At 60.4% G+C, this 227,228-nt stretch carries 177 protein-coding genes, 3 tRNA genes, 1 rRNA gene, 1 other RNA gene and 4 pseudogenes; 110 read left to right on the top strand and 76 right to left on the bottom strand.

Going from position 1 to position 227,228, the window contains the following annotated elements:
• Positions 1 to 127 precede the first annotated feature (127 nt).
• The 7 genes from rrf to BT116_RS05450 all read left to right on the top strand — a co-directional run bounded on the left by rrf (position 128) and on the right by BT116_RS05450 (position 12,115).
• Positions 128 to 243: ribosomal RNA gene (gene rrf, locus BT116_RS05420) — 5S ribosomal RNA — on the top strand.
• Positions 244 to 399: 156 nt separating this feature from the next.
• Positions 400 to 3,852, top strand: coding sequence for an exodeoxyribonuclease V subunit gamma (gene recC, locus BT116_RS05425; RefSeq protein ID WP_072340842.1), 3,453 nt, complete (start codon positions 400 to 402; stop codon positions 3,850 to 3,852).
• On the top strand, positions 3,849 to 7,538 hold the full coding sequence (gene recB / locus BT116_RS05430; protein WP_072340844.1) for an exodeoxyribonuclease V subunit beta: 3,690 nt from the start codon (positions 3,849 to 3,851) through the stop codon (positions 7,536 to 7,538). Before recC (BT116_RS05425) ends, recB (BT116_RS05430) begins: the two co-directional genes overlap by 4 nt.
• Entirely contained in the window at positions 7,535 to 9,631 is a 2,097-nt protein-coding gene (gene recD / locus BT116_RS05435; RefSeq protein WP_072340846.1) for an exodeoxyribonuclease V subunit alpha, read from the top strand. The genes recB (BT116_RS05430) and recD (BT116_RS05435) overlap by 4 nt, the downstream gene beginning before the upstream one ends.
• Positions 9,632 to 9,770: 139 nt before the next feature.
• The gene (locus BT116_RS05440) at positions 9,771 to 10,346 is read left to right on the top strand and encodes a regulatory sequestration protein YfiR (RefSeq protein ID WP_072340849.1); all 576 of its coding nucleotides are present in this window, start codon (positions 9,771 to 9,773) and stop codon (positions 10,344 to 10,346) included.
• The gene (locus BT116_RS05445) at positions 10,343 to 11,611 is read left to right on the top strand and encodes a diguanylate cyclase DgcN/YfiN (protein WP_072340852.1); all 1,269 of its coding nucleotides are present in this window, start codon (positions 10,343 to 10,345) and stop codon (positions 11,609 to 11,611) included. Before BT116_RS05440 ends, BT116_RS05445 begins: the two co-directional genes overlap by 4 nt.
• 60 nt (positions 11,612 to 11,671) lie before the next feature.
• On the top strand, positions 11,672 to 12,115 hold the full coding sequence (locus BT116_RS05450) for an outer membrane lipoprotein YfiB (RefSeq protein ID WP_371856156.1): 444 nt from the start codon (positions 11,672 to 11,674) through the stop codon (positions 12,113 to 12,115).
• Here BT116_RS05450 and BT116_RS05455 read toward each other — a convergent pair.
• Positions 12,112 to 13,059, bottom strand: coding sequence for a LysR family transcriptional regulator (locus BT116_RS05455; RefSeq protein WP_072340857.1), 948 nt, complete (start codon positions 13,057 to 13,059; stop codon positions 12,112 to 12,114). The two genes, BT116_RS05450 and BT116_RS05455, sit on opposite strands and share 4 nt — an antisense overlap.
• 139 nt (positions 13,060 to 13,198) lie before the next feature.
• On the opposite strand from BT116_RS05455, the gene BT116_RS05460 reads away from it, so the two are divergent.
• Both BT116_RS05460 and mmsB read left to right on the top strand, forming a co-directional pair.
• Positions 13,199 to 14,725: a CoA-acylating methylmalonate-semialdehyde dehydrogenase gene (locus tag BT116_RS05460; protein ID WP_072340863.1), complete on the top strand. Its 1,527-nt coding sequence runs from the start codon at positions 13,199 to 13,201 to the stop codon at positions 14,723 to 14,725.
• 10 nt (positions 14,726 to 14,735) lie between these two features.
• Positions 14,736 to 15,623, top strand: coding sequence for a 3-hydroxyisobutyrate dehydrogenase (mmsB, locus tag BT116_RS05465; RefSeq protein WP_072340866.1), 888 nt, complete (start codon positions 14,736 to 14,738; stop codon positions 15,621 to 15,623).
• A gap of 219 nt (positions 15,624 to 15,842) precedes the next feature.
• Here mmsB and BT116_RS05470 read toward each other — a convergent pair whose 3' ends face one another.
• Positions 15,843 to 16,187 carry a cupin domain-containing protein gene (locus BT116_RS05470; RefSeq protein WP_024781087.1) on the bottom strand — a complete coding sequence of 115 codons (345 nt, stop codon included), beginning with the start codon at positions 16,185 to 16,187 and terminating at the stop codon, positions 15,843 to 15,845.
• A 97-nt stretch (positions 16,188 to 16,284) separates the two neighbouring features.
• A complete protein-coding gene (locus BT116_RS05475; protein ID WP_072340869.1) occupies positions 16,285 to 17,166 on the bottom strand; it encodes a LysR substrate-binding domain-containing protein in 882 nt (293 codons plus the stop codon).
• Between the two features lie 144 nt (positions 17,167 to 17,310).
• On the opposite strand from BT116_RS05475, the gene BT116_RS05480 reads away from it, so the two are divergent.
• Positions 17,311 to 18,075, top strand: a complete 765-nt coding sequence (locus BT116_RS05480) for a sulfite exporter TauE/SafE family protein (protein ID WP_072340872.1) — start codon at positions 17,311 to 17,313, stop codon at positions 18,073 to 18,075.
• Here BT116_RS05480 and BT116_RS05485 read toward each other — a convergent pair.
• On the bottom strand, positions 18,065 to 18,379 hold the full coding sequence (locus tag BT116_RS05485) for a putative quinol monooxygenase (protein ID WP_063323063.1): 315 nt from the start codon (positions 18,377 to 18,379) through the stop codon (positions 18,065 to 18,067). The genes BT116_RS05480 and BT116_RS05485 overlap by 11 nt on opposite strands.
• Positions 18,380 to 18,578: 199 nt before the next feature.
• Between BT116_RS05485 and BT116_RS05490 the strand changes: the two genes are divergently transcribed.
• From BT116_RS05490 to BT116_RS05500, 3 genes are all read left to right on the top strand, one after another.
• Positions 18,579 to 19,169 carry an NADPH:quinone oxidoreductase MdaB gene (locus BT116_RS05490; RefSeq protein WP_072340875.1) on the top strand — a complete coding sequence of 197 codons (591 nt, stop codon included), beginning with the start codon at positions 18,579 to 18,581 and terminating at the stop codon, positions 19,167 to 19,169.
• A gap of 207 nt (positions 19,170 to 19,376) precedes the next feature.
• Positions 19,377 to 20,288 carry a LysR family transcriptional regulator gene (locus BT116_RS05495; protein ID WP_072340878.1) on the top strand — a complete coding sequence of 304 codons (912 nt, stop codon included), beginning with the start codon at positions 19,377 to 19,379 and terminating at the stop codon, positions 20,286 to 20,288.
• A gap of 102 nt (positions 20,289 to 20,390) precedes the next feature.
• Positions 20,391 to 21,284 carry an NAD-dependent epimerase/dehydratase family protein gene (locus BT116_RS05500; protein WP_072340880.1) on the top strand — a complete coding sequence of 298 codons (894 nt, stop codon included), beginning with the start codon at positions 20,391 to 20,393 and terminating at the stop codon, positions 21,282 to 21,284.
• Positions 21,285 to 21,428: 144 nt separating this feature from the next.
• Here the strand turns inward: BT116_RS05500 and BT116_RS05505 are convergent, their stop codons facing one another.
• Positions 21,429 to 22,874, bottom strand: a complete 1,446-nt coding sequence (locus BT116_RS05505; protein WP_072340883.1) for a SulP family inorganic anion transporter — start codon at positions 22,872 to 22,874, stop codon at positions 21,429 to 21,431.
• A gap of 410 nt (positions 22,875 to 23,284) precedes the next feature.
• Between BT116_RS05505 and BT116_RS05510 the strand changes: the two genes are divergently transcribed.
• From BT116_RS05510 to BT116_RS05525, 4 genes are all read left to right on the top strand, one after another.
• On the top strand, positions 23,285 to 24,634 hold the full coding sequence (locus BT116_RS05510) for a GntT/GntP/DsdX family permease (RefSeq protein ID WP_072340886.1): 1,350 nt from the start codon (positions 23,285 to 23,287) through the stop codon (positions 24,632 to 24,634).
• A gap of 27 nt (positions 24,635 to 24,661) precedes the next feature.
• A complete protein-coding gene (locus BT116_RS05515) occupies positions 24,662 to 25,522 on the top strand; it encodes a MurR/RpiR family transcriptional regulator (RefSeq protein ID WP_072340889.1) in 861 nt (286 codons plus the stop codon).
• Position 25,523: 1 nt separating this feature from the next.
• The gene (locus BT116_RS05520; protein ID WP_072340892.1) at positions 25,524 to 26,996 is read left to right on the top strand and encodes an N-acyl-D-amino-acid deacylase family protein; all 1,473 of its coding nucleotides are present in this window, start codon (positions 25,524 to 25,526) and stop codon (positions 26,994 to 26,996) included.
• A 137-nt stretch (positions 26,997 to 27,133) separates the two neighbouring features.
• Positions 27,134 to 27,502 (top strand): glyoxalase superfamily protein, encoded by a 369-nt coding sequence (locus BT116_RS05525; RefSeq protein ID WP_072340895.1) that lies wholly within the window; start codon positions 27,134 to 27,136, stop codon positions 27,500 to 27,502.
• Positions 27,503 to 27,508: 6 nt separating this feature from the next.
• On the opposite strand, the gene BT116_RS05530 is transcribed toward BT116_RS05525, so the two are convergent.
• The 4 genes from BT116_RS05530 to BT116_RS05545 are packed head-to-tail and all read right to left on the bottom strand — an operon-like array spanning position 27,509 to position 41,943.
• Positions 27,509 to 30,298: an RHS repeat-associated core domain-containing protein gene (locus BT116_RS05530; protein WP_072340898.1), complete on the bottom strand. Its 2,790-nt coding sequence runs from the start codon at positions 30,296 to 30,298 to the stop codon at positions 27,509 to 27,511.
• Positions 30,295 to 34,782, bottom strand: a complete 4,488-nt coding sequence (locus BT116_RS05535) for a SpvB/TcaC N-terminal domain-containing protein (protein WP_072340900.1) — start codon at positions 34,780 to 34,782, stop codon at positions 30,295 to 30,297. Before BT116_RS05535 ends, BT116_RS05530 begins: the two co-directional genes overlap by 4 nt.
• The gene (locus BT116_RS05540) at positions 34,779 to 39,374 is read right to left on the bottom strand and encodes a Tc toxin subunit A-related protein (RefSeq protein WP_072340902.1); all 4,596 of its coding nucleotides are present in this window, start codon (positions 39,372 to 39,374) and stop codon (positions 34,779 to 34,781) included. Before BT116_RS05540 ends, BT116_RS05535 begins: the two co-directional genes overlap by 4 nt.
• Before the next feature lie 34 nt (positions 39,375 to 39,408).
• On the bottom strand, positions 39,409 to 41,943 hold the full coding sequence (locus BT116_RS05545) for a Tc toxin subunit A (protein ID WP_072340905.1): 2,535 nt from the start codon (positions 41,941 to 41,943) through the stop codon (positions 39,409 to 39,411).
• A gap of 240 nt (positions 41,944 to 42,183) precedes the next feature.
• On the opposite strand from BT116_RS05545, the gene BT116_RS31360 reads away from it, so the two are divergent.
• On the top strand, positions 42,184 to 42,411 hold the full coding sequence (locus BT116_RS31360; RefSeq protein ID WP_025211697.1) for a FitA-like ribbon-helix-helix domain-containing protein: 228 nt from the start codon (positions 42,184 to 42,186) through the stop codon (positions 42,409 to 42,411).
• A 123-nt stretch (positions 42,412 to 42,534) separates the two neighbouring features.
• Here BT116_RS31360 and BT116_RS31745 read toward each other — a convergent pair whose 3' ends face one another.
• Both BT116_RS31745 and BT116_RS31750 read right to left on the bottom strand, forming a co-directional pair.
• Positions 42,535 to 43,398, bottom strand: a complete 864-nt coding sequence (locus BT116_RS31745) for a methyl-accepting chemotaxis protein (RefSeq protein WP_371914351.1) — start codon at positions 43,396 to 43,398, stop codon at positions 42,535 to 42,537.
• 42 nt (positions 43,399 to 43,440) lie between these two features.
• A pseudogene (locus BT116_RS31750) lies at positions 43,441 to 44,454 on the bottom strand (methyl-accepting chemotaxis protein); the annotation flags it as partial.
• A gap of 238 nt (positions 44,455 to 44,692) precedes the next feature.
• Between BT116_RS31750 and BT116_RS05560 the strand changes: the two are divergent.
• A complete protein-coding gene (locus tag BT116_RS05560) occupies positions 44,693 to 45,400 on the top strand; it encodes a lipopolysaccharide core heptose(II)-phosphate phosphatase PmrG (RefSeq protein ID WP_072340911.1) in 708 nt (235 codons plus the stop codon).
• Between the two features lie 8 nt (positions 45,401 to 45,408).
• Positions 45,409 to 46,257 (top strand): phosphatase PAP2 family protein, encoded by an 849-nt coding sequence (locus tag BT116_RS05565; protein ID WP_072340914.1) that lies wholly within the window; start codon positions 45,409 to 45,411, stop codon positions 46,255 to 46,257.
• A 152-nt stretch (positions 46,258 to 46,409) separates the two neighbouring features.
• Here the strand turns inward: BT116_RS05565 and katG are convergent, their stop codons facing one another.
• Positions 46,410 to 48,674 carry a catalase/peroxidase HPI gene (katG, locus tag BT116_RS05570; protein ID WP_072340917.1) on the bottom strand — a complete coding sequence of 755 codons (2,265 nt, stop codon included), beginning with the start codon at positions 48,672 to 48,674 and terminating at the stop codon, positions 46,410 to 46,412.
• Between the two features lie 356 nt (positions 48,675 to 49,030).
• Here katG and BT116_RS05580 point away from each other — a divergent pair, with 356 nt between their 5' ends.
• Positions 49,031 to 49,621, top strand: a complete 591-nt coding sequence (locus BT116_RS05580) for a hypothetical protein (RefSeq protein ID WP_072340920.1) — start codon at positions 49,031 to 49,033, stop codon at positions 49,619 to 49,621.
• A gap of 50 nt (positions 49,622 to 49,671) precedes the next feature.
• Here BT116_RS05580 and BT116_RS05585 read toward each other — a convergent pair whose 3' ends face one another.
• Genes BT116_RS05585 through BT116_RS05610 form a run of 6 tightly spaced genes read right to left on the bottom strand, consistent with a single transcriptional unit; the run spans position 49,672 to position 55,858 of the window.
• The gene (locus BT116_RS05585; protein ID WP_072340923.1) at positions 49,672 to 51,186 is read right to left on the bottom strand and encodes an ABC transporter substrate-binding protein; all 1,515 of its coding nucleotides are present in this window, start codon (positions 51,184 to 51,186) and stop codon (positions 49,672 to 49,674) included.
• Between the two features lie 28 nt (positions 51,187 to 51,214).
• Positions 51,215 to 52,186 carry an ABC transporter ATP-binding protein gene (locus BT116_RS05590; RefSeq protein ID WP_072340926.1) on the bottom strand — a complete coding sequence of 324 codons (972 nt, stop codon included), beginning with the start codon at positions 52,184 to 52,186 and terminating at the stop codon, positions 51,215 to 51,217.
• A complete protein-coding gene (locus BT116_RS05595) occupies positions 52,183 to 53,169 on the bottom strand; it encodes an ABC transporter ATP-binding protein (protein WP_072340929.1) in 987 nt (328 codons plus the stop codon). The genes BT116_RS05590 and BT116_RS05595 overlap by 4 nt, the downstream gene beginning before the upstream one ends.
• Entirely contained in the window at positions 53,166 to 54,023 is an 858-nt protein-coding gene (locus BT116_RS05600) for an ABC transporter permease (protein ID WP_072340932.1), read from the bottom strand. Before BT116_RS05600 ends, BT116_RS05595 begins: the two co-directional genes overlap by 4 nt.
• Complete coding sequence (locus BT116_RS05605) at positions 54,020 to 54,967, bottom strand: ABC transporter permease (protein ID WP_072340935.1); 948 nt, start codon at positions 54,965 to 54,967, stop codon at positions 54,020 to 54,022. Before BT116_RS05605 ends, BT116_RS05600 begins: the two co-directional genes overlap by 4 nt.
• A 3-nt stretch (positions 54,968 to 54,970) precedes the next feature.
• Complete coding sequence (locus BT116_RS05610; RefSeq protein ID WP_072340938.1) at positions 54,971 to 55,858, bottom strand: proline iminopeptidase-family hydrolase; 888 nt, start codon at positions 55,856 to 55,858, stop codon at positions 54,971 to 54,973.
• Between the two features lie 162 nt (positions 55,859 to 56,020).
• Here BT116_RS05610 and BT116_RS05615 point away from each other — a divergent pair, with 162 nt between their 5' ends.
• The 4 genes and pseudogenes from BT116_RS05615 (at position 56,021) to BT116_RS05630 (ending at position 59,749) form a co-directional block, all read left to right on the top strand.
• Positions 56,021 to 56,782 carry a LuxR family transcriptional regulator gene (locus tag BT116_RS05615; RefSeq protein ID WP_072340940.1) on the top strand — a complete coding sequence of 254 codons (762 nt, stop codon included), beginning with the start codon at positions 56,021 to 56,023 and terminating at the stop codon, positions 56,780 to 56,782.
• Positions 56,783 to 56,872: 90 nt separating this feature from the next.
• A complete protein-coding gene (locus BT116_RS05620) occupies positions 56,873 to 57,772 on the top strand; it encodes a proline iminopeptidase-family hydrolase (RefSeq protein ID WP_072340943.1) in 900 nt (299 codons plus the stop codon).
• Positions 57,773 to 58,005: 233 nt separating this feature from the next.
• Positions 58,006 to 59,332 (top strand): annotated as a pseudogene (locus BT116_RS05625) (ShlB/FhaC/HecB family hemolysin secretion/activation protein).
• 24 nt (positions 59,333 to 59,356) lie between these two features.
• A complete protein-coding gene (locus tag BT116_RS05630) occupies positions 59,357 to 59,749 on the top strand; it encodes a hypothetical protein (protein ID WP_072340945.1) in 393 nt (130 codons plus the stop codon).
• 323 nt (positions 59,750 to 60,072) lie between these two features.
• Here BT116_RS05630 and BT116_RS05635 read toward each other — a convergent pair whose 3' ends face one another.
• The gene (locus BT116_RS05635) at positions 60,073 to 60,510 is read right to left on the bottom strand and encodes a hypothetical protein (RefSeq protein ID WP_072340947.1); all 438 of its coding nucleotides are present in this window, start codon (positions 60,508 to 60,510) and stop codon (positions 60,073 to 60,075) included.
• Between the two features lie 438 nt (positions 60,511 to 60,948).
• Here BT116_RS05635 and BT116_RS05640 point away from each other — a divergent pair, with 438 nt between their 5' ends.
• The gene (locus tag BT116_RS05640; protein WP_072340950.1) at positions 60,949 to 61,290 is read left to right on the top strand and encodes a DUF6124 family protein; all 342 of its coding nucleotides are present in this window, start codon (positions 60,949 to 60,951) and stop codon (positions 61,288 to 61,290) included.
• A gap of 173 nt (positions 61,291 to 61,463) precedes the next feature.
• Here the strand turns inward: BT116_RS05640 and BT116_RS05645 are convergent, their stop codons facing one another.
• Entirely contained in the window at positions 61,464 to 62,774 is a 1,311-nt protein-coding gene (locus BT116_RS05645) for a Fic family protein (protein WP_256572532.1), read from the bottom strand.
• 787 nt (positions 62,775 to 63,561) lie between these two features.
• On the opposite strand from BT116_RS05645, the gene BT116_RS05650 reads away from it, so the two are divergent.
• Positions 63,562 to 65,043: a leucine-rich repeat domain-containing protein gene (locus BT116_RS05650; RefSeq protein WP_072340956.1), complete on the top strand. Its 1,482-nt coding sequence runs from the start codon at positions 63,562 to 63,564 to the stop codon at positions 65,041 to 65,043.
• Between the two features lie 121 nt (positions 65,044 to 65,164).
• Here the strand turns inward: BT116_RS05650 and BT116_RS05655 are convergent, their stop codons facing one another.
• The 6 genes from BT116_RS05655 to BT116_RS31365 form a co-directional block, all read right to left on the bottom strand.
• A complete protein-coding gene (locus BT116_RS05655; RefSeq protein WP_025211727.1) occupies positions 65,165 to 65,470 on the bottom strand; it encodes a HigA family addiction module antitoxin in 306 nt (101 codons plus the stop codon).
• Between the two features lie 8 nt (positions 65,471 to 65,478).
• The gene (locus BT116_RS05660; protein WP_072340959.1) at positions 65,479 to 65,757 is read right to left on the bottom strand and encodes a type II toxin-antitoxin system RelE/ParE family toxin; all 279 of its coding nucleotides are present in this window, start codon (positions 65,755 to 65,757) and stop codon (positions 65,479 to 65,481) included.
• A 269-nt stretch (positions 65,758 to 66,026) separates the two neighbouring features.
• Positions 66,027 to 68,399 carry a TonB-dependent siderophore receptor gene (locus BT116_RS05665; RefSeq protein WP_072340962.1) on the bottom strand — a complete coding sequence of 791 codons (2,373 nt, stop codon included), beginning with the start codon at positions 68,397 to 68,399 and terminating at the stop codon, positions 66,027 to 66,029.
• Positions 68,400 to 68,522: 123 nt separating this feature from the next.
• Complete coding sequence (locus BT116_RS05670; protein WP_072340965.1) at positions 68,523 to 69,506, bottom strand: DUF4880 domain-containing protein; 984 nt, start codon at positions 69,504 to 69,506, stop codon at positions 68,523 to 68,525.
• Positions 69,493 to 70,008, bottom strand: a complete 516-nt coding sequence (locus BT116_RS05675) for a sigma-70 family RNA polymerase sigma factor (protein ID WP_072341262.1) — start codon at positions 70,006 to 70,008, stop codon at positions 69,493 to 69,495. Before BT116_RS05675 ends, BT116_RS05670 begins: the two co-directional genes overlap by 14 nt.
• A gap of 44 nt (positions 70,009 to 70,052) precedes the next feature.
• Positions 70,053 to 70,178 carry a hypothetical protein gene (locus BT116_RS31365; RefSeq protein WP_256572531.1) on the bottom strand — a complete coding sequence of 42 codons (126 nt, stop codon included), beginning with the start codon at positions 70,176 to 70,178 and terminating at the stop codon, positions 70,053 to 70,055.
• 28 nt (positions 70,179 to 70,206) lie between these two features.
• Between BT116_RS31365 and BT116_RS05680 the strand changes: the two genes are divergently transcribed.
• Entirely contained in the window at positions 70,207 to 71,040 is an 834-nt protein-coding gene (locus tag BT116_RS05680) for an oxidoreductase (protein ID WP_072341265.1), read from the top strand.
• A gap of 24 nt (positions 71,041 to 71,064) precedes the next feature.
• Positions 71,065 to 72,003 carry an AraC family transcriptional regulator gene (locus tag BT116_RS05685; RefSeq protein ID WP_072340967.1) on the top strand — a complete coding sequence of 313 codons (939 nt, stop codon included), beginning with the start codon at positions 71,065 to 71,067 and terminating at the stop codon, positions 72,001 to 72,003.
• A gap of 30 nt (positions 72,004 to 72,033) precedes the next feature.
• Here BT116_RS05685 and BT116_RS05690 read toward each other — a convergent pair whose 3' ends face one another.
• Positions 72,034 to 73,062, bottom strand: a complete 1,029-nt coding sequence (locus BT116_RS05690) for a GlxA family transcriptional regulator (RefSeq protein WP_256572530.1) — start codon at positions 73,060 to 73,062, stop codon at positions 72,034 to 72,036.
• 158 nt (positions 73,063 to 73,220) lie between these two features.
• Between BT116_RS05690 and BT116_RS05695 the strand changes: the two genes are divergently transcribed.
• From BT116_RS05695 to BT116_RS05755, 12 genes are all read left to right on the top strand, one after another.
• Complete coding sequence (locus BT116_RS05695; protein ID WP_072340973.1) at positions 73,221 to 74,090, top strand: substrate-binding periplasmic protein; 870 nt, start codon at positions 73,221 to 73,223, stop codon at positions 74,088 to 74,090.
• A 79-nt stretch (positions 74,091 to 74,169) separates the two neighbouring features.
• Positions 74,170 to 74,958: an amino acid ABC transporter ATP-binding protein gene (locus tag BT116_RS05700; protein WP_072340976.1), complete on the top strand. Its 789-nt coding sequence runs from the start codon at positions 74,170 to 74,172 to the stop codon at positions 74,956 to 74,958.
• Complete coding sequence (locus tag BT116_RS05705) at positions 74,958 to 75,614, top strand: amino acid ABC transporter permease (protein WP_072340979.1); 657 nt, start codon at positions 74,958 to 74,960, stop codon at positions 75,612 to 75,614. Before BT116_RS05700 ends, BT116_RS05705 begins: the two co-directional genes overlap by 1 nt.
• A complete protein-coding gene (locus tag BT116_RS05710; protein ID WP_072340983.1) occupies positions 75,611 to 76,294 on the top strand; it encodes an amino acid ABC transporter permease in 684 nt (227 codons plus the stop codon). The genes BT116_RS05705 and BT116_RS05710 overlap by 4 nt, the downstream gene beginning before the upstream one ends.
• A 4-nt stretch (positions 76,295 to 76,298) precedes the next feature.
• A complete protein-coding gene (locus BT116_RS05715; protein ID WP_072340986.1) occupies positions 76,299 to 77,726 on the top strand; it encodes an amidase in 1,428 nt (475 codons plus the stop codon).
• Complete coding sequence (locus BT116_RS05720; protein WP_072340988.1) at positions 77,726 to 78,958, top strand: D-amino acid dehydrogenase; 1,233 nt, start codon at positions 77,726 to 77,728, stop codon at positions 78,956 to 78,958. Before BT116_RS05715 ends, BT116_RS05720 begins: the two co-directional genes overlap by 1 nt.
• A gap of 26 nt (positions 78,959 to 78,984) precedes the next feature.
• Positions 78,985 to 79,353, top strand: coding sequence for a RidA family protein (locus BT116_RS05725; protein ID WP_072340991.1), 369 nt, complete (start codon positions 78,985 to 78,987; stop codon positions 79,351 to 79,353).
• Between the two features lie 200 nt (positions 79,354 to 79,553).
• A complete protein-coding gene (gene recC, locus BT116_RS05730; RefSeq protein WP_072340994.1) occupies positions 79,554 to 83,024 on the top strand; it encodes an exodeoxyribonuclease V subunit gamma in 3,471 nt (1,156 codons plus the stop codon).
• Positions 83,021 to 86,695 (top strand): exodeoxyribonuclease V subunit beta, encoded by a 3,675-nt coding sequence (gene recB, locus BT116_RS05735; protein WP_072340997.1) that lies wholly within the window; start codon positions 83,021 to 83,023, stop codon positions 86,693 to 86,695. The genes recC (BT116_RS05730) and recB (BT116_RS05735) overlap by 4 nt, the downstream gene beginning before the upstream one ends.
• Positions 86,692 to 88,785, top strand: a complete 2,094-nt coding sequence (recD, locus tag BT116_RS05740) for an exodeoxyribonuclease V subunit alpha (protein WP_072341000.1) — start codon at positions 86,692 to 86,694, stop codon at positions 88,783 to 88,785. The genes recB (BT116_RS05735) and recD (BT116_RS05740) overlap by 4 nt, the downstream gene beginning before the upstream one ends.
• 296 nt (positions 88,786 to 89,081) lie before the next feature.
• Positions 89,082 to 89,699: a tetratricopeptide repeat protein gene (locus BT116_RS05745; RefSeq protein WP_139209406.1), complete on the top strand. Its 618-nt coding sequence runs from the start codon at positions 89,082 to 89,084 to the stop codon at positions 89,697 to 89,699.
• A gap of 305 nt (positions 89,700 to 90,004) precedes the next feature.
• Positions 90,005 to 90,757, top strand: coding sequence for an SIR2 family NAD-dependent protein deacylase (locus BT116_RS05755; RefSeq protein ID WP_072341008.1), 753 nt, complete (start codon positions 90,005 to 90,007; stop codon positions 90,755 to 90,757).
• Positions 90,758 to 90,785: 28 nt separating this feature from the next.
• Here the strand turns inward: BT116_RS05755 and BT116_RS05760 are convergent, their stop codons facing one another.
• From BT116_RS05760 to BT116_RS05770, 3 genes are all read right to left on the bottom strand, one after another.
• Positions 90,786 to 91,322, bottom strand: coding sequence for a GIY-YIG nuclease family protein (locus tag BT116_RS05760; protein WP_072341011.1), 537 nt, complete (start codon positions 91,320 to 91,322; stop codon positions 90,786 to 90,788).
• Between the two features lie 56 nt (positions 91,323 to 91,378).
• Positions 91,379 to 92,392: a helix-turn-helix transcriptional regulator gene (locus tag BT116_RS05765; RefSeq protein WP_072341014.1), complete on the bottom strand. Its 1,014-nt coding sequence runs from the start codon at positions 92,390 to 92,392 to the stop codon at positions 91,379 to 91,381.
• A gap of 95 nt (positions 92,393 to 92,487) precedes the next feature.
• Positions 92,488 to 94,581: an AAA family ATPase gene (locus BT116_RS05770; protein ID WP_072341017.1), complete on the bottom strand. Its 2,094-nt coding sequence runs from the start codon at positions 94,579 to 94,581 to the stop codon at positions 92,488 to 92,490.
• Positions 94,582 to 94,717: 136 nt separating this feature from the next.
• Between BT116_RS05770 and BT116_RS31215 the strand changes: the two genes are divergently transcribed.
• Entirely contained in the window at positions 94,718 to 94,870 is a 153-nt protein-coding gene (locus BT116_RS31215; protein WP_170845902.1) for a hypothetical protein, read from the top strand.
• A gap of 170 nt (positions 94,871 to 95,040) precedes the next feature.
• On the opposite strand, the gene BT116_RS05775 is transcribed toward BT116_RS31215, so the two are convergent.
• The 11 genes from BT116_RS05775 to BT116_RS05825 form a co-directional block, all read right to left on the bottom strand.
• A complete protein-coding gene (locus BT116_RS05775) occupies positions 95,041 to 97,011 on the bottom strand; it encodes a dynamin family protein (RefSeq protein ID WP_072341020.1) in 1,971 nt (656 codons plus the stop codon).
• Positions 97,008 to 99,245: a dynamin family protein gene (locus BT116_RS05780; protein WP_072341023.1), complete on the bottom strand. Its 2,238-nt coding sequence runs from the start codon at positions 99,243 to 99,245 to the stop codon at positions 97,008 to 97,010. Before BT116_RS05780 ends, BT116_RS05775 begins: the two co-directional genes overlap by 4 nt.
• Complete coding sequence (locus BT116_RS05785; protein WP_072341026.1) at positions 99,242 to 100,999, bottom strand: dynamin family protein; 1,758 nt, start codon at positions 100,997 to 100,999, stop codon at positions 99,242 to 99,244. The genes BT116_RS05780 and BT116_RS05785 overlap by 4 nt, the downstream gene beginning before the upstream one ends.
• Positions 101,000 to 101,070: 71 nt before the next feature.
• Entirely contained in the window at positions 101,071 to 101,493 is a 423-nt protein-coding gene (locus tag BT116_RS05790; RefSeq protein ID WP_072341029.1) for a hypothetical protein, read from the bottom strand.
• Positions 101,494 to 102,566: 1,073 nt separating this feature from the next.
• Positions 102,567 to 102,963, bottom strand: a transfer-messenger RNA (tmRNA) gene (ssrA, locus tag BT116_RS05795).
• Between the two features lie 92 nt (positions 102,964 to 103,055).
• Positions 103,056 to 103,334 (bottom strand): hypothetical protein, encoded by a 279-nt coding sequence (locus tag BT116_RS05800; RefSeq protein ID WP_072341032.1) that lies wholly within the window; start codon positions 103,332 to 103,334, stop codon positions 103,056 to 103,058.
• A 127-nt stretch (positions 103,335 to 103,461) separates the two neighbouring features.
• Positions 103,462 to 106,272 carry an FAD-binding and (Fe-S)-binding domain-containing protein gene (locus BT116_RS05805; protein WP_072341035.1) on the bottom strand — a complete coding sequence of 937 codons (2,811 nt, stop codon included), beginning with the start codon at positions 106,270 to 106,272 and terminating at the stop codon, positions 103,462 to 103,464.
• Entirely contained in the window at positions 106,269 to 106,940 is a 672-nt protein-coding gene (locus tag BT116_RS05810) for a LutC/YkgG family protein (protein ID WP_072341038.1), read from the bottom strand. The genes BT116_RS05805 and BT116_RS05810 overlap by 4 nt, the downstream gene beginning before the upstream one ends.
• Positions 106,937 to 108,406, bottom strand: a complete 1,470-nt coding sequence (locus BT116_RS05815; RefSeq protein WP_072341041.1) for a LutB/LldF family L-lactate oxidation iron-sulfur protein — start codon at positions 108,404 to 108,406, stop codon at positions 106,937 to 106,939. The genes BT116_RS05810 and BT116_RS05815 overlap by 4 nt, the downstream gene beginning before the upstream one ends.
• Positions 108,403 to 109,227: a (Fe-S)-binding protein gene (locus BT116_RS05820; RefSeq protein WP_072341044.1), complete on the bottom strand. Its 825-nt coding sequence runs from the start codon at positions 109,225 to 109,227 to the stop codon at positions 108,403 to 108,405. Before BT116_RS05820 ends, BT116_RS05815 begins: the two co-directional genes overlap by 4 nt.
• 150 nt (positions 109,228 to 109,377) lie before the next feature.
• The gene (locus BT116_RS05825; protein ID WP_072341047.1) at positions 109,378 to 111,072 is read right to left on the bottom strand and encodes a lactate permease LctP family transporter; all 1,695 of its coding nucleotides are present in this window, start codon (positions 111,070 to 111,072) and stop codon (positions 109,378 to 109,380) included.
• A 263-nt stretch (positions 111,073 to 111,335) separates the two neighbouring features.
• Here BT116_RS05825 and BT116_RS05830 point away from each other — a divergent pair, with 263 nt between their 5' ends.
• Positions 111,336 to 112,103 (top strand): FCD domain-containing protein, encoded by a 768-nt coding sequence (locus BT116_RS05830; protein WP_072341049.1) that lies wholly within the window; start codon positions 111,336 to 111,338, stop codon positions 112,101 to 112,103.
• Positions 112,104 to 112,298: 195 nt separating this feature from the next.
• Here the strand turns inward: BT116_RS05830 and smpB are convergent, their stop codons facing one another.
• A complete protein-coding gene (smpB, locus tag BT116_RS05835; protein ID WP_042730880.1) occupies positions 112,299 to 112,781 on the bottom strand; it encodes an SsrA-binding protein SmpB in 483 nt (160 codons plus the stop codon).
• A 118-nt stretch (positions 112,782 to 112,899) separates the two neighbouring features.
• On the opposite strand from smpB, the gene BT116_RS05840 reads away from it, so the two are divergent.
• From BT116_RS05840 to BT116_RS05850, 3 genes are read left to right on the top strand one after another with little or no spacing between them, the layout of a single operon-like run.
• Positions 112,900 to 114,303, top strand: coding sequence for a sodium-dependent transporter (locus BT116_RS05840; protein ID WP_072341268.1), 1,404 nt, complete (start codon positions 112,900 to 112,902; stop codon positions 114,301 to 114,303).
• A 7-nt stretch (positions 114,304 to 114,310) separates the two neighbouring features.
• On the top strand, positions 114,311 to 114,754 hold the full coding sequence (locus BT116_RS05845; RefSeq protein WP_024617726.1) for a type II toxin-antitoxin system RatA family toxin: 444 nt from the start codon (positions 114,311 to 114,313) through the stop codon (positions 114,752 to 114,754).
• Positions 114,751 to 115,053 carry an RnfH family protein gene (locus BT116_RS05850; RefSeq protein ID WP_072341052.1) on the top strand — a complete coding sequence of 101 codons (303 nt, stop codon included), beginning with the start codon at positions 114,751 to 114,753 and terminating at the stop codon, positions 115,051 to 115,053. The genes BT116_RS05845 and BT116_RS05850 overlap by 4 nt, the downstream gene beginning before the upstream one ends.
• A 59-nt stretch (positions 115,054 to 115,112) precedes the next feature.
• On the opposite strand, the gene BT116_RS05855 is transcribed toward BT116_RS05850, so the two are convergent.
• A complete protein-coding gene (locus BT116_RS05855) occupies positions 115,113 to 115,640 on the bottom strand; it encodes an outer membrane protein assembly factor BamE (RefSeq protein WP_072341055.1) in 528 nt (175 codons plus the stop codon).
• Positions 115,641 to 115,737: 97 nt separating this feature from the next.
• On the opposite strand from BT116_RS05855, the gene fur reads away from it, so the two are divergent.
• Complete coding sequence (gene fur, locus BT116_RS05860; protein WP_003197684.1) at positions 115,738 to 116,142, top strand: ferric iron uptake transcriptional regulator; 405 nt, start codon at positions 115,738 to 115,740, stop codon at positions 116,140 to 116,142.
• A gap of 77 nt (positions 116,143 to 116,219) precedes the next feature.
• Here fur and recN read toward each other — a convergent pair whose 3' ends face one another.
• On the bottom strand, positions 116,220 to 117,893 hold the full coding sequence (gene recN / locus BT116_RS05865) for a DNA repair protein RecN (RefSeq protein ID WP_072341058.1): 1,674 nt from the start codon (positions 117,891 to 117,893) through the stop codon (positions 116,220 to 116,222).
• Positions 117,894 to 118,134: 241 nt separating this feature from the next.
• On the opposite strand from recN, the gene grpE reads away from it, so the two are divergent.
• From grpE to BT116_RS05905, 8 genes are all read left to right on the top strand, one after another.
• Positions 118,135 to 118,701, top strand: coding sequence for a nucleotide exchange factor GrpE (grpE, locus tag BT116_RS05870; protein ID WP_013692249.1), 567 nt, complete (start codon positions 118,135 to 118,137; stop codon positions 118,699 to 118,701).
• Positions 118,702 to 118,802: 101 nt separating this feature from the next.
• The gene (gene dnaK, locus BT116_RS05875; RefSeq protein ID WP_014336568.1) at positions 118,803 to 120,719 is read left to right on the top strand and encodes a molecular chaperone DnaK; all 1,917 of its coding nucleotides are present in this window, start codon (positions 118,803 to 118,805) and stop codon (positions 120,717 to 120,719) included.
• A 322-nt stretch (positions 120,720 to 121,041) separates the two neighbouring features.
• The gene (gene dnaJ, locus BT116_RS05880; protein WP_003197693.1) at positions 121,042 to 122,166 is read left to right on the top strand and encodes a molecular chaperone DnaJ; all 1,125 of its coding nucleotides are present in this window, start codon (positions 121,042 to 121,044) and stop codon (positions 122,164 to 122,166) included.
• Between the two features lie 9 nt (positions 122,167 to 122,175).
• A complete protein-coding gene (dapB, locus tag BT116_RS05885) occupies positions 122,176 to 122,982 on the top strand; it encodes a 4-hydroxy-tetrahydrodipicolinate reductase (protein ID WP_014336570.1) in 807 nt (268 codons plus the stop codon).
• A 255-nt stretch (positions 122,983 to 123,237) separates the two neighbouring features.
• The gene (gene carA / locus BT116_RS05890; protein ID WP_003197697.1) at positions 123,238 to 124,374 is read left to right on the top strand and encodes a glutamine-hydrolyzing carbamoyl-phosphate synthase small subunit; all 1,137 of its coding nucleotides are present in this window, start codon (positions 123,238 to 123,240) and stop codon (positions 124,372 to 124,374) included.
• A 105-nt stretch (positions 124,375 to 124,479) separates the two neighbouring features.
• A complete protein-coding gene (gene carB, locus BT116_RS05895) occupies positions 124,480 to 127,701 on the top strand; it encodes a carbamoyl-phosphate synthase large subunit (protein WP_072341061.1) in 3,222 nt (1,073 codons plus the stop codon).
• A gap of 2 nt (positions 127,702 to 127,703) precedes the next feature.
• Positions 127,704 to 128,180, top strand: a complete 477-nt coding sequence (gene greA, locus BT116_RS05900) for a transcription elongation factor GreA (RefSeq protein ID WP_030139783.1) — start codon at positions 127,704 to 127,706, stop codon at positions 128,178 to 128,180.
• Positions 128,181 to 128,208: 28 nt separating this feature from the next.
• The gene (locus tag BT116_RS05905; protein WP_072341064.1) at positions 128,209 to 128,613 is read left to right on the top strand and encodes an MFS transporter; all 405 of its coding nucleotides are present in this window, start codon (positions 128,209 to 128,211) and stop codon (positions 128,611 to 128,613) included.
• 10 nt (positions 128,614 to 128,623) lie between these two features.
• Here the strand turns inward: BT116_RS05905 and BT116_RS05910 are convergent, their stop codons facing one another.
• On the bottom strand, positions 128,624 to 128,932 hold the full coding sequence (locus BT116_RS05910; RefSeq protein ID WP_003197704.1) for a YhbY family RNA-binding protein: 309 nt from the start codon (positions 128,930 to 128,932) through the stop codon (positions 128,624 to 128,626).
• 106 nt (positions 128,933 to 129,038) lie between these two features.
• Here BT116_RS05910 and rlmE point away from each other — a divergent pair, with 106 nt between their 5' ends.
• From rlmE to BT116_RS06000, 18 genes are all read left to right on the top strand, one after another.
• A complete protein-coding gene (gene rlmE, locus BT116_RS05915; RefSeq protein ID WP_072341066.1) occupies positions 129,039 to 129,689 on the top strand; it encodes a 23S rRNA (uridine(2552)-2'-O)-methyltransferase RlmE in 651 nt (216 codons plus the stop codon).
• Positions 129,690 to 129,881: 192 nt separating this feature from the next.
• A complete protein-coding gene (gene ftsH / locus BT116_RS05920) occupies positions 129,882 to 131,792 on the top strand; it encodes an ATP-dependent zinc metalloprotease FtsH (protein ID WP_072341069.1) in 1,911 nt (636 codons plus the stop codon).
• An 8-nt stretch (positions 131,793 to 131,800) separates the two neighbouring features.
• The gene (gene folP, locus BT116_RS05925; RefSeq protein WP_072341072.1) at positions 131,801 to 132,652 is read left to right on the top strand and encodes a dihydropteroate synthase; all 852 of its coding nucleotides are present in this window, start codon (positions 131,801 to 131,803) and stop codon (positions 132,650 to 132,652) included.
• Positions 132,653 to 132,668: 16 nt separating this feature from the next.
• Positions 132,669 to 134,006: a phosphoglucosamine mutase gene (glmM, locus tag BT116_RS05930; RefSeq protein WP_072341075.1), complete on the top strand. Its 1,338-nt coding sequence runs from the start codon at positions 132,669 to 132,671 to the stop codon at positions 134,004 to 134,006.
• A 66-nt stretch (positions 134,007 to 134,072) separates the two neighbouring features.
• Complete coding sequence (gene tpiA, locus BT116_RS05935; RefSeq protein WP_072341078.1) at positions 134,073 to 134,828, top strand: triose-phosphate isomerase; 756 nt, start codon at positions 134,073 to 134,075, stop codon at positions 134,826 to 134,828.
• Positions 134,829 to 134,832: 4 nt separating this feature from the next.
• Positions 134,833 to 135,216 carry a preprotein translocase subunit SecG gene (gene secG, locus BT116_RS05940; RefSeq protein ID WP_003197714.1) on the top strand — a complete coding sequence of 128 codons (384 nt, stop codon included), beginning with the start codon at positions 134,833 to 134,835 and terminating at the stop codon, positions 135,214 to 135,216.
• Positions 135,217 to 135,237: 21 nt separating this feature from the next.
• Positions 135,238 to 135,323: transfer RNA gene (locus tag BT116_RS05945), tRNA-Leu, on the top strand.
• Positions 135,324 to 135,420: 97 nt separating this feature from the next.
• Positions 135,421 to 135,497, top strand: a tRNA-Met gene (locus BT116_RS05950).
• A gap of 140 nt (positions 135,498 to 135,637) precedes the next feature.
• Positions 135,638 to 136,096, top strand: coding sequence for a ribosome maturation factor RimP (gene rimP / locus BT116_RS05955; RefSeq protein ID WP_013692254.1), 459 nt, complete (start codon positions 135,638 to 135,640; stop codon positions 136,094 to 136,096).
• A gap of 59 nt (positions 136,097 to 136,155) precedes the next feature.
• Positions 136,156 to 137,637, top strand: a complete 1,482-nt coding sequence (gene nusA / locus BT116_RS05960) for a transcription termination factor NusA (protein WP_003177868.1) — start codon at positions 136,156 to 136,158, stop codon at positions 137,635 to 137,637.
• A 27-nt stretch (positions 137,638 to 137,664) separates the two neighbouring features.
• On the top strand, positions 137,665 to 140,184 hold the full coding sequence (gene infB / locus BT116_RS05965; protein WP_063322981.1) for a translation initiation factor IF-2: 2,520 nt from the start codon (positions 137,665 to 137,667) through the stop codon (positions 140,182 to 140,184).
• Positions 140,185 to 140,343: 159 nt separating this feature from the next.
• Entirely contained in the window at positions 140,344 to 140,745 is a 402-nt protein-coding gene (rbfA, locus tag BT116_RS05970; RefSeq protein ID WP_003177871.1) for a 30S ribosome-binding factor RbfA, read from the top strand.
• 4 nt (positions 140,746 to 140,749) lie between these two features.
• Positions 140,750 to 141,667, top strand: a complete 918-nt coding sequence (truB, locus tag BT116_RS05975) for a tRNA pseudouridine(55) synthase TruB (RefSeq protein WP_072341081.1) — start codon at positions 140,750 to 140,752, stop codon at positions 141,665 to 141,667.
• A gap of 143 nt (positions 141,668 to 141,810) precedes the next feature.
• Positions 141,811 to 142,080, top strand: a complete 270-nt coding sequence (gene rpsO / locus BT116_RS05980; protein ID WP_011332409.1) for a 30S ribosomal protein S15 — start codon at positions 141,811 to 141,813, stop codon at positions 142,078 to 142,080.
• A gap of 194 nt (positions 142,081 to 142,274) precedes the next feature.
• Complete coding sequence (pnp, locus tag BT116_RS05985) at positions 142,275 to 144,380, top strand: polyribonucleotide nucleotidyltransferase (protein ID WP_028237550.1); 2,106 nt, start codon at positions 142,275 to 142,277, stop codon at positions 144,378 to 144,380.
• Positions 144,381 to 144,505: 125 nt separating this feature from the next.
• Positions 144,506 to 144,581, top strand: a tRNA-Thr gene (locus tag BT116_RS05990).
• Between the two features lie 355 nt (positions 144,582 to 144,936).
• Positions 144,937 to 145,524 (top strand): DUF433 domain-containing protein, encoded by a 588-nt coding sequence (locus BT116_RS05995; protein ID WP_170845904.1) that lies wholly within the window; start codon positions 144,937 to 144,939, stop codon positions 145,522 to 145,524.
• Positions 145,521 to 145,928: a PIN-like domain-containing protein gene (locus BT116_RS06000; RefSeq protein WP_072341087.1), complete on the top strand. Its 408-nt coding sequence runs from the start codon at positions 145,521 to 145,523 to the stop codon at positions 145,926 to 145,928. The genes BT116_RS05995 and BT116_RS06000 overlap by 4 nt, the downstream gene beginning before the upstream one ends.
• A 2-nt stretch (positions 145,929 to 145,930) precedes the next feature.
• Here BT116_RS06000 and BT116_RS06005 read toward each other — a convergent pair.
• Positions 145,931 to 146,137, bottom strand: a pseudogene (locus tag BT116_RS06005) (type II toxin-antitoxin system HicB family antitoxin); the annotation flags it as partial.
• A gap of 308 nt (positions 146,138 to 146,445) precedes the next feature.
• On the opposite strand from BT116_RS06005, the gene BT116_RS06010 reads away from it, so the two are divergent.
• Positions 146,446 to 146,751, top strand: a complete 306-nt coding sequence (locus BT116_RS06010; protein ID WP_072341097.1) for a DUF6388 family protein — start codon at positions 146,446 to 146,448, stop codon at positions 146,749 to 146,751.
• Positions 146,752 to 146,842: 91 nt separating this feature from the next.
• Here BT116_RS06010 and nadC read toward each other — a convergent pair whose 3' ends face one another.
• Entirely contained in the window at positions 146,843 to 147,691 is an 849-nt protein-coding gene (gene nadC / locus BT116_RS06015) for a carboxylating nicotinate-nucleotide diphosphorylase (protein WP_063322978.1), read from the bottom strand.
• Positions 147,692 to 147,917: 226 nt separating this feature from the next.
• Here nadC and BT116_RS06020 point away from each other — a divergent pair, with 226 nt between their 5' ends.
• The 5 genes and pseudogenes from BT116_RS06020 to BT116_RS31760 all read left to right on the top strand — a co-directional run bounded on the left by BT116_RS06020 (position 147,918) and on the right by BT116_RS31760 (position 153,890).
• A complete protein-coding gene (locus BT116_RS06020) occupies positions 147,918 to 150,131 on the top strand; it encodes a DUF1631 domain-containing protein (RefSeq protein ID WP_072341099.1) in 2,214 nt (737 codons plus the stop codon).
• A 64-nt stretch (positions 150,132 to 150,195) separates the two neighbouring features.
• Positions 150,196 to 150,756: a 1,6-anhydro-N-acetylmuramyl-L-alanine amidase AmpD gene (gene ampD / locus BT116_RS06025; protein WP_072341102.1), complete on the top strand. Its 561-nt coding sequence runs from the start codon at positions 150,196 to 150,198 to the stop codon at positions 150,754 to 150,756.
• A complete protein-coding gene (ampE, locus tag BT116_RS06030; RefSeq protein WP_072341105.1) occupies positions 150,753 to 151,589 on the top strand; it encodes a regulatory signaling modulator protein AmpE in 837 nt (278 codons plus the stop codon). The genes ampD and ampE overlap by 4 nt, the downstream gene beginning before the upstream one ends.
• Positions 151,590 to 152,828: 1,239 nt before the next feature.
• Positions 152,829 to 153,032, top strand: a pseudogene (locus BT116_RS31755) (HAMP domain-containing protein); the annotation flags it as partial.
• Positions 153,033 to 153,185: 153 nt separating this feature from the next.
• Positions 153,186 to 153,890 (top strand): methyl-accepting chemotaxis protein, encoded by a 705-nt coding sequence (locus tag BT116_RS31760; RefSeq protein WP_371914352.1) that lies wholly within the window; start codon positions 153,186 to 153,188, stop codon positions 153,888 to 153,890.
• Positions 153,891 to 153,914: 24 nt separating this feature from the next.
• Here the strand turns inward: BT116_RS31760 and BT116_RS06040 are convergent, their stop codons facing one another.
• Together BT116_RS06040 and cra are read right to left on the bottom strand one after the other, a co-directional pair.
• A complete protein-coding gene (locus BT116_RS06040; RefSeq protein WP_072341110.1) occupies positions 153,915 to 154,691 on the bottom strand; it encodes a TatD family hydrolase in 777 nt (258 codons plus the stop codon).
• Between the two features lie 20 nt (positions 154,692 to 154,711).
• A complete protein-coding gene (cra, locus tag BT116_RS06045) occupies positions 154,712 to 155,707 on the bottom strand; it encodes a catabolite repressor/activator (RefSeq protein WP_072341113.1) in 996 nt (331 codons plus the stop codon).
• A 287-nt stretch (positions 155,708 to 155,994) separates the two neighbouring features.
• Here cra and ptsP point away from each other — a divergent pair, with 287 nt between their 5' ends.
• The 4 genes from ptsP (at position 155,995) to BT116_RS06065 (ending at position 163,406) form a co-directional block, all read left to right on the top strand.
• A complete protein-coding gene (ptsP, locus tag BT116_RS06050) occupies positions 155,995 to 158,859 on the top strand; it encodes a phosphoenolpyruvate--protein phosphotransferase (RefSeq protein WP_072341118.1) in 2,865 nt (954 codons plus the stop codon).
• Positions 158,859 to 159,800 (top strand): 1-phosphofructokinase, encoded by a 942-nt coding sequence (pfkB, locus tag BT116_RS06055; RefSeq protein ID WP_072341121.1) that lies wholly within the window; start codon positions 158,859 to 158,861, stop codon positions 159,798 to 159,800. Before ptsP ends, pfkB begins: the two co-directional genes overlap by 1 nt.
• Before the next feature lie 13 nt (positions 159,801 to 159,813).
• Positions 159,814 to 161,556, top strand: coding sequence for a PTS fructose-like transporter subunit IIB (locus tag BT116_RS06060; protein ID WP_072341124.1), 1,743 nt, complete (start codon positions 159,814 to 159,816; stop codon positions 161,554 to 161,556).
• 308 nt (positions 161,557 to 161,864) lie between these two features.
• Positions 161,865 to 163,406, top strand: a complete 1,542-nt coding sequence (locus tag BT116_RS06065; RefSeq protein ID WP_072341127.1) for an alkaline phosphatase D family protein — start codon at positions 161,865 to 161,867, stop codon at positions 163,404 to 163,406.
• 143 nt (positions 163,407 to 163,549) lie between these two features.
• Here BT116_RS06065 and BT116_RS06070 read toward each other — a convergent pair whose 3' ends face one another.
• The 6 genes from BT116_RS06070 to BT116_RS06095 form a co-directional block, all read right to left on the bottom strand.
• Positions 163,550 to 166,075: a PepSY domain-containing protein gene (locus BT116_RS06070; RefSeq protein WP_175497163.1), complete on the bottom strand. Its 2,526-nt coding sequence runs from the start codon at positions 166,073 to 166,075 to the stop codon at positions 163,550 to 163,552.
• 244 nt (positions 166,076 to 166,319) lie between these two features.
• Positions 166,320 to 167,483, bottom strand: coding sequence for a type III PLP-dependent enzyme (locus BT116_RS06075; RefSeq protein WP_072341133.1), 1,164 nt, complete (start codon positions 167,481 to 167,483; stop codon positions 166,320 to 166,322).
• Between the two features lie 477 nt (positions 167,484 to 167,960).
• The gene (locus tag BT116_RS06080) at positions 167,961 to 169,118 is read right to left on the bottom strand and encodes an osmoprotectant ABC transporter ATP-binding protein OsmV (RefSeq protein WP_072341136.1); all 1,158 of its coding nucleotides are present in this window, start codon (positions 169,116 to 169,118) and stop codon (positions 167,961 to 167,963) included.
• The gene (locus BT116_RS06085; RefSeq protein ID WP_072341139.1) at positions 169,115 to 169,768 is read right to left on the bottom strand and encodes an ABC transporter permease; all 654 of its coding nucleotides are present in this window, start codon (positions 169,766 to 169,768) and stop codon (positions 169,115 to 169,117) included. Before BT116_RS06085 ends, BT116_RS06080 begins: the two co-directional genes overlap by 4 nt.
• A 15-nt stretch (positions 169,769 to 169,783) precedes the next feature.
• Entirely contained in the window at positions 169,784 to 170,686 is a 903-nt protein-coding gene (locus BT116_RS06090; RefSeq protein ID WP_072341142.1) for a glycine betaine ABC transporter substrate-binding protein, read from the bottom strand.
• A gap of 25 nt (positions 170,687 to 170,711) precedes the next feature.
• On the bottom strand, positions 170,712 to 171,428 hold the full coding sequence (locus BT116_RS06095) for an ABC transporter permease (protein ID WP_072341146.1): 717 nt from the start codon (positions 171,426 to 171,428) through the stop codon (positions 170,712 to 170,714).
• 332 nt (positions 171,429 to 171,760) lie between these two features.
• Here BT116_RS06095 and BT116_RS06100 point away from each other — a divergent pair, with 332 nt between their 5' ends.
• Both BT116_RS06100 and BT116_RS06105 read left to right on the top strand, forming a co-directional pair.
• A complete protein-coding gene (locus BT116_RS06100; protein ID WP_072341149.1) occupies positions 171,761 to 173,344 on the top strand; it encodes a peptide chain release factor 3 in 1,584 nt (527 codons plus the stop codon).
• 279 nt (positions 173,345 to 173,623) lie between these two features.
• Positions 173,624 to 173,884 (top strand): hypothetical protein, encoded by a 261-nt coding sequence (locus BT116_RS06105; RefSeq protein ID WP_063322960.1) that lies wholly within the window; start codon positions 173,624 to 173,626, stop codon positions 173,882 to 173,884.
• 268 nt (positions 173,885 to 174,152) lie between these two features.
• On the opposite strand, the gene BT116_RS06110 is transcribed toward BT116_RS06105, so the two are convergent.
• The 12 genes from BT116_RS06110 to BT116_RS06165 form a co-directional block, all read right to left on the bottom strand.
• Complete coding sequence (locus tag BT116_RS06110; protein WP_072341153.1) at positions 174,153 to 175,133, bottom strand: peptide ABC transporter ATP-binding protein; 981 nt, start codon at positions 175,131 to 175,133, stop codon at positions 174,153 to 174,155.
• The gene (locus tag BT116_RS06115; protein ID WP_072341156.1) at positions 175,133 to 176,101 is read right to left on the bottom strand and encodes an ABC transporter ATP-binding protein; all 969 of its coding nucleotides are present in this window, start codon (positions 176,099 to 176,101) and stop codon (positions 175,133 to 175,135) included. Before BT116_RS06115 ends, BT116_RS06110 begins: the two co-directional genes overlap by 1 nt.
• Positions 176,102 to 176,111: 10 nt before the next feature.
• The gene (locus BT116_RS06120) at positions 176,112 to 177,023 is read right to left on the bottom strand and encodes an ABC transporter permease subunit (RefSeq protein ID WP_003197772.1); all 912 of its coding nucleotides are present in this window, start codon (positions 177,021 to 177,023) and stop codon (positions 176,112 to 176,114) included.
• 10 nt (positions 177,024 to 177,033) lie between these two features.
• Positions 177,034 to 178,044, bottom strand: a complete 1,011-nt coding sequence (locus BT116_RS06125) for an ABC transporter permease subunit (protein ID WP_072341159.1) — start codon at positions 178,042 to 178,044, stop codon at positions 177,034 to 177,036.
• A gap of 74 nt (positions 178,045 to 178,118) precedes the next feature.
• On the bottom strand, positions 178,119 to 179,714 hold the full coding sequence (locus BT116_RS06130) for an ABC transporter substrate-binding protein (RefSeq protein ID WP_072341162.1): 1,596 nt from the start codon (positions 179,712 to 179,714) through the stop codon (positions 178,119 to 178,121).
• 75 nt (positions 179,715 to 179,789) lie between these two features.
• Positions 179,790 to 181,163, bottom strand: a complete 1,374-nt coding sequence (locus tag BT116_RS06135) for an OprD family porin (protein WP_072341165.1) — start codon at positions 181,161 to 181,163, stop codon at positions 179,790 to 179,792.
• 170 nt (positions 181,164 to 181,333) lie between these two features.
• A complete protein-coding gene (locus BT116_RS06140) occupies positions 181,334 to 182,935 on the bottom strand; it encodes an ABC transporter substrate-binding protein (protein ID WP_072341168.1) in 1,602 nt (533 codons plus the stop codon).
• Positions 182,936 to 183,314: 379 nt separating this feature from the next.
• Positions 183,315 to 184,940, bottom strand: coding sequence for an ABC transporter substrate-binding protein (locus BT116_RS06145; RefSeq protein WP_072341171.1), 1,626 nt, complete (start codon positions 184,938 to 184,940; stop codon positions 183,315 to 183,317).
• A 255-nt stretch (positions 184,941 to 185,195) separates the two neighbouring features.
• On the bottom strand, positions 185,196 to 186,797 hold the full coding sequence (locus BT116_RS06150) for an ABC transporter substrate-binding protein (protein WP_072341173.1): 1,602 nt from the start codon (positions 186,795 to 186,797) through the stop codon (positions 185,196 to 185,198).
• Between the two features lie 176 nt (positions 186,798 to 186,973).
• Positions 186,974 to 187,669 carry a PP2C family protein-serine/threonine phosphatase gene (locus BT116_RS06155; protein ID WP_072341177.1) on the bottom strand — a complete coding sequence of 232 codons (696 nt, stop codon included), beginning with the start codon at positions 187,667 to 187,669 and terminating at the stop codon, positions 186,974 to 186,976.
• A complete protein-coding gene (locus BT116_RS06160) occupies positions 187,666 to 188,370 on the bottom strand; it encodes a hypothetical protein (RefSeq protein WP_072341180.1) in 705 nt (234 codons plus the stop codon). Before BT116_RS06160 ends, BT116_RS06155 begins: the two co-directional genes overlap by 4 nt.
• Positions 188,367 to 189,149, bottom strand: a complete 783-nt coding sequence (locus BT116_RS06165) for a MarR family transcriptional regulator (RefSeq protein ID WP_083569111.1) — start codon at positions 189,147 to 189,149, stop codon at positions 188,367 to 188,369. Before BT116_RS06165 ends, BT116_RS06160 begins: the two co-directional genes overlap by 4 nt.
• Positions 189,150 to 189,631: 482 nt before the next feature.
• Between BT116_RS06165 and BT116_RS06170 the strand changes: the two genes are divergently transcribed.
• Positions 189,632 to 190,018 (top strand): DUF6124 family protein, encoded by a 387-nt coding sequence (locus BT116_RS06170; RefSeq protein ID WP_072341186.1) that lies wholly within the window; start codon positions 189,632 to 189,634, stop codon positions 190,016 to 190,018.
• 210 nt (positions 190,019 to 190,228) lie between these two features.
• Here the strand turns inward: BT116_RS06170 and BT116_RS06175 are convergent, their stop codons facing one another.
• Positions 190,229 to 190,945, bottom strand: coding sequence for an SIMPL domain-containing protein (locus BT116_RS06175; protein WP_072341189.1), 717 nt, complete (start codon positions 190,943 to 190,945; stop codon positions 190,229 to 190,231).
• A 379-nt stretch (positions 190,946 to 191,324) separates the two neighbouring features.
• On the opposite strand from BT116_RS06175, the gene BT116_RS06180 reads away from it, so the two are divergent.
• The 4 genes from BT116_RS06180 (at position 191,325) to BT116_RS06195 (ending at position 195,945) form a co-directional block, all read left to right on the top strand.
• Entirely contained in the window at positions 191,325 to 192,587 is a 1,263-nt protein-coding gene (locus BT116_RS06180) for an ATP-binding protein (RefSeq protein WP_072341191.1), read from the top strand.
• Positions 192,580 to 193,140 (top strand): response regulator transcription factor, encoded by a 561-nt coding sequence (locus tag BT116_RS06185; protein WP_003177957.1) that lies wholly within the window; start codon positions 192,580 to 192,582, stop codon positions 193,138 to 193,140. The genes BT116_RS06180 and BT116_RS06185 overlap by 8 nt, the downstream gene beginning before the upstream one ends.
• 96 nt (positions 193,141 to 193,236) lie before the next feature.
• Positions 193,237 to 194,964: an ABC transporter ATP-binding protein/permease gene (locus tag BT116_RS06190; protein WP_072341195.1), complete on the top strand. Its 1,728-nt coding sequence runs from the start codon at positions 193,237 to 193,239 to the stop codon at positions 194,962 to 194,964.
• Positions 194,965 to 195,198: 234 nt separating this feature from the next.
• Positions 195,199 to 195,945: a FadR/GntR family transcriptional regulator gene (locus tag BT116_RS06195; RefSeq protein ID WP_003197797.1), complete on the top strand. Its 747-nt coding sequence runs from the start codon at positions 195,199 to 195,201 to the stop codon at positions 195,943 to 195,945.
• A gap of 204 nt (positions 195,946 to 196,149) precedes the next feature.
• On the opposite strand, the gene BT116_RS06200 is transcribed toward BT116_RS06195, so the two are convergent.
• On the bottom strand, positions 196,150 to 196,509 hold the full coding sequence (locus BT116_RS06200; protein ID WP_072341198.1) for a hypothetical protein: 360 nt from the start codon (positions 196,507 to 196,509) through the stop codon (positions 196,150 to 196,152).
• 373 nt (positions 196,510 to 196,882) lie between these two features.
• On the opposite strand from BT116_RS06200, the gene kdgD reads away from it, so the two are divergent.
• The 5 genes from kdgD (at position 196,883) to BT116_RS06225 (ending at position 203,653) form a co-directional block, all read left to right on the top strand.
• A complete protein-coding gene (gene kdgD / locus BT116_RS06205; protein WP_072341201.1) occupies positions 196,883 to 197,794 on the top strand; it encodes a 5-dehydro-4-deoxyglucarate dehydratase in 912 nt (303 codons plus the stop codon).
• A gap of 193 nt (positions 197,795 to 197,987) precedes the next feature.
• Positions 197,988 to 199,433 (top strand): aldehyde dehydrogenase family protein, encoded by a 1,446-nt coding sequence (locus BT116_RS06210; protein ID WP_003197801.1) that lies wholly within the window; start codon positions 197,988 to 197,990, stop codon positions 199,431 to 199,433.
• Between the two features lie 85 nt (positions 199,434 to 199,518).
• Positions 199,519 to 200,883 (top strand): MFS transporter, encoded by a 1,365-nt coding sequence (locus BT116_RS06215; protein WP_072341209.1) that lies wholly within the window; start codon positions 199,519 to 199,521, stop codon positions 200,881 to 200,883.
• 13 nt (positions 200,884 to 200,896) lie between these two features.
• Positions 200,897 to 202,450, top strand: coding sequence for a galactarate dehydratase (garD, locus tag BT116_RS06220; RefSeq protein ID WP_072341212.1), 1,554 nt, complete (start codon positions 200,897 to 200,899; stop codon positions 202,448 to 202,450).
• A 261-nt stretch (positions 202,451 to 202,711) separates the two neighbouring features.
• Entirely contained in the window at positions 202,712 to 203,653 is a 942-nt protein-coding gene (locus BT116_RS06225; RefSeq protein ID WP_072341215.1) for an AEC family transporter, read from the top strand.
• A 135-nt stretch (positions 203,654 to 203,788) separates the two neighbouring features.
• Here BT116_RS06225 and BT116_RS06230 read toward each other — a convergent pair whose 3' ends face one another.
• From BT116_RS06230 to gatC, 6 genes are all read right to left on the bottom strand, one after another.
• Positions 203,789 to 204,169 carry a carboxymuconolactone decarboxylase family protein gene (locus BT116_RS06230; RefSeq protein ID WP_025211835.1) on the bottom strand — a complete coding sequence of 127 codons (381 nt, stop codon included), beginning with the start codon at positions 204,167 to 204,169 and terminating at the stop codon, positions 203,789 to 203,791.
• Positions 204,166 to 205,227 carry a calcium/sodium antiporter gene (locus tag BT116_RS06235; protein ID WP_072341271.1) on the bottom strand — a complete coding sequence of 354 codons (1,062 nt, stop codon included), beginning with the start codon at positions 205,225 to 205,227 and terminating at the stop codon, positions 204,166 to 204,168. The genes BT116_RS06230 and BT116_RS06235 overlap by 4 nt, the downstream gene beginning before the upstream one ends.
• 49 nt (positions 205,228 to 205,276) lie before the next feature.
• Positions 205,277 to 205,654 carry a septal ring lytic transglycosylase RlpA family protein gene (locus BT116_RS06240; protein WP_072341218.1) on the bottom strand — a complete coding sequence of 126 codons (378 nt, stop codon included), beginning with the start codon at positions 205,652 to 205,654 and terminating at the stop codon, positions 205,277 to 205,279.
• 134 nt (positions 205,655 to 205,788) lie between these two features.
• A complete protein-coding gene (gene gatB, locus BT116_RS06245; RefSeq protein WP_072341221.1) occupies positions 205,789 to 207,234 on the bottom strand; it encodes an Asp-tRNA(Asn)/Glu-tRNA(Gln) amidotransferase subunit GatB in 1,446 nt (481 codons plus the stop codon).
• A 10-nt stretch (positions 207,235 to 207,244) separates the two neighbouring features.
• Entirely contained in the window at positions 207,245 to 208,696 is a 1,452-nt protein-coding gene (gatA, locus tag BT116_RS06250; protein ID WP_072341224.1) for an Asp-tRNA(Asn)/Glu-tRNA(Gln) amidotransferase subunit GatA, read from the bottom strand.
• Between the two features lie 16 nt (positions 208,697 to 208,712).
• Complete coding sequence (gatC, locus tag BT116_RS06255; protein WP_072341227.1) at positions 208,713 to 209,000, bottom strand: Asp-tRNA(Asn)/Glu-tRNA(Gln) amidotransferase subunit GatC; 288 nt, start codon at positions 208,998 to 209,000, stop codon at positions 208,713 to 208,715.
• 214 nt (positions 209,001 to 209,214) lie between these two features.
• Here gatC and mreB point away from each other — a divergent pair, with 214 nt between their 5' ends.
• The 8 genes from mreB (at position 209,215) to tldD (ending at position 220,639) form a co-directional block, all read left to right on the top strand.
• Positions 209,215 to 210,252 carry a rod shape-determining protein MreB gene (gene mreB, locus BT116_RS06260; protein ID WP_002555108.1) on the top strand — a complete coding sequence of 346 codons (1,038 nt, stop codon included), beginning with the start codon at positions 209,215 to 209,217 and terminating at the stop codon, positions 210,250 to 210,252.
• Positions 210,253 to 210,393: 141 nt separating this feature from the next.
• Positions 210,394 to 211,545, top strand: a complete 1,152-nt coding sequence (mreC, locus tag BT116_RS06265) for a rod shape-determining protein MreC (RefSeq protein WP_072341229.1) — start codon at positions 210,394 to 210,396, stop codon at positions 211,543 to 211,545.
• Positions 211,542 to 212,030, top strand: coding sequence for a rod shape-determining protein MreD (gene mreD / locus BT116_RS06270; RefSeq protein ID WP_003197820.1), 489 nt, complete (start codon positions 211,542 to 211,544; stop codon positions 212,028 to 212,030). Before mreC ends, mreD begins: the two co-directional genes overlap by 4 nt.
• A gap of 183 nt (positions 212,031 to 212,213) precedes the next feature.
• On the top strand, positions 212,214 to 212,810 hold the full coding sequence (locus BT116_RS06275) for a Maf family protein (protein WP_072341232.1): 597 nt from the start codon (positions 212,214 to 212,216) through the stop codon (positions 212,808 to 212,810).
• A 56-nt stretch (positions 212,811 to 212,866) separates the two neighbouring features.
• Complete coding sequence (gene rng, locus BT116_RS06280) at positions 212,867 to 214,324, top strand: ribonuclease G (RefSeq protein WP_018613976.1); 1,458 nt, start codon at positions 212,867 to 212,869, stop codon at positions 214,322 to 214,324.
• A gap of 60 nt (positions 214,325 to 214,384) precedes the next feature.
• On the top strand, positions 214,385 to 218,188 hold the full coding sequence (locus BT116_RS06285) for a YhdP family protein (RefSeq protein WP_072341235.1): 3,804 nt from the start codon (positions 214,385 to 214,387) through the stop codon (positions 218,186 to 218,188).
• 139 nt (positions 218,189 to 218,327) lie between these two features.
• Positions 218,328 to 219,191, top strand: a complete 864-nt coding sequence (locus tag BT116_RS06290; protein ID WP_072341238.1) for a carbon-nitrogen hydrolase family protein — start codon at positions 218,328 to 218,330, stop codon at positions 219,189 to 219,191.
• 5 nt (positions 219,192 to 219,196) lie between these two features.
• Positions 219,197 to 220,639: a metalloprotease TldD gene (tldD, locus tag BT116_RS06295; RefSeq protein WP_072341241.1), complete on the top strand. Its 1,443-nt coding sequence runs from the start codon at positions 219,197 to 219,199 to the stop codon at positions 220,637 to 220,639.
• A 45-nt stretch (positions 220,640 to 220,684) separates the two neighbouring features.
• Here tldD and yjgA read toward each other — a convergent pair whose 3' ends face one another.
• Positions 220,685 to 221,209, bottom strand: coding sequence for a ribosome biogenesis factor YjgA (yjgA, locus tag BT116_RS06300; RefSeq protein WP_014336624.1), 525 nt, complete (start codon positions 221,207 to 221,209; stop codon positions 220,685 to 220,687).
• A gap of 108 nt (positions 221,210 to 221,317) precedes the next feature.
• Between yjgA and pmbA the strand changes: the two genes are divergently transcribed.
• The 7 genes from pmbA to BT116_RS06335 form a co-directional block, all read left to right on the top strand.
• Entirely contained in the window at positions 221,318 to 222,664 is a 1,347-nt protein-coding gene (pmbA, locus tag BT116_RS06305; protein ID WP_072341244.1) for a metalloprotease PmbA, read from the top strand.
• A 296-nt stretch (positions 222,665 to 222,960) separates the two neighbouring features.
• The gene (locus tag BT116_RS06310; protein WP_072341246.1) at positions 222,961 to 223,356 is read left to right on the top strand and encodes a FagA protein; all 396 of its coding nucleotides are present in this window, start codon (positions 222,961 to 222,963) and stop codon (positions 223,354 to 223,356) included.
• On the top strand, positions 223,349 to 224,725 hold the full coding sequence (locus BT116_RS06315) for a class II fumarate hydratase (protein WP_072341249.1): 1,377 nt from the start codon (positions 223,349 to 223,351) through the stop codon (positions 224,723 to 224,725). Before BT116_RS06310 ends, BT116_RS06315 begins: the two co-directional genes overlap by 8 nt.
• A 28-nt stretch (positions 224,726 to 224,753) precedes the next feature.
• The gene (locus tag BT116_RS06320) at positions 224,754 to 225,194 is read left to right on the top strand and encodes a hypothetical protein (protein WP_063322917.1); all 441 of its coding nucleotides are present in this window, start codon (positions 224,754 to 224,756) and stop codon (positions 225,192 to 225,194) included.
• A 2-nt stretch (positions 225,195 to 225,196) separates the two neighbouring features.
• Positions 225,197 to 225,808, top strand: a complete 612-nt coding sequence (locus BT116_RS06325) for a superoxide dismutase (protein WP_072341252.1) — start codon at positions 225,197 to 225,199, stop codon at positions 225,806 to 225,808.
• A 28-nt stretch (positions 225,809 to 225,836) separates the two neighbouring features.
• Positions 225,837 to 226,727, top strand: a complete 891-nt coding sequence (locus tag BT116_RS06330) for a ZIP family metal transporter (RefSeq protein WP_072341255.1) — start codon at positions 225,837 to 225,839, stop codon at positions 226,725 to 226,727.
• 217 nt (positions 226,728 to 226,944) lie between these two features.
• Positions 226,945 to 227,228: transposase (locus tag BT116_RS06335; RefSeq protein WP_175497175.1), on the top strand; the 284-nt coding region annotated here is incomplete at its 3' end.

The following is a 227,228-nucleotide window of genomic DNA, read 5'->3' on the forward strand; positions in this document are numbered from 1 at the left end:
GAGACCAGATTGCGGTGTGTGAAGACGAAACGAACCGAAAGTTCGAGAGACTCGAGCGCAGCACACAAACTATCGCATACCCATTTGCTGGAACGTGACCGCAAGGCACGCGCTGGCTACCGAATTTCTTGACGACCATAGAGCATTGGAACCACCTGATCCCATCCCGAACTCAGAAGTGAAACGATGCATCGCCGATGGTAGTGTGGGGTTTCCCCATGTGAGAGTAGGTCATCGTCAAGATTAAATTCCGAAACCCCTATCTGCTGATGCAGGTAGGGGTTTTGTTTTGCCCGCAAGAAAGTTCTTACGACAAGCGCGGATTGCTCCCGGCTGTCACAACCCCCCGACAGTGCTAAGGTTCTGCCCCTAGCTTTTGCATTTTCAAGGATGCCTTTCATGCCGGACGCAACGTCCCTCAGCCCAGCTTTCATGGTGGTTCACGGGAATCGCCTTGATGAATTGCGCAGCCTGGTGATCAGCTTGATGCGGCGCTATCCGCTGGCCCCCCTTGAAAATGAAATCGCCCTGGTACAGAGCAACGGCATTGCCCAATGGCTCAAGCTCGCACTGGCTGAAGACCCGGAAGACGATGATTCCGGTGGCTGCGGTATTGCGGCTGCCATTGATGTGCAACTGCCGGGCAGTTTCATGTGGCAACTTTATCGAACAGTCCTGGGACGCGACGAAATTCCGGCCAAGTCCCTATTGGACAAGGCTCCGCTGACCTGGCGCCTGATGCGTCTGCTGCCGCAGTTGATTGAGCAGCCCCATTTCGAACCTCTGCGACGATTCCTTACCCACGACACCGACTTGCGCAAGCGCTATCAACTGTCCGAGCGTCTTGCCGATCTGTTCGACCAGTATCAGGTCTACCGGGCCGACTGGCTTGAGGATTGGGCGGAAGGTCGACACCAGACGAGAAATGTCCGAGGCGAAATCAAGCCGCTCGCGCCGGCAAATTGCTGGCAAGCGGAACTGTGGCGAGCCTTGTTGCTGGATGTGGGGGAACAAGGCATGGCGCAAAGCCGTGCTGGCGTTCATCAGCGCTACATGGAACGTATCAACAGCCTGGAAGCCGCTCCGAAAGGCCTGCCCGCACGGGTCATCGTGTTTGGTATTTCTTCGTTGCCTGCCCAGGTCCTGGAGGCGCTCGCCGGTCTTTCCCGGTTCAGCCAGGTTCTGCTCTGCGTGCATAACCCGTGTCGCCATCATTGGGCGGACATCGTCGCCGACAAGGACTTGCTGCGTCATCAATACAAGCGCCAGGCACGCAAGGCTGGCATGCCCGTCGTCCTCGATCCGCAAACCCTGCATCAACATGCCCATCCGTTATTGGCCGCCTGGGGTAAGCAAGGGCGCGACTATATCAACCTGCTTGACAGCTACGATGACCCCAACAGCTATCGCTCGGTGTTTCGTGATGGGCGAATTGACCTGTTCACTGATGGAACTCCTACAACCCTTCTCAGCCAGTTGCAGGATGACATCCTGGAGCTGCGCCCCCTGAATGAAACCCGGGAACACTGGCCTATCGTCGATACGGAGCGAGACGGCTCGATCCGTTTTCATGTGGCCCACGGCGCCCAGCGTGAAGTCGAAATTCTTCACGACCAATTGCTGGCCTACTTCAGTGCGGATCCGACCCTGCGCCCACGGGATATCATCGTCATGGTCCCGGACATTGATAGTTATGCACCACACATTCGCGCAGTGTTCGGCCAGCTCGACAGGAGCGACCCACGGTTCATTCCCTTCACGCTGACCGACCAGGGCCAGCGTGGACGTGATCCATTGCTGATCGCCGTCGAGCATTTGCTCAAGCTGCCGGACAGTCGCTTTCCGGTGAGCGAAATCCTCGATCTGCTGGATGTCCCCGCGTTGCGCGAACGGTTTGGCATCGATGAGGCCGACCTGCCGACACTGCACCGCTGGATCGAAGGCGCCGGGATTCGCTGGGGGATGAGCGCCGAACACCGTGCCGGGTTGGGCCTGCCTGCCGAGCTTGAGCAGAACAGCTGGCATTTCGGCTTGCGTCGCATGTTGCTGGGGTATGCCGTTGGCAGTTCCAACGCTTATGAGGGCATTGAGCCCTATGACGAGATCGGTGGCCTGGACGCGGCGTTGATCGGTCCCTTGGTTGCATTTCTGGATGCCCTGGAAGTCGCCCATCAGGAACTTACCCGGCCGGCATCGCCGCAGCAATGGGGTTCACGCCTGCAAGATCTGATGCAGCTGTTTTTCCAGGCAAGCAACGAGCATGACGACTATTTGCTGGCCCAACTCGAAGACTTGCGTGAAACCTGGCTGGAAACCTGTGAGTCGGTGGGGCTGCACGATGAATTGCCGCTGACGGTGGTACGCGAGGCGTGGTTGGCCGGACTGGATCAGGGGCGACTGTCCCAGCGTTTCCTGGCCGGCGCAGTCAACTTCTGTACCTTGATGCCAATGCGCGCGATTCCCTTCAAGCTGGTGTGCCTGCTGGGGATGAATGATGGTGATTACCCGAGAGCCCAGCCGCCTTTGGACTTCGACCTGATGGGGGGCGATTATCGTCCGGGCGATCGTTCCCGCCGTGAGGACGACCGTTACCTGCTGTTGGAAGCGCTGCTTTCTGCCCGGGAAAAGCTGTACATCAGTTGGGTGGGTCGCAGTATTCGCGACAACAGCGAGCGCCCGGCATCGGTGTTGATCGGCCAACTGCGCGATCATCTCGCCAGTGGCTGGCGGTTGGCAGATGACAGCAAGCCTCTTCTCGATGCCCTGACCCAGGAGCATCCGTTGCAACCGTTCAGTGCACGTTATTTCCATGAAGGTGACGAGCTGTTCAGTTACGCCAGCGAATGGCGGATGCTCCATGGCGTTTGCGATAACACCGACAAGAACCAGGTGTTGGAACCCTATGTCCAGGAGGAGCCCTTGGGCCTTGGGCAGTTGCAGGATTTCCTACGCAATCCTGTCCGCCATTTCTTCAGTCAGCGGTTGAAAGTGTTCTTCGAGGCCATCGAAGCGCCTTTGGCCGATGACGAACCTTTCGTGCTTGATGCACTGCAACGCTACAGCTTGAGTGACAGCTTGCTCGAGGCCGCCCTGGTACGCCTGGACCAGCCGGATCTTGCCCTCACCGCTCACGCCAAAAGACTGCAGAACAGCGGCCTGTTACCCATGGCCGGTTTCGGTGAATGCATGCAGCGTGAATTGATCGAACCCCTGCCGGATCTGCTCCAGCGATACCAACAGCTTCTGGCGTTATGGCCGACACCGTCGGTCAGCGCTGTGCCAGTCAGCCTGCAATTGCAGGGAGTGAATGTCGAAGGGTGGCTCAGCGGTTTGCATCAGCGTTCCGACGGTGCGGTCCTCGCCATCACGGCCATACCCAACAGCATCGGTTCCACCAAGACCCGTAAGTGGCATCGCCTGATACGGCCTTGGGTCAACCATCTCGTGGCCTGCGCTAATGGCTTGTCGTTGACGACGGCATTGGTAGCCAGTGATGACAGCTTGCTGCTGGCACCTTTTGAGGAGCCTGTCGCACACAGGCTACTGGGCGACATGCTGCTGGCCTGGCAGACCGGTATGCGCCAGCCGCTACCGATCGCGGTGAAGACGGCTTTCGCCTGGCTCGGCCAGACTGATCCGGTCAAGGCCGAAGCCGCGGTTCGCAAAGTCTATGAGGGCGATGGACAGACGTTTGAAGGCGAGCGGCGGGAAAGTCCGGCATTGGCTCGACAGTTTCCTGATTTCGATGCCTTGATGGCTGACGAAACATTCCCCGATTGGTGCGATGCGCTTTACCGGCCGTTGCTCGAAGCCCCATGGCGTTCATTGGTCGGCGAGGAAGCCCGTTCATGAGTCGACAGACACCCTTGGCCCTGGCTTTCCCGCTACGTGGCAGCCAACTGATCGAGGCCAGCGCCGGCACCGGCAAGACCTTCACCATCTCGGCGCTGTACCTGCGTCTGGTGCTGGGGCATGGCGGTCCGGCGTCCGGCTTTGGTCGCGAGTTGCTTCCACCGCAAATTCTGGTGGTGACCTTCACGGACGCTGCCACCAAAGAGTTGCGTGAACGAATTCGCACCCGTCTGGCCGAAGCGGCGCGTTTCTTCCGTGACGAAATTCCCGCCCCGGATTCGCTGATCGCCGCGTTGCGCGATGAGTTCAACGCTGAGCAATGGCCTGGCTGCGCGAACCGGCTGGACATTGCTGCGCAGTGGATGGACGAAGCGGCCGTCTCGACCATCCACAGTTGGTGCCAGCGCATGTTGCGTGAGCATGCTTTCGACAGCGGCAGCCTGTTCACCCAGACCCTGGAAACCGACCACAGCGAATTGCTGGGCGAGGTTCTGCGCGATTATTGGCGGTTGTTCTGCTATTCGATGCAAGGCGAGGCGCTGAACTGGGTGCGTACCCATTGGGGAGGGCCTGCTGCGCTGTTGCCGCGGGTGCGAGGTCTGTTTTCCAGCGAGCATAGCGACGGCGACGGGCTTGAGCCTGCTGAACTCATCGCCGCGGCCTTGCAGGAGCGCAGTGCCGCCTTGCTCGATCTCAAGGCGCCGTGGCGGCAATGGGCGGTGGAACTGTTGGAGATCTGCCAGCAAGGCGTTGCCAGCAAGTCTGTCGACGGACGCAAGATGCAGGCGCGTTACTTCGAGCCATGGTTTCAGAAAATTACTGCCTGGGTCGATGACGAAAGCCTTGAGCTGTTGGACATCGGCACCGGATTCACGCGGTTGACGCCCGAGGGCATGGCCGAAGCCTGGAAAGGTGAAGTGCCCAACCATCCCGGGCTGGACGCCATGGCCAGTCTCAAGGCCAGCCTGGATGCGTTGCCCACGCCAGATGCCGCCGTGTTGCAGCATGCCGCGCAATGGGTCGGGACGCGCTTCGAGGCAGAGAAACGTCGCCGCGCCGAGATGGGCTTCGATGACATGCTGCTGCGTCTCGATGCGGCCCTGCAGGCCGACGGCGGCGAGCGTCTGGCGAGCCTGATCCGCGAACAGTTTCCGGTGGCGCTGATCGATGAGTTCCAGGACACCGACCCGGTTCAATACCGCATCTTCGAAAGCATCTACCGTATCGAAGACAACGACCCTGGGACCGGACTTTTCCTGATCGGCGATCCGAAGCAGGCGATCTACGCTTTTCGCGGTGCCGACATCTATACCTACCTGCGCGCTCGCGAAGCCACTGCTGGCAGGCTGCATACGCTGGGCACGAATTTCCGTTCCAGCCATGCCATGGTGGGTGCGGTAAATCATATTTTCCAGAACGCCGAGTCCCGCCCGAAGGGCCGTGGCGCCTTTCTGTTCCGTGAACCTTCGGGCGAGAACCCGGTGCCGTTCCTGTCCGTTGAGTCCCAGGGGCGCAAGGAGTCCTTGCAGGTCGCTGGGCAGGCGGTCGCGGCGCTGAACATCTGGCACCTGTCGTCGGACCAGCCACTTTCCGGTGCGGTGTATCGACAATCCATGGCGGCCGCCTGCGCCAGTGAGATCACGGCGTTGCTCAACGGCGGCCAGTCGGGACGCGATGGCTTCACGGTCGATGGAAAAGTGCTGCGAGGCGTGCGCCCGGCAGATATCGCCATCCTGGTGCGCGATGGTAAAGAAGCGCAGGCGGTGCGAGACGCGTTGTCCGCGCGGGGCGTGCGCAGTGTGTATCTGTCCGACAAGGATTCGGTCTTTGCCTCGCAGGAAGCGCGGGATTTGCTGATCTGGCTCAGGGCCTGTGCCGAGCCGGATGCCGAACGACCGCTACGGGCGGCCCTGGCCAGCATCACGTTGAACCTGTCGCTGACGGAGCTGGAGCGTCTCAATCAGGATGAGCTGGCCTGGGAAGCCCGGGTCATGCAGTTCCGCGGTTATCGTACGGTCTGGCGCAGCCAGGGCGTTCTGCCGATGTTGCGGCGCCTGCTGCATGATTTCGAACTGCCCCAGGCCTTGATGGCGCGCAGCGATGGCGAGCGGGTGCTGACCAACTTGTTGCACCTTTGCGAACTGTTGCAACAGGCCGCCGGTGAATTGGATGGCGAACAAGCCTTGATCCGGCATTTGTCCGAGCACCTGGCCTTGTCCGGGCAAGCGGGGGAAGAGCAGATCCTGCGACTGGAAAGCGATGAGCAACTGGTCAAGGTGGTCACGATCCACAAGTCCAAGGGCCTCGAATATCCGTTGGTCTTCTTGCCCTTCATCTGCTCGACGAAACCGGTGGACGGCAGTCGATTGCCGTTGCACTACCACGATGAGGCCAACAAGGCGCAGATCAGCCTCAAGCCCACTGCCGAATTGATCGCCAAGGCCGATGACGAGCGTCTGGCCGAGGATCTGCGGCTTCTCTACGTGGCACTGACCCGTGCACAACATGCCTGCTGGCTAGGTGTCGCGGATCTCAAGCGGGGCAGCAACAATCGCTCGATCCTCCATGTGTCCGCGCTGGGGTATCTATTGGGCGGTGGTGCACCGCTGGACGAGTCGGTGGAATTGAGGCGTTGGCTGCAAGACCTGCAACAAGGCAGTGACGCGGTGAGCTACCAGCCAATGCCCGAGGCCACCGATGAGCACTACCGGCCCCCGCGCAACGAAGCCGTGTTGCTTGAACCCTTGGTGCCCTTGCGAAAAGCCAGCGAAAACTGGTGGATCGCGTCCTACAGTGCCCTGCGCATCAGCGAAAGCCTGGGCGAAGGTAGCGATACCGCGCCAGAGAGTCCCCAGGCCCAGAAACTGTTCGACGATGAACGACTGGACCCGGACGCTCCCAGGGAGACCCTTGCTGTCGGTGGCGACATCCACCGCTTTCCCCGTGGCCCCAACCCCGGCACTTTCCTCCATGGCCTGTTGGAGTGGGCCGCTGGGGAGGGCTTTTCATCGGCACCAGCGGATATCGACGATGCCATTGCCCGACGCTGCAATCGCCGAGGCTGGAAAGGCTGGATCACGACGCTGAGCGATTGGCTGCAGCACCTGATCAAGATGCCCATGCACGTCGGAAACGACCAGGCGCCAGTGGTGCTCGAACACTTGAGCCGATTCCAGGTGGAGATGGAGTTCTGGTTCGCCAGCCACAAGGTCGATGTGCAAAAGCTCGACCAGCTGGTTTGCCGGTTCACCCATGGCGGTGTGGCCCGCGTCGCGGCGGAGCCGGTGCTGCTCAACGGCATGTTCAAGGGCTTCATCGATTTGACGTTCGAGCACGACGGTCGGTACTACGTGGCCGATTACAAATCCAACTGGCTGGGTGTCGATGACATGGCCTACACCGTGCCGGCCATGGAACAGTCGATCCTGGACCATCGCTACGACCTGCAATACGTGCTGTACCTGTTGGCCCTGCATCGCCAGCTCAAGGCACGGCTCCCCGATTACGACTACGACCGGCATGTCGGCGGCGCGTTGTACCTGTTTCTTCGCGGAACCCGCTCAGCCAGTCAGGGTGTGTATTTCACCAAGCCGCCACGGGCATTGATCGAACAACTGGATCGCCTGTTCCAGGGAGCGACCGAACCCAAGGCTGAACCGGCGTGGGTACAGGGAGAGTTGCTATGAGTCGTTCTTTTTCCGACCTGCTGCCCAAGTCCTCCGACGACGAAAGCCTGGTGGAGTTGGCGCCCTTGAGCCGTGCGCAGGACCTGCTGTTGTTACTGACGCGCTGGGTCGAGCGCGGCTGGTTGCGCGCCCTGGACAAGGCATTCGTGGCGTTCCTCCATGAGCTGGCGCCCGACGATGACCCTTTGGTCCTGCTCGCTGCTGCGTTGACCAGCCATCAACTGGGGCACGGGCATGTTTGCCTGGATGTGTTCGAGACCCTCAATGAACCGGATTTTGCGCTGTCGCTGCCTCCCGAGGGTGACCTGCAGACGGGCGCGATGCTGTTGCCATCGCAAATATTGGCGACGCTGGATGGCGTCCATTGGTGCAAGGCCCTGGCGTCCAGTCGTCTGGTGGCCCTGGCCGTGGATGGGAGCGAAGAGGCGCAGCAACGTCCGTTGGTGCTCTCTGGCAAGCGCCTTTATCTGCGCCGCTACTGGGGTTACGAACGGCGGATCGATGAAGCGTTGCGTCAACGGCTTATCGAGCATGAAGCGGCGCCCGGCGACCTGCGCGAGCGTTTGGACGGGCTGTTCGGGCCGGCCAATGCCAACGCCCCGATCGATTGGCAAAAGCTGGCCTGCGCGCTGGCGACTCGCGGGGCCTTCAGCATCGTGACCGGCGGCCCGGGTACCGGCAAGACCACCACCGTTGTGCGCCTGCTGGCGTTGTTGCAGGCTCCGGCCGTCGAGGCTGGGAAGCCGCTGCGAATTCGCCTGGCTGCACCCACTGGCAAGGCGGCGGCGCGCCTGACCGAATCCATCAGCCAGCAGGTCCGGACCCTGGATGTGGACGAGGCTGTGCGCGAACGGATTCCCTGCGACGTTACGACAGTCCATCGTTTACTGGGCAGCCGCCCCGGCACCCGGCATTTTCGCCATCATGCAGGCAATCGCTTGCCTCTGGATGTGCTGGTGGTTGATGAAGCGTCGATGATTGACCTGGAGATGATGGCCAATCTGCTGGATGCATTGCCGGCCCATGCACGGTTGGTGTTGCTGGGGGACAAGGACCAGTTGGCCTCTGTAGAAGCCGGTGCGGTGCTGGGGGATTTGTGTCGAGACGCCGAGGAGGGCTGGTACAGCCCCCGGACCCGAGCCTGGCTTGAATCGGTCAGTGGTGAAAGCCTGGCGGCCAGTGACCTGCAACAGGACCTCGACGGCACTCATCCGCTGGCACAGCAAGTGGTCATGCTCAGGCATTCCCGGCGCTTCGGCGAAGGCAGCGGTATCGGTCAACTGGCTCGCTGGGTCAACCAGCAGCAGCCGGAAAAAGCCCGTCAGTTGCTGGAGCAAGGGCAGCATGCCGACCTGTCTTCCCTGAAATTGGCGAGTGAACACGACACGAAACTGGAAAAGCTGTTACTCGACGGCAAGCCAGGTGGCCCCCAGGGTTATCGGCATTACCTGAGCCTGCTACGGCAGCGACGCCCGAGCATTTCTCGCCCGCTGGAAGACCGTTGCTGGGCCGATTGGGCTCGGGAAGTCCTGGCGGCCTTCGACGAATTCCAATTGCTTTGCGCGGTGCGCAAAGGTCCGTGGGGCGTCGAAGGACTGAACCTGCGAATCACCGCCGCCTTGCTCAAGGCCCGCCTTATCGATAGCGATCACCAGTGGTACGAAGGGCGCCCGGTGCTGATGACCCGCAACGACTATGGGCTGGGGCTGATGAACGGCGATATCGGTATCGCCCTCAAGTTGCCCGAGCGTGATGGCCCCGATGCCGGCAAACAGGTTCTGCGGGTCGCTTTCCCGCGCAACGATGGCCGGGGCGGTGTGCGTTTCGTCCTGCCCAGCCGCCTGAATGATGTGGAAACCGTGTATGCCATGACGGTGCATAAATCCCAGGGCTCGGAATTCACCCATACCGCGTTGATCCTCCCGGATGCGCTGAACCCGGTATTGACCAAGGAGTTGGTGTACACCGCCATTACCCGGGGCAAGCAATGGTTCAGCTTGATTGAGCCACGAGCGGGGGTGTTCGAGGAGGCGGTGCGGCGCAAGGTCAAGCGTTTGAGCGGGCTCATGTTGGAGTTGGAGGGTGATGACTGAATGATCAGATTTCGTGATTCGATGCCGGAGTCACGATTTTGACTGTTTTCTGTCAGATATGTCCGTAGGGCGCCGGCTCGCTGGCTTTTTGGCACTGTGCTATCGTTCCGACACTTATCGTGTGGCTAAGAGATTTTCCATGAAAGTGGCGGTTCGGGAGGCGGTGCGCAGCAAGGACTGGAGGCATTATCTGCTTGCCGGTCTTCTGTGGCTGCTGTCGCCTATGGTGCTTGCCGAAGCCCCGCCCTCCACGAGTCGGGCTGAACAGCGGGCCGAATCGGTCACTCAAGTGGTCTTGGGCATTCTCAGCTACGCACGCTGGCCAGTGGAGCCTGCACAGTTGCAACTGTGCATCGTCGGCCCGACTCAATACACCGACGACCTGGTCAAAGGCACCACCCAGGCCACCGGTCGACCGGTGACCGTACAGCGATTGCTGGCCGATCACCCCAACATCGCTACGGATTGCAACGCCGTCTACATTGGCAGGCTGACCAGCGACGAGCGCACCCGTCTGTTTGATTCTCTGATCGGCAAGCCCGTGTTGAGCATCAGCGAAGGCGGTGACCAGTGCACCGTGGGGAGCCTGTTCTGTCTGCGGGTCGGTGATGAGCAGGTATCGTTCGAGGTCAACCTCGACTCGGTGGCGCGCAGTGGCGTGCGTATCCATCCGAGCGTTCTGCAGCTTTCCCGTCGCAGGCCGGCAGTACCATGAGCCTGTCCAAATCGCGGATCCGTCCCACCCTGGGCTCGGTCATCGGGCGCGGCCACCTGATTGTCGCGTTGGTGGCGATCACCATGGCCAGCGTTTCCCTGACGTTGCTGGGTGTGCTTGCCTTGCGGGTCTACGCCGATCACAACCTGCATCTGATCGCCCGTTCGATCAACTACACCGTGGAAGCCGCCGTGGTGTTCGATGACTCGGCTGCGGCCACCGAAGCACTGGCCTTGATCGCCTCCACCGAGGAAGTCGCCGATGCTCAGGTGTTCAATAAACATGGCCGCCTGTTGGCGCACTGGCAGCGACCGGAAACCGGCCTGTTGTCGGGGCTGGAAGTGCACATTGCCAAGGCGTTTTTGGAAAAACCCATCAGTCTGCCGATCGTTCACCAAGGGCGGAACATCGGCAGCATTCTATTGGCAGGGCATGGCGGCAGCTTGTTGCGCTTTTTGCTCAGCGGTCTGGCGGGGATCATTTTGTGCACGGCGGTGAGTGCCTGGGTGGCGCTTTATCTGGCGCGACGTCAGTTGCGGGCGATCACCGGACCCTTGCGCAGCCTGGCCGAAGTGGCCCACGCGGCACGCAGCGAGCGGGCCCTGGACCGGCGCGTGCCGCCGGCCGCCATCGCCGAACTGGATAATCTGGCCAATGACTTCAATGCACTGCTCGACGAACTGGAGTCCTGGCAGACTCACCTGCAAAGCGAAAACGAAACCCTGGCACACCAGGCCAGCCACGACAGCTTGACCGGCTTGCCGAACCGGGCGTTTTTCGAGGGCCGGCTGATCCGCGCCTTGCGCAACGCCAGCAAGCTCAACGAGCAAGTGGCCGTGTTGTACCTGGACAGCGACCGATTCAAGGGCATCAACGACAATTTCGGCCACGCTGCCGGTGACGCGGTGCTGACGGCCGTGGCGACCCGGGTCCGGGCACAGTTGCGTGAAGACGACTTGGTCGCGCGCCTGGGAGGCGATGAATTCGCCGTGCTGCTGGCCCCCCTGCACAAGGCCGAGGACGCTGAACGGATCGCTGAGAAAATCATTGCCAGCATGGAACTGCCGATTCAGTTGCCCGGCAATGCTTCAGTGCTGACGTCCCTCAGTATCGGCATTGCCGTTTACCCCGATGATGGTGCCACACCGGGCACTCTGCTCCACGCCGCCGATGCGGCGATGTACCAAGCCAAACGCCTCGCTCGAGGCGGTCAACATACGGCGGGGTCGGATCACTCCGTCGCTGATCTTCAAACCAGGAGCTGACTCGTGCGTTCATACCCTCAATTTTCCCTGCGCTGGTTCGCGGCGCTTTTCTTGCTCGTCATGGCGCTGAGCGGTTGCCAGACGGCTCCGCCGAAAGGTCTGACCCCGGCGCAAATTGCCGTACTCAAGCACCAAGGCTTCGAATTGACCGAAGATGGCTGGGCCTTCGGTTTGTCGGGCAAGGTGTTGTTCGGCAGCGATGTGGAAAACCTCAACCCGGCCAGTACCGAAATCGTCGAGCGCATCGGCAAGGCGTTGCTGGAGGCGGGCATCGAGCGGGTACGTGTCGATGGTCATACCGACGCATCGGGTTCCCAGGCCTACAACGAACAACTGTCGAGGCGGCGGGCCGCCAGCGTGGGCAAGGTGCTGACAAGCGTTGGCATGCGCGAAGAGAATGTCCAGCTGCGCGGCCTGGGCAGTAGCAAACCGGTCGCCTCCAACGACACCGCCAGCGGCCGCACCGAAAACCGCCGTGTCGCCATCGTGGTCATCGCCGACTAGTCGGCGAACACCATCTCCCGGCTGTCGCCCATCAGCAGTGGCTGATTCTGTTCGGTCACTTCGCGGATGTAGTCCCACAACAGCGTAATCCGCTTGAGCTTCCTCAAATCTTCCCGGCAGTACATCCAGAACTGCCGGGTGACGGTGATGTCCTCCGGCAGCACCGGCAACAGCCGTGGGTCCTGGGCGGCGAGGAAGCAGGGCAGGATCGCCAGCGAGCGCCCTTGCTGCGCTGCCACGAATTGCGCAATCACGCTGGTGCTGCGCAGGTGGGCGTTGGCGCCGGGCAGGACGTTGGCCAGGTAGAGCAATTCGGAGCTGAACGCCAGATCATCCACGTAGCTGATGAACGAGTGCTTGCCCAGGTCTGCCGGGCGCAGGATGGGTGGGTGGTTGTCCAGGTAGGGCTGGGTGGCATAGAGCTGAAGCCGGTAGTCGCACAATTTGCAGCATACATAAGGGCCGTGTTCGGGGCGTTCGAGGGCGATGACGATGTCGGCTTCGCGCTTGGAGAGACTGATGAAGTGTGGCAGCGGGAGGATGTCTACCGAAATGGCCGGGTAGGCGTCGACGAAGTGGCTCAGTTGCGGGGTGATGAAGAAGCTGCCGAAGCCTTCGGTGCAGCCCATGCGTACGTGGCCGGACAGTGCGACGCCAGAGCCTGAGACCTGTTCGCAGGCCATGTGCAAGGTGCTTTCGATCGATTCGGCGTAACCCAGCAGGCGCTGGCCTTCGGCCGTCAGGACAAAACCGTTGGTCCGGGATTTCTCGAACAGCAGCGTGCCCAACGAGGCTTCCAGCGAGCTGATGCGTCGCGACACCGTGGTGTAGTCGACGGCCAGGCGCTTGGCGGCCGTGCTGGCCTTGCGGGTGCGGGCCACTTCGAGGAAGAACTTGAGGTCGTCCCAATTCAGCGACCCCAGGGAGGTGATGTTTTTTTGCATGTTGGACCGGTTTTTATGTGCGTTCTTATTAGAAGTTTGCACATCTATACTCCAAAAACAGTCTCATCACCATGTGTGCTCATGCACCTTGGTCTTTGCTGAAGCAGCGCTCTCTATAAGAACAATCCCGGAGGCCAGCATGAACGTTTCCCTTACGCCCAGCGACACCACCCTGCAAACCGTCAGACTGCTGATCGATGGCGAGTGGGTCGAATCCCAATCCAGCGAATGGCACGACATCGTCAACCCAGCCACCCAGCAAGTGTTGGCAAAGGTTCCGTTCGCCACGGCCTCGGAAGTCGATGCCGCCATCGCCGCTGCCCAGCGTGCTTTCCAGACCTGGAAACTGACGCCCATCGGCGCGCGGATGCGCATCATGCTCAAGCTCCAGGCGTTGATCCGCGAGCATTCAAAGCGCATCGCCGCGGTGCTCAGCGCCGAACAGGGCAAGACCATCGCTGACGCCGAGGGCGATATTTTCCGTGGCCTGGAAGTGGTCGAGCACGCCTGTTCCATCGGCACCCTGCAGATGGGCGAATTTGCCGAGAACGTCGCCGGTGGCGTGGACACCTACACCCTGCGCCAGCCGATCGGGGTGTGCGCGGGCATTACTCCGTTCAACTTCCCGGCGATGATTCCGCTGTGGATGTTCCCGATGGCCATCGCCTGCGGCAACACCTTTGTGCTCAAGCCATCGGAACAGGATCCGCTGTCGACCATGCTGCTGGTGGAGCTGGCCATCGAGGCCGGCGTACCGGCGGGCGTGCTCAATGTGGTACACGGCGGCAAGGACGTGGTGGATGCGCTTTGCACCCACAAGGACATCAAGGCGGTTTCGTTCGTCGGCTCGACGGCGGTCGGCACCCACGTGTATGACCTGGCGGGTCGCCACGGCAAGCGTGTGCAGTCGATGATGGGCGCCAAGAACCACGCGGTGGTATTGCCCGATGCCAATCGTGAGCAGGCCCTCAACGCCCTGGTCGGCGCCGGTTTTGGCGCGGCGGGCCAGCGTTGCATGGCCACCTCCGTGGTGGTGCTGGTGGGCGCGGCCAAGCAGTGGTTGCCAGAGCTCAAGGCCCTGGCACAGAAACTCAAGGTCAATGCCGGCAGCGAGCCGGGCACTGACGTCGGCCCGGTGATTTCCAAGCGCGCCAAGGCACGGATCCTCGAATTGATCGAGAGTGGCGTGCAGCAAGGGGCGAAGCTGGAGCTCGATGGTCGTGGTATCAGCGTGCCGGGTTTCGAGCAGGGCAATTTTGTCGGCCCGACCCTGTTTTCCGGTGTGACCACCGAGATGCGCATCTACACCGAGGAAATCTTCGGCCCGGTGCTGGTGGTGCTGGAAGTCGACACCCTGGATCAGGCGATTGCCCTGGTCAATGCCAACCCATTCGGCAATGGCACCGGCCTGTTCACCCAGAGCGGCGCGGCGGCACGCAAATTCCAGAGCGAAATCGACGTCGGCCAGGTGGGCATCAACATTCCGATCCCGGTGCCGGTGCCGTTCTTCAGCTTCACCGGTTCCCGTGGTTCGAAACTCGGCGACCTTGGTCCGTACGGCAAACAAGTGGTGCAGTTCTACACTCAGACCAAGACCGTGACCGCGCGCTGGTTCGATGATGACAGCGTCAATGACGGTGTGAACACCACCATCAATTTGCGTTAAGGAGCCGGACATGAACATCGCTTTTATCGGCCTGGGCAACATGGGCGCCCCCATGGCGCGCAACCTGCTCAAGGCTGGCCATTCGCTGAACCTGTTCGACCTGAACCAGACGGTGCTGGCTGAACTGGCGGCGTTGGGCGGCACGATCAGTACCTCGCCGCGCGACGCGGCCCAGGGCGCTGCTCTGGTGATCACCATGCTGCCGGCCGCCGCCCATGTGCGCAGTGTCTGGCTGGGTGAAGACGGCGTGCTGGCTGGTATCGCTGCCGGCACGCCAGCGGTGGATTGCAGCACCATTGATCCACAAACCGCCCGCGACGTGGCGGCTGCCGCGGCGAAACAAGGGGTGGCGATGGCCGATGCGCCGGTCTCGGGTGGTACCGGTGGTGCGGCGGCGGGTACGTTGACCTTCATGGTCGGTGCCACGGCCGAGTTGTTCGCCACCTTGCAACCGGTGCTGGCGCAAATGGGTCGTAACATCGTGCACTGTGGCGAAGTCGGCACCGGGCAGATAGCCAAGATCTGCAACAACCTGCTGCTGGGGATTTCCATGGTGGGCGTCAGCGAAGCCATGGCGCTGGGCGATGCCTTGGGGATCGACACCCAGGTGTTGGCCGGCATCATCAACAGTTCAACGGGCCGTTGCTGGAGTTCGGACACCTACAACCCGTGGCCGGGCGTGATCGACACAGCACCGGCGTCCCGTGGCTACACGGGTGGCTTTGGAGCCGACCTGATGCTCAAGGACCTGGGCCTGGCCACCGAAGCCGCGCGGCAGGCTCATCAGCCGGTGGTGCTGGGGGCGGTGGCGCAGCAGTTGTACCAGGCGATGAGCCAGCGGGGTGAGGGTGGCAAGGATTTTTCGGCGATTGTGAACAGCTATCGCAAGCCGCAGTAAAACCTGCAGTGCTCTGAAGCTTTTGTGGCGAGGGGATTTATCCCCGCTGGGTCGCGAAGCGGCCCAAAGACAGTCAGTTCTATTCATCTGGCACACCGGGGCGTCAGATTTCAGGGCTGCTTCGCAGCCCAGCGGGGATAAATCCCCTCGCCACAGGGTTATGCATTCCAGAAGTTGTTTTCCGAGAGGCCATGTCGGGTGGTCTCTCGGTTTTTTGTTTCAGGCAAAGACGAAATATTTGCGCACGGTCTCGACCACTTCCCACGTGCCTTTCATGCCTGGCTCGATGACGAAGATGTCACCGGCGCGCAGATGGATCGGCTCCATGCCCTCTGGGGTGATGATGCAGTAGCCTTCCTGGAAATGGCAGTACTCCCACTTCACGTATTCCACATACCATTTGCCGGGTGTGCAGATCCAGGTGCCCATGATCTTGCTGCCGTCTTCGCTGGTGTAGGCGTTGAGGTTGACGGTGTGCGGGTCGCCTTCGAGTTTTTCCCATTTGCAGGCATCGAGTACGGGCAGCGGATGGGTGTCGCGCAGGACGGTGATGGGTGCGGTCATGTGAGCTCCGAAAGGGGCGGAAGAGAACAGGCACCCTAACGTGCGGCATGAGCGGGTAGATGTCTGTGGTCGACATCGGGCTATCCAGAAGCGCGCATCAATCGGCCAGATGCCGAGCCAGGGCCGTGGCGTAGGCCGGCAAACCGTCGAAGTTGCGGGCGCACAGCAGCAACGCCCGGTGCGCCCAGGCTTCTTGCAGCGGGATGCATTGATACGACGGCTCGGGTGGGCGCCGGTCGATGGCAGCCTTCGGCACGATGGCAATGCCTGCACCGTGGGCCACCATACGAATCAGCCCGTCGAAACCATCGGCGCGAATGCGGACTTGCATACGTGAGCCGATGTGCAGGGCCTGCTCTTCCAGGTGGATCGCCAGGGCACTGGAGGCGTTCAGGCCGACATAATCGTGGCTGAGGGTTTCGCTGAAACGTACGGCGCGACCGTCAGCCAGGGGGTGTCCGGTCGGTAGGATCAATACCAGCGGATCGTCGCGAAAAGGCCAGGTCTGAAGACCCTCGCTGTCCACTGCGTCGGAAACGATACCGAGGTCTGCCGCGCCTTGGCGCAGCGCATGGGTGATCCGTGAGCTGGGCAATTCCTGCAGGTCAATGTCGAGGTTGGTATGGGCCTGGAGAAAATCGGCCAGCAGCTCGGGCAGGTATTCGGTCATGGCGCTGGTGTTGCACAGCAGCCGCACCCGGCCTTTGATGCCTTTGGCGTATTCGGCCAGGTCCTGTTGCAGGCGTTCGGCTTGTTGCAGCAGGATCCGGGCATGCTCGGCCAGGGCTTTGCCTGCGGGAGTGGGCGTTACCCCACGCCGTCCGCGCTCAAGCAGATCGATGCCCAGGGAAGCTTCCATGGCCCGGACCCGCGCACTGGCCGCGGCCAGGGACAAATGGCTGCGAGCCGCACCGGCGGTGATGTTGCCGGTGTCGAGGATGTTCAGGTAGAGACGCAGGTCGGTGAGGTCGAAGTGCATGGGCGGGGATCCTGTCTCAAGTGCTGTGGCGTCTGGTTTATCATCATCGCGAGCATCAGCGAATTCACAGCCTCTTGCAGAAAGAGAGGCACCATCATTATATGGCAGATTTCCAAGCCATGTTCCGGGGCGCACGATACCCCCATGAACACACTCATCGCTTTCTATCAAAATCTCGGCCTGGCCCTTTCCTTGCTGGTCATCGGCACCTTCCTGCTGGCCGGAACCATCAAGGGCGTGATCGGCCTCGGCCTGCCGACCATCGCCATGGGCTTGCTTGGGCTGGCTATGGCTCCGACGCAGGCTGCGGCGCTGCTCATCATCCCGGCGACCCTGACCAATTTCTGGCAATTGGCATTTGGTGGTCATCTGCAAGCCCTGCTCCGCCGCCTGTGGCCGCTGCTACTGACGATTTTCATCGGCACCGGGCTTGGTACGCTGTGGCTCGGTATGACGGGTGGGGCCTGGGTGGTGCGGGCCTTGGGTGGGGCGCTGGTGCTGTATGCGCTGAGCGGGCTGTTGCTGCCAACGCTGCGGGTCGGCGCCCATGTCGAGCCGTGGATCGCCCCGCTTTGTGGGTTGCTGACCGGCCTCATCACGTCCGCCACCGGAGTGTTCGTCATTCCGGCGGTGCCCTATCTGCAAGCGTTGGGCTTGAGCAAGGATGAACTGGTGCAAGCCCTGGGCCTGTCTTTCACCGTTTCTACCCTGGCCCTGGCCGCCGGCCTGTTGTGGCGCGGCGCACTGGGCGGGGGCGAATTGAGCGCTTCGTTGCTGGCGCTGGCACCGGCGCTGCTGGGGATGTGGCTGGGGCAATGGTTGCGCCAGCGGATCAGCGCCGTGTTGTTCAAACGGGTATTTTTCATCGGCCTCGGCGCGCTCGGCGGGCACTTGATGATCAACGGCTAGCCGAGGACGCACTCAGCATGTCGATGCGGCGGATTTCGAAGTCGCGCTCCAGGTAATCCATGCGCTGCTCGAAGAACTGCTTCATGTGTGGCAGGTTCGAGTGCACATCCAGGTGCGCCTGGGAGGCCCAGATCTCATAGAAGATAAACAGCGTCGGGTCTTGCTGGTCCCGCAACATGTGATATTCGATGCAGCCGGGCTCGGCGCGGCTTGGCTCGACATAGGCACGAAACAGCGCTTCGAAGGCCTCGGCTTTTTCCGGACGGGTCTTGGCGTGAAGGATGAAACCGTGCAGTTCGCTCATCAGGTGCCTCCTGAAATGAAAGTCGGCTGAATCCTATGGCAATAATCCGCTGTTGATTCGTGCGTTTTGGTCAAATCAGTTTTGCCGTGCCGGTGCTTATTCCGCGCGAGGCTCATCGGTACGCTGCCGCCATCGTTTTCAACCGTTCCATCCGGCGGCCATGCAGTGGCCCGTGCCGTGGAACCCGATGAGGCTCTCCATGAAAAAGGTCCTGTTGCTCAACGGCGGCAAACAATTCGCTCATTCCGACGGTCGCTACAACGCCACCCTCCACGACACGGCGGTCAGTGTGTTGGACCGTGGCGGTGTTGATGTGAAAACCACCTTCATCGACGGCGGCTACGACATCAAGGAGGAAGTCGCCAAGTTCCTTTGGGCCGACGTGATCGTTTACCAGATGCCGGGTTGGTGGATGGGCGCGCCGTGGACCGTCAAGAAGTACATCGACGAAGTCTTCACAGAAGGCCACGGCAGCCTCTACGCCAGCGACGGCCGGACCCGTTCCGATGCGTCGCAGAAATATGGCAGCGGTGGCCTGTTGCAAGGCAAGCAATACATGTTGTCCTTGACCTGGAATGCCCCGCAGCAAGCCTTCGACGATCCGACTGATTTCTTCGAAGCCACGGGCGTGGACGCGGTGTACTTTCCATTCCACAAAGCCAACCAGTTCCTGGGCATGACCGGCCTGCCGACCTTCCTGTGCGTGGACGTGATGAAACGTCCGAACATCGAAGAAGACGTGGCGCGGTATGAGCGGCATTTGATCGAGGTGTTCGGCCTGAAGGCGTGACCTTTTTGCGACGTACCCCGTTACTATCTGTATGGTCCGGGGCATGGTGGATCTGTGGCGAGGGGATTTATCCCCGCTCGTCTGCGAAGCAGACGCCGAGGCTGACGACATGATTGCTCAGGTACATCGCGTCGTTGGCTAAGGTCCGCTTCGCGGCCCAGCGGGGATAAATCCCCTCGCCACAAAGATCAATCGACAGGGGGATACGTGAAAGCCAGATCCGACGAGTTGCAGATTTTCGTCTGCGTGATCGAATGCGGATCGATCTCTGCCGCCGCCGAGCAGGTCGGGCAGACGCCGTCGGCGGTCAGCCGCACGTTGTCGCGGCTGGAGGCCAAGCTCGACACCACGCTGATCAACCGCACCACCCGACGCATGGACCTGACCGAGGAGGGCAAGTATTTCTTCGAACAGGCCAAAGGCATCCTCGACCAGATGGATGAACTGGAGGAACGCCTGTCGTCCCGCCAGAAAAATCCCGCAGGACGCTTGCGGATCAACGCGGCCTCGCCGTTCATGCTGCACGCCATCGTCCCGCACATCGAAGAATTCCGCCGGCTCTACCCGGACATCCAGCTAGAACTCAACAGCAACGACCTGATCATCGATTTGCTGGAGCAAAGCACCGACATCGCCATTCGCATCGGCACCCTCACGGACTCGACGCTCCATGCCCGCGCCCTGGGCTGTAGCCCCTTGCACATCCTGGCCAGCCCCGCTTATCTGAAGCAGCACGGCACGCCGTCAAGCGTCGCCGAGCTGGCCGGTCATGCGCTGTTGGGGTTTGCCCAGAACGAGGGTCTCAACCAGTGGCCGCTGCGCCACGTACACGGTGATCGTTGGCCGATCCAGCCAGCCATCAGCGCGTCCAGCGGCGAGACTGTGCGGCACCTGGCGCTGCAAGGGCAGGGCATTGCCTGCCTGTCGGACTTCATGACCCGCGAAGACATCCAGGCCGGTCGGCTGAAGGTGCTGCTGGCCGATGCCAACAGCGGGTATCGCCAGCCGATCAATGCCGTGTACTACCGCAACTCGCAACTGGCCTTGCGGATCCAGTGCTTCCTGGACTTCATCCAGGGCAAGCTCGCCGACTACGCCTCGCGGGAATTCAAGGGTTGATTCGTGATTTCCAGGCAAGAGTGATTTGGGCAATGTGGACTGTTTCGCCAAGGATCGGTCCCCGATACTCGTCCCATCACTGATCTGCCAAGGAGTTCTTTCATGAACGTATTCGTCACTGGCGCTGCCGGTTTCATCGGCGGCTCCATCGCCACCGGCCTGGCCCGCGCCGGGCATCACGTCACCGGTCTGGTGCGTAGCGCCGAACAGGCGAGCGAGCTGACTGCACTGGGTATCAAGCCGGTCATCGGCACCCTCGAAGACAGCGCGCTGCTCAACGAACAGGCACGTGCCGCCGACGCGGTGATCAATGCCGCCAGCAGCGATCATCGCGGTGCGGTAGAGGCCTTGATCGAAGGACTCAAGGGGTCGAACAAAGTGTTGCTGCACACCAGCGGTTCGAGCATTGTCGGCGATGCTTCGGGCGGTCGTTCCAGCGAGGCCATCTTCTACGAAGACAACCTGCCGCCCCCCACCGCCGACAAGGCCGCCCGTGTCGCTATCGATAATCTGGTCCTGGACGCGGCGAAACACGGCGTGAACTCGGCGGTGATCTGCAACACCTTGATCTACGGCCACAGCCTGGGCGTGAAACGCGACAGTGTGCAGCTGCCGCGGTTGCTCAAGCAGGCCCGTAAAAGCGGGGTGGTGCGGCATGTCGGGCCGGGGCAGAACATCTGGTCCAACGTGCACATCGAGGACGTGGTCGAGTTATACAAACTCGCCTTGACCCGTAACCAGCCAGGCACGTTCTACTTCGTCGAAAGCGGCGAAGCTTCGTTTATCGACATGACCACCGCCATGGCCCGAGTGCTGAACCTGGGCGAACCGCAGGACTGGCCATTGGCCGATGCCGAAGGGGAGTGGGGCTACGAAATGGCCAACTATGGCCTGGGTTCCAACAGCCGGGTGCGGGGCAAGAACGCCCGTGAGCTGCTGGGTTGGACGCCGAAGCGAACGTCGGTGGTGGAGTGGATTCTTGATGAGATGGTGTGAGTGACGCCGGTAGTGCCAGCAGAATAAGCCCCTTTGTGGGAGCGAGCTTGCTCGCGATGGCGTCAAGTCAGTCAGCGTTGAAGTTGGCGGACCCACCGCTATCGCGAGCAAGCTCGCTCCCACAGGGTTTGTGTTGGCATGTCGTCAGTCGTGCTGCACGCCCGCGCGCTTGAGCATTTGCTTGCAACGCTCGGACAGGTGGAACACACGCAAGTGCTTGCCGGCTTTGCTGTAGCGCTCGCGCAAGGTCTTGAGTGCGGCGACGGCCGAGTAGTCGACGAAGCGCAAGTGGCGGCAATCGAGGGTCACCAGGGCCGGGTCGTTGGCCGGGTCGAACTGGTTGAGGAACGGTGTCGTCGAGGCGAAGAACAGCGTGCCGTGCAAGCGATAGAGTTTGCTGCCGTCGGCTTCCTGGTGCGTGTCGGCGTACAGCTCCCGAGCCTGTTGCCAGGCGAAGTTGAGCGCCGCGATGATGATTCCGCAGAGCACGGCCACGGCCAGGTCGGTGAATACCGTGATGACGGTCACCGCGATGATCACCAACACATCATTCTTTGGCACCTTGTTGATCACCCGCAGCGAGGCCCAGGCGAAGGTCTGCTGCGCAACCACGAACATCACGCCCACCAGCGCAGCCAGTGGGATGCGCTCGATCAATGGCGACAGGAACAACACGAACAGCAACACCATCACCCCGGCCACCACGCCTGATAACCGTCCGCGTCCACCCGAGCTGAGGTTGATTACCGTCTGGCCGATCATGGCGCAGCCGCCCATGCCGCCGAACAGCCCGGAGGCGATGTTGGCAGCGCCCAGCGCCACGCATTCACGGTCCGGATAACCGCGGCTCTGGGTGATTTCGTCGGTGAGGTTCAGGGTCAGCAGGGTTTCCAGCAAACCGACCATCGCCATGATCACCGCGTAGGGCGCGACGATCTGCAGGGTCTCCAGGTTCCAGGGAAGATCGGGCCAGGCGAAGGCAGGCAAGCTGCCGGCGATATGGGCCATGTCGCCCAGCGTTCGGGTGGGCAGGCCGAGCAGGTAGACCGCCAGGCCGACACCGAGGATCGCCACCAGGGCCGGCGGCACGCTGCGGGTCAGGCGTGGTAGCAGGTAGACGATGGCCATGGTCAGCGCCACCAGGCCGGCCATCAGATACAGCGGATCGCCGCTGAGCCAGGTTTCACCCTGCTTGAAATGCTCCAGTTGGGCCAGCGCAATGACAATCGCCAGGCCGTTGACGAAGCCGAGCATTACCGGGTGCGGGACCATGCGCACCAGTTTGCCCAGCCGCAACAGCCCGAAGGCCATCATGATCAGCCCGCCCAACAGCACGGTGGCCAGCAGGTATTGCACGCCGTGTTGCACCACCAGCGCGATGATCACCACCGCCATCGAACCCGCCGCGCCCGACACCATGCCTGGCCGCCCGCCGAACAGGGCGGTCAGCGTGCAGATGATGAACGCGCCGTAGAGCCCCATCAGCGGATTGAGGTGGGCTACCAGGGCGAAGGCGATGCATTCGGGAAGCAAGGCGAAAGACGTGGTGAGGCCGGCGAGGGCGTCGGCGCGAAGACGTGCTGGTTTCATGGTTTACCTGACTGGGCCCCGGTTGAGCGTCGGCTACCGGGGCGTGATGCAAAAACAGCTGCGGATGGTACGGAATTGGACAGAGGGCGGCCAGCCGTCTGTGGCGAGGGGATTTATCCCCGTTGGGCTGCGAAGCGGCCCCAAACCAGGCAACTCGGTGTGCCAGTAAGATTGAGCCCAATGCCTTAGGACTGCTGCGCAGCCCAACGGGGATAAATCCCCTCGCCACAAGAGAACGGTTCTGCATGAAAGTCCAGCGCGGGATTTTCATGACGGCTGCATCGCGATGTCCGTCAGCGACATTTCTTGTCTGTGTACGAAAATTACTTTCAGTGGGTTTGAAGAATCTCCGTCGAAATGATTTATGAGTTTCACAACACATCGACGTGACCCCATTCGAGGAGTAACGCATGGCCCCTGCTTTCGGTTACTGGCTGTTGGTCTACGCGGCCATCGCGATCATTGTGCTGATCGTGCTGATCGCCCGTTATCGGCTCAATCCGTTCATTGTGATTACCCTGGTGTCCATTGGCCTGGCACTGCTGGCCGGGATGCCGCCGTCGGGTGTGGTGGGGGCGTATGAGGCCGGTGTCGGCAAGACGCTGGGGCACATCGCGCTGGTGGTGGCACTGGGCACGATGCTCGGCAAGATGATGGCCGAGTCCGGCGGGGCCGAGCGGATGGCGCAGACGCTGATCGAACGCTTCGGCGAGCGCAACGCCCATTGGGCGATGGTGTGCATCGCTTTTCTAGTCGGGCTGCCGTTGTTCTTCGAAGTCGGGTTCGTGTTGCTGGTGCCCATCGCGTTCACCATTGCCCGACGTGTCGGCGTGTCGATCCTGATGGTGGGGCTGCCGATGGTCGCCGGGCTGTCGGTGGTCCATGCTCTGGTGCCGCCGCACCCGGCGGCGATGCTGGCGGTGCAGGCATTCCAGGCTTCGGTGGGGCAGACCTTGTTGTACGCGATCCTGATCGGCATCCCTACCGCGATCATTGCCGGTCCCCTGTACGCCAAATTCATCGTGCCGCGTATCCAGCTGCCGGCCGAGAACCCGCTGGAGCGGCAGTTTCTCGACCGCGAGCCGCGCGTCAGGTTGCCGGGTTTCGGCATCACCCTGGGGACTATTCTCCTGCCCGTGGTGCTGATGTTGATTGGTGGCTGGGCCAACCTGATTTCCACCCCCGGCAGCGGTTTCAACCAGTTTTTGCTGTTCATCGGCAACTCGGTGATCGCCTTGTTGCTGGCGACTATCCTGAGCTTCTGGACCCTCGGCCTGGCCCAGGGCTTCAACCGTGAATCGATCCTCAAGTTCACCAACGAATGCCTGGCGCCGACGGCCAGCATCACTTTGCTAGTGGGCGCCGGCGGCGGTTTGAACCGGATCCTGGTGGACGCCGGGGTCACCCAGCAGATTGTCGGCCTGGCCCAGGAATTTCAGCTGTCACCGCTGGTCATGGGCTGGTTGTTCGCCGCACTGATGCGCGTCGCTACGGGCTCGGCCACGGTGGCGATGACCACGGCCTCGGGCATCGTCGCGCCCGTGGCGATCGGCCTGGGTTATCCCCATCCCGAATTGCTGGTGCTGGCCACCGGAGCGGGGTCGGTTATCTTTTCCCACGTCAACGACGGCGGCTTCTGGCTGATCAAGGAATACTTCAATATGACCGTCGCCCAAACCTTCAAGACCTGGACCGTGCTCGAAACGCTGATTTCCGTGGTCGCGTTCGCCTTGACCCTCGGGCGTTCGCGCTTGCTCTGAGCGCACCGTAACTCCACAGGAGGCGCCATGGACATTCTCTACCAGATCCGCTCCCGCCAGGACTCCTTCAGCGCCGGCGAAGGAAGAATCGCCCGGCTGATGCTCGACGACGTAGGATTTGCCGCTTCCGCCAGCCTGGATGAACTGGCCCAACGGGCCGAAGTCAGCAGCGCCACACTGTCGCGCTTCGCCCGCACCGTCGGTTGCCGCGACCTTCGCGACCTGCGCTTGCAACTGGCCCAGGCCAGCGGTGTCGGCAGCCGCTTTCTCGACCCGGCCGGAGCGCCTGAGCAGTCGGCGTTTTATGGACAGATCGTCGGCGATATCGAGGCGACCCTGCGTCAGCATCTGTCGGCGTTCGAAGAATCACGGTTCAGCGATGCCGTGCGGATGATTGGCAAGGCGCGGATGGTTCATGCGTTCGGCCTCGGTGGCTGGTCGGCGTTGTGCGGTGAAGAGTTGCAGGTACGGCTGGTGCGTTTCGGCTACCCGATTGCTGCCTGCCGCGACCCGGTGATGATGCGCATCACCGCCACTTCATTGAGTGCAGAACACCTGGTCATCGCCTGCTCACTCACCGGTATCACCCCGGAATTGCTGGGGGCGGTCGAGCTGGCCCGCAGTTACGGCGCGCCGATCCTGGCCCTCACCCGAGCCGACTCGCCCCTCGCCCGACTGGCCGATGTGGTACTGCCTCTGCAAGGCGCCGAGACCTCGTTCATCTACAAACCCACGGCGGCGCGCTACGGCATGCTGCTGGCCATCGACGTGCTCGCCACCGAGCTGGCGTTGGCTCACCCTGAAGACAATCAAGAGCGCCTGCGGCGGGTCAAGCTCGCCCTGGACGATTACCGCGGCGGCGACGATCACTTGCCGTTGGGAGACTGACATGCAATACGACACCCTTATCCGCAACGCGCGGGTCATTGATGGCAGCGACCGCTCCGGCTACAACGCCGATGTGGCGATTCGCGGCGGGCGCATCGAGCGTATTGGCGACTTGGGCGATGCCCGGGCGATTGAATACGTCGACGCCGCCGGCCGCGTGCTGGCGCCGGGCTTCATCGATGTGCACACCCACGACGACACCGTGGTGATTCGCCAACCGCAGATGCTGCCCAAGCTCAGCCAGGGCGTGACCACTGTGATCGTCGGCAATTGCGGCATCAGCGCTGCACCGGTCAGCCTGCGCGGCGATCCGCCGGACCCGATGAACCTGCTCGGCACCGCGCAAGCGTTCGCCTACCCACGCTTCGCTGATTATCGGGCAGCGGTGGAAGCGGCCACGCCTGCCGTCAACGTCGCCGCGTTGGTGGGCCACACAGCCCTGCGCAGCAACCACATGGAGGATTTGTTGCGCAGCGCCAGCGTGGGAGAAATCGCGGCCATGCGTGGGCAACTGCGCGAAAGCCTGGAGGCCGGTGCGCTCGGCCTGTCCACCGGTCTGGCCTATGCCAATGCGTTTTCGGCGTCCACCGACGAAGTCATGCAACTGAGCGAAGAGTTGCAGGCCTTCGGCGCGATCTACACCACCCACCTGCGCAGCGAATTCGAACCGGTGCTTGAGGCCATGGATGAGGCGTTCCAGATTGGCCGTCGCGCCAAGAGCCCGGTGATTATTTCCCACCTCAAATGCGCGGGTGCCGGTAACTGGGGGCGCAGTCCGCAGGTGCTGGCGGCGCTGGAAAATGCGGCCAAAACCCATCCGGTCGGCTGCGACTGCTATCCCTACGCGGCGAGTTCCTCGACCCTGGATCTCAAGCAAGTGACCGACGCCCATCGCATCACCATCACCTGGTCGACACCCCACCCGGGCATGGGCGGTCGCGACCTCGCTGATATTGCCCACGAATGGGACGTCTCGCTGCTGGACGCCGCACGTCGTCTGCAACCGGCCGGCGCGGTGTACTACGGCATGGACGAAGGCGACGTAAGACGAATCCTCGCCCATCCGCTGTCCATGGTGGGTTCCGACGGTTTGCCCGACGACCCGTTTCCCCATCCGCGCTTGTGGGGCGCTTTCCCGCGGGTGCTGGGACATTTCAGTCGTGAGGTCGGGCTTTTTCCGCTGCACACCGCCGTGCACAAGATGACCGGCCTGTCGGCGGCGCGCTTTGGCTTGAAGGGCCGAGGTGAAATTCGTGAAGGCCACTGGGCGGACCTGGTGTTGTTCAACCCGCAAACCATTCGCGACGTGGCTGATTTCAACGCGCCGCAACGGCCCGCCGAAGGCATCGACGGGGTGTGGGTCAACGGTGTCCTGAGTTATGGCGAGGGGCGGGCGAATGGGCGCAGAGCAGGTCGGTTTCTGGCGCGTGAAGGCGATCTGCGCGAGGGATTCAGCCCATTGGATCGCGCCTGAGGACGGGGCTGGACGGCTGAATTTGTTTTAATTGACGCCATAATAATGGCGCATTGACACTAAAGAACCCGGAACCCAGGCCGAAGCACTAGGGGCAACCCATCTACACTGGGTCTTTTTCAGCCAGGGAGCAACCCATGAGCTTCGGTAAAACCACTCCGATCCTGCGGATCTTCGATGAAGCCAAGGCGTTGGTATTCTATGTCGACTTCCTGGGGTTTACCGTCGACTGGCAACATCGTTTCGGCGACGACTTCCCGCTGTACCTGCAAGTCTCCCGTGGCGACTGCGTACTGCACCTGTCCGAGCATCATGGCGATTGCACGCCGGGCTCGGCGCTGCGGATCGAGACTGATGAACTGGAAGTGTTCCAGGCGCAGTTGCTGGCCAAGCAATACACCTTCGCCCGCCCCCACATCCAGGCCATGCCCTGGGGGAGCCAGGACATGGCGGTGGTCGATCCGTTCGGCAATCGCCTGGTGTTCACCAATGCAATCAGTGTTTGACTGACATTATCTTCTCGCCCGGTTGCCTCGTTGGCGAGGACGTGGTGCCTCGTTTATCTGCTGTACGCGAGCGTTGTAGCCAGCGTAGTCGACGGGGCTGCGTCCGGTCGGCACCGTGATTTGCGCTGGAAGAATGCCGCTGCAATTGATGCAGGCCGGAAACGGTTCTGGGGCTTTACCCCTGAACAGGGTGTCGGTGAATATCGTGGTGTCGGAAAGCATCCTTTCCGCCCTGTCCGGGTAGAGCGCTACCACGGAATTCGCCAGCCGGACTTCGGCATGGGTCCCGGGGCCTCCGGCACGTATCGGCATGATCCCAGCCATATTGGCGATATGGGTTTCGATCCAGTCCCGGGTCGGTTGTTGCAGTTCATGGACTTGATCGCTCAGCCGGCTCAGGGTAGGTGCGTCCTTCAGAACATCCTCGTCTATGGCCACATTGTGGAACAGGTCGTTTTTGGCAGCGGCGTATCGGCTGGATAAGTCGGCCAGGTATTCAGTGGTATTGCCGATCCGATAGGTGCCGTAGTTCAAGTAGTATTGCTGGGGTGTGTGGGTCCTGGCCCAGCCGTCATAGTGGCGGTCCACGCCTTTGTATCCCCTCATGCTGCCTTGAGGCTTTGGCAGGTTGAAGAAGTCGCTGAGCCCGACTTCTTCCGTCTTGATGTAGCCATAAGAGTGAGCAAGAAACTCCTGGCGCAGGAGTCCGCCATTGAGAAACTGATCGGACGTTTTATCGTAGTCATCCGGCATCAACCGATAGGAATACTTACCTCTTGCCGAATCCATGATTTCCTTCGATCGGGCCCGGCCCCAGGTTTCGAACTCCCTGAAGTCCTCGTCCCTCATCAGGCCCGAAGGGTCGGTAAATCTCATCGGGTTGTTCCCTACCATGCAATACAGGTTCAGCCCGTCAACCGCTCCCGCCGGATCGGGACTGATCCAGCGTTGCAACCACGGTGCGTAGTAGCGGTGCCCGTAGTAATACAGGCCGCTGGCGTCACGCTCCTTGCCGGAATAGCGAAGGGTCCGGTAGTCGGCTTCCACGGCTGAGCGGGACGCAGCCCAAGCGGTTCCGCCGTAGGGGAGATAGCTTTCCTGGCTGATCAGCCAGCCTTCATCGTCAAGTTCCAGCGAGCTGGAACCCAGGTGATCGTCCAGGCTGTAGCGCGTCTGGTTGGCGGCGATGCCGGCTGGGCGGCCTTCGGTCCAGTGCAAGTACCGCACGCTGCAACGGCCGGCCTGCAGGGTGATGACTTCCAGGCGTTCGTGCTGACGGGTGTGGGTTTCGAGGCCCGGCAGGTAACGGACTTCCCGGGTATGGGTCACAGCCGAAGCATAGGTGACCTGGACCTTGCGCACCCGTTGCCCCGTGCTGTCGTAGCCATAGCGCTCAAGGTCGTGGCGGCCGTCTGCGCGCTGCACCAGCGTCACGCTGGCGAGTTGATTGCGGGCATTCCACTCCAGTGCCCGGCCCGGATGGAGCACCTGCGGGTTGCCGTTGGCATCGAAGTGCTCAGCCTTGTTCCAGGACAGCAGGCGATTGCTGGAGGCGGCGATCTCCAGTTTCCGGGTGTAGTTGTTGCGGTCGCGAACATGGCGCAGTTCGATCAGGTTGCCACCGGCGTCGTACTGGTAGTGCTCGGTAAACGGGAACAGTTGGCGGGCGTCGAACGGCGTCCTGCTGAAGGCGGGAAGTTCAGGATTGCTGGTCAGTCCCGCCGTTTCACGGCCCGTCGCGCTGCTCAACTGGTAAAGGCTGTCGTAGGTGAACGTGCAGGTGGCGTCGACCCGTTGGTTGCTGCCGAACTGCACCGGTTGGGCCCGGTCCTCGATGTGTGTCACGTTACCCACCGCGTCGTAGGTGTAGCGCAGATCCTGCAAGGTGTTGCCAGACACCGACGCGCTGAGTGAGATCAGTCGGCCGCTGGCCGGATCGAATGCGGCGCGACTGATGACGCCGTTGCCGGCAACCTGGGATTCGACCTGGCCAGACGCGTTGTAGACGAGATCCTTCAGGATGGTTTTTTCAGTCGTAGCGTCTTTTACTTTCAGGCTCACAACCTTGAGTTGGCCGGCGATATCAAACCCGTAGCGCTGTTGGTGCCGGGCCGCATCCACCAGCAGGATAGGGTGCGCCAATGCATCGTAGCGCCAGCGGGTTTCGTAGCCGTTGCCCTTTTCCAGCAGTTTGTCGCGGGCGATCTCCTCGGCCGGCCAGTCGGGTTGTGCCGCATCGACGAGGAAGTGTCGCGCCTGGCCAAGCGGTTTGCCGCAGAGGGCGTATTCATGGACGAGCAGGCTGCCCGCGCTGTCATCGTGGCGGATCAGGGCGCCGCAAAGATTGCGTGAGGCGGACTCCGGCGAGCTGTCGCCGTAGCGCAGGCATTCGACTCGGCGCGGATCCTGATCTGGCAATTGCTCGTGGATGGCGGTCGGCCTTAGCTGCTGGTCGTAAGTGGTGCGCCAATGGTTTCCTCGCTGGTCCCAGCTGCGCACGATCTGTCCGGCAGCGCCAGGGAGATTCAGGCGCCAGCCGGCGTCGACACTGTTCACCAATAACGGCTTGCCGGAAAGGCTGTAGACGGTCGTCAGGTTGGCTTCGGTTGCTGTGTCGAACAGCCTTGGGTCCCACTGCGCAACCTGGCGTCCAGCCGTGTCGTGGTGTTGGCGGGTGATGCGCGCTTGGGATTGTTCTTCTGCGTTGCGCCGGCAGTAAGCGACCTGGCGCACGGGCAGGCCTCGACTGTCGACAGCCTTGAGCGTCGGAGTCTTGTGGTGAAGGCCTGGATTCATGCCTCACCTCCGATAGCCGGTGCTTGTTCGGCCATGACCTCTTCCAGGGTGTCGTTCTCGTCCTCGTCCAGGGTGTACCAGGCATGGCGGGTGTGCCGCCGCATATAGGAAAGGCCAGCCTGTGTGGCCAGGCGTGTGAGGGTGGGGCGACCCAGGGCATCGTAGAACTGCTGGTCACAATGACCGAACTGCCGCAAGAACTCGTCGTTGATGTAGCGGTGCTGATCGGCGAAGTAAGGGCGGTAGAGGCGGATCGGCAATCCCTTGTTGTTGTATTCCACCCGTTCGCTGACACGCCAGCGTTTTGCTGTGCTGTGCTCCATGGGTTTTCCATCCTTGAGTGTCAGTGCTCCCTGGGGGGTGACGACGTAGGCCATGCCCGGCTCGACCCGTTGCTTGCTTTGCAGGGTTCGACCGAAGCCGTCGAAGCAGGTGATGGCGATGCGGATTTGCTGCTGGTCGTCATCGGGGTAGCGGTCGGCCACCAGTGCGGCGATGTGCACCGGCTCACGCGTTGCGGCATCCATTTCGTTCTTCAGTTTCAGGTCGTCGGCGCAGAGTGTTTGAAGATCCGCCAGGCGCGTTCGAGCCGACGCACGGATATGTCCGCTGGGCAGCAGGTCTCGGTTGAGCACGCATCGCGCCAGCCAGTCGCTGTCCGCCAGCGCGGCGTTCGACACGCAACCCATCCAGCTGAAGGGCGTGTAATAGAGCGCTGTGGCGGCCTCCTGCAAGGCGTCTTGGCGCTGTTCGATCGCTTCTGTCGAACTGTTGAAACACAGCCGCTTGAGCTGCGCGATGGGTTTGAAACCCACGGGGGTGTTGTTTTCGGTACCGTAGAATGTCGTGGCCAATACTTGGCCGAAGGCATCAACCAGGCCTTCCTGGACGTTGCCGTTGGGATCGGTAATGCGCCGTGGCAGCAGCGAGCGGTAATCGTAGAGCGCTTGGGTGACACAGCCATCGGGCAGTTTGAATGCGGTGATAAAGCAGTGGTAATTGTCGTAGCTGAAGGCGGTCACGCCATGGTGTTCACTCGCCTGTTGGGTCTGGATTTTGTAGAAGCCTTCCAGTGGCGCGTAGGTCGCAAAATCTCTTTTGACTGACCAGAGTTTGTCGAGCAGTGGCGTCGCGGGCAGAAAGGCGTCCATGCGGTGGTAGCCGATTCGTTCCAGCAGCTTGCCCTTCGGGCGGGAGGTTTGCGGCAACAGATGGAAAGCTTTCAAGGCGGTTTCGTCCAGCTCGGCGGTTTCCATGTGGTCGCCCAGGGCTTCGAAGTTCGCGATGCCGTCTGGCAGGGTTTGCGTGCTGGAGGCGTCCTTGTAGCGTTGCACCGACAGGCCTGTCAGGACGCTTTGGGTTATCCAGGCGGTTTCCCCGGTGAGTTCGATGAACCTTTCATAGGTCATGTCCCGTGTGCTCAGCCCGCCGGTCCCGGGTGCCTTGGGTTTTTTCAGCGCGTGGGTCCGCTGGCGATAGGGCAGGCCCAGTCGCCAGCCCTGAGGCGCTGGCAGATGGATGTACTCGGCGCAGGTTTCGGTCAGGTAATGGAACTGTTGCGCTGGATCATGAGCATCGCGCCACCAGCGTTGCTGATCGGCGTCATTGAACGGCGGAGTATCGTCGAGGGTTTTTCGTCGGGCGTAATGGACGTTTACGCTGTGAGTCAGCGAGCCGTAGGCGTCGTATTGCAGATTCAAGGTGTGCTGGCATTGCGGATCGTCGGTCAGGCCTTCGTACTGATAGTGGATGGACTCCAGCAGCAGCGGCAACATCCGGGCATGGCGCCGGTTGCCCTCGGGTGCCTGGAGCAGGCGTATGCGATAGCGATTTTCCTGGACCGAATACAACGTTCTGTTGCCCTGGTGTGTATCGACTCCAAATACCTCGCTTCGCAGTAGGTTGCCACTGAGGGCGCGAGACATTTCCAGAATGGTCGACGTGGTGGGCGAGACAATGGGGGTGTCGCTCCCGGTCTCAGGCAGGTATTGGCTCAGCAAGGTCTTGCCCGGCGCCACGGCGATGGGATCCGCGTGGCTGTAACCGATACGGGGCAGGTCCACCGCCTGGCCGGTGTGAAACCAGTTCTTGGTCAGGCACGGCGTCGTGAAGCCTGGTGATTCGGCATCGTCGGGGTTGGTCTGCTCGTCGGTTTGCAGCAGCAGGCCAAAGCCGCGAAATTCCCGTTCGATGCCGTCGTAATAACCTTGGCGATAGGTGAAGGACTGGAGCAGTTGATTGCCCGTTATCTCGTCCAGTTGGGTTTGATTCGACACCACGTGCACGACCAATGGCAGATGGCAAGCCAGGGGCCTGTCGGCGGCCATTCTTTCGGCTTTTTCGTCCAGCCATTCCTGCGCGGAACTGCGGTAGCGGATACTGTTGGCGGCACCCATATTGTTGTTTGTGCCGGTGAGTAAATACGGTTTCGCGCTGACGAAGTCGCAGCGCCAATGTTGGTTTCCCCTGTGGGGCAGGCTCAGGACCAGGCTGGAACAGCCGAGGCCTTGCAGGTCGGCGATGCTCACCTGGCACAGGCGGTCGTAGTGCAGGCCTTGGGGCCAGGGCAGCGCCACGGGAGGGCTGAAGCCATTGCCTCCGCGGTTCATGAAGATCAGCGCCTGGTCCGCTTGCAGGTAGATCAGATCGGTGGCGCCGGAGCCATCGAGGTCCGCCAAACGAATACGCGAGGCGTCGAAGGTTTCGTATGCCAGGCCCGGTGAACCCAGCACGATGCCGTTGCCGAAACGTCCATGCCCCAGGTTTGGCCAGCACTTCACTTCGTTGTGACGAATGCGCACCAGGTGCTGTTGGCCACTGCCGAGCATGTCGCTGAATGCCACCAACTCGGAGGGCGACGCGCTGATGAGTGGGAGGGCGTCGTCTGCCTCGCCGCGAGATATTTCGCGGGCTGCCGAAAAACCATTCTCCTGCTGGTTGGCGTACACGCGAACGCTGCGTGGGCCGATCAACACCAGGTCGCTGAGGCCCGCGCCCATCAGGTCGGCCAACTGTCCTTGTGGATTGAAAAATTCCGCGGGGAACGCGTTGAACGTGGCGAAATCCGACCAGTTGCGCTCGGGACCGAGGGAGAAAAAACCGCTCCCCCCCGGCTGGGCGATGATCCAATCCAGTCGACCATCGCCCGTGAGGTCGCTCAGTGACTGCTGCAGTGGTTTTGCAGGGTTGGCAACGGGAATGTGGGGCAAAGCCCGCCATTGGCCGTAAGCCACTTCATTGCTGTTGGCCTTGGCTCGCATGGGTTCGCGGTAATACCAACCGCCATCGCCTCGATGGAGCACGCCCGGCAAGCCTTCGCCGTACAGATCCACCAGTTGAAACCCCTGGTTTTCGTTGAGCCCCGGCATGTTTTGCCAAGGCTGCCAGTCGGGGCGTTCAAGCGGGAACTTGAACTCGCTGTAGCTGAACTCGACAGGCGGACGGTGATCGGCCGTCGTCGAGTCGCCGAATGCCTGGTCGTGGGCGGCGGTCAACTGGTGATAGCCCAGGCTGGTCTGACGATAATCGAGCAACACGCGTCGCACCAGGACGGGGGCCGCTCCCCATTCATCAGGAAAACGGTGGAACATCAGTACCTGGCGGCACAGTCGTTCGGTGCGTAACTCAAAACCGTAGGCGAAGCTGGAAAACGCATCGTCACGGGCCAGCCATTGGTGGCCTTCATAGTTCGGCTTTCGTTGGTATTCCGTGCTCCGTTCACCGTAGTCGCACACCAATTCGAAGTGCCATTGCACAGCCTTCAGCCGATCCGCTTCCCACAGGTAGAGGTCCGCATCGGCCTTGAAATTGCCATAGCACACCCGGCTCAGATAGCGCTGCGCCGTGACGTCGGCCTTGTACTGGTAAAGGATGTGCTCGCCGTGGGCGTTCAGGCTTTCTTCCAGCAGCCATTCGCCCACACGCCTTGCATCCAGGGGATCTGCTCGACGCGCAGAAGGGCTTTTTCCGAATACATGGAGGCTGCCATCGGCATCATGTACGAGCCAGAACCCCGGTTTTTCCTTGTCCGCCGACCAATACTCGATCCGCGCGAAGCGGCTTTCGATTCTCGGAAAGTAGCGGATCACTGTGTAGGTCTTGTTCAGCGCCAGACGGTTGTAGCGGTCGATGCGCGTCGAGCGGATGGCACCTTGTGGATCTCGCTCGGGCAACCACACCACGGCATCGGGGCCGATGATCTCGTCTTCTTCGGTATAGGCCGGTACACCCTGGGCGGTCCATCGCGCCACACAGGGCAGCGACAGCCCCCAGCCGATGCCGAACAGGCCATTGCCGGTCGAGCTGGCGTACCCCAGCGACAAGGAGGGGGCGAAACCGCGTCCCGGTGAAATCGGCAGGGCAATCTCATAGGACGCCGTGCCGTGGGCGCCGATGGCGCTCCATCCCTTGCCTATGCTCTGGATGGCGCCGCCGCCCTTGGGCAGTGCCGGCGCGTTGACAGGCATTGTGCTGTGTTCACTCATCGCGAACCTCCGCCAGCCCGGGCTGTGTAGTTCACCTGCACGATGATGTCGGTCAGTGACGCCAGCATGTCCTTTTGGGCTTCGGGGTTGGGGAAGTTCAGGCACCACGTGGAAACCGCACCGGTGTATTCGAAGGGCAGGTAGCGCTCATCGTTGAAGTTGAGGGTGAACAGGCCGTTATCGTCAACCCCCGTGGAAAGGGCAATTTGCTGGTTGGCGTAGCGGCTTTCCACGGACCGGCCACCGGGAGACATGAACACCTTGCTGGCGGTCTGGGTCAGTGTGGCCCGAATGTTTTCATAAGGGCCGACGATGGCTGGCAAGGAGACGCTGATGGTCTTGATGCGCCGCAAATAATGCTGCCGATTTTTGTAGTCTTCCTCGAACAACTCTTGGGTCAGCTCGAATTCGCACTGGCCTTGCAACAGGTCGGCGTGAATTTGCGCCCATTCCTTGTTAATGGTGCTGGTTGCGGTTCTGCTTTTGAGTTGACGCAGCGATACCGTTTTACGAATTTCCAGATCCCGCTCGTTGCGGCGCAAGTATTCGGCCTGCATGTTCAACAGGCTCAGCTTCAGTTGCTCGCCCATTCCGAGGCCCCGATAGGTCGCATTCCAGGTGTCGGGTTGGATGAAACGCGTGTTCAAATCCGCCAGTTCATACTGCCAGCAAGCTTCAGCCGTCAGGCAAAGACCCACTGTTGCGTCGTAGGCTTGGCGGTAGAGCGCGGCAAACTGGCTATTGAGCCATTGGTACAGTTGCGCTTTGGTAAAGCGCTTGCGGAAAAAATCGTAGTTGGTCTTGGCTTGGCCCAGGCTCGATTCCGCCAGGCGAAGTTGCAGGCGCGTGGCCGTTTCCTGCTCGGCAACATGTGCCAGTTGTGCGTCGACCTGCGCCAGTTCGAGCTGTGCCTGGTCTCGGGCCTGGGTCCATTCCTGCCGACGACGATGGAACTGTGCCGTCCGCTCGAGGTGGGTCGCTGCCGTGCGATCGCTGATGGCGGTCCCTTGGGCGATGGCTGCGGCAGCATGCATCACACCTTCCCAACGGCTGCCGCCGTTGCTCAGGCCAAAAACGTTAGGGGCCATCATTAGGCTGCCCGACGCGGCTTGAGAGTAGGATGCGTCCAGTTCAGCTGCGCCACTTCTCAAGTACAACCGACAGGCCTGCCTCTCGGCTTCACTGAGGCCTTTGTCCAGCAGATGCTGGTAGTGATGGGCTCGTTCCTCGACGATAGTTCGGCTGGCGAGTAGCGCCTGGCGGTTATGGCGGTCGATCTTCAGCGCCTGGCGTTGCAGGTCGACCGAGATTTTCGCCAGGTCCCAGGCTTGCTGTTGTTGCAGTTCCTGCAATTGAGCCTGCTCTTTGCGCTCGATCAGCGATAGCAGCGTGGCACCGAACTGGCTGAGGCTTTCAACGGCACTCTGTGCCTGGCTGTGCATGACCATGAAGCGATAGTTCGGGAGGTGTGGGAGCGATAGACCCGACGCGGCGCTGTCGGCGATGTTCAGGGCGTTGGCGCCGGGCAAGGCGCGAGGATCCAGCGGCGGAGCGAACAGCGGCAAATGCAGCGGCTTGCCGACGATGTCGAGGTTATGCCGCAGGTTGTACAGGCGACTTTCGGTGATGTCCCAGCGTTTGAGCAGCTCGGGGTTGAACGGTACGCGCAAGTACGGAGTATCGATCGCAGGCAAGGACGACGGCGAAGGGTTACCACGAATGCGCAACGGGTGGGGGGTGTCGGACTGGCTCAGGAGGCGTTCGAACCCGCGCAGGTTTTCATTGCTGCTTTCGCCCAACGCTTGCAGGCTGATGCTCGTCCATTGATCGAGTGTCTGAACGACCGCCCGCGGTCCCAATAACTCTAGCGCCCGTACGTACCATAGCTTGGCCTCACTGAGGCTATCGGGTGTCAGCGCGCGATACGCGGCGTCGCCTCGGTTGATCAGGATGTCGAGGTACAGGAAGTACAGCGCTTTGCGAAAGTGCACCGGATGACTGAGGGCAATCTGGTGTGGATCGTGGGGGGCCTGGTCGTGATAGGCCGTCATATTGCTGTCGACCAGAGGCACGCTTCTCCAACACCCCTCATTTGCGCGACTCGGGTCGAAGACATATCGGAGCCAGCGTTCGGCTTCCTCGTATCGTTGTTCGGTGTTTAGCCGGTGGGCGATCAGCCACGGTACGTAGAGGAACAGCTCCGTGAAGTAACGGCCGTATGGGCCGTGGAAATCCATCTTGTTGCTGACGACGCCTGGTAAGGCCGGTTCCGGCAAATGTTGTGTCTGCCAATCAAACAAATCATCCAGGCTGTTTTCGGTACGACGGATCAGTTCTGGAGCGAATAGGGTGTTCAACCTGATGGGCTGGCGCGGTTTGTTCTGGGCATCGCTTTCGTTGATGGCGGAATCGGCGAAATCGATGGATTGACTGGCGCCCAGGCCTGGCGTCGATACGTGAGTAATGGTTGGCGGCTGGAGGCGTGCCGGAGTGAACTTCAGCTGGATCGCCTTGAGGGCGGAGTAGAGCTTTTTTTCCGGCTCCTCGGGGTGAACGAAGGCGACCCCACAAAGGAAGGTGTCACCGTGCTTGGCGAGGTCTTTGCTGCGCCAGGTGAACTCAAGGAACTTCTCCAGGTTCGGTGCGGGGCTGGACTCTGCTACGACCGTCAGGTCTTCATAGGTTAGCGATTGAGTGTGCGAGGCGTCCGGGTGGCGGAAAATCACGTACTGGAGGAGGAGGGGTTCGTCCAGACTAACGAATGTCTCACCCAGGTTCAGCGGGGCGGAATTGTTAGCGTGCAGGGTCAGGTTTTGCACCGTGCCGGATATCCTGGTGTCAGTCACACGTCTACTTGCTGCGATCAGGTGTCGTGCTGCTTGGGTGGAAATTAATTTCCCCTGAAAGTCCTCTGACAATGTAAGGCCAAGCGAGTGTTCATTATCCTTGATTACATCGGTCATGTGATCGAATGACAGTCGGTAGTTTTGATCGAGGGCCTTCGAAGGTGCATTGATTACTGAAGAAAACGAACCGGCGTTAAGTACTACATAGGGCGTTTCCGGCAAGCTTCGGGCAGGAAGCACCCAGCCAAAATGAAGTCGAGGCGTGCGATAGGGCGAGGTCGTTAGTCTCAAGCGCATTTCTTTACGATTTGAAGGCGTACCGATAGCGCCGCCGTCAAGGCCGATGACCGCGCTTATACGCAGCGTGAGGGTAGAGGCTGTGGGCCCCTCGACTGATTCGATGCCAATGCGTTGCCGATGCCCATCGAAATCCGACATGGAAACTTCCATATTCTCGGGAAGGACAACTTCAATGGGAACGATTTCGCCGGATGTTTTGGTTTGGATACGTTGCGCCGTAGCGCTGATGAGTGTTTTTTTATCGGCGTTGTACTGGCGATAATGCTCTTTCGCTGCTTGTTCCGTGGTGGCTGAGCTACCGGGCTCAGGGGTGAGGTTTTTATCGATGCACGTTGTTTTAATGAACGTGAAGTGGTTGTCGGTTGAATTGAGCGAGTCGGTCCTGGCTTCACGTGCACACAAGGCGAGAAACAACACATCGCGCGCACCCTTGCGGTATTGCACAGCAACAGTGCCGACCAATGCCTTGATCGCATCCAGCTCCATGCTGCGAAGCGCGTTGTCCTCGCAATAGCCCTGCAGGCAAACGCGTGGGGTGCTCCAGCTTCCATCCGGTTTTTTGAAGCAGAGGCTCAAGCGTAATAGCGGATGATGGGTGGTCGCTTGTGACGGTGAAGAGGCATTGCGGGTGGCTGACGGATCCTGATGGATGCATTCGGCCCATACGACGAACAAACGATTGTTGAACCAGACCGGCCTTATTGAATGTTCGACCGCGTTATCGGAAATTGGCACGTTGGCTTTTTCCCAGTCCGACCAGGCGTAGGGATCGGGCTGGTCAAGTTTCGGCGGGGTGGCAGGCGAGGGCGGTGGCGTGCCGTTGATTGGGCGTTGAGCCATGTTCAGCGAACGCCAGAAATAGCTGTTCTCGGAGCGTGATTTGGCAATGAAATAGTAAGTGCTGTTGGCAAAGTCCTCGCCATTGATGTAACCATTGAGAATGTTCAGGTTGGCGACTTCTTCGAACCGGGTCAGGTATGCCGTGACCGCGGACTGGACCGCATCGGGTTGAATCTGGTTCTGATTGAGGTCGTTTTCCAGTTGCCGGAAGTTGTCGCTCTTGTTGGCCCTCAACAGTGGGTCCAGATAAATCGCCGGGAAATAGAGCAACTTTTGATGGGCGGCCCAGGTGGGGTATTGATGCAGCTCGTTGCGCCAAGTCTTCAGTTGCTCGGCGCCCAGGCTTGCCGAGTCGTAGCCGGGTTCCAGGTTCATCAGGATGCGATGGACGTATTGCTGCAGGCTGGCGATGGCACACGCCACGGGTGTGGTGGGCACGTCCTGGCTGACCAGCACATCGAGCAACCAGTATTCGTAAAGCGCCTCGGCCGTCTTGAGCTTCAGGTTTCTTGTCGTAGGGGTGTTGGGCGCGACCTGGTTCAGATAGAGCGCTAGCTGTGCATCACGCAGGCTTTCATCAAGCTGCTTTTTTATGGCAACGGTCATATTCAATCCTTGAATGTTGAGGAAGATGGACGTGTCAGTGGCAGGCCGCGATCAGCGCTTCACCGACGCTCCTCCAGTCCGATGTCTCGCTGTCGCTGTTGAGTGCGGTTGCCTTGAGCAGCAGGCTGGCCGACAGCCCGGTGTGCTGGCAGCACGCCTGGCAGCGCATGATCCAATCCACGGCTTCCATGGACTGGGCGCGTTTGTGTTCCAGTTGTGCGGTCAGGCAACTGACTTCGTCAGTGCTCCAGTCCAGCAGGCTGGCCAGCAGTTTATTGGCTTCTTCGCCTGTGCCTTGCGGCGTGTCCTGGTTGGCAAGCTGCAAGTAATGCAGCAGGTGTTCTTCTGACCGGGCCTGATGGTGGGCACAGTGACTGAAGCGTTCGAGTAGATACAGGGTTTGAGGTGTCAGCGTTCCCGTGCTGCCTGCGGCCAGCCAGGTTGGGTTATTCATCAATTGCCGCAGGGTGCTGCTGCTCAGGTGCAAACCCTTGCACGCTTGGGCCGTGCGCAATACCGTCGCCAGCAATGCAGGCATTTTCCCAGGGGCGCTCTCGATGGCCGCGACAACCATCGTTGCATGGGTGTCGGCCATTCGCATCACGCAGGGGAAGTACTCCGCAGACAAGTCGGCAAGGTCGTGCAGCAAGGTCTCCACCACGTGCCGGTCTCCGCTCGGTTGGGGCTCTTGCGCCAGCAGTATCGACAGTCGTTTTTCCAGGCTCTTGTTCATTGGCACGTCGTCTTCGACAACCTCGAACAGACGACACCATGACGCGACATCCCGGTTGTCTTGCTTGAGCCAGTCGACGGCCCAATCCAGCGCCATCAGTACATCGAGAATGTCGGGTTGTGAGACGTGCGAAGTACTCAATGCCCCTGTCACCAACGCTTTGCAGAAATCCTCCCCGCCCAGTAAGTGGGCCAGCGCCGTGCATTCGAAGGGAGAGAGCCCAAACATCCGGGCGATACGGGCCTGGCGGTAGAGTGACGAGACCGTGGATAAATCGTGTTTAAACGAAGACAGGTATTTTTCGGTTTGCTTCGTTAGCAACAGCAGCGAATCTTGCGTCATGGGAAGTCCGAGGCCCGCACTGAGATAGCTGAAGGTTTTCAGGTCCGTCGTGACCAGGTCTTCCACCTGCGGGTGTCCGAGCAATTGGTTTCGATTGAACACCTGGTCAAACAAGGGCACCTGCTGGCCGCAAGCAGCAATCGGCATGTCGTGCAGTAACGACGCAAACTCTTGCGGTGCGATGCCGTGGCGTTGGTTCAGGTAGCGATAGACCCCCAGGGTGCGCAAGGTATTGGTGTTGAGCGTCATCGTCGTGTTGCCTTCCGAGCGCAAGGCATTGACGATCAGCGTGTCCAGTTCGGCAACGGGAATACCGGTCCAGCGCTGCAATCGGATCATTCGCTGCATGCGGGCGAACCGTTCGCGAGATGCATGGATGACGGTGTCCGTGGATTTGAGAGTCGTCAGGGTGGCTGTCGATTCCGGCCCGTTGATGTAAGCGGCTCCATAATTGTTGGCATGAATCGAGGGGGGGCTCTCGGTCGAGGTTCGCGGGCTGTAGGCACCTTGTGCCAGCAACTGCTCGACCTGTTCCGTGGTCAGCCCGGTGCGCTCCTTGAAGAACGAAAGATCGTGGAGGCGATTGGGGTTTTCAGTGCCGTAGCTTCTCTTCAGGACGTCAAGGTCCAGGTCTGAACTGGCCGGCGCGAGCAGGATTTTCTGTTGCTCAGGACTGAGCCCGGACAACAATCTTTGCGCCTCGACATGGGATTGCGAAACACGCCCGTAAGGTGAATCCCCTGGTGAAAACGGAAGTTTCAGGCTCACCCGATAATTCAATTCGCCCAGCACCGGTTTGTTTGCGCCCAGCCCCAACAGGCACTGGTGATGATGCAGGTCGTAGGGCAGCGAGAAGGGGTAGTGTTCGCTGGCCAGGACCTGGTGGACGGTCTTGTCGCTCGTTGCCAGATGGGCTTCGATCGCGCTGCGCAAGGTGTCATTGACGATGTCCAGCATTGGCCGCGCAACGAAGGCACTTTGTTGATCGAGCATCAGCCCCTTGAGGTCCGGTCGTCGTTGCTCCAGAGTGATTTTGTCGGTTGATGGGGAGGCGTTTTCCAGCTGGCCGGCAAACAGATACAGCGCCCGCAGATAGGCCACGGGCGAGTCGATGGCAGCGATGTCACCTTCCTTGCAGAACTGATCCCAATGCTCGTTGAACAGCGCTTGATAGCTGACGGACGCCGAGGTTGAGTCCGAACCCAGGCTGCGCCGGGCACGTCGCCGAGTATCGCTGGGTGATATCAGGTGCTCCTGATACAGGCGACTGACCTGCCCGGCATAGCTGGCGGCATTGTCATAGACCTGCCCGGCATCCACGTCGGTATGCTTGCCCAGTTCAAGGATGAATTGCGCCTTGCCCATGCGCATGACGTCGAAGACCGACGTCAATCCCATGCGCTGCAGGGCTGTCCTGAAATCGGCCTGGGCGTTGTCATCGCCGATTGGGGCCTCGATGAGCCGGTGCAACAGTGAGTCGTTGCTTGCGTCCATGTGCTGTCTATCTCCTGTTCGAACGGAATGTGCGGTCCAGGGGAAACCGTACAGGAGCGTGGGACAAAAGGCGGTAGGACGAGAGGGGGTGGGTTTTGTACGAAAGGGCGATGCGTTGTCTGGATCTTGGTTGAGCGGGAGTTGATACAGTCGTTATGGATGAGTGTGTAACAGTGACTGGACAAGTCGAGGGAGGGTGACCTAGCGTGCAATTCATGTGGAACTGATTACGAGGACGCTATGGCCTGCATCACAATTCGAGACCTTGATGATCAAATCGAGGAACAACTGCGTATCGCAGCGGCGCGCAACGGTCATTCCATAGAGGAAGAGGCACGGTTCATACTGGAGCGAGCCCTTGCGATGGGTAGTCCTCAGGGAGGATTGGGTAGTCGTATCCGAAACAGGTTCAGTGCCTTGGGCGGTGTTGAATTGGATCTGCCCCGTACAGAGCGCACGGCGCTCTGATCGCAACCCGCAATACCAAAGACTTCAAGTTCCCAGGCGTTGAAGTCATCAACCCCTGGAACCCTTGAGCAAAGCCTTCACGCGAAACGCCCATTGCCAATTGGAAACGGGCGTTTCTCATGATCAAACCCTGAAGTGACTCACCATCATCTGCAACTGATTACCCAACCGCGCCAGTTCCACACTGGAAGCAGCGGTTTCTTCGCTGGCGGCGGCGGTCTGTTCCGAGACGTCGCGCACGTTGATGATGCTGCGGCTGATTTCCTCGGCCACGGCGCTTTGCTGCTCGGCGGCAGCGGCGATCTGCTGGTTCATCGACTGGATGTTCGACACCGTGCGGGTGATGTTTCCCAGTGATTCCCCAGCCTTGCGAGTCAGGGCCACGCTGCTGTCGGTGAGGTTGCGGCTGTTGTTCATCACGGCCGCCACTTGCTGGGTGCCATTCTGCAAGCCGGCCACCAGGCCTTCGATTTCCTCGGTGGATTTCTGCGTGCGCTGGGCCAGGCCACGGACTTCGTCGGCGACCACGGCGAAACCCCGGCCGGCTTCACCGGCGCGGGCCGCTTCGATGGCTGCGTTGAGGGCCAGCAGGTTGGTTTGCTCGGCCACGGCCTTGATCACGTCCATGACGCTTCCGATCTTGTCGCTTTCCTGTTGCAGCACGGTCATGGCGTCGGTGGAGCGAACCACTTCGCTGGCCAGCCGTTCGATCTGGGCGATGGCTTCACTGACCACCTTGTCACCGGCACGGGCTTCGCCGTCGGCTGCGGCTGCGGCCTGGGAGGCTTCTTCGGCGTTGCGTGCCACTTCCTGCACCGTGGCGGTCATTTCGTGCATGGCGGTCGCGACCTGGTCGGTCTCGACTTTCTGGCTGTTGACCCCGGCGCTGGTCTGCTCGGTGACGGCGGACAGCTCTTCGGCGGCGCTGGCGATCTGGGTCACACCATCGCGGATGCCGCTGATCAGGTCGCGCAGGGTCACGCCCATGCGCGCGATGCCTTGTTGCAGCACGCCCAGCTCATCGCGACGGGTCACAATGACGTTGTGCGACAGGTCGCCACCGGCAATGCGCTCGACGACGGCCAGGGTGTCGCGCAGCGGGCCGGTGATCTGGCGAGTGATGATCACGGCTGCAATGACGCCGACCAGCAATGCCAGCAGGGTGCTGACCAGTTGCAGGGTGCGCGCCTGGGCACTTTCGGCGTCGCGGCGGTCGAGTTGGATCTGGTACAGCTGTTCGCTCAACGTCACGATTGACGCGCCTTGTTCCGTCATTTCCTTGCGTGCCTGCACCGCGTCGGCGGTGGCCAGCTTGAAGGCCTGCACGGCGCTGCGGTATTGGGCCAGGGTGGTTTCCAGTTGGCGCAGTTCATCCTGGCGGGTGCTGGAGAAGTGCTCGTTCAGCGGCTTGAGCGACGCGATGGCGGCGTCCAGCTGGGTGACAGCCTTGCGTTCGGTGTCGGCGTTGCTGTTGGCGGTGTAGCCGCGCACTTCATAGCGGGCCAGCATGAAGTCCTGCTTGGCCTGGGTGATGGCCTGGAACTGGGCGAAACGCTCGTCGCCGGCGCCCATTTTCCGAACGTCCGAATCCAGGGTCTCGATCAGCTTGTAGGCTATCTCGGCGTTAGCGCCCATGGCATCGCGGGCAGTATTGCCCGTGCGGTAGGCGCTGCGCATTTTGTTCAGGGACACCTGGTAGGCGTTGATGACTGCGCTCTGCTCCTTGAGCAACTTGACGTTTTGCGGGCTCTTGAAGCTGCTGAGCAGGGCGTTCTGTTGCGCCACGAAACCATCGAGGGTGGTCTGCACATTTTGTGCGGCGGTCTCGTCACCGTTGGTCAGCATGTATTGCAGACGGGTGACGCGAAGCTTGGTCAGGCCGGCGTTGAGCTGGGTGATGTCGCTCATCCAGTTGCTGCGCTGGATCAGTCCACCCAGGCTGGTCCAACTGGTCAGGGCCAGCAGGCAAGTCAATACCAGCACCAGGCCGAAGCCCAGGCCCAATTTCATGTTGACGCTAATGTTGCCAAACCAGCTATTCATCAAATTCCTCCAGGAACGTTGTGCTGCTTGATCGTCGGTACGCTGGAAGATTGTTGTTGTTAAGAGCCAGCAAGAGCATGTAACAGGGCTGTATCGGCGGGGAGGGCAAGATCTGTAAGTTTTTTTCCGGGTATCTGTGGGAGCAAGCTTTGCTTGCACCCCAAGCTTTTTTTCACATCTGTTTCACCGCCTGCCTACGTCGGCCTCTCTACTGTCGCGCCATCGAATGACTGGGTGGATGCCGTCGGGGCGGCTTGATGTGGAACTGAGACTGAGCCTTTTCGGCGTAACGCGCTCGATCGATACGCGGCGCTTTGCCCGCTACCAAAACGCTGTGGTCGTGCTGGCTTCGGCGCTGCTGGTCATTCCATTGACGCTCTGGCTGCTCAGCCCGGCGGCGATACCGGACCTGGCCCACGGCAACATCGCCGGCGCCCGGGCCTTGGCCGATGGCTGGGCCAAGGGTGAGATGATCGTGTTGGTGCGTCACGTCGAACGCTGCGATCACTCCAAGGCCGCGTGCCTGAATGATCGCGAAGGCATCACTGACCGGGCCCGTGCCGTTGCGGTGGGCCTGGGGGCGCGGTTCGAGCAACTGGGCCTGGATAACGCCGACCTCTACAACAGCCCTCTGGTCCGTGCGACCCAGACGGCGGGCTACATGTTCAACAAGGTGAGTGCTGGCGACGACTGGCTGATCAATTGCCGCCACGACCTTCTGCGCAATGCCCTGGCCCACAAGGTCGCCGGGCGCAACCTGATCCTGGTCACCCACAGCGAATGCATGCAGGCATTGGAAACCGCGCTCCACCGGCCCACTTCGACGTTTGGCTACGGCGCTTCGCTATTCGTCTCCACCGCCCAGCCACAAGCACCGCAGTTGCTTGGTTTTATCGAAGCCTCTGACTGGCGCTCGGTGGCTTCCAGTAACCTTTCCCACGATTAGGACCGACCATGCTGACGTCTGCTCGCGCCCGTTTCTACGGGCTCAATCTTGGAATTCCCCTGGTCTGCGCCTTGGTGGTGTTCTTACTGTTCGACATGACTCGCATCGACATCGCCTTCAGCAATTTATTCTACGACCCGCTGCACCAGGTCTTTCCCTTGGAGCACGTGCGGCTGTTCGAGAAAATCACCCATAAGTGGGCCAGGATCATCCCGAACTGGACCGGCGAGGCGGCGATTATCGGAGCGCTGTTGTCGTTTGTCTGGCCGATCTTCAAACCGGAAAAACGCCCTGGGCTGCTTCGCCTGCTGGATAAGACCCGACTGAGCAAACCACTACGTTTTGCCCACAAACATCGGCGCGACTTTCTCTACGTGGTCTTCGCCTTTTCCCTCAGCACCGGGGTGATCCATTACCTCAAGGGCCACACCAGCGTTTACTGCCCGGTGGAAACCACCCAGTACGCTGGCAAGATCGAGCACAAGGAATGGTTCCAGAATTTCGAGCTGCTGAAAGTCGCCGGTGACGGTCGCTGCTGGCCCGGCGGTCATGCGTCCGGCGGCTTTACGATGCTGGCGCTGTATTTCGTTGCCCGCCGTTACCGCTGGCGTCATTCGAAAGCCTTGATGCACGGGGCGCTGGCCCTGGGGTTTGTCTACGGCACGACGCGGGTCCTGCAGGGCTGGCATTACATGTCCCACACGTTCTGGGCGGGGATTTTTGTCTGGTTGAGCTGTTGGCTGATGGCGTTGCTGTTTTATGGGCGCGCGGCTTTGGAGCAGCCCGTGTTGAAACCACCGCGAGCGATGCAGGCGGCTGCCGTGCCTGCGTCGGGCAATGCACATTCGTCAGCCTGAATGCCAGGCGAAAAAAAGCCCGCTGGGAGAGCGGGCTAAAACCTTAGTTTCTTGAATGAGCGAGGCGACTGTACCCAATCACGCGGGGGCGTGGGGTGAAGAAAAGTTCATGAGGCCAGCTCCTTGCCAGACCTCATGCCCTTGTACGCTGCTCACCTGAGATCAAACCGATCCAGGTTCATCACCTTGACCCACGCCGCGATGAAGTCCTTGACGAACTGCCCCTGGGCATCCGGGCTGGCATAGACCTCAGCCAAGGCCCGTAGCTGGGCGTTGGAGCCGAAGACCAGATCGACGCGCGTGCCGGTCCATTTGACCTGGCCGGTCTTGCGGTCGCGGGCCTCGAAGGTTTCCTGGGTGTCGGAAAGGGCTTTCCATTCCACGCCCATGTCGAGCAGGTTGACGAAAAAGTCGTTGCTCAACGTTCCGGGCCGTTGGGTAAAGACACCGTGCGCCGTGTGGCCGACGTTGGTGTCCAGTACCCGCAGGCCGCCAATCAGTGCCGTCATTTGTGGGGCAGTGAGGGTCAGCAGTTGTGCTTTGTCGATCAACAAAGCCTCGGCGGACACGCGGTACCGGCCCTTGAGGTAGTTGCGAAAACCGTCGGCGATGGGCTCGAGAAAACCGAACGACTCGACGTCCGTCTGCTCCTGGCTCGCGTCCATGCGTCCCGGCGTGAAGGGTACCGTCACGCTGAGCCCGGCATTTTTCGCGGCCTGTTCAATACCGGCGCTGCCAGCCAGCACGATCAGGTCCGCCAGAGAGATTTTCTTGCCGTCGGCTTGGGCGGCATTGAACTCGTTCCGAACCCTTTCCAGGGTCGCCAGCACTTGGGCCAGTTGTTCTGGCTGGTTGGCCGGCCAATCTTTCTGCGGGGCCAGGCGCAGGCGGCCACCGTTGGCACCGCCGCGTTTGTCGGAGCCCCGGAAGGTGGAAGCCGCGGCCCACGCTGTAGACACCAGCTGTGAAACCGTGAGCCCCGAGGCCAGTAGCTTGCCTTTGAGGGCGGCGATGTCGCCGTCGTTGACCAGCGGATGGTCGACCGTCGGGATAGGGTCTTGCCACAGCAGTTCTTCGTTGGGCAGTTCCGGGCCGAGGTAGCGTGAGAGCGGGCCCATGTCGCGGTGGATCAGCTTGAACCAGGCGCGGGCGAAGGCGTCGGACAACTGGTCCGGGTTGGCCAGGAAGCGCCGGGAGATTTTTTCGTAGATCGGGTCGAAGCGCAGCGCCAGGTCGGTGGTCAGCATCGTTGGGTTACGCCGTTTGGCCGGGTCGTGGGCATCGGGAATGATGCCCGCGCCGGCACCGTTTTTCGGCGTCCATTGGTGCGCGCCTGCAGGGCTCTTGGTCAGTTCCCACTCGAAACCGAACAGGTTCTCCAGGTAGTTATTGCTCCAGCGGGTCGGGGTGGTGGTCCAGGTGACTTCCAGGCCACTGGTGATGGTGTCGGGCCCCTTGCCGGTGCCGAAGGTGCTCTTCCAGCCCAGGCCTTGCAGCTCCAGGCCCGCGGCCTCGGGCTCGGCGCCGACATTGTCCGCAGGGCCTGCGCCGTGGGTCTTGCCGAAGGCGTGGCCGCCGGCAATCAGTGCCACGGTTTCTTCGTCGTTCATCGCCATGCGGGCAAAGGTTTCGCGAATGTCCAGCCCGGCGGCGACCGGGTCCGGCTGGCCCTCGGGGCCTTCCGGGTTGACGTAGATCAGCCCCATCTGCACGGCGGCCAGCGGGTTCTCCAGGTTGCGCCCCTCGTCGGTGCGGCTTTCTTCGTTGCCGGGCTCGGCCACCAATTGGCCTTCGCCGGGGTCTTGCATGGCGGCTTTGTCGGGCTTGCCGTAGCGAACATCGCCCCCCAGCCATTTGTTTTCCGAACCCCAGTAGACGTCTTCATCCGGCTCCCAGACATCGGCGCGGCCACCGGAAAAACCGAAGGTCTTGAAGCCCATGGATTCCAGCGCGACGTTGCCGGTGAGGACGATCAGGTCAGCCCAGGAGATATTGCGGCCATATTTCTGCTTGATCGGCCACAGCAGCCGACGCGCCTTGTCGAGGCTGACGTTATCGGGCCAGCTGTTGAGCGGTGCAAATCGCTGCTGGCCGGAACCCGCCCCACCGCGCCCATCACCGGTGCGGTAGGTGCCCGCACTGTGCCAGGCCATGCGGACAAAGAGCGGTCCATAGTGGCCGAAGTCTGCCGGCCACCAGTCCTGCGAGTCGGTCATCAGTGCATTCAGGTCTTGTTTCAAGGCCTGGAAGTCCAGGCGCTTGAACGCTTCTGCATAGTTGAAATCCTCGCCCATCGGGTCGGACAGCGAGGAGTGCTGGTGCAGGATCTTCAGATTCAGTTGGTTTGGCCACCAGTCGCGGTTCGTCGTGCCACCGCCAGCGGCGTGATTGAACGGGCATTTCGATTCGTTTGCCATGAGAAGCTACCTTTGGTCGTATTCATCCAGCTATCCAGCCCGGCGAGGCTTCGAATAGCGACAGGCGAAATACACAGGGCGCAGGGCTCACAGTTCGCTCAACTGATCATGTTTGGCCACGCTGCAATATCTAATTGCTAGCACGGTGGCCCACGGCAAGCCCAGTACGTTTCTGAACGCTTCGTATCTCTTTGTCAGGTTTCACGGGCCGGATTACACCAGCCTGAATTCAGGCTAGTCCTGCTTTGCCAGATAGCTAATAGGCGCAGTATTAACGGTCGATAGGGATAATCTTTTATCGAAGCCAAGCGGCGAGGCAGATGATATGAATGGCGCCTGCCGTGACGGACCCAATAATGAACAAATGCCCGCGCAGCACGGCCTTCCACGAAGCGGGTCATGCCCTGGCCTTTTGGTGGAACGGTCAACCGATAAAACGCATCACCGTGCGTACCAAGGCGGAAGCCTGCACGGGACCTCTGTTCGACCTGCGCGGCAACCCTCAATACGCAGAAGGGTTGGTGGAAGCTGACTACCTGGTCGCGCGCCCGGCCTTCGACGCCCCGGGGATCGCTGAATTCCTGCCCTCGATGGTCGATGCCATTGAACGTGACCTGCTCCATTGCTTCGCGGGGCCAGTGGCCGAAGCGGTCTACCGGCACCGCCGGTCCGACCGGTTGATCAGGGGCAGCGGCCGCGGTGACCTGGACCGGGGGCATGAATTGATCAGCCTGCTACCACCGCGCAAGCTGCTCGACGCCCAAGCCCAGGCCATCGCCCGCTGCAGTTGCCTGGTGCACCGTTACTGGCCGGCGGTCAGCGCCGTGGCGGGCTTTCTGCAAGAGCACGGCACGGTTGAAGGGAACGCCGTCACAGCGCTGCTGTGCGAGATGACCGGGGAGCGGCCGATGTTGCTTGGCCATCAAGTGGCAAGCCTCGATTCGTGATCAAGGCGTTGCCACTGGCCCTACCCGACTCGGATGAAAGCCACTACTCGCTAGCGCTTCACTGTTTCCTCAAGAGAGAAGCGCCCCAGTGGGTTTTGTTGGAAGTGCTCGATGTTCTTGCGCGAAATATTGATGTACGGGCTGTAGTAGAGATCGATCCAGTTGACGTCCTGCTTGGCGATCGCCTGAAGGTCGGTATACATCTGCTTGCGCTTGGTCGGGTCCACTTCTACCCGCGCCGCCGCCACCAGATCCTTGACCTTGTCGTTCTTGTAGCGGGTCATGTAGTTCATGTTGGTGTCATGTCCCAGGACGAAGGTGGTCTTCTGGTCCGGGTCGAGGATGTCGTTGGTCCAGTACATCACGGACAGATCGTAATCGCCGTCGATCAGCATTTGCCAACTCTGGGTTGGGTCGACTTTCTGCAAGGTGGCTGTCACGCCAACGGCTGCGAGCTGTTGCTGGACCAGCACGGCGATCTGCTCGTCGGCTTCATTGCCCGCATTGACCACATAGTTGAGCTTCAGGCCTGAGGCGCCTGCATCCGCCAGCATTTTCTTGGCTTTTTCCGGGTCGTACGGGCGCTGCAGATTATCGGCATTGTGATAAAGCGCGCCTTTAGGGATGTAGGAATAAGCCACCTGGCCATGGCCGAAGGTCACGGTATCGACCAGGGATTTCTTGTTGATCGCAAGGTCCAGGGCCTGACGTACTTCAGGCTTGCCCAGCAGTCCGTGCTCATGGTTGATCAGCAGATGATCCTCGCGGGTGGAGGGGTCCATGTGTACGACCAGGTTGGGATCTTTCTTCAGGGTTTCGACGCGCGAGAAGGGCACGAAGATCGCCGAATCCAGTTCACCGGCCTGTACCTTCAACATCCGCGTATTGTCATCCGGGATGGAGATCCATTCCACGCCATCCAGGCTCACCTTGTCGGCCTGCCAGAAGTTGGGGTTCTTCTCCAGCACCACGCGATCACCGCGTAGCCACTCCTTGACGATAAAGGCGCCAGAGGCAACGGGGTCCTGGGCATAGGCTTGCTCACCCATTTTCTCCATGGCCTTTTGCGACAGGATGGAGACGTTGGGCAACGCCAGCTGCGCGAGGAAGGGCACTGAAGGGCTCGTGAGTGTCACCACCAGTGTCTGCGGGTCGGTTGCCTGGGCCTTGTCGATAATCTTGTAGGAGTCGCTCCACAGCGACCCTTTGTTGTCGCGGATGCGCAACAGACTGAACGCTGCATCGCTGGCGGTAATCGGTGAGCCGTCGGAGAACTTGGCCGAGCGTAGTTTGAAGGTATAGGTCATGCCATCGTCGGAAACCTGCCAGCTTTCGGCCAGCCCCGGTACCAGCTTGGTGCCGGTGTTGTCGACGCGCACCAATACGTCGTAGACATTGGAGAACACCCAGTTATCACGGTTCTGCGCGCTTTTGATCGGGTCGAACGTCGTACTTTCTTCCCGACAACCGATGGTCAGCACGCCTGCTGCCTGGGCGACACCGGCCGCCAGTGTGCAAACGGTCAACGTCGCGGCGGTCAGCAACTGCAAATGTTTCGATCGCATGGTCAAACTCCCTATTGATGAATGTTTTTTAGAGCAATGGCTCTCCGAGCACACAGCTATAACGATGTCCATTGATGTCATGGATGGGGGGCGGCGTTTTCGCGCAGATGGGTTGTGCATACCGGCAGCGCGGATGAAAAGCGCAGCCGGATGGAAGGTTCAGGGGGCTGGGCGGCTCGCCAGGCAGGGGAGCGCTCAGCAACGGTCGAGTCGGGTCGATGTGCGGAATGGACTGGATCAGCGCGACGGTATAAGGGTGCCGCGGGCTGCTGAACACGGCCTCCGTGGGCCCTTGCTCGACGATCTCGCCGAGGTACATCACGGCGACCCGATCACATAGTCGCCGAACGATCGCCAGGTCGTGGGCAATGAACAGAATCGCCAGGTTCATGCGCTGTCGCAGCTCCAGCAGCAGGTTGATGATCTGGCCCTGGATGGAAACGTCCAGCGCAGCCACGCATTCATCGGCGATGATCAACCGTGGCTCGATGGCCAGTGCACGCGCGATCCCCACACGTTGGCATTGACCGCCACTCAACGAACCCGGTTTGCGGTCGGCCAACTCCGGTCGCAGGCCGACCAGGTTCAGCAGTTCATCGACCCGCTGGCGAATCAGCGATGCAGGAATCGCACAGCGCACTCGCAGCACTTCAGCCAGGGTGTCGCCGATGCTCATTCGCGGATTGAGGGCGGTATAAGGATCCTGGAAAATCATCGCGGTTTCGTGGCGCAGTCGCTCGATGTCGATCCGCTTGCCTTGAGCCATATCCACGCCATCGAACAGGATTTGTCCGGCGCTGACCTCAGTGAGGCGCAAGATGGCCCGACCCAGGGTGCTCTTGCCACTGCCCGACTCCCCCACCAGCCCAAGCACCTCCCCGGGGGCCAGGCTCAGCGACACACCGTTGACGGCTTTCACCCATTGCCTGTTGATTCCGAACGGACCACTGCCAGGGGCGGCGAAGCGCACCTGCAGATCCTGCACGTGCAACAAGGTCATGACGAAACACCCACTGGCAGCGGGTAATGGCAGGCGACCCGGTGTGCCTCTGCCGTGGCTTGCATCTGTGGCAACAGCCGCGTGCACTGGCTGCCCTGCTGAAGGCAGCGTGGGTTGAAGCGGCAACCGCTGGGTAGCGCATCCAGCAGAGGAGGCTGGCCGGCGATGGTTTTGAGCAGGGCATGGCCGGCGCTGGTAGCCGGTTGGCAGTCGATCAGGGCCGCCGTATAGGGATGTCGTGGGTGAGCCAGCAGATCAAGCTTGTTGCCGTGTTCGCAGAGCCGACCGGCGTACATCACCGCGATGGAATCACAGGTCTGGGCGACGATCCCCAGGTCGTGGGTGATCATGATGATGGACAGCCCTCGCTGGTCGCGCAAATCCAGGAGCAGGCGCAGGATCTGCGCCTGTACCGTGACATCCAGGGCGGTGGTCGGCTCATCGGCGATCAGCACCTGGGGGTTGCAACCCAATGCCACGGCGATCATGGCGCGTTGACGCATGCCACCGGAAAACTCGTGGGGATAACTGTCGACCCGCGTTAGCGGATCGGGAATGCCCACCTGGCGTAACACATCAATGGCCTTCGCCCGTGCTTCACGTTTGGACGCTCCCTGATGCAGGCGTATGCCCTCGCCGATCTGTTCGCCGATACGCATCAGCGGGTCAAGATGACTGCCGGGATTCTGAAAAATCATCCCTAATCGCCGACCCCGTATGCCCCGCATGCCGGCTTCATCCAGCGATAGCAGGTCCTCACCGGCAAGGCGCAGGGCCTTGCCCTGGACCCGCAGGTTTGCAGAGGGCAGCAAACGCATCAAGGCCCGGCAGGCCATCGTCTTGCCTGAGCCGCTTTCACCCACCAGACCGAGGATTTCGCCTTCGGCCAGGTCAAATGACACACGATCCACCAGCGTGATCTCGTCCTCACCGTGGCCGGCGATCACGCTGAGGTCCTCGACGTGCAGCACCGGTGGGCTCATGGGCGTTCTCCGAGCTGCTCGGCGACACCGTCGGCCAGCAGGCTGAAGCCCATGGCCAGGGTGACGATCGCCAATCCCGGGAAGGTGCAGATCCACCAGGCGTTGGTGATGAAACTCTGGCCTTCGGCGACCATCGTGCCCCACTCGGCGGTGGGTGGCTGGACCCCCAGGCCGAGATAGCTGACCGCCGCCCCATTGAGCAATACCAGTACCGCGTCGGACATGGAAAACACGATCGAACCGAACATGGCATTGGGCAACAGGTGCCGAAACAGAATGCGTCCATGACCGAAGCCCAGGCTTTTGGCCGCCAAGGCGAAATCGCTTTGCTTGAGCACCAGGATCTGCGAACGGATCAGCCGCGCATAGGACACCCAACCCACCAGGGCCATCGCAATATAAAAGCTCCCCAGGCCGGGGCCGAGGATGGCCATGATTGCCAACATCAGCACCAGGAAGGGGAAGGCCAGGATAATATCGATCAGGCGCATGCAGATCGTGTCGAACCGGCCACCGATATAGCCGGCCAAGGCGCCGACGCAAGTGCCGATCAAGAACGGGAAAACCACCCCGATCACGGAAATCTGCAAGTCGATGCGCGCGCCCCAGATCACTCGGGAAAGAACGTCGCGGCCGAAATTGTCCGTGCCGAACGGATGGGCCAGGCTCGGCCCCAACAGGCGGATATCGGTGTTCTGGGCAATCGGATCGAAGGGCGCGACCCAGGGGGCGAAGAGGGCGAGCAACAGCCAGCCAAACAGAATCGCCAGGCCGAGCACGGTGGCCAGGCGACCGTTGCGCAAGCCGAGACGCAGCGCAAGACGCCAGGTGGGACTGAGGGTTTGGCCATTCATCGCATGTTCACCCGCGGGTCGATCATCACGGTTAGCACATCGGCGAGGAAGTTGACCGTGACGGTGGCGAGGGCCAGCACCATGGCCACGCCTTGGACCACCATGTAGTCGCGGGTAAAAATGCCGCGTACCAGCAATTGGCCGATGCCGGGAATGGCAAACAGACTTTCGATGACCACCGTGCCGCTGATCAACCAGCCGATGTTCACCGCCAGCAGGTTGACCGCCGGCACCAGGGAGTTGGGCAGCACATGCCGACGAAATATCGCCCGCTCGGACAAGCCCCGGGCCCGTGCGGCGGTGGCATGATCGGCTTGTAGCTCCATGAGCATGCTGGCGCGCAGGTTGCGCACCAGAACGGCGGAGAGTGCCAGGGCAATGGTCAGGCACGGCAAAACCATGTGATGCAGTTTGTCCCAAGCGGTGCGTCCATAGCCTGAGACCGGGAATAGACCCAACTGCACACTGAGCAGCAGGATCAACATGATGCCTAGCCAGAACGCCGGCATGCCGAGCCCTGCCGTGGTGAACAGGCGAATCAGGTGATCCTGCCAGCCGCCCTTGTTGCGTGCCGCCACCGTTGCCAACGGCACGGCAATCAGCAGCGCCAGCAGTACGCTGCCGAGCACCAGGAACAGGGTTGGCTCAATGCGGGTACTGATCAGCTTCAAGGCATCGACTTTGTAGAGCAGCGATTGGCCGAGATCGCCTTTGAGCAGGTTCTTGAGAAAGTAGAAGTACTGCATCCACAACGGCTGGTCGAGACCGTACTGGGCACGAATCCTGATCAGCGCCTCCGGCGTGCTGCGCGAGCCCAGCAGGGCCCGGGCGGGGTCCCCGGGGATTGAGCGCACGAGCACAAAGGTGATCATGCTGATGCCAAACAGCACGGGCAATAGCTGTAGCGGGCGCGACAGTATGAAACGGTAGCGCGCCAGGTTCATGGGCTAGTTCCGGTGGCGGTGCAGAAAATCCAGCAGGACTGGGAAATAGGCGTGGGGCTCTTCGTAGAACGGCATGTGGCTGCTGTTGGGGAACACATTCAGTTGTACATCCTTGAGCGCCATTTTCATGCGCATTGCACAGGCTGGCGTCAGTTCATCATGTTGACCGGTGGTAATCAGCACGGGCATTTCGAAGCCGGCCATCTGCTCGATGCGATTCCAGTTTTTGAGATTGCCGGTATAGAGAAATTCGTTGGGGCCCTGCATGGTCATGTAGGGCCCCATGTTCCAATCGCCCAGGGAACGTGTCACCGGCGCTGGCCATTCGTCCAGACGGCAGACATGACGATAGTTGAGCAGGGTGATGGCCGCCTGGTATTGCGGATGATCCAGGGTGCCCGAGGCTTCATGGCGCTGCATCATCGCGACGGTCTCACTGCCCAGGGCGGCCCGCAGACGCTCCAACTCCAAGGACAGGTGAGGAATATCGCCGGCGGTATTTTCCAGGATCAGGGTTTTCAGCGATTGGGGGTGATGAATGGCGTACTCGATCGCCAGCCAGCCACCCCAGGAGTGCCCCAGCAGGTGCACTTTGCCCAGGTCGAGGGCTTGGCGGACGGTCTCTACCTCTGCCACGTAACGGGTGATGTCCCACAGGGATTCGTCAGTAGGCCTGGCCGAGGCGCCGGTGCCCAACTGGTCGAAAGCGATGACCCGCAAGCCCTTTTCCTTGAGCCAGCCATGGCTGTCACGCAGATAATCGCAAGGTAATCCCGGGCCGCCATTGAGGCACAGCAGCACCTCGTCGCCGTCGCCAAAGCCATAGGCCACCAGACGATGACCATCGACTTCCACGTCGTACCGTTGGTCTGGCTCGATCTCACGCCACATCATTGCTCTCCTGCTCAGGTGCCGCTCTGGCTAAACCTTACCGAGGAAGCTACGCGCCCATAAGCTAGCAATTCTTATAGGTTTGATCTGGCATTCCCTCGCTCAGGCGTGGCATTCTACTTGCACGATTTCAGGATTGAAATTAATAAGGGAGCTGAATGGATGCAGGCCAAGCTGTCTGACTTCAATACCCGTCTTTTGTCTGGCAGGAGCCTGGACGAACAGATGGATAACACCCTGGGGATGGTCCAGGCGCTAGGCTTTGAAGCCTTGGTGTACGACTACAGTCCGGTGCCACTGGATCATGATGGGGCACTGATCACCCCGACTGTGCTGAAGTTGCGCAATACCCCCCGTGATTGGCACTCGCTCTGGTGTGAAGAAGGTTATTACCAGATCGACCCCGTCCAGCATCTGGCAATCAATGCCATATCTCCTTTTGTCTGGTCCTATCAACCGGAGGCCGACACGGTGCTGCAGCCGTTCATCGGCCAGAGTCATGCACCGGTCGTGAGCTACCTGCAGGATTCGCGCATGACCTGCGGCGTGACGGTGCCGATGCATTTACCCAAAGGCGGCTTTGCGACATTGACCGGGCTGCGCGCCGATACGAAGGGGAGCACCCTGCAGGATGTCCGGCAAACGCTGGGCGACTTCAGCCTGATTTCCCATGCCCTGCAAGAGGCGGCTTTTCCGCTGCTCGGCAAGGAAGCCCGCGCATGCCCGGTTCGCCTGACCAAACGCGAGCGTGAGTGCTTGAGGTTAGCCGCTGACGGGTTGACGGCGGCGGACATCGCCAGGCAACTGAATCGCTCCTTGGCCACCATCACCCTGCACCTGACTTCTGCAATGCACAAGCTCGGCGCCAGGAATCGGGTCCAAGCCGTGGTCAGGGCGGTGCATTATCGGTTGCTCGATAGCTGAAATCGGGCAAAAACCTATCTGTTTCTCTAGTTATTCCGCCAGCCAGTCCCCGGTATCGTGTGCGGCAGGATTTCTAGGGAGCGGCACGAAATGGATCTTCCCGTAACGCACGAAGGTTTTGCGCCTTTTGGTCCGTATCAGACCTGGTATCGCATCACTGGCGATTTCAGCAGTGGCCGTACGCCGCTGCTGATCCTGCATGGCGGCCCGGGCTGTACACACGATTATGTCGATGCCTTCAAGGATATTGCCAACAGTGGCTATCCGGTGATTCATTACGACCAACTGGGCAATGGGCGTTCCACCCATCTTCCGGAAAAAGACCCCTCGTTCTGGAACGTGGCGCTGTTTCTCGATGAGTTGGCGAACCTGCTGGATCATCTGGGTATTGGCGACCATTACGCCCTGTTGGGGCAATCCTGGGGCGGCATGTTGGCCAGCGAACATGCGGTGCTCCAGCCCGCGGGCTTGCGCGCATTGATTATCGCCAACTCCCCGGCGGACATGTCCACCTGGCTTCTTGAAGTCAATCGCTTGCGCCAGCTTCTACCCATTGAGGTGCAGCAAACACTGCTCAAGCACGAGCGGGAGGGAACCTTGACGTCTACCGAGTATTTTGAGGCCGCTCGGGTTTTCTATGACCGTCATGTCTGCCGTGTCACGCCCTGGCCCGATGAAGTCGCCCGTACCTTTGCCCAGATCGATGCCGATCCTACCGTTTATCACGCCATGAATGGCCCCACCGAATTCCATGTGATCGGCAGCATGAAGGACTGGACCATCACCGATCGCTTGCCTCGGATCAGCGTGCCGACCCTGCTGATTTCAGGCCGTTACGATGAAGCGACGCCGTTGGTGGTCAAACCCTATGTGGATCATGTTCCCGACATTCGCTGGGCGTTGTTCGAACACTCCAGCCATATGCCCCATATCGAGGAGCGGATGGCTTGCATGGGAACCGTGGTGCGTTTCCTGGATGAGTGTTTATAGGCGTCTGCGCAATCCGAGCAGTCGTTTTTGTTGTGTTTTCAGACGCGTCCTGTGAGACGCGTCTCTTTTTTGAATGGAAAATTCCCGCTCTCTTGAACCGAAAGCGATATGCAGGGTCTGGTGTGCGCGTAGTTTTGCGCATCAGCAACGTGAGTGTTTCATGGGGGTAAGCCGGCATTCGGCTCCTCGCCCGCTCACCAGCTTGCTGTCATTTCTGTATCGAGGGATCGAACATGTTCTCACCCGCCCTGTGGGCGAGGTCGTGCCTGGCTTTACTGTGCCTGTCTCCGCTAACGCTTGCTTACGCTGCGCCAACCCCCGGTGACACGGACCTGATCCGTGAACGTCAGGATCGCCTGCTCGAAGAGCAGCGTCGGCGCCTGGAAGAACTCAAGGACCTGCCCGGCAAGGAGGCGAAGCCGACTCAGCCGACGGCCCCTGTCGATACCCGTTGCTTCCCGATCAAGACCATCGAGCTCAAGGGCGCCGATGCTTTGTCCGATGCGGAGCGCGAACACCTGCTCAAGCCTTACATCGGCCAATGCCTGGGCGTGCCGCAGCTGAACGAGCTGCTCAAAGTCATTACTGACCATTATCTCGACAAAGGCCTGGTCACCAGTCGCGCCTACTTGCCGCAACAGGACCTGTCCAGCGGTCACCTGCAAGTGCTGGTCGTCGAGGGGCGCCTGGAAGGCTTGGAAGGTGCCGAGAACAGTCGGCTGTCGGATCGCGAGTTGGCGATGGCTTTTCCCGGCAAAACCGGCGAACTGCTCAACCTGCGTGAGATGGAGCAGATGGTCGATCAACTGAACCGTTTGCCGTCCAACCGTGTACAAATGGAACTGACGCCGGGGCAGAACATCGGCGGCAGCGAAGTGCGGGTCAATAACACCCCGCAAAAGCCTTGGCGCGCTGGCCTGTCCCGGCATAACGACGGGCAGAAAAGCACCGGCGAGCAGCAATGGGGCGCTTCCCTGGACTGGGACAGCCCCTTGGGCCTGGCTGACCAACTGGCCTTGCGCGGCGGCCACGATGCCGTCAGCGATCACCAGAAAACCTCGCGCAACGGGGTTGCCGGATGCGCGCTACCGCAAATACACCGCGACCCTCAGCTATTTGCAGCCCTTCATGCTGGGTGGCGAGTCCTTCAGCTTCAGCAGCCTGATGACCGGCCAGCGCAGCGAAGACGTGCTGTTCAGCCCCCAGCGCATGAGCCTGGGCGGCCTGTCGTCGATTCGTGGCTACAAGGACCAGACATTGTCCGGCGACAGCGGCGGCTACTGGCGCAACGACTTGCGTTGGAGCCGCCCGGTGACCGTGGAATGGCTGCGCCCGGTGTTCGCCGAATACGGCACCAGCCTCGGTTATGACCAGGGTGTGATTCGTGGCGATCACTACAACGGTGATCAGCACGGGCGCATGTCGAGCAACTCGCTGGAGCTGTTCGCCCGCGGTGAGCACCTGAACGCCAGCGTCACCTTTGCCCATTCCCTGGAACGTCCGGATGCCCTGACCGAGCGCGAAGCGCCGATCTACTTCCGCGTGGATGTATCCATCTAATTGCTGCTGTAACGAGACCTGATCATGGACGACCGCCAACACGCCCTGAACAGCGCGACGCTGATCCTGGGCAGCCTGGATAACTTGACCGGCCTGGTCATGGCCGGCAAGAACCTCGACGTCACCAACGCGGGCGCGATCAACAACCAGGGTGGTGAGCTGTCCAGCCAAGGCATCGTGACCGTGCGCACCGACAGCCTGGACAACCGTAGCAAAGGCACCGTCGCCGCCAATGGCAAGCTGCTGGTCACGGCGACCGGCAAGGTCAACAACGCCGACCAAGGCCTGATCGCCAGCCGCAGTGCCGGCGTCGAACTCAAGGCCGCCAGTCTGGACAACGCCAAGGGCACGCTGCAAGGCAAGGGCCTGGTGACCGTGGAGCTCTCTTGGAACAAATTGCAACAATGTGATTTTTAAGGCCGAAAATACATATCGATCGTTCCCACGCTCCTGCGTGGGAATGTCGCCAGGGACGCTCCGCGTTCCGCTTCTGAGAGGTGACGCAGAGCGTGACGGGATGCATTCCCACGCGTGGGAACGATCAAACTCGGTGTGCCAGGAAGATTGAGTTTACTGCTCTAGGGCTGTTGCGCAGCCCAGCGGGGCGGTGCGATGTTCGCTAAATCCCCTCGCCACAAAATCCGGATTGTTATCGCTCACCATGGGCAGGTTTATTTTTGGCGTCCGCTTCTTTTTCTTTCTGTCGCGCCTTGGGTGTCCCGGGTTTGCGTACAACGAGTTTACAGTGGGCACCACGGGTCTTCCCCCTTCGCGCTTTCCAGGATCTTCGGAAAGTTTCGCTCAAAGGCCCAGCCTGAAGCCACGGCAATCATGGTGGTTTTGCAGGCGGGGTTCTTTTCCGAGACGATCACGTCCATATAGAACTGACTGCCATAGATTGTCGGCGCCCATAGCACCATGTCGCTTCTTTCGGCATTGCTGTCGACTTTCAATTGGATGGTATTGACGAGTCTCCCACCCGTCGTGAGCTCGGTCACTTGTGGGTGAAAGCAGTGGTTCAAGTAACCTTGTACCCGTTTTTCCACCACCGCCCGCTCTTGCGTCAGGCAGTACTCGGGGCTGCTTATGCCAGTGTTCAGCAGCTCGTCCTTGGTATACGGATGCAGTGAGCAGCCGCTCAATAGCAGAAAAACGATCCCTGTAAATTTCTTGTACAAAACTCATGCTCCATCAGAGGTTGTGGGCTGCCAAAACTGATTGCCGCAAGGGCGGCGGGCGTGACTATACGCAATTTGTTCCTGTGTGGAATCGTTAAACGGGCTTGTCGTAGGAATCGACGGAACGAATATTCCCCATTGACTTGCAGGACATTTCCTAGAAAATTCCAGTCTCTTGCGCCTGCTGATTTCGGTGCCTAGTCTTTGTCCACCGCTACCAATTGAGCGGTCGGGTTTAGCAGCTCGGAACAACGTTAGGCGCATGGCAACTGCCTTCAATGCGGGCATTTTTATTGCTCGAATTCTTATGGCAGCTATGCGCAGGGCATCCTCGGGTGCGCCGGTTTCCTAACGTACCGGTCTGCTAACCTGCGCACGGCTGCCACCCACTCGTTTAGCAGCGAACGTGGCGGCTCCCACTAACGTTAGGAGCATTCCATGGACAAACTCATCCCCGACCCACCCGTTCCACCGCTGCACCTGGACATCGCTGCCGATGCCAACGCCGAACGCGTCATTGATTCCTATCTGAACCCCAAAACCGCCCAGCCCGACAAGAAGCTGCCTCCGGACCAGTTGTTCACTGTCGTGGAGGGCGTCGATGCTGAAAGCCTGTTGGCCAATCTCAGCGAAACCTTGGCCTCCGCCAATGCCATGGCCGGCGATCTGGCGTTCGATCTGGAGGATTCTCGACGGCATGTTGCACTAGGGCTGCAACAGTTGATCGAGCTGGGTCAGTTATTGGCAAACCGGGCACTGGATGTCATCGACCCTAGATAGGCACTCGACACTGGCAGGGGATAGGCCACGTTTTTCCAAGGAAAAGTGACAGCGCTTTTTCGAGCCGTGGCCTGTTCCAGAGGGATCTGAAACGTCGTTCTTGTTGAGTTTTCCGACACGTCCTGTGAGGTGGGGAGGCCGGCCAGATGATTCTCAGATTTATTTATGATCCATCAGTGGCCATGGAGCGACTTCCAGGACATGAACTCTGATGGTCGTAACCCGTAGCGTGCGAGCACCCCTTCGTGCAGGCGACGGAGTTCTTCGACGATCAGTGCTTGCACTTCCGGCTGCTCTTTTTCTGAAACATATTCCGCTACCGAGTGTTGAATACATGACAACGGATCAAGCTCTGGGTGAGTGATGATTTCCCGAATGGTCTTCTTGATGAGGTCTCGCCATGCCAGGCGTAGAGGGTCCGGTTCCGCAAGATCTTGCTTGATTGCCAGATATTCCAGTGTTGAGCGTTCGTAAGCCCAGATATACAAGTCGCGAAGCAGCTCTACACGGGTCATTTCGTACACGCCCAATGTGGCTCGGCTGTAGGCCTGCTCCGGTACATCCAGAAAGGTCAGCGGACAAAGGTTGGCACGGAACAGGGGGAGATTCGCTGCCAGTCGGGATGTGCGCTTATTGATGTCGGCAAAGGGCTGCAAGTAGGGCAGGTGCACCATCATGAAGAAAGACTGCTCGAATGGATCAGCGATCTGATTGGCTTTGCCCAGCAGGACGTCCAGTGCATCTTCAATTTGCTGTGGCGTTGAGAGCGGGCGATAGGTGCTTTTCCCTATGTCGACGGCGTGCTGGCGAATTCGGCCCTCGTCTGCTGGGTTGGGCAGCAGGTTTTCAGCCAAGGCGCTATGCAGGTTCATCAATGTGTAACGGTTGAACTCGGCACTCTCGATGTTCTCGACCAAAAGCTCGATAGCTGTCTTATGGTTCAAGATCATCTGCGTTTCTATGGCGGCCTTGCCCTGTGCTGCCTTGCCTTGCTCGATGAGTTGTCGCGTGTCGAGCCGTGAGTAGGTGTTTCCTTCCAGATGGCTTGATGCCCACGACAGATCAATCAGCAAGCGATTCAGGACCGCCCGGCTATAAGTGCCTGCTGGCTCCGTCGCATCAGCGGTTTTGCCCATCCTATGCAATTGGCGCCGCAACGACTCAGATAAGTACCATGTCTCGTTAGGGCGATAGGCGTCCAGAAAGTCACGTTGGTAGCCCACAGGCTTGCGCGCTTCTGTGGGCTGGTTGATGTAGGCGAGTATGTCCCGGCTGTCTGCGGATAATGGAATGAAGGTAGGAAAGGCATCGGTGTCAGTGTTCAGGGCATGGGTTTCAGCCCGGTGTTCTGTTGCGAAATAACGCCGTGCCCTGCCTTCGCCCTGCGCAGTGATTTGGCTGCTTTCGATCAGGTTTGCAAGGATGCGCTGCGCCGTTCGCCGGGCAATTTCAGGGTGCCTGGTCAAGAGCTCTGAGAGGCTCACCCCGTTCCTGGATGCCTGGATACTGTTCAGTATGTCGGTGGTCGAAGGCATGGTTGTGTTGGCGCTGTTTGAGGAGATTTTGGCGCAATTATGGCGCAGTTCCTAGAGCTGCGCCATTTTCGGATAAATATGTGGCGCAGTTCTTGACGAACTGCGCCACAGCTCATCGCAGCAGATGGATGTAGTCGCCCCGAGGGTCGGGACAAAGGTCGCCCGTTTTCACTTACTCAGCCGCCTGCGCCCGCAGCCTTCTTCCAATCACATCCATCACATCACACCCATCGCGCAGCGATATCGTCAGCATTTTGCAAAGGTCGGAGAGCACCAGCGTGTCGGAGCTGATGTCCGAGCGGAACCCGAGTCGCCATTAGGGCGACGATGGAATATAGGCTGGCTTGTCCGGGGGCTACAAGACGCCACTTTCCGAGCTTGAAGTAGGACGTTTAGCCTGTCAGCGGTGGTATTTCGTTACCTTGGTTTTGGGCTGCCAACGGTGGCTAGGGTTTGCTTCCGCTTGGGTGCGGAGCGTTCACAGGGGGCTGCTGCGCAGCCCAGCGGGAGCAAGCTCCCTCGCCACAGGGGATTTGAGCAGCCTTTAGGTGGGTGAGCTGTTCTGAGGGGCGCCGTCGTTGATCTCCTACTAGGAATCTGTAACTCGGAACAGGGCCGAGGATCTCGTTTTCCGTCTCAATAGCCTCTTCAGCGAGGCTCTTTTTTATGCTTCCCTTATGGCCACTTTTCTCTTTCGCAGCCTGCCCAGCGCTCGCCCACTTCGGACTCCTAAACCGTGCACAACCCCACCCGCAACGCGCTGACCACCCAACTCGCCACCGACCCCGATGACATCGCCACACGTGCCGCGCTTTACCGCGATCTGCTCGACACCGCCGAGGTTTCATTAGACGGCGTACGCCTCGCCGCAGGCCTGTGCGATCCGGCCGCTAACGTCGTCATTACTCAGTTGAACACCACGGCACATGCCAATCGCCCCGGGCCATTGCTGGCGCAGCTTCGCAACCTGCCGGTCGATCATCTGGAGCTGGATAACGCCGAGCTGGCCTGGTGCGATGCCCTGGCGGGGCTGCCCTTGCGCACGTTGGTGCTCAACAGCCCACGTTTCAGCTGCGATCCAAGTGTATGGCAACGCGTGCCAGACCTCGCTCTCGAGCGCCTGGAAATCAGCGGATTCTCCCGCGACGATAACGTCACCAGCCTGCCTTCCCTCGAACGGCTGCGCCGGCTGACGTTAAGCACCTACGGCCAGGACTTCGACGACAAATTCTTCGAGCAACTCGGCAATAGCTCGCTGCAAGAACTGTCGCTGAACCGTTGCGATGACGTCTCCGACGATGGCCTTCTCGCGCTGTCAAACCTCAAGTTGCGGTCACTCACGCTGGAACGCGTCGGCGAGCTGACGTCCCGTGGGATGGCGCATTTATGCAGTCACCCCCTTGAGCAACTGTCCCTCGGTTGGAGCGGTGCAATCCTGGAGGACCCTGCATGGCTCTCCGGCCTGAGCGCATTGCGCTCCCTGAGCCTGGATCAATGTTACGCAACGGATGCCACGCTGCACGCCATTGCGGGGCTGCCCATCGAACGGCTTTCGCTCTCGTCTTCGTATGTTGGCGAGGACGACCTTGAAACCTTGGAGGGCATGCCGCTCGCCGACCTGGATCTCAAATCTTCACGGCAAGTCATCGAGCGGCTCGATGTGCTGCACGGGTTTCCACTCAAGCGCCTGGGGCTTTCCGATGTGCAAGGCATCGATGCAGATACGTTGAGTGATCTGCGTGGTTTGGAGTTGGAGTCCCTGGACCTGTCATTGAACGACCTCACTTGGAAGGAACTGAAACAACTCGCCGGCCTGCCACTGAAGCGGCTGAATCTCAGCTTTTGTCGCGGCGTGGATGGCAAGGTTTTGCGCAAGCTCGTCGAGTTGGGTTTGCCGTTGGAGCAACTTGAAATAAGCGGCCTGGATCTGCGCGATGCCGACCTGGCCTGCTTGCGTGATCTGCCGCTGCGGCGCCTGGGTTTGTATGACAGCCCTTGGCTCACCGACGCCGGAGTGGCCCACCTTGTTCGGCTGCCGTTGAGTGATCTGACGATCTCGACAGATCCCGGGGAATCGCGGATTACCTCAGCCACAGTGCCGGTGTTGGAGCAATTGCCGCTGCACACACTGTGGTTGCTGAACTGTTCTGGGATCAGCGCCGAGGGTTGGGATCGTTTGGCCAGGTTGCCGGCTCGCGTGATGGGGCCAGGTATGTAGGCTGACTCTAGTCACTCATGGTCCCGGCGCAAAAAAGCGCTTGCGACAAACGCGTGGTGTCTTTTATGCCCAACAAAAAGCCCAGCTATTTTGCTGGGCTCAAATTTCTGTTTTGTGCTGGTTACGCGCAGTGAGGAACTTTCTCCACTTCCCTGTGAATCTGTTCCCCTTTAGCAATCTCAGCTGTACGTAAATCATACGCAGTCTGCAGATTCAGCCAAAACTGCGCTGACGTTTCCAATGCGGCGGCCAAGCGCAAAGCAACATCGGCGCTGATGCTACGGCGCATCAAGACAATGTCATTTACGGTGGGGGCAGAAACGTGCAATGCCCTTGCAAGCGCAGCTGCGGTAAGGCCAAGCGGTTCCAGATACTCTTCTTTGAGAATTTCTCCAGGGTGTACGGGTCTCATGCCATTCTTAAACATGATTCACCTCAGTGATAATCTACGATTTCTACATTTTCGGGGCCGTTGGCGCCCCAGACAAAACAGATCCGGTACTGACCGTTAACCCGGATGCTGTGCTGGCCTTCCCTGTCGCCATACAGCTGCTCCAACCTGTTTCCAGGAGGAGAGCGCAGGTCGTTGAGATCGACCGCAGCATCGAGCATGCCCAGCTTTCGTTCTGCCACTGAAAGGATGGCTGCCCAGCGCCGGGTTTTGCCGGTTTCAAAAAGAGCTTGGGTGTCGGCGCATCTGAAGCTTCTTATCATCTCTTAATGCTTAACGTTATGCGTTAAAGCGAGTCTACATCGTTTGCTGGGATACTCAACTGGTTGTTGGGACCTTCTGCTAGCAGGCTCAGCCCCTTGCGCTTCAGAACCAACTATTCAGATACAAAGTGGCAGTTGAATATTCTCTAAGTGCATGATTTTCGATGATTAATTTTTTGCAGTCGGAGGGTTTGAACCCCTCCGACGGTTTTCGCCGTTCGATGACTGACCCGCATCAAGCCGACGCCCCATCGTGAACGGCCAGCTTTTTACCAGTTGTAACTCAACTTCGCGGTCACTTCGCGGCCCGGGTTGTAGTAGTTCGCGGTCCCCGAACCGACCACATGTTGCTCATCCAGCAGGTTGCTGACGTTAACCGCCAGGTCAGTGCCTTTGAAGAGTTTGTAGTTGAAGGCCGCATCGAAGAGCGTCGTGCCATCGCTGGTGCCGGTGTTGGCCGCGTCGAAGTAATAGGAACCCACATAACGCGCACCCAGGCCAACGCTGACATCGGTGTCGGGGATGTTGTAATAGCTCCACAGCGACGCAGAGTGTTTTGGCGCCGTGGCGAACTCATTTCCTTTGAGTGAACTGCCGTCGTACAACGTACCGCGCAACACTTCGGACTCCATATACGAGTAGCCACCCACCAGGCTCAGGTTCGGGGTCAGCTCAGCCTTGGCTTCCAGGTCCAGGCCGCGCACACGTGATTCGCCAACGGTTTGCTGCTCGATGACACCGCTGGGCAGTACGACGGCGATGCTAACGTTTTCCTGGGTCAGGTCGTAGACGGCCGCCGAGAACAACGCGTCCATGCCGATGGGCGCATATTTCACCCCCACTTCGTATTGCGTGCCCGTCTTCGGTATTACACCCACCGTTGGTGGCGAGACCGATTCGACCATGCTGACGTAGGTGGAGACTTCGTCGTTGACGATATGGGTCAGTGCGCCGCGATAGGAGGTTTCGGAGAAGTTATCCGACTCTTTTACGTTGTTGATGTCGGTATTGGACAGATCCAGCGAGTCGTTGCGCACACCGGCGGTGACGATAAAGCGCTCATAGAAGGACAGGTTCTGTTGCAGGAACACGGCCTTGGTTTTCGTGTCGAGCTTGTCGTTGCTATAGGGCGCTACGCCGCTGGGCACACCCGTGAACACGGGGTTGGCCAGGTCGATGGAGCCTGTCGTGGCATAGACGGAGCGTTCCTCGGTGGAAGAATCACCATACTCCACGCCCACCAACGTACTGCTGTCGATGTTTTCGAAGCGGGCATCGTATTGCAGCATCAAGTTGCCGTTCAGTTGCTCGGCGTCGCTGTCAGTGCCGAAGATATAACGCGGGACGGTAGTGCCGGTGCGGGTAGGGGAGTCGCTGAGGAACACATAGCCGAAATCATCGGTCAGTTTGCTGTAGCGCAGGTTGCTGCGCAGCACGAAGCCGTTGTCGAAATCATGGCTGAAGGTGCCGCTGATGTTGGTACGTTCGACATCGTGGAAGTTGTAGCTGGGCTCGCCGTAGAACTTGTCACGGTCGTATTCCTTGTCCAGCGGGTAACCGCCGCTGTTGGGCGAGCTTTGGGTTTTCAGGTAATCCACGATCACCGAGGCCGAGGTGAAGTCCGTGGGTGACCAGGTCAGGCCGCCCATCAGGAACTTGTTGTCATCCCGTGAATGCTCGTACTCGCGATCGCTGTCTTGCATCTTTGCCGTGAAGCGACCGGCCACGGTTTTTTCTTCGTTCAACGAGTCCCCGACATCGATGCCGGTTTCGACATGGTCGAAAGAACCGTAGGTGACGTAGCCCTGGCCGAACTTGTCGAAGCGCGGCTTCTTGCTGACAAAGTTCACCGAGCCGCCCGGGTCGGCCGGGCCGAACAGCGTCGAGTTGGCTCCGCGTATTACTTCAACGCGCTCATAGGCGAAAGGTTCTTCGCGCACACCGCGCATCGAGCCCAGGGTCAGGCCGTCCCGATAGGTCGTGGCCTGGAAGCTGCGGATCTGGAAGTAATCGTTGCGGTCGTCAGTGCCGTAATAGTCGGTAATGACCCCCGGCGTGTATTGCAGCAGTTCTTCGGTCGTGCTCACGCTGCGTTGCTTCATTTCCTTGTCGGTCACCACGGACACCGAGGCGGGCGTGTTGAGGATGCTGGTAGCCACCTTGCCGCCGACCCAGAGTTCCTGGGCGACCACCGAGTTGGGGTCTTCGGTGCCATCGACCCTGGCCTTGGCGTTGACGAGGATGGGCGCAAGGCGATACTCCTCGAGTTCGGCATCAGCCTTGGTTTGCGGCGTCAGCAAGTAAGCGTTCGGGCCTTGCTGCTGTATCGCCATGTCGCTCCCCTGCAACAATGACGACAGGGCTTCGGACGTATCGAGTGTGCCGCTCACGCCCCGGGTATTGCGGTTCGCTACGCTTGAAGCATCGAAGGAAAGACTGATACCCGCCTCGCGGGCAAAGCGGTCAAGCGCCGGTGCCAGGGGACCGGCGGGAATGTTCCACTGGTGCACCGGGTGGGTCTGCTCAACGGTCGAGGGCTGTGCCAGGGTGGGTAGCGCATAGCTGCTGACGATGACGCCGAAGATCGCACCGTGGATGGCACGATTCAGTAGATGACGCTGGGGAACCGGGGACGCACTCATTAACTCGCTCCGTGGAAAGGGGATCGGCAGATCGGCCTGTAGGTCGGCCTTTTCTTACATGCCGAACGAGAATGAGAAATCACCTCATTTTTATTTGATGTTGATAGGCGGCGAAGAAAATACTTAGCTGGCGGCGCTCAACGTCACCCAATATTGGGTTCGATAATCAATCCGCAGGTGCAGTGACTGCGCAACCAATGCCAGTACCTGGTCGGTGTCGGCGAGTTGAAAGGTGCCGGAAACCCGTAGCCCCGAGACTTCATCGGCGCAGCGCAACAGGCCGGGGCGATAGCGCGACAAGGCCCCGATGAAATCACCGAGGCGCATATTGCGTGCGCTGATCACCCCGTCACTCCAGCTCCATACATCCAGGCCGTTATCTTTGAACTCACGAACGCCATCCGAGGTGAACAGCCGCTGATTGCCGGCCTGGACGGTGTTGTTGACCGCAAGGGTTTGGCTGGATCCAGGAAAGACGCTGACTGCGCCGCGCTGCACCGCGATGAGGGTCCCGTCGTCACGCTCGTACGCGAGGAACCGGGCATTCAGGGTGCTTATCAATCCGTCTCGGGTTTGCACCCAGAAAGGACGCGGTTGAGCCGAGCCCGTATCGGCGCCGGTATTGACGATGATCTCGCCGCGTCGCAGAACGATCAGGCGCCGCTGAGCATTGAAATAGCTGTCGACCGCACTGTCGCTGTTGAGCTGGATAAGGCTGCCATCATCGAGTTGGAAGCGCTTCCGCTCGCCGGTTCTGCTGTGCTGCTGGGCCAGCATGGCCGGCAGCGGCGTGTAGTCGCGGCCCAGCCAGGTCGCACCACCCAAAGTGGCCAATGCACCCAGTAGCTTGAGGCTTTGGCGCCGATGCATGCCTGAGCGGGCGCCCTTGAGGGTGTGCCGGGCCAGATCGGGTGGCACGCCGGCGAAGTCATCGCCAAGCGCTTCCACACGCTGCCACGCTAACCGATGTTCCGGGCGCTGCTGCAGCCAGTGTTCGAAACTGCGCTGGGTTTGCTCATCGGCAGGATTGAAGCGCAGGCGCACCAGCCAGTGGATCGCCTGGTCGACCACCGCCGGATCCAGCGCTTGCGTCTTACTGTTCGGCATAACGCAAGCGATAGCAGTGTTGCAGGGCCTTGGCCAAGTCGCGTTCAACGGTAGAACGGGAAACGCACAATTTTTCGGCTATTTGCAAGCAGGTCAGGCCGTCGAGTTGGGCGAGTAGAAAAGCCTCGCGAACCCTCGGTTTGAGCAGGTCGAGCAGGCGGTCTATGCGCTCGAGGCTATCAAGAATCAGCAAGCGTTCTTCTTCGGAGGGGGCCGCTTGTGGAGGAAGCAGCGCGAGGCTCTCGAAGTAGGCGCGTTCGAGCTCGCGACGGCGATACCGATCGATCATCAGGCCGCGAGCGATGCTGCTCAGATAGGCACGGGGCTCGCGCAAAGGGCCTGATTGACGGGATTTGAGCAGACGCACGAACGTGTCCTGCGCCAGGTCCGCTGCGCTCTCGTGACAGCCGATGCGCCGGCTCAGCCAGCTGTGCAACCAGGAATGGTGGCTGCGATAGAGCAGCGCGAGATCGGCATCACCCAGTGAGTCGTTGCTGCGCATCAGCATCCCGGAAACTACATAATTGATAATGAATCGCATTATATTCAGGCCGGGGACGCCAGGGCAAATTTGCCGGCCCTGGCGTTCGCCACGGTGTTCTTTGCCTGATAGGAATAGGCAAGGCTGCGAGGCAAACCGGCATAGGTGGCCCGCAGGCCGGTGGCTACCATGGCGCACACCTACCGACGGGAGTTCGCCATGCACCGGATAAAAACCCTCTTCATCACTGGCGTGAGCAGTGGTTTCGGCAACGCCCTGGCCAAGGAAGCGCTGGCGGCCGGCCACCGGGTCATCGGCACCGTGCGCAGCGAGGCGGCCTTGCAGGCCTTCGAGCAATTGTCTGCCGACCGGGCCCACGGTGTTCTTTTGGATGTCACCGACTTCGCCCGAATCGACAGCGTTGTCGCCGCCACAGAAGCCGCCCACGGCCCGGTCGACGTGCTGGTCAACAATGCCGGCTACGGCCACGAGGGCATTTTCGAAGAATCGCCGCTGGAAGAGCTGCGGCGCCAGTTCGACGTCAATGTGTTTGGCGCGGTGGCGGTGACCAAGGCCTTCGTGCCCTATTTCCGCCGGCGCCGCGCCGGGCATATCCTCAACATCACGTCGATGGGGGGCACCATCACGATGCCGGGCATTGCGTACTACTGCGGGAGCAAGTTCGCCCTGGAAGGGATCTCCGATACCTTGAGCAAGGAGCTGCGACCGTTCAATATCTTCGTGACGGCCGTCGCGCCTGGCTCGTTTCGAACGGACTGGGCCGGTCGTTCGATGCAGCGCACCCCGCGCAGCATTGCCGACTACGACGCCAGCTTTGACCCGGTTCGCCAGGCGCGCCAGGAAAAAAGCGGCAAGCAACTCGGTGACCCGCACAAGGCGGCGCGGGCGATGTTGCAGGTGATTGCCAGCCCGACGCCGCCCGCCCATCTGTTGCTGGGCAGCGATGCATTGAGCCTGGTGCGCGATAAGCTCAGTCGGGCCGCCAGCGAGATCGATCAATGGGAAGCGCTGACCCGTTCGACCGACGGCTGAGCGAACCGCAGAAAGGAGAATTGGATGACCCAGGCTGATCCGCATACCGCACGCATGGTGGCGTTGATGGAGCGGCTGGCGCCGGTGGAAGGCTACAACCTCAGCGCCCTGGAGGACGTACGTTTCCTGCGCTCGAACCGGCCATTGAGCCGCACGCCGGTCCTGTATGACCCCGGTATCGTGATCCTGTGCCAGGGACGCAAGCGCGGCTATCTGGGGAATGACCTCTACGTCTACGATGCCCGGCATTACCTGGTGGTGTCCGTTCCCGTGCCATTCACCATGGAAACCGACGCCAGCGAAGCGGAGCCCATGCTGGCGGTGTATATGCGCCTGGACCTGCAGCTGGCAAGCGAGTTGATACTGCAGGTCGACGAGGCGCTCGGCCCGAGCGATGCCCCGCCCAAGGGCATGTACGCCTCGCCCATGGATGATGGGTTGTACACCTCGACGCTGCGCTTTCTGGAAGCCATGAGCACGCCGGGTGACGCGGCCATTCTCGGACCGTCGCTGGTGCGGGAAATCTACTACCGCATCCTTACCGGCGAGCAGGGCGGCTCGATGCGCGCGGCGCTGAGTCGCCAGGGCCACTTCGGCCAGATTACCCGCGCGATCCGCAAGATTCATAGCAGCTATCAGGAGCGCCTGGATGTCGAGGCGCTCGCCCGCGAAGCCAACATGAGCGTGCCCAGCTTCCATCTGCACTTTCGCAGCGTGACGGACGCCTCGCCCATGCAATACCTGAAGTCGACGCGCCTGCACCAGGCGCGACTGTTGATGCTGCGCAACGCCATGAACGCCTCGACGGCGGCGTTCAGCGTGGGCTACGAAAGCGCCTCGCAATTTGGCCGCGAGTTCAAGCGCCTGTTTGGGCGAACGCCCCAGGCTGAGGTGGAGTGGATGAAGGCGACCTATGCATTGCCGGCGCCTGCCACGCCGTCCATTTATGTGTCGTCGCATTAGCGCTGACGACACGGTTGAAGCCGTGCGGCGTTACTTCCCTTCTTGTTGCATCAAGGCTTTGCGTAACTTTCCCGGAGAGAGGCCAAACATGCTCTGAAAGTGCCGAATAAAATGAGGTGCATCCGCGAAGCCGCATTCAAAGGCGATCTCGCCAATCTGGCGATCGGAGCTCACCAGCAGCCATCTGCCAAACCTGAGTCGGACCTGGCGGTAGAACTGGGCTGGGCTGCTGTTGGTTTCAGCGACGAACAGGCGTTCCAGCTGTCGTTTGCTGGTGCCGAGCAGATGCGCAATGGCCTCGATATCGAGGGGGTGGGCCATGTGTTTTTCCATCAACATCACGGCTTCATGCAGCCGACGATTGGATGAACTGGCGTATCCGAGAGCCTTGCGTCGGTCGACGAAACTGTTGGACGTGTTCTTTGCCACCGTCATCTGATGCACAACCTTGCCGGCACGATCCGGCCCGCAATGCATGCCGATCAGATGAAGCGCTAACTCGATAACTGAAACACCGCCAGCACAGGTAATCCGGTCCCGGTCGATCAGAAAGTCTCTGTTGATGACAAAGCGCAACGTGGGAAACCGGTGCTTCCAGTCGTCGCCATGATAGGCGTGGACACACGCCGTTCGCCCCTCCATCAGGCCATGTCGCGCGAGCACGAAGCTGCCGGTGCACAGGCCGATCAACGGCACTTGTGCGGCGGCGGCCTGGTGGAGGAACGCGGGGTAGGTTTTCGGCACCGCCTCGATGAAATCGAGCAATCCACCAATCACCACGATGTAGTCGAAACGTTCCGGGTCAGTGAGTTCACTGTCGATCGGTACGTCCAGGCCGCTACTGGAAATGACTCTTTGCCCGGGCGTGCCGAGTACTTTCCATTGGCAGCGTATGGGGCGGCTTTGATCACCCGTATCGGCGGCATGCCGCAACGCATCGGTCAGCCCCGACAGTGACAGCAAGGGGAAGCGTGGCCACAACATGATGCCAATAGACAACTCGGCGGTGCCGCGGCGCATGGGGGGACGACGCGCTTGCCCATGATCGAGCCCGTCCACGAGGCTTTCCTGGGGGGCTACAGGCTCTGTGCCGCCAGAATGTCGCAAATGTTCAATCATTCGTGCAAAGCATCCAACTGGTTATACCGCCGCTCCCACTACGATGGGCCAATGCGAAACGTTCCGCTGCCACCCTGAAAACTATTGAGGAGCATCCGATGAAGACGTCCAAAATTAAGCGTTTTTCCGGTATTTGTGCCGGGTTCCTGGTGTCCGTGCTGGCTGCGGCACCGGTGTTCGCATTGGAGACAGTGGAGCCGGGAAGCCTGACCATCGCCTTCAGTGGTGATATGCCAGGAACAGGGTATCAAGATAGTCGGATGGTCGGCTATGACGGTGAAATCCTTCAACAAATTTCTGAAAAACTGGGCCTTAAGGTCAAACCGGCATTAATGGAGTGGTCTGGGACGATCGCATCGGTGCAGTCCAAGCGAGTGGATGTCATGGCCGGCACCATGGGCTGGACCGAGCAACGCTCGAAAATCATGACCTTGAGCGATCCTATTCACTACTTCAAGAACGGTATTACCCAGACAGACAAGACCAACTGGAACAGCCTCAAGGATTTGCAAGGCAAGAAAGTCGGCACGATCACCGGCTTTTCGTTCATCCCTGAGATGCGCAAGATCGATGGCCTGCAAGTCGCCCTTTATGACACATCCGATGCGGCCGTTCGCGATCTGCTCGCCGGACGCATCGATGCGGTGATCGGTGATCCACCGGTCATGCAATACGCCATTTCCCGCAACGAGCAATGGCACCTGCATTTCAACGCCTTTGTCGACAATGATCCGAATTTTCCACTGCTGACTGGCTTGGGCCAGGTGGTGTTCGGCTTCAACAAGGCCAGCCCGGAACTGGTGACGGCGGTCAACGCACAGATTCAGACGCTCTGGAAAAACTGTGAGATGCGCAAGATCGGCGCTCGCTACGGCCTGACTCAGGATGTCTGGTTCATGCCCGAAGGCAAGGACCTGCGCCTGGGCGTCGATCGTCCAGCGGACTGGACACTGCCTGGCTGCAAATAAGTGTGTGAGGCGATGGGGTGGGTTCATGCCAGAGGCACTACCTCATCGCCATGCCTATAACAAAAAGAGGTTAGCCAAGATGTCGAGCCCGTCTGACGCCGCGTTGCTGCGCGTGCATGAATTACACAAGAACTATGGCGATCTGGAGGTGCTCAAGGGCATCAGCCTGGAGTTGAAGCCCGGTGAGACCCTGTCGCTGATCGGCCCAAGCGGTTCTGGAAAATCCACCTGCCTGCGCTGCATCAATTACCTGGAAAAACCCACCAGCGGCGAGATCTGGTTGGGAGACGAATTGATCGGTCAGCGCAGGGATGGCCAGCGTTCGAGGCTGATGAGCGACCGGGAAATGGCGCCACAGCGCCGCGAGATTGCCATGGTGTTCCAGTTGTTCTATCTCTGGCCGCACTTGAGCGTGCGCGACAACGTTGCGCTCGGCCCCATCAGGGCCCAGGGGATGCCGCGCAAGCAGGCGTATGAGTTGGCTGACGCGATGCTGGAAAAAGTCCATCTGCGGCACAAGGCCGAGTCTTATCCCGAGCAATTGTCGGGTGGTCAGCAACAGCGGGTCGCCATCGCCCGGGCTTTGGCCCAGCAACCAAAAGTGATTCTGTTCGACGAACCGACCTCGGCGTTGGATCCCGAGTTGGTTGGCGAAGTGTTGGCCGTGATTCGCGAGCTGGCGGAAGAGGGCCGCAGCATGATCATGGTCACCCATGAAGTGAGGTTTGCCCGCGATGTGGCGGATCGGGTGATCTTCATGGACGGCGGGCGCATTGTCGAACAGGGGCCGTCGAGGCAGGTGATCGATCACCCTTGTCACGAACGTACCCGCAGTTTTCTTGGGCGCATGGCTGTGGAGAGCGCTTGATGGCGAATCTGGAAGCTTTCCTCGGACTGTTGCCCTTGCTCTTCAAAGGCGCAATGAGCGCATTGGAAATTGCCCTCTGCACCTTAGTGCTGGCGAGCGTGGGCGGTTTGGTGCTGGCGGTTTTACTGACGTTCAGCCGATCACGACTGGTACACGGCGCCATCGCCTGTTTCATCGAATGGATGCGCAATGTGCCGGCGCTGGCACACCTGTTTCTGATCTACTTTGGGCTGTCCTATCTGGGAATCAATCTGCCTGCGTGGCTGGCGGCCATCGTCGGCTTGAGCCTGGTAGGCAGCGCAGTGCTGGCCGATACTTTCCGAGCCGGCTTGCAGTCGCTGCACGTTGGCCAGCATGAAGCCGGGCAGGCCATCGGCCTGCACCGTATGCAGATTCTGCGCTACATCCTCTTGCCCCAGGCCCTGCGCGTTGCGTTGCCGGCTTATGCCAACTATGTCACGCAACTGATCAAGGACACGTCCATCGCCTCGGCCATCGCCGTGCCGGAGATCATGTTCCTGGCACGCAATCTTGTGACCTCCACCTTCCAGACCTCGCTGATTTATCTGGCGGTGATGTGCATCTATGCGGCGATGATCCTGCCCATTGGCGTGGGGTTCATCCGACTTGAACGTCATCTGGGGGCGGCGCGATGATCAGTTTTTTCCAGCAATACCCGGAGTACTGGAGCGACTGGAGTGCTCGCCTGCTACTCGGCGCACGGGTCAGCGCCGAGCTGTCCCTGACAGGCTTCGCCCTGGCGGCGATGTTGGGCGCGTTACTGGCCTGGGCGATGAAGAGTCCCAGCGTATTGCTCAAGCGTCTGGCGGTGTTCTTCATTCAGGGGATGCGTGCGGTGCCGCTCCTGGCGTTGCTGCTGGCGCTGTATTTCACCCTGCCCAGCCTCGGGCTGACGTTGTCGGGTTATTGGGCCGGGGCCATCGGCCTGGGCTTGCAGGGCTCGGCCTACGTCGCGGAAATCCTGCGCGGCGGACTGGACTCCTTGCATCGCGGCCAACGTGAGGCGGCCATCGCCACCGGCCTGACGCCCTTGCAAGCCTTCACCGCCGTGATCTTTCCACAAGCCATTCGCGGCATGTTGCCGCCGTTGCTCAATGCCTACGTGTCGATTCTGAAGGACAGCTCCCTGTGCGCCTTGATCGCCACCGATGAGTTGATGCTGGCGGCCCGGGCCATTGCGTCCGAATCCTTTTTGCCGATGCATATTTTCCTGCTGGTGGGGTTGTTCTATTTCGTCATCGCTTTCCCTCTTTCTCTGTTGTCGCGAGCGCTGGAAGCACGATTTTCTCGCGGGCGCAAAACCATTCGAGGTTGAACACATGAACATCATGGATCGAACCGCTTCTCAGAGCATTGGCCAGTTGCGGCGGGCGCTGGAGTCCGGAACGCTCACGAGCGAGTCCCTGGTTGGCGCGCAATTGGAGCGGATCGAGCGCTTCAACGGTCAACTCAATGCGTATGTCGAGGCCTATCCCCAGCGCGCGCTCGGTGCGGCCATCGCCGCCGATCGACAGCGGGCTGCGGGTGTGAACCTGGGGCCGTTGCACGGCATTCCAATTGCGATCAAGGATTTGTTCGAAATCGACGGCAAGGCCATAACCGGTGGTTCGCTGGCACAGACGCCGCGTATCTCTCGGCTCACCGCCACGGCAGTCCAGCGGTTGGAGCGCGCCGGGGCGATCATCATGGGCAAGACCCACACCGTCGAATTCGCTTTCGGAGGGTGGGGCACAAATGCCGTGATGGGCACGCCGTGGAACCCATGGGACCGTGAAGTACATCGTGCGCCAGGGGGTTCCAGCAGTGGTTCAGCGGTGGCCGTGGCCGGCGGGTTGGCAAGCGCGGCGTTGGGCACTGACACCGGCGGCTCGGTGCGGATTCCCGCAGGCATGTGTGGTCTGGTTGGCCTGAAAACCACGCGTGGGTTGGTCAGCCGTCACGGTTTGATTGAATTGTGCCCATCGCTGGATTCGGTGGGGCCCATCACACACACCGTCGAAGATGCCGCGTGGATGCTTGACGCGCTGCTGGGGCCGGACCCGCTGGACCCGGTCTCGGCCAAGTCGCCTGTCTTCAGCGCCGCAGCAGGCTTGAATCTTCCGGTAGCCGGTCTGCGTATCTGGGTACTGCCACAGACCGAACGCGTACACATTGCGCCTGGCGTATTGGCAGCCTATGACCAGGGGCTTGAGCAATTGGCCGCTCTGGGCATGCATCTGGTCGAACAGCCGCTACCGACTTCGCTGGAGCAGTGCATGCGCGTTGCCGGTGGCCTTATGAGCGCCGAAGGCTACGCCAGCCTTGGCAGTTTGTTCGAGCGCGACGATCTACGCTTCGATCCTCACGTGCAGCGTCGGGTGCTGAGCGGGCGCGCCATCGACGCGGCGGCTTACATCCATTTGCACAACCAGCGACGTGCTGCCCGTCAAGCCATGGACGAAGCCATGTCCCAGGTCGATGCCTGTGCGTTTCCAACCAATGCCATTGGCAGTGTGCCGTTGAATCAGGTCGATGAGTACGGTACGCCGCTGGCCTTGCTCGGCCGTTTCGCCAACCTGCTCAATCTCTGCTCAGTAGCGCTGCCGGTGGGCTTCGACGAGCAACGCATGCCGGTCTCGATGCAAATCGTCGGGCGTGCTTTCGCCGAACCATTGGTCCTGCGGATTGCCCACGCCTACCAGCAAGTCAGTGATTGGCACCAATTGCGGCCTGAGGGTTGGGACCTGTCGGACAGGGTGGTGGCGTAATGGAAATCTGTGTCGTCGGCGCTGGAATCGTTGGCTTGAGCAGTGCCTGGTTTCTACACAAGGCCGGTCATACTGTCACCGTTATCGATCGTGCGGGGGAGGCCGGCATGGGGGCCAGTGCGGCCAATGGGGCGCAATTGAGCTACAGCTATGTGCAACCGCTGGCTGATCCCTCCCTGTTGCCGGGCATTCCAAAGATGCTGCTGGCGCGCAACGGCCCGCTGAAGTTTTCGCCGCAATGGAGCTTGGAACAATGGCGCTGGTGTGTGGAGTTTCTCGCGGCCTGCCGTACGTCCGTTTCGCGCCAGACGACTGTCGAGTTGCTGGAACTGGCGCAGGAAAGTCGGCTGGCGCTGGACGCCTTCATCAGTCAGGAAAAGGTGCAATGCGATTTCGCCCGTACCGGAAAACTGGTGCTGTACCCCGATGCTGAAAGCCTGCGCAAGGCCGGCGACCAGGTGAAATTCCAGGCCGCCCAAGGCGCCAGGCAACAAAAAATCGTCAGCCCCGCCGAAGCCTTGTCGATCGAGCCTGCACTCGAGGGCTATAAGAACGCGTTTCACGGTGCGATCCATACCGACAGCGAATGCGCGGTCGATGGGCGCAAGCTTTGTCAGGAGCTTGCGAGGTTGTTGAGCACGCAGGGTGTGCGTTTTCTGTTCGACAGTGAGGTTGCCGCTTTCCGACGTGAACGCGGGCGCGTCACCGCGTTGGAGATTCACCACGCCATCGAAGGCCCTGGTCTTTTAGGGACGCAAGCGGTCGTGCTGGCGGCTGGCGCTTACAGTGCGGGGTTGTTATCTGCGTTCGGTGTGCGCATGCCGGTCTACCCGCTCAAGGGATACAGCATTACGTTGCCGATCACTGATTCGATGAATGCACCGACGGTCAGCGTGACGGACATGCGGCGTAAAACAGTGTTCGCCCGGATCGGTGATCGCTTGCGCGTCGCGGGGATGGTCGAGCTGTGTGGGCTGGATGCGTCGATTCCCGTTAAGCGTATCGAACAACTGAAAGCCTCGACGCAGGCATTGTTCGGTCTGGAATGGAACGCCGATGATTGCCAGCCCTGGACCGGTTGGCGTCCAGCGACCCCCACCGGGCGGCCGATTCTGGCAGTCAGTGGTTGTGACAACCTGTACGTCAATTGCGGCCAGGGCGCCCTGGGCATGACCTTGGCATTTGGCAGCGCCCAACGGCTGGTCCGATTGATCGGCGGCACGGCGCTTTAACTTCCTCAATTCATGGAATAAACCCGATGGCAACGATTCAACGTTTTCAGAGCAGCGCGCGGATGTCCGGTGTGGTCCGTCACGGCGACCTGCTTTACCTCTCCGGCCAGGTGCCCACTGATCTGCAGGTTGGCATCCAAGAGCAGACGCAGCAGGTGCTGGCCAAGATAGAAGCCTTGTTGTCGCTGGCGGGTAGCGACAAGGGCCAGCTTGTGAGCGCACAGATCTGGCTCAAAGACATTGATCGTGATTTCGCGCTGATGAATTCGGTGTGGGACGCCTGGCTGCCAGCTGATAGTGCTCCGGCACGGGCCACTGTTCAGGCACGTCTGGCGCGGCCAGACGTGCTGGTGGAGATCATGGTTGTGGCTGTGAAACTTGCTTCGGGGGGGTGAAGGCGGGGCTGAGGTTTTCTTTTCAGGCACAAAAAGGCATTTGCGACTTCTAGTTACATTGAGGAGCCTATCCTCGGTTCCCATGGATGGTGGTGCAGACCTTCGTACAGGTGGTGATACATAGCCATATCGGATTAAAGTGATGGCCTTTTGCTGCTCTGTATCGCAGAGCTGAGCGTTCATGGCTGAGGGAAGCGTTTATGCAGGATGCGGACTCGTTGAAGCCCGGCTTCATGATTATTCACGGCAATCGCTTGGATGACTTGCGTGAGCTAGTTGTGAACTGGATGCAGCGCTACCCGTTGGCTCCTTTGGAAAACGAAGTCGTGCTGGTGCACAGCAACGGCATTGCTCAATGGTTGAAGCTGGCGCTGGCTGAAGATCCTGATAACGGTGGCTGCGGTATCGCCGCAGCGTTGGATGTGCAACTTCCTGCGCGTTTCCTTTGGCAGGCCTACAGGTCTGTATTGGGGACGGAGACGACACCAGAGTCCTCCCCGCTGGACAAGGCGGCACTGAGTTGGCGACTTATGCGCTTGCTGCCGCAATTGCTAAGCAAAACCAATTTCAGCAGCTTGCGGCGATTTCTTCAGGAGGATGACGATCAGCGCAAACTCTACCAACTCTCCGAGCGGCTGGCGGACCTGTTTGACCAGTATCAGGTCTATCGGGCCGACTGGCTGGAGGACTGGGCGGCTGGGCGTGATCAGCTAAAGCACATCAAAGGCGGTGTGAAGCCGCTGGAGCCCGACAATCTGTGGCAAGCGGAGCTGTGGCGTGAAGTATTGGCGGATGTTGGCGAGGGTGCTCTTGAGCAGAGCCGTGCCGGTGTTCACAAGCGTTTTGTCGCACGCCTGCGTGAATCAGGGCAGCGCCCGAATGGGTTACCTCGGCGTGTGGTGGTGTTTGGCATTTCATCTATGCCGGCACAGGTTCTGGAAGCCCTGGCGATACTCTCGCGCTACAGCCAGGTGTTGCTGTGTGTGCACAACCCTTGTCGCCATCACTGGGGCGATATCGTCGCTGACAAAGACTTATTGGGCCATGCCTATCGCCGTCAGCCAAACAGAAGTTCCTCTATGGCGACGAGCCAACATGGCCAGCCTTTACTCGCCGCGTGGGGTAAGCAAGGTCGCGACTACATCAATTTGCTCGACCACTATGACGAGCCGACTAGTTATCGACACCTGTTCGAGGGCTTGAACGGCGGGCGTATCGACCTGTTCAATGACGAGCCACCTTCAAGCCTCCTAGGTCAATTGCAAAGCGACATTCTTGAATTGCGTCCTTTGGCTGAAACCCGCGAAGTATGGGGCCCCGTCGACGTGGCCCTGGATCGCTCGGTGCGCTTCCACGTGGTCCACAGCGCGCAGCGTGAAGTGGAAGTGCTGCATGATCAGTTGCTCGCCCGCTTCAGTGCCAATCCGGCGCTAAGCCCTCGGGATGTGATCGTGATGGTGCCGGACATCAATGCGTATGCACCGTATATCGAGGCCGTGTTCGGTCAGGTGCCGCGTCATGACCCTCGTTATCTGCCCTTTACCCTGGCCGACCAGGGGCAGCGTGGCCGCCAGCCATTGCTGATCGCCCTCGAACACTTGCTCAAACTACCCCATAGCCGCTTCGCCGTCAGCGATATTCTCGACCTGCTAGATGTGCCGGCATTGCGGGCGCGTTTCGGTATCAAGGAAGCGGATGTGCCGATCCTGCAGCGCTGGATCGACGGTGCCGGTGTGCGCTGGGGCCTCGATGCGCAGCAGCGCGAAAGCCTGGACATGCCTGCGGGCCTGGAGCAAAACACTTGGCGCTTTGGTATGCGCCGCATGCTGTTGGGCTACGCGGCCGCCCAAGGGCCTGAACTGAATGGAATCGAGCCCTATGACGAGGTTTCCGGCCTGGAAGCCGCACTGGCGGGGCCTCTGTTGACCTTGCTCGATCACCTGGAAATTGCCCGGGACGACCTGCAGCAGCCGGCCACGCCAATACTCTGGGTCGAGCGCCTGCAATCGCTGTTGAAGGTGTTTTTCCGCCCGGTGGGGGATGCTGAAGAATTGCTGGTCAACCAGTTGCTCAAGCTGCTCGATGACTGGTTGCGTACCTGCGAGTCCGCGCAGTTCGACGAACCGCTGCCGTTGAGCGTTATGCATGAAACATGGCTTTCCGGCATAGAGGAGGGCGGCTTGTCGCAGCGGTTTCTCGCCGGTGCAGTGAACTTCTGCACGTTGATGCCGATGCGCGCGATCCCTTTCAAAGTGGTGTGCCTGCTGGGCATGAACGATGGCGATTATCCGCGCCAACAGTCGCCAGTCGATTTCGACCTGATGCGCAACGATTACCGCCCGGGAGATCGCTCGCGTCGCGAGGATGATCGCTATCTGTTGCTGGAGGCGTTGTTGTCTGCCCGAGAGCAGTTGTACGTGAGTTGGGTCGGTCGCAATATCCGCGACAACAGTGAGTGCGTGCCCTCGGTGCTAATCGGGCAACTGCGTGATCATCTGGCCAGCGGCTGGCGGTCGGCAACGCCCGAGGCGTTGCTGCACGCCTTGACTCAGGAACATCCGCTACAGCCTTTCAGTGCGGCTTACTTTGCCGACCAGCCAGGGCCTGATGGGCTATTCACTTACTCCCATGAGTGGCGTGAGGTGCATGATTCCCAGGCCGAGAACCTATCGGTCGACCTGCTGCCCGGGCTCGCGCAAGACACGCCATTGACCCTGCGCCAACTGGCCGGGTTTGTGCGTGATCCGGTCGAGGCGTTCTTTCAGCAGCGGCTCAAGGTCAATTTCGACAATGACGAATTGACCAGCCGCGACGATGAAACCTTTCAGCTCGACGGCCTTGAGAACTGGCAACACCAGGATCGACTCAGCCAGGCGCTCAAGCGTTGGGTAGAAGAGGACTACCGATCTGAGGACGCGATGGCCGAGCTTGATCTGCATGTGCAGCGTTTACAGCGTGAAGGCAAGTTGCCGCTGAGCGGCTTCGGCACGTTGAGCGCATCGGCATTGGCCGAGCCACTGCCGGACATGCTGGAGCGTTATCACGCGCAGTTGCAGGCGTGGCCGGAAATCGAGGAGGGCCAGACCGCCGCAACGATCGCGGCGCACGAACCGACCCCAGGATTGAGTGACTGGCTGGGTGGCATTCGCCGCAATGCCCAAGGTGAGCGAGCCTACTTGCAGCTGGACAGCAAGAAGCTATGCAACGACGACAGTTGGCGCTGGCACAACCTGGTTCGTCCCTGGGTGCGCCATCTGGCATTGCAACTGAGTGAACCGGGCTGCACCACGATTCTGGTCAGCTTGAACGGGGATGTAGTGTTCCGGCCAATGCCAATGCAACAGGCACAAGAACAGTTGCAGTCGCTGCTCGACGCCTGGGTGGCGGGCATGCGTGAACCGCTGCCAGTCGCCTGCAAAAGCGCATTCGCCTGGCTCGAGGAAGTGGGGGAAGGCGGGGAAGACAACGACGCGGCTTCCGAGAAAGCCCGCGAGACATTCGACGGGGGCTACATGCGCACTGGAGAGGCGGACAGCTCTTTCGCCTTGCGCCGTGCCTACGCTGACTTCGATCAGCTGTGCGCCTCCGGTCATTTCGCCTCGTGGGCCACGCGCTTGTATGGCGGACTGTTCAATCATCTTTCGTCGAGCCGCGCAGGGAGCGACCAATGAAACCGTTGAATCTCAACCCCCTCGACTTTCCCTTGCATGGCAGCCGATTGATCGAGGCGAGTGCCGGTACTGGCAAAACCTTCACCATCGCCTTGTTGTACGTGCGTCTTGTGCTTGGTCATGGAGGTGAAGCCGCCTTCAAGGACCTGCTGACACCACCGCAGATTCTGGTCGTAACCTTCACTGATGCCGCGACTCAAGAACTGCGCGACCGTATTCGTGCGCGTTTGACCGAAGCGGCACAGTGCTTTCTGGAACCTGAGCGCGAACACGACAAGCTGCTGCAGCAACTGCGTGCCGAGTACCCGCCGCAGGAATGGCCTGATTGCGCGCGTCGGCTGCAACTGGCGGGTGAGTGGATGGATGAAGCGGCTGTCTCGACCATCCATGGTTGGTGCTATCGGATGTTGCGTGAGCATGCCTTCGACAGTGGTAGCCTGTTCACTCAGACACTGGAGACCGATCAGAGCGAATTGCTGGCCGAGGTGGTCAGGGATTATTGGCGTCGGCATTTCTATGAGTTACCGGTGGAGCAGGCCCGAGCCATCAGTGATTGTTTCAAAAGCCCACAGGATCTGGGGGATGCGCTCGGTTCGTTGCTGACGCGACGGGATGCGACCTATCAATACAACACCCAGCCCCTTGAAACCCCTGGCTCGTTGCAGGCGTTACTTCAAGAACCGGGTGAATGGTACGGAACAGTCGGCGAACTGGAGCGTAACGCTCGCAAGCTTTGGCTTGAGCATCAGAACGAACTTGAGGAGGTGTTGCGCAGCATTCGTCCTCACATGAGTGGCAATACCTACAGAAAAATCAAACAAGATGACGTCTTCAACGGTCTCCTGAATAAACTGGCGCAGTGGTCCAGGGGGCAACCGGCACCGCATAACGTGCACGCCTTCGGTCAGACAGGCATAACACTGAATGGAAAGGCCGTGGCACCTGAACATCAGGCGTTCAAGGCGATTGATCTGTGGATCGAACAGCGCGATGCCAAAGTTGATATCCGCGCTCAACTGCTGCTGCACGCCTTGCATGAAGTGCGCGAGCGTTTTGATGAAGAAAAGCGCCGTCGCGCCGAAATCGGCTTCGACGACTTGCTCAATCGACTTGACCAGGCCTTGCAAGGCCCGTCGGGCCCACGTCTGGCTGAGACCATTCGCAAGCAGTACCCGGTCGCCTTGATCGATGAATTCCAGGACACCGATCCGGTTCAATACCGGATCTTCGAAACCATTTACCGCATCCCCGACAACCTGAATGACTGCGGCCTGTTCATGATCGGTGACCCGAAACAGGCGATCTATTCCTTCCGTGGTGCGGACATCTACACCTACCTCCAGGCGCGCGAGGCAACGGCTGGCCGTCATTACACACTGGGGACCAACTATCGTTCCACCAAGGCGATGGTCGACGCGGCCAACCACTGCTTCCGATACGCCGAAGCCCAGCCTCGGGGCGCGTTTCGGTTCGCCACAGAAGATCAGGGCAACCCGGTGCCGTTCAACACCGTCCAGGCCAATGGGCGTGACGATGTGTTGCAGATCAAGGGGGCGGATCAACCTGCCTTGACGTTCTGGCAGCTGGAAACCGAGGGTGTGGTCAATAACGCCACCTACTTGCGTAACGCAGCTGAAGCTTCGGCATCGGCGATTCAGGCTTGGCTTGATCCCGCTGCAACCGAGTGTTCCGGTTTGCTGAAAGGCAATGGTGAATTCGTCGCCTTGCGGCCCGCCGATATCGCCATTCTGGTGCGCAATCGCAAGGAGGCTGAAGCCATACGCAAAGCCCTGGCGCATCGGCAACTGGCCAGCGTTTATCTCTCCGACAGGGACTCGGTCTTCGAAAGCGAAGAGGCCAAAGACCTTCTGTATATCCTGCGGGCGTGCGCTCAACCGACCAGCGATCGGCTGGTGCGTGCTGCAATGGCGACCCGCAGCGTCGGGTTGTCATGGCAGAACCTGGAGCAATTGAACCAGGATGAATTGTTCTGGGAGCAACAGGTCCTGCTGTTCAGGGATTTTCGTGTGTTGTGGCAGCAACAAGGCGTGCTGCCGATGCTGCGCAAGCTGCTTGCCACGTTCAAGGTACCGGCCCGTTTGCTTCTGGAAGAACAGGGCGAGCGCCGCTTGACCAACCTGTTGCATCTGGCCGAATGGTTGCAACGCAGCGCCGCCGAACTCGATGGCGAACATGCGTTGATCCGCCACCTCGCCGAGCAGGTCGGCGGCCAGAGCGAAGAAGAAATTCTGCGGCTGGAAAGCGATTCAGACCTGATCAAGGTCATCACAGTGCACAAGTCCAAGGGCCTGGAATACCCATTGGTGTTGCTGCCATTTGCCTGTAGCGCCAGGGCGATCGATGGCCGAAGCACAACACCGCCTATGTTCCACGACGACAAGGGGCTGGTGATCGAGCTGATCAAGGGGGATCTGGCCAAACCGGCACAGGCGCTTGCCAACGATGAGCGCATGGGTGAAGAGATGCGCCTGCTCTACGTTGCCCTGACGCGAGCCCGTTACGCCACCTGGATATGTGTGGCGCCTCAGGGGGCCAAGGCTGGAGGAAAATCGACAGATTTGCATAAGGCAGGCCTGGGTTACATGCTGGCTGGCGAGAAGCCGATAGCCGCGGAGAGTCTGCTCGGCGTGGTCGAGGCACTGGCCAGTGGCTGCCCGGACATTGAGGTGCGCGCAGCGCCAGCACCATCGGAAAATGTCCACACGGCACCCACTCCACCACCGGTGGGCCCAGCCTTGCGGCCCTTGCACAAGCTCGCGGCAAATTGGTGGATTGCCAGTTACTCGGCCTTGGCCATTGCCGACGGATATGTCCTGATGGGGGCGGAGCCGGGTATCAGCCTGGAGCCGGCGACCGCGCTGGAAGCCAACTTGCAGGAGGAGGACGAAGCTGAAGCCTTGCCGGCAGGAGCCGGGATTCACGGTTTCCCTCGGGGTGCAGGACCTGGCACCTTTCTCCATGGACTGTTCGAATGGGCCGGTCGCGAAGGTTTTGCCAAGACCGCTGGAGATCCGATCACGCTCCATAACACCGTTGCCCGACGCTGCAACCTTCGCGACTGGGAAACCTGGATCGAGCCACTGTCCGCTTGGCTTGGCAGCTATCTGAATGCGCCGCTGCGATTCAACGGTACCCAGTGCAAACTATCGACCCTCAGCACCTATCAGGTAGAGATGGAGTTTTGGTTTTCCAGTCGCGCGGTGAGCGTTCAGCGCCTTGATGCACTGGTGCGGCAATACACATTGGGTGGTGCACCGCGTCCCGTACTGGCCGCCAATGAGTTGAACGGCATGTTCAAAGGCTTCATCGACCTGACGTTTGAATATCAAGGTCGCTACTACGTAGCGGACTACAAATCCAACTGGTTGGGCAGCAACGACCAGGCCTACGACGCCGAGGCGATGGCCGAAACCATGCTGGACAAGCGTTACGACCTGCAGCTGTGTCTGTACCTGCTGGCCTTGCATCGCCAGCTCAAGCTGCGCCTTGCCGGGTATGACTACGAACGGCACATGGGCGGGGCGGTGTACCTGTTCGTCCGTGGACACCAGGCGCCCACCCATGGTGTGCATTTCGAGCGACCGCCACGGCAGTTGATTGAACAACTGGACCAACTCTTCATGGGCCAGCACGCGGAGGCCAGCGCATGAGCCAGACCCTTAAGCAACTGAGCAACGGCCAGCGCAACGTTGATCACCCGCCGTTGTTCGTTGGCGATGCCGACAGCAGCGAGCTGCTGCATCTACTCGACAATTGGGTGAACCGAGGCTGGTTGCGCGCACTGGATCGCTCATTCGCCACCTTCATACTTGAACAGGATCCCCAGGCCCAGGCCAGTGTGTTGCTGGCCGCCGCGATGACCAGTCATCAACTGGGTCGAGGGCATTCCTGCCTGGATCTGGTTGCTACCCTGCAAGCGCCTGACTTTGTGTTGTCGTTACCTCCTGAAGGGGAGGAGGGCGGCCAATTACCGTCGCAATGGTTGCTGGGCCTGGATGTCGCGCAATGGCGCCGGGCGTTATGCTTGAGCACGATGGTGGAGGATCGGGACGAGCCGCAGCGATTTCCGGAGCGGCCGCTGGTGTTGACCGGACAGCGTCTGTACCTGCGTCGTTACTGGAACTATGAGCGCAGCATTGCCCAGGCGCTGAGCGCCCGTTTGAGCGTGGACGCGGTAACACCGGAAAAACTTTCCAGTCGGCTCGATGCCTTGTTCCCTGACACCTTTGAAGTTAACGGTGAACGCCGTAGCGACTGGCAAAAAATTGCCTGTGCGCTGGCGGCACGAGGTAACTTCAGCGTCATCACCGGCGGCCCCGGCACCGGCAAGACCACCTCGATCGTGCGTTTGCTGGGGCTGTTGCAAACACCGGCCGTGGAGGAAGGGAAGCCGCTGCGAATTCGTCTCGCCGCCCCCACCGGCAAGGCAGCAGCACGCTTGTCCGAGTCCATTGGCAAGGCCGTCCGTGAGTTGCCGGTCAGCGCCCCGGTGCAAGAGGCGATCCCGACGGATGTTTCCACATTGCACCGTCTGTTGGGCAGTCGACCGGATTCGCGCAACTTCATTCACCACCGGGACAAGCCACTGGAGCTGGATGTATTGGTGGTCGATGAAGCGTCGATGATTGACCTGGAAATGATGGCTTGCTTGCTCGATGCCTTGCCTCGGCAGGCGCGCTTGATTCTGTTGGGTGACAAGGATCAGCTGGCATCGGTGGATGCAGGCTCCGTGTTGGGCGACCTTTGTCGCAACGCTGAAGCCGGCGTCTATAGCGAGCAAACAGTGGCCTGGCTGGAGGCCCACAGTGGTGAGTCGGTCAGTGCTCCGGGGTTGCAAACGGCAGTCGGTGCTGGCGATCCGCTGGCCCAGCAAACCGTCATGCTGCGCTACTCCCGACGCTTCGACGCCCAGCAGGGCATTGGGCGTTTGGCCAAACTGGTCAATGAGAAAAATGCCGCCGAAGCACGAAGCCTGCTTGATCAGCAATTGCCTCAGCTGTTCAACCTCAAGTTGCGAGGCGAGCATGATGTCGCACTCACCGAGTTGATTATCAACGGCAAAGGCGATGCTCCGGGTTACCGTCATTACCTTGAGCAGCTGCGAGACCAGCGCCCTGCGAAAGGCACTCCCTGGGACAGTGCCCTCTGGGCCGGTTGGGCTGGCAAAGTATTGGGCGCGTTTGATGAGTTCCGTCTGCTCTGCGCGCTGCGTCGCGGGCCTTGGGGTGTCGAGGGCCTGAATCAACGAGTGGCCGCCGAACTGCGCCGCTGTGAGTTGTTGTCGGGGGACCAGGGGTGGTACGAAGGGCGACCGGTGCTGGTCACCCGCAATGATTACAGCCTGAACTTGATGAATGGTGACATCGGCATTGCTCTCTGGGTACCGGGTCCCTCTGCGGAGCGGGGTCTTCGTGTGGCCTTCCCGCGAAACGATGGCAGCGGCGGTGTTCGTTTCGTGATGCCGAGCCGGCTGGTGGAGGTCGAGACGGTCTTCGCCATGACGGTGCACAAGTCCCAGGGCTCGGAGTTCAACCATACGGCCCTGGTATTGCCCGATGCGCTGAACCCTGTGCTGACCAAGGAGCTGTTGTACACCGCCATCACCCGTGCCAAGCAATGGTTCAGCCTGGTCGAAGCCAGTCCGGGCGTATTTGAAGGGGCGGTGAGTCGCAATGTGCAGCGAACCAGCGGACTGGCGCTGCAACTGCAAGATGAACTGGCAACGCTTCAACGCACTTGAGTGGGGCGTTCAAGCATTTGTAGCCTGGGTACTGCGCTTCAGCGGTGACCTTTGCCATGGCAGAGGTCACCGCCTGAACGGTGATTGTGAAGTTGGCTTGAGGGCCGGCGGTAGCGACCACGCGCTGCATGAAGGCTCGCTAGGTTTTCATAGGTTCAGGCTCTGGTTAACGGTAATGAGCCTTCATTGTGATAATCGGGCACGACAGGATGTGTCGAGATGCGGTTGCGACACAAAATGACGTCGGCATTTCGATAATGGGGCTTATCGAGATGATCAACCGGAAGGCTATACGAATGAGCCCAGACGAAAAAATGTTCCAGCTTTTGGACGCCCTGTTGCCCGATGCCGAGCGCATGCGGTTTGTCGAGTCGCGGTCGCCATGCGTTGCGGATGCAGACATTGGCATGCCGTCCTTGAGACTGTTGAAAGCGCCGGTCGACGGCAAGCTTGCGTACCTCACGATCAAGGCCGCGAACCCCGTGGCTACTATGGCCGATCCTGCGTTGCTACGCATTCTGTACCGTTCGCTACGCGATGACGCCCTCGCTTCGGATCCTGATGCGCTCAATGATCTCGGCTGGCTCTGGATCAACGGTCGTTGCGTCCCTTTCGATAGTGTCCTTGCTCGCCGATGTTTCAAACTTGCGTATGTGCTGGGGTCGGGTGAGGCGGCGTTCAATCTTGGCGAGCAAGCCTGGTACGGGCGGGGCATGGGCATTAACCAGGACCTGGCGGCCAGTTACTACGAGCAGGCCTATGAGCGCGACATCCTGTGTGCGGCGCAAGCGCTTGGGCGTTTGCATGAAAAAGGCATGGATGGCCAGGCGCCAGATTTTGCCAAGGCCACGCACTGGTACCGACTGGCTGCCGGGGCTGCGTTTGCCTCAGGAGATAAATGCCATGGGTTTTGAGAGTCGGGTATCGATGGACGGTTACAAGGCACGGTGGAAATGCTGTTGGCCTTGCTGCCTAGGGCGTAAACCAAGCGGGACGAAGGCGTCATGACATGCCCATAAGACCAAGACCTTTCACCTTTGTCTGCGATACTTGTGGCTGGAAGAAAACGGTCGCGCCGCTCAGTGATGCCCTTGTACCGGGAGACTGGTTCGAGCGATGCGAGAGGTGTGGAAACGAAGCGCTGACCTTGCGACCGGCCAATAGGATCGATCGTGCGTTGGCTGAATGGTTTGGCCGGTTACGACACTAGGAGGCGGTCATGATCGAGTTTCTGGGCCCGCGTTTGCGCGATGCGTCCCATGTGGTTGTCTTCACTGGCGCGGGTGTTTCCGCCGAGAGCGGCATCCCGACGTTCCGCGACGCCATGACCGGATTGTGGGAGCGTTTTGATCCTGCTGCGCTGGCCACGGCGAATGCCTTTCGTAACGACCCGGCGCTGGTATGGGGATGGTATGAATGGCGACGCTCGAGGGTTCTCGCCGCCAAACCCAATCCCGCCCATTTGGCCATTGCCGAGCTCGCCCGGCGAGTCACCAGGCTGACGGTCGTTACCCAGAATGTCGACGACCTGCACGAGCGTGCGGGTTGTCATGACGTGATTCATTTGCACGGTAGCCTCCACTCGCCGCGCTGTTTTGCGTGTGCCCGGCCATATGAGCAGGCTACCGATCCATTGAATGAACCTGGAGATGGACGCAGGGTCGAGCCTCCTCGCTGTCGGCATTGCAATGGCAAGGTCCGGCCGGGTGTGGTCTGGTTCGGCGAGGCGCTACCGGAGCAGGCATGGCGTGAAGCGCTGGCCGCTGCCGAAGATTGCGATCTGCTGCTTTCGGTGGGCACTTCGGGACTGGTGCAGCCCGCAGCGAAAATTCCTTTGATCGCCAGGGAGCATGGTGCTCTCGTGGTGCATGTCAACCTGCAGCGAGAATCGATCCAGGGCGAGAGGGAGTTCAGTCTCGTCGGTAAAGCGGCAGAAATACTGCCGCGATTACTTGCTCAGGCTAGCGCGTAGCGGACGTCCTCAACGGTCAGCGCACGGCTTAACGAGCGCCCTGTCTGCCGAACATGGGCCGGTTCGAGGCCCACAAGCCATCTTCTATCGCCTGGACCACGGCAACGTCGACCTCTTTGCTGAATCGCCAGGCTTGAATGCGCAACATTCCCTCGCATTCCGGCAGCCAGTGGGACAGTTGCAAGGCGTAGGTGCCTTTATTGCCGAAGCCCAAGTGCTGCTTGATCCGCGCATCCAGATTGACGGAGCTTCCGACATACAGCAGGCGTGATACAGGATTCAGGCGGCAATAGGCTCGATCATTCTTGCGCGTGTCCTTGGCCTCTGCAAATGCCAGATAGAGGTCTTCGCAGACAGCGTCGTCGACTGACATCTGATAGATGTAGCGCGCTTTGGAAGAGGACCAGGTCTTAAGCGCTTCCAACGCTTGAGCAGGATAGCCTTTGCGGATGTCACTGAGCGGAATGAACACCTCGTGGAGGCTATCGATAGGTGTACGTTCGACATAGCCGGCCAGATCACGCAGATGGCAGGCGATGTCGTTCAGGGTGGCGGGTGTGAGCATGTGTTCCTGCCTTGTTGAGCCGTCGAGCAAAAAATGGGCTAGTCGCGTCGGTTGCGCTAGATTTCTGGTGCGTAAGCCGCCGCTGCGCGGCGTAATGTATCGCCTACCTGCTGACGCAGGGCCGCAGGTTCCTGCACGACCAACGAGTCGCCCAACGATAGAATCCACCAGTGCAATTGCCATGTATTGTTGACGGTCGCTTGCATCTGAAAACCCTCTGGCCGTTCTTCCAGCACCATGTCCGTGCTCAACGGCGTTTCTCGAATCAACCTGGCCTGGTGTTCGCTCACCCAGGCCTTGAGTTGGATCTTCTCCGGTTTGCCAAACTGCAAAGCGTCGGTGGCCAGGTACGTTTGCAGTTCAAATGTCTCCAGACCCTGGCATGGCGTGTCGAGCACCGTTACCGCTCGAAAGCGATGAACCGCGAACTGACGGACATCGGTATACGGCGCGGCGGTAGCGATCAGATAGGTGATCAGCCCTCGCTGGACAATCGCCAGGGGGTTGAGCGTCAGCTCACTGAGTTTGTTGGTGTGTGCCGAGTAATACTGACAATGAACTTGCTGCTCGCTGATCAGGGCATGTTGCAGGGCCTCCAGGATTTCCGCCTGGATGTCCGGCGCTCGAAGATTGAAATCCGGCCGAACGCTCGCAACTTTGTCGGGCCAGCGGGCGGCGGGGTTGCCATCTTCGAGGCCTTTGAGTTTTTGCCGGGCATGCTCGAAGCGCGGTTCCAGCACGCTCAACATGCTGGCTGGAAGGAGCGGGCGCACCGCATCTTCGACCAGCGCCAGACTGACGGCTTCAGTCAGGGTGATGCCCTGCAACTCGACGCTCACGCCCGGCTTCCAATACCAACCGAAGGGCGTTCCACCGTCGTTGCACTGCAACGGAAACACCAGGGACAGGTCACGCAAGTCGCGCTCGATACTGCGGCGACTGATGGAGTAGCCCGCGGTCGTCAGGCGGGTCAGCAATTCACTCACCGTGATACCCGGGGCGCGCTTGGGCAATTGTTGCAGCAACTCCCATTGACGACTCAACGCGGTATGGTTCTTGGCTGATGGCAAGAGAAATCATCCTTGTAATAGTGAGGCGGGCCTGCAGCTAGCGAATTTGCCGGGTTGTCTGCCTATCGGCGACAACCGGGCAACCTTTAGTCCGGTTAATGTATGAAACCGATTGGGCGCTGCTGGCCGGCGGACTTGAGTCGGCACTCCGCCAGCAACGCCCCGGCCAGCTCGTCGGCAGTGGCGAATGGCTTGAAACGTCCTCGGCGCGCGACTGCCGCAAAGTCACCTGGGGTCAGGTGCCGCTCGCCTCGCAAGCGATTGGCTGCGGTGTGCTGCGGGTCTTTCAGTGCCAGCGCCTTCAAGTGCGCGGCAAACAATGCCTGTGCCTGGGCGGGGGCCAGGTAGCCGAAATGAACCTTTAGATCAAAGCGCCGCAAGGAGGCTTCGTCTAGATCGAGCATCAGGTTGGTCGAGGCAATGAACAGCCCTTGATAGCTTTCCATTTGCGTGAGCATTTCATTGACCGCGGTGACTTCCCAGCTCTGTCGTGCCTTGCGCCGGTCCTGCAAAAAACTGTCAACCTCATCGAGCAGCAGCACCGCGTCTTCCTGTTGCGCGCGTTCGAAGGCGCCCGCCAGATTCTGCTCTGTCATTCCGACATAGGGTGAAACCAGGTCGGAGACACGCTTGATTATCAGTGGCTTGCCCAATTCTTGCGCCAACCATTGGCCAAACGCCGTTTTACCCGTGCCGGGCGGACCGTAGAAGCACAGGCGTGCCTGGGGATGGATACGCAGGCCTTCAACCAGGCCATCAAGCGCCTGGTCGGCGTTGATCCATTGCGGAGAATAGAAAGTCGGCAAGCCGCTGCCGCTGTCATTGTGCAGTTTCTCCAGGCCTTGTGCTTTGAGTGTACCGTCGACGATGCAACGGATCGTCGTATCCAGCGTCTTGCCGGCACGGTTTCCTGCGTTGCGGCCTACTCGCACGGCTCGCTCCAGCACGGCCGGAGTCACTTGTTCATGGGCACTGAGATGCTCGATCAATGCTTCACTCAACTTACCCTCGCCACACTCACGCAGCATCTGCTTGCGCTGCGCCAGAGGTGGGTTGGGGATCTCGATCACCAGGTCGAAGCGACGTAAATGTGCCGCGTCGATCGCTTCAATGTTGTTGCTCAACCAGAAACAGGGCAGCGCATTCTCTTCCAGCATGCGATTGATCCAGCCCTTTTGCGAACGATTATGAGCGTCGGTGCTGGCCGTTTGAAAAATGTCTTCGATCTCGTCCAGTACGAGCAGGGCCCGTTGCGAGCGCAGCACGCTGTTGGCTGCACGTAACGAGCACAGGCGCTGTTTGGCCTGCACGGGGTCACCATCGCTGTCCGTGCAGGCCACTTCATAAAGCGCGCTGTTCAAGCGCTTGGCGAGCAATCGACTGAGCTGGGTCTTGCCGGTGCCCGGCGGACCATAAAGCAGAATATTCACGCCTTGACGGCCTTGAGCCAACGCTTTGGCCAAGTAGCGTTCAGCGATGTTCAGTGGCTGTTTGATGTGTCGGTAGTGCGCCAGGCTCAAGCTGCCTGGCGGGCTTGGGCGGAAGGCATACGCAAACAAATCCAGCGATGTGCCTTTGCTGAACCGCAGCAGCCCGGGAAGTGCCTGATTGCTCACCGTCAACATCGAGTTCAGTGCCGTCGACGCGCGGGAGTTGCTTCCCAGCTCCAACAAGCCTGCTTGGATCAATGGGCTGTTGTTCGCCAAACAGGCCTCGACGTCGGTCAGTTGCAGGCCCAACAAAACCGCCAGGACTTTCATGGCACGGTTCAATCCCACCATGCCCAACTGATCGGTGGCATCGCTGAGCACTGGGTCGATATGCATCAGCACGCAAAATCCCAGTATTCGCAATTCTGCGTCTGCCAGCCCCAATAGTCCTCCCAATGCCTCGAGGTTGCTCCCCAGGCGGTCCGGGTATGGCGTATCCGGATGACTTGTCTGGAACGAACGCGCGCTTCGGCGCAAGGCAGACAAGACAAGGGCCGGATTGTACTCTTCGACATGGTCTACCCATTTGGCCAGACCAAGCTCACGGGCCAGATCATCATCGTTGAGCCCGTGTCGACTTATTAAGTTTCGATGCCCTCCCAGATCCAGCAGCAGTTGGAAACTCCACTTCAGCGAGAGTGCGCAAGTATCGGCAGCTCGGCGGCTGTCGTGGGCGAAGGGGGTGAGTCGGGTTCCCATGCTGACTATCCTGTTGCTATGAAGAAGGCAGGATGGGATGAGGGCTGGTCAGAATGTGTCGTGGTGACAGGGAGGCCGTGGACATTCAGGCCCGACACAATTTGTCGTGCCTGTGTCTCAGTCTGGAGCCCACAACATGGACCGCAGAGGAATGGCAATGCTGAAGAATGTACTGGCAACCGTGGGTTTGGTCGTGGTGCTCAAAAAGAGCGTCGATCTTTACCAGAAGTACAAGCGAATGGAGCGGGAGAATGATGTTTGGCGCAAGGCCGCCAGTGGCAGGGATTGAGGGTCGCCGCCCCAAGCCTGCACGGCCGGATAGCAGGTGTCGGAATTGGATGATGAGTCATCCTTTTCAAATGCATTTATCCGGCACGGTGTGCTCTCTACGAATGGTGAGTGTGAGTGATGATTCTATGATCGGTTCGCGCAGCGAAAGGGCTGGCGCCACATCCGCTCCTACACCTCGGTTTCAGGCACTTGCGCGGTCAGCCGGACGGCATCGTTGAAGGCCTCGAACAGGCGCCGTGACTCCTTGAGCCAGCGCTCCAAAGGTGCTGTATCCAGCTTGCTGTCGAGTTTGTCGATGGGGCCGAGCATTCGCTCATAAACATCCTTGCCACCGATTTCCAGGCTGTCGAGCCGCAGTCCATTGATGGCTGTTTTTTGCGCGCGCATCGCGCTGATATCGGCCTGAATGGCCTCGTCATACATCGAGAACACTTCGCGCAGGCGCCCATCCAGGTGCTGACGTGCATCCCCTTGCAGGTTGATCCGGGAGAAATATTCCAGCAGTGGCACGTCCCGATAAGCCACTTCGGTGCGCAGGGTGGAGCTATACGCGCTGATCCCGGCGACAGCAATTCCCTCCGATTGTAGAATGTCCTGGACCTCATCCATGACGTATTCGATGTCGTCTTCGGATTTGAGGTCAGCCTTGGTCAGAACGATATAGACCGACCGCTGATCGACGCCGATCTGATGGATAAACTCCAGGTCTGAGTCAGGTACTGTGCCGTTGGAGTCGAGGCCGATCAGCCAGACGATCGCGTCGGACTGCTGGGCAAACTGGATGGCGGTGCGTTTGTCTCCCTGGCTATGTTCGGCCGCCGTCGCCGGCGGGTTATAGCCGGGCGTGTCGATGAAGCAAATGTTGCTGAAGTACTCTGGGTTCATCTGAACACCCACGCACATGAACGGCATCAGGCTCTTCAAGTCGAAACTGAACGAGTTGATGAAGGCATGGGAGATGCTTTTGTAGAAATCCACGTCCAGTTTGATATGACCACCGTTCGCGGAGTATCCGCGAATCATCCGCTCATCTGTCGCCAGCACGTAGCTGGGAATAGCGGTGACTGGCTGCATACCGACCGCCAGGCGCACCTCGGGGTCACGGATGAAACTGTTGATGAACTCGGACTTGCCACTGCTGAAACCACCGACAATGCCGACGATGGTGCGCTCATGAACGTCTGGGAAGCCTACGAGCAAGGCCAGTTCCTGCTGGATCGACTGCAACATCGTGAGGGCTTTGGCTTCGGCAGCCAGGGACGACTCACCGTCTGCGAACACCATGTAATCGTTCGCCAGCAACTCTCTGAAACGGGCCAGCCCAGCACTTTCTCGAGGACGAGCGGCGAGTAGCCGGGAAATGAGCTGAAAGCGCGTCCAGGTATCCCCGTGCCGCTGATTCAATGCCTGAAATTCTTCCGCGAGCTGAGCGTGCTGTTGCTGTTCCTCTTCATGGATCTGTCGCAGTGTTTCGTGCGCCCCAATGCTGGCTTGCAGTTCCTGGCGAGTCTGTTCCAGCGCTTGTTGTTCGCCTTCGAGTGCCTGCCGGGTGCTGGTCAGCTCGGCAGTGGTGCGGGCTTGGCGCTCGGTCAGTTGCCCATGTTCCGCTGTCAGGGTGCCAAGATGCTCCAGGGTGTTTCGGTGCTCTTGGGTCAGTGCTTCGTTCCGCTGATCCGACGCGTTGAGTGCTTCGGTACGGGCTTTCAGTTCAAGGCGTGTTTGCTCGAGGTTGTGTTCGAGGATCTGGCGAGCGTCTTCGATGCTGTTACGTTCCTGCACCAGGTCCGCATGCCGCGTCGACAAGCTGTCGAAGCGCAGCCGCGCCGTCTGCTGAGCCTGTTTATGCTCAGTATTGGCCTGCTCCAGCGACTGCTGCACCTCATGCAAGGCTTGCCGGGTGTCGTTCAGCTCGGCGGCGGTGTTGGCCTGGCGCTCGATCAGTTGTCCATGGTCGGCAGTCAGGGCCTCAAGACGCGCCACGGTACCCTGGTATTCTCGGGTCAACACGTCGTGCTGATTATCCGCAGCCAGGAGCGTTTCGACCACGCTGTCACGCAGCCGCTTGCGACGCCGAATGAACAATTGGCCTAATTTATCCAGTTGGGTGGTCAGCTCCGAAGGAAACAATTCAGTCTTCATGCCGCCTCCAGTTCCTTGGCCATGCGTTGCAGGCGGTCCAGGGTAAGCAACGCATTGCCGACCTGTTCTTCCAGCTGTTCGATACGGTCTTGCATGTCCTGGAAGAAGGCTTTGCCATAGGAAGGAGGCAGGTTTTCAGTGACGTCTTTCTTGAAAAAACGTATTTGCTGTTTGGCCTGTCTCTTGAGTTTGTCCAAGAGATGGTTGGCCTCATCGAGAAAGTCTCGCGCTTCGTCATCTCGCAAACACGTACCGCTGCGTTTGAGCTTGCGCAGTTCTTGGCTGTTTAGCTCAAACGCCGGAATCGTGAAATTTGACACCAGACCTTGGCTGGTATGGATGATCAGTGCCGGGTCCATGTCTTCGCCAAGATGCTGCCTGGCTGCTTTGGTCGACTCCCTGACGAGTTTTTCGCGGAACTCGTCAGTCAGTGATTTACTCGAGGCTCTGAGCGTATCTGCCAGGCCTTCGACGAAATCCTCGAGTGCTGTATAGACCTTGCCCCAGAACAGTTTGAATACCGTGTAAGAACGAGTTTCAAGACCGCCCCCCCACAACCAATTCGCTGTTTTGGCGGCGAGACTGTCGCGCACCACCTCCCTCTTATCTTCTTTTTCTTCCACCGACGCATCTACCGCCGTCTGCGTGAGGCCATAGGCTTTTTCCAGTTTTTTGAACAGAACCGCTTCCAATTGTTCGCGGAACTCTTCGACGCATTTGTTCAAGACCCCATCGAGCTCATAGGCACCCACTGTCATCAAGCTGGACAGCTTGCGCCGCTGAGTCTTCAGGTCCTCGATATCGGCATTACGGACTTCCTGATACTTGGCCTGGGTAAAGTTCAGCAAGTCGGCCCGGAACGCTTCCATTGCCGAGGATTTGGCGCGAATGAGTTCCGCGCGTCGATCTTCGATAATGCGGTCCTTCTGCGCGCGGACGCTGTCTAGCACCGCCCGCAGCGCTTCGGTGTTGGCCAGCAGGTCGAGATTGCCTCGGCAACGTTCGGTATGCTCTGGCGTAAAGAAGTCAGGGTAATTCGCTTGAAGGTTTTCCCACGCCTTTTGCTCGCCGCTGTCCCATTCGCCTTGTTGGTCAAAACGTACCGAAAGGCTGTGACACATGCCCGAGGTGTGCAGGACCTTGCCAGCACCGTTATCGATCAGGTTGTCGAAAGTCGCACCGATCTCCGGATGCTGGACCTTCAAGCGCTGCAGGGTATCGACCATGTGCGCGCTGAGCGTCTGAGTGATCTTGTCCAGCGATCCCTGAAGCGTAGGCTGGCGGGTGTCGCTGCCATACAGTTGATTGTCGACCTGGCTGGCGATCAACACCAGTTCCTGGACGCCCTCTTTCTGGGTGATCCGGCTCATCATCTCGATGTCCTGCTCACTGAGAAACTGGCCGGCAGGGCTGACGATAAAGACCACATCGCAGTTCTTGAGCAGGGCGGTCGTGCGCTCCTCGCGAGACTGCACAGGGTCGTTCAATCCCGGGGTGTCGATGATGCGCACGTTACGCAAGGAGTCCAGCGGCAGGAAGATATCTACGCTTTTGGTCAACGGCATGTAGTTGCCTCCGACGCCAACATACTCCAGCAACTTGTCGGCCAATGCCTGAGCATCAGTTGCCTGCAGGCGGCCCGGACTGTCGAGGGATTTGAAATCGACACTGGAGCTGCGAATGCTCTGCCACTGGTCATGGGCGGCCGCCAGCGCATGTTCGCCTTGCAGGGCTCGCCGGGCAGTTTTCTCGACGTCGGCATGGAACTGTTCGTCTTCAACGTGTCGGCCACTGCGCTGACGACGCTGGCTTAGCGTTTCGTAGGCGCGAGACTTTTCTTCGCGAAGTCGTTGCTCGTAACGCAGGGCGTTTTGCTCGATATTTTCCCGGTCAGCCGCGCTGTAGAACTGAACCTCGGCACCAAAGGTGTCGCCATGGGTCAGGGTGGTCAGCGCAGCTGTCATCGGGGTGGCAGCCCTGGGCAGAATCGCATGACCGTCGAAGATCAGGGCGTTGAGCAATGAAGACTTGCCGGCCTTGACTCGACCCACGACGCCGATCTGCAGCAAACGATTCTCTTCGGCCAGTTTGCTGAAGGCCTTATTCAGGTCCTCGGTCCGGTCGATGGCATGCTTGCGTAGCCATTGAGCGATGTCTTTTTCCAGCTCCGGGTTGTACTTTTCCATCCATTGATGGAGGCGTTGGTTCAGATCCAGGACGTGCTGTGCGTTCATTGCTGCGACTCGTAGAGGGCTTGTTTGGCGAGTTGTTGCAGTTGTTCTCTGGCGCGGGTCAGCAGCGCGATCTGATGCTCGGCCGCCTCGGCATCGTGATTGCGGCTGGCGACCAGTTCATCAATGAGCTTCTGCTTTTCACCGATTTCGCGCTCGAACTCCACGCTGACTTGGGTTACCAGTACTTCCATCTGTTCGGCGAGCAAAACGGGCAGACGATCACGCAATTCCCGTTTAACCGAAGGAATGACTTCATTGATCACTTTTTGCCGGAGTTGCTCGCGCTGACGCCCCTCATTGAAGAAAGCCAGAATTTGCGGAAGGAAGATGATGGCCAGCTCGAGCAGCGGATTGACTACCGATGTAGTGACTGCCAGCACGGTGGCCAGGCCTTGATAACTCACTTTTGGTAGCGGGTTTCCTTCCTTCCAGCCGCTTTCTTTTTTCAGTCTTTCCAGTTCGTGTGTATTGCGCTCGGCCAGCGATTTGCTCCAGTGGCCCAGGGTCTCTCCGGTTTTGTGCAGGGTTCGGTTGATCCTGTCGGTGATCTGACCCAGCCAGTTAGGATCATTGCTGAACTGGCCCATGCTTTTGCCCAGGTCACCCACGGCTTGCGCAAAGTCGGTGACGACGGAGCGGCTGAGAATGTCCATCCGCTCCTTGATGGTACGGGTCATCGAGCTTCGGACCACTTCAGATACGATCCGCGAGAAAGCGTCCTGATTACCCGCCAGGCCGGCACTGACCAATTCCGACTGAGCGTTATCAAGTTCACGGCCGACCGCATTGAGGCAGCTGTCTACGGCACGGTCCAGCTGCTTGTCGCGCAGGTCTTCAAGAATGCCGTCGCGTTTACGCTCGATCTGCCGAATACCATTGGCCAGCTCGCTCAAGGCATGTTGATTTTCGGCCTGGTTTTTTTTCAGTGAGGTCAGCGCAAGGTTGATCTGGCTAAGCAGTGAATGGGTCAGATCTTTCAATCGATCTTCAAACACCTGGCGAACGATTTGTTCGGGTTGAAGGCGTGCAAGCACTTCGCCCAGCTGGACTTCACCGTCGAGCCCCACCTTGACCAGGGGGCGCGTGTCGACAAAGTTGATCCGGATCTGCTCGTCGACCAACTCCGCGACCTCTTGCACTTGCTCGTCCGAGCGCAGGTTGACCTTGTTCAGCAGGAACGTGAAATCACGCCCGTAAGTCTGCAGGTCATCCAGTTGACGCAACATCGACTGAGTGATGTTGCCGTCTTCCACGCTGGTCACCACGATGAAGTGCACGCCACGGGGCAGGTAGTACGCGATCGCTTTGTTGTGGTTGGCCAATGAGGAGCCGAACCCGGGCATGTCAACCAGCACCAGTGAGGGCGAGGCTTTGAGTCGCGGGTTATCCAGATACAACTGAAGGTGAGTGAACTCGTTGGCGCGTGTCTTGATACCGGCAAGAGCGCTGACGTCCAGGCGTTCACTGCTGCCATCCAGGCGAATGGCCAGGAGATGCGGGTCATTGCTGTATCGCAACTCAGTGGCTAACTCGGTTTCGGGAGTCAGGCCAATACCTAGGACGTTTTCGCCAAGGAAAGCATTCAGCAAGCTGCTCTTGCCGGCGCTGAACGCACCAATGACGGGGACGAGCAATTCGGTATGTTCGATATCGTTCTGCAGCCGAGTCACCTCATCGGGCTGGATCGAGGTTTCTACAATGAGCGGCAGAATGGATTTCAGATAGTTGAGATAAGTGCTTTGGGTTTTCAACATGATCAGTACGAATCCTTACGTATATCAAAAACGTTTATGGGCATCGTTGTGGGGGAGGGGCTCCAGTCGTTTCACAACTTGAGCTCCCTCCATTCATAGCCGTTGTATTTCTCCCAGACTGCGCCGTTCTCAAAGTGCAGGTACACCCGCCACTCATCCGGATTGACTTGGATTTCTCCACCAATACGGGCGCAGTTACCGAACTCTGAGCGTAGAAAGCTCTCTAGTTGCTGAAAAAACGCATCGGGCAACCTAGAACTGCCGGAGACGTAGCAAGACGATCCATTGGCGAAAAGGCTGCAGGGTTGAACACTTGACCATAGCGTTGCTGGTGCTTGGTCCGGATGTTCCTTGCTCCAGTCCAGAGCAAACCTGTGAAGCAGGACATGCCAGTTTCCGTCGGCGTACTCACCCTCAATCCCCCACATGTCGATGGCCAAAAACAGAGTGGGTTTCTTCGAGCGTTTCTGCGACGGACAGAAGGACTCATGCATGGGGATATCTCTCGCTGGTTAGATGTAAAACAAGACGAGTCAATGTCGAACATGCATACGACAAATTGTGTCGCACATGACATCTGGATCGTATAAGCAGCGGCGTGGAGGCACTCACCGCGACGTCAGCCGGGTTGCGGACAGTCGTTCAGCGGCAAGGCCGAGGGATACAAGAAGAGCGATGAGACGGGGATAAGTCAGGAGGGCCACAGACATTCGCAACTTCCTTGTGCGTGTAGGCGTGAGTGCCTGCGATAAGATCTACTGCACGATATCGGCATGAGGCAGACAAGCTTTAATTGGGACTTGTCAAGTCGTTCATGGAGATCTCTTCGAAGCGATATTAGCGAGATTGTGGCATTTTGCTACCGTTGTTGGCGATGCGCCAGCTCAAATGCTGACTCGCTGCAAACGCAAGGACGCCTTTATCAACGTGACTTGAGGATTTCTGGTCCTGAACAATTGGACGGCGAGAGACGCACCCGCACGCTTGATGTTGGCGCCGCAAGGCGTGAGTAAGACGAGCGCGCTGTCCCTGGCATGGGCGGCATGTGGTAAGCCATTACCCGCACAGGCCGGTGCACTGTTGTCTCGTCGTATCGATGGGTACTTCAACGCTGTTCGTGGATGACAAAATTCACAAGTCCCAGGCTTGGAGTACATTTTTCAGAATGGATCTGTGTGAGGTGCTATGGAGCTTGATGGGGCTTAAGGTTTTGTATTTACTGGGTTTCAGGCACAAAAAAGGCGTTCGTGGGCGTCTTTCGATGTGCTACTAGCTCTGACCCTGAGTTGAAGGCCGTCGCCGTCAGTGAGAACGAAGTCTTTTCCTGTTGCCTTGACTGCCTTGAGTTGGCGGTCTGATAGGCGGGCTGCATTAGTAGGCATGAGAGCTACCTTTGACACCGTTTTGGTATCCCAAAAATAGCACCAGTGGGCTCGGGATTCCAAATGGGATACCAAAACGCCTGGAACTCAAAAAGCTTCTGTGGAAGCCAATAGCCCTGAAACCCCGTATTTACTGAATTCCAGCCACAAAAAAAGACGTCCGTGGACGTCTTTAGATGATGAAATGGTGGAGCCGGGGGGATTTGAACCCCCGTCCGCCAGTACTCCGCTGTCGGTACTACATGCGTAGCCGTGTCTATTAAGTTAACCCTCAGCGACCCGACGGGCAGGGTGCTTTGGGCGAGTTGTGTAAGTTTTAGCCGCTTCGTCCACAACGTACTGCACGGCGATTCCGTTCTATATGACAATCACTTTGGGTTTACGGACATCCCCTCGTGATTGCTGGACCCGAAGGTACCAGAAGCTCAGGCGTTAAGGCTGCTTACGCAGCGATAGCGTAGTCCTGGCCGTAGTTTTCGTCATTGGCAACTATAGAAGTTGCAACAGTGGATTTACGAGTTCTGTTACCAACTCGGCATGCACCTAAAGTTTCGCAACCGGCGTCGAATCCTAAACGGCCCCGAACCTGTCGCTCCATGAATCTGTAGGAGCAGCAGGCATGTGCAGTGTACGCCAATCCGCGTCTGAGGCCAACCCGAAGGTTGGCCCAGCGGTCAGGAGCTTTTACCGTCTTTGCTGACCTTCTGGATCTCCTGGATGGTCTGGGTGGTCTCGGAGATGCATTTCTCGGTGCCTTCCTTGGTGTTCAGGGCTTGATGGGCCTTGGCTTGCTGGATGCTGGCCTCGACTTTAGCCTCGATATCCGAGCCCTGATACTGGGTCTTCGCGTTCTCGATGGTTTTCAGGTTGGTATCACAGAGATCGGCGGCAAACGAAGACGACGCCAGCATGGAGGCAGTGACGAACAGACCTAGCAGTACAGAGCGTTTCATGTGTCTCTCCTTGAACTGAGGGCCCAGACATCGCTGGCCATCAGGACGGCTACCAGTTTTTGGAAGGTCCCGCATTTGCGGGACTTGATCAGTGGACTGTGCCCGTGCGCCAGGGTTCTATTTTTCTTCAGATCGCCCTGGCCTGGGTGACCCGATCGATCAGGTAGACCAGCCCGTGGTAGTCGATTGCGCCATGTTGGGTAAGACCGATCTCACAGGTGCGGCTGGTGGAAATCCCTTCGCTGCAATGCTGTACCGCGTCCTTCAGTGAGCGCAGCGAGTGGGCGTTCAGCTCTGGTGTGGAGAAACCCTTGTCGCCGGCGAAACCGCAACAATGGATGCCTTCCGGGATGACCACGTTTTTACTGCACTTGCGCGCCAAGTCGATCAGCGCCTGGCTTTCGCCAAGGTGCTGGGTGCTGCACGTGACGTGCACTGCGATGGGCGCCTCCTGGGGGATGAAATCGAGACGGTCCACCAGATGGGTGCGGATGAAGCGCACCGGGTCGTACAGATCCAGGCGCACCTCTCCGAGGTCCTGGACCAGGCGCAACGTGCAGGGGCTGGTGTCGCAATAGATCGGATCGAGTCCACCGCGACTGGCGTGCAGCAGCGCGCCGATCAGTTCCTGGCGTTTGTGCTCGGCTTGTTCGGCGTAGCCTTTGGACGCAAAAGGCTGGCCGCAGCAAAGGCTGTCCACGTTGTCGGGAAAGACGACTTGGTAGCCGGCTTTTTCCAGCAGCCGTTGGGTCTTTTCATACAGCGACATCTGCTCTTTATCGTCGGCCGCCGGGCCCATGACCCGCGATACGCAAGCCGCCAGGTACACCACGCGCGGGCGTTCGTCCGACACGGTAGGGCTGAAACGGATGGCCTTTTCCGGCTGGGGCATGGCGTTGGTCCACTGTGGGACCTGGCCTTTGGACAGTCGCGTCAACGAAGCCGACAGTTTCGCCAGGCGGGGGGCGCCTAGCAGCATCCGCGCACCGTTGGCGACGTGCAGGGCGAAGCGCGCGCCTTGCAATGTGGTGGCGAAATTTCCTTCAATCCAGTTAGCGGTTTTCGTCTTCGTCGCGTCGCGGCTGCGCAGTTTTTTCACCAGCTCGCCGGTATTGATGCCTACCGGGCAACGTTGTGCGCACAGGCCCGTCGCGGCGCAGGTGTCGATGCCTTGGTATTGATAGGCCTGTTCCAGTTCGGCGGTGTCCGTACCGGCGCGTTTCTTCGCCTGGATATCCCGCCAGATCACGATGCGCTGGCGCGGGCTCAAGGTCAGGTCCTTGGACGGACACACGGGTTCGCAGAAACCACACTCGATGCACTTGTCCACGATCTCATCGGCGGCCGGCAGCGGCTTGAGGTGCTTGAGGTGGATCTGCGGATCCTCGCTGAGCACCACGTCCGGGTTGAGGATGCCGTTGGGATCGAGCAGGCGTTTGAGCTGCCACATCAGTTGATAGGCATCGCTGCCCCATTCCAGCTCGACGAACGGCGCCATGTTGCGCCCGGTGCCGTGCTCGGCTTTCAGCGAGCCGCCGAATTCCACCGCCACCAACTGCGCCACGTCATCCATGAACGCCTGGTAGCGTGCGATTTCTTCAGGGTTGTTGAAGCCTTGGGTGAAGACGAAGTGCAGATTGCCTTCCAGTGCATGTCCGAAAAGGATCGCTTCGTCGTAGTGATGTTTGTCGAACAGCTCGATCAGGCGGTTTACGCCAATGGCGAGTTGTTCCACCGGAAAGGTCACGTCTTCGATGATCACCGTAGTCCCGGTTTTACGGAACGCGCCCACCGCTGGAAAGGTGTCTTTGCGGATCGCCCAGAGCCGGGCGTTTTCCTGTGGGTCTTCGGTGAAGTCGACCTGTTTTTCCACCGGGAAACCGGCCAGTGAAGCCATGATCCGGACCAGTTGTTCTTGCAGTAAAGACGAGGAAGCGGCGCGGGATTCGATGAGCAAGGCGCAGGCATTGATCGACAGATGCTGTACGAAATTCGGCATGCCCGGTTTGTCCTGCACCGAGCGCAGGCTGCGGCGGTCCAGCAGCTCCACGGCCGAGACTGGTTGGCTTTTCAGCACAGTGACGGCGTTGCAGCAGGTTTCCACGTCCGGGAATACGATCAGCGCCGAAGCTTTGTTCGGATGGTCGATAACGGTGTTGTAGGTCACCGCGCTGATGAAGCCGAGGGTGCCTTCGGAGCCGACCAGCAGGTGGCTCAAGATATCCACAGGCTCGTCGAAATCCACCAGGGCATTGAGTGACAGGCCGGTGGTATTTTTCAGACGATATTTATGTCGAATTCGCGCAGCCAGTTCAGTGTTGGCGCGGGTCTCGCGGCCCAGAGTCGCCAGGCGTTCCAGCAGTTCGCCATGGCTTGTACGAAAAGCCGCCACGCTGTTGTCGTCTTCGGTGTCCAGGCGCGTGCCATCGGCCAGTACCAGGCGGATACCGGCCAAGGTGTGATAGGTGTTCTGCGCCGTACCGCAGCACATGCCGCTGGCGTTGTTGGCGACGATGCCGCCGATTTTGCAGGCGTTGATCGACGCCGGATCTGGGCCGATCTTGCGCCCGAATGGGGCCAGCCAGGCGTTGGCCTGGGCGCCGATCACGCCGGGCTGCAAGCGAATCTGCGTGCCTTGCGCGCGGATCTCGCGAGCGTTCCAGTTATCCCCGAGCACAATCAGCACCGAGTCGCTGATGGCTTGCCCGGACAGGCTGGTGCCGGCGGCGCGGAAGGTGACGGGTACCTGGTCGCGCTGGGCCAGTTTCAGCAGGGCAATCACTTCATCTTCGGATTCGACGCGTACCACCAGTTTCGGAATCAGCCGATAGAAACTGGCATCAGTGCCGAAGGCCAAAGTCGACAGCGGATCGTCGAAACGGCGTTTCTGCGGGATCAGTTGTTGAACGTCGTGTAGGAAAGAGGCCGGAAGGGTCATTGGTCCTCCAGAATCAAAACCACCAGATCCTTCGGACCATGGGCGCCGTAGGCCAGAACTTGCTCGATGTCGGCGGTTTTCGACGGGCCCGATACCAGCAGGGCGTTGGTGGGCATGCCTTGGGCCCACTCGAATTCCTGCTGCACTTCATAGAAGTTGTCACGGATCTCGCTGGCCTTGAGCAAGGCGAAATGCACCGGTGGCACCAGGCTCATCAGCCGCGGTTCTTCCCGGGTTGGCCAGAGAATCAGGCTGCCGGTGGCGGCGATGGCGCCAAGGGTCCCGGTGAGGCTGGCGGGAGTGTCGTTGAACAACTCGGCTTTCCACTCTTCTACCGGGCGGTCGTAGGCCTTGAGGGTTGGCAGGTCCGGATTGTTCGCCCAGAACTGTGTGATTTTTTGCCCGTGCGCGGTGGTCGGGGCGATGAGCAGACTCGGTAATTGACGGTCGCGCAGCAATTGCGCGAGCAGGGTCGGCCAGCCTTCGTCGGACGTCAGGTGGATTTCGGTGTGCACCGCTTCCATCAGTTTGCGCAATTGCGGGATGCGTTCCTCGGGCGCATAGCGGTAGGTTTGCGTCACCAGTTCGACATCGAAATTGTCGGCAACCGGCGTGGCGCCGGTCAGGCTTTTACGCAGCTTGGCGAGGATATTGTCCTTGGCGCTCATCGGCGGTCTCCCTGCTGGTTCAGGTGGTCGCGAGCCAGGTCATGCAATGAGCGGGCGGCGGGTTTGGGGGCGCTGTGGTTCTGGGTCCAGGGGCCGACGTTGTTGGGCGTCAGGGCGCGCAGGCGCGTGGCGAGGAAGCCGAACAGCCGATACAGCCGTGGCGAACTGTTGAGCCGAGCCCAGGCATTCCAGATGAAGCGTTCCTTGGGCGAGTATTTGCTGCCCTGGCCGCGCATCACCTGATGGGGGCTGTCCGGCGCCTTGACGTTTTCTTCCCGCAACCGCCGCAGCAAAGCCGGGATCGGAATCTTCACCGGACACACTTCACCGCAGGCACCGCACAGCGAAGAGGCGCTCGGGTGGTCCGGCACCTTGGCCAGGCCGACCATGTGCGGCGTGATGATTTTTCCGATAGGCCCCGGGTACACCTCGCCGTAGGCATGGCCGCCGATTCGGGTATAGACCGGGCAATGATTCATACAGGCGCCGCAGCGAATGCAGTTCAGCGTCTGGCGCAATTCGCTGTCGGCAAACGCCTGGCTGCGACCATTGTCGAGCAGGACCAGGTGGACTTCCTGGGGGCCGTCCAGCTCCTCAGGCTTGCGCGGGCCGGAGATCATGTTGACGTAGGTGGTGATGGGCTGGCCGAGGGCCGAGCGGGTCAGCAGCGAGAGCAGTGGCACGACATCGCGCAGGTTCTCCACCACTTTTTCGATGCCGGTCACAGCGATGTGCACGGGGGGCGCGGTGGTGGACATGCGTCCGTTGCCTTCGTTTTCCACCAGCAGCAGCGTGCCGGTTTCGGCGACGGCGAAGTTGACGCCGGAGACGCCGATGTCGGCCTCGAAGAATTTCTGCCGCAATACCTTGCGACCGATCTGAATGAGTTGGTCAACGTCCTTGGTGTACTCCACGCCAAGTTTGTCGTGGAACAAGGACGCGACCTGACCGGCATTCTTGTGGATCGCCGGCATAATGATGTGTGAAGGCTTCTCGTGGTCGAGCTGGACGATGTATTCCCCCATGTCGGACTCAAGACATTCAATGTCCCGAGCCTCGAGGAAATGGTTCATCTCCATCTCTTCGCTGACCATCGATTTGCCCTTGATCACTTGCCGCGCCTCGTGAGTGCGGATGATCGAGAGGACGATGCCATTGGCTTCGTCCACCGTCTCCGCCCAGTGCACGTTCACACCGTTGCGGGTCAGGTTGGTTTCAAGTCGCTCGAGCAGGTCGGGCAGCTTGGATAACGCACGGGCGCGGACGGCATTGCCCAGCACTCGCAGGTGTTCTCTTTCGTGGGCATCGCTGAAGGACGCTGCCCGCTTGGTCATCAGTGAATCCATCGCGCTGCGAAAGTTGTTTCGCAGTTGCGTGTCGTCCAGGGCCTTGTGGGCCCGGGCGCGAAAGTCTTCCTGCGCCTCACTCGGCACTTCAACGGTCGGAATCAGCGTCGGCGTGCTCATGCCACACCTCCGCTACGCTGCCAGAGAAAGCTCGCCAAATGCTGGCCGCGTAACGCTTCCTGCTGTTTTTCCAGTGCGCCGTTGATGTTCATCAGGCAGCCACAATCGGCACTGATGACCTTGTGCGCGCCGGATTCCTTCAGCGCTCGGGTCTTGTCAGCCACCATCGCGCCGGAAATATCCGGCATGCGAACGCTGAAGGTCCCACCAAACCCACAGCACTCACTTTCGTGGCTGTGTTCAACTCGCTCCACATTGCGCAGCTGCGCCAACAACGCACGGCCATGCAGATGGGTGTTCATTTCACGCCGTGCCGAGCAGGACGTGTGCAGCGCGACTTTCACGGGTTCCCCGCTATCGTTCAACTGCACCTTGCAGACGAACAGCAGGAATTCAGCCAGTTCATAGGTCCGGGCCGCCAGGGCCTGAACCTGTTTGAGCGTGTCGGGCTCATCCTTGAACAGATCGGCGTAATGCTCGCGCAGCATGCCGGCGCAGGAGCCCGAGGGCACGACCACCGGATAATCTTCGGCAAACAGGGCCAGTTGCGCCCGTGCCACCGTCCGCGCCTGCTCGGTGTAGCCCGAGGTGTAGGCCGGTTGGCCGCAGCAGCTTTGCCCTTGCGGGTAGTCCACCCGGATTCCTTCGCGCTCCAGCAGATGAATCGCATCCATCCCGGCTTCGGGATAGAACAGGTCCACCACGCAAGTGCCGAACAGGTAGACCCTTTGCGGTTTCTCGCGGGGGTACTGCCGAGGCTCGGGCAATGGCGGGGCGACACGGGTCGCGTTCGGCACGGCGTTGTAAAAAAGCTCGCTCATCAGGCGTGTCTCCGGGTGGTCCCGGTTATCCGTCCGCTGAGGCTGCTGAATATAGACAGGAAATCTTTCAGCAGCCTTGCAGACCCGGTGGTGAATAGCAGACGCCGAATCACGGTTCGGCGTCGGTTTTTTCAGTGTTGCGTGTAGGACTTAATGAACCAGCATGCCGGTAAACCAGTAGGCCTGGGCCAACGTGATCAGGCCGACAATCGTTGCAAAGAATAGGCTGTGTTTGAGGGTGAAACGGAACAGATCCGATTCCTTGCCCACCAGCCCGGTCGCCGCGCAGGCCACCGCGATCGATTGTGGCGAAATCATCTTGCCGGTCACGCCGCCGCTGGTATTGGCCGCCACGAGCAAGGTGTCGTTGACGCCGAGCTGGTGCGCGGTGGTGGCTTGCAGCGAGCTGAACAACGCGTTGGACGACGTATCGGAACCGGTCAGGAACACGCCCAGCCAACCCAGGAACGGCGAGAAGAACGGGAACGCCGCGCCCGTGCCGGCCAGCACCAGGGCCATGGTCGACGACATGCCCGAGTAGTTGGTGACGAAGGCGAATGCCAGCACCATGCCGATGGACAGGATCGGCCAGCGCAGCTCGAACAGTGTTTCTTTAAAAGTGGTAAGACCAGTTTTGATGTTGATCTTCAGCACCAGCATCGAGATCAGTGCGGAGAAGAAAATCGCTGTGCCGGTGGCGGAAACCGGGTCGAGCTTGAACACGGCCGGAATGGCGGTGGGGTTGATCACGATGGGCGCGACCTTGATCACCATCTGGTCCAGGTGCGGGATGGCGAAGTTGAACACCCAGCCGTACATCGAACCGCCCGCAGCGAACATTGCCTTGAACGGCTTGAGGGTCCAGATCGTCACCAATACGGTCAGGATCAGGAACGGCGACCAGGCTTTGATGATTTCTCCCAGGCTGTAGGGCGAAGCCACGGTGCTGCGCGGTTGGCCGAAACCGCCGGCGCTGGCGGTGACCGTTGCGCTGGAGGTGGCGCCGGCAATCTGGGCGCCGGCGGTACGCTTGGGCTGCCAGACTTTCAGGAACAGCGTCAGGGAAATCAGGCTGGCCAGGGCGGAGGTGATGTCCGGCAGTTCCGGGCCGATGAAGTTGGAGGTGAAGTACTGGGTGATGGCGAAGCTCAAACCGGCCATCAGCGCTGCTGGCCAGGTCTCCCGCACGCCGCGCAGGCCGTCCATCATGAACACCAGCCAGAACGGCACGAACAACGACAGCAAGGGCAACTGGCGACCGGTCATGGCGCCGATCTTGAAGGCGTCGATCCCGGTAACCTGACCGGCCACGATGATCGGAATGCCCAACGCGCCGAACGCGACCGGGGCGGTGTTGGCGATCAGGCACAGGCCCGCGGCATACAGGGGGTTGAAGCCCAATCCGACCAGCAGGGCGGCAGTGATCGCCACTGGGGCACCGAAACCGGCGGCACCTTCCAGGAACGCGCCGAAGCAAAAGCCGATCAGCAGCACTTGCAGGCGTTGGTCATCGGTAATCGACAGCACCGAGCTGCGAATCACCTCGAACTGGCCGCTCTTGACCGTCAGTTTGTAGAGGAATACGGCGGCGACGATGATCCAGGCGATGGGCCACAGACCGTAGGCAAAACCATAGCCGGCGGCTGCGAAGGCCATGTCGGCGGGCATATTGAACGCGAAAATCGCCACGGCAATCGCCAGGGCCAGGGTAATGCTGCCGGCCACATGTCCCTTGAGGCGAAACACCGCCAGGGCCAGGAAGAAAAATACGATGGGAATGACGGCTGCGAGTGCGGACAAGCCGAGGCTGCCGAGCGGGCTGTAGAGCTGTTGCCAGGTTTGCATAATGGGTGGGCCCCTAATTGTTGTTGGTCAGGCACTGCCAGCGGGTTTGGTTAATTGGTAATACCAATTTACAATCGCTGTTGGCTAGGGTAAAAGCCTTGGTTGTCGTGTGTCAATTTGCCGCCCTGAAAACTTTCGTCGAATAAGCGGTGCAGATGGCATCTGATCCGTGGGTAGAAACGGCTTTTACGGGGTGTGGATAACGCCCGGATCGGCCAGAATAGAGGGCCCGGCGAGCGGTCGGGATCGTGGAGAATTGAGTTATGGGGTTTGATCAGATTCGTCAGCGCCGTTTGTCTGACGATATTGTCGAGCGGCTTGAAGGCATGATCCTTGAGGGCACGCTCAAGTCCGGTGAGCGACTGCCGGCCGAACGGACCCTGGCTGAGCAGTTCGGTGTGTCACGCCCTTCGTTGCGCGAGGCGATCCAGAAGCTGGCGGCCAAAGGCTTGTTGGTCAGTCGCCAGGGCGGCGGCAACTATGTGGTGGAGTCGCTGGGCTCGACGTTCAGTGATCCGCTGTTGCAGCTTTTGGAAAGCAATCCCGAAGCGCAGCGTGACTTGCTAGAGTTCCGTCACACCCTGGAAGCGTCCTGTGCTTATTACGCGGCGCAGCGGGCCACGGATGTGGACCGTGAGCGGCTGACGGCGGCGTTCGACGCGCTGCAGGATTGTTACTCGCGCCACGACGAGGTCAGCCGGGCGGAGGAGGGCGCGGCGGATGCCCGGTTTCACCTGGCGATCGCCGAGGCCAGTCATAACGCGGTGTTGCTGCACACGATTCGCGGCTTGTTCGACCTGCTCAAGCGCAACGTGGTGACCAACATCGGCGGCATGTACAAGCAGCGCAGTGAAACCCGCGACATGCTGATCAGCCAGCACCGGGAGTTGTACCAGGCCATCATGGACGGGCACGCCGAACAGGCGCGGGAAGTGTCCAGCCGGCATATCTTGTATGTGCAGGAAGTTTTGGAAGAGGTGCGTCAGGAAGTGCAGCGCGTGGCGCGGGCGGAGCGGCGCAAGGGGATGTGAGCGTGCTTGCGAAGCCTGTGGGAGCGAGCTTGCTCGCGAAAGCGGTCAGTCTGACCCATCAATGCTGAATGTGTCGCCGTCATCGCGAGCAAGCTCGCTCCCACATTGGATCTTCAGTGAACACAAGATTGTGTATCGCCGTGATCGGGTGTGGGAGCGAGCTTGCTCGCGATAGCGGTCTCAAGGACGAAAGACTCAGTCTTCCTTGCCCTTGTTGCGCACCGCACGCTGTAGCTCGCGGCCGGCGTCGCGTTCGCGTTCGGTATCGCGCTTGTCGTATTCCTTCTTGCCCTTGCCCAAGGCAATTTCGCACTTGATCAAGTGCTTGCTCCAGTACAACGACGTGCAGACGCAGGTGTAACCCTTCTGTTGCACCGAGGCGAAGAGTTTTTCCAGCTCGCGCTTGTTGAGCAGCAATTTGCGCGAGCGCACCGGGTCGGCAATCACGTGGGTGCTGGCGGTGGTCAGCGGCGTGATATGACTGCCCAGCAGCCAGGCTTCGCCGTCCTTGAGCAGCACATAGCTGTCGACCAGTTGCGCCTTGCCGGCACGCAAGCTCTTTACTTCCCAGCCGGCCAGGACCATGCCAGCCTCGAAACGTTGTTCGATGAAGTAATCGTGTCGCGCCTTTTTATTTTGCGCGATGGTCCCTGTGGGGTGTTTCTTCTGTTTAGCCATAGGGGCGGCATTATAGGCAGTTGCGTGCGTGTCGGCTACGGTGAAGCAGCGTGCTTGAGCACGTTGAGTGAATCCCGGACAATGCGGCCTCTTTTTTGAACGCTTGGGCGTGATCACGATGTCGACAGACAAGGTTTCTGTCCACGGCAGTTGGGCTAGCCGCTGGGTCTTCATACTCGCGGCGACTGGTTCTGCCGTGGGGCTGGGTAGTATCTGGAAGTTTCCGTACATGGTCGGCGTCTACGGTGGCGGCGCCTTCGTATTGATGTTCCTGGCGTGCATCGCGCTGATCGGCGCACCGGTGATGCTGGCCGAAACCCTGATCGGACGTCGGGCCCGGCAAAGCCCGGCCAATGCCCTGAAGGTGCTGGCGGTAGAGGCTGGCCATTCGACCAAGTGGTCGTGGGGCGCCTTCGCCGGGATGATCACGGCGCTGTTGATCCTGTCTTTCTATAGCGTGGTCGGTGGCTGGTCCCTGGACTACATCATCGACATGGGGCGCGGGGATTTCCAAGGGGCCACGCCGGATCAGGTGGGCGCCTACTTCGGCAATGTGATCGCCGATCCCTGGAGGCTGACCCTCTGGCACACGATTTTCATGGTGCTCTCGGCGGTGGTGATTGCCCGGGGCGTGGTGGCCGGGCTTGAGCGCAGCCTGCGGATCATGATGCCGTTGCTGTTCGTGATGATCCTGGTGCTGCTGGGCTACAGCATGACCACCGGGCATTTCATGGAGGGCGTGCATTTCATGTTCGACTTCCAGCCGGAGAAAGTCCTGGACGGTCTGCTGCCGGCCATGGGGCATGCGTTTTTCTCCCTGAGCGTCGGGGTCGGTTCGATCATGATCTATGGCGCCTACATGCCCAAGAATGCCTCCCTGACCCGAACTGTGTTCGGCGTCGCACTGCTGGACACCTTCGTGTCGCTGCTGGCGGGCGTGGCTTTGTTTCCGATTGTGTTCGCTGCCGGCCTGAATCCGAGCGAGGGGCCAGGGTTGATGTTCGTCAGCCTGCCCTTTGCCTTTGGCAGCATGGCGTTCGGCCAGGTGATGGGCGTGGTGTTTTTTCTCCTGGTGGCCATCGCGGCCTGGAGTTCGGCCATCTCCCTGCTGGAACCCATGGTGGCTTACTTGGTTGAACGGACCCGGCTCAGTCGTGCCTGGGTAACCTTCTGGCTGGCCTTCACCTGTTGGTTTGTCGGCCTGGGCACGGTGTTTTCCTTCAATATATGGAAGCAGGCGAAGTTTTTCGTGAACGAAGACGGGCTGTTCCATCTCTACCAGTGGGGCGCAACCGGAGGGCTGGATTTCTTCGGCGTGATTGATTTCTTCACCTCACGGATCATGCTGCCATTGGGTGGTTTGTGTTTCGTAGTGTTTGCAGGATGGATCATGGGGCGTGAAGCAGTGCGTGATGAGCTGTCGCTGCGTAGTCCGGTATTGTTCGGCTTGAGCCTGTTCTTGATGCGCTATGTGGCGCCCATCGGCATTCTTGTAGTGTTTGCCGCCCAGCTGTGGAAGTGACGCTTACATGACGACACATATTCAACGCTCGGCCTTGCTGCCCTACCCGGCGCAGGCGCTGTATGACCTGGTCAACGATGTGGCGAGCTACCCGGAGTTCTTGCCGTGGTGCTCGTCGGCCGAGGTGCTGGAAAGCTCTGAAACCCATATGCGCGCCAGCCTCAACATTGCCAAGAGCGGCTTGAGCCAGCGCTTCGTCACGCGCAATACGCTGGTGCCGGGACAGTCCATCGAGATGAATCTGGAGGAAGGGCCTTTCAATCAGCTCCACGGTGTCTGGGTGTTCAAGCCGCTGGGTGAAAAGGCCTGCAAGATCAGCCTGGACTTGTCGTTCGACTACGCCGGCCCTCTGGTGCGGGCGACGCTGGGGCCGCTGTTCAATCAGGCCGCCAATACCCTGGTCGATGCGTTCTGCCAGCGGGCCAAGCAGAATGCAGAGCTCAAGCGTTGATTGAGATAGAAGTGGTGTATGCCTCGGCGGAGCGTCAGGTCTTGCGCACCTGCGTGGTGCAGGAGGGCGCGAGTGTTCGCGCCGCACTGGCGGCATCGGGTATTGCCGATGTGTTTCCGGAGCTGGATCTGACGACTTGCCCGGTGGGGATTTTTGGCAAGCTGGTTGCCGATCCAGAGCATCAGGTGGTGCAGGCGGCCGATCGACTGGAGATTTATCGCCCGTTGTTGGCCGATCCGAAGGAAATTCGGCGCCTGCGCGCGGCCAAGGCTGCCCAGGCACGCCAATCGGAGCAATAACCTGGCTTGAATGACAGGCAATAAAAAACCCGGCATGCCGGGTTTTTTTATGCCGCCATTTATTGCGGCGAGGTGTCCAGGGGCTCTGGCGTCGGGACTGGTACGGTCTCGACTTTGTCCACATCCTTCTGGATCTGGTCCAGCAACGAACCTGGCTTGGCCGGTTTTTCCGGTTTCGGCTGTTCGGCCTTCTGGGTCGGGTCGGTAACGGTGTTGTCGCTGTCCTTGCCCAAGATGGCTTCGTCACGGCTCACGCCAGGCATGAAATCGCCTGACAGGCTGACGAGTTGGTCGTTGGGGCTGAAGATAACGCTGATGCGTTCCTGCTGGCGCTCACCGCCGCCTGGCTGCAAGCTGTATAGGTAATCCCAGCGATCGGCATGGAACGTGTCGGTCAGCAGGGGGTTGCCCATGATAAACCGTACTTGCCGGCGGGTCATTCCCGGGCGCAACTGGTCTATCATGTCCTGCGTGACGACATTGCCCTGCTGGATGTCGATTTTGTAAACCCCGGGGAATGAACAACCGGCGAGTGCGAGCAGTCCCACAAAGGTGAAACTGGTTAGCAAGAGCTTGGTGTTTTGCATCGGTGGGCGACTTCCACTATCTTGGCTGGGACAACGTAAACGCCGATCATACCCGCATTAAGAGAAGCTGCGAAGCAGCATCGCGAGAAAGCTGACCATGGTTGAAAATAGCGAACTACGCAAAGCCGGCCTCAAAGTGACCCTGCCACGGGTCAAGATTCTACAAATGCTCGATTCCGCCGAGCAACGCCACATGAGTGCTGAAGATGTCTATAAGGCGCTTATGGAGGCTGGTGAGGACGTCGGTCTGGCCACGGTTTACCGTGTTCTGACCCAGTTCGAGGCAGCTGGCTTGGTGGTGCGGCACAACTTCGACGGAGGCCATGCGGTCTTCGAGCTGGACGACGGCAAGCATCACGACCATATGGTCAACGTCGAGACCAGTGAAGTGATCGAATTCTTCGACGAAGAAATCGAGCGGCTGCAGAAAGCAATCGTCGACAAGTACGGCTTCGAGATGGTTGATCACAATCTTGTGCTGTACGTACGCAAGAAAAAGTAAGCATGTCGCGCGGACTATTACGGTTCGCGAAACGAACGAAGGCGACCCCAGGGTCGCCTTCGTGCTTTCTGCCGTTCTCAGGTTTTTGCGGTAACGACCATTTTTTTCGCGTGGGCCAGGGATTCCTTGGTGAGGTCGATGCCCCCGAGCATTCGCGCCACTTCTTCTACGCGCTCGTTTTTGTTGAGCTTGGACACGGCGGTGCGAGTGGCATCCTCGCCGCGTACCTTATGCACAAATAGATGCTGGTGCCCCTGGGCGGCGACCTGAGGCAGGTGAGTCACCGTCAGTACCTGGCCGCGTTCCCCCAGTCGGCGCAGCAACTGGCCGACAATTTCCGCGGTTGGGCCACCGATGCCTACGTCCACTTCGTCGAATACCAGCGTCGGCACGCGAGAGGTCTGCGCGGTGATGACCTGGATGGCCAGGCTGATTCGTGACAGTTCGCCGCCGGATGCGACTTTGGCCAGGGCCTTGAGCGGTTGTCCGGGGTTGGCACTGACCAGCAGTTCCACTTGCTCCAGCCCGTTGGGCTGGAGCTCGTCGCCAGCGTTGGGGCGCAATTCGATGGTGAAGCGCCCGCCGGGCATGCCCAGGCGCTGGATTTCTTGCTCCACGGCGCTGGCCAGCCCTGTTGCGGCGTGCTGCCGCAGTTCACTGAGCTCCCTGGCCTTTTCCTGGTAATGACGGGCATAAGAAGCCAGTTCATCCCCCAGGCGCTCGATGGATTCATCGTTGGCGTTCAGGGTTTCCAGCTCTTCCAGCAGCCGCTGCTGGAGTTCGGCAACGTCGGCCGGTTGGATGCGGTGCTTGCGCGCCAGTGTATAGATGGTGTCCAGGCGCTCTTCCAGGTACTGCAGGCGGGCCGGGTCGGCATCGAAATGATCGAGGAACCGATTCAGCTCCCCGACGGCTTCTTCGACCTGGATCTGCGCACTCGTCAGCAGGTTCGTCGCTTCGTTCAGCGCGCCCACCGAATTGTTCACACTGGAGAGTCGGTTCAAGCTCGCTGTCAGCGCATTGAGCACATTGCCCGAATCGCTCTCGCTGCATTGTTCGACCACTTGCCGGCAAATGCCTAGCAGGGTTTCGGCGTTGGTCAGGTTCTTGTGTTCCTGCTCCAGTTCTGCCAGTTCATTTTCACCCAGGGCCAGGTTCTCCAGCTCTTCGAGCTGATAGCTCAGCAACTGGTGACGGGCGCGCTGTTCGTCGCCGGAGTTGGAGAGTCGATCCAGTTCCTGCCGGGTTTGGCGCCAGCGTTGGGCCGCCAGTTGGACCTGTCGGGCCAGGTCGGTGGCGCCGGCGTATTCATCCAGCAAGCGGCGATGGGTGTCGGTCTTGAGCAGGGATTGGTGTTCATGCTGGCTGTGAATGTCGATCAGCAGCTCGCCGAGGGCCTTGAGGTCGCCCAAGGGACAGGGCGTGCCGTTGATGTAGCCGCGGGAGCGGCCTTCAGCGGTGATGACCCGGCGCAGGATGCACAGGCCGTCGGTGTCCAGGTCGCGTTCGGCCAGCCAGGCGCTGGCCTCGGGGATGTCGACCAGGTCGAACGTCGCCAGGATGTCGGCCTTGTCCGCTCCGGGGCGCACTACGCCACTGTCGGCGCGGTCGCCCAGCGTCAGGCCCAGGGCATCGAGCATGATCGACTTGCCTGCGCCAGTTTCACCGGTGATCACACTCATGCCTCGATCAAGTTCGAGGTCGAGGTGTTCGACGATGGCGTAGTTGTGTACGGACAGGTGCACCAGCATAAGGCCACTCCCAGGCTTTAGGTCTGGTTATTTATACAGTGTTTTGTTTTGGCCTGACAATGTCTTCGCTTAGCTCGATTTGCTTGGATAAATGATTTTCTTAGCGCGACGGGGAATGGTTATGCAGCTGTTTTTTGTAAGGCTAATTCGTCAGATGGGCCTTGAAGCTGAAAAACCCGACCCCATATACCGGGGCAGAAGCGCGAGTTGAGCTCGCGGACGAAGTTGAGAGGAGAAATCTATGGCTGACGAACAGACGCAGGACACGCAAAATCTAGACGCCAATCAGGCTTCCCAGGATTCCGGTGAAGACCTGGCGGCACGTGTACAAGTGCTCGAGGAGCAACTGGCCGGTGCGCAGGACCAGGCGTTGCGTGTAGCAGCCGACCTGCAGAACGTTCGCCGTCGCGCCGAGCAAGATGTAGAGAAGGCTCATAAATTCGCCCTGGAGCGTTTCGCCGGCGACCTGCTGCCGATCATCGACAGCCTGGAGCGTGGCCTGGAGCTGTCCAACCCGGATGACGAAAACATTCGTCCGATGCGTGAAGGCATCGAGCTGACCCTGAAGATGTTCCAGGACACCCTCAAGCGTTATCAGCTCGAAACCCTTGATCCGCATGGCGAACCCTTCAACGCCGAGCACCACCAGGCCATGGCGATGCAGGAAAGTGCCGACGTCGAGCCAAACAGTGTGCTGAAGGTTTTCCAGAAGGGCTATCTGCTCAATGGGCGCCTGCTGCGTCCGGCCATGGTCGTGGTCAGCAAGACGCCAGCGCCGGTTTCGCCTTCTATTGATGAGCAGGCTTGAAATCGGTCTTAGCGGCCCCATCTATATGTCAAGCGTTTAAGTGCTACCGCAGTTAGCCACCACTGCTGCGGCAACAAAATCCAAGTTCCGGGAGAGTTAACATGGGCAAGATTATCGGTATCGACCTGGGGACCACCAACTCGTGCGTCTCCGTGCTGGAAAACGGCAAGGCCAAAGTCATCGAAAACGCTGAAGGCGCACGTACTACGCCGTCGATCATCGCCTACGCCAATGATGGCGAGATTCTGGTTGGCCAATCGGCCAAGCGTCAGGCAGTGACCAATCCGCATAACACCCTGTACGCGGTGAAGCGTCTGATCGGTCGCAAGTTCGACGAAGAAGTCGTCCAGAAAGACATCAAGATGGTGCCTTACAAAATCGCCAAGGCTGACAACGGCGACGCCTGGGTTGAAGTGAACGGCCAGAAAATGGCGCCGCCACAGATCTCGGCTGAAATCCTCAAGAAAATGAAGAAAACCGCCGAAGATTACCTCGGCGAAGCGGTGACTGAGGCGGTCATTACTGTGCCTGCCTATTTCAACGACAGCCAGCGCCAGGCGACCAAAGACGCCGGCCGCATCGCGGGCCTGGACGTAAAACGTATCATCAACGAACCGACTGCGGCCGCTCTGGCCTACGGTATGGACAAGGCCAAGGGCGATCACACCGTGATCGTTTATGACCTGGGTGGCGGTACCTTCGACGTTTCCGTGATCGAGATCGCTGAAGTCGACGGCGAGCACCAGTTCGAAGTATTGGCAACCAACGGTGACACATTCCTCGGTGGTGAAGACTTCGACATTCGCCTGATCGACTACCTCGTCGACGAGTTCAAGAAAGAAAGCGGCATGAACCTCAAGGGTGACCCGCTGGCCATGCAGCGCCTGAAAGAAGCCGCTGAAAAAGCCAAGATCGAACTGTCCTCGAGCCAGTCGACCGATGTGAACCTGCCGTACATCACCGCAGACGCCACCGGTCCTAAGCACCTGAACGTAAAAATCTCCCGCGCCAAGCTCGAAGCGCTGGTGGAAGACCTGGTTCAGCGCACCATCGAACCTTGCCGCATCGCTATGAAAGACGCCGGTATCGACGTTGGTTCGATCAACGACGTGATCCTGGTTGGCGGTCAGACTCGTATGCCACTGGTTCAGAAGTTGGTGACCGATTTCTTCGGTAAAGAAGCACGTAAAGACGTCAACCCTGACGAAGCTGTTGCCATGGGTGCTGCTATCCAGGGCGCGGTATTGGCTGGTGATGTGAAAGACGTTCTGCTGCTCGACGTCAGCCCGCTGACTCTGGGTATCGAAACCATGGGCGGCGTAATGACCGCGCTGATCGAGAAAAACACCACGATTCCTACCAAGAAATCCCAGGTGTTCTCGACTGCCGACGACAACCAGGGCGCAGTGACCATTCACGTGCTGCAAGGTGAGCGTAAGCAAGCCGCACAGAACAAGTCCCTGGGCAAGTTCGACCTGGCCGAGATTCCACCAGCACCACGTGGCGTGCCACAAATCGAAGTGACCTTCGACATCGACGCCAACGGCATCTTGCACGTCGGCGCGAAAGACAAGGCTACCGGCAAGACTCAGTCGATCGTGATCAAGGCCAACTCCGGTCTGTCCGAGGAAGAAATTCAGCAGATGGTTCGCGATGCTGAAGTCAACGCCGAGGAAGACCGCAAGTTCGAAGAACTGGCCAGCGCTCGTAACCAGGGCGATGCCTTGGTGCACTCGACTCGCAAAATGATCGCTGATGCTGGCGAAAAAGTGACCGCGGAAGAGAAAACCGCCATCGAAGCGGCCGTGGTTGCCCTGGAAGCTGCCGTCAAAGGCGACGACAAGGCCGCCATCGAAGCGAAGATCGAAGAGCTGTCCAAGGTCTCTGCGCCAGTGGCTCAGAAGATGTACGCCGAACAGGCTCAGCCTGCAGAAGGCGCGGCTGCGCAGGGCGAATCGGCCGAGAAAGCCGACGACGTCGTTGACGCCGAGTTCGAAGAAGTGAAAGACCACAAGTAATCGCTTGTTGGTCGGCCGGTTGACTGCATTTGTGCGGTGGCTGGTAGGATGTCGCCGCGCGGGAGCTTGCTCCCGCGTTGGCGTGTCTGGAACCAATGAATTTTTACAGCATGCGACAACGCTCGGATGCTGGCGGTGTGATCGGGAATGCTCCTGCTTTCCGAGTGGCGGACACCGCGTTTTGGCCGGGTCCCTGGCTGAAAAACTTAAGACCAGGATCGTTGAATCGACGTGAGTTGGGTCCGGGCCTGTATTGGGGCTCAACGAGTTTGGCAAGGTTCAGGAGAGGTTTGCCGGACGTCCTATAAGAGTGCAAAGACTAATGGCAAAGCGTGACTTTTACGAAGTATTGGGTGTCGAGCGGGGGGCCAGCGAGGCGGACCTGAAAAAGGCCTATCGTCGCCTGGCGATGAAGCACCACCCGGACCGTAATCCCGGCGACAAAGCGTCGGAAGAGATGTTCAAGGAGGCCAACGAGGCCTACGAAGTACTGTCCGATTCGAGCAAGCGCGCGGCTTACGACCAGTACGGTCATGCCGGCGTCGACCCAAGCATGGGTGGCGGCGGTGCCGGTTTCGGCGGTCAGAACTTTTCCGATATTTTCGGTGATGTATTCAGCGATTTCTTCGGTGGCGGTCGCGGCGGTGCCCGGGGCGGCGCCCAGCGTGGCAGCGATTTGCGCTACACGCTGGAGTTGAACCTGGAAGAAGCGGTGCGCGGTACTACCGTCAATATCCGTGTTCCAACGCTGGTCAATTGCAAGCCATGCGATGGCTCGGGCGCCAAGAAGGGTTCCTCGCCCGTTACGTGCCCGACCTGTGGCGGTATCGGCCAGGTTCGCATGCAGCAGGGCTTCTTCTCGGTGCAGCAGACCTGCCCGCGTTGCCATGGCCAAGGCAAGATCATTTCCGATCCGTGCGACTCCTGCCACGGTGAAGGGCGTGTCGAAGAGTACAAGACACTGTCGGTCAAAGTGCCGGCCGGTGTCGACACCGGTGACCGCATTCGCCTGTCCGGCGAAGGCGAGGCGGGTGCCCAGGGCGGCCCGACTGGTGATCTGTATGTGGTCATCAACGTGCGCGAGCATGCGATTTTCCAGCGCGACGGCAAGCACCTGTTCTGCGAAGTGCCGATCAGCTTCGTCGATGCGGCCTTGGGTGGTGAGCTTGAGATCCCGACCCTCGACGGTCGCGTCAAGCTGAAAATCCCCGAGGGCACGCAGACCGGCAAGCAGTTCCGGATCCGCGGCAAAGGCGTCGCGCCAGTGCGTGGCGGTGGTGCGGGCGACCTGATGTGCCGCGTGGCGGTGGAGACTCCGGTCAACCTGGGGCGGCGTCAGCGTGAGCTGTTGGAAGAATTCCGTAACTCGCTGGCGGATGACAACAGTCACTCCCCGAAAACCACTGGTTGGTTCGAAGGTGTAAAACGCTTCTTCGGCGACCTGTAAGGAGTTCGCATGCGACGTATAGCTGTGATGGGTGCTGCGGGGCGCATGGGCAAGGCGCTGGTCGAGGCGGTGCAGCAGCGCTCGCCGCTTTCCGGCCTGACGGCGGCCATCGTTCGGCCCGACAGCACGCTGGTAGGTGCCGATGCGGGCGAGTTGGCCTCACTGGGGCGTATCGGTGTGCCGATGTCCGGCGGCCTGGAGAAAGTGCTCGACGAGTTCGATGTACTGATTGATTTCACTTTGCCGGACGTGATGCTGAAAAACCTGGCGATCTGCCGCAAGCACGGCAAGGCCATGGTGATCGGTACGACGGGGCTGGATGCTGCGCAAAAGCAATTGCTGGCCGATGCGGGCAAGGACATTCCGATCGTGTTTGCCGCGAACTTCAGCGTGGGCGTGAACCTGTCGCTGAAGCTGCTGGACATGGCGGCCCGGGTCTTGGGTGACGATGCGGATATCGAAATCATCGAGGCGCACCACCGGCACAAGATCGACGCGCCTTCGGGAACGGCCTTGCGCATGGGTGAGGTGATTGCCGACGCGTTGGGTCGCGATCTGCAGGAAGTGGCTGTGTATGGGCGTCAGGGGCACACCGGTGCTCGTGAACGCAGCACCATCGGTTTCGCCACTGTGCGCGGCGGTGATGTGGTGGGCGACCATACCGTGCTGTTCGCCACTGAAGGCGAGCGCCTGGAGATCACCCACAAGGCATCGAGCCGGATGACTTTCGCCAAGGGTGCTGTACGTGCCGCGCTGTGGTTGGATGGCCGCGAGCCTGGTTTGTACGACATGCAGGACGTTCTCGACCTGCGTTGATGCCTTTAGGTGCGGGGTTCAGGTTATACTGAGCCCCGTTTTACACCGCTTCGCGACGGCCTGTCGCATTCCCCTGCCTTCAAGGCTCATTAGCGGTGGACCAAAAAAGCCTTTTTCTGTAAGCTACAGCTTTAGTGTGTCCACTAAAAGCGCGCAGAATAATTCAGTGAACAAGCGGGGTGACGTGTCCATACGTCACTCCGCTTTTTTACAACCTGCGATCGCCCTTTCAGGCTTTATTTACGGGAGGTCTTCTTGACTAAGCCAGCCATACTCGCCCTTGCTGATGGCAGCATTTTTCGCGGCGAAGCCATTGGAGCCGACGGTCAGACCGTTGGTGAGGTGGTGTTTAACACCGCAATGACCGGCTATCAGGAAATTCTTACCGATCCTTCCTACGCCCAACAAATCGTTACCCTGACTTACCCGCACATCGGCAACACCGGCACTACGCCGGAAGACGCCGAGTCTGATCGTGTCTGGTCCGCCGGCCTGGTCATCCGTGACTTGCCGCTGGTAGCGAGCAACTGGCGTAACACGATGTCCCTGTCCGATTACCTGAAAGCCAACAACGTCGTGGCGATCGCCGGTATCGACACCCGTCGCCTGACCCGCATCCTTCGGGAAAAAGGCGCGCAAAACGGCTGCATCATGGCCGGCGACAACATTTCCGAAGAAGCCGCCATTGCCGCTGCCCAGGGCTTCCCTGGCCTCAAGGGCATGGACCTGGCGAAAGTCGTCAGCACCAAGAAACAGTACGAATGGCGCTCCACGGTCTGGGACCTGAAGACCGACAGTCACGCGACGATCGAGGCTTCCGAGCTGCCTTACCACGTCGTGGCCTACGACTACGGCGTCAAGCTGAACATCCTGCGCATGCTGGTCGAGCGTGGTTGCCGCGTCACCGTGGTGCCGGCCCAGACCCCGGCCGCCGACGTCCTGGCCCTCAAGCCCGACGGTGTGTTCCTGTCCAACGGCCCGGGTGACCCGGAGCCTTGCGACTATGCGATCCAGGCGATCAAGGACGTGCTGGAAACCGAGATTCCGGTATTCGGTATCTGCCTCGGTCACCAACTGCTGGCTCTGGCTTCGGGCGCCAAGACCTTGAAGATGGGCCACGGCCACCACGGTGCCAACCACCCCGTGCAGGACCTGGATACCGGCGTGGTGATGATCACCAGCCAGAACCACGGTTTCGCGGTGGACGAAGCCACTCTGCCGGCCAATGTGCGCGCGATCCACAAGTCGCTGTTCGACGGCACGCTGCAAGGTATCGAGCGTACCGACAAGAGCGCGTTCAGCTTCCAGGGCCACCCTGAAGCGAGCCCGGGCCCGAACGATGTGGCCCCGCTGTTCGATCGCTTCATCAACGAGATGGCCAAGCGACGCTGACCGCGAGAAGCCTGAGGGCGGCCCCGAGCGCGGCGGCCCCTTCGGGCGCTTCAAAGATTGTTCGACGGCCTAGCCGACTGACCTGCGGATTTGAGTGACAAACCCATGCCAAAACGTACAGACATAAAAAGCATCCTGATTCTCGGCGCTGGCCCGATCGTGATCGGCCAGGCCTGCGAATTCGACTACTCCGGCGCCCAGGCCTGTAAAGCCCTGCGCGAAGAGGGTTATCGCGTCATCCTGGTGAACTCCAACCCGGCCACCATCATGACCGACCCGGCCATGGCCGACGCCACCTACATCGAGCCGATCAAGTGGCAGACCGTTGCCAAGATCATCGAGAAGGAACGCCCGGACGCGCTGCTGCCGACCATGGGTGGCCAGACCGCGCTGAACTGCGCCCTGGACCTGGAGCGCGAAGGCGTCCTGGAGAAGTTCGGTGTGGAAATGATCGGCGCCAACGCCGACACCATCGACAAGGCCGAAGACCGTTCGCGCTTCGACAAGGCGATGAAATCCATCGGCCTGGACTGCCCACGCTCGGGCATCGCCCACAGCATGGAAGAGGCCAACGCCGTCCTGGAACGCCTTGGCTTCCCGTGCATCATCCGTCCGTCCTTCACCATGGGCGGCACCGGTGGCGGCATCGCCTACAACCGTGAAGAGTTCGAAGAAATCTGCGCCCGTGGTCTCGACTTGTCGCCGACCAAGGAACTGCTGATCGACGAATCCCTGATCGGTTGGAAAGAATATGAAATGGAAGTTGTCCGCGACAAAAAGGACAACTGCATCATCGTCTGCTCCATCGAAAACTTCGACCCGATGGGCGTGCACACGGGTGACTCGATCACCGTCGCACCAGCCCAGACCCTGACCGACAAGGAATACCAGATCCTGCGTAACGCCTCCCTGGCGGTACTGCGCGAGATCGGCGTGGAAACCGGCGGCTCCAACGTCCAGTTCGGCATCTGCCCGAACACCGGTCGCATGGTGGTCATCGAGATGAACCCGCGGGTATCCCGTTCGTCGGCCCTGGCTTCCAAGGCCACCGGTTTCCCGATTGCCAAGGTCGCTGCCAAGCTGGCCGTGGGCTACACCCTGGACGAGCTGTCGAACGACATCACCGGCGGCAAGACCCCGGCGTCCTTCGAACCGTCCATCGACTACGTCGTCACCAAGCTGCCACGCTTCGCCTTCGAGAAGTTCGCCAAGGCCGATGCCCGCCTGACGACTCAAATGAAGTCGGTTGGTGAAGTCATGGCCATCGGCAGGACCTTCCAGGAATCCTTGCAGAAAGCCCTTCGCGGCCTGGAAGTGGGCGTCTGCGGTCTTGATCCGAAGCTGGACCTGGCCGACCCGGAAAGCATGAGCGTGCTCAAGCGCGAGCTGACCGTGCCGGGCGCCGAGCGTATCTGGTACGTGGCCGATGCCTTCCGTGCCGGCATGACCGTCGAGCAGATCTTCGGCATGAACATGATCGACCCTTGGTTCCTGGTACAGATCGAAGATCTGATCAAGGAAGAAGAGAGGGTCAAGACCCTGGGCATGTCCAGCATCGACCGCGACACCATGTTCCGCCTCAAGCGCAAAGGCTTCTCCGACATGCGCCTGGCCAAGCTGCTGGGTGTGACCGAGAAGAGCTTGCGCGCCCATCGCCACAAGCTGGAAGTGTTCCCTGTCTACAAACGCGTCGACACCTGCGCGGCCGAGTTCGCCACAGACACCGCCTACCTGTACTCCACGTACGAAGAAGAATGCGAAGCCGCGCCATCGACCCGCGACAAGATCATGATCCTGGGCGGCGGTCCTAACCGGATCGGCCAGGGCATCGAGTTCGACTACTGCTGCGTACACGCGGCACTGGCCCTGCGCGACGACGGTTACGAGACCATCATGGTCAACTGCAACCCGGAAACCGTGTCCACCGACTATGACACCTCCGATCGCCTGTATTTCGAGCCAGTGACCCTGGAAGACGTGCTGGAGATCGTTCGCGTCGAGAAGCCAAAAGGCGTGATCGTCCAGTACGGCGGCCAGACTCCGCTGAAACTGGCGCGCGCCCTTGAAGCGGCTGGCGTGCCGATCATCGGTACCAGTCCGGATGCGATCGACCGCGCCGAAGACCGTGAGCGCTTCCAGCAGATGGTCGAGCGCCTGAACCTGCGTCAGCCGCCAAACGCCACCGTGCGCAGCGAAGACGAAGCGATTCGTGCCGCCGCCAAGATCGGTTACCCGCTGGTGGTGCGTCCGTCCTATGTGCTGGGCGGTCGTGCGATGGAAATCGTCTATCAGGAAGACGAACTCAAGCGCTACCTGCGTGAAGCGGTCCAGGTCTCCAACGACAGCCCGGTGCTGCTGGACCACTTCCTCAACTGCGCCATCGAAATGGACGTGGACGCGGTCAGCGACGGCAAGGACGTGGTGATCGGCGCGATCATGCAGCACATCGAGCAGGCCGGTGTTCACTCTGGTGACTCCGCTTGCTCGCTGCCGCCTTACTCGCTGCCGGCGCACATCCAGGACGAGATGCGCGAGCAGGTCAAGAAAATGGCCCTGGAGCTGGGCGTGGTCGGCCTGATGAACGTGCAACTGGCCCTGCAGGGCGAAGACATCTACGTCATCGAAGTCAATCCGCGCGCTTCCCGGACCGTGCCATTCGTCTCCAAGTGCATCGGTGTTTCCCTGGCGATGATCGCTGCACGGGTCATGGCCGGTAAAACCTTGAAAGAGCTCGGTTTCACCAAGGAAATCATTCCGAACTTCTACAGCGTGAAAGAGGCGGTGTTCCCGTTCGCCAAGTTCCCTGGCGTCGACCCGATCCTCGGCCCTGAGATGAAGTCCACCGGTGAAGTGATGGGTGTGGGCGATACCTTCGGTGAAGCCTTCGCCAAGGCCCAGATGGGCGCGAGCGAAGTGTTGCCGACTGGCGGCACGGCGTTCATCAGCGTGCGTGATGACGACAAGCCACTGGTTGCAGGCGTAGCCCGTGATCTGATCAACTTGGGCTTCGAAGTGGTCGCCACTGCCGGTACTGCCAGGCTGATCGAAGCGGCAGGCCTGAAAGTGCGCCGCGTGAACAAGGTGACCGAGGGACGTCCACACGTGGTCGACATGATCAAGAATGACGAAGTCACGCTGATCATCAACACCACCGAAGGTCGCCAGTCGATCGCCGATTCCTACTCCATTCGTCGCAATGCGCTGCAGCACAAGATCTACTGCACCACGACCATTGCTGCGGGCGAAGCGATCTGCGAAGCGCTCAAGTTCGGTCCCGAGAAGACCGTGCGTCGCTTGCAGGATCTACATGCAGGATTGAAGGCATGAGCATAACCAAGTACCCGATGACGGTTCAGGGCGCGAAGGCCCTGGAAGAAGAACACGCTTTCCTGACCAAGGTCGAGCGCCCGCGCTTGAGCCAGGCTATTGGTGAAGCGCGTGAGCTGGGCGATCTCAAGGAAAACGCCGAATACCACGCTGCTCGAGAGGAGCAGGGGATGGTCGAGGCGCGTGTCCGTGATATCGAAGGTCGCATGCAGAATGCGGTGATCATCGATGTCACGACGATCCCGCACACCGGCAAGGTGATTTTTGGCACTACCGTGGAAATCGCCAACGTCGAAACCGATGAAAGCGTCACTTACCAGATCGTTGGTGAGGACGAGGCGGACATCAAGCTCGGCAAGATTTCCGTTGGTTCGCCCATCGCTCGCGCCTTGATTGCCAAGGAAGAGGGCGATGTGGTGGCGGTGAAGACGCCGGGTGGTGTCATCGAGTATGAGATTGTCGAAGTCCGTCACATCTGAACGAAGGCGCCCGCTGCGAGCGGGCGCCATGATCTGGCAGCTCACCCAGATGTTGTGGGTGGGCGGCGTCTGGTTGTTGCATGTCGGTTTGTTGCCGGTGCTGGGTCGCGTCGGCCTGGCACCGCTGCTCATCGATGAAATCTCAGGCATGCTGACGGCGCTGCTGGTGGGTTTCTCCGCGGCGTGCGTAATATTTCAGGCTTTGGTGCTGGTTCAGGCCGAGGGCCTTGTCAGTCTATGGCGCGACATTCGTGGGCAATTGTTGCTCATGTCGTTGTACGCGTGCGGGATGTTCTTCGCGGTGCGTCTCGGCTGGCCGGATGCGAGCCAGTGGCTGGCATTCAGTTACCTGGTGCTGGGTTTTTCCGGGGTGGTGCTGGTGTTGCAACCGGTTCCCGGGTGGAGTGGCAGGGTGTGCGAGGCACACCCTTGACCCTTTGACATCACTTGAAGCGGTGAACGTTCGACAGTTGCTTGTTGACGCTGAAATTCTTGCGATAAATCAGCGCCATCTTGCCGATGACCTGCACCAGGTCGGCCTTGCCGGTCTTGCACAGTTCGGCAACGGCAGCCAGGCGGGCTTCGCGGTCGAGGATATTGAGCTTGATCTTGATCAGCTCGTGATCGCTCAAGGCGCGCTCCAGTTCGGCGAGTACACCTTCAGTCAAGCCGTTGTCAGCCACAGTCAAAACCGGTTTCAGATGGTGGCCAATGGATTTGTATTGTTTCTTCTGCTCTTGAGTGAGCGGCATAATCTGACCCCTGCGTCTGATCTTGTAAAAAGCGGCGGCCAGTTTACCCGAGCAAGTCCGGGACCGCCCACTTAATCACGACCCGTTTTATTTTTAGAGGTGGCCCGTGGCCCGTTCCAAGACTAGCCAGAACTGGCTCAGAGAGCATTTCAACGATCCGTACGTCAAAATGGCGCAAAAAGACGGCTATCGCTCTCGCGCCAGCTATAAATTGCTCGAGATCCAGGAAAAGGATCGCCTGATCCGTCCAGGCATGACCGTGATCGACCTCGGCGCGGCACCGGGCGGTTGGTCCCAGGTGACCAGTCGTCTGATTGGCGGTCAGGGCCGCTTGATCGCTTCCGATATCCTGGAAATGGACAGCATTCCTGATGTGACCTTTATCCAGGGCGATTTCACGGAAGACGCCGTGTTGGCGAAAATCCTGGAAGCCGTCGGAAATACGCAGGTTGACCTTGTGATTTCCGATATGGCCCCCAATATGAGTGGATTGGCGGCTGTCGACATGCCTCGTGCAATGTTCCTCAGCGAGCTGGCCCTGGATCTTGCCGGGCGGGTTTTGCGTCCAGGTGGTGATTTTTTGATCAAGGTCTTCCAGGGTGAAGGCTTCGATGAATACCACAAGGGCATCCGCAAATTGTTCGACAAGGTGCAGATGCGCAAGCCATTGTCATCCCGTGACCGTTCTCGCGAACAGTATCTGCTGGCGCGGGGCTTTCGTGGTGTTGAAGGTGCGACCAGTGATGAGCGTCTTTGATAGTAGGCGATAGTTTTTTTTGTCTCGCGTTGAAAAAGCCGTGTAACGAAAATTACCCGGTCAAAGTTTCACAAAGGGTTACAGACGGCGCCTGCCAGAGTCGTAGGTAATGTAGTAAGTTAGGCCGGTGAATATCATGCGAAGCGCGCGCCAGTAGCGGAGCTTGCTTCAGAGGGTAGTTAATTGAACGATATGGCAAAGAATCTGATCCTGTGGTTGATCATCGCCGCTGTCCTGGTGACCGTGATGAACAACTTCTCCAGCCCTAACGAGCCGCAGACCCTCAACTATTCCGACTTCATCCAGCAGGTCAAGGATGGCAAGGTCGAGCGCGTAGCCGTTGATGGCTATGTGATTACCGGCAAGCGCACCGATGGCGACAGCTTCAAGACCATTCGTCCGGCAATCCAGGACAATGGCCTGATCGGCGACCTGGTGGACAACCATGTCGTGGTCGAAGGCAAGCAGCCTGAGCAGCAAAGCATCTGGACCCAGCTCCTGGTCGCCAGCTTCCCGATCCTGGTGATCATCGCCGTGTTCATGTTCTTCATGCGGCAGATGCAGGGCGGCGGCGGAGGCAAGGGCGGGCCGATGAGCTTTGGCAAGAGCAAGGCCCGGCTGCTTTCCGAAGACCAGGTGAAAACCACCCTGGCCGACGTCGCGGGTTGCGATGAAGCCAAGGAGGAAGTCGGTGAGCTGGTCGAGTTCCTGCGTGATCCGGGCAAGTTCCAGCGCCTGGGCGGCCGTATCCCGCGCGGCGTACTGATGGTGGGCCCACCAGGTACTGGTAAAACCTTGCTGGCCAAGGCGATCGCCGGTGAAGCCAAGGTGCCGTTCTTCACGATTTCCGGTTCCGACTTCGTCGAAATGTTCGTCGGCGTGGGCGCCAGTCGTGTTCGCGACATGTTCGAACAGGCCAAGAAACACGCGCCGTGCATTATCTTCATCGACGAGATCGACGCCGTTGGTCGCCATCGTGGCGCTGGCATGGGTGGTGGTCACGATGAGCGTGAACAGACCCTCAACCAGTTGCTGGTCGAGATGGACGGTTTCGAAATGAACGACGGCATCATCGTGATTGCCGCCACCAACCGTCCTGACGTGCTCGACCCTGCGCTGTTGCGTCCAGGTCGCTTCGACCGCCAGGTCGTGGTGGGGCTGCCGGACATTCGTGGTCGCGAGCAGATCCTCAAGGTCCATATGCGCAAGGTGCCAATGGGTGACGACGTCGCTCCTGCAGTCATCGCGCGTGGTACGCCGGGCTTTTCCGGTGCCGACCTGGCGAACCTGGTCAACGAAGCGTCGCTGTTCGCCGCTCGCACCGGCAAGCGCGTCGTGGAAATGAAGGAATTCGAGCTGGCCAAGGACAAGATCATGATGGGCGCGGAGCGCAAATCCATGGTCATGTCGGAGAAAGAAAAGCAGAACACCGCGTATCACGAGGCGGGTCACGCGATCGTCGGTCGTGTCGTGCCCGAGCACGATCCGGTCTACAAGGTCTCGATCATTCCGCGCGGTCGCGCCCTGGGCGTGACCATGTTCCTGCCGGAAGAGGATCGCTACAGCCTGTCCAAGCGCGCATTGATCAGTCAGATCTGTTCGTTGTACGGCGGTCGTATCGCCGAAGAGATGACGTTGGGCTTCGATGGCGTGACCACCGGGGCATCCAACGACATCATGCGCGCCAGTCAGATCGCTCGGAACATGGTCACCAAGTGGGGCCTGTCCGAGAAGCTTGGGCCGCTGATGTATGCCGAAGAAGAAGGGGAAGTGTTCCTCGGTCGTGGTGGCAGTGGCCAGCATGCAAGCTTCTCTGGCGAAACGGCCAAGCTGATCGATTCCGAAGTGCGCAGCATCATTGATCAGTGCTACGGCACAGCCCGGCAGATTCTCACAGACAACCGTGACAAGCTCGATGCCATGGCCGATGCCCTGATGAAGTACGAAACCATCGATGCCGAGCAGATCGACGACATCATGGCGGGTCGCGTACCTCGCGAGCCTCGTGACTGGTCGGGTGGTACTGGCACCTCCGGTACACCTCCGGCAGTACAGGGTGAGCGTCCGGAAACACCGATTGGCGGTCCGGCCGCTGATGTCTAAGGCTTGAAATGACTTCTGTTCAGTCCTCGACCCGGTTGCCTTGCGGCAACCGGGTTCTTGATTTGGCCCATGCGCATGTCATGGGTATTCTCAATGTCACGCCTGATTCCTTTTCCGATGGTGGTCGATTCAGCCAGCTCGATGCTGCGCTGCGACATGCCGAGGCCATGGTGGCCGAGGGCGCAACGCTAATCGATGTGGGTGGCGAATCGACCCGGCCGGGCGCACGTGCGGTCTCGCCTACTGAAGAGTTGGAGCGAGTGGCGCCGATTGTCGAGCGCATCCATCGCGAACTTGATGTCATTATCTCGGTCGATACGTCCACGCCTGCGGTCATGCGTGAGACTGCACGGCTGGGGGTGGGCCTGATCAACGATGTTCGGTCCTTGCGGCGCGATGGTGCCTTGGACGCGGCGGCGGCCACCGGGTTGCCGGTGTGCCTGATGCATATGCTCGGCGAGCCGGGGACCATGCAGAATGACCCGCACTATGATGATGTGACCAGGGAGGTAGGTGAATTCCTGGTGGAGCGCCTGGATCAGTGCGCCGCCGCGGGCATTCCCGCCGAGCGGATCATTCTTGACCCTGGGTTCGGCTTTGCCAAGACCCTGGCTCACAACTTGAGCTTGTTCAAGCATATGGAAGCCTTGCATGCCCTGGGGCGGCCCCTGTTGGTTGGGGTCTCGCGAAAGAGCATGATAGGCAATGCCTTGGGCCGCCCGGTAGGTGAGCGCCTATATGGCGGTCTCGCCCTTGCGGCCTTGGCCCTTGCCAAAGGTGCACGCATATTGCGCGTGCACGATGTAGCCGAAACGATGGATGTCGTGCGGATGATCGCAGCTGTGGATTCAGCCGAATAAGAATGACGGAGCACTTATGAGCAAGAAATACTTTGGCACCGACGGTATTCGTGGTCGGGTCGGCGAATACCCTATTACCCCTGATTTCATGCTCAAGCTCGGCTGGGCGGCCGGCATGGCGTTTCGCAAAATGGGCGCGTGCAAGGTGCTGGTCGGCAAGGACACGCGAATTTCCGGCTACATGTTCGAATCGGCACTCGAGGCCGGCCTGACATCGGCGGGTGCCGATGTGATGCTGCTGGGCCCGATGCCGACGCCAGCCATTGCCTACCTGACGCGTACGTTCCAGGCCCAGGCAGGCATCGTGATCAGTGCCTCGCACAACCCTCATGATGACAACGGCATCAAGTTCTTCTCCGGCCAGGGTACCAAGCTGCCGGATGTTATCGAGCTGATGATCGAAGAGCTGCTGGACACGCCGATGACTGTGGTTGAGTCGAGCAAAATCGGCAAAGTGTCGCGGATCAACGATGCGTCGGGTCGCTACATCGAGTTCTGCAAAGGCAGTGTGCCGACCGGTACCAGTTTTTCCGGCCTGAAAATCGTCGTCGATTGCGCCCATGGGGCAACCTATAAAGTTGCGCCGAGCGTCTTTCGGGAGTTGGGCGCCGAGGTGGTGGTGCTTTCCGCCCAGCCTAATGGCCTGAACATCAACCACAACTGTGGCTCCACCCATACCGAGGCGTTGCAGGCTGCGGTGCTGGCTGAGCAGGCCGATCTCGGGATCGCCTTCGATGGCGACGGCGATAGGGTCCTGATGGTCGATCACACCGGCACGGTTGTCGATGGTGACGAGCTGCTGTTCATCATCGCCCGTGACCTGCATGGGCGCGGCAAGCTGCAGGGTGGCGTGGTCGGTACGTTGATGAGCAACCTTGGGCTTGAACTGGCCCTGGCGGACCTGGATATCCCGTTCGTACGGGCAAACGTGGGTGACCGCTACGTGATCTCGGAGCTGCTGGAGCGCAACTGGGTGATCGGGGGGGAGAACTCCGGCCACATCGTGTGCTTCGACCATACCACCACGGGTGATGCGATCATTGCAGCCCTGCAGGTGCTGATGGCGCTCAAGGCGCGTCACGAAGGGCTCGCACAGTCGCGCCAGGCATTGCGCAAATGCCCGCAAGTGTTGATCAACGTGCGTTTCGGTGGCGGTGTGAATCCTCTCGAACATGCGAAGGTCAAGCAGGCCAGTGAGCATGTGACGCAGGCGATGGCGGGGCGTGGACGCGTGTTGTTGCGCAAGTCCGGCACAGAGCCTTTGGTGCGCGTCATGGTCGAAGGAGAGGATGAAGCGCAAGTTCGCGGTTATGCCGAAGAGCTGGCAAAACTGGTTACTGAAGTTTCTGCCTGAATTCGGCTTGCCAGTCATGAATCGGTTGGGTAACATCTGCGCCCACTTTGACCGACGAGGTACAGCATGCGTCGCCCTATGGTAGCTGGTAACTGGAAGATGCACGGTACCCGCGCCAGCGTCGCTGAGCTGATCAAGGGCCTTCGTCATCTGGCCTTGTCTAGCGGTGTTGATGTCGCGGTGTTCCCGCCTTGCTTGTATATCAATCAAGTGGTTGATGGCTTGAAAGGTAAGTCGATTTCGGTCGGCGCGCAGAACTCTGCGGTGGAATCCATGCAGGGTGCGTTGACCGGTGAGATTGCGCCGAGTCAGTTGGTGGATGCGGGTTGTTCGCTGGTCCTGGTTGGACATTCCGAGCGTCGCCAGATCATGGGCGAGCAGGATAAGGCCCTGATTCGCAAATTTTCTGCGGCCCAGGCCTGTGGTCTGATCCCGGTGCTGTGTGTAGGGGAAACCCGGGAGCAGCGCGAGGCGGGAAAGACTCTTGAAGTTGTCGGGCGTCAGCTGGGCGGCATCATCGAAGAGCTGGGTGTCGATGCTTTTGCAAAGGCGGTCATTGCCTACGAACCGGTCTGGGCCATTGGTACCGGGCTGACGGCTTCGCCGCAACAGGCGCAGGATGTGCATGCCGCCATTCGCGCGCAGTTGGCGGCAGAGAATTCTGAAGTGGCACGAGGTGTGCGGCTTCTATACGGCGGCAGCGTGAAGGCGGCCAATGCGGCTGAACTGTTCGGCATGCCGGATATCGATGGGGGGCTCATTGGTGGAGCGTCCCTGAATGCAGATGAGTTCGGTGCGATCTGTCGCGCCGCGGGAAACTGAAAAAATGCTGGAAACAGTCGTAGTCGTTTTTCATCTGCTGGGTGCACTGGGTGTAGTTGCCCTCGTATTGCTGCAGCAGGGTAAAGGTGCGGATGCTGGTGCGTCTTTCGGTGCAGGTGCTTCAAATACTGTGTTCGGAAGCCAAGGTTCCTCTACCTTTCTTAGTAAGTTTACTGCTATACTTGCCGCCGGTTTCTTCATGACCAGCTTAGGGTTAGGTTACTTTGCTAAAGAGAAAGCTCATGAGCTGACTCAAGTAGGTTTGCCAAACCCAGCGGTACTGGAAGCGCCTAAGCAACAACCGGCTTCTGATGATGTCCCGGTGCTTCAAGAGCAAAAGTCGGCCAACCCGGCGACTGACGTACCTCCAGCTCAAGAGCAGAAGTAAGAAGGTTTCAAACGCTGTATTGCCGAGGTGGTGGAATTGGTAGACACGCAACCTTGAGGTGGTTGTGCCCATAGGGTGTAGGGGTTCGAGTCCCCTTCTCGGTACCAATTATCAGGAGAGCCCGCGATTGCGGGCTTTCTTGTAGGTGGAAGGGTTACATTGACCCTGTAAGGGATCGGTCGTATACTTCCGCCCCAGCTTTGTCGCGGGATGGAGCAGTCTGGTAGCTCGTCGGGCTCATAACCCGAAGGTCGTCGGTTCAAATCCGGCTCCCGCAACCAGTTTCAGGGGCCCCTTCCAAGGGGCTTTTTGTTAGCTGGACACTTTATAACGCCGCTGTTCGACGGCGTTTCAGGGATGGGCGATTCGCCCATTTTTTTTTATTTGCACAGCATGCACAAACATGCACGAGGGGGTTCAGGTGTCGAGCAAGCTAGAACAGTTGCAGGCCTTGTTGGCCCCGGTGGTCGTGGCCCTTGGCTATGAATGCTGGGGTATTGAGTTCTCGGCTCAAGGTCGCCACTCACTGTTGCGCGTTTATATCGATAAGGAAGGCGGCGTGTTGGTGGATGATTGCGCCATCGTCAGCCGTCAGATCAGCGGTGTACTGGATGTTGAAGATCCAATCACCTCCGAATACACCCTTGAAGTTTCCTCGCCTGGCATGGAGCGCCCCCTGTTCACACTTGAACAGTTCGCTTCGTTTGCCGGTGAACAAGTGAAGATCAAGCTGCGCTCGCCTTTCGAAGGTCGACGCAACTTCCAAGGCCTTCTGCGCGGTGTAGAAGAGCAGGACGTCGTGGTGCAGGTAGATGACCATGAGTTCCTGTTGCCGATCGATATGATCGACAAGGCCAACATTATTCCCAGTTTTGACTGATACGTGCCAGATACTGCGGATCCCGCGGATCCAATGGCTTGCGAAAGGCGAGGCGTACGATGAGCAAAGAAGTACTGCTGGTTGTTGAGTCGGTATCCAATGAAAAGGGCGTACCGGCTAACGTTATTTTTGAAGCGCTGGAGCTGGCTCTGGCCACTGCTACCAAGAAGCGGTTTGAAGACGAAGTTGATTTGCGTGTGGAAATCAATCGCCACACCGGTGCCTACGAGACCTTCCGTCGCTGGACGGTGGTCGAGGAAGCCGACCTGGATGATCCGGCTATCGAAACCTGGCCGAGCAAGGTTGCAGAAACGCATCCGGGCGCCAAGGTTGGTGATGTAGTAGAAGAAAAAATCGAGTCCATTGAGTTCGGTCGCATCGCTGCACAGACTGCCAAGCAGGTTATTGTGCAGAAAGTTCGCGAAGCCGAGCGCGCGCAAGTCGTCGACGCTTATCGCGAGCGCCTGGGGGAAATTATCTCCGGCACCGTGAAAAAAGTGACCCGCGACAACGTGATCGTCGACCTGGGCAACAACGCCGAAGCGTTGCTGGCTCGCGAAGACATCATCTCTCGCGAAACTTTCCGGGTTGGCGTGCGTTTGCGTGCGCTGCTCAAGGAAATCCGCACCGAGAACCGGGGCCCGCAGCTGATCCTGTCGCGTACCGCGCCGGAAATGCTGATCGAGTTGTTCCGCATCGAAGTGCCGGAAATCGCCGAAGGCCTGATCGAAGTGATGGCCGCCTCCCGTGATCCGGGTTCGCGTGCCAAGATCGCGGTCCGCTCCAAGGACAAGCGCATCGACCCGCAAGGTGCCTGCATCGGCATGCGTGGTTCGCGTGTCCAGGCCGTATCCGGCGAGTTGGGCGGCGAGCGTGTGGACATCGTCCTGTGGGACGACAACCCGGCTCAGTTCGTGATCAATGCCATGTCGCCTGCTGAAGTGGCGGCAATTATCGTCGACGAAGATGCCCACGCCATGGACATCGCCGTTGGCGCAGACAATCTGGCTCAGGCCATCGGTCGCGGTGGTCAGAACGTACGTCTGGCCAGCCAGTTGACTGGCTGGACCCTGAACGTGATGACCGAATCGGACATCCAGGCTAAACAGCAAGCTGAAACCGGCGACATCCTGCGCAACTTCATCGAAGAGCTTGAAGTCGATGAAGAGCTGGCGCAGGTGCTGGTGGATGAGGGCTTTACCAGCCTGGAAGAGATTGCCTACGTACCGGTGGAGGAAATGCTCAACATCGACGGCTTTGACGAGGAGATCGTCAACGAGCTTCGCGCTCGGGCCAAGGATCGTTTGTTGACCAAAGCCATCGCTACTGAGGAAAAGCTGGCAGACGCCCATCCGGCCGAAGACCTGCTCTCGCTTGAGGGCATGGACAAGGATTTGGCGATGGAACTGGCGGTGCGCGGCGTAATTACCCGCGAAGACCTGGCCGAGCAGTCTATTGACGATCTGCTCGACATCGACGGCATTGACGATGATCGTGCCGGCAAGTTGATCATGGCCGCCCGAGCCCACTGGTTCGAGTAATTAGGCGCGGCCTGAGGAGAGAAGTGCATGACGCAAGTCACGGTGAAACAACTGGCCGATGAGGTCAAAACACCGGTAGAGCGCCTGTTGCAGCAGATGCGTGAGGCAGGTCTGCCGCACACCGCCGCCGAGGAACATGTGACCGACAGTGAGAAGCAGTCCCTGCTGACTCACCTCAAGAGCAGTCACAAGGCGAAAGTGGAAGAACCGCGCAAGATCACTCTGCAGCGTAAAACCACCAGCACCCTGCGTGTTGCCGGTAGCAAAAGCATCAGCGTTGAAGTACGCAAGAAGAAAGTCTTCGTACAGCGCAGCCCGGAAGAAATCGAAGCCGAGCGCAAACGCGAACAGGAAGAACGTCGCGCAGTAGAAAATGCTGCTCGTCAGAAGGCTGAAGAAGAAGCCAAGCGTCGCGCCGAAGAAGAAGCGCGTCGCCAGCCTGCTGCTGCGCAAGCTGCTCCGGTAGAAGCCGTCGAGGCTGTTGCCCCGGTAGCCGAGCCTGTGCGCGAAGCCGCTCCAGTGGTGGCTGCGGCTCCGGCTCCAGCCGACACTCGCAAGCGCGACGAACAGCGTCGTCCCGACAAGCCACGTGCCGACGACAACCGTCGTGGCAGTGGCGATGGCGAGCGCAAGAACGCGCCTCATCGTGCTTCGGTCAAGGAAAAGGCACCAGCGCCACGCGTTGCGCCACGTACCACCGACGAAGAAAGCGACGGTTTCCGTCGTGGCGGTCGCGGCAAGGCCAAGCTGAAGAAACGCAACGCCCACGGTTTCCAGAGCCCTACCGGCCCTGTCGTGCGTGAAGTGAAGATCGGCGAGACCATCACTGTGGGCGATCTGGCCCAGCAGATGTCGGTCAAGGCTGCTGAAATCATCAAGTTCATGTTCAAGCTGGGTACGCCAGCCACCATCAACCAGGTACTGGACCAGGAAACTGCCCAACTGGTTGCTGAAGAGCTGGGCCACAAAGTGACCCTGGTCAGCGACACCGCCCTGGAAGATTCCCTGGCCGAGTCCCTGAAGTTTGAAGGTGAGGCGGTTTCCCGTGCACCGGTCGTGACCGTGATGGGTCACGTTGACCACGGTAAAACATCCCTGCTCGACTATATTCGTCGTGCGAAGGTTGCGGCAGGTGAGGCTGGCGGTATTACCCAGCACATCGGCGCTTACCACGTTGAAACCGACCGCGGCATGGTGACGTTCCTCGACACCCCGGGTCACGCCGCGTTTACCGCGATGCGTGCCCGTGGTGCCAAGGCGACCGACATCGTGATCCTGGTGGTTGCAGCGGACGACGGCGTGATGCCGCAAACCATCGAAGCCGTTCAGCATGCCCAGGCAGCTGGCGTGCCGCTGGTGGTTGCAGTGAACAAGATCGACAAGCCGGGCGCCGATCTCGATCGCATCCGCAGCGAGCTGTCGGTCCACGGCGTGACCTCCGAAGAGTGGGGTGGCGACACTCCATTCGTTCCGGTCTCGGCGAAGATGGGTACCGGCGTTGACGAACTGCTCGAAGCCGTTCTGTTGCAAGCCGAGGTTCTGGAATTGACCGCTACGCCTTCGGCTCCTGGCCGTGGTGTGGTCGTTGAATCGCGCCTCGACAAGGGCCGTGGTCCGGTTGCGACCGTCCTGGTCCAGGACGGTACCCTGCGCCAAGGCGACATGGTGCTGGTCGGTTCGAACTATGGCCGCGTGCGCGCCATGCTCGACGAGAACGGCAAGTCCATCAAGGAAGCCGGCCCGGCTATCCCGGTCGAGATCCTCGGCCTGGACGGCACCCCGGATGCTGGCGACGAGATGAGCGTTGTGGCTGACGAGAAGAAAGCCCGTGAAGTGGCTCTGTTCCGTCAAGGCAAGTTCCGCGAAGTCAAACTGGCTCGTGCTCACGCTGGCAAGCTGGAAAACATCTTCGAGAACATGGGTCAGGAAGAGAAGAAGACGCTCAACATCGTCCTCAAATCCGACGTCCGTGGTTCGCTCGAAGCGTTGAACGGTGCCTTGAACGGCCTGGGTAACGACGAAGTGCAAGTGCGTGTGGTCGGTGGCGGTGTCGGTGGTATCACCGAATCCGACGCCAACCTGGCACTGGCCTCCAACGCTGTACTGTTCGGCTTCAACGTGCGTGCCGATGCCGGCGCTCGCAAGATCGTCGAGCAGGAAGGCCTGGATATGCGTTACTACAACGTGATCTACGACATCATCGAAGACGTCAAGAAAGCGTTGACCGGTATGCTGGGCAGCGACGTGCGGGAGAACATCCTGGGCGTGGCCGAAGTTCGCGACGTGTTCCGTTCGCCGAAGTTTGGCGCCATCGCCGGTTGCATGGTGATCGAGGGTGTCGTTCACCGTAACCGTCCGATCCGTGTGCTGCGTGAAGACATCGTGATCTTCGAAGGCGAGCTGGAATCCCTGCGCCGCTTCAAGGATGACGCTTCCGAAGTACGTGCCGGCATGGAGTGCGGTATTGGCGTCAAGAGCTACAACGACGTCAAGGTCGGCGACAAGATCGAAGTCTTCGAGAAGGTCCAGGTTGCTCGCAGCCTCTGACTCGCGCACTTCAAGAGCCGCACCGGGCAGCCGCATGAACATGCACTGCCTGGTTGGCGGACTCTAAATGCAACGCCCGGTCTGGCTTTTGCCAGGCCGGGCGTTTGCCGCTTTCAGACCTCGCGGGTTTCACCGTGGGGCAGTAACAGGTAACAAGACATGGCAAAAGAATACAGCCGTACCCAACGAATCGGCGATCAGATGCAGCGCGAGCTGGCCCAGCTGATCCGTCGCGAAGTCAAAGACCCGCGCGTCGGCCTGGTCACCATTACCGCAGTGGAAGTCAGCCGTGACGTTGGTCATGCGAAGATTTTCATCACCGTGATGGGCCAGGACAGCGCCGAAGAAATCGCCCAGAGCATCAAGGTGCTCAACTCGGCCGCCGGCTTCCTGCGTATGCAGCTGGCCCGGGAGATGAAACTGCGCAGCGTCCCACAGTTGCACTTCCACTACGACGAAAGCGTCGTGCGGGGAGCGCATCTGTCGGCGTTGATCGAACGCGCCGTGGCTGAAGACAGTCAGCACCCGGTTGCGGCTGAACCTGAAGACACCAAGGAGTAATTCGGTGGCTCAGGTCAAACGTATCCGTCGTAACGTCAGCGGCATCATCCTGCTCGACAAACCGTTGGGGTTCACGTCCAACGCGGCGTTGCAGAAGGTTCGCTGGCTGCTCAATGCTGAAAAGGCCGGGCACACCGGTAGCCTCGATCCGCTGGCCACCGGCGTGCTGCCGCTGTGCTTTGGCGAGGCGACCAAGTTTTCCCAGTACCTGCTCGATTCCGACAAGGGTTATGAAACCCTGGCGCAACTGGGCAAGACAACCACCACGGCGGATGCCGAAGGTGAGGTTTTGCTTGAGCGCCCGGTGACCGTTGGTCAGGCCGATATCGAAGCGGTGTTGCCGAAATTTCGCGGGCAAATCAGTCAGATACCGCCGATGTACTCGGCCCTGAAGCGTGATGGCCAACCGCTGTATAAACTGGCTCGTGCAGGCGAAGTAGTGGAGCGTGAACCGCGTTCTGTTACTATTGCGCGCTTGGAATTGCTGGCCTTTGACGGTAATACTGTGCGGCTGGCCGTGGATTGCAGCAAGGGCACCTATATCCGGACCCTGGTGGAGGATATTGGTGAACAGCTCGGCTGTGGTGCGTACGTGGCAGAATTGCGACGGACCCAGGCCGGGCCTTTCACGTTGGCCCAGACGGTCACGCTGCAAGAGCTTGAAGCGGTCCATGCCGAAGGCGGCAACGAAGCGGTCGACCGTTTCCTGATGCCATCGGACAGCGGGTTGCTGGATTGGCCGCTGTTGCAGTTCTCGGAACACAGCGCGTTCTACTGGCTCAATGGCCAGCCGGTACGTGCCCCGGATGCGCCGAAGTTCGGCATGGTCCGGGTGCAGGATCATAATGGTCGCTTCATCGGTATCGGTGAAGTGAGCGAAGACGGGCGCATTGCGCCGCGTCGACTGATTCGGTCGGAATGACCGGAACCAGTCTGCGTAACAGCAGGTTGGCGAGTGTGGCTGTTAACAGGCACGGTCACTACTCATTTATAGATACAGGGATTTGTCCCTGGCCTGTTGAAGCTGTTTCCTCGGAACAGTTTCCTGACTAAAAGGATTGCCTCATGGCTCTCGACGTTCAAGAAAAAGCTCAAATCGTAGCTGACTACCAGCAAGCTGTTGGTGACACTGGTTCGCCAGAAGTGCAAGTTGCACTGCTGACCGCCAACATCAACAAACTGCAAGGTCACTTCAAGGCCAACGGTAAGGATCACCACTCCCGTCGTGGTCTGATCCGCATGGTAAACCAGCGTCGTAAGCTGCTGGACTACCTGAAAGGCAAGGACGTGAGCCGTTACAGCGCTCTGATCGCTCGCCTGGGTCTGCGTCGCTAATCAGCGATTGCGCTAGAGGTTGGTGGTCTGTCGTACGTCAGTGGGTTTCCCGCTGGCGCATGGCAGGCTCCCAGCCTCAAGTTTTATCTGGATACACGCTTTACCCTGGACAAACGTCGGGCCGATTCCCGTCATTGCCCAAGAATTTCGCAAGAAGACAAGTTCCCCAAGAGCCACAAAGAAGGTAGGACACCGTGAACCCGGTAATCAAAAAATTCCAGTTCGGTCAGTCGACCGTTACCCTCGAGACTGGCCGTATCGCCCGTCAGGCCTCCGGCGCAGTGCTGGTCACCGTTGACGACGACGTCAGCGTATTGGTGACCGTTGTCGGTGCCAAGCAAGCCGATCCAGGCAAGGGCTTCTTCCCTCTGTCTGTTCACTACCAGGAAAAGACTTACGCTGCCGGTAAGATCCCTGGCGGTTTCTTCAAGCGCGAAGGCCGTCCTTCCGAGAAAGAAACCCTGACTTCCCGACTGATCGACCGTCCGATCCGTCCGCTGTTCCCAGAAGGCTTCATGAACGAAGTGCAGGTCGTCTGCACCGTCGTGTCCACCAGCAAGAAAACCGATCCGGACATCGCTGCGATGATCGGTACCTCGGCTGCCCTGGCGATCTCCGGCATTCCTTTCGATGGCCCGATCGGCGCTGCCCGCGTTGCGTTCCACGAAAGCACCGGCTACCTGCTGAACCCGACCTACGAGCAACTGAAAGCCTCGAGCCTGGACATGGTCGTGGCCGGTACTTCCGAAGCCGTGCTGATGGTTGAATCCGAAGCCAAGGAACTGACCGAAGACCAGATGCTGGGCGCCGTACTGTTCGCCCACGACGAGTTCCAGGTGGTGATCAACGCCGTCAAGGAACTGGCCGCCGAAGCCGCCAAGCCAACCTGGATCTGGGCTCCGCAAGCCGAAGCCACCGAGTTGCTGGGCGCGATCCGTGCCGAGTTCGGCGAAGCGATCTCCCAGGCCTACACCATCACCGTCAAGGCCGACCGTTATGCACGCCTGGGCGAGCTGAAAGACCAGGTCGTTGCCAAGCTGTCCGGCGAAGAAGGCCAGCCATCGGCCAGCGACGTCAAAGCCGCTTTCGGTGAAATCGAATACCGCACCGTTCGCGAAAACATCGTCAACGGCAAGCCGCGTATCGATGGTCGCGACACCCGCACCGTACGTCCGCTGAACATCGAAGTCGGCGTTCTGCCAAAGACCCACGGTTCGGCGCTGTTCACCCGTGGCGAAACCCAGGCGCTGGTCGTTGCAACACTGGGCACCGCCCGTGACGCGCAACTGCTGGACACCCTGGAAGGCGAAAAGAAAGACCCGTTCATGCTGCACTACAACTTCCCTCCGTTCTCGGTGGGCGAGTGTGGTCGCATGGGTGGCGCCGGTCGCCGCGAAATCGGTCACGGCCGTCTGGCCCGTCGTTCGGTCCAGGCCATGCTGCCTGCCGCTGACGTGTTCCCGTACACCATTCGCGTGGTATCGGAAATCACCGAGTCCAACGGTTCGAGCTCGATGGCTTCGGTCTGCGGCGCTTCCCTGGCCCTGATGGACGCCGGTGTGCCGATGAAGGCGCCGGTTGCCGGCATCGCCATGGGTCTGGTTAAAGAAGGCGAGAAATTCGCCGTCCTGACCGACATCCTGGGTGACGAAGACCACCTGGGCGACATGGACTTCAAAGTGGCCGGTACAGCCAAAGGCGTCACCGCACTGCAGATGGACATCAAGATCAAGGGCATCACCGAAGAGATCATGGAAATCGCCCTGGGCCAGGCCCTGGAAGCGCGCCTGAACATCCTCGGTCAGATGAACCAGATCATCGGTCAGTCCCGTACCGAGCTGTCGGAAAACGCTCCGACCATGATCGCGATGAAAATCGACACCGACAAAATCCGTGATGTCATCGGTAAAGGCGGCGCGACCATCCGTGCGATCTGTGAAGAAACCAAGGCTTCGATCGACATCGAAGACGACGGTTCGATCAAGATCTTCGGCGAAACCAAGGAAGCGGCAGAAGCAGCACGCCAGCGCGTCCTGGGCATTACCGCCGAAGCCGAGATCGGCAAGATCTACGTCGGCAAGGTTGAACGCATCGTCGACTTCGGCGCGTTCGTCAACATCCTGCCGGGCAAGGACGGTCTGGTTCACATCTCCATGCTGAGCGATGCTCGCGTCGAGAAAGTGACCGACATCCTCAAGGAAGGCCAGGAAGTGGAAGTGTTGGTACTGGACGTCGACAACCGCGGCCGTATCAAGCTGTCCATCAAGGACGTCGCAGCAGCCAAGGCATCGGGCGTTTAATCACCCCTTCGCCTAGCCGCTGAACAAGCAAGCGCCCCGACTGGCTCGGGGCGTTTTGCTGTGTGGTGAAAATCCCTGTGTCGCGGGTTGCCTGGCCACAGGGGACGATGCTAGGTTTAGCCACCGCCCGTGTAGCTCAGTCGGTAGAGCAGCGCACTCGTAACGCGAAGGTCGCAGGTTCGATTCCTGTCTCGGGCACCATCTCAGACTATCAATGGTTTTCGACCCTTCTCAAAAGCCCTGAATGTTCAAACAGTCCGGGCTTTTCGTCTCTCAGGCATCCTTTAGCTTTACCCTTGCTTCCCAAGAAAGTACATCATTCAGGACATCTCATGCTGGTGAGACGTGTAGGCCTTAACAGCGGCCTTTTTGTAACACTCCGTCTAAGACGTGTTGAACGAAAACCTGTTCCCCCCCAAAATGAATTTTTGGCTCATGGACAAGGAGGCACATGAAAAGAGCAGAAACTGCAAGTCGCCTCATTGGTGTGGGCATTTACACGCCTGCTGAGGCGGCCTTGTATACGGGCATCCCAGCAAAAGATATCCGCAGATGGATGTTTGGCTATCGATCGGAAGGTGTTCAGCATCCGGGGCTTTGGAGTTCAGAATTAGACTTCTCTGATGAAAAACTGCTCGGTTTTCATGACCTGTTAGAAATCAGGTTCGTGCACGCCTTTCGAAGGCATGGCGTCAGCCTTCAGGCTATTCGTTCTGCTTCCAGACAAGCCAGGGAGCTTTTTGATCAGTTGTACCCCTTCACTTGCAAGCGATTCCAAACTGATGGCAGGAGCATATTCGCAACCGTTTTTGATGAGACCGGCGATGAAGCCATTCTCGATCTGGCAAAGCGGCAATATGCCTTCCGACAGGTAATTGCTCCCTCTCTTTATGAAGGCATTGATTACGCAGGTGAAGGGAAGGCGCAGCGTTGGTTCCCGGTCAAGCGAAGTAAGACTATTGTTCTGGACCCGAACCGTAACTTTGGCAAGCCGGTTCTTTCTTCTACAGGTGTGGATACTGCTTCGATTTACCAAGCTTTCCTAGCTGAGGGGAAGGACGCAAAACGTGTCTCAGTGATCTTTGAAATTCCGATTGCGGCAGTGGATGCGGCGGTAACATTCGAGCATAGGATTGCTGCTTGAATTTTTTGATTGATAACAATCTCCCTCCGGCTATCGCTAGAGCCCTGCACGAGTTGTGCAAGGGGGAAGGGCACACGGTAATTCCATTACGAGATAAATTTTCGCCAAACACCAGCGATATCCATTGGATCATGCAACTAGGTTCCGAGGGTGGCTGGGCGGTTGTTTCTCAAGATAAATTTTCAAAAGGTAACGCTGAAAGACAAGCCTTTAGAGATTGCGGCTTGCCAGTTTTCTGTCTTGCAAGACAGTGGGGTCAAGCATCCTACTGGAGCAAGGCTGAAAATCTTGTCCGTTGGTGGCCTGCGATAACTCAACAAGCAGGTCTGATTGCTGGTGGTGCCGCATTCAAGGTTGCATGGAGATTTTCAGCCCCTGGCAAATTTGAGCAACTGAAAATTTAGCTCGGCTCTGTGTTGGTTTTTTCCGAACTGCTGACGGTCTGTAGGTAGTCATCTACTGCCTCGCGAAAAGCCATTTCCAGCTCAGTCACCGTTTGTCCCTCATAGCTCACCAACGCCCGGATGGATAACAGCTTGCCGAACAGGCAGTTATCGTCGGTACTTGCTTCAATTGAGCCGACATACCCTTTGTATTGCAGATGGGAACTCATGGAATCGGGCCTCCTGTTCAATTGCTCGATATCTGGCTTTGGAATGTTTATACGGGCTGAATCCCCGCCCATGGAAACGAGAAACTGTAACCGGACGCATACCTCGTTCCTCCATTCGATTCCGGTTGTTGCACTGGCTTGCGTCTCTGTTAGGATTCCTTGTCCCAAAAAGTCAAACACCTTTGTTTTCAGATGATCCCCGAATGGTTCTGAAGGCCAGATAAACCGGGCTTCACACGGTTTTTTGCGTCAGAGAGATCCTTGATGATCCAGATCCATCTTCCATTCCCCAGATCAGCGAGAACGCCATGACCGTTAAAGCATTGACCCAAGAAGCCAGGCACGAAGAAGCGCTGAAAAAATACGTACTGGACGCGCCCCAGTTGCTGGAAGAGATCAAGGACCTGTCCGCCGATGATCAGAAAGACCAGATCCAATGGGCGTTCGAGGACGAGGCCGAAGCCCAGGGGCTGCAGCCTTGGGAGTTGACGCTCAAGTACACCAGCACACCTGAGGAATTCGAGGCGCAGCGCCTTGCGTTGCACAAGGAAGCGGCCGAGGTGTTGGGTGTGGAGTGGGATGAGTACTGCGAGATGAATAATCTTGTAGTTTAGAAGCAGCTTCAAGCCTCAAGCCTCAAGTTTCAAGCTGCAAGGCAAGCGTCGAACCGCTTGAAGCTTGCAGCTTGAAGCTCGCCACTGCTGCTCAGATACTGAGCCGCATCGACAGGTCCACTGCCTTCACATCCTTGGTCATCGCGCCGATCGAGATGTAGTCCACCCCGGTCTCGGCAATTGGGCGCAACGTGCTTTCGTTGATCCCGCCGCTGGCTTCCAGCTTCGCCTTGCCGCCATTGAGGCGTACGGCTTCACGCATGTCGTCCAGGCTCAGTTCGTCGAGCATGATGATGTCGGCGTCGGCCGCCAGTGCTTCTTTCAATTCCGCCAGGCTTTCCACTTCGACTTCCACCGGTTTGCCCGGGGCGATCTTGTGGGCGGCCGCGATGGCCTGGGCGATCCCGCCGCAGGCGGCGATGTGGTTTTCCTTGATCAGGAACGCATCGTACAGGCCAATGCGGTGGTTATGGCAGCCACCGCAGGTGACCGCGTACTTCTGGGCCAGGCGCAGGCCGGGCAGGGTCTTGCGGGTGTCCAGCAGCTTGACCTGGGTGCCGGCGACAAAGTCGGCCAGGTAGCGGGCCCGCGTGGCAACGCCCGAGAGCATTTGCAGGAAGTTCAGCGCGCTGCGTTCGCCGGTCAGCAGCGAACGGGCCGGGCCTTCCAGGTGAAACAACACTTGATCGGGGTTGACCCGGTCGCCGTCGTGCACTTGCCAATGTACCGCGACACGCGGGTCCAGTTGCCGGAACACGGCATCGACCCAGGCCGTGCCACTGATGATTGCCGCGTCGCGGGTGATAATGGTGGCCTTGGCCAGGCGTTCGGCGGGGATCAGTTGCGCGGTGATGTCGCCGCTGCCGATGTCTTCAAGCAACGCACGGCGCACGTTGGCTTCGATTTCGGCGGTCAGATCGGCGAGGCGTAGATTCGGCATAACGGGCTCCACAAACAAAGTGGCCTGATTATAGGGTGTCGAAACCTGCATTTGGTCGCGTCCTCGCAACATTTCCTTATTTCCCAGGTCACTTATTGCGCCGTATTTCGAGATGGATCACAGAGTGTGCTGGTACGACAGGGCTGTTTTACCCGATAATCCGCCTTTCAATTGACGTCATAGCTTTGACGTTACGAGCCGCAGAAAGCCGTTTCAGGAGGCCAGGATGCACAACGACGGGAATGTAGTGCCTTTGCACAAGGTCGCTACCGATCAGGCGAGTCCCTCGCCGCTCGCCCGCCTGCCTGTGATTCTGCTTCAGGTTCGCGACAAGGCCGCCCAGCAGTTGCGCCTGGGCTTGCAAGGGTTGTTCGATAATGCCGACGACACCTTGTTTGAAATGGCCGACCGGGCGCGCGACGACGTCGAGCAGAACCTGTACTTCGAGGCCATGCGGGACTTGCGCCTGAAGCGTAAAAGCATCGAGCGTGAATTCATCGAGCAGTTTTTCGAGACCTTCGTCAGCCTCGCCCAATACGACCTGACCCACGCCAGCTTGGCGCCGAACCTGGCGTCAGACAGCCATATACAGCGCTCCCAGGACGACCTTGAGCGGCATCTGGCGGTCGAGGCGATGGTCACTCGGGTGATCAGGCGCGATGGCGTGTCGCTGGAACAACTGACGGCCCGGCTCAGTGTGCTGCTGGCCCGACCGCTGGCCAATCAGCACAATCCCCTGAGCCCGGCATTGCTGTGCGAGAAGTTCCTGCAGGCCGGGCGCAACCTGGGCGTGGGAATCAAGGTCAAGCTGATTCTGCTCAAGCTGTTCGAGCGTTATGTGCTCAGTGATTGCGACCAACTCTATACCGAGGCCAACCAGTTGCTGGCCGCTACAGGCATCCTGCCAGAGCTCAAGGTCACGCTGGCGCGCCGGGCGTCGGATCGCACCGAGGATAACCCCAGGCCCAACGCCGAGATAGCTGCCAAGCCCAGCGATGCCGAGGTGGATGACAGCGTGCAGGAAGTGTTTGCCGCCTTGCAGAAACTGTTGATGCAGGTGCGTGGCACTGTGGCGCCGACCCTGGAGCCCAGCGCGCCGCCCCAGCCGATTTCTACCCGTGACCTGCTGCGGCTGCTCTCTCATTTACAGCAATACGTGCCGGCGCCTGCCGTTCACGACGAGTTCGATTTGCGTAGCCAGCTCGAACAACTGTTGACCCGGGTCAGCGTCAGGAGTGGCAAGTCTCGCGTGGTCGAAGGCGCCGATGAAGACGTGATCAACCTGATCTCGATGATGTTCGAATTCATCCTCGACGATCACAACCTGCCAGACTCCTTCAAGGCCCTGATCGGCCGCCTGCAAATCCCGATGCTCAAGGTCGCGGTGCAGGACAAGAGTTTCTTCAGTCGTGGCAATCATCCGGCCCGGCGACTGCTTAACGAAATCGCGGCTGCGGCCATGGGCTGGGGTGATTGCGACGATCATCAGCGCGACAGCCTCTACCTGCGCATCGAGCAGGTTGTGCAGCGCTTATTGAATGATTTTGTCGATGATCCGGCGATTTTCTCCGAGCTGCTGGCCGACTTCCTGGCCTTCACCAGTGACGAGCGGCGCCGCAGTGAGCTGCTCGAACAGCGCATCCGCGATGCCGAAGAGGGCCGGGCCAAGGCCGAACTGGCGCGTCAACGGGTCGAAGGGGCACTGAACCAGGTGATGCTGGGCAAAGTCTTGCCACAAGCCGTGGTGGAGTTCGTGCAACATGCCTGGAGCCAAGTGTTGCTGCTGACGTGCTTCAAGCATGGCAAGTATTCCGCCGAGTGGCAGGCCGACGTCTTGACCCTGGAGCAATTGATCTGGAGCGTCCAGCCTCATGATGAACCCGATGCCGGCCTGCGTTTGCTGGCGATAGTGCCCGAACTGCTCAAGGCCCTGCGTGAAGGCTTGAGTCGCTCGGCGTTCGATCCGTTCGCCACCAGCGAGTTTTTCAGTGAGCTGGAAGCCCTGCATGTGCAGGCGCTCGAGCGCACCGGCCAAGCGACGGAACAGGCCGAGTCGTTCACTTCACCGGTCATGGTCGAGGTGCTGGAAAAAATCGTCTTGCGGCCCCCTCAAAAGTCGGCGGGGGAGAGCGTGGCGGTGCATTTGCCGGCCGATGACGTGGGGCTGCTGCAGGTCGACCAGTTGCACCTGGGAAGCTGGGTCGAGTTCCAGGAAGACGATGACAACACCCTGCGTTGCAAGCTGGCGGCAATCATCGAGGCCACTGGCAAATACGTCTTCGTCAATCGCACCGGCCTCAAGGTACTGGAACACAGTCGCACCAGCCTGGCCCTGGAGTTTCGCCGTGGCGCGGCGCGGCTGCTGGACGACACCCTGTTGTTCGACCGCGCGCTGGAGTCGGTGCTGGGCAATCTGCGCCAGCTCAATCGCGGCAAGTGATCGCGCAGCCCGGTCCGATCACGGCATACTGGCGGCATTCACCGTCGTCATCGAAGGAACCTGTATGCAGTTGGACTCCGCGAGCGGTTGGTGCGATGGGGTGCGTCATTGCCCATCACCCAACTTCAATGCGCGCCCCGAGGGCGAAATTTCCCTGCTGGTGATCCACAACATCAGCCTGCCACCGGCACAATTCGCCACGGGCAAGGTGCAGGCGTTCTTCCAGAATCGTCTGGATGTCACGGAACATCCCTACTTTGTCGGTATCGCCGACCTGCGTGTCTCTGCGCATTTCCTGATCGAGCGTGACGGCGCCGTGACCCAGTTTGTCTCTTGCCTGGATCGCGCGTGGCATGCGGGGGTCTCGTGCTTCGAGGGGCGTGAGGCCTGTAATGATTTTTCCCTGGGCATCGAGCTCGAAGGCACGGATGATCTGCCGTTCACCGACGCGCAATATGTCGCATTGGTGGACCTGACCCGGCAGTTGCAAGCGGCGTTCAGGGCGATCACTGTGCAGCGTATCTGCGGGCACAGCGACATCGCCCCGGGACGCAAGACCGATCCGGGAGCGGCATTCGACTGGGTGCGCTATCGCGCGGCCCTGACAGAAGGGGAAGGACAATGAGTTTTCTGGTGTTGCTGCTGGCCGTCTGGATCGAGAAGTTCTCGGCCTTGCGCCAGCGGGTCCAGCGTGACGGCGGTTGGCTGCACGAGCTGAACAGGCTCGAGGCGAGCCCACGTTGGATCAACCGACCCTGGCTGGTGCTGACGGTGATGGTTTTGCTACCCGTGACGCTGCTGGCGTTGCTGCTCTGGGTGCTGGAGCCGGTGGCCTACGGTCTGTTGGCGCTGCCAGTGCATTTGCTGGTGGTGATTTACAGCCTGGGGCGCGGCGACCTGCTGGCCGGCCTCGGGCCATTTCGCGATGCGTGGCGTCGGGAAGACCTGCAAGCGGCGGCCCATGTCGCCAAGCGCGACCTGGACATTGAAGCCAATGACGGTGAGCAGTTGCTGGAGCGGGTCCAGGGGCATTTGTTATGGCAGGCCTACCAGAGCTTCTTTGCGGTGATTTTCTGGTACTTCGTGTTGGGCCCGGTCGCCGCCCTGAGTTATCGACTACTGGCGCTGGCTGCCGAGCACAGCCAAAACCCCGGTGTGGCCGAGCGGGCCGCGCAAATGCGCCATGCCTTCGATTGGGTGCCGGTGCGGTTGCTGGCGGCGAGCTTCGCCCTGGTGGGGAATTTCGTCGCGGTCAGCCGGGTCATGTTGCATGAACTGCTGAACTGGAACATCAGCGCCGCCGACCTTATCGACAAGGTCGGCCTGGTGGCAGGCGAGATCCCCCGGCCCGTCGCCGGACCGGACGGCATCAACAGCCTGGACCGTCTCTGGGAATTGCTGCTGCGTGCGGCGGTGCTCTGGTATGCCGGGTTTGCGTTGTGGACGGTGTTGGCTTAAGAACAGCAAGGTCATGCCTTTGTGGCGAGGGGATTTATCCCCGCTGGGGCGCGGAGCGGCCCCTGGCAATTCTAAGCCTTGAATCAATGGGTCTGCTTCGCAGCCCAGCGGGGATAAATCCCCTCGCCACAAAGGGCAGGTCGCTCGTTAACCTTAAGTTACAAATCTCCCCGCCGATTTAGGCTATACAAGAGCAGCGCCCGAATAGTGGCTTTCTGCTGTCTCTGTGCGCCTGCCTATAAAAATAAAAACCTACCGGGAGACTTCCTTGTGAAGAGTTTGCTCTGGCCCGCCGTCGCGCTGATGAACCGCCTGAGCTTCGGTATGAAGTTCAGCCTGATCAGCGTGCTGTTCCTGCTGCCGATGCTGGTGACCAACTTCTTTCTGGTGCGCGATTCCTATCGGGAATTCCAGGGCACGCAAGTGGAGCTGCAAAGCCTCGACCTGCTGGGCAGCAGCCTGGTCCTGCGTCGGGACCTGGAAACCCTCAATAACCTGGTGCAGATCAACGCCAGCCTGGGCCAGTCCGGCAAGGCCGGTGATGTCGAAGCGAAGATCGGCAGCCTGGAACAACAGGTCCTCGCGCGGCTGCAAGGCATGACCCCCGTGGTCATCGAGCCTGAGCAGATCAGTGCCTTCGAGGCCAAGCGCGACGAAATGATCGGTGCTTTCAAGACCCAGCAGGCCGAGAGCTCCCTGCAGAGCAAAAGTGCGCTGATCGGAAAGTTGCTCAACAGCGCCCAGGTGTTCAGCCAGATCATCGCCAGTCAGGCGGGGCTGAGTCGCGATAACCAGAGCGATATCCGCCAGCTCAGCGAGTTGATTATTGGCACGACCCCCAAGGTCACCCAGATCCTCGGCGAAGGCCGGGCGCTGGGCGCATCCTCGTTGGGGCTGGGGTTTCTCAATTCGGCGTCGAGCACCCGCTTCGACGAGTTGCTGGCGCAGATCGAAAAGCTCCAGGGTGAATATGACTTGAAACTGCAGGATGCCTTGGGCTCCAGCAAGGCCGCCGGGCAGGCCCTTGCCGATCAGGCCAATGGCAGCAAGAGCACCCTCAAGAAGGCCAGTGAGCTGATTGAAGAGCAGGTGGTGATGGCTGACACTCTCGATGCGCCATGGCCGGCATTTTATGAGCACGTCAGTGGCCTGATGGAGCAGACCTACCGGCTGAACGAGGCGACCCAGGGCTTCCTGGGGGTGCAGTTGCAGCAGCGTCTGGAGCAGAACCGTAGCCACATGGTGCTGCAAGCCGTGGCGCTGGTGTTGGTGTTCCTGTTGATTTTTTACCTGTACGCCGGGTTCTACGCCTCGACCCGTACCACGCTCCAGCACTTGGGCCAGATGATGGACAAGGTGGCGGCGGGGGACATGACGGTCAATTTTGTTGCCCGCAGCAAGGATGAGCTGGGCGAATTGGGTGAAGTGTTCAACGGTACGGTGGCGAAGATCCATGACCTGATCGAACAGGTCGGCCATACCGTTGCCGAAGTCGAACGCCAGGCCGGCCAGGTGGAAACGGTATCGGCCCGGAGCAACCAGGCCGTCGCCGGCCAGCGCACCCAGATCGAACTGGTGGCGACGGCGATGAACCAGATGTCGGCCACGGCCCAGGAAGTGGCCCGCAGTGCCGCTGCTGCGGTGAGCAGTGCCCACAGCGTGAACGACGAGACCCTCAGCGGGCGTGGGCTGGTGGAGTCCCAGCAGGGCAGCATCGTTCGCTTGGCCAGTGAGATCGATCAGTCGGTGCAGGTGATCAACCAATTGGCGACCGACAGCCAGGCCATCAGTCGTGTGCTGGATGTGATCAAGAGCATCGCCGAGCAGACCAACCTGCTGGCCCTCAATGCCGCCATTGAAGCAGCCCGGGCCGGTGAGCAGGGGCGCGGTTTTGCGGTGGTGGCCGATGAAGTGCGGACCCTGGCCAAGCGAACCCAGCAATCGACCGAAGAAATCGAAGCGATGATCACCCGCCTGCACGGTGGTGTCGGCGCTGCGGTCAAGGCGATGGGCACCAGCCATGAGATGGCCAGCGGCACGGTCAGCCAATCGGAACAGGTCCAGCAGGCCCTGGAAAATATCCTTGGCGCCGTCGGCATGATCGTCGATCAGAACCAACAGATCGCCGCCGCGGTAGAGCAGCAGACGGCGGTGGCCCATGACATCGACCAGAACATCGTCGAGATCAACCGCGCCGGCGAACGCACCGCCGAAGGTGCCCATCAGACCGAAGACGCCAGCCGCGAATTGTCCGCCCAGGTGGGGCAGCTCAAGCAGTTGATCAATGCATTTAGGGTGTGATTCCTAAGCCCGCCGCAGATGATCCTACCAACCAAACAAATCGCGGGCGTTGGTGGTGCTGGCTTCAGCCAGTTGTTCTGGTCGGACGATCATGATCTGCGCCAGCGCCTCGCAAATCGCCGGCAAATGCGCCGGGCTGTTGCGCTGCCCCGGGAACATCGCCGGGGCCATGTCCGGGGAGTCGGTTTCCAGCACCACCGCGTCCAGCGGCAATTTCGTCAGCACCCGGTGCATGCGCAGGGCCTGGGGCCAGGTCGCGGCGCCGCCCAGGCCGAGCTTGAAGCCGAGCTTGATGTACTCGCGGGCCTCCTCGAGGCTGCCGGCGAACGCGTGGATGATCCCCGTGCGTTTCAGGCCGAAGCGCTTGAGGGTCGCGATCACGGCGGCATGGCTGCGGCGCACGTGGATCAGTGCCGGCAGTTCGAATTCCGCCGCCAGCTGTAGTTGCGCCTCGAACAGCGTTTGCTGGCGCTCACGGTCGAGGGTTTCGATGTAGTAGTCGAGGCCGATTTCCCCCACGGCACACAATTGCCGATGCCCGGCCAGGCGGCTCAGCCACTCGCGCAGTAGCGCCACGTCGTCGGGTCGGTGCTGGTCGAGATACACCGGGTGCAGGCCCAGGGCGGCATGCAGGTCCGGGTCGCTTTGCACCAGGTCCCAGACCCGCTGCCAGTTGTCCCGGTAAACGCCCAGTACCACCATTTGCCGCACGCCCAAGGCGCGGCTTTCGGCCAGCAATGCCGGGCGGTCCGCGTCAAAATCTGGAAAATCCAGGTGGGTGTGGGTATCGATCAACTCCATGCATCAATCCTGAAGAAGCTTCAGCCCTGGTGAATACGCTGCTTGAACGTCCGCGCGATGGCCTGCACGCCTGGCTGGTAATCATCGTTTTCAATGGCTGCCAGCGCCAGTTCCAAGGCCCTGTCGGCGATCAGTTGATGTTGTTGGGACATGGCGTTGACCGGCAGCGGCAGGAAGTCCAGCAACTGCGTGTCACCGAACGTGCCCAGGCGCAGCGGCCGCGATTTGAGTGGGAAATCGTGCAGGGCGTCGAACACCCCTTGCAGCAGTACATAGGAGGTAGTGATCAACGCATCGGGCAAGTGTCCCAGGCGCGCGAGCATTTCATCCATCAACTGACGGCCGCATTCACGGCTGAACGATTCGCCGTGCTCGATCAGCACCTGGCCTTCGAAACCGGCCAACGCCTCGTTGAAACCAGCGGTCCGTTCCTGGCTGATGCTCAGCTCGGGGCGGGCACTGATCAGCGCGATTTGTCGCGGATGGGTTTCCAGCAGGCTGCGCGTCAGTTGCAGGCTGGCCTGGCGATCATCGCTGATCACCGAGCAGAACCGCGCAGGGTCCATGACCCGGTCGATGGCGATGATCGGAATGCCCTTGGCCTGCAACTGCAGGTAGCTGTCGTCGCCGGCCGGCAGGCAACTGGCGACGATCAGTGCATCGCAGCGCCGGGCGCGGAACAACTGCAAGAGTTGCCGTTCGCTGTCAGGTGCGTCGTCGGAACTGGCGATCAGCAGCTGATAGCCCCGCGCCCGCGCCCCTTGCTCCAGCAGCTTGGCGATGCGTGCGTAACTGGGGTTTTCCAGGTCAGGCAGGATGAAGCCCAGGGTACGGGTGTGGCGGCTGCGCAGCCCGGCGGCCTGGGGATTGGGCGTGAAGCCGTGTTCCTGGACCACCGCCCGCACCCGTTCGACGGTGGCGCTGCTGATGCGTTGCTGTTCGGCCTTGCCGTTGATGACATAGCTGGCGGTGGTCACGGACACACCGGCCAGTTGGGCAATATCACTGAGTTTCAACCCGGTTTTCCTTGTTTTTTCGAGTTAGCCCCGACGATAAGGGCCATCCTACCCGATTCAAGCTGACGGTCACCGTCCACGCGCTTACGACAAGTTGCACTTCAAGGATGAGAGATTATCGAGTAACGTGCCAATCTTTCTAGATTAAACGTTTCAGCAAGCGTATTTTCAAGGCTAGCAGGATTTTTGGCCCCTCTGCCGCGATCACGCCAAAAATCATCCTGCAACGCTAAGCTGATTCATTCAAAACAATACCTGGCGCCAACCGGACGCCAAAAGGAGAAAGCATGCTCGAGCTCACTCTAGAGCAGATATCCATGGCTCAGACGGCTGTGGATAAAGACGCTGCACTGCAACTGCTCGCCGACAAACTGGTGGCCGATGGCTTGGTGGCTGAGGGTTACCTCGCCGGCTTGCAGGCTCGCGAAGCCCAGGGCTCGACCTTTCTTGGCCAAGGTATTGCCATCCCCCACGGCACCCCGCAGACCCGCGACCTGGTGCATTCGACCGGCGTGCGCCTGCTGCAATTCCCTGAGGGCGTGGATTGGGGCGATGGTCAGATCGTCTACCTGGCGATCGGCATCGCGGCCAAGTCCGACGAACACCTGCGCCTGCTGCAACTGCTGACCCGCGCCCTCGGCGAGACAGACCTGGGCCAGGCTCTGCGCCGGGCCGGTTCCGCCGAAGCGTTGCTGAAGCTGCTGCAAGGCGCGCCGCAGGAACTGGCCCTGGATGCCCAGATGATCGGCCTCGGTGTGTCGGCTGACGATTTTGAAGAACTGGTATGGCGCGGCGCACGGCTGTTGCGTCAAGCCGATTGCGTAAGCAATGGCTTTGCCGGGGTGTTGCAGCAAGTCGATGCGCTACCCCTGGGCGATGGCTTGTGGTGGCTGCACAGCGAACAGACCGTCAAGCGTCCGGGCCTGGCGTTCGTCACGCCGGACAAGCCCATCCGTTACCTGGGCCAACCGTTGAGCGGGCTGTTCTGCCTCGCCAGCCTCGGCGAAGCTCACCAGGCTCTGCTGGAAAGGCTCTGCGCCTTGCTGATCGAAGGCCGCGGTCACGAGCTCGGTCGCGCCACCAGCAGCCGCAAGGTGCTGGAAGTGCTCGGCGGTGAACTGCCCGCCGACTGGCCCAGCGCGCGCATCGGCCTGGCCAATGCCCATGGCCTGCATGCACGCCCGGCGAAGATCCTCGCCCAGTTGGCGAAAAGCTTCGAAGGCGAAATCCGCGTGCGCATCGTCGACGGCCAGGACAGCGCCGTGTCGGCCAAGAGCTTGAGCAAACTGCTGAGCCTGGGCGCCCGTCGCGGCCAGGTCCTGGAGTTCATTGCCGAACCGAGCATTGCCAACGACGCGTTGCCGGCATTGCTGGCTGCCATCGAAGAAGGCCTGGGCGAAGAGGTCGAACCGCTACCGCCACCGAGTGCGCCACGGGAAACCGTGATGGCCGAGGTCGCGACCGTCATGCTGGCGCCCGAATCCGGCAGCCTGATCCAGGCCGTCGCCGCCGCCCCGGGCATCGCCATCGGCCCGGCCCACATCCAGGTATTGCAGGCCATCGACTACCCGTTGCGCGGTGAGTCGGCGGCCATCGAGCGTGAGCGCCTGCAAAACGCCTTGAACCAGGTGCGCCGCGATATCCAAGGCTTGATTGAACGCGCCAAGGCCAAGGCCATCCGCGAGATCTTCATCACTCACCAGGAAATGCTCGACGACCCGGAGCTGAGCGACGAAGTCGACACTCGCTTGAAGCTGGGCGAGAGTGCGCAAGCGGCCTGGATGGGCGTGATCGAAGCCGCCGCCAAAGAGCAGGAGGCCTTGCAGGATGCCTTGTTGGCCGAACGTGCCGCCGATCTGCGCGACGTCGGCCGTCGGGTGCTGGCGCAACTGTGCGGTGTCGAAACCCCGAACGAACCCGATCAACCCTACATCCTGGTGATGGACGAAGTCGGCCCATCCGACGTGGCCCGCCTGGACCCGACCCGAGTGGCGGGGATTCTCACCGCCCGTGGCGGCGCCACTGCCCACAGCGCCATCGTCGCCCGGGCCTTGGGCATTCCGGCGCTGGTGGGCGCCGGTGCGGCGGTGTTGCTGCTGGCGCCGGGTACGTCCTTGCTGCTGGATGGCCAGCGCGGTCGCCTGCACGTGGACCCTGACGCCGCCACGTTGCAGCGTGCCAAGGAAGAACGCGATACCCGCGAACAGCGTCTCAAGGTCGCCGCCGAGCAGCGTCACGAACCGGCGCTGACCCGTGACGGTCATGCCGTGGAAGTGTTTGCCAACATTGGCGAAAGCGCCGGTGTCGCCGGTGCGGTGGAGCAGGGCGCCGAAGGCATCGGCCTGTTGCGCACCGAACTGATTTTCATGGCCCACAGCCAGGCGCCGGACGAAGCGACCCAGGAAGCCGAATACCGTAAGGTGCTCGATGGTCTGGCCGGGCGGCCGTTGGTGGTGCGCACCCTCGATGTCGGCGGTGACAAGCCGCTGCCGTACTGGCCGATCGCGAAAGAAGAAAACCCGTTCCTCGGCGTGCGTGGCATTCGCCTGACTTTGCAGCGCCCGCAAGTCATGGAAGCGCAATTGCGTGCCCTGTTGCGCTCGGCGGACAACCGTCCGTTGCGGATCATGTTCCCGATGGTGGGCAGTGTCGATGAGTGGCGCCAGGCCCGGGCCATGACCGAGCGCCTGCGCCAGGAAATCCCCGTGGCGGACCTGCAACTGGGGATCATGATCGAAGTGCCGTCCGCTGCATTACTGGCCCCGGTGCTGGCCAAGGAAGTCGACTTCTTCAGCGTCGGCACCAACGACCTGACGCAATACACCCTGGCGATCGACCGTGGTCACCCGACCCTTTCGGCCCAGGCCGATGGCTTGCACCCGGCGGTGCTGCAACTGATCGACATCACTGTGCGCGCCGCCCATGCCCATGGCAAATGGGTCGGTGTGTGTGGCGAACTGGCGGCTGACCCACTGGCGGTGCCGGTGCTGGTGGGCCTGGGCGTGGACGAACTGAGTGTCTCGGCCCGCAGCATCGCCGAGGTCAAGGCGCGGGTCCGCGAATTGAGCCTGGCGCAAGCACAAACCCTGGCCCAAGAGGCTTTGGCCGTGGGCAGCGCCGATGACGTGCGCGCATTAGTGGAGGCGCTGTAATGGCGAAGATTCTTACCCTGACCCTCAACCCGGCGCTCGACCTCACGGTGGAGTTGGCGCGTCTGGAACCGGGCCAGGTCAACCGCAGTGACGACATGCACACCCATGCCGCCGGCAAAGGCGTGAACGTGGCCCAGGTGCTAGCAGACCTCGGTCATACGCTGACGGTCAGTGGCTTTCTGGGCGAAGACAACGCCCAGGTGTTCGAGACGCTGTTCGTCCAGCGCGGGTTTGTCGACGCCTTTATCCGTGTCCCCGGCGAGACCCGCAGCAATATCAAGCTGGCCGAGCAGGACGGGCGCATCACTGACCTCAACGGGCCAGGCCCGGTGGTCGATGCCGCCGCACAGCAGGCCTTGCTGGCGCGATTGGAACAGATCGCCCCCGGTCACGACGTGGTTGTGGTGGCGGGCAGCTTGCCCCGGGGCGTCAGCCCGCAGTGGTTGCAGGCCTTGATCACGCGCTTGAAAACGCTCGGTCTGAACGTAGCCCTCGACACCAGTGGCGAAGCCTTGCGCGTGGCCCTGGCGGCGGGGCCGTGGCTGATCAAGCCGAACACCGAGGAGCTGGCCGACGCGCTGGGTTGCGAGGTGGTGAGCGAAGCGGCCCAGGCGCAAGCGGCGCAGCACCTGCATGTCCAGGGTGTCGAACATGTGGTGATTTCCCACGGCGCCGATGGCGTGAACTGGTTCAGTGTCGGTGCGGCGCTGCATGCTTCGCCACCCAAGGTCAGCGTCGCCAGCACCGTCGGTGCCGGGGATTCGCTGCTGGCGGGCATGCTGCACGGCCTGCTCAGCGCCGACACCCCGGAACAGACGCTGCGCACCGCTACGGCCATCGCCGCCATGGCGGTCACGCAGATCGGTTTTGGCATCCACGACACCGCGTTGCTGGCGTCGCTTGAACAGGGCGTGCGCGTGCGCCCCCTGACAGAACAATAAGAGGGTTCGCAAGATGAAATTAGCCATTGTGACGGCCTGCCCCAACGGCATGGTCACCAGTGTGTTGTGCGCCCGCCTGCTGGACGCGGCGGCGCAGCGCCAGGGTTGGAGCACCAGTGTTGAAGTCCACGACGCTGCCCATCCGGAACGCCAGTTGTCGGCGGCGACCCTCGAAGCGGCCGAGTGGGTTTTGCTGGTTGCCAGCGGCCCTGTGGACATGTCGCGGTTCGTCGGCAAACGCCTGTTCCGCAGCACCCCGGCCCTGGCCCTGCAAGACGTCGATTCGGTGCTGCGGCGTGGCGCCGAAGAGGCCGAGGTTTTTCTCGCCTCGGATGTCGTGGAGCAGGCACCCGTGGTGTCGACCGACCGTGCGCCGCGCCTGGTCGCCATCACCGCTTGCCCAACCGGCGTTGCCCACACCTTCATGGCCGCCGAAGCCTTGCAGCAGGCGGCGACGAAGCTTGGCTACGACCTGCAAGTGGAAACCCAGGGCTCGGTCGGTGCACGCAATCCGTTGAGCACCGAGGCCATCGCCGAGGCAGACGTGGTGTTGCTGGCGACTGACATCGAAGTCGCCACCGAGCGTTTTGCCGGCAAGAAGATCTACCGCTGCAGCACGGGCATCGCCTTGAAACAGGCCGAAGCGACACTGAACAAAGCGCTGGTCGAAGGTCGCCAGGAAAGCGCGTCGAGCGGTGCCAGCGCCCCGGCCAAGTCGGAGAAGACCGGCGTCTACAAGCACCTGCTGACGGGCGTGTCGTTCATGCTGCCGATGGTGGTGGCCGGTGGTCTGTTGATCGCCTTGTCGTTTGTCTTCGGCATCACCGCCTTCAAGGAACCCGGCACGCTGGCGGCCGCGCTGATGCAGATCGGTGGCGACACCGCGTTCAAATTGATGGTGCCGCTGCTGGCCGGCTACATCGCCTATTCCATCGCCGACCGTCCGGGCCTGGCGCCGGGGATGATCGGCGGGATGCTGGCGAGCACCCTGGGCGCCGGCTTCATTGGCGGGATCATCGCCGGTTTCCTGGCCGGTTACGTGGCCAAGGCGATCAACCGCTACGCGCGCCTGCCCCAGAGCCTGGAAGCGCTCAAGCCGATCCTGATCATCCCGCTGCTGGCGAGCCTGATTACCGGCCTGGTGATGATCTACATCGTCGGCAAACCAGTGGCGGGCATGCTTGAAGGCCTGACCCATTTCCTCGACAGCATGGGTACCACCAACGCGATCCTGCTGGGCGTGCTGCTGGGGGCGATGATGTGCGTCGACCTCGGTGGGCCGATCAACAAGGCCGCCTACGCGTTTTCGGTGGGGCTGCTGGCTTCCCAGAGTTATGCACCGATGGCCGCGACCATGGCCGCCGGCATGGTGCCGCCGATTGGCCTGGGCATCGCCACCTTCATCGCTCGGCGCAAATTCGCCCAGACCGAGCGCGAGGCCGGTAAAGCGGCGCTGGTGTTGGGGCTGTGCTTCATTTCCGAAGGCGCGATTCCGTTCGCGGCCAAGGATCCGTTGCGGGTGATCCCGGCGAGCATCGCCGGCGGCGCGCTGACCGGTGCGCTGTCGATGTACTTCGGCTGCAAGCTCATGGCCCCCCACGGCGGCCTGTTCGTGATGCTGATCCCCAACGCCATCAATCATGCGCTGTTGTACTTGCTGGCGATCGTGGCGGGGAGCCTGCTGACGGGGGTGGCGTATGCGCTGCTCAAGCGGCCTGAGGTGGTGGAGATGGCGTTGGAACCGGCGAAGGCCTGATCACTTCTTTGAAGCCATGAAATCCCCCAGTGGGAGCCTATGCTGTTCAATGATGGACCTGTGGCGAGGGAGCTTGCTCCCGCTCGGCTGCGAAGCAGTCGTAAACCGGCGGGTGCGGTGTGTCTGAGGCTGCGCATTTGGCAGTTTAGGGGCCGCTTCGCAGCCCAGCGGGAGCAGGCTCCCTCGCCACGGGTTTGTCGATGACCTGAAGCGAACAGCATTACCTGTGGGAGCGGGGGGCACAAGATCCCTGTCACACCCACTTCACACAGCCATGCTTAAGTTTTCCCATTTCAAGGGAGAACACCATGAGCGAATTCGACCTGGGCCGCCGCCGTGTGATGCAAGCCGTGGGGGCGGGGTTGTTGTTGCCGGGGTTGGCGCCGGCGGTGATGGCTTCGGTCAAGGATCGTCCGGTGCTTACCGACGGTGTGCAGTCCGGCGACTTGCAGGGCGACCGGGCGATGATCTGGAGCCGCAGCGACCGTCCGGCGCGGATGGTGGTGGAGTGGGACACCCGCAGCAAGTTCACCAATCCCCGTCGCTTCGTCTCGCCCCTGGCCGACGCTCGCAGTGATTTCACTGCCCGGGTTGAACTCACCGGGCTGCCCCGCGACCAGGCGATTTTCTACCGAGTGCATTTCGAAGATGCCCAAAGCGGGGTTGCCAGCGAACCCTGGCTCGGCCATCTGCGCAGCGTGCCGCAGTTCAAACGCAACATTCGTTTTGTCTGGAGCGGCGACACCGTCGGCCAGGGCTTCGGCATCAACCCGGACATCGGCGGCATGCGCATCTACGAAGCCATGCGCCTGCGCCTGCCGGATTTCTTTATCCACAGTGGCGACACCATCTACGCCGACGGCCCGGTGCCGGCGCAAATCACCGTCGAGGGTGGGCGCATCTGGCGCAATATCACCTCCGACGCCAAGAGCAAGGTCGCCGAAACCCTGGATGAGTATCGCGGCAACTATCGCTACAACCTGATGGATGAAAACGTACGCCGCTTCAACGCCGAAGTGCCGCAGATCTGGCAGTGGGACGACCATGAGGTGGTCAACAACTGGTCGCCGGGCAAGCAACTGGACGAGCGCTACCAGACCAAGGATATCCACAGCCTCGTGGGGCGTGCGCGACAGGCCTGGCTGGAATACGCACCGATGCGCCGGCAGAAGGCCGACGGCGGCGGGCGGATCTACCGCAAGCTCGGTTATGGGCCGCTGCTGGATGTGTTCGTGCTGGACATGCGCAGCTACCGCGAAGCCAACGACGCCAACCTCGGCGCGGCCAAGCCGTTCCTGGGTCGTGAGCAGTTGAATTGGCTCAAGCGCGAATTGAAGCAATCCCGTGCCCAGTGGAAAGTCATCGCCGCCGACATGCCCATCGGCCTGGGGGTGCCGGATGGCGAGGTCAGCCCTGGGGTGCCGCGTTGGGAAGCGGTCGCCAACGGTGATCCGGGCGCTGCCCAGGGGCGGGAAGTGGAGATCGCCGAATTGCTGGGTTATCTGCGCAAGCATCAGGTGCGCAACTATGTCTGGCTCACCGCCGATGTCCACTATTGCGCCGCTCATCACTACCACCCCGAACATGCCGCGTTCCAGGATTTCGAACCATTCTGGGAGTTCGTCGCCGGGCCATTGAACGCCGGCAGCTTCGGGCCCAATGTCCTGGACAAGACCTTCGGCCCGGAAGTGGTGTTCCAGAAAGCCCCGCCGGCCCAGAACACCTCGCCGTTTGCCGGGTATCAGTTCTTTGGCGAGGTGAACATCGACGGGCCAAGCGGGGAGATGAGCGTGGTGTTGCGGGATCTGGAAGGTGTGGCAGTGTTCGAGAAGAAGTTGCAGCCGGTTTGAAGGTCAGTCACGCAACGACCCCTGGCTGATCGTTCCGAATGCATCCCGTGACGCTTCGCGTCACATCCAAGCGGAACGCAGAGCGTCCCTGGCGGCATTCCCACGCGGGAGCGTGGGAACGATCAGAAACGATCAGAAACCCGTCAGTAGACATCCCGCCGATATCGCCCCTGCTCGATCAGCCGCTCCACTTCCTCGCGTCCCAGCACGTTGTTGAGCACGTGATCCACCCCGGATGCCATGCCCTGCAGGCTGCCGCAGACGTAGATCACCGCACCGTCGGCCAGCCATTGCTTGAGCAGCGCGGCCGATTCCAGCAGGCGGTCCTGGACGTAGACTTTCTGCTTCTGATCCCGGGAGAAGGCCAGGTCCAGGCGCTCCAGGTCGCCTGAGGTCACCCATTCCTGCAGCTCATCGCGGCAGTGGAAATCGTGTTCGCGGTTGCGCTCGCCAAACAGCAGCCAGTTGCGCTGCATGCCCTCGGTGACGCGCGCCTTGAGCAGGCTGCGCAGGCCGGCCAGGCCGGTGCCGTTGCCCAGTAGGATCATCGGCACGCCCTGGGGTGGCAGGTGGAAGCTGCTGTTGCGGCGCAGCCGCAGGCTGACGGCGCTGCCCAATGGTGCGTGTTCGGTCAGCCAGCCGGAACCGATGCCCAGGCTGCCGTCGGCGTGACGTTCCTGACGCACGATCAGTTCCAGTACACCATCGGCCGGTATCGAGGCGATGGAATACTCGCGTATCGCCAGCGGTGCCAGGGCATCCACCAGTGCCTGGGCATGCAGGCCGACCAGATGAGCGCGGTTTTCCGGGAGTTGGCGGGTCGCCAGGGCCTGGTCGAGGCTCTGGGACAGGCCATCGACTTGCACGCGCGCGTGGCCGGAGAGGCCGAGCCCGTCGAGGAAATGCTCGATGGCCGACAGGTCATTGCGTGGCAGGATTTCCACCAGGTCACCGGCCAGCCAACTGCTCGGGCCGGGAGCGGTGAAGCCCAGCAGGTATACCCCCGAGCCGCTGCTGTCGGGGTTGAGCAGGGTGCGCTGGCTGAGCGTCCAGTTTTCGAAGCTTGGCGCCTGCCAAGTGTCCAGCGGGGCTTGGCCGGTCAGCTCCGCCAATTGTTGTTGCCAGTGACGCAGGGCGTAAGGGTCGCCGCTGTCGACGTCCACCGGCGCGAACAGCGTCTTGCCACCGTGTTCCGCCAGCCAGGCGTGCAGGCGCCGGGCGAAACCGCAGAAGTGTTCATATTGCCGGTCACCCAGGCCCAGCACCGAATACTGCAGGCGCTCCAGGCTCAAGGCCTGGCCCAGCACCTTGCGTTCGAAACCGCGGGCACTGTCCGGCCCTTCGCCGTCGCCAAAGGTGCTGACGACAAACAGCGCGTGGGTGGCGTCGTTCAGGTCCTGCTCACGCACACCGGCCAATGGCTGGACCTTCACCGGCAAGCCGGCGGCCTGGAGTTGGCCGGCGGTCTGCCAGGCCAGTCGCTCGGCGAAACCGCTTTGGCTGGCGAAGCCGATCAGCCAGGCCGGCGCATCGGTCGGGTTGGCGATGAGGGCTTGGCGGGCGTTTCTGGCCTGGCGTTTCTTGCGGCGACGGTCCAGGTACAGCAACCAGCCGGTGATGAAGAACAGCGGCATGGCCAGCGCGGCGGCGGTCACCAGGATCCGCCCGGCCAGGCCGAAGTAGCTGCCGATATGCAGGGCATAGACACTGGTCAGCAACTGCGCCTTGAGGCTTTTGTCGCTGTAGCGGCTATGCCGGCTGATGACGCCGGTGGCCGGGTCGAGGGTGAGCTGGTTCAGCGCCCGGTCGTGAGGTGAGTTTTTCAGCAGGTAGAACACGGTCGCCGGCTGCCCGGCCACGGGCGGCATGCGCACGTTGTAGGTGGACAGGCCCGGGCCGGCGGCGCTGTAGATGCTGCTCCACATGGCCCGGTAATCGGCCACGGGCAATGGGCCGCTGGGTGCCGGGCCGCGATTGCGCACCCGTTCCTCTTTCGGTGAATCGGAAAGCAGGCGGGTCACGCCTTTGTTGTACCAGTCGTAGGACCAGGTCAGCCCGGTCAGTGCCGCCAGTAGATAGAACGCCAGGCACCAGGTGCCCGCCACCGAGTGCAGGTCCCAATTGAAGCTGCGACCTTTTTTCCCCCAGTCGAGGGTCAGCCAGGCGCGCCAGCTTTTCCATTGGCGCGGCCAACGCAGGTACAGCCCGGACAAACAGAAAAACACCAGGATCAGCGTGCAGGCACCGGTGATTTGCCGACCTACATCATCCAGGGTCAGGACGCGGTGCAACCTGAGCATCAGGCCGAAGAAGTCCTGGCCCGTCACATCGCCCATGAACTGCCCGTTGTAAGGGTTGAAATAGCGCATGGCGCCACGTTTTTCCCCAGGCGGCGCCGCAAAAATCACCCGCGCGGCGTTACCGCTGTCGGTCTCGACCCAGAGCATGGCGACGGTCTTGCCGGAGGCCGCCTCGATCTGTTCCACCAGTTCGGCGGGCGGCAGGACGCCGGCCGGTTGTTTCTCGACCATCAGCACTTGCGGGTTCAAGGTCCGCAGGATTTCATCCTGGAACGACACCACCGCCCCGGTAACGCCCATCAACGCCAGGACCAGCCCGGCACTGATGCCGAAAAACCAGTGCAACTGGAACAGGGTTTTCTTCAACACGTCGCTCGCCTTGTTCATTTACTGTTCATCAAGGCGTGCATTATGCCGTGTGTTATCGAGAAGCATTCATAAACACACCCAAAAGTTGCCGAACAGTGATGAGGTGAGCGACAAAGTCCCACAGGGGGGAACGCGGTCTTATCAAGAACAAAAACAAAAAAACGGCGCTTTCCATTTCTGGAAAAACGCCGTTTTTTATTACGCGACAGGACCGGAACGATGAACGTTCAAGCGCCCGAACACATCACACGTAGAACGATTTCAGCGGCGGAAAGCCATTGAATTCCACCGCGCTGTAGCTGGTGGTGTAGGCACCGGTCGACAGCCAGTACAGGCGGTCACCGATGGCCAGGTTCAGCGGCAAACCGTACTTGTAATTTTCGTACATGATGTCGGCGCTGTCGCAAGTCGGGCCGGCGATGACCACTTCTTCCATCTCGCCTTTCTTCTCGGTCCAGATCGGAAACTTGATGGCTTCGTCCATGGTTTCGATCAGGCCGGAGAACTTGCCCACATCCGTGTACACCCAACGCTCGACGGCGGTACGGGACTTGCGCGCCACCAGCACTACTTCGCTGACCAGGATACCGGCGTTGGCGATCAACGAACGGCCCGGCTCCAGGATGATTTCCGGCAGGTCGTCGCCGAAGTCTTCCTTGAGGAAGCGGATGATTTCCTCGGCGTAGGTTTCCAGGCTGTTGGTGCGGGTGATGTAGTTGGCCGGGAAGCCGCCACCCATGTTGATCAGCTTCAGGACGATGCCGTCTTCTTCCTTCAGGCGCTCGAAGATTACCTTGACCTTGGCGATGGCTGCGTCCCAAACGCTGATGTCGCGCTGTTGCGAGCCGACATGGAACGAAATGCCGTACGGCACCAGGCCCAGGTCGCGGGCCAGGATCAGCAGGTCCATGGCCATGTCGGTCTGGCAGCCGAACTTGCGCGACAACGGCCAGTCAGCGGTGGTCGAGCCTTCGGTGAGGATCCGTACATAGACTTTCGAGCCCGGCGCGGCCTTGGCGATGTTGCGCAGGTCGGCTTCGGAGTCGGTGGCATACAGGCGCACGCCCTTCTCGTAGAAGTAGCGAATGTCGCGGGATTTCTTGATGGTGTTGCCGTAGCTGATCTGGTCCGGGCCGACGCCACGGCTCATGACCTTATCCAGCTCATAGATCGAGGCGATGTCGAAGTTCGAGCCTTTATCCTTGAGCAGGTCGATGATTTCCACCGCCGGGTTGGCCTTGACGGCGTAGTAGACCTTGGCGAATTCGAAACCGGCGCGCAGGTCGTCATAGGCCTGGGCGATCATCGCGGTGTCGATCACCACGAACGGGGTTTCCTGCTTGTCGGCGAACGCTTTCATTTTCTGGAAAGTTTCGCGCGCGAAATAATCTTCGACCTGGATCGACATACTTGGGACTCCTACTGGCAAACATCAGGATCAATGGGTTTGAGGGCAAGCAGCCCTCGTGAACGTCCTCCGTATCCCCACTTTGGTTCGCCTACTTCCCAAGGCATGTCGCCGAAAGCAAAAAGGCCACGGGATGCGTGATGCCCTTGGCCTTGCTGTCTCGTCGTCAGTACTTGAGCCGGATGGATCGTTTCCAGCATGGACGTTCGGCGCGAACTTTAGGGCGTGAGGGGCCTGAGATCAACTAAAAATGTCGCGTTTTTGCACACATCCGTCGTGCGGCCCGCGACAGCTCATGATGTAACCGACCGGCATGACAGATTGATGTTCCCTTGGATCGGTTTTTCAGGCCGCCGGATGTGCTTTTGTGGCGAGGGAGCTTGCTCCCGCTGGGTCGCGAAGCGGCCCCAAAAAGCGATGAGCGCTTCGCACTCAAGCGGGAGCAAGCTCCCTCGCCACAAAAGCTGTTGTGCCCGGTCAGGCAGAGGCGGTCTCGGCCGGTGAGACGATGCTGGTCTTGCCGCCACGCGAGCGTCCGGAGCTCAGGTATTCGGCAATCGATTCCTGGGTCACTTCCCCGAGGAACACCCGCTCGGCGTCCATCACCGGCAGCCACGAACGGTTGAACTCGTACATGCGCGACAGCAGGATCCGCAAATGCTCGTCATAGGCGGCGGTGGCGTTGAATTCGCGCAGGTATTGTCCGCAGGTGCCGGTCTGGCGGTACAGGTCGCGACGGCGTACATAGCCCAGGGCCTTGTTCTCGGCACAGGTGACCACTACGTAGCGACGGTCATGTTCGTCCATCAACTCCAGTGCCTCACTCACTAGCGTCTCGGGGCTGACCGACGGGGCGTTGTCCGCCGCGTCTTCGGCCTTGACCAGCAACAGGCGCTTGAGCGTGCTGTCCTGGCCGACGAAACTGCTGACGAACTCGTCGGCCGGATGCGCCAGCAACGTGTCCGGGTGATCGAACTGGACCAGCTTGCCGGCGCGGAAGATCGCAATCTTGTCCCCCAGCTTGATGGCCTCGTCGATGTCGTGGCTGACCATGATCACGGTCTTGTTCAGCGCCCGCTGCATCTCGAAGAACTCGTTCTGGATCATTTCGCGGTTGATCGGGTCCACCGCGCCGAAGGGTTCGTCCATCAGCAGCAGCGGCGCATCGGCCGCCAGGGCACGGATCACGCCGATCCGTTGCTGCTGGCCACCGGACAGCTCGCGAGGGTAGCGATGCAGGTACTGCTTGGGTTCGAGCTTGATCATGCTCATCAGTTCGCGGGCACGGTCGTGGCATTTCTGCTTGTCCCATCCGAGCAGGCGTGGGACTACGGTGATGTTTTCCTCGATGGTCATGTTCGGGAACAGGCCGATCTGCTGGATCACGTAGCCGATGTTGCGGCGCAGGGTCACTTCGTCCAGGCCGGTGGTGTCCTCGCCGTTGATCAACACCTTGCCCGAAGTGGGCGGGATCAGGCGGTTGATCATCTTCAGCGTGGTGCTTTTGCCGCAGCCCGACGGCCCGAGGAACACGCAGATCTCGCCTTCGTTGACGATCAGGTTCACCGAGTCCACGGCCTTGACGTCTTTGCCGTTGCTCTTGAAGGTTTTGCTGAGGTTTTGAAGTTCGATCATTTCAGTAATCCTTTTGGGGTCAGCGAGCGTTGCAGCCATTGCAGGAGCAGGTCGGCGAAGATGGCCAGGAGACTGACCAGCACGGCGCCGACGATCAGCATCGACATGTCGCTGCGGCTGATGGAGGCGAGGATGAGCACGCCCAGGCCACCGGCACCGATGGTGGCGGCGATGGTCATGACGCCGATGTTCATGACCACGGCGGTGCGCACACCGGCCAGGATCACCGGCACGGTGATGGGCAGCTCGACCATGCGCAGGCGCTGGCCGAAGGTCATGCCGATGCCGCGGGCGGCTTCACGGATGCCCGGTTCGACGCCGGTCAGGGCCAGGTAGGTGTTGCGCATGATCGGCAACAGCGAATAGAGAAACACCGCGGTGATCGCCGGCATCGGGCCCAGGCCCTGGCCGAACTTGGAATAGAACGGCAACAGCAGGCCGAACAGTGCAATCGACGGAATGGTCAGCAATACGGTGGCGCTGGCCTGCAACGGGCCGGCGAGCGTTGGGAAGCGGGTCATGAAGATGCCCAGCGGTACGCCGACGACAATCGCCAGGGTCACGGCGATGCCCACCAGGGTGATGTGCTGCCAGGTCAGGTGCAGCACCAGCGGCCAGTCCAGATGGGAAAAGGCGTCAAGAAAATCCATGGCTTTTCCTCCAGGTCATTGGGATGAGAGCAGGGAATGCTGGCGCAGGAAATCAGCGGCAACGGTGGAAGGGCTTTCGTGGTTGACGTCCACGCGGGCGTTGAGCTGGCGCATGGTTTCATCGTCGAACAGCTCGGCCAGGGGCTTGAGCTGCGCGGCCAGCTGCGGGTGCGTGTCGAGGTACGCCTGGCGCACCACGGGCGCGGCGGTGTAGTCGGGGAAGTAGTGCTTGTCGTCTTCCAGCAACTTCAGCTTGAACGCGTTCAGCCGGCCGTCGGTGGTGTACACCAGGCCGGCGAATACCTGGCCGTTGCGAAGGGCGGTGTAGACCAGGCCTGCGTCCATCTGCCGGATGTTCTTGCGGGTCAGGTTCATGCCGTACTGCTCGACCATGCCCGCGAGGCCGTCGGAGCGGTTGGCGAACTCGGTGTCCAGAGCCACCAGATGATTGTCATCGGCTTCGGCCTGCAGCACCGTGTTCAATTGGCTGATGCTGTTGATCTGCGGGTACTGACGGGCGATTTTTTCCGGCAGGGCCAGGGCGTAGGTGTTGCTGAATTTCGAAGGCGTCAGCCAGACCAGGCCTTTTTTCGCGTCGAGTTCTTTCACCCGGGCGTAGGACTGGGCGCTGTCGAGTTTCTCGGTGACATGGTTGTAGGCCACCAGCGACACGCCGGTGTATTCCCACAGCATGTCCAATTGCCCGGTTTCATGGGCGCTGCGGGCCAGGTTGCTGCCCAGGCCACCGGTGATCTGCGCGTCGTAGCCCTTGCTGCGCAGGTATTGCGCGGTGATTTCCGCCAGCAACGTCTGCTCGGTGAACACCCGGGCGCCAAGGCGGATCAGCGGTTTTTCAGCGGCTTGGGCGAATCCTGCGAACAGCAGGACGCAGCCCAGTATCAAGCTCAACTTCTTCATAAACGATTTCCTTTATCCAGCCGGCTTATGACGGTCGCAGACCGCGTTCCAGCCAGAGGCGGCTGGCCAGTGTCACCAAACCGTCGAGCAGCAACGCCAGCAAGGCGGTGCAGGCCGCGCCGAGCAGCAGCTGCGGCTGATTGTTCAAGGCAATGCCGGGGAAGATCAGGCTGCCGAGGCTGTTGGCGCCGATCAGGAATGCCAGCGGCGCGGTGCCGACGTTGATCGCCAGCGCCACCCGCACGCCGCCGATGATGATCGGCACGGCATTGGGCAACTCGACTTTCCACAGCACCTGGCGCGGGGTCATGCCGATGCCGACGGCGGCTTCCTTGAGGGAGCCCTGGACGTTTTTCAGGCCTTCATAAGTGTTGCGCACGATGGGCAACAGCGAGGCGAGGAACAGGGCGAAGATGGCGGGACCGCTGCCGATGCCCAGGATGCCCAAGGCGATGGCCAGCACGGCCAGGGGCGGTACGGTGTTGCCGATGTTGAACACTTGCATGAAGCGTTCGGCGCGCCCGACCATGCCGGGGCGGCTGAGGGCGATGCCAGCGGGAATGCCCACCAGCAGGGCCGCCAGCATGGAGGCCAGGACAAGCAGCAGGTGCGCTTGCAGGTAGAACAGCAGATCGTCGTGGTAGCGTTGGATCGTATCGATGCCGATCCAGTGGACCAACAGGGCCAGGAGCGCGACGACGACCGCCCCCCCGATAAGCCCTTTGCCATAGCGGATAGCCACAGGCGGACTCCTTTGTCTTTCAGTCGGCGCACGCTTTCCCGGGCGGCAAACCATCACTGGTTGCCGGGAAAACGTTCGCGAGAAGCAGCTCTTTTCCATACCGGTAAAACGGCAGGTAAATCGAGCCATGAGCGCAGCCTCGTCAGGCTAACTTGCTGATTTTTCAGACCCTGACGAACAGCCGTAACAGGGTGGTGGACGCCTCCACGCGGTTAAAGGTTCCCATGCCAGGGAAGATCTGGCCACCCTGGATGTGCTCAACGGTTCGGTTCCTGGCGCAAGTTGAGCTATAATCGCGGCCCTTTTTTGAATCACCTGCCAGGCGATTTCCCATGACCAAACAGGCCGCCGAAGTCGCGAAACGCCGCACTTTCGCCATTATTTCCCACCCCGATGCCGGTAAGACCACCATCACCGAAAAGCTCTTGCTGATGGGCAAGGCGATCGCCATCGCCGGCACGGTGAAATCTCGCAAGTCCGACCGCCATGCCACCTCCGACTGGATGGAAATGGAAAAACAACGGGGTATTTCCATTACCACGTCGGTCATGCAGTTCCCGTATCGCGACCACATGATCAACCTGCTCGACACCCCGGGCCACGAAGACTTCTCCGAAGACACCTACCGCACCCTGACGGCAGTGGACTCGGCATTGATGGTCCTCGACGGCGGTAAAGGCGTCGAGCCACGGACCATCGCGCTGATGGACGTCTGCCGCTTGCGGGACACGCCGATCGTCAGTTTCATCAACAAACTCGACCGTGACATCCGCGATCCGATCGAATTGCTCGACGAGATCGAAGCGGTGCTGAAGATCAAGGCCGCGCCGATCACCTGGCCGATTGGTTGCTACCGCGACTTCAAGGGCGTGTACCACTTGGCCGACGACTACATCATTGTCTACACCGCCGGTCACGGGCATGAGCGCACCGAGGTGAAGATCATCGATAAGCTCGACTCCGATGAAGCCCGCGCACACCTGGGCGACGAGTACGAGCGTTTCGTCGAGCAACTGGAACTGGTGCAGGGCGCCTGCCATGAGTTCAACCAGCAGGAATTCCTCGACGGCCAACTGACCCCGGTGTTCTTCGGTACCGCCCTGGGCAACTTCGGTGTGGACCATGTGCTCGACGCCGTGGTCGATTGGGCCCCGCGCCCGCTGGCCCGTGTCGCCAACGAACGCACCGTGGAACCGGTGGAAGAGAAGTTCTCGGGCTTCGTGTTCAAGATCCAGGCGAACATGGACCCCAAGCACCGCGACCGCATCGCCTTCATGCGCATCTGCTCCGGCAAATACGAAAAAGGCATGAAGATGCGCCATGTGCGCACCGGCAAGGACGTGCGCATCGGCGACGCCTTGACCTTCTTCTCCTCGGAACGCGAACAACTGGAAGAAGCCTTCGCCGGTGACATCATCGGCCTGCATAACCACGGCACCATCCAGATCGGCGATACCTTCACCGAAGGCGAAACCCTGGGCTTTACCGGCATCCCGCACTTCGCCCCGGAACTGTTCCGCCGCGTACGCCTGAAGGATCCGCTCAAGTCCAAGCAACTGCGCCAGGGCCTCCAGCAACTGGCCGAAGAGGGCGCCACCCAGGTGTTCTTCCCGACCCGCAGCAACGACATCATCCTCGGTGCGGTTGGTGTGCTGCAGTTCGACGTGGTCGCCAGCCGCTTGAAAGAGGAATACAAGGTCGAGTGCTCCTACGAGCCGATCACCGTGTACTCCGCCCGTTGGGTCGAATGCGGCGACAAGAAGAAACTCGAGGAGTTTTCCAACAAGGCCGTGGAAAACCTCGCGTTGGACGGCGGCGGTCACCTGACCTACCTGGCCCCGACCCGGGTCAACCTGGCGCTGATGGAAGAGCGCTGGCCGGATGTGAAATTCCGGGCGACGCGTGAGCATCACTAAGCATCAAGTGTGACCCACTGTGGGAGCGAGCTTGCTCGCGATAGCGATGGGTCAGCTTGCCTGGATGTTGAATGGGCGGCCCTCATCGCGAGCAAGCTCGCTCCCACACTGGGTTTTAGCGTTAGTTGGATTGGAGATAACCCTTATTCGAAACCAATCTGTCGAACAGCGGCATTTCTGGCTGTTAGGCAGCGTCCTATCTGGTGAACCGGCCTGTTCAGAACTAGATTTCTTGAGCGCCGTCGGCCTCGGCTTCATCCGGAAAAGAAGGAATTGGCTATGAACATGTTTCTACGCATGATGTTTTTGCTGAAGGTTTTGGTGATGCTGTCCCTGGGGTCTACCGCGGCATGGGCTGAATGTGATGAGCATGAGCAGCACGCGTCGAGTGGCTCGGTGGTTCAGGGTGAGTTGATGCTTGCCGCGACCGATGCGGACGCCGGTGATCCGGATGATGGCGAGGATGATGATGGTTCGCCCGTCGATCCGCCGGACGGTGATGAGGATGAAGAGGGTGAAGAGAGCGATAGCCAGACGTAGATCTCTGACCTGAAGAAAACCCCTCCAGCCCCAACTGAAATTCAGTCTGGGCTGGAGGGGTTTTTCATGCAGGGTGCATTATCCAATGTGAAGGCTTACCCCTGTGGCGAGGGGATTTATCCCCGCTGGGCTGCGCAGCAGCCCCAAAGCCAGGCAACTCGGTGTGCCAGGAATATTGCATTTCACTGCTTTAGGTTTAGGGCCGCTTCGCGGCCCAGCGGGGATAAATCCCCTCGCCACAGGTGCGCTACCTGTCTTTTTCTTATGCTTACGCCGCGCCGTCGAGGAACCGCTCGGCGTAGTGACACGCCACCAGGCGGTTATCGAGTGGCCGCAACGCCGGTTCTTCGGTCTTGCAACGCTCGGTGGCGTACGGGCAGCGCTTGTGGAAGGCGCAGCCGGACGGTGGGTTGAGCGGGTTGGGCAGTTCGCCGACGATCTTGATCTTCGGCTTGTTCGGGTCCGGGTGGATGGTCGGCGTGGCCGACAGCAGCGCCTGGGTATACGGGTGCAGCGGGCGGCTGTAGATGGACTCGTTGGGGCCCATTTCCACCGGGCGACCGAGGTACATTACCATCACGTCGTCGGCCACGTGCTGCACCACCGCCAGGTTGTGGGAGATGAACACGTAGGCAGTGTTGAACTCCTGCTGCAAATCCATGAACAGGTTGAGCACCTGGGCCTGGATCGACACGTCCAGCGCCGACGTCGGTTCGTCCGCCACCAGCACCTTGGGTTGCAGCATCATGGCGCGGGCCAGGGCGATGCGCTGGCGCTGGCCGCCGGAGAACATGTGCGGGTAGCGCTGGTAATGCTCAGGACGCAAGCCCACCTGCTTCATCATCGCCTGGACTTTCTCACGCCGCTCAGTCGCTGACAGGTTGGTGTTGATCAGCAGCGGCTCGGCCAGTTGATCACCGATCTTCTGCCGTGGGTTGAGCGAGGCGTAAGGGCTCTGGAAGACCATCTGCACATCTTTGCGCAGTTGCTTGCGTTCAGCCTTGTTGGCGCCGGCCACTTCCTGGCCGGCGATTTTCAGGGAGCCGGAGGACGGTTCCTCGATCAGCGTCAGGGCCCGGGCGAGAGTGGATTTGCCGCAACCGGATTCACCCACCACGGCCAGGGTCTTGCCGGCTTCCAGTTCGAACGACACGCCGTTGAGGGCGCGCACGGTGGCGTGGCCCTTGAACATGCCGCGGGACACTTCGTAATGACGAGTCAGGTCACGGGCGGTAAGTACGACGGCCATCACGCCACCTCCTGGTTCAACGGGTAGAAGCAGCGGGCGAGGCTGGCGGTTTTCGGGTCAAGGGCGGGGCGTTGTACGCGGCAGTTGTCCTGCACGTACGGGCAGCGCGGTGACAGCAGGCAGCCCTGTGGACGGTCGTAGCGACCGGGCACGATGCCTGGCAATGTGGCGAGGCGCTCGGCGCCCATGCTGTGCTCCGGAATCGCCGCCAGCAGTGCTTCGCTGTACGGGTGGGCCGGGATGTCGAACAGCTCGGGAACCTTGCCCACTTCCACGGCCTGGCCGGCGTACATCACGCACACGCGCTGGGCGGTTTCGGCGACCACGGCCAGGTCGTGGGTGATCAACACCAGGCCCATGTCCTGCTCTTTTTGCAGGGCCAGCAGCAGGTCCATGATCTGGGCCTGGATGGTTACGTCGAGGGCGGTGGTCGGTTCGTCGGCGATCAGCAGCTTCGGCTCGCCGGCAATCGCCATGGCAATCGCCACGCGCTGGCTCATGCCACCGGACAACTGATGGGGGTAAGCGTCCATGCGACTGGACGCGCCGGGAATCTCGACTTTTTCCAGCAGTTCGATGGCGCGCTTGCGGGCGGCCTTGCCGGACATCTTCAGGTGCAGGCGCAGCACTTCTTCGATCTGGAAGCCCACGGTGTAGCTGGGGTTGAGCGCGGTCATCGGGTCCTGGAAGACCATCGCCAGGTCCTTGCCGACGATCTGCCGGCGCTGGCGGTTGCTCAGCTTGAGCATGTTCTTGCCGTCGAAGTTCAGCGCGTCGGCGGTGACGATGCCGGGGTGCTCGATCAGGCCCATCAGCGCCATCATGGTCACGGATTTACCCGAGCCCGATTCGCCGACGATGGCCAGGACTTCGCCTTTTTCCACGCTCAGGTCCAGGCCATCGACCACCGGCACGGCGGTGGCGTCGCCGAAGCGAACGTTGAGATTCTTGATTTCTAGCAGTGACATGGGAATCTCCTCAGGCGGCATTCTTGAGTTTCGGGTCCAGCGCATCGCGCAAACCGTCGCCCATCAGGTTGATTGCCAGCACGCTGAGCAAAATGGTCAAGCCAGGCAGGCTCACCACCCACCAGGCGCGTTCGATGTAGTCCCGGGCCGAGGCCAGCATGGTGCCCCACTCCGGGGTCGGCGGTTGCACGCCGAGGCCGAGGAAGCCCAGGGCGGCGGCGTCGAGGATGGCCGAGGAAAAGCTCAGCGTCGCCTGGACGATCAGCGGTGCCATGCAGTTGGGCAGCACGGTGATGAACATCAGGCGCGGCAGGCCGGCACCGGCCAGGCGGGCGGCGGTGACGTAGTCACGGTTCAGTTCGCCCATCACCGCGGCACGGGTCAGGCGCACGTAGGACGGCAGCGAGACGATGGCGATGGCGATCACGGTATTGATCAGGCCTGGGCCGAGGATGGCGACGATCGCCACGGCCAGCAGCAGCGAAGGCAGGGCGAGCATGATGTCCATCAGGCGCATGATGGTCGGGCCGAGCAGGCGCGGGAAGAACCCGGCGAACAGCCCCAGCAGGATGCCCGGGATCAGCGACATCACCACCGACGACAAGCCGATCAGCAGCGACAGCCGCGAGCCCTGGATCAGACGCGACAGCAAATCGCGCCCCAGCTCATCAGTGCCCAGCAGGAACTGGATCTGTCCGCCTTCAAGCCAGGCCGGTGGCGTCAGCAGGAAGTCGCGGTACTGCTCGCTCGGGTCGTGAGGTGCGACCCAGGGGGCGAAGATAGCGCAGAACACCACCAGGATCATGAACAGCAACCCGGCCACGGCGCCCTTGTTGCGGGAAAACGCGTGCCAGAATTCTTTGTACGGGGACGGGTACAGCAGGCTTTGATCGACTGCTACCGCGGTAGTTGGAGTACTCATGGTTTTGATCTCAGCGCTGGTGACGGATGCGTGGGTTGGCAAAGCCGTAGAGGATGTCCACGACGAAGTTGACCAGAATCACCAGGCAGGCGATTAACAGGATGCCGTTCTGCACCACGGGATAGTCCCGGGCGCCGATAGCTTCGATCAGCCACTTGCCGATGCCCGGCCAGGAGAAGATCGTTTCGGTCAGGACCGCACCGGCCAGCAGCGTGCCGACCTGCAGGCCGACCACGGTCAGCACCGGGATCAGCGCGTTGCGCAGGCCATGCACGAACACTACGCGCGATGGCGACAGGCCCTTGGCTTTGGCGGTGCGGATGTAGTCTTCACGCAGCACTTCGAGCATCGAGGAGCGGGTCATGCGGGCGATCACCGCCAGCGGAATGGTGCCCAGCACGATGGCCGGCAGGATCAGGTGGTGCAGGGCATCGAGGAACGCGCCTGGCTCGTCGGCCAACAGCGTGTCGATCAGCATGAAGCCGGTTTTCGGCTCGATGTCGTAGAGCAGGTCGATCCGCCCGGACACCGGCGTCCAGCCCAGGGACACCGAGAAGAACATGATCAGGATCAGGCCCCACCAGAAGATCGGCATCGAATACCCCGTGAGGGACACGCCCATCACCCCATGGTCGAACAGGGATCCTCGCTTGAGTGCCGCGATCACCCCGGCCAGCAGGCCCAGGATACCGGCGAACAACAGGGCGGCCATGGACAGTTCCAGGGTCGCGGGAAACAGGGAGCTGAACTCGGTCCATACGCTTTCACGGGTACGCAGCGATTCGCCGAGATCGCCCTGGGCCAGTTTGCCGATGTAGTCCAGGTACTGGGCATACAGCGGTTTATTGAGGCCAAGGCGTTCCATTGCCTGAGCATGCATTTCGGGATCGACCCGACGTTCGCCCATCATCACTTCCACGGGGTCGCCGGGGATCATGCGAATCAACGCGAAAGTCAGCAAGGTGATGCCGAAGAACGTGGGGATCAATAATCCCAGTCGGCGGGCAATAAAACTAAACATCTTCAGGTGTACCTCATCAGCCGGTTAGGCGTGCCCGGCGGCCCTTGGGTAAGGGATGCCGGGCGTTTTCTTATCTACTTCACCTGGGTGGTGGCGAAGTTATTGGTGGTGAGCGGGCTAATCACATAACCCTCTACGTTGTTGCGCATTGCCGTGAACATCCGGGTGTGGGCCATGCTGATCCACGGTTGGTCCTGGTTGAAAATCACCTGGGCCTGTTCATAGAGCTTCGCGCGCTCCTCGGGGTTCACAGTGGCGCGGGCCTGGTCGATCAGCGCCTGGAATTTCTCGTTGCACCAGCGCGCGTAGTTTTCGCCGTTCTTGGCGGCCTCGCAACTGAGCATAGGCGTCAGGAAGTTATCCGGGTCGCCGTTGTCTCCCGCCCATCCGGCGGACACCATGTCGTGCTCGCCGTTTTTCGCGCGCTTGAGCATTTCGCCCCATTCCATCACGCGGATGTCGACCTTGATCCCGACCTTGGCCAGGTCCGCCTGCATCATCTGCGCGCCGAGCATCGGGTTGGGGTTGGTCGGGCCGCCGCCGTTGCGGGTGAACAGGGTGAACACGGTACCTTCCGGCACGCCGGCTTCCTTGAGCAACTGGCGGGCTTTGTCCAGGTCGCGGGTCGGATTCTTCAGGTCGTGGTTGAAGCCCAGCAGGGTTGGCGGGTACGGGTTGACCGCCACGGTGGCGTTGCCCTTGCCGAACAGCGCGTTGACGTAGGCTTCCTTGTCGAAGGCCAGGTCGATGGCTTTGCGCACCCGCACGTCACTCATGTATTTGTGGCTGGTGTTCAGGGCGGTGTAGGAAACGGTCATCGCGTCCAGCTCGGTGACCTTAAGGTTCGGGTCTTTCTTGATGCTGGGGATGTCATCGGGTTTGGGGTACAGCGCGATCTGGCACTCGTTGGTCTTGAGTTTCTGCATGCGCACGTTGTTGTCGGTGGCGATGGCCAATACCAGCGCATCGGCCGGCGGCTTGCCACGGAAGTAGTCCGGGTTGGCCTTGAAGCGCACCTGGGCGTCCTTGTTGTAGCGCTGGAAGACGAACGGCCCGGTGCCGACTGGCTTGCTGTTGAGGTCGCCGGCCTTGCCTGCCTTGAGCAACTGGTCAGCGTATTCGGCCGGGTAGATCGAGGAGAAGGCCATGGCGATGTCGGCCAAAAATGGCGCTTCGCGGCGGGTCAGGCTGAACTTGACCGTGTGTTCGTCGACTTTCTCCACGCTTTTGAGCAGCTCCTTGAAGCCCATGCTCTCAAAGTAGGGGAAGCCCACGCTCGACAGTTTGTGCCACGGGTGATTTGGGTCCAGCTGGCGCTGGAAGCTCCAGACCACATCGTCGGCGTTCATGTCGCGGGTTGGCTTGAAGTATTCGGTGGTGTGGAACTTGACGCCCTTGCGCAGGTGGAAGGTGTACGTCAGGCCATCGTCACTGATGTCCCAGGATTCGGCCAGGGCCGGAATCACTTCGGTGGTGCCGGGCTTGAAATCGGCCAGGCGATTGAAAATGGTTTCCGCCACGGCGTCGGCGGTGACTGCAGTCGTGTACTGGACCATGTCGAAGCCTTCCGGGCTGGCTTCTGTGCAAACCACCAGGGGTTTGGCCGTGGCGCCAACGGCGACACTCAGCAGCGCGGCGGCGATGGCGGCGCGTAGGGGGATCATGTTCATCGTCAATCCTCTGCAATCGGGTAATTGGCAAAAGACCGGACGGGGGACCTTGTGAGTCGACCGCCCGGTGGCAGTTTAGAGAATGTTGAACGGAATGGTGGTGACCAGACGGAACTCGTTGATGCTGCCGTCGAGCTGGTTGCGGCTGGAGCGGTGCTCAGTGTAGGTGGCACGAATCGCCGTGGCCTTCAAAGGACCGCTCTGTACCGCGTAGGAAGCGCCCACGCCGGTTTCGTAGTGATTCTCATCGTCCAGGCCGCGAACGTCATAAGCGGTGCCCGTGTAATGGGTGCCGTCGATGCCCCAACCGCGAGCACGGTAAATGTTGAACTTCAGCCCCGGTACGCCGTATTCCGCCATGTTGATGCCGTAGGCGATCTGGAAGGATTTTTCGTTCGGGCCGTTGAAGTCAGACAGCAGGGAGTTGGCCAGGTAGATGCCGTTGGTCTCGTGCAGGTAGTCGAAGTATTCGTTACCGTTCACGGCCTGGTAGGAGAAGGTCAGGCTATGGGCCTGATGGGTCAGGCCCAGCGACAGGGAGAAGGTGTCGTTGTCGATCTCACCCATCTCTTTTTTGCCTTCGTCCACGGTCTTGTAATAGTTCAAGCCGGTGGTCAACGCTAACACTGAAGCGTCTCCCAGTTCGTGGGTGGCGCCGAAATAGTACTGGTTCCAGAAGTCTTCGACCTTAGAGGCGTACAGGCTGGTCTTCAGGCTCTCGAGCGGCTGATAGTTCAGGCCGACGACGCTGACCTTGTCGGTTTCGGCCTTGTTGTTGGTGTACTCGGAGCGGAATTTCGACAGGCTCTGTTCGGTACGCGGCGATACGCGATCAAACACGCCGGCATCGAACGACAGATTGCTGAACTCTTCGCTGTGCAGGCTCACACCTTCGAAGCTCGAGGGCAGTGCGCGGTTGCCGATGACATCGACAATTGGCGTGCTGAAGTTTTGGCGTCCGGCGGTCAGGGTGGTGTTGGATAAACGAGCCTTGATGTTGGCCAGGCCCAGTTTGCTCCACTGATCCACGGCATCACCGTTGTTCTCCGCCAGCGTACGGTTGCCGCCGTTGGCAATGTCTTTGCGGCTACGGTCCAGTACCACCGCGTTGTAAGCCGCGACTTCGGTGCTGAAACCTACGGTGCCCTGAGTGAACCCCGAGGTGTAGTTGACAATAGTGCCTTGCACCCAGTTGATGCGGCGATCGGTGGGGCGTGTCTCACCGTGCTTCTGATAGCTGAAGTTACCTCGCTTGAGGAGTTCATTGGCGTACCAGTTGCGCGTGGTGCCCCCCAGGCTTTGGCCATCGAGAAAACCCTTGGCTTCGGATTGGGCACTGGTGCTTGCCAGTTCGGTCGGTACGAAAGCCTGGCTTTGTTGCTCTGCATACGCCGTCGCGGTAACGCTGCTGATGGCCAAGGCCAGTATCGCGGTGCTGCTCAATTTCATCCGTAACGCTCCTTTCCTTGCTTTTTTTATGCCGGTCTTTTTGGGTGATCCGGCTATCGGTTTACAACTCATTCACAGCTTGCAAACGTTTGCTTGGCGCCTAATCGGCGAATTGCGGCAAGACGTCGGCATGGGGCTTCCAAAGGAAGCCCGCGCTGTGTGGCTAACGGTTATGGGTTCAGGCTGACGCCCGAAAAGACATTGCGACCGAAGGGGCTGACTTTGAACCCTTCGACTTTGGCACTCAGCGGCTGGTTGACCGTCGAGTGGGCAACAGGGGTGATCGGCACTTGCTGCTTGAGCAACTGTTGAGCCTGTTTGTAGAGCACGGTGCGCTGGTCGCGGTCGGTGACGACCTTGGCCTGCTTGATCAGCTTGTCGTAATCCTGGTCACACCACATGGAGTAGTTGTTGCCGCCAATGGCGTCGCAGCTGTACAGCGTGCCCAGCCAGTTGTCCGGGTCGCCGTTGTCGCCGGTCCAACCGATCAGGCTGACGTCGTGCTCGCCGTTCTTGGTGCGCTTGATGTACTCGCCCCATTCATAGCTGACGATCTTCACTTTCAGGCCGATCTTCGCCCAGTCAGCCTGGAGCATTTCGGCCATCAGCTTGGCGTTGGGGTTGTACGGGCGCTGCACGGGCATGGCCCAGAGGGTGATTTCGGTGCCTTCCTTGACCCCGGCGGCCTTGAGCAATTCCTTGGCTTTTTCCGGGTTGTAGGGAGCGTCCTTGATGGTGTCATCGTAGGACCATTGGGTCGGCGGCATAGCGTTCTGCGCCAGTTGCCCCGCGCCCTGGTACACGGCGTTGAGAATGCCTTGCTTGTTCACCGCCATGTCCAGCGCCCGACGCACGTCGACCTGGTCGAACGGCTTGTGGCGGGTGTTATAGGCGATGTAGCCGAGGTTGAAACCGGGCTTCTCGATCAACTGCAACTTGGGGTCGTTCTTCAAGGCCGGCACGTCGGCCGGACGCGGATGGAGGGTGACCTGGCATTCGTTGGCCTTGAGTTTCTGCACCCGTACCGAGGCGTCGGTGTTGATGGAAAAGATCAGGTTCTTCAGCTTGACCCGCTCCGGCGCCCAGTACTGCTGGTTGGCGACGTAGCGGATGTTGGAGTCTTTCTGGTAGCTCTTGAACTCGAACGGCCCGGTGCCGATCGGCTTCTGGTTAATGTCGCTCGGCTTGCCGCTCTTGAGCAACTGGTCGGCGTATTCGGCCGAGAGGATCGCGGCAAAACTCATGGCGATGTTCTGGATGAACGCGGCGTCCACGCTGTTGAGGGTCATGACCACGGTCAACGGCCCGGTCGCTTCCACCTTGGCGATGTTCTTGTTCAGGCTCATGCCGTTGAAGTACGGGAACTCGGTGGGGTAGGCCTTGCGGAACGGATGCTGCGGATCGAGCATGCGGTTGAAGGTGAACAGTACGTCGTCGGCGTTGAAATCCCGGGTCGGTGTGAAGTAGTCGGTGGTGTGAAACTTCACGCCTTCGCGCAGGTGAAAGGTGTACTTCAGGCCGTCTTCGGAAATGTCCCAGCGGGTCGCCAGGCCGGGGACGACATTGGTCGCGCCTTTTTCAAACTCGGCCAGGCGGTTGTACAGCGGCTCGGCGGCATCGTTGTCGGTGGCCGTGGTGTATTGCGCGGTGTCGAAACCAGCAGGGCTGCCTTCGGAACAGAACACCAGGCTGCCGCCAGCGGCCTGGGCTGCACAGGTCGCGGCCAGCAGGCCGGTGCCCAACAATGCGGATAAAACCAAGGTATGGCGCATGACGCTCCCTCTCTCGTTCGGGGTGTTTTAACAGTGAACCGGTGTCCTTCCGGGGACCCGGAGCACTGAGCTCATTCCATTGCGTCGCGATGCCGCAGGATCAGCAAGCCGTCCAGACCTCGACGGTAGGAGTCGTGGGCCAGGCGGTAAATGCGTAATGCCTGAAAGACTTGTGGGAAAAGGCGATACGTCCTAAACCAACTGCTGTGGTATGCAGTGCTTTTGGACGTAGGCGATTTCCTGAGTCTTGGCTTAAAGCAACGGCATGCCGTGGGAGCGAGTTCTGCTCGCGATGGCGTTGTGGATACATTGCCATCGCGCTTGCAAAAGGGGCTGCTACGCAACCCAGCGGGAGCAAGCTCCCTCGCCACGGGTCACCTTATTTGCTGACGCTGACGCCGTAGAAGGAGTTCAAGCCGAATGGGCTGATCTTGAAGTCCTGCACGTTGGCGCGCATGGGTTGATACACCGTCGAGTGAGCGATAGGTGTCATTGGCACTGCGTCCTTGAGAACGTGTTGTGCCTGTTTGTACAGTTCGGTGCGCTTGGCCTGGTCGGTGGTGCGCTTGGCTTCCTTGACCAGTCCATCGAACTTCTTGTCGCACCATTTGGAGAAGTTGTTGCCACTCAGCGAGTCGCAACCGAACAGCACGTTGAGCCAGTTGTCCGGGTCACCGTTGTCACCGCTCCAGCCGATGATCATTGCCTGGTTCTCGCCGCCCTTGGAACGCTTGATGTACTCGCCCCACTCGTAGCTGACGATGTTCACGTTCAGGCCGATTTTCTTCCAGTCGGACTGGAGCATTTCAGCCATCAGCTTGGCGTTCGGGTTGTACGGACGCTGGACCGGCATCGCCCACAGGGTGATGTTGGTGCCTTCCTTGACGCCGGCTTCCTTGAGCAGCTCCTTGGCTTTCTCAGGGTCGTACTTGGCGTCCTTGATGGTGGTGTCGTAGGACCATTGGGTCGGCGGCATGGCGTTGACTGCCAGTTGGCCAGCGCCCTGGTAGACGGAGTCGATGATCTGCGGCTTGTTGACCGCCATGTCCAGCGCCTGGCGGACCTTCAGGTTGGCCAGCACGTTCGGCTCGTTGCTGCCCTTGATCTTGTCCATCACGTTATAGGCGATGTAGCCCAGGTTGAAGCCAGCCTGGTCAGGCATCTTCAGTGCCTTGTCTTCCTTCAGCGCCTTGAGGTCGGCCGGGCGTGGGAAGAGGGTGATCTGACACTCGTTCTTCTTCAGCTTCTGCATGCGCACCGACGGGTCGGTGGTGATGGCGAAGATCAGGTTGTCGATCTTCACGTCGTCAGGCTTCCAGTAGTCCTTGTTCCCGGTGTAGCGGATGTTGGAGTCTTTCTGGTAGCTCTTGAACACGAACGGGCCAGTGCCGACCGGCTTCTGGTTGATGTCGGGGGCCTTGCCTTCCTTGAGCAACTGGGCGGCGTATTCGGCGGACTGGATCGAGGCGAAGCTCATGGCCATGTTCTGGATGAACGCGGCGTCGACATCCTTGAGGGTGAACTTGACGGTGTGGTCGTCGACTTTATCGATCTGGGTGATGTTGGTGTCCATCCCCATGTCGGTGAAGTACGGGAATTCGGTCGGGTACGCCTTACGGAACGGGTCGTCCTTATTGATCATGCGATTGAAGGTGAACAGCACGTCGTCGGCGTTGAATTCGCGGGTCGGCTTGAAGTACGGGGTGGTGTGAAACTTGACGCCTTCACGCAGGTGGAAGGTGTAGGTCAAGCCGTCGTCGGAAATATCCCACTTGGTCGCCAGGCCAGGAATCACAGCGGTGCCGCCGCGTTCGAACTGGGTCAGGCGGTTGAACATGGTCTCTGCGGAGGCGTCGAAGTCGGTTCCGGTGGTGTACTGACCCGGGTCAAAACCGGCCGGGCTCCCTTCGGAGCAGAACACCAGGTTAGTCGCGGCTTGGGCGAAAGGTGCGCTGGCTAATAAGCTCGCGCCGACTAAAAACGGAATGACCGCTTGTTTAAGCATGTTGGCCTCATGATTTGTTGTCATTTTTGGATTTGAGGGCGACCTCGTGAGTCGTCCTGCGGATACTTATGCAGGCCCCATACCCAATGCAAGATCCAGAGCGGTCACAAGTCCGATTCAGTGGCACGAACGTACCTTAATGTCGCATCTGTGTAACTTCTGACGCAGTTGACCGTTTGCGGGTATTTTTTTGGCGCCAAAATCGCCCTTTGTCGGTGCGTCGCGCAGTCGCGGCGCACCGGTTTGGCTCGGGTGTTACTTCGTCAAACCCACGCCGTAGAAGGGTGTCAGGCCGAATGGGCTGAGTTTGAAATCCACCACTTTCCTGTTTACTGGCTGGAAGACCGTGGAGTTAGCGATGGGCGTGATCGGCACCTGTTGCTTGAGGATTTTCTGCGCTTGCCGGTATAAATCGATCCGTTGCTGGCGGTCGGTGGACACCTTGGCCTGCTGGATCAAGCGGTCGTAGGCCGGGTCGCACCACTTGGCGTAGTTGCTGCCCTTGACCGCCGCGCAGCTGTACAGCACCCCCAGCCAGTTGTCCGGGTCGCCGTTGTCGCCGGTCCAGCCGTAAATCATTGCGTCATGTTCGCCATTTTTTGCGCGCTTGATGTATTCGCCCCATTCATAGCTGACGATGTTGGCTTTGATGCCGATCTTGGCCCAGTCCTGCTGGATCATCTGTGCCGACATTCGCGCATTGGGGTTGGAGGCGCGCTGCACCGTCATCGCCCATAAATCGATGGTTGTACCGGGCGCAACTCCGGCTTCCTTGAGTAGCGCCTTGGCCTTGGTCACGTCATGGGGCGCGTCCTTGATATTGGGATCGAACGACCATTGGGCCGGTGGCAAGGCGTTTTGCGCCAGTTGCCCGGCACTTTGGTAAACGGCCTTGATGATCGCCGGCTTGTCGATGGCCATGTCCAACGCCTGGCGGACCTTGAGCTGGTCCAGAGGCGGATGCGTGACGTTGTAGGCCAGGAAACCCAGGTTGAACCCCGGTTGCTTGAGCACCTGCAGGTTCGGGTCCTGCTCGATCACTTCGATGTCGGCCGGGCGCGGGTAACCGCTGACCTGGCATTCGCCGCGCTTGAGCTTTTGCAGGCGCACGGCGGCGTCCGGGGTGATGGAAAAGATCAGGTTGTCGAGTTTCACGTCCTCGGGTTTCCAGTACGCCGTGTTGCCGGCGTAGCGGATCTGCGAGTCCTTCTGGTAGCGCTTGAACACGAACGGCCCGGTGCCGATGGGTTTCTGGTTGAGGTCGCCGGCCTTGCCTTCCGTCAACAACTGCGCCGCGTATTCGGCGGACTGAACGGAGGCAAAACTCATCGCCAGGTTCTGCACGAAGGCGGCGTCGACGTTGTTCAGGTTGAAGCGTACGGTGTGCTCGTCGATTTTCTCGACGCTTTTGATCGTGGTGTTCAGGCCCATGTCGGTGAAGTACGGCGACTCGGTGGGGTAGGCCTGGCGGAACGGGTGCTGTGGGTCGAGCAGGCGCTGGAAGGTGAACAGCACGTCGTCGGCGTTGAATTCGCGGCTGGGGGTGAAGTAGTCGGTGGTGTGGAATTTCACGCCTTCGCGCAGGTGGAAGGTGTAGGCCAGGCCATCGGCGGATACGTCCCAGCGGGTGGCCAAGCCGGGTTCGACCTCGGTGCCGCCGCGCTTGAATTGGGTGAGGCGGTTGAAGACGGTTTCGGCCGAGGCGTCGAAGTCAGTGCCGCTGGTGTATTGGCTGGGGTCGAACCCGGCGGGGCTGGCTTCGGAGCAGTAGACCAGGGTGGTGGCGGCTTGGGCCATTGGGGCGCTGCTGATCAGGGCGAGGGCGAGCAAGAGGGGCTTGAAGGTGGTTCTGTCCATGAAATCCCTTGGGGGTGGTGACGGTTTTCAAGAGAGTAGCGTTGTGGATGGGGGTGTTGGAAATATCGAAAAGTGAGGGGGACCGTTGGGTTTGGGTATAGCGCTTTTGGACGAGGCGGTCTGGTTCTCCCGGTTGTACTTCGATCAAACTGTGGGAGCTTGCTCGCGAAGGCAGCCTAAATGAGATGATTGTTAGGCCCGGACTGCACGACTATCCAGGAGACGTCATCATCGACATTGAGGGGCTCAAGCATCTCGACTTCCAGTAACTTGGCCTGTGTCGCATCACTCAAGTCAGCCCAAAAGCCATCGGTTGCAAAAAACAGTTGTTCACCTTCAATCGTCGTCCTTGTGACTATCTCGGGATCGGGTTTATTCCGTGCTTTGAAACACCGGCTTATCCGATGCCGGCCTGGGTCTGCTGCCAGTTGTCGGTGGTCACGATCGCGCTTCCAGTTGGCAAGACAATGTGGTGCCGTGAACCAGGTGATCGGGCTGTTAGAAAAAGCCACACCAGCGCAGCAGTCGCCTTCGTAAGCGACGGTGAGAAGTCCTGCCGCGGCTACACCGACCAGATAGCTTGCCGACCCTGTGAAGGCTGTCGAGAAGAGCAGGTCGTGTGCGTCTTTCAACACCTCCTTGAGTAATGCGGCCGTTTCTTCATGACTGTTATCTGAACAACCCTCCGCTATTTTCTCGCAATACAGTGTGAGTATTTGGTCAGCCAACGCCTGTGCAAGCTGGCCGCTACCTGGCCTTGATGTGCCATCTACGACGACAAACAGCCCTCGTTTTCCATCGAACCTGGCACCAACACCGTCTCGGTTCTCATCTCTTGCCCGTCCTTTGACAGACCTGGCTGAGTAAATCATTTGATGTCGCCCAGTTGTTTCAGACGCTGATAAATCAGTTTGTCTCGGCCTGGGTTGGCGCTGACGGAATGGAAGCTTTGTATTACATAGTCCAGTGAATTGAGTGCCAGCAGTCCGGTGATGCCCGCCGCAATATACGTTCGTAGTGCCTGATCTGCCTGGCTAACCTCCTTTAGCAAACTCTCTCGGCCGTCTACAACAAGAACGATATCCTCGACATCTTTATGGAAGGCATCGCCGTTGCCGCGACCTTTGAATGCTTCGAGTTTTGTCGCGACAAAGTAGGCGGGTTTGAACATTTTGATCGCAATCCCGCAGGGCAGGGTGAGCGTGTCTGCGTTCGCGAGGCCATCCACAAACCAGCGGTTTTCATAGCCGAGCACTTCTTTCACGGATGGCATCACGTCGACAATCACATCGTTGAATTTGAATCGGCACGTTACGTCGCTGTACTCGGCGGTAATCTTGAAACCCTTATCGGCCAAGCGCTCTGTCAGTCTTTGCCAGTCAGCGATACCACCTAGCTCAATCACCAGGTCGACGTCGTCAGTGCTGCGGATATCGTCCAGCACAATGTCGTCGGTGCACAGAAGCCAGGTGGTAGAGCCGCCAACGAAGGCGACCTCCTTTAACAGCTCGTCACCCAATCCCTGTGCGACGGCACTCAACATCTCGTAATTGTGATCTGAAGCGATGCTCAAAGGCCCATACCTTTTTTAAGCAGTTGGATGGCGACGCTGGTTTCGCGAGGGCCGCCCAACCGTATCGAGTCCACCAAGGCTAGGTAGTGATAGAGGGTTCGATCCTTCTTCACGGCCTCAGGTACTGTTTTGTAAATCGGTTCTACGGTCTGGCCGCGCTCGGTGCCGTGCGGGTCGGGCCAGACATGGATGTTTCCACCGGCGCTTTTAAGGTGTTTGGAAAGCACCGGCGATGCAAACCCGGTCGGAATTCCTCGTGCCAGGGCGCCAGGCTTGACGGGGAAAAAGTACTTCAGCGCGTGCTCGGTGATCTTTAAAAGCGCGAGGCGATTCACTTTGGGCAATGAGGTTTCATAGTCGTTTGTTACCAGTCCGGCTTCCCGGCACCGGGCGATCGAGTTCGATATTTCGCTTTTGCTCAAGCCCAAGGACTCAGCCAGGGCTCGGAGGGTGTAGCGGTCTTCCCATTTGTCAGAGGCCTTTTTCGGGGAGGTATCATCGTCGGCGTCCCAGCCTTCCCACTGGAACGAGTCTGCGTCGATGATGCGTTTTATGGCGACCTCTAAGTTGTCCCAGGATTTTTCAGGAGGCGGGGAGGTGATCAGTTTGGGTTCAGGGCTGTAGTCGTCCGGCAGCAAGTCAATCTGGGATAGGCCGCCCCATGCCACTGTTTGGCTGCCGGTCGGAGAGACTTCTTCCTGCGCGTGAAGGCTGGCCATTTTGTACATGAGTAAAATATCTTGACTTTTCACTGCGCATAAATCTCTGTCTGTCCACATTCCATAAAACGTGGACAAGTGTTGCTCTCTGTTTTTTGTGATGTCAAATCTTATTTTTCGAGTCCGTTCTGAAGAAACTCCTGCGGAGGTCAAAACATGCGCCGTCGGACACCAAACCCGTGGCGAGGGAGCTTGCTCCCGCTGGGGCGCGAAGCGGCCCTAAAAGCAGCGACTCCATTCATCTGACACAACGCGGCGCCGGGGTTGGGTCTGCTGCGCAGCCCAGCGGGAGCAAGCTCCCTCGCCACGGGGTTTGTGGTGGGGCGGAAGGCTGCATAAATCATTCAGGTTTGTCGGAAGGATCCGCTCTTCAGAACGAAAGATCCGACAAGCTTTTAAGGTTGTCCCTCGGAAGTGGGCTCTCTAACCTTTTGCCTGTCGCTGCGAAACAGCGACCGGGAGTGGAGACCCGAAATTAACAGGTCGTAAGCCTCACGACCGTAACGGCAAGTGATGGCTCCAATTTCATCAGGAGCATTCGCATGAACGAAGGAAAGACTGAACCGAATTTCAACAGAACAAATCCATTGGCGGGTTTCGACGCCATCGAAGACCTCCTAAAAGACCGCGCCGCCGCCGAGCGTGCCCTCGATCATTACCTGAATCCAAAAAAACCAGAGCCAAGCACCGATCCACGCATCGACAGCCTGTTCTCCGTCACCGCCAAGGCCGACACCGATACGCTGCTCACCAGCACTTCGGAAACCCTGGCCTCGATAAAAGCCATGGCCGAGGACCTGGCGTTCGAAGTGGAGGGCACGCGCCGGAGCGTGGCGTTGGGGATTCATCAGTTGGTGGAGTTGTGCCAGTTGCTGGTGGACAAGGCGTTGGATCAGGTCGAGGCGCCGGTCAGTTCGGCTGAGGTGTAGCGGGGGGGCTGCCCGCCTGACGAAGGTCGGGCACCGTCCTGTGGCGAGGGGATTTATCCCCGCTGGGTTGCGCAGCAACCCCAAAAGCAGCGACTCAATAAACCTGACGCACCGAGGTGTCAGGTTTGGGTCTGCTTCGCAGCCCAGCGGGGATAAATCCCCTCGCCACAAGGATGTTTCACTGGGCTGGATGTCTCTGTCAGCTCATTATTACTGCAACAACACCTCAACCACCCCATCCGCCGTCATCGTCACCTTGCTGGTGCCCGCTTCCACGTCAGGCGTCACGGATTCCGCATCCATGGACGCGCCTTTCATCATCATTTGCGGGCGCATGAAGGGTTGTGGATAACCGTTGGTGTTGAGGTTCAGGTTGACGATTTTGTAACCCTTGCCGCCCAGGGCCTCGGTGGCCAGTTGGGCGCGGGCCTTGAAGGCGTTGACCGCGTCCTTGAGCAGAGTGTCTTCGCTGCCCTGGCGGGTGGCGGTGGAGATGGCGAAGTCCATGCCGGCCATTTTCATATCGGTGAGCAACTCGCCGGTGAGCTTGGACAGCGCCGCGAAGTCGGCGCTTTCCAGGCGCAGTTCGGCGCGTTCACGCCAGCCGGTGATTTTCTGGCCCTTGTTGTCGTAGATCGGGTAGCTGTTGCGGCTGCCTTGGCGCAGGGTAATGCCCTTGACCTCTTTGGCCTGGCCGATGGCTTTGTTCAGCGTGGTGCTGACGGTCGCGGCGAGTTTGGCCGGGTCGGTGTTTTGCTCTTCGGTGTAGAGGGTGACGATCATCAGGTCGCGCGCCACTTCCTGGCTGACTTCGGCGCGCAGGGAAATCTGGTTGTAGTGCAGCTCATCGGCGGCCAGGGCCGGCAGGCTGGCGAGGGTGCCGAGGCTGAGGGCAAGCAGGGCTGCGTGGCGACTGAACGTGTGCATGAAAGCTCCTTGGGATGATGCGCAGGGGTGATGTCCGGGCCTGCGTGAAGGGTAAGACTCTAGCTTTTATGGGTGGGTTCGCACAGTTACAACTTCTATACAGATTGCCCTAATCAGATAAACACTGAAGTGTTTTTGTGGTGAGGGGATTTATCCCCGTTGGGCTGCGAAGCGGCCCTGAACACGGACGCCGAGGTTTGTCAGAGGGACCGCGTCAGTAGGATGACGACTGCTTCGCAGCCGAACGGGGATAAATCCCCTCGCCACAATGGGCTGTGTGCTATCTGGATCTGTGGCGCTTTGCCGCATATCTGCCGCTGCAAGCCGCGCCTTGGTTATACTCCGTGCGATTCGCCTGGAGCGCTCATCAGGAGAGCTCATGCTCGCCCCTTTGCAAATGACATCCGCCTCTCGCCAGAACCTCTGGCGCCTGACATTCATCCGCATTCTGGTCCTGGCGGCCCAGGCCGGCTCGGTGGGGCTCGCCTATTGGTTCGACCTGCTGCCGCTGCCCTGGCTGCAACTGGCGATCACCCTGGTCTGTTCCAGTGTGCTCTGCGCACTGACGGCCGTCCGCCTGCGCACTTCGTGGCCGGTGACCGAGCTTGAATACGCCGTGCAACTGGCCTGTGACCTGTTTATCCACAGCGCGCTGCTGTATTTCTCCGGCGGTTCCACCAACCCCTTCGTCTCTTATTACCTGGTGCCGCTGACCATCGCCGCGGTGACGTTGCCGTGGCGCTATTCGCTGATTCTTTCCGGTATCGCCCTGGCGCTGTATACCTTGTTGCTGGCGCGGTTCTACCCGCTGGAAACCTTTCCCATCGCCCGGGAAAACCTGCAGATCTACGGCATGTGGCTGAGTTTCGCCCTGGCCGCGGCAGTCATTACGTTTTTTGCGGCGCGCATGGCCGAGGAGCTGCGCCGCCAGGAAGAACTGCGGGCCATTCGCCGTGAAGAGGGCCTGCGGGACGAGCAATTGCTGGCCGTGGCGACCCAGGCCGCCGGTGCCGCCCATGAATTGGGCACGCCGCTGGCGACCATGAGCGTGCTGCTCAAGGAGATGCGCCAGGATCATCATGATCCAGCATTGCAGGACGATCTCAGCGTGTTGCAGGATCAGGTCAAGCTCTGCAAGGAAACCCTGCAATACCTGGTACGCGCCGCCGAGGCCAACCGCCGGCTGGATATCGACATGCAGGCGGTCACCTTCTGGCTCGACGACGCCCTGAACCGCTGGCACCTGATGCGCCCGGAGGCCAGTTATCGCTTCCAATGCCTGGGCAAGGGCGTAGTACCGCGCATGGCGCCGCCGCCGGACCTGACCCAGGCGCTGCTGAACCTGCTGAACAACGCCGCCGACGCTTGCCCCGAAGGGCTAGAAGTGGCGTTGGATTGGAATGCCTATGAGCTGACCATCAGTATTCGCGACCACGGCGCCGGTGTGCCGCTGGCGATTGCCGAGCAGATCGGCAAGCCGTTCTATACCACCAAGGGCAAAGGTTTCGGCCTGGGCCTGTTTTTGAGCAAAGCCAGCGTGACACGCGCCGGCGGCTCGGTGAAACTCTACCCCCATGAGGAAGGCGGCACGCTCACCGAGCTGCGCCTGCCCCATGCCGACCGAGGAGACGAATATGAGTGACGAGATCCAAGTCGACGGCGAAGAACTGCCGCACCTGTTGCTGGTGGATGACGACGCCACGTTCACCCGCGTGATGGCCCGGGCCATGTCCCGTCGCGGTTTTCGCGTCAGCACCGCAGGTTCTGCCGAAGAAGGCCTGACCATCGCCCAGGCCGACCTGCCGGACTACGCCGCCCTGGACTTGAAAATGGACGGCGATTCGGGCTTGGTGCTGCTGCCCAAGCTGCTGGAGCTGGACCCGGAGATGCGCGTGGTGATCCTCACCGGTTATTCGAGCATCGCCACCGCGGTCGAGGCCATCAAGCGCGGTGCCTGCAATTACCTGTGCAAACCGGCGGACGCCGATGATGTACTGGCGGCGCTGTTGTCCGAGCACGCCGACCTCGACACCCTGGTGCCGGAAAACCCCATGTCGGTGGATCGCCTGCAGTGGGAACACATCCAGCGGGTGCTGACCGAGCACGAAGGCAATATCTCCGCGACGGCCCGAGCCCTGGGCATGCACCGGCGGACCTTGCAGCGCAAATTGCAAAAGCGTCCCGTGCGTCGCTGAACCTGCGCTGAACAGGTGTTGTCCACCCTCGCGACACATCGGGCCGTTGCTCTATGATCGGCCCGAGTCTGTTCTTTTCTTTATAGAGCTTTAACCATGAATCAGAACGCTGAATATTCCGCGGTCAATGACGCGGTGCGCGGCCAGTTTTTCCGCCGTGTCTGGCAAATGACCACGCCGTACTGGCGCAGTGAGGAGAAGGGCAAGGCCTGGACGCTGTTGATCGCCGTCATCGCACTCTCGCTGTTCAGCGTGGCGATCTCGGTGTGGATCAACAGTTGGTACAAGGATTTCTACAACGCCCTGCAAGAGAAAGACAGCGCGGCGTTCTGGCAGTTGATCCTGTACTTCTGTGGTATCGCGGCGGTGGCGATCCTGGGCGCCGTTTATCGCTTGTACCTCACGCAAATGCTTACTATCCGCTGGCGGGCCTGGCTCACCGAGCAGCATTTCGCCCGTTGGCTCAGTGACAAGAACTATTACCGGCTGGAGCAGGGCGGCTACACCGATAACCCGGACCAGCGGATTTCCGAAGACCTCAACAGTTTCACCACCAACACCCTGAACCTGGGCTTGGGATTGCTGCGCACCGTGGTCAGCCTGGTGTCGTTCTCGATCATTTTGTGGGGCGTGTCGGGCAGCATCGAGGTGCTCGGCTACACCATCCCGGGTTACATGTTCTGGTGCGCGCTGGTGTATGCGGCGGTGGGCAGCTGGCTGACGCACCTGATCGGCCGACGCCTGATCGGTCTGAACAACAACCAGCAACGCTTCGAAGCCGACCTGCGTTTTTCCATGGTGCGGGTGCGTGAAAACGCCGAGAGCATTGCGTTGTACAACGGCGAACCCAACGAGAACCGTCGCCTGAGCGGGCGTTTCGGCCTGGTCTGGCACAACTTCTGGGACATCATGCGGGTGTCCAAGCGCTTGACGTTCTTCACCTCCGGCTACGGCCAGATCGCGATCATCTTCCCGTTCATCGTCGCCGCGCCGCGCTACTTCGCCGGCAAGATCCAGCTGGGCGAGCTCATGCAGATCAACTCGGCGTTCGGCAATGTGCAGGAGAACTTCAGCTGGTTCATCAGCGCCTACGCCGACCTCGCCGCGTGGCGCGCCACCTGTGATCGTCTGCTGAGTTTCCGCCAGGCCATGAGCGACAACGAAGACCGCGTGCCGGCCATTGACGTACAGAACCAGGGCGATGGGTTGAAGGTTCAGCACTTGGGGTTGGACTTGGCCGATGGTCGCCATCTGCTCGATAACGCCGACATGACCGTGGAACCGGGCGAGCGAGTGATGCTCAGTGGCCGTTCGGGCAGTGGTAAATCGACCCTGCTGCGGGCGATGGGGCATTTGTGGCCGGCGGGGCACGGGACGATCCGGCTTCCGGCCGCGCGTTACCTGTTCCTGCCGCAGAAGCCTTATCTACCGATTGGCAGCCTGCGTGAGGTATTGAGTTATCCACAGGCCGGCGATATCTATCCCAACGAACGTTATGCCCAGGTGCTGGAAACCTGCCGTCTGCCGCACCTGATTGCGCGGCTGGATGAAAGCAACCACTGGCAGCGCATGCTCTCGCCCGGCGAGCAACAACGCCTGGCCTTTGCCCGTGCATTGCTTTATGCACCGCAATGGTTGTACATGGACGAAGCCACGTCGGCGATGGATGAAGAGGACGAAGCCACGCTGTACCAGGCGCTGATCGACCAGTTGCCGGGCCTGAGCATTGTCAGCGTTGGCCACCGAAGCAGTTTGAAACGTTTCCATCCGCGACATGTGCGTATCGAAAATGGCCAACTGGTGGAGCGCACTGTGACCGCTTGATGACCATCGCCGAACATTGTTGTGGCGAGGGGATTTATCCCCGCTGGGCTGCGTAGCAGCCCCTTGATTGGTCTGGATTGGGGCCTGTGATTTGATGGGGCGCTTTGCGCCCAACGGGATAAATCCCCTCGCCACAACGGTCATCCTCAACGAGGGCTGTCCGGTGGGACGGTGATCGTACAACCACGTTGCGCTATGATGTTGCCATTCAGCCGTTTACCGAGACACAGCCCCATGGAAAACCCGATCGAAGTACCACGCTTTCCCCGCAAGCGCCGCAGCCTGGCGCAGGAGCTGGTGACGGTGTTGACCGAGCAGATTCGCGACGGCCTGCTCAAGCGTGGCGATAAATTGCCCACCGAGTCGGCGATCATGGAAGCCCATGGCGTCAGCCGAACCGTGGTGCGCGAGGCGATTTCCCGCTTGCAGGCGGCCGGCCAGGTGGAAACCCGCCATGGCATCGGCACTTTCGTGCTGGACACGCCGAGCCCGAGCGGTTTTCGCATCGACCCGGCCACCGTGGTCACCTTGCGTGACGTGCTGGCGATCCTGGAGTTGCGCATCAGCCTGGAAGTGGAATCCGCCGGGTTGGCGGCGCAGCGACGCAGCGACGAGCAATTGGCCGCCATGCGCGCCGCCCTCGACGCCTTGAACGAAAGCGCCGCCCACGCCAGCGACGCGGTGGCCTCGGACTTCGCCTTCCACCTGGAAATCGCTCTGTCCACCGGCAACCGCTACTTCACCGACATCATGACCCACCTGGGCACCAGCATCATTCCGCGTACCCGGGTGAACTCGGCGCGCCTGGCCCACGATGACCAGCAGCGCTACATGAACCGCCTGAGCCGTGAGCACGAGGAGATCTACGACGCCATCGCCCGCCAGGACTCCGAGGCGGCGCGCGCGGCCATGCGTTTGCACCTGACCAACAGCCGTGAAAGGCTGCGCCAGGCCCATGAAGAGGCGCAGGCGCAGGGCTGAAATGTGCTCGGATACGTTGGACACATGCTGTGGCGAGGGGATTTATCCCCGCTGGGCTGCGAAGCAGTCCCAAGACTGATACCTCGGTGTATCAGGTTGATCGGATCGTCACTTCTGGGGTCGCTGCGCAACCCAACGGGGATAAATCCCCTCGCCACAGGGAAATGGTGTGCGCCTGTCTGACCAAATAACAGGCACGCCGTCCTACGCGCTGATCCGCAACATTTGCGGCTCGGATATATCGCTGTCCCTACCGCTCTCGTAACTCACCTCGTAACGAAGCTCAACCAATTGGCCGACGTAAGCTGTCAAGTCGGCATTGGTTAGCGTCACTGTCACACCCTTGCGTGGCGTACCTTCCTCGCCTTCGGTCAGAGATCTAAATGCGCCTACCGAAGTTGGATGTGTCGAGCCGACGCCCAGAGTCAGTTGGGCGTTCGAATACGGGTCGAAGGCTGCATCCGGAATTTTCACGGTTAACGTCTTTGTCTTTGACAAGCTGATCGTGACTTCCCCGGTGGCTGGAAAATCCTTGAGCGTTGGTTTCGCATACGTCTTCGCCATGATGTCACTCCTTGTGAGACGGCCCTGATCGTCGCGTACGGGCGACTCACTTTAAAGGTTTCGGAAAAGGACCACGGCCGGGCGTCGCACGGCCACACTGCCGTTATGCCTTCGTCCCGTAACGTCGCCTACTGACAGAGTTGACAGTCGCGATGAACGGTCCGGGGGCACTCGCTCGCAAGTTTCATTGGCTGGCCAATTCCGCCAGATGGCCCCGTTTACAAAGGCTTCGCGACCACCCCTCGATGCCTTCAGATGCACAAAAGACGAAATGCAGTTGACGTGTGTATTTTAAGTTGTACGATGACCTACAACTTCTGGCCGAAGCTTAACCTTTTCATACACATCATTTGCGTCCCAGGGTGTTCGAATAATGAATCCACAAGAACTGAAGTCCATCCTCTCGTCTGGCCTGCTGTCGTTCCCGGTCACCGATTTCACTGCCCAAGGCGATTTCAATCGCAACAACTACATCAAGCGTCTCGAGTGGCTGGCCCCGTACGGCGCCTCTGCACTGTTCGCAGCGGGCGGCACCGGTGAATTCTTCTCCCTGGCCGCCAGCGAGTACTCGCAAGTTATCAAGACCGCCGTCGACACTTGCGCGACCAGCGTGCCAATCCTGGCCGGTGTGGGCGGTGCCACCCGCCAGGCCATCGAATACGCTCAAGAAGCCGAGCGCCTGGGTGCCAAGGGCCTGTTGCTGCTGCCGCACTACCTGACCGAAGCCAGCCAGGACGGCGTCGCCGCCCACGTTGAAGCCGTGTGCAAATCGGTGAAGATCGGCGTGGTGGTGTACAACCGCAACGTCTGCCGCCTGAACGCCACTCAGCTGGAGCAACTGGCCGAGCGCTGCCCGAACCTGATCGGCTACAAGGATGGCCTGGGCGATATCGAACTGATGGTGTCGATCCGTCGTCGCCTCGGCGATCGCTTCAGCTACCTGGGCGGCCTGCCGACCGCTGAAGTCTATGCCGCGGCCTACAAGGCCCTGGGCGTGCCGGTCTACTCCTCGGCGGTGTTCAACTTCATTCCGAAAACCGCGATGGACTTCTACCACGCCATTGCCCGCGACGATCACGAGACCGTCGGCAAAATCATCGACGACTTCTTCCTGCCTTACCTGGACATCCGCAACCGCAAGGCCGGTTACGCGGTGAGCATCGTCAAGGCCGGCGCGAAAATCGTCGGCTACGACGCAGGTCCTGTGCGCACGCCGCTGACCGATCTGCTGCCAGAAGAATACGAAGCCCTGGCCGCGCTGATCGACAAGCAAGGCAAGCAATAACAGACCCGAGAAGGCCGCTGAGTAATCAGCGGCTTTTGCGTAAGGCTTGATCGCTCCCACGCTCTGCGTGGGAGCGCAGCCAGGGACGCTCTGCGTCCCTTAAGCCGAACGCGGAGCGTCCGTTGAGGTGTTCCCGCGCAGCGCGAGGGAATGATCTTGGGACTAGACAGGCTTTTTGTTAGGAGGAGCATCCGTGGCAGATTCAAAGCGTTTCGATAACTACATCAACGGTCAGTGGGTGGCCGGTGCTGACTACTGCACCAACATCAACCCGTCTGATCTGTCCGATGTCATCGGTGAATACGCCAAGGCTGACGCAGCGCAAGTCAATGCCGCCATCGAAGCCGCCCGCGCCGCGTTTCCGGCCTGGTCGACCTCAGGCATCCAGGCCCGTCACGATGCGCTGGACAAAGTCGGCAGCGAGATCCTCGCCCGCCGTGAAGAACTCGGCCAATTGCTGGCCCGGGAAGAGGGCAAGACCCTGCCCGAAGCCATCGGCGAAGTGACCCGCGCCGGTAACATTTTCAAATTTTTCGCCGGTGAATGCCTGCGTCTGTCCGGCGATTACGTGCCGTCGGTGCGTCCGGGCGTCAACGTCGAAGTCACCCGCGAAGCCCTGGGTGTGGTCGGCCTGATCACCCCATGGAACTTCCCAATCGCCATCCCTGCCTGGAAAATCGCCCCGGCCCTGGCCTACGGCAACTGCGTGGTGATCAAGCCCGCCGAGCTGGTACCGGGTTGTGCCTGGGCCCTGGCGGAAATCATTTCCCGCGCCGGTTTCCCGGCCGGTGCGTTCAACCTGGTGATGGGCAGCGGCCGTGTGGTCGGTGAAGTCCTGGTCAACAGCCCGAAAGTCGACGGCATCAGCTTCACCGGCTCGGTCGGTGTAGGCCGGCAGATCGCGGTCAACTGCGTGTCGCGACAAGCCAAAGTCCAGTTGGAAATGGGCGGCAAGAACCCGCAGATCATCCTCGACGACGCCGACCTCAAGCAGGCCGTCGAACTGGCCGTGCAGAGTGCGTTCTACTCCACTGGCCAGCGTTGCACGGCCTCGAGTCGCCTGATCGTCACCGCTGGCATTCACGACAAGTTCGTCGAGGCCATGGCCGAGCGCATGCAGTCGATCAAGGTCGGCCATGCGTTGAAGGCTGGCACCGATATCGGCCCGGTGGTTTCCGAAGCCCAGCTCAGCCAGGACTTGAAGTACATCGACATCGGCCAGAGCGAAGGTGCGCGGCTGGTGAGCGGTGGTGGCTTGGTGACGTGCGATACCGAAGGTTATTTCCTGGCGCCGACCCTGTTCGCCGACAGCGAAGCCTCGATGCGCATCAGCCGCGAAGAGATCTTCGGCCCGGTGGCCAACGTCGTGCGCGTGGCTGACTATGAGGCAGCGCTGGCGATGGCCAATGACACCGAGTTCGGTCTGTCGGCCGGTATCGCCACCACCTCGCTGAAGTATGCCAACCACTTCAAGCGCCATTCCCAGGCGGGCATGGTGATGGTCAACCTGCCGACCGCCGGCGTGGATTACCACGTGCCGTTCGGTGGGCGCAAAGGTTCGTCCTATGGTTCGCGTGAGCAAGGTCGCTACGCGCAAGAGTTCTACACCGTGGTTAAAACTTCTTACATCGGATCGTAAGTGCGACACCGCCAGGGCGGGTGATCCCGTCCTGGCGTCACAATCTGCTGACCCGCATAAAAATAAATAGTGGGAGTACCTCTACATGCAAGCGACCAAGCCGACACACGTCCGCTATTTGATCCTGCTCATGCTGTTTTTGGTGACGACGATCAACTATGCCGACCGTGCCACCATCGCGATCGCAGGCTCCAGCCTGCAAAAAGACCTCGGCATCGATGCCGTTACCCTCGGTTATATCTTCTCCGCTTTCGGTTGGGCCTATGTGGCCGGGCAGATCCCTGGCGGCTGGCTGCTCGACCGTTTCGGGTCGAAAAAAATCTATGCCTTGAGCATTTTCACCTGGTCGCTGTTCACCGTGCTGCAAGGCTATGTCGGTGAATTCGGCATGTCCACGGCCGTGGTTGCGCTGTTCATGTTGCGCTTCCTGGTGGGGTTGGCCGAAGCGCCATCCTTCCCGGGCAACGCACGGATCGTCGCCGCTTGGTTCCCCACCGCAGAACGCGGCACCGCCTCGGCGATTTTCAACTCGGCGCAGTATTTCGCCACCGTGTTGTTCGCACCGCTGATGGGCTGGATCGTCTACCGTTTCGGCTGGCAGCACGTGTTCATCGTGATGGGCGTGATTGGCATCGTGTTCTCGCTGATCTGGCTGAAAGTGATCTACAGCCCGCGCCAGCACCCGATGATCAACGAAGCCGAGTTCAATCACATCGCCGCCAACGGCGCGATGGTCGACATGGACCAGGACAAGGGCAAGGAAAAGAAAGCCGACGGTCCGAAGTGGGATTACATCCGTCAACTGCTGACCAACCGCATGATGCTCGGCGTGTACCTGGGCCAATACTGCATCAACGGCATCACTTACTTCTTCCTGACCTGGTTCCCGGTGTACCTGGTGCAGGAACGCGGCATGACCATCCTCAAGGCCGGTTTCATCGCGTCCTTGCCGGCGATCTGCGGTTTCATCGGCGGTGTGCTCGGCGGGGTGATTTCCGATTACCTGCTGCGCAAGGGCCATTCGCTGACCTTCGCCCGCAAGGCGCCGATCATCGCGGGCCTGCTGGTGTCCAGCAGCATCGTGGCCTGCAACTACGTGGACATCGAATGGATGGTGGTGGGCTTCATGGCCCTGGCCTTCTTCGGTAAAGGCGTGGGCGCACTGGGCTGGGCCGTGGTGTCCGATACCTCGCCGAAACAGATTGCCGGCCTGAGCGGTGGCTTGTTCAACACCTTCGGCAACCTGGCGTCGATCACCACCCCGATTGTCATCGGCTACATCATCAGCGCCACCGGTTCGTTCAAATGGGCACTGGTGTTCGTCGGTTGCAACGCGCTGGTGGCAGTGTTCAGCTACCTGGTCATCGTTGGGCCGATCAAGCGTGTGGTACTCAAGGAACCAACGGCCAAGGATGCCGGCATCTCCAGCCTGTCTGAAGCGAAATCCTGAAGGAGCGGCGTCAATGCAACTGATTGAACATGCCGATTCGCCGCGTTACATCCGCTTGCATGAGCGGGACAACGTAGTGATCGTCGTCAATGACCAAGGCGTACCGGCCGGGACCGAGTTCCCGGACGGCCTGGTTACCGTGGACTTTGTCCCCCAGAGCCACAAGGTCACCCTGGCAGATATTCCCCAGGGGGGCGAGGTGATTCGCTACGGCCAGGTCATTGGCTACGCGTTGCAACCGATTCCCCGTGGCAGTTGGGTCAAGGAAGACCAGTTGCGCATGCCCACCGCGCCGCCGCTGGACAGCTTGCCGCTGTCCACCGATGTGCCGGTGGCCGATGCGCCGCTGGAGGGTTACACCTTCGAGGGCTACCGCAACGCCGACGGCACCGTCGGCACGCGCAACATCTTGGGCATCACCACCACGGTGCAGTGCGTGACCGGGGTGCTGGACCACGCGGTCAAGCGCATCAAGGACGAATTGCTGCCCAAGTACCCGAATGTCGATGACGTGGTGGCGCTGACCCACAGCTACGGTTGCGGCGTGGCGATCACCGCCACCGATGCGTACATCCCGATCCGCACCGTGCGCAACCTGGCGCGCAATCCGAACCTGGGTGGCGAAGCATTGGTGATCAGCCTGGGCTGCGAGAAATTGCAGGCCGGGCAGGTGATGCACGAAAACGACAGCTCGGTGGACCTCAGCGAGCCGTGGTTGTATCGCTTGCAGGATTCCAGCCACGGCTTCACCGAAATGATCGAGCAGATCATGGAACTGGCTGAAACCCGCCTGAAGAAACTCGACCAGCGCCGCCGCGAAACCGTGCCGGCCTCGGAGTTGATCCTGGGCATGCAGTGCGGCGGCAGCGATGCGTTCTCCGGCATCACCGCCAACCCGGCGCTGGGCTACGCTTCGGACCTGCTGCTGCGGGCGGGGGCGACGGTGATGTTTTCCGAAGTCACCGAAGTGCGCGATGCGATCTACCTGCTGACCTCCCGGGCGCAAACCCAGGAAGTCGCCCAGGAGCTGGTGCGCGAAATGGACTGGTACGACCGTTACCTGGCCAAGGGGGAAGCCGATCGCAGTGCCAACACCACGCCGGGCAACAAGAAGGGCGGCTTGTCGAACATCGTCGAAAAATCCCTGGGCTCGATCGTCAAGTCCGGCAGCAGCGCGATCAACGGCGTGCTCGGCCCGGGCGAACGCTTCAAGCAAAAGGGCCTGATCTTCTGCGCCACACCGGCCAGCGATTTTGTCTGCGGCACGTTGCAACTGGCGGCGGGGATGAACCTGCACGTGTTCACTACCGGCCGAGGCACGCCGTACGGCTTGGCGATGGCCCCGGTGGTGAAAGTCTCGACCCGCACCGAACTGGCCCAGCGCTGGCCGGACCTGATCGACATCGACGCCGGTCGCATCGCCACTGGACGCGCGACCATCGAGGAGCTGGGCTGGGAGCTGTTCCACTACTACCTGGACGTGGCCAGCGGCAAGAAACAGACCTGGGCCGAGCGGCATAAGTTGCACAACGACATCACGTTGTTCAACCCGGCGCCGATTACCTGATGATTTCGTGATCATTGGAGACCCAGTGTGGGAGCGAGCTTGCTCGCGATGGCGGTGTTTCAGCTTGCACAGATATCGAATGTGCCGCCGCTATCGCGAGCAAGCTCGCTCCCACAGGGGGGCTGCGGTGAATGTGGATTCTGTGTTTACCAAAGAACCAATGTGGGAGCGAGCTTGCTCGCGATAGCGCTTCACCAGACGCCAACGTCGTTAGTGGCTTATCATTAGCCACCTAACGACACCCTTCTCAAGGTCCCCGGCATGCTGGCAATTTTCCTCGAAACCCTGAACATCACCGCGCCGGTGTTTGCCATGCTGTTTCTGGGGGTGTTGCTCAAGCGCATCTATTGGATCAACGACAACTTCATCCACATCGCCTCGTCCCTGGTGTTCAACGTCACCATGCCGGCGCTGTTGTTCCTCGGCATCCTCCATGCCGACCTGCATGCGGCGTTGCAGCCCGACCTGCTGATCTATTTTTCTGTCGCTACCCTGGCAAGTTTCGCCATGGCCTGGGGCTGGGCGATCTGGCGCTGCCCGCGCGAAGATCGCGGCATCTATGCCCAGGGTGCGTTTCGCGGCAACAACGGGGTCATCGGCCTGGCGCTGGCGGCGAGCATGTATGGCGACTACGGGATTTCCCTGGGGGCGATTCTCGCGGCGCTGGTGATCCTGTTCTACAACACCTTGTCGACCATCGTGCTGGCGGTCTACAGCCCGGTGATCAAGTCCGATCCGTGGAGCATCTGCAAAAGCGTGATCAGCAACCCGCTGATCATCAGCGTGATCGTCGCCGCGCCATTCGCTTATTGGCACATCGGCCTGCCCAACTGGTTCGAAACCTCGGCCAAGTACCTGTCGCAAATGACCTTGCCCCTGGCGTTGATCTGCATCGGCGGCACGCTGTCGCTGGCGGCGTTGCGCAAAAGCGGCAAGATGGCCCTGAGTTCGAGCCTGGTGAAGATGGTCGGCCTGCCGCTGCTGACCACCCTCGGGGCCTGGCTCTGGGGCTTTCGTGGGGCGGAGCTGGGGATCCTGTTCCTGTACTTCGGCAGCCCCACCGCCGCCGCCAGTTACGTCATGGCCCGCGCGGCCGATGGCAATCATGAACTGGCGGCGGCGATCATCGTCATCACCACGCTGATGGCGGCGATTACCACCAACCTGGGGATTTTTGTGTTGCAGTGGGGTGGGTGGATCTAGGCTTGGATTTGTGCTGCTCTCTCGATCCATTCGCGAGCAGGCCCGCTCCCACAGGAGGTTCGTGGCGTACACAAATTTTGTGTTCAGCGCCGGTCAACTGTGGGAGCGAGCTTGCTCGCGATAGCGATCTAACGATCACTCCGGCTTCTGGTAGCTATCGATCACTTCCTGCGCCGCCCGAAACGCATCGATCGCCGCCGGCACGCCCGCATACACCGCACAATGCAGCAATGCCTCGCGAATCTCTTCCACCGTGCAACCATTGTTCAGCGCACCACGCACATGGCCTTTGAGTTCCTGTGGGCACTTGAGGGCGGTGAGGGCGGCCAGGGTGATCAGGCTGCGGGTCTTCAGCGGCAGGCCTTCACGTTGCCAGACACTGCCCCAGGCATGTTCGTTGACGAAGTCCTGCAATGGCTGGGTGAACTCGGTGGCGTTGCCCAGGGCGCGGTCGACGAATGCGTCACCCATGACCTGGCGACGCATGTCCAGGCCGGTCTTTGGAGTGTCGGTCATGGCAAATCCCTCTTGTGGTGTTGGCGGCGCCAGGCGCGCAGGGAGGTGAACAGCAAAAACGCGAGCAGGGCCGGCAGCACATAGAACAGCATCAGCCGTTCCAGTTGGCCGGCCAGGGGCATGCCGGTGGTGAAGGACACCACGTGCAGCCCATAGGCCAGGTACAGCCCCAGCAACAGCAGGCCTTCGGCGCGGGTGACACGATAACCGGAATAGAACACCGGCAGGCATAGCACCGCCACGCCGAGCATCACTGGCAGGTCGAAATCCAGGGCGTTCGGTGAGACCGACAGTGGCGTGGGAGCGGCGAGGGCGGTTATCCCCAATACCCCGAGCAGGTTGAACAGGTTGCTGCCGATGACGTTACCCACCGCAATGTCCCGTTGGCCGCGCAGGGCGGCGATCAACGAGGTGGCGAGTTCCGGCAGCGAGGTGCTGACGGCGACGATGGTCAGGCCGATGATGCGCTCCGAAAGCCCCAGGTCCATCGCCACTTCCACCGCCGCGCCTAGCAGCAGGTGCCCGGCGAAAATCAGCATTGCCAAGCCCAGCACGATCATCGCCAGGCTCTTGGGCCACGACCCCCGGGTCATCTCGATACCCGCCGTGTGCGGCCGTCCCGAGTGCCGCGATTGACGCAGCAACAGGCCGAGGTATACCGCCAGGGCCATGAGCAGCAGCACGCCGTCCAGTCGCGTCAGCTCTTCGTTCCAGGCCAGCACGAACACCAGCAGCGCGGCGGCGATCATCAGTGGGATGTCCAGGCGCACCAACTGACGCGAGACACGCAGCGGAATGATCAGCGCCGACAGCCCGAGGGTGACGAGGATGTTGAAGATGCTGCTGCCGATCACACTGCCCACGGCGATGTCGGCGTTTTGCGCCAGGGTCGCCTGCAGGCTGACCGCCATTTGCGGGGCGCTGCTGCCGAGCGCGACGACGGTCAGGCCAATGATCAGTGGTCGTACCTGCAAGCGTGCCGCCAGGCCCACGGCGGCACGCACCAGCAGTTCGGCGCCGCCGATCAGCAACAGCAGGGCGCCGAACAGTTCGAGCAGGCTGAGCAACGGTAGGGCGGTGAGTAGGGAAATGGCCGGGCTCCGTCTATCAATCGTCGAGGGCTTGCACGCGCACCCGTGCGGTGCCGCTGCGCAACATGCCCAGTTGCTCGGCGGCTTCGCGGGACACGTCGATCAAGCGGCCTCGGGAGTATGGGCCACGGTCGTTGATGCGCACCACCACGCTGTCATTGTTGCTCAGGTTGGTGATTTTCACCCGGGTGCCGAACGGCAACTGGCGATGGGCGGCGGTCAGGCTGTGCTGGTCGAAACGCTCGCCGCTGGCGGTGCGCTTGCCGTGGTGCCTGGCACCGTAATAAGAGGCGACGCCGGTCTGGTCGTAGCCGTGTGGGTCGACCGTCCCGCTCTGGCTGGCGCAACCGGCCAGCAGGGACAGCAGGGCGCAGGCGCCGAGGAGACGCTTCATTCAATGACCCCATGATCGTTCCCACGCTCTGCGTGGGAATGCAGCCCGTGACGCTCTGCGTCACAAAAAAGCGGACGCGGAGCGTCCAGTGAGGCGTTCCCACGCAGAGCGTGGGAACGATCACCGTCTATCAATCAGCCCTCGAGCTTGCTTTTGAGCAGTTCGTTGACCTGTTGCGGGTTGGCCTTGCCCTTGGAGGCTTTCATGGCCTGGCCGACGAAGAAGCCGAACATCTTGCCGCGCTTGGCTTCGTCTGCCGCGCGGTACTGTTCGACCTGCTCGGCGTTGGCCGCGAGCATTTCATCGAGCACGGCGGAGATGGCGCCGGTATCGGTGACCTGCTTCAGGCCGCGCTTCTCGATGATCTCGTCGGCGCTGCCCTCGCCACTGGCCATGGCTTCGAACACCATCTTGGCGATCTTGCCGGAAATGGTGTTGTCCTTGATCCGCAGCAGCATGCCGCCCAGTTGCTCGGCCGAGACCGGCGACTGGTCGATTTCCAGGCCCTGTTTGTTCAGCAGGCTGCCCAGTTCCACCATCACCCAGTTGGCCGCCAGCTTGGCGTCGCCGCCGATACTCACGACTTTCTCGAAGTAATCGGCCTGTTCGCGGCTGGTGGCCAGGACGTTGGCGTCATAGCTCGACAGCCCGAACTGCGCCTGGAAGCGCTCGCGTTTTTGCGGCGGCAGTTCCGGCAGGGTGGCGCGCACCTCGTCGAGGAACGAATTCTCGATGACCACCGGCAGCAGGTCCGGGTCGGGGAAGTAACGGTAGTCGTTGGCTTCTTCCTTGCTGCGCATCGGACGGGTCTCGTCCTTGTTCGGGTCGTACAGGCGGGTCTGCTGGATGACCTTGCCACCGTCCTCGATCAGTTCGATCTGGCGCTGGATCTCGCTGTTGATCGCCTTCTCGATGAAGCGGAACGAGTTGACGTTCTTGATCTCGCAGCGGGTGCCGAATTCGACTTGGCCCTTGGGCCGGATCGACACGTTGCAGTCGCAGCGCAGCGAGCCTTCGGCCATGTTGCCATCGCAGATGCCCAGGTAGCGCACCAGCGCATGGATCGCCTTGACGTAGGCCACGGCTTCCTTGGCGCTGCGCATGTCCGGCTCGGAAACGATTTCCAGCAGCGGCGTGCCGGCGCGGTTCAGGTCGATGCCGGTGGCACCGTTGAATTCTTCGTGCAGGCTCTTGCCGGCGTCTTCTTCCAGGTGCGCCCGGGTGATGCCGACGCGCTTGACCGTGCCGTCTTCCAGGGCGATGTCCAGGTGGCCCTTGCCGACGATCGGCAATTCCATCTGGCTGATCTGGTAGCCCTTGGGCAGGTCCGGGTAGAAGTAGTTCTTGCGGGCGAACACGTTGTGCTGGCCGATCTCGGCGTCAATCGCCAGGCCGAACATCACCGCCATGCGCACCGCTTCGGCATTGAGCACCGGCAGCACGCCGGGCATGCCCAGGTCGACCAGGCTGGCCTGGGTGTTGGGCTCGGAGCCGAACGTGGTGGAGCTACCGGAAAAGATTTTCGACCGGGTGGTGAGCTGGGTATGAATCTCCAGCCCGATCACGACTTCCCATTGCATGTGTTTCTCCTCAGAAGCCGGTTGGGGTGCGGGTGTGCCAGTCAGTGTTCAACTGATACTGGTGAGCCACGTTGAGCAGGCGGCCTTCCTGGAAATACGGCGCGAGCAACTGCACGCCCACCGGCAGGCCATCGACGAAACCGGCCGGCATGGACAGGCCCGGCAAGCCGGCGAGGTTGGCGGTGATGGTGTAGACGTCTTCCAGGTACTCGGCGACCGGGTCACTGTTCTTGGCGCCGAGTTTCCAGGCCGGGTTCGGCGTGGTCGGGCCGAGGATGATGTCGACCTCATTGAAGGCGGCCATGAAGTCGTTCTTCACCAGGCGACGGATTTTCTGCGCCTTGAGGTAGTAGGCGTCGTAGTAGCCGGCGGACAGCGCGTAGGCGCCGACCATGATCCGGCGCTGCACTTCGGCACCGAAGCCTTCGCCACGGGAGCGCTTGTATAGGTCGATCAGGTTTTCCGGGTTCTCGCAGCGATAGCCGAAGCGCACGCCGTCGAAGCGTGACAGGTTCGAGGACGCTTCCGCCGGGGCGATCACGTAGTACGCGGGAATCGCGTGCTGCATGTTCGGCAGGCTGATTTCCTTGATGACCGCGCCGAGCTTCTCCAGCTCCTTGACGCTGTTGTGGACCAGCTCGGCGATGCGCGGGTCGAGGCCGGCGCTGAAGTACTCCTTCGGCACACCGATGCGCAAGCCCTGCAGCGAGCCGTTGAGGCTGGCGCTGTAGTCCGGCACGGGCTCATCGATGCTGGTGGAGTCGTTCGGGTCGAAGCCGGCCATGCCTTGCAGCAGGATCGCGCAGTCTTCGGCGGTGCGGGCCAGCGGGCCGCCCTGGTCGAGGCTGGAGGCGTAGGCGATCATGCCCCAGCGCGAGACGCGACCGTAGGTGGGCTTGAGGCCAGTGAGGTTGGTGAACGCCGCCGGTTGGCGAATCGAACCGCCGGTGTCGGTGGCGGTGGCGGCCGGCAGCAGGCGTGCGGCCACGGCGGCGGCCGAACCACCAGACGAGCCGCCCGGTACGTGTTCCAGGTTCCACGGATTTTTCACCGCGCCGTAGTAGCTCGACTCGTTGGCCGAGCCCATGGCGAATTCGTCCATGTTGGTCTTGCCCAGGGTCACGGTGCCGGCGGCGGCCAGCTTGGCGACCACGGTGGCATCGTACGGGGCCTTGAAGTTGTCGAGCATCTTCGAACCGCAGCTGGTGCGGATGCCCTGGGTGCAGAACAAGTCCTTGTGGGCAATCGGCGCACCGAGCAGGGCACCGGTTTCACCATTGGCGCGCCGGGCATCGGCGGTCCTGGCCTGGCTCAGGGCCAGCTCCTGGGTGAGGCTGATGAAGCTGTTGAGCTGCGGGTCGAGCTGGGCGATGCGCGCCAGCAGGACCTGGGTCAGCTCTTCGGAAGAAAACTTTTTATCGGCGAGTCCGCGGGCGATCTCGGCCAGGGTCATGTGATGCATGAGAGGCTCTTTCCCTTTAGTCGATGACTTTCGGAACCAGGTACAGGCCGTTTTCGACCGCTGGTGCGATGGACTGGTAGGCCTCGCGGTGATTGGCCTCGGTCACGACGTCGGCGCGCAGGCGCTGGCTGGCTTCCAGTGGGTGTGCCAGTGGTTCGATGCCGTCGGTATTGACCGCCTGCATCTCGTCGACCAGCCCCAGAATGCTGTTCAGGGCAGAAGTGATGTGTGGAAGATCGGCTTCATTGAGGCCCAGACAGGCCAGATGAGCGATTTTTTCCACGTCGGAGCGTTCAAGCGCCATGGGATTCTCCAGTGGAAAACAAAACGGACGCAGTCTGTCCGTGTGTTAGATTGTCGGAACACTACCGCATTTCTACGGCTTTACGGCCGCGATTGTGGGGTTTGGTGCACAGAAAAGCGGCCAATTTAACATATTGGCGCCTTGCCCAAAATCCCTGTCGTTGTTAGAGTTTGCCGCACTTTTTTACCCACGCGTTGCCTAGGGTCCCTTTCCCATGTTCAAGAAACTGCGTGGCATGTTTTCCAGCGATCTTTCCATTGACCTGGGCACTGCCAACACCCTTATTTACGTGCGCGAGCGCGGTATCGTCCTGAATGAACCCTCGGTCGTGGCCATCCGCACCCACGGTAACCAGAAAAGTGTCGTGGCTGTCGGTACGGAAGCCAAGCGCATGCTGGGCCGTACACCGGGCAACATCGCGGCCATTCGCCCAATGAAGGATGGCGTGATCGCCGACTTCAGCGTCTGCGAAAAGATGCTGCAGTACTTCATCAACAAGGTTCACGAAAACAGCTTCCTGCAGCCCAGCCCTCGTGTGCTGATCTGCGTTCCATGCAAATCCACCCAGGTAGAGCGACGCGCTATCCGTGAATCGGCCCTCGGCGCCGGTGCCCGTGAAGTGTTCCTGATCGAAGAGCCAATGGCCGCTGCCATCGGTGCCGGCCTGCCGGTCGAAGAGGCGCGCGGCTCGATGGTTGTCGACATCGGTGGCGGTACCACCGAGATCGCCTTGATCTCCCTGAACGGTGTGGTCTACGCCGAATCCGTACGTGTGGGCGGCGACCGTTTCGACGAAGCGATCATCACTTACGTGCGTCGCAACTACGGCAGCCTGATCGGCGAGTCCACCGCCGAGCGCATCAAGCAGGAAATCGGCACGGCCTACCCGGGCGGTGAAGTGCGTGAAGTTGACGTACGCGGTCGCAACCTGGCCGAAGGCGTTCCACGGGCCTTTACCCTCAACTCCAACGAAGTGCTCGAAGCGCTGCAAGAATCGTTGGCGACTATCGTCCAGGCCGTCAAGAGCGCCTTGGAGCAGTCGCCGCCGGAGCTGGCGTCGGACATCGCCGAGCGCGGCCTGGTGTTGACCGGTGGTGGCGCGCTGCTGCGTGACCTCGACAAACTGCTGGCCCAGGAAACCGGCCTGCCGGTGATCGTTGCCGAAGACCCGTTGACCTGCGTTGCCCGCGGCGGTGGCCGAGCATTGGAAATGATGGACAAGCACACCATGGACCTGCTCTCCAGCGAATAAGTCTGGCTGAGTGGTCTATGTTGTTCGCTCCCGGGCAGCACTTTGCAGTGCTGCCCGTTGGCGTTTATCTTCTGTCATTCGTATCCAGGCCGGTTTGATGCCGTATGAATAAAGAAAACATTTGCCTGGGAGGAGCGGCCTATTAAACCGCTTTTCGCCAAAGGCCCCTCATTGGGTGTGCGCCTGCTGGTGCTGACCGTGCTATCGGTCGCGCTGATGGTGGTCGATGCCCGCTTCACGCTGCTCAAGCCTGTACGCAGCCAGATGTCGCTGGTGTTGATGGAATCCTACTGGATCACCGACCTGCCGCAGCGCTTGTGGCAAGGTGTGGCCAGTCAGTTTGGCAGCCGGACCGAACTAGTCGCCGAAAACGAAAAACTCAAGACCGAAAACCTGCTGTTGCAGGGGCGCATGCAGAAGCTGGCGGCCCTCACCGAGCAGAACGTTCGGCTGCGCGAGTTGCTCAATTCTTCGGCGCTGGTCAACGAGAAGGTCGAAGTGGCCGAGTTGATCGGCATGGACCCCAACCCCTTCACCCACCGTATCATCATCAACAAGGGCGAGCGTGACGGCGTGGTCCTCGGCCAGCCGGTGCTCGACGCCCGTGGCCTGATGGGCCAGGTGGTGGAGTTGATGCCCTACACGTCCCGCGTGTTGTTGCTGACCGATACCACCCACAGCATTCCGGTGCAGGTCAACCGCAACGGCCTGCGGGCGATCGCCAGCGGCACCGGTAACCCGGAACGCCTGGAGCTGCGGCATGTGGCCGATACTGCCGATATCAAGGAAGGCGACCTGCTGGTCAGTTCCGGCCTCGGCCAGCGCTTCCCGGCCGGGTATCCGGTGGCGACGGTCAAGGAAGTCATCCATGACTCCGGCCAGCCGTTTGCCATCGTTCGCGCGGTGCCGACGGCGGCATTGAATCGCAGCCGCTACCTGCTGCTGGTATTCAGCGACAACCGCACGCCCGAAGAGCGTGCCAACGATGCCGCCGTGGCCCAGGAAGCCCAGGACCGCCAGGGCAGCGAGTCGGCCGCCCCAGTGACCGCAGCGCCGGCGCCTGTCCCTGCCACGGTGCCAAAACCACCAGTGCCTGCACCCGCGACGGCGGCTCCGGCGTCCACGCCGGCGGCAACCCCGGCCACCGCGCCCGCCGCGCCTGCTGCGAAACCGACCCGCTCGGCCACCCACGCGCCCGCCGCGCAGCCTGCTCAACCAGCCCGGCCCGCCGCCAAACCGCCAGCCTCCACGCCGGCCACCGCGCCAGCCCCCAGGGGAGCACGAGAAGAATGAGCAGTACCCAATCCGGTAACGGCTGGATGGTCTGGCTGACCTTCGCCATCGGCCTGTTGCTCAGCGTTTCGCCGCTGCCGCAGTTCATGGAAATCCTGCGCCCGCTGTGGCTGGCCCTGTTGCTGGCCTTTTGGGCGCTGGCCTTGCCGCACAAGGTCGGCATGGTCACCGCCTGGTGCCTGGGCCTGGCCGAGGACGTGCTTTATGGCACGTTGCTGGGGCAGAACGCGCTGATCCTGACGTTGATCACCTTCCTGGTGCTGTCGCTGCAACAACGCCTGCGCATGTTCCCTATGTGGCAGCAGTGCCTGGTGATCCTGGTGATCTTCGGCCTGGCGCAACTGGTGCAGTTGTGGCTCAGCGCGCTGACTGGCAACCGCCAGCCGACCCTGGCGCTGGTCTTGCCAGCCCTGGTCAGCGCCTTGCTCTGGCCCTGGGTCAGCTTCGGTTTGCGTGGCCTGCGCCTGCGCTTCAAAATCAACTGATTCGGTCAGGATACCTACACTTTTTCTGATGACTTACACCCCAGTGGCGAGGGAGCTTGCTCCCGCTGGGCTGCGCAGCGGCCCCAACTTTTACGGTCGCTACGCGACCGAGCGGGAGCAAGTTCCCTCGCCACAAAAGCTGTTTTTGTCTGGATGGCTGTGCTTTGAGAGGGAGATGTCTCGATGAAACCGCTTTACCTCGCCTCAGGTTCGCCGCGTCGGCGTGAACTGCTCACGCAGATCGGTGTGCCCTTTACCGCCATCGGTGCGGACATCGACGAAACTCCCCTGGACCACGAAACCCCTTCGGCCTATGTCGAGCGCCTGGCGCGCGGCAAGGCCGAGGCGGGTCTGCGAGCCCTGTACGCCGGCATGGATGGCTGCGTGTTGGGCGCCGATACGGCTGTGGTACTGGACGGGCGAATTCTCGGCAAACCCGTGGACCAGGCCGATTCCATGGCGATGCTCTTGAGCCTGTCCGGTCGCGAACATGAAGTATTGACCGCCATTGCCATACTGGAAGGGCAGCGTTGTGAATCCCGTGTTGTGCGCAGCCTGGTGCGCTTTCGGCCGATCACGGAACAGGAAGCGGCGGCCTACTGGGCCAGCGGTGAACCCCGGGACAAGGCCGGCGGCTATGGCATTCAAGGGTTGGGTGCGGTATTCGTCGCCGGGCTTGAAGGCAGTTATTCAGCCGTGGTCGGCCTGCCGCTGTGCGAAACCGCAGAACTACTGGGCCATTTCGGCATACCCTGTTGGCAAACCTTAAGCGCGCGCTGAGCGCCGTCTGACTTGATGCGGCCATAATCGTGAACATGCCTGAACGAGACCCTGCCATGAGTGAAGAGATCCTGATCAACATCACGCCGATGGAATCGCGCGTGGCGGTGGTTGAAAACGGTGTTCTGCAAGAGGTCCACGTCGAGCGCACGCAAAAGCGTGGCATCGTCGGCAATATCTATAAAGGCAAGGTGGTGCGGGTGCTGCCGGGCATGCAGGCGGCCTTCGTCGACATCGGCCTGGACCGCGCGGCATTCATCCATGCGTCGGAAATTTCCATGCGCGAAGGGCCGGCCGTGGAGAGCATCAGCGCGCTGGTGCATGAAGGCCAGAGCCTGGTGGTGCAGGTCACCAAGGACCCCATCGGCTCCAAGGGCGCGCGCCTGACCACGCAACTATCGATTCCGTCGCGCTACCTGGTGTACATGCCGCGCACCGCCCATGTCGGCATTTCCTTGAAGATCGAAGACGAGGCCGAGCGCGAGCGTCTCAAGCAGGTGGTCAGCGACTGCGTGGAAAAAGAAGGCATCAAGGAAGCCGGTGGGTTCATCCTGCGCACCGCCGCCGAAGGGGCCGGGGCCGATGAGATCCTCATGGACATCCGCTACCTGCGCAGGCTTTGGGACCAGATCGCCGCGCAGATCAAGACCATCGCCACCCCCAGCGTGATCTACGAAGACCTGGGCCTGGCGCTGCGGACCTTGCGCGACCTGGTCAGCCCCAAGATCGAGAAAATCCGCATCGATTCCCGGGAAACCTTCCAGAAAACCACACAGTTCGTCGCCGAACTGATGCCGGAAATCGCCGACCGCCTCGAGCATTACCCTGGCGAACGGCCGATTTTCGACCTGTACGGCGTCGAAGACGAAATCCAGAAAGCCCTCGAGCGCAAGGTGCCGCTCAAGTCCGGCGGCTACCTGGTGGTGGATCCGGCCGAGGCCATGAGCACCATCGACGTCAACACCGGGGCGTTCGTCGGCCATCGCAACCTGGAAGAAACCATCTTCAAGACCAACCTGGAGGCCGCCACCGCCATTGCCCGGCAACTGCGCCTGCGCAACCTGGGTGGGATCATCATCATCGACTTCATCGACATGGAAGATGAAGAGCACCAGCGCCAGGTGCTGCGGACCCTGGAAAAACAACTCGAACGCGACCACGCCAAGACCAACATCATCGGTATCACCGAGCTGGGCCTGGTGCAGATGACCCGCAAGCGCACCCGCGAAAGCCTCGAACAGGTGCTGTGCGAGCCGTGCAGCAGTTGCCAGGGCCGCGGCAAGCTCAAGACCCCGGAAACCGTGTGTTACGAAATCTTCCGGGAAATTCTCCGGGAGGCGCGCGCCTACCAGGCGACCGGCTATAGAGTGTTGGCGAACCAGAAAGTCGTGGACCGCCTGCTCGACGAGGAGTCAGGCAATGTCGCAGAGCTGGAAGCGTTTATTGGACGCACGATTCGCTTCCAGGTGGAAACCATGTATTCCCAGGAACAATACGACGTGGTGTTGCTCTGAAGAGCTTGGGAAGCGGCGGGCCCGCGGATTTGATCGTCTTTGCCAGGGGAGCCCACTGACATGGAGCGTCTGACACGCATTTTGGCGGCGCTGACTCGCTGGGGGCTGGGGCTGTGCGCCCTGCTGCTGGTGTTGCTGGCGTTGTACGTCAGCCTCGGTCGCGAGCTGGTCCCACTGGTGGCCGAATACCGCGCCGAGGTCGAGACCCGGGCCAGCGCTGCCTTGGGCATGCCTGTGCACATCGGCAGCCTCGACGGTAGCTGGAGCGCCTTGGCGCCAATCCTGGCGGCGCGCGACGTGGTGGTCGGCGAAGGCCCCAACGCCTTGCACCTGGATCAGGTGCGAGCCGTGCCTGACCTGTGGGACAGCCTGCTGGCACGTCAGGTGCGTATTGCCCACCTGGAAGTCAGCGGCCTGAAGATCAGCCTCAAGGAGGGCGCCGACGGCAAGTGGGCCCTGGAGGGCCTTCTGGTGAAGGACGACCAGCCCCTCGATCCGCAGCAATTGCTCGAACGCATGCAGGTGGTCTCCAGGTTCTCGCTGCTCGATAGCCAGGTGACGTTGCAACCTGTCGAGCAACCACCGCTGACCCTCACCTACGTCGGTTTGAGCTTGCGCACCGGCGCTACCCGCCAACGGCTGGACGTGCGCTTGACCCTGCCTGACGGTCAGCCGGTGGCGATCAACCTGCGCACCCGTATCCGCGCCAGTGACTGGAAGAATGGCCAGGCCGATGCGTACCTGAGCCTGCCGCAAAGCGACTGGGCCAAATGGCTGCCCAAACGCCTGACCCAGCAATGGAGTTTTTCCCGGATCAAGGCCGGTGGCGAGTTCTGGCTGAGTTGGGGCGGCGGTACGGTGCAAAGCGCGGCGATGCGCTTGAATGCTCCTGACATCCTGGGTGCCTATGCCGAGCGTAAGCCGGTGCAGATCCATAACCTGGCGCTCAATGGATATTTCCAGCGTGGTGACCAGGGATTTACCGCGACCTTCGATTCCCTGGCGATGAACCTGGGCGAAACCCGCTGGGAATCGCGCCTGCAACTGCAACAGAGTGCTGCCACCGAAAAGGCCGAGGAGCGCTGGCACCTGCAGGCCGATCGCCTCGATCTGACCCCGCTTACGCCTTTGCTCAACGCCCTGGCACCGTTGCCTGAAGGCCTGGCGACGACTATCGACCGCCTCAAGGTGACCGGTGGCCTGCGCAACGTGCTGCTGGACTACCGGCCGCAGAACACCGGTGACCAGAAAATCAGCTTCGCCACCAACCTGGACACCGTGGGCTTTGATGCCTATCGCGGCGCTCCGGCGGCGCGCAATGTATCGGGTAGTCTGAGCGGCGACCTCGGTGGCGGCGAGCTGCGCATGGACAGCAAGGATTTTTCCCTGCACCTGGACCCGATCTTCGCCAAGCCCTGGCAGTACTTGCAGGCCAATGCCCGGCTGACCTGGAAGCTCGACAAGCAAGGCTTCACCCTGATCGCGCCGTATTTGAAGGTGCTGGGCGAGGAGGGTCGGATTGCTGGCGATTTCCTGATCCGCCTGCATTTCGACCACAGCCAGGAAGACTACATGGACCTGCGGGTTGGCCTGGTGGACGGTGACGGACGCTACACCGCCAAGTACCTGCCGGCGGTCCTCAGCCCGGCGCTGGATGAGTGGCTGCGCACGGCCATCGTCAAGGGCGCGGTGGACGAGGGCTTCTTCCAGTATCAAGGCTCGCTCAATCACGGTGCCGAAGACGCGGCACGCAGTATCAGCCTGTTTTTCAAGGTGCATGACGCCGAACTGGCGTTCCAGCCGGGCTGGCCTTCGGTCAGCAAGGTCAGCGGCGATGTCTTCGTCGAAGACAGCGGCGTGCGCATCTTCGCCAGCCAAGGACAATTGCTCGATACCCAGGTCAAGGATGTTTCGGTGAACATTCCCCATGTACCTAGCGGGCAGAGCGTTCATCTGTTTCTGGACGGCGGGTTCGCTGGAGGACTGGGCGACGGCCTGAAAATCCTCCAGACCGCGCCGATCGGGACCGCCGAGACATTTGCCGGCTGGGAAGGCGAGGGCGACCTGCAAGGCAGCGTGAAGCTCGACATCCCCCTGGTCAAAGGCGAGCAACCGAAGATCCTGGTGGATTTCGCCACCGACAAGGCCCGTCTCAAGCTCAGCGAGCCGGTACTGGAACTGACCCAACTCAAGGGCGATTTCCGCTTCGACAGCAACAAGGGCTTGAGCGGCAAGGGCATCAGTGCCCGGGCATTCGACCGGCCCGTGACCGCACAGATTTTCGCCGAAGGCCGCGCCGGAGCGCTCAACACACGAGTCTCGGCGTCCGGGCAGGTGGAGATCAAGAAACTCACCAGTTGGCTGAATGTCACCCAGCCGTTGCCGGTATCCGGTGTCGTGCCGTACCAGTTGCAAGTGATCCTCGACGGCGCCGACAGCCAGTTGTCGGTCAGTTCCAACCTCAAGGGCGTGGCGGTGGACCTGCCGGCACCCTTCGGCATGGCCGCCGATGTCGGGCGCGACACGGTGTTTCGCATGACCCTGCAAGGGCCGGAGCGGCGTTATTGGCTCGATTATGGCGATCTGGCCAATTTCACTTACGCCGCGCCGAGCGGGAAAGTCGCCGATGGTCGTGGCGAATTGTTGCTGGGGGCCGGCGATGCCGTTCTGCCCGGGGCCAAGGGACTGCGACTGCGCGGCACACTGCCTGCACTGGACGTGAGTCCCTGGCAGGACCTGGTCAACAAGTACGCCGGCCAGGATCCGGGCGGCAGTGCCAAGCAACTGCTCAGCAGCGTCGATCTGACTGTCGGCAAGCTCACGGCCATGGGTACGACCCTGGACCAGGCATCGGTGCAATTGGACCGCAGGCCGGACGCCTGGGCCTTGCGGCTCGACAGCCAGCAGGCCAAGGGCAATGCCAGCCTGCCGGACGCAAAGGCCGCCCCGATTGGTATCAAGCTTGATTATGTGCGCCTGCCGGCCACAGACCCGACGGTCCAGGCGGATGAAAACTCACCGGACCCGTTGGCGTCAGTCGATCCCGGCAAAATCCCGGCCATGGATATTGCCATCGACCAATTGTTCCAGGGCCCTGATCTCATCGGTGCGTGGTCGTTGAAAGTACGACCGACCGCCAAGGGCCTCGCGCTGAACGAGCTGGACATGGGCCTCAAGGGCATGGTGTTGAACGGCAGTGGTGGTTGGGAAGGCGCGCCCGGTTCCACCAGCAGTTGGTACAAGGGCCGTATCGGCGGCAAGAACCTGGGCGACGTGCTCAAGGGCTGGGGTTATGCCCCAAGCGTGACCAGCCAGACGTTCCGCCTGGATGTCGATGGCCGCTGGCCCGGCTCGCCAGCGTGGGTCGCCACCAAGCGTTTTTCCGGTAGCCTAGATGCGTCGCTGAACAAGGGCCAGTTTGTCGAAGTGGAAGGCAGCGCCCAGGCGTTGCGGGTATTTGGCCTGCTGAACTTCAACTCCATCGGCCGACGCTTGCGCCTGGACTTCTCCGACCTGTTTGGCAAGGGGCTGAGCTACGACCGGGTCAAGGGACTGTTGGTGGCGAGCGACGGTGTGTACGTGACCCGCGAACCCATTACCCTGACCGGACCGTCGAGCAACCTGGAACTCAACGGCACGCTGGACATGGTGGCCGACCGGGTCGACGCCAAGCTGCTGGTGACGCTGCCGGTGACCAACAACCTGCCAATCGCCGCGCTGATCGTTGGTGCACCGGCGGTGGGTGGGGCGCTGTTTCTGATCGACAAACTGATCGGTGACCGCGTGGCGCGCTTTGCCAGCGTAAGATACGACGTCAAGGGGCCGTGGAAAGAGCCGAAGATCAGCTTCGACAAGCCGTTCTGACAGGTGATGCGATAACCCCTGTGGGAGCGAGCTTGCTCGCGATGAGGCCGGTACATCTAACATGTGTGTTGACTGATACACCGCCATCGCGAGCAAGCTCGCTCCCACAAAGGGCACTGCCAAACAACGGGGAACTGTCATGCCAGTCGCAGTGATTCAAATGGTCAGCCAGAGCGATGTGCTCGCCAACCTGGCCCGTGCCCGTGTGCTGCTGGAGCAGGCTGCCGCAGGCGGCGCCAGGCTGGCCGTGCTGCCGGAGAATTTCGCGGCGATGGGACGGCGGGACATTGCCGATATCGGTCGTGCCGAAGCCTTTGGTCAGGGACCGATCCTGCCCTGGTTGAAACAGGTCGCCCGAGACCTCAAGTTATGGATTGTGGCCGGCACGTTGCCGTTGCCACCGGTGGACCAGCCCGAGGCCAGGTCCCATGCCTGTTCGTTGCTGGTCGACGATCAGGGCCAGATCGTGGCGCGCTACGACAAGCTGCACTTGTTCGATGTGGATGTGGCGGACAATCGCGGGCGCTATCGCGAGTCGGATGACTATGCTTATGGCGCTAACGTGGTGGTTGCCGATACCCCCGTGGGCCGGGTCGGCCTGACGGTCTGTTACGACCTGCGGTTCCCGGAGCTCTACAGCGAGTTGCGGGCTGCCGGGGCCGAACTGATCACGGCGCCGTCGGCGTTTACTGCGGTGACCGGCGCGGCCCATTGGGAGGTATTGATTCGCGCCCGGGCCATCGAGACCCAGTGCTACATGCTGGCGGCCGCCCAGGGCGGCGTGCATCCGGGGCCGCGGGAAACCTTTGGCCATGCCGCGATTGTCGACCCGTGGGGCCGTGTGCTGGCGCAACAGGATCAAGGTGAGGCCGTGCTGCTGGCCGAGCGCGACAGCAGCGAACAGGCGTCCATCCGGGCGCGCATGCCGGTGGCCAGCCATCGGCGCTTTTTCTCGCAGGGCGCTTCACCGCGACCTGTCCAAGACGACGAATTCAAGGCGTAAAACATATGAGCGGGTTGTTGTCCTCAGTCAGTGAACACCTCTTAGCCCCCGGCGGCGTAACCCTGGAGAGCCTGCAAGGCGTGCTGGGCGACCTGGCCGGCCCAGGCATCGATGCGGCCGACCTGTATTTCCAAGGGCAGATCTCCGAGTCCTGGTCGCTGGAAGACGGCATCGTCAAGGAAGGCAGTTTCAACCTTGACCAGGGCGTGGGTGTGCGAGCCCAGTCCGGGGAAAAAACCGGTTTTGCCTACAGCAATGCCATCACCCTGGAGGCCCTCGGTGCCGCGGCCCGTGCGGCCCGCTCGATCTCCCGCGCCGGGCAGAACGGCACGGTCCAGGCGTTCAGCAGCCAGGACGTGGCGCAGTTGTATGCGCCGGATAACCCGCTGGAAGTCATGAGCCGCGCCGAAAAAGTCGAGCTGCTCAAGCGCATCGACGTCGCCACCCGTGCCCTCGATCCGCGTATTCAACAAGTGACGGTGAGCATGGCCGGGGTCTGGGAGCGGATCCTTGTGGCGTCCACTGACGGTGGCCTGGCGGCGGACGTTCGGCCCCTGGTGCGTTTCAATGTCAGCGTGATCGTCGAACAGAACGGTCGCCGTGAGCGCGGTGGCCATGGCGGCGGCGGACGCACCGATTACCGTTATTTCCTCAGCGAAGACCGGGCCATGGGCTACGCCCGCGAAGCGCTGCGCCAGGCGCTGGTCAACCTCGAGGCGATCCCGGCCCCAGCGGGGACGTTGCCGGTGGTGCTGGGGTCCGGCTGGTCCGGCGTGCTGCTGCACGAAGCGGTGGGTCACGGCCTGGAAGGCGATTTCAACCGCAAGGGCAGTTCGGCCTACAGCGGACGCATGGGCGAAATGGTTGCCTCGAAACTCTGCACCATCGTCGATGACGGCACCCTGGCCGGGCGCCGTGGTTCCCTGAGTGTCGACGACGAAGGCACCCCGACCGAGTGCACCACGCTGATCGAGAACGGCGTGCTCAAGGGCTACATGCAAGACAAGCTCAACGCCCGGCTGATGGGTGTGGCCCGCACTGGCAACGGTCGCCGTGAATCCTACGCGCACCTGCCCATGCCGCGCATGACCAACACCTACATGCTCGGTGGTCAAAGCGATCCTGCGGAAATTATCGCCTCGGTGAAAAAAGGTATCTATTGCGCCAACCTCGGCGGCGGCCAGGTGGACATCACCAGCGGCAAGTTCGTGTTCTCCACCAGCGAGGCCTACCTGATCGAAGACGGCAAGATCACCGCACCGGTCAAAGGCGCGACCCTGATCGGCAACGGGCCGGAGGCGATGAGCAAGGTGTCGATGGTCGGTAACGACCTGGCCCTGGACAGTGGCGTGGGGACGTGCGGCAAGGACGGGCAATCGGTGCCAGTGGGCGTGGGCCAACCGACCCTGAAGATCGATGCGATTACCGTGGGCGGCACGGGCGCATGACGGGAGCGTCGGGTGGAGTGCAGGGCCTCCACCCGCGGGCGTTACTCAGCGCAGGCCGCGTTGAGTCTCGTCCAGCTCACGGATGTACTTGAAGATTTTACGGCTCGAGGCCGGTGGCTTGTTCTGCGCCAGCTCGTGCTGGGCCTGACGGATCAGGGAGCGTAATTGCTGACGGTCAGCCTCCGGGTAGTCGATGACGAATTTTTCCAGGGTGCCGTCGTCGCCTGCGATCAAGCGATCGCGCCAGCGCTCCAGGTTGTGGAAACGTTCGTTGTATTGCCGGGTGGAGGCATCGAGTTGATCGAGCAGGACCAAAATGGCGTCAGTGTCCTGATCGCGCATCAGTTTGCCGATGAATTGCAGGTGCCGTTTACGCGCGATATTCGCGGTGTGCTTGGGCGCATCGGCCAGGGCCCGGCGCAAGGCGTCGGTCAAAGGCAGTTTGGCCAGCAAGTCAGGCTTGAGTGTTGTCAGTCGCTCGCCGAGGTCAACCAGAGCATGCAGCTCGCGTTTGACCTGGGATTTGCTTTTTTCACCCTCGTAGAGGGAGTCGTCGTAAGAATCAACCATGGTGGCAGTCCGCAAAGAAACGCCGCCATGATAACCAGTCGGGGGCCGCTTGTCCGGCCCGGTCGCTCGAAGGCCATCACCGAAAGAAGAATTTGAGTGGAGAACACCATGAGTGCAGTTCAAAGCGTCGGCCCGCAAGCATTGCCGGCACTGCAGGAACAAGTCGAGCAGATCCTTGCCGAGGCCAAGCGCCAGGGCGCCAGTGCCTGTGAAGTGGCTGTATCGCTGGAGCAGGGCCTGTCGACGTCGGTGCGCCAGCGCGAGGTGGAAACCGTCGAATTCAATCGCGACCAGGGCTTTGGCATCACCTTGTACGTCGGCCAGCGCAAGGGCTCGGCCAGCACGTCGGCGAGCGGCCCGGAGGCCATTCGCGAAACCGTCGCCGCGGCACTGGCTATTGCCAAGCACACCTCCGAAGACGAAGCCTCGGGCCTGGCCGATGCTGCGTTGATGTGCAAGGAACTGCGCGACTTCGACCTGTTTCACGCCTGGGACATCACCCCCGAGCAGGCCATCGAACAGGCACTGCGTTGCGAAGCGGCGGCATTCGAGGCCGACAGCCGGATCAAGAATGCCGACGGCACGACGCTCAATACCCACCAGGGCTGCCGGGTCTATGGCAACAGCCTCGGCTTCATCGGCGGTTATGCATCGACCCGCCACAGCCTCAGTTGCGTCATGATTGCCGAAGCCGACGGCCAGATGCAGCGTGATTACTGGTACGACGTCAACCGCCAGGGCACCTTGCTGGCGGACCCGGTGAGCATCGGCCAGAAAGCCGCACAACGGGCGGCCAGTCGCCTGGGTGCGCGGCCGGTGCCAACCTGCGAAGTGCCGGTGTTGTTTTCGGCCGAGCTGGCCGGCGGCTTGTTCGGCAGCTTCCTGTCGGCGGTGTCCGGCGGCAACCTGTATCGCAAGTCGTCGTTTCTCGAGGGCGCGCTGGGGCAGAAACTGTTCCCGGAATGGATGACCATCGACGAGCGTCCGCACCTGATGCAGGCCATGGGCAGCTCCGCGTTCGACGGTGACGGCCTGGCCACCTACGCCAAGCCGTTCGTGGAAAAGGGTGAGTTGGTGTCGTACATCCTCGGCACCTATTCGGGCCGCAAACTCGGCATGCCGAGCACCGCCAATGCCGGTGGCGTGCATAACCTGTTCGTGACCCATGGCGAAGAAGACCAGGCCGCCTTGCTCCGGCGGATGGGGCGTGGCCTGCTGGTAACTGAACTGATGGGCCATGGCCTGAACATGGTCACCGGCGACTATTCCCGTGGCGCGGCGGGTTTTTGGGTCGAGAACGGCGAGATCCAGTTCCCGGTCCAGGAAGTGACCATCGCCGGGAACATGCGCGACATGTTCAAGCAGATCGTAGCGGTGGGCAACGATCTGGAACTGCGCAGCAACATCCGCACCGGTTCGGTGTTGATCGAGCGGATGACGGTGGCGGGTAGCTGACACTCACCGCTTGAAAAAAGGCGCGTCATCTACTGGGGTGACGCGCCTTTTTTGTACCCGCAGAGTTCCTTTGTGGCGAGGGGATTTATCCCCGTTGGGCTGCGAAGCAGCCCCAAAACCTACACTCGCGATGTCTCTGGTCGATTATATGGGGCTTTTTGGGGGGGCGCTTCGCACCCCAGCGGGGCGGTGCGACGTTTCGCTAAATCCCCTCGCCACAATGATGCTCTCTCAGGCTTGTGTTGCTTCTTATTATCATCTAATAATGAATCTCATTTGCCGAGTGAGCCCCGGTCATGAGTTCTGCCCTGCACGAACAACCCTACCTTGAAAGCTGGCGCTGGATGAGTCGCCAGATCCGTTGTGCGATGAGTCCGGACGAGCCGCGGCTGATCGAGCATTACCTGGCCGAAGGCCGTTATCTGGCCTGCTGCACCGCCACTTCGCCGTGGATGATTTCCGAAACCGCGTTCCGCTTGCTGCTCGACACCGCCGCCGACGTCGCGCTGCCGTGGCATTGGCGCAATCTCTGCCTCGACCAGGCTTGGCGTCCTCTGCGTGAGCTCGAACGACAATCACTGTGTCGCTGCCGCCTCAAGCGTTGGCAGAGCCATGCCTGGGCGCTGGCGACCTGCGCCCTGGAGCCGTCGATTCCTCTTATTGAACTGGTGCAAGGATCTCCCGATGAGTAATACCCGTATCGAACGCGACAGCATGGGCGAGCTGCAAGTCCCGGTGGATGCCCTCTATGGCGCCCAGACCCAGCGCGCAGTGGATAACTTTCCGGTCAGCGGCCAGCGTATGCCGGCGCAGTTCATCCGCGCCCTGATCCTGGCCAAGGCCGCCGCCGCCCGGGCCAACGTCGAGCTGGAACAAATCAGCCCTGCACAGGGCAAGGCCATTGTCGACGCCGCCCAAGGGCTACTCGAAGGCCAATTCATGGACCACTTCCCGGTGGATATCTTCCAGACCGGCTCCGGCACCAGCTCCAACATGAACGCCAACGAAGTGATCGCCACCCTTGCCAGTCGTCTGTTGGGGGAAACGGTTAATCCAAACGACCACGTCAATTGCGGCCAGAGCAGCAACGACATCATTCCCACCAGCATCCATGTCAGCGCGGCGCTGGCTTTGCATGAGCAACTGCTGCCGGCATTGCTGTATCTGGTGCAGGTGATCGAGCGCAAGGCCGAGGAGGTGCACCCGTTCATCAAGACCGGTCGCACCCACCTGATGGATGCCATGCCGGTGCGCCTGAGCCAGGTGCTCGACGGCTGGGCGCAGCAACTCAAGGCCAATATCGGCCACTTGCAGGACCTTCTGCCGAGCCTGCAATCCCTCGCCCAGGGCGGTACGGCGGTCGGCACCGGGGTCAACGCCCATCCACGCTTCGCCGAGCTGTTCAGTCAACAACTGACGCAACTGACCCAGGTGCAGTTCACCCCAGGCCAGAATCTGTTCGCGCTGATCGGCTCCCAGGACACCGCCGTGGCGGTGTCCGGACAGCTCAAGACCACGGCGGTGTCGCTGATGAAAATCGCCAACGACCTGCGCTGGATGAACTCCGGGCCACTGGCGGGCCTGGGCGAGATCGAACTCGAAGGCTTGCAGCCGGGCTCCTCGATCATGCCCGGCAAGGTCAACCCGGTCATTCCTGAAGCCACCGCGATGGTGGCGGCCCAAGTGATCGGCAACGACACGGTGATCACTATCGCCGGTCAATCGGGCAACTTCGAATTGAACGTGATGCTGCCGATCATCGCCCAGAACCTGCTGAGCAGCATCGCGCTGATGTCCACTGCCAGCCGCTTGCTGGCGGACAAGGCCATCGCCACCTTCAAGGTCAACGAGGCCCGGCTCAAGGAAGCGTTGTCGCGCAATCCGATCCTGGTGACCGCGCTGAATCCGATCATTGGTTACCAGAAGGCCGCTGAAATCGCCAAGAAGGCTTACCAGCAAGGTCGGCCGGTCATTGATGTCGCCCTGGAGCACACGGACCTGACACGCAGCGAACTCGAAGTCCTGCTGGACCCGGAGAAGCTCACCGCCGGCGGCGTGTAACCCCCGACACCTGTGTGGAGGACTCATCATGGAACACTGGAAACGTACGATTGAACGGGCCAACCGCTGTTTCATGCTGGGCGAGCTGGTAGATGCCCGCGAAGCCTACCTGCAAGCCCTGGCGCTGGCCCAGGTGCTGTTCGAGCGTTGGTCGGATGCCGACGAAGCGGTGGCCGCGTGCGTCGTCTCCCATCACAACCTGGCGGACCTGCACTTGCGCCTGAACCAGCCAGAGGAGAGCGCCGAGTACCTCTGCGCCATCCACCAGCGGTTGTTGCAGACCCTGCAGGACGAGCGCATGGCGCCGGCCCTGCGTGCTGCTGCGTTGCGTCAGAGCCACAAGACCTATGTCGAACTGCTGACGTTCATCAGCGAACACGGTGAATACCCTCGTACCCAGCGCCTGCTGGGTTGCAATGCCGCTTCGCCCCAGCAGCGCGATGCCCCGGTTCATTACGGAGTTCATTGAAAATGGCTTTTACCTTGCCTGCATTGCCCTACACCTACGATGCCCTGGAACCGCACATCGATGCGCAAACCATGGAAATCCACTACACCAAGCATCACCAGACCTACATCAACAACCTCAACGCGGCGGTGGACGGTACCGAATACGCCGAATGGCCGGTCGAAAAACTGCTGTCCAGCATCGAGCAATTGCCGCAAAGCCTCAGGGCCGCGGTGATCAACCAGGGCGGCGGCCATGCCAACCATTCGTTGTTCTGGGAGGTCATGGCGCCCCAGGGCGGTGGACACCCAGAGGGGGCCCTGGCCGCCGCGATCGAAGCGCAACTGGGTGGGCTCGAACGGTTCAAGGAAGCATTCACCAAGGCGGCGCTGACCCGTTTCGGCAGCGGTTGGGCCTGGTTGAGCGTGACCCCGCAAAAGACATTGGTGGTGGAAAGCAGCGGCAACCAGGACAGCCCGTTGATGAACGGCCATACGCCGATCCTGGGCCTGGACGTCTGGGAGCACGCGTATTACCTGCTGTACCAGAACCGTCGGCCGGAATACATCAACGCGTTCTACAACGTGATCAACTGGCCGGAAGTCGCACGCCGTTACCAGGCTGCGCTGGCCTGAGTGCCTCATAAACAATCCAAGGCTGACTATGGATACTGAAACGCTGGCGATAGGGAGCGGACGGATGTTCCGCTACGCCTTGGGATCGCTGTTATTGTTGGCCGGGATGACATTGCTGGTAGCCCAGGGCCTGGCGTGGCTGGACCTGGAGCCGAAACTGTTGCGTGCCCTGCAGGGCGGTGGGCTTTGCGCCTTGGGCACGGCGTTGGGCGCTGTGCCGGTGCTGGTGATCCGCCGCATGCCCCAGGCCGTGAGTGATTCGTTACTCGGTTTCGGGGCTGGCGTGATGCTGGCCGCGACGGCGTTTTCGCTGATCGTGCCGGGCATTGCCGCAGCCGAACAGCTGGGGCTCACGCCTTGGGCGGCCAGTGGCCTGATCAGCTTCGGTACCCTGCTGGGGGCATTCGGGCTGTACCTGGTCGACCGTAAAGTGTCAGCCAGCCCTGCAAGGCTGGTAGAGGCGCCCGGACGTCCGATCATTGCCCCGCGGATCTGGCTGTTCGTGTTTGCCATCGTGGCCCACAACATTCCTGAGGGGATGGCCGTTGGCGTATCGGCGGGTGGCGGCATGCCCGATGCCGACAGCCTGGCGATGGGGATCGCCTTGCAGGATGTCCCTGAAGGGCTGGTGATCGCGCTGGTGCTGGCTGCGGCCGGGATGTCGCGGCTCAAGGCGTTCGTGATTGGCGCTGCGTCAGGGCTGGTCGAGCCAGTGTTCGCGCTGTTGTGCGCCTGGTTGGTGAGCCTGGCCGAGATGCTGCTGCCCCTGGGGCTGGCGCTGGCGGCCGGGGCGATGCTGCTGGTGGTGACTCACGAGGTCATTCCCGAATCGCGCCGCAATGGCCATGACAAGCTGGCGAGCCTCGGGTTGCTGGTGGGGTTTTGCCTGATGATGGTGATGGATACGGCGTTGGCGTGACAGGGAACGTCTGGGGGACAGAGATCAATTTGTGTGGCAGGGGCAATCTGTGGGGCAGGGATCAATCTGTGAGGCAGGGATCAATCTGTGGGGCAGGGATCAATCTGTGAGGCAGGGATCAATCTGTGGCGAGGGGATTTATCCCCGCTGGGCGAGGGTGTTCTGAAGTTTGTGTAAACGGTCATTAGGTGCACACTGCCTTTCCCAAGGAGTCTCAATGACCGAGCCCAAGCGCACTAAACGAGTCAAACCCGATCCTGAGCTGGTGAAGCTGACCGACAGTCTGTTGGCCAATTACCGAAAGCCTGAAGATCTGATCGGCGAAAATGGTCTGCTCAAGCAGCTCACCAAGATGCTGGTCGAACGTGCCCTGGAAGCTGAAATGACCGAACATCTGGGTCATGACAAAAGCGCAGCGGTGACCAATGCAGAAGGAAATGCCCGCAACGGCCATAGCGGCAAGACGCTCAAAGGCGACTTTGGCGAGCTAGCGTTGGAGAT

The sequence above is a fragment of the Pseudomonas sp. NFACC16-2 genome, assembly GCF_900119205.1.
In the GTDB taxonomy this organism is placed as follows: domain Bacteria; phylum Pseudomonadota; class Gammaproteobacteria; order Pseudomonadales; family Pseudomonadaceae; genus Aquipseudomonas; species Aquipseudomonas fluorescens_Q.

Excerpts from the sequence above, each read along its gene's own strand:
- BT116_RS05910 (WP_003197704.1), bottom strand. The coding sequence starts at position 128,932 with ATGCCGCTCACTCAAGAGCAGAAGAAACAATACAAATCCATTGGCCAC.
- BT116_RS05595 (WP_072340929.1), bottom strand. The coding sequence starts at position 53,169 with ATGAGCCCACCGGTGCTGCACGTCGAGGACCTCAGCGTGATCGCCGGC.
- BT116_RS05520 (WP_072340892.1), top strand. The coding sequence starts at position 25,524 with ATGCAATACGACACCCTTATCCGCAACGCGCGGGTCATTGATGGCAGC.
- BT116_RS06110 (WP_072341153.1), bottom strand. The coding sequence starts at position 175,133 with ATGGCCGTCGTACTTACCGCCCGTGACCTGACTCGTCATTACGAAGTG.
- BT116_RS05490 (WP_072340875.1), top strand. The coding sequence starts at position 18,579 with ATGAAAAAGGTCCTGTTGCTCAACGGCGGCAAACAATTCGCTCATTCC.
- BT116_RS05440 (WP_072340849.1), top strand. The coding sequence starts at position 9,771 with ATGAAAGTGGCGGTTCGGGAGGCGGTGCGCAGCAAGGACTGGAGGCAT.
- BT116_RS05820 (WP_072341044.1), bottom strand. The coding sequence starts at position 109,227 with ATGAGCGAGCTTTTTTACAACGCCGTGCCGAACGCGACCCGTGTCGCC.
- BT116_RS06145 (WP_072341171.1), bottom strand. The coding sequence starts at position 184,940 with ATGCTTAAACAAGCGGTCATTCCGTTTTTAGTCGGCGCGAGCTTATTA.
- BT116_RS06105 (WP_063322960.1), top strand. The coding sequence starts at position 173,624 with ATGAACATGTTTCTACGCATGATGTTTTTGCTGAAGGTTTTGGTGATG.
- BT116_RS05720 (WP_072340988.1), top strand. The coding sequence starts at position 77,726 with ATGGAAATCTGTGTCGTCGGCGCTGGAATCGTTGGCTTGAGCAGTGCC.
- BT116_RS06065 (WP_072341127.1), top strand. The coding sequence starts at position 161,865 with ATGAGCGAATTCGACCTGGGCCGCCGCCGTGTGATGCAAGCCGTGGGG.
- BT116_RS06020 (WP_072341099.1), top strand. The coding sequence starts at position 147,918 with ATGCACAACGACGGGAATGTAGTGCCTTTGCACAAGGTCGCTACCGAT.
- BT116_RS06225 (WP_072341215.1), top strand. The coding sequence starts at position 202,712 with ATGCTGGCAATTTTCCTCGAAACCCTGAACATCACCGCGCCGGTGTTT.
- mreB (WP_002555108.1), top strand. The coding sequence starts at position 209,215 with ATGTTCAAGAAACTGCGTGGCATGTTTTCCAGCGATCTTTCCATTGAC.
- BT116_RS05705 (WP_072340979.1), top strand. The coding sequence starts at position 74,958 with ATGGCGAATCTGGAAGCTTTCCTCGGACTGTTGCCCTTGCTCTTCAAA.
- rpsO (WP_011332409.1), top strand. The coding sequence starts at position 141,811 with ATGGCTCTCGACGTTCAAGAAAAAGCTCAAATCGTAGCTGACTACCAG.
- BT116_RS06125 (WP_072341159.1), bottom strand. The coding sequence starts at position 178,044 with ATGTTTAGTTTTATTGCCCGCCGACTGGGATTATTGATCCCCACGTTC.
- BT116_RS05460 (WP_072340863.1), top strand. The coding sequence starts at position 13,199 with ATGAACGTTTCCCTTACGCCCAGCGACACCACCCTGCAAACCGTCAGA.
- BT116_RS05565 (WP_072340914.1), top strand. The coding sequence starts at position 45,409 with ATGCTGACGTCTGCTCGCGCCCGTTTCTACGGGCTCAATCTTGGAATT.
- BT116_RS05510 (WP_072340886.1), top strand. The coding sequence starts at position 23,285 with ATGGCCCCTGCTTTCGGTTACTGGCTGTTGGTCTACGCGGCCATCGCG.
- BT116_RS05640 (WP_072340950.1), top strand. The coding sequence starts at position 60,949 with ATGGACAAACTCATCCCCGACCCACCCGTTCCACCGCTGCACCTGGAC.
- BT116_RS05450 (WP_371856156.1), top strand. The coding sequence starts at position 11,672 with ATGGCGCTGAGCGGTTGCCAGACGGCTCCGCCGAAAGGTCTGACCCCG.
- BT116_RS31360 (WP_025211697.1), top strand. The coding sequence starts at position 42,184 with ATGGCCTGCATCACAATTCGAGACCTTGATGATCAAATCGAGGAACAA.
- BT116_RS06190 (WP_072341195.1), top strand. The coding sequence starts at position 193,237 with ATGAATCAGAACGCTGAATATTCCGCGGTCAATGACGCGGTGCGCGGC.
- BT116_RS06090 (WP_072341142.1), bottom strand. The coding sequence starts at position 170,686 with ATGAAGAAGTTGAGCTTGATACTGGGCTGCGTCCTGCTGTTCGCAGGA.
- BT116_RS05530 (WP_072340898.1), bottom strand. The coding sequence starts at position 30,298 with ATGAATCCAGGCCTTCACCACAAGACTCCGACGCTCAAGGCTGTCGAC.
- dapB (WP_014336570.1), top strand. The coding sequence starts at position 122,176 with ATGCGACGTATAGCTGTGATGGGTGCTGCGGGGCGCATGGGCAAGGCG.
- BT116_RS05665 (WP_072340962.1), bottom strand. The coding sequence starts at position 68,399 with ATGAGTGCGTCCCCGGTTCCCCAGCGTCATCTACTGAATCGTGCCATC.
- BT116_RS06195 (WP_003197797.1), top strand. The coding sequence starts at position 195,199 with ATGGAAAACCCGATCGAAGTACCACGCTTTCCCCGCAAGCGCCGCAGC.
- mreD (WP_003197820.1), top strand. The coding sequence starts at position 211,542 with ATGAGCAGTACCCAATCCGGTAACGGCTGGATGGTCTGGCTGACCTTC.
- BT116_RS05790 (WP_072341029.1), bottom strand. The coding sequence starts at position 101,493 with ATGCATGAGTCCTTCTGTCCGTCGCAGAAACGCTCGAAGAAACCCACT.
- dnaJ (WP_003197693.1), top strand. The coding sequence starts at position 121,042 with ATGGCAAAGCGTGACTTTTACGAAGTATTGGGTGTCGAGCGGGGGGCC.
- BT116_RS05745 (WP_139209406.1), top strand. The coding sequence starts at position 89,082 with ATGAGCCCAGACGAAAAAATGTTCCAGCTTTTGGACGCCCTGTTGCCC.
- recC (WP_072340994.1), top strand. The coding sequence starts at position 79,554 with ATGCAGGATGCGGACTCGTTGAAGCCCGGCTTCATGATTATTCACGGC.
- fur (WP_003197684.1), top strand. The coding sequence starts at position 115,738 with ATGGTTGAAAATAGCGAACTACGCAAAGCCGGCCTCAAAGTGACCCTG.
- BT116_RS05515 (WP_072340889.1), top strand. The coding sequence starts at position 24,662 with ATGGACATTCTCTACCAGATCCGCTCCCGCCAGGACTCCTTCAGCGCC.
- BT116_RS05670 (WP_072340965.1), bottom strand. The coding sequence starts at position 69,506 with ATGCCGAACAGTAAGACGCAAGCGCTGGATCCGGCGGTGGTCGACCAG.
- kdgD (WP_072341201.1), top strand. The coding sequence starts at position 196,883 with ATGAATCCACAAGAACTGAAGTCCATCCTCTCGTCTGGCCTGCTGTCG.
- BT116_RS06010 (WP_072341097.1), top strand. The coding sequence starts at position 146,446 with ATGACCGTTAAAGCATTGACCCAAGAAGCCAGGCACGAAGAAGCGCTG.
- BT116_RS05760 (WP_072341011.1), bottom strand. The coding sequence starts at position 91,322 with ATGCTCACACCCGCCACCCTGAACGACATCGCCTGCCATCTGCGTGAT.
- BT116_RS05675 (WP_072341262.1), bottom strand. The coding sequence starts at position 70,008 with ATGCGCAGCAACGACTCACTGGGTGATGCCGATCTCGCGCTGCTCTAT.
- BT116_RS06155 (WP_072341177.1), bottom strand. The coding sequence starts at position 187,669 with ATGATTTACTCAGCCAGGTCTGTCAAAGGACGGGCAAGAGATGAGAAC.
- BT116_RS05540 (WP_072340902.1), bottom strand. The coding sequence starts at position 39,374 with ATGACCGTTGCCATAAAAAAGCAGCTTGATGAAAGCCTGCGTGATGCA.
- BT116_RS05630 (WP_072340945.1), top strand. The coding sequence starts at position 59,357 with ATGGACGACCGCCAACACGCCCTGAACAGCGCGACGCTGATCCTGGGC.
- rbfA (WP_003177871.1), top strand. The coding sequence starts at position 140,344 with ATGGCAAAAGAATACAGCCGTACCCAACGAATCGGCGATCAGATGCAG.
- BT116_RS06290 (WP_072341238.1), top strand. The coding sequence starts at position 218,328 with ATGCCAGTCGCAGTGATTCAAATGGTCAGCCAGAGCGATGTGCTCGCC.
- gatB (WP_072341221.1), bottom strand. The coding sequence starts at position 207,234 with ATGCAATGGGAAGTCGTGATCGGGCTGGAGATTCATACCCAGCTCACC.
- BT116_RS06230 (WP_025211835.1), bottom strand. The coding sequence starts at position 204,169 with ATGACCGACACTCCAAAGACCGGCCTGGACATGCGTCGCCAGGTCATG.
- folP (WP_072341072.1), top strand. The coding sequence starts at position 131,801 with ATGACTTCTGTTCAGTCCTCGACCCGGTTGCCTTGCGGCAACCGGGTT.
- BT116_RS05700 (WP_072340976.1), top strand. The coding sequence starts at position 74,170 with ATGTCGAGCCCGTCTGACGCCGCGTTGCTGCGCGTGCATGAATTACAC.
- BT116_RS06080 (WP_072341136.1), bottom strand. The coding sequence starts at position 169,118 with ATGATCGAACTTCAAAACCTCAGCAAAACCTTCAAGAGCAACGGCAAA.
- BT116_RS06330 (WP_072341255.1), top strand. The coding sequence starts at position 225,837 with ATGGATACTGAAACGCTGGCGATAGGGAGCGGACGGATGTTCCGCTAC.
- BT116_RS05590 (WP_072340926.1), bottom strand. The coding sequence starts at position 52,186 with ATGACCTTGTTGCACGTGCAGGATCTGCAGGTGCGCTTCGCCGCCCCT.
- BT116_RS05680 (WP_072341265.1), top strand. The coding sequence starts at position 70,207 with ATGCACCGGATAAAAACCCTCTTCATCACTGGCGTGAGCAGTGGTTTC.
- BT116_RS05775 (WP_072341020.1), bottom strand. The coding sequence starts at position 97,011 with ATGAAGACTGAATTGTTTCCTTCGGAGCTGACCACCCAACTGGATAAA.
- BT116_RS31365 (WP_256572531.1), bottom strand. The coding sequence starts at position 70,178 with ATGGTAGCCACCGGCCTGCGGGCCACCTATGCCGGTTTGCCTCGCAGC.
- BT116_RS05585 (WP_072340923.1), bottom strand. The coding sequence starts at position 51,186 with ATGCGATCGAAACATTTGCAGTTGCTGACCGCCGCGACGTTGACCGTT.
- glmM (WP_072341075.1), top strand. The coding sequence starts at position 132,669 with ATGAGCAAGAAATACTTTGGCACCGACGGTATTCGTGGTCGGGTCGGC.
- BT116_RS05810 (WP_072341038.1), bottom strand. The coding sequence starts at position 106,940 with ATGAGCGCCAAGGACAATATCCTCGCCAAGCTGCGTAAAAGCCTGACC.
- BT116_RS06320 (WP_063322917.1), top strand. The coding sequence starts at position 224,754 with ATGGAACACTGGAAACGTACGATTGAACGGGCCAACCGCTGTTTCATG.
- BT116_RS05455 (WP_072340857.1), bottom strand. The coding sequence starts at position 13,059 with ATGCAAAAAAACATCACCTCCCTGGGGTCGCTGAATTGGGACGACCTC.
- BT116_RS05580 (WP_072340920.1), top strand. The coding sequence starts at position 49,031 with ATGAACAAATGCCCGCGCAGCACGGCCTTCCACGAAGCGGGTCATGCC.
- smpB (WP_042730880.1), bottom strand. The coding sequence starts at position 112,781 with ATGGCTAAACAGAAGAAACACCCCACAGGGACCATCGCGCAAAATAAA.
- BT116_RS05505 (WP_072340883.1), bottom strand. The coding sequence starts at position 22,874 with ATGAAACCAGCACGTCTTCGCGCCGACGCCCTCGCCGGCCTCACCACG.
- BT116_RS05815 (WP_072341041.1), bottom strand. The coding sequence starts at position 108,406 with ATGAGCACGCCGACGCTGATTCCGACCGTTGAAGTGCCGAGTGAGGCG.
- rng (WP_018613976.1), top strand. The coding sequence starts at position 212,867 with ATGAGTGAAGAGATCCTGATCAACATCACGCCGATGGAATCGCGCGTG.
- grpE (WP_013692249.1), top strand. The coding sequence starts at position 118,135 with ATGGCTGACGAACAGACGCAGGACACGCAAAATCTAGACGCCAATCAG.
- BT116_RS05600 (WP_072340932.1), bottom strand. The coding sequence starts at position 54,023 with ATGAATGGCCAAACCCTCAGTCCCACCTGGCGTCTTGCGCTGCGTCTC.
- BT116_RS05710 (WP_072340983.1), top strand. The coding sequence starts at position 75,611 with ATGATCAGTTTTTTCCAGCAATACCCGGAGTACTGGAGCGACTGGAGT.
- BT116_RS31215 (WP_170845902.1), top strand. The coding sequence starts at position 94,718 with ATGGACCGCAGAGGAATGGCAATGCTGAAGAATGTACTGGCAACCGTG.
- infB (WP_063322981.1), top strand. The coding sequence starts at position 137,665 with ATGACGCAAGTCACGGTGAAACAACTGGCCGATGAGGTCAAAACACCG.
- BT116_RS05620 (WP_072340943.1), top strand. The coding sequence starts at position 56,873 with ATGGATCTTCCCGTAACGCACGAAGGTTTTGCGCCTTTTGGTCCGTAT.
- BT116_RS06150 (WP_072341173.1), bottom strand. The coding sequence starts at position 186,797 with ATGGACAGAACCACCTTCAAGCCCCTCTTGCTCGCCCTCGCCCTGATC.
- BT116_RS05525 (WP_072340895.1), top strand. The coding sequence starts at position 27,134 with ATGAGCTTCGGTAAAACCACTCCGATCCTGCGGATCTTCGATGAAGCC.
- BT116_RS05605 (WP_072340935.1), bottom strand. The coding sequence starts at position 54,967 with ATGAACCTGGCGCGCTACCGTTTCATACTGTCGCGCCCGCTACAGCTA.
- BT116_RS05905 (WP_072341064.1), top strand. The coding sequence starts at position 128,209 with ATGATCTGGCAGCTCACCCAGATGTTGTGGGTGGGCGGCGTCTGGTTG.
- yjgA (WP_014336624.1), bottom strand. The coding sequence starts at position 221,209 with ATGGTTGATTCTTACGACGACTCCCTCTACGAGGGTGAAAAAAGCAAA.
- BT116_RS05770 (WP_072341017.1), bottom strand. The coding sequence starts at position 94,581 with ATGGGAACCCGACTCACCCCCTTCGCCCACGACAGCCGCCGAGCTGCC.
- BT116_RS31745 (WP_371914351.1), bottom strand. The coding sequence starts at position 43,398 with ATGGGCGTGACCCTGCGCGACCTGATCAGCGGCATCCGCGATGGTGTG.
- BT116_RS06315 (WP_072341249.1), top strand. The coding sequence starts at position 223,349 with ATGAGTAATACCCGTATCGAACGCGACAGCATGGGCGAGCTGCAAGTC.
- BT116_RS05655 (WP_025211727.1), bottom strand. The coding sequence starts at position 65,470 with ATGTTTAAGAATGGCATGAGACCCGTACACCCTGGAGAAATTCTCAAA.
- nadC (WP_063322978.1), bottom strand. The coding sequence starts at position 147,691 with ATGCCGAATCTACGCCTCGCCGATCTGACCGCCGAAATCGAAGCCAAC.
- garD (WP_072341212.1), top strand. The coding sequence starts at position 200,897 with ATGCAACTGATTGAACATGCCGATTCGCCGCGTTACATCCGCTTGCAT.
- BT116_RS06240 (WP_072341218.1), bottom strand. The coding sequence starts at position 205,654 with ATGAAGCGTCTCCTCGGCGCCTGCGCCCTGCTGTCCCTGCTGGCCGGT.
- BT116_RS06175 (WP_072341189.1), bottom strand. The coding sequence starts at position 190,945 with ATGCACACGTTCAGTCGCCACGCAGCCCTGCTTGCCCTCAGCCTCGGC.
- tpiA (WP_072341078.1), top strand. The coding sequence starts at position 134,073 with ATGCGTCGCCCTATGGTAGCTGGTAACTGGAAGATGCACGGTACCCGC.
- BT116_RS05480 (WP_072340872.1), top strand. The coding sequence starts at position 17,311 with ATGAACACACTCATCGCTTTCTATCAAAATCTCGGCCTGGCCCTTTCC.
- BT116_RS06165 (WP_083569111.1), bottom strand. The coding sequence starts at position 189,149 with ATGTGGACAGACAGAGATTTATGCGCAGTGAAAAGTCAAGATATTTTA.
- BT116_RS05545 (WP_072340905.1), bottom strand. The coding sequence starts at position 41,943 with ATGGACGCAAGCAACGACTCACTGTTGCACCGGCTCATCGAGGCCCCA.
- BT116_RS06135 (WP_072341165.1), bottom strand. The coding sequence starts at position 181,163 with ATGAAATTGAGCAGCACCGCGATACTGGCCTTGGCCATCAGCAGCGTT.
- recN (WP_072341058.1), bottom strand. The coding sequence starts at position 117,893 with ATGCTGGTGCACCTGTCCGTACACAACTACGCCATCGTCGAACACCTC.
- BT116_RS06170 (WP_072341186.1), top strand. The coding sequence starts at position 189,632 with ATGAACGAAGGAAAGACTGAACCGAATTTCAACAGAACAAATCCATTG.
- katG (WP_072340917.1), bottom strand. The coding sequence starts at position 48,674 with ATGGCAAACGAATCGAAATGCCCGTTCAATCACGCCGCTGGCGGTGGC.
- BT116_RS06120 (WP_003197772.1), bottom strand. The coding sequence starts at position 177,023 with ATGAGTACTCCAACTACCGCGGTAGCAGTCGATCAAAGCCTGCTGTAC.
- BT116_RS05470 (WP_024781087.1), bottom strand. The coding sequence starts at position 16,187 with ATGACCGCACCCATCACCGTCCTGCGCGACACCCATCCGCTGCCCGTA.
- BT116_RS06085 (WP_072341139.1), bottom strand. The coding sequence starts at position 169,768 with ATGGATTTTCTTGACGCCTTTTCCCATCTGGACTGGCCGCTGGTGCTG.
- BT116_RS05845 (WP_024617726.1), top strand. The coding sequence starts at position 114,311 with ATGACGACACATATTCAACGCTCGGCCTTGCTGCCCTACCCGGCGCAG.
- BT116_RS05715 (WP_072340986.1), top strand. The coding sequence starts at position 76,299 with ATGAACATCATGGATCGAACCGCTTCTCAGAGCATTGGCCAGTTGCGG.
- BT116_RS06075 (WP_072341133.1), bottom strand. The coding sequence starts at position 167,483 with ATGTCGATCCAGGTCGAAGATTATTTCGCGCGCGAAACTTTCCAGAAA.
- BT116_RS06325 (WP_072341252.1), top strand. The coding sequence starts at position 225,197 with ATGGCTTTTACCTTGCCTGCATTGCCCTACACCTACGATGCCCTGGAA.
- BT116_RS05685 (WP_072340967.1), top strand. The coding sequence starts at position 71,065 with ATGACCCAGGCTGATCCGCATACCGCACGCATGGTGGCGTTGATGGAG.
- BT116_RS06310 (WP_072341246.1), top strand. The coding sequence starts at position 222,961 with ATGAGTTCTGCCCTGCACGAACAACCCTACCTTGAAAGCTGGCGCTGG.
- ftsH (WP_072341069.1), top strand. The coding sequence starts at position 129,882 with ATGGCAAAGAATCTGATCCTGTGGTTGATCATCGCCGCTGTCCTGGTG.
- secG (WP_003197714.1), top strand. The coding sequence starts at position 134,833 with ATGCTGGAAACAGTCGTAGTCGTTTTTCATCTGCTGGGTGCACTGGGT.
- BT116_RS05535 (WP_072340900.1), bottom strand. The coding sequence starts at position 34,782 with ATGAGTGAACACAGCACAATGCCTGTCAACGCGCCGGCACTGCCCAAG.
- BT116_RS31760 (WP_371914352.1), top strand. The coding sequence starts at position 153,186 with ATGTCGGCCACGGCCCAGGAAGTGGCCCGCAGTGCCGCTGCTGCGGTG.
- recB (WP_072340844.1), top strand. The coding sequence starts at position 3,849 with ATGAGTCGACAGACACCCTTGGCCCTGGCTTTCCCGCTACGTGGCAGC.
- recD (WP_072340846.1), top strand. The coding sequence starts at position 7,535 with ATGAGTCGTTCTTTTTCCGACCTGCTGCCCAAGTCCTCCGACGACGAA.
- carB (WP_072341061.1), top strand. The coding sequence starts at position 124,480 with ATGCCAAAACGTACAGACATAAAAAGCATCCTGATTCTCGGCGCTGGC.
- BT116_RS05830 (WP_072341049.1), top strand. The coding sequence starts at position 111,336 with ATGGGGTTTGATCAGATTCGTCAGCGCCGTTTGTCTGACGATATTGTC.
- gatC (WP_072341227.1), bottom strand. The coding sequence starts at position 209,000 with ATGGCGCTTGAACGCTCCGACGTGGAAAAAATCGCTCATCTGGCCTGT.
- BT116_RS06275 (WP_072341232.1), top strand. The coding sequence starts at position 212,214 with ATGAAACCGCTTTACCTCGCCTCAGGTTCGCCGCGTCGGCGTGAACTG.
- dnaK (WP_014336568.1), top strand. The coding sequence starts at position 118,803 with ATGGGCAAGATTATCGGTATCGACCTGGGGACCACCAACTCGTGCGTC.
- gatA (WP_072341224.1), bottom strand. The coding sequence starts at position 208,696 with ATGCATCACATGACCCTGGCCGAGATCGCCCGCGGACTCGCCGATAAA.
- BT116_RS05805 (WP_072341035.1), bottom strand. The coding sequence starts at position 106,272 with ATGACCCTTCCGGCCTCTTTCCTACACGACGTTCAACAACTGATCCCG.
- ampD (WP_072341102.1), top strand. The coding sequence starts at position 150,196 with ATGCAGTTGGACTCCGCGAGCGGTTGGTGCGATGGGGTGCGTCATTGC.
- BT116_RS06140 (WP_072341168.1), bottom strand. The coding sequence starts at position 182,935 with ATGCGCCATACCTTGGTTTTATCCGCATTGTTGGGCACCGGCCTGCTG.
- BT116_RS05610 (WP_072340938.1), bottom strand. The coding sequence starts at position 55,858 with ATGTGGCGTGAGATCGAGCCAGACCAACGGTACGACGTGGAAGTCGAT.
- BT116_RS06040 (WP_072341110.1), bottom strand. The coding sequence starts at position 154,691 with ATGGAGTTGATCGATACCCACACCCACCTGGATTTTCCAGATTTTGAC.
- BT116_RS05780 (WP_072341023.1), bottom strand. The coding sequence starts at position 99,245 with ATGAACGCACAGCACGTCCTGGATCTGAACCAACGCCTCCATCAATGG.
- BT116_RS06185 (WP_003177957.1), top strand. The coding sequence starts at position 192,580 with ATGAGTGACGAGATCCAAGTCGACGGCGAAGAACTGCCGCACCTGTTG.
- BT116_RS06180 (WP_072341191.1), top strand. The coding sequence starts at position 191,325 with ATGCTCGCCCCTTTGCAAATGACATCCGCCTCTCGCCAGAACCTCTGG.
- BT116_RS06130 (WP_072341162.1), bottom strand. The coding sequence starts at position 179,714 with ATGAACATGATCCCCCTACGCGCCGCCATCGCCGCCGCGCTGCTGAGT.
- BT116_RS05560 (WP_072340911.1), top strand. The coding sequence starts at position 44,693 with ATGCCGTCGGGGCGGCTTGATGTGGAACTGAGACTGAGCCTTTTCGGC.
- BT116_RS05660 (WP_072340959.1), bottom strand. The coding sequence starts at position 65,757 with ATGATAAGAAGCTTCAGATGCGCCGACACCCAAGCTCTTTTTGAAACC.
- BT116_RS06115 (WP_072341156.1), bottom strand. The coding sequence starts at position 176,101 with ATGTCACTGCTAGAAATCAAGAATCTCAACGTTCGCTTCGGCGACGCC.
- BT116_RS05800 (WP_072341032.1), bottom strand. The coding sequence starts at position 103,334 with ATGAAACGCTCTGTACTGCTAGGTCTGTTCGTCACTGCCTCCATGCTG.
- BT116_RS05855 (WP_072341055.1), bottom strand. The coding sequence starts at position 115,640 with ATGCAAAACACCAAGCTCTTGCTAACCAGTTTCACCTTTGTGGGACTG.
- BT116_RS05695 (WP_072340973.1), top strand. The coding sequence starts at position 73,221 with ATGAAGACGTCCAAAATTAAGCGTTTTTCCGGTATTTGTGCCGGGTTC.
- recC (WP_072340842.1), top strand. The coding sequence starts at position 400 with ATGCCGGACGCAACGTCCCTCAGCCCAGCTTTCATGGTGGTTCACGGG.
- recD (WP_072341000.1), top strand. The coding sequence starts at position 86,692 with ATGAGCCAGACCCTTAAGCAACTGAGCAACGGCCAGCGCAACGTTGAT.
- BT116_RS05785 (WP_072341026.1), bottom strand. The coding sequence starts at position 100,999 with ATGTTGAAAACCCAAAGCACTTATCTCAACTATCTGAAATCCATTCTG.
- recB (WP_072340997.1), top strand. The coding sequence starts at position 83,021 with ATGAAACCGTTGAATCTCAACCCCCTCGACTTTCCCTTGCATGGCAGC.
- BT116_RS06215 (WP_072341209.1), top strand. The coding sequence starts at position 199,519 with ATGCAAGCGACCAAGCCGACACACGTCCGCTATTTGATCCTGCTCATG.
- BT116_RS06100 (WP_072341149.1), top strand. The coding sequence starts at position 171,761 with ATGACCAAACAGGCCGCCGAAGTCGCGAAACGCCGCACTTTCGCCATT.
- BT116_RS05840 (WP_072341268.1), top strand. The coding sequence starts at position 112,900 with ATGTCGACAGACAAGGTTTCTGTCCACGGCAGTTGGGCTAGCCGCTGG.
- ptsP (WP_072341118.1), top strand. The coding sequence starts at position 155,995 with ATGCTCGAGCTCACTCTAGAGCAGATATCCATGGCTCAGACGGCTGTG.
- mmsB (WP_072340866.1), top strand. The coding sequence starts at position 14,736 with ATGAACATCGCTTTTATCGGCCTGGGCAACATGGGCGCCCCCATGGCG.
- pfkB (WP_072341121.1), top strand. The coding sequence starts at position 158,859 with ATGGCGAAGATTCTTACCCTGACCCTCAACCCGGCGCTCGACCTCACG.
- BT116_RS05755 (WP_072341008.1), top strand. The coding sequence starts at position 90,005 with ATGATCGAGTTTCTGGGCCCGCGTTTGCGCGATGCGTCCCATGTGGTT.
- pmbA (WP_072341244.1), top strand. The coding sequence starts at position 221,318 with ATGAGTGCAGTTCAAAGCGTCGGCCCGCAAGCATTGCCGGCACTGCAG.
- BT116_RS06060 (WP_072341124.1), top strand. The coding sequence starts at position 159,814 with ATGAAATTAGCCATTGTGACGGCCTGCCCCAACGGCATGGTCACCAGT.
- BT116_RS05825 (WP_072341047.1), bottom strand. The coding sequence starts at position 111,072 with ATGCAAACCTGGCAACAGCTCTACAGCCCGCTCGGCAGCCTCGGCTTG.
- BT116_RS05725 (WP_072340991.1), top strand. The coding sequence starts at position 78,985 with ATGGCAACGATTCAACGTTTTCAGAGCAGCGCGCGGATGTCCGGTGTG.
- BT116_RS05445 (WP_072340852.1), top strand. The coding sequence starts at position 10,343 with ATGAGCCTGTCCAAATCGCGGATCCGTCCCACCCTGGGCTCGGTCATC.
- BT116_RS05475 (WP_072340869.1), bottom strand. The coding sequence starts at position 17,166 with ATGCACTTCGACCTCACCGACCTGCGTCTCTACCTGAACATCCTCGAC.
- ampE (WP_072341105.1), top strand. The coding sequence starts at position 150,753 with ATGAGTTTTCTGGTGTTGCTGCTGGCCGTCTGGATCGAGAAGTTCTCG.
- BT116_RS05615 (WP_072340940.1), top strand. The coding sequence starts at position 56,021 with ATGCAGGCCAAGCTGTCTGACTTCAATACCCGTCTTTTGTCTGGCAGG.
- BT116_RS05485 (WP_063323063.1), bottom strand. The coding sequence starts at position 18,379 with ATGAGCGAACTGCACGGTTTCATCCTTCACGCCAAGACCCGTCCGGAA.
- BT116_RS05500 (WP_072340880.1), top strand. The coding sequence starts at position 20,391 with ATGAACGTATTCGTCACTGGCGCTGCCGGTTTCATCGGCGGCTCCATC.
- BT116_RS06285 (WP_072341235.1), top strand. The coding sequence starts at position 214,385 with ATGGAGCGTCTGACACGCATTTTGGCGGCGCTGACTCGCTGGGGGCTG.
- tldD (WP_072341241.1), top strand. The coding sequence starts at position 219,197 with ATGAGCGGGTTGTTGTCCTCAGTCAGTGAACACCTCTTAGCCCCCGGC.
- nusA (WP_003177868.1), top strand. The coding sequence starts at position 136,156 with ATGAGCAAAGAAGTACTGCTGGTTGTTGAGTCGGTATCCAATGAAAAG.
- BT116_RS05995 (WP_170845904.1), top strand. The coding sequence starts at position 144,937 with ATGTTTGGCTATCGATCGGAAGGTGTTCAGCATCCGGGGCTTTGGAGT.
- BT116_RS06200 (WP_072341198.1), bottom strand. The coding sequence starts at position 196,509 with ATGGCGAAGACGTATGCGAAACCAACGCTCAAGGATTTTCCAGCCACC.